This is a genomic window from Actinomadura physcomitrii, from assembly GCF_008923205.2.
GTDB lineage: Bacteria > Actinomycetota > Actinomycetes > Streptosporangiales > Streptosporangiaceae > Spirillospora > Spirillospora physcomitrii.
In genome coordinates this window covers 111,722-338,155 of record NZ_WBMS02000002.1, presented here as the reverse complement: position 1 = coordinate 338,155, position 226,434 = coordinate 111,722, and the positions used below count along the sequence as shown (strand labels likewise).

The following is a 226,434-nucleotide window of genomic DNA, read 5'->3' as shown; positions in this document are numbered from 1 at the left end:
GCCGCCTTGTCGCCGTGGACGACGTTGAACACCCCGTCCGGCAGGCCCGCCTCGGCCCACAGCTCCGCGATCCGCACCGACGCCGACGGGTCCTTCTCCGACGGCTTGAGCACGAACGTGTTCCCGCACGCGATCGCCACCGGGAACATCCACATCGGCACCATGGCCGGGAAGTTGAACGGGGTGATCCCGGCGACGACGCCGAGCGGCTGCAGGATCGAGTAGGCGTCCACCCGCGTCGACACGTTCTCCGAGAACCCGCCCTTGAGCAGGTGCGGGATGCCGCACGCGAACTCGACGACCTCCAGGCCGCGCGCGACCTCGCCCGCGGCGTCCGACAGCACCTTGCCGTGCTCGGCGGAGATCAGCGCGGCCAGCTCGTCGCGGTGCGCGGCCGCCAGCTCGCGGAAGCGGAACAGCACGGACGTCCGTTTGGACAGGGACGTGTCCCGCCAGCCGGGGAACGCGGCCTTCGCGGCGGCGACGGCGGCGTCCACCTCGGCGGCGGACGCGAAGTCGACGTGCCCGGCGACGCGTCCGTTCGCGGGCTCGTAGACGTCGCCGCGCCGGGCGGCGTCCCCGTCGAACGGCTTTCCGCCGATCCAGTGGGTGATGTGCCTGGTCTCAGTCATCGGACGGTCTCCCCGGTCGTGGCCTGCGCGCCGGCGTCCGCGGTCACGGACTCCAGCGAGGCGATCAGGATGCCGAGCCCTTCCAGGGCCTCGGCGTCGGTCAGGGTGAGGGGCGGGGCCATGCGCACCACATTGCCGTACAGGCCTCCCTTGCCGACGAGCAGCCCCCGCTCGCGGGCCGCCTCCATCAGCGCGGCGGCCAGCGGCGGGCTCGGCTCGCCGGTCCGCGGGTCCGCCAGCTCGATCGCGAACATCAGGCCCTTGCCGCGGACGTCCCCGACGACCGGGAACCGCGAGGCCGCCTCCCGCAGCCCGCCGATGATCGTCGCGCCCTGCCTCGCGGCGTTGGCCTGCAGGTCGTGGTCCAGGACGTAGTCGAGGGTCGCGTTCGCCGCAGCCATCGAGATCGGGTTCCCGCCGAACGTGGAGATCCCGACGGCGTGCAGCGCGTCCATCAACTCGCCGCGCGCGACGACGCCGCCGACGGCGAACCCGTTGCCGAGGCCCTTGGCGAACGTCATCATGTCGGGCGTCACGCCGTGGTTGTCGATGCCCCAGAAGCCCTGGCCGGTGCGTCCCCACGCGGTCTGCACCTCGTCGGAGATGAACAGGATGCCCGCCTCGTCCAAAACCTCCTGGTAGGCGGCGAACAGCCCGTCCGGCGGCATCGTGAACCCGCCGACGCCCTGGATCGGCTCCGCGATCAGCGCGGCGACGTCCCCGCCGGTCGCGGTCGCGAGGACGTGCCGCAGGTCCTGCACGCAGGCGTCGACGTACGCCTCGTCCGACATGCCGGCGAACTGCGGGAGGTGGCGGTCGGCGCCGTGCAGGAAGTGCACGTTCAGCGGCGAGTAGGACAGGTTCGTCCAGGCCCGGTTGCCGGTGATGCCGGTCGCGCCGAACGAGCGCCCGTGGTAGCTCTGCCGCATCGCGAGGACCTGGTCGCTGCGCCGCGCGTACGCCGCGAGCAGCAGCGCCGTCTCGTTGGCCTCGGTGCCGGAGTTGGCGAAGAACACCTTCGCGTCCGGGATGCCGGACAGCCGGGCGATCTTCTCGGCCAGCTCGATCTGGCCGCGCAGCAGGTAGGCGGTGGAGGTGTGCACGACGCCGGTGGCGAGCTGGCGCTCCACCGCCTCCCGCACCTCGGGCACGTCGTACCCGATCATGTTGGTGAGGATGCCCGTGAAGAAGTCGAGGTAGGTCACGCCCTCGGCGTCGGTCACGCGGTTTCCCTTGCCGCCGACGATCTCGATGGGGTCCCGGTAGTTGAGCGCCACCCACGACGGCATGACCGCCCTGTGGCGCCGGAGCAGGTTCGCGTGTTCCGACATGGCCCAAGTCTCGTTCGGGGCGCGACCGCGGGGCCAGCGGCAGAGTGTCACGACACCGGCCCGCCGGTTGACGGAGTGGAACGCGGCGCCGCCGGACCCCTCCCCCCGTGCCTACATGCTGTAAACCTCATGGTCATCGCCGTTGACAGCCTGTCGGATATCATCGCGGGCGATGCTGCCCACACTCGACGACGTCCTCCAGCTCGACGCGGTCCGCCGCGGGCAGCCGCGCGTCGTCGCCGGCGCCGACCGCACCGGCAACCTCGTCCGCTGGGTCCACGTCGCCGAGGTCACCGACATCGCGCACCTGCTGCACGGCGGCGAGCTGGTCCTCACCACCGGCATCGCGCTGCCCGACGAGCCGGACCGGCTGCGCGCCTACATCGCCGACCTCGCCGAGGTCGGCGTCAGCGGGCTGATGATCGAACTCGGCCGGCGCTACGCCAGCCGCCCGCCCGCCGCGCTCGTCGCCGCCGCCGAGGACCTCGGCCTCCCGGTGGTCGTGCTGGCGCACGAGCCGGCGTTCGTCGACATCACCGAGTCCGTGCACGCCCGGATCGTCCAGGAGCAGTTCGCCGAGCTGCGCGCCTCCGAGCAGCTGCACGAGATCTTCACCCAGCTGTCGGTGGAGGGCGCCTCCACCGACGAGGTCGTCCGGCAGGTCGCCGCGATCGGCGGGCACCCGGTCGTGCTGGAGAACCTGTCGCACCGCGTGCTGGCCGCCGACGCCGACGGCCGCGACCCCGCCGAGCTGCTGTCGGCGTGGGAGACCCGGTCGCGCGCCGTCCGGCCGCGGACCCGCACCGGCTACGACACCGCGTCCGGCTGGCTCGTCACCACGGTCGGCGCCCGCGGCGAGGACTGGGGCCGGCTGATCATCGTGCTCGGCTCGCCGCCCTCGCCGCGTGAGACCGTGCTGATCGAGCGGGCCGCGACCACCCTCGCGCTCGGCCGGCTGCTGGACCGGCACGCCGAGAGCGTCGAGCGGCAGGCGCACGGGACGATCATCGCGCGGATCCTCGCGCACGCCTACTCCGACCCGCAGGAGGCCGCCGCCCGCGCCCGCGCGCTCGGCGTGCCGCTGTCCGGCCGCCGGCTGCTCGGCGCCGTGCTGCGGCACCGCGGCGCGGCGCCGCCCGTCGGCGAGCTGTCGGCCCTCGCCGAGACGGCCGCCGCCGCCTGCAAGGACGCCCGCCTCCCCGCCCTCGTCGGCGTGCTGGACGAGGGCGGCCCGCAGGCCCGCGTCGGGGTGCTGGCCTCGCTGCCCGCCCGCGCCGACGCCGAGACCGCGCTCACCGACGTCGCCACCCGGATCCGCAAGCGGACCGGCGGCGACACCGTGCTGGCGGCCGGGTCCGTGGTGGAGACGATCCGGGACGTCCGCCGCTCGTTCCTGGAGGCCGAGCAGGTCGCGGGCGTCGCCGCCCGCGGCTCCGGCGGCCGGCTGTTCTACCGGCTGCCCGACCTGCGGCTGCGCGGCCTGCTGCATCTGCTGCGCGACGACGCCCGCGTGCAGACGTTCGTCGAGCGCGAGCTCGGCCCGCTGCTGGAGTACGACGCGCAGCGCGGCAGCGACCTGACCCGCATCCTGGAGCTGTACCTCGAGTCCGGGCGCAACAAGGCGGTCGCCGCGCAGCAGGCCCATCTGTCCCGCCCGGCCTTCTACGAGCGGCTGCGCCGCATCGAGCGGGTCCTGGACGCCGACCTCGACGACGTCGAGTCGTGCGTCTCCTTCCACGTCGCGCTGCTCGCGCTCAGCTCCGTCCGCTGGGAACGCTCCTGACCGGCGCGGGAGACCCGAGATCGGCGGGGACCGATCGGCGAACGGCGGGCCCGGGGCTTACTCCGCGTTTACGCTTTCCAGCATGACGGACGCGGCGTTGCATGTTCATCGGTACGGAGATCCATCGGGGGCGCCGCTGGTCGCCCTGCACGGCGTCACGGGGCACGGCGCCCGATGGCGGCGCACGGCCGAGCGGCACCTCGCGGACCGGTACACCCTCGCGCCGGACCTGCGCGGGCACGGCCGCTCCCCGTACGAGCCGCCGTGGGGCGTCGAGCAGCACGTCGAGGACGTCCTCGCGGTCATGGACGCCGAGAACCTCGACCGGGCCGACCTCGTCGGGCACTCCTACGGCGGCATGATCGCGGTCCATCTGGCGCGGACGGCACCGCACCGGGTGCGGCGGCTCGTCCTGCTGGACCCGGCGATCGGCCTCGACCCGGCGGACGCCGCGCGGAGCGCCCGCGGGTACATGGCCGAGGTGTCGTTCGCCGACGCCGTCGAGGCGCGCGCGTCGCTGGTGGCGCGCTGGTCCCTCGCCTCCGACGAGACCGTGAACGACGAGGTCGGCGAGCACCTGGAGCACGGCCCGGACGGGCGCACCCGCTGGCGGTACGAGCCGGCCGCGATCGTGACGGCGTACTCGGAGATGGCGCGCCCGCACGTCCCGCCGCCCGCCGACCTGCCGACCCACCTGGTGATCGCGACGCTCGCGGACCTGGTGCGGCCCGAGTTCGTCGTGGACTGCCGCGCCGCCCTCGGCCCCGGGCTGACGATCAGCGAGATCGAGTCCGGCCACATGCTCTACATCGACCGCCTGGAGGAGACGGGGATGCTGCTGCGCACCTGGCTGGCATCCTGAGCGCGCACTCCCCGGCGCCGGCGTTCCGGCCGCGACCACGGCCATGGCGATGGTCGAACGCATGTTCGATCTATGCCGCGCCGCCGGCCGCTTCGCGCCGGTTCCGGCCATCCGGGTGTCACCTGGAGGAGGTACTTCAGTGCCGTGAGGGCACAACCATCTAGTGACACTTCGCAGTTCGGCGGGTATGCGCACCTTCGGGGTGGAAGAGGAGCTCCTTCTCGTCGACCCCGTCAGCGGCGTGCCGCAGGCCGTCTCCGGCTCCGTCGTCCAGTACGCCCACCGGCACGCCGAGGTCCTGTTCAACGGCGGCCGGCGCTCCGAACCGCTGGAATGCGAACTGCAGCGCGAGCAACTGGAGATCTGCACCCCGGTCTGCAGCACCCTGGACGAGGTGTCCGCGCACATCAGGTCGGCGCGGCAGGCCGCGGCGCAGGCCGCGGCGGGCGTCGGGATCACGGTCGCCGCCCTCGCCACCTCCCCGGTCGCCGTGCGCCCGTCGCTGTCCCCGTCGCACCGCTACCGGCGCATGTCGGACGCCTACGGCCCCACCGCCGACGAGCAGCTCACCTGCGGCTGCCACGTCCACGTGGGCGTCGCGTCGCCGGACGAGGGCGTCGCCGTCCTCGACCGGATCCGGCCCTGGCTGCCGACCCTGCTGGCCCTCAGCGCCAACTCCCCGTTCTGGCAGGGCGAGGACACCGGCTACGACAGCTGGCGCTACCAGGTGTGGGGGCGGTGGCCGTCCAGCGGCCCGACCGAGCTGTTCGGCTCCGCCGAGGCCTACCGCTCGACCGTCAAGGCGCTGCTGGCCACCGGCGCGCTCGTCGACGAAGGGATGATCTACTACGACGCGCGGCTGTCCCGCCGCTACCCCACCGTGGAGATCCGCGTCCCCGACGTGTGCATGCGCGCCGACGACGCCGTGCTCATGGCCGCGCTGGTGCGCGCCATGGTCGACACCGCCGCCGCGTCGTGGCACGCCGGCGAGCCGCCCGATCCCGTCCGCGCCGACCTGATGCGGCTGGCGATGTGGCGGGCCGGACGGTCCGGGCTGCGCGAGGACCTCGTGCATCCGGCGACCCGCCGCGCCGCGCCCGTCCACGAGGTGGTCCGCGCGCTGCTGGAGCACCTCGGCCCGGCGCTCGACCGCGCGGGCGACCTGGAGACCGCCACCCGGCTCCTGCACGGCCTCCTGGAGCGCGGCAACGGCGCCCAGTTGCAGCGCGCCGTGTACGCCCGCACCCGCGACGTGACCGCCGTCGTCGCCGACGCCGCCTGCCACACCACGGCCTGAACGCGGGTCAGGCTCGGCCGCGGCCGAGAAGGCGCAGCAGGCCCGGCTCGGTGGCGAACAGCCGGTCGAGCTCGCCGGCCCCGACCCGTTCCGCGAGGATCTGCAGGGCGATGTCCTGCCGGACGTACTCGGCCGCCATCAGCGCGACCGCCGGGTCCGCCGTGTAGATGCCCCATGCGGCGCCCTCGCCGAACCCGCCGACGACGGCCTCCCGCCGGTCGCCGACGACCACCAGGAGCCGGTACCCGAGATCCTCCAGCACGGCCTCGGGCGCGGAGTACCGGTGCCGGTGGACGGTCCCCGTCCCGTCCCCGCCGAACGGGTCGGCGCCCTCGCCGAACGAGACCACCGACACCTCGGCGCCCCGTCCGGCGGCGTCGACGACGGCTTCCCGCAGCCGCCGCATCTCCTGCGGCCACACCGACATGACCAGGCCGCGCCGGGCGCCGGCGATCACGTCCTCCGCCCGGTCCAGCATGGCCTCGGCGTCCTTCAGCCCGTGGATCAGGTGGCCCTCGGGTGCCGCCGCGACGGCGGGCAGCGCCGAGCGCAGCACGGCCACCGACCCGTCGAACTCCCGCCGCATCCGGTCGAGGAGCGCGTCGGGCGGCAGCGGCAGGTACTCGGTCGCGTCCGAGGATCCGCGCAGTTCGTAGGCCGCGCCCCGGGCGACCAGCTTGCCGAGCGTCTCGTACACCGTGCTGCGCGGGACCCCGGACCGCTTCGCCACCTCGTACCCGTTGACCGGCCGGCCCGCGCCGACGAGGGCCACGTACGCCTTCGCCTCGTATCCGGACATGCCGAGCCGCTGCAGATGCTCAAGGACGTCCCGCGCGCTCACCGCCGCAATGCTAGTTCTTCGTCCGTGCCAGTTCTTCGGCTGTGCGCCTTCCCGGAATCCGGGCATGGAGCGGCGGCGGCCGGCCGCTCGGGCGGGGCGGGCGCCGCGTCCCCTCGCAGGCGCGGCGCCCGCCCGGCCCCGGTCAGGCCGCGTGCGCCGTGCGGCGCTGGAACGGCAGGTAGCGGTCGGCGCGGCGGGGGCGCGAGGGCAGGCCGGTGGACTCGACGGCGAGGATCCGGTCGAAGCGGAAGGCGCGGACGCCACGCCGCATGCGGCACCAGCCGACGAGATACCAGTGGTCGCGGTGGACGAGGCAGGTGACGGGCTCCACCTCGCGGATCGTCACGTTCGCGCCGGCGTCGCCGTAGCAGAGCCGGACGACGCGGTGCTCGGTGATGGCCGCGGCGATGACGCGGGCGCGGTCGGCGGTGGAGGCGTCCATGGGCGCGGTGAGGGTGGCCAGGGTCGCGGCGACGACGTCGTCGTGGCCGGCCGGGTCGAGGAGGGTGCGCAGGGCGCGGCGGGCGGTGGCGGCCTGCGGGCCGGCGCCGAGGTGCGCGAGCGAGAGCGCGAGGGCCGCGATCTCGGCGGCGGTGAGCACGGTGCCGGCCGCGCCGTGCGCGGGGGTGGTCCGAAGGTGCGTCGCAACGTTCGCCATGGTTCGATCATACGTTCGAACACTGACATTTCGCACTGGCCCGAACGCCCGTAAAGCGTCACCTGACGCAGGGCGGGCGGCACGGCGCCCTCCGAACGCGAGGCCGCTTGAGATGCCCACGGTGCATGGTGAACACTGTGCCCAAAACGTGCTCTATTCGGGGGAATCGGGGGCGAACACATGATCGTGGACGGGCGGTGAACGACGCGCGGGCGGCCCGTCCCCCCTTGGACCGGGACGGGGCGGACCGGGCGCTGGCCCGGCTGCGCGACGAGCAGGAGCGCATCGGCGCGGCCCTGCTCGAACTCGAGGCGCACCAGGGGTACCGGTTGCTGGACGGCGCGGCGCTCGACGGCGGGACCCGGCGCGTCCAGGCGGAGGTGCGGGCGCGGATGGCGGAGGTCTGGGCGCTGTTCGACCGCTACGGCCGCACGCTCGCCGAGGCCGAGCGGCTGCGCGCCCGGCACTCGCGGCCGGACCGCGCGCAGCTCGCCGAGCTCACCCGGCTGCTGGCCGGGCCGTCGGTCGAACTGCCGGCCGAGGAGGTGCCGCTGGAGCGCCGGACGCTGCTGGCCGCCCCGTCCGGCGAGAAGCTGACCCTGCAGGAGGTCGTCGCGCGGATGACGCCGCTGTACGAGGACGTCGCCAAGACCGTCGCCGCGCTCGACACCGTCTGGTCGGCGCTGCTGGCCCGGCTCGCCGAGGCCGAGGCGGAGCAGCGCGCCGCCGCCGGCCTGCTGGCCTCGCTGGGCGGGACGGACCCGGACCTCGAGCGGCTGACCGCCGAACTGGCGGCCATGGCCGCGGTCGTGCGCGGCGACCCGCTGGCGCTGGCGTCCGGCGGGCGCGCCGACACCGGCCGCCTGGACACGCTGCGCACCGCGCTGGCGGACGTGCGCCGCGACCTGGAGGAGGCACAGCGGCTGCGCGAGGGGTTCGCCGACCGGATCGCCGGGATCGCGTCCGTGCTCGACGCGCTGCGCGCCGCGGAGGCGGAGGCGCGCCGCGCCCGCGACGAGGTGCTCGCGAAGATCGCCTCCCCGGTGCTGCCCGACCTGCCGGACATGTCCGCCACGCTCGCCGACCGGCTCGCGGCCGTCGGGCACCCGCCGCCCGGCGCGGCCGCCCGCGCCGGCGGCTGGAACGACCTCGCCGGCCGGGTCGCGGACCTGGACCGGGCGATGCGCGCCGCGCTGGACCGGGCCCGCCGGGACGCCGAGGTGATCCGCGGCCTGCTGGACCGGCGCGAGGAACTGCGCGGACGGCTGGAGGCCTACCGGGCGAAGGCGGCCCGCCTCGGCGGGGCCGAGGACGCCGAACTCGCCGCGATCTACGAGCGGGCCCGCGAGCTGCTCTGGACCTCGCCCTGTGACCTGCGCGAGGCGACCGTGACGCTGTCGGGATACCAGCAGGCCATCACCTCGCGGGTGAAGGGAGCGCAACGTTGAGCCAGTGCACCGCGGCGGGCTGCGGCGGAACCATCGAGGACGGTTACTGCGTCATATGCGGCATGCCGCCCGCCTCGCCGAGCCCGTCCCCCGCGTCCGGTTCGCCCGCGTCCGGCGCGCCGGACGCCTGCACCCAGCCGGGCTGCTCCGGCACGATCGTCGACGGCTACTGCGACGAATGCGGCTCCGCCGCGGCCCCGCCGTCCCCACCGGCCGTGCAGGCGCCGGCCGCCCCCGGCACCGCGTCCGCTCCGCCCGACGACAAGTGCCACCAGCCCGACTGCTCGGGCACGATCGTCGACGGCTACTGCGACGAGTGCGGCTCGCCCCCGGACCAGCCGTCCGCCTCCACCGGGACGAACGGGACGACCCGCACTGGCAGCACCCGCACGGGCTCGTCACGGTCGTCGGGCCGGCGCGGCATGCTCGGCGAAGGGCTCGTCGAGGTGCCGCGCGTCCCGTACCGGGACCCGTCGTCGGCGGTGATGAGCGACCCGCAGGTCGCCGAGGGCAAGCGGTACTGCTCCAACTGCGGCGAGCCGGTCGGGCGCGGACGTCCCGGCCGGCCGGGGCGCACCGAGGGGTTCTGCCCGAAGTGCGGGACCGGGTTCTCCTTCACCCCGAAGCTCGCGTCCGGCGACCTCGTCGCCAACCAGTACCGGGTGCTCGGCTGCATCGCGCACGGCGGCCTCGGCTGGATCTACCTGGCGCAGGACGAGCGGGTCAGCAACCGGTGGGTGGTGCTCAAGGGCCTGCTGGACACCGGCGACGCCGACGCCAGGATCGCGGCGGAGGCCGAGCGCGCCTACCTCGCCGCCGTCGACCACCCCAACATCGTCAAGATCTACAACTTCGTCGAGCACGACGGCGACGACTACATCGTCATGCAGTACGTCGGCGGCCGGTCCCTCAAGGACATCCTGCTGGAGCAGCCGCAGCCCACCGGCGAGAAGCACCTGCCGCTCCCCCAGGCCATCGCCTACGCCCTCGAGGTGCTGCGCGCGTTCGACTACCTGCACGCCAACGGCCTGGTCTACTGCGACTTCAAACCGGACAACGTCATCCAGTCCGAGGAGGAGCTGAAGCTCATCGACCTCGGCGGCGTCCGGCGGCTGGACGACCAGGACGGCGCCATCTACGGCACGATCGGCTACCAGGCGCCGGAGATCGCCGACGAAGGGCCGTCGGTCAGCTCCGACCTGTACACGGTCGGGCGGACGCTGGCCGTGCTGAGCTTCCCGTTCAAGGGCTACACCCGCGCGTACGCCGAGAGCCTCCCGCCGCGCGAGGAGGTGCCGCTGCTCCAGCGGTTCGAGTCCTACGACCGGTTCCTGCGCCGCGCGACGCACAGGGAGCCCGCGGAGCGCTTCCAGGACGCGGCGGAGATGGCCGAGCAGCTCACCGGCGTGCTGCGGGAGGTGCTGGCCGCCGAGGAGGGCGCGCCGCGCCCCGCGCCGTCCGGGCTGTTCGGGCCGGAGCGCTTCGGCCCGTCGATGGCCGGCGGGCCGGCGGGCGGCCCGGCGGCCGAGTCCGCGCTGCCGCCCGTCCCGCCGCCGGTCGCGGCGGCCGCGCTGCCGGTGCCGCTCGTGGACGGGTCCGATTCGGCCGCCGCGTTCCTCGCCGGGCTGACCGCGCTGGACGACGAGCAGCTCGGCCCGGTGCTGGAGAACGCGCCGGAGCGCACGCCCGAGGTGATGCTGGCGCTCGCCCGCGTCAAGATCGAGACGGGCCGGGCGGGCGAGGCGCCCGCGCTGCTGGACGAGCTCGCGCGGAGCCGTCCCGGCGACTGGCGGGTGGACTGGTTCCGCGCCGTGGCGCTGCTCGCCGAGGGCAGGGTCGCCGAGGCGGAGCCGCGCTTCGACCGGCTGTACGGGCTGCTGCCGGGCGAGGCGGCGCCGAAGCTCGCCCTGGCCTACTGCCGCGAGCACTCCGCGCCGGACGAGGCCGTCCGGCTGTTCGAGCTGGTGTGGCGGACCGACCACGGCTACCTCACGGCGGCGTTCGGGCAGGCCCGGGTGCATCTGGCCGCGGGCCGCCGGGCGGCGGCGTTGGAGGCGCTGGACGCGGTGCCGGAGATCTCCATCTGGTACGTGCCCGCGCAGGTCGCGGCGGTCGCGACGGCGGTGCGCGGCCGCGAGCCCGCGGACCTGACGGCGGCCGAGCTGGTCGCGGCGGGCGAGCGGCTGGCGGGCCTCGACCTGGACGACGACCGGCGCGACCGGCTCGCCGCCGAGATCCTGGAGGCCGCGCTCGACTGGCTGCCGGCCGGGTCCGGCAACGGCGCGCAGGGCGGCGCGCTGATGGGCGCGCCGCTCGCCGAGACGCCGCTGCGGCGGCGGCTGGAGCGCACGTACCGGGAGCTGGCCCGCCGCTCCCGCGACCGCGGCGAGTCCCGCCTGCTCATCGACTCCGCCAACGCCGTACGCCCGAGGACGCTGCTGTGACCGACGACTCCACCGCCGACCGCACCGCCGACCCGGCCGAGGGCGCGGGCGCGGCCAAGCCCGCCGAGCCGACCTGCCCGGTGTGCGGGGAGATCGTCTACCCGGGCTACGTGTACTGCGAGAACTGCGGGCACAAGCTCGGCGATCCGCCGCCGGCGGGTCCCGGGCGGGGCGACGCGGCGCCCCGGGAGGGCGCGACGATCCGGCAGAGCTCCGCTTCCCTCGCCAAGCGCCGGGCCGCGGCGGCCGGCGCCCGCCCATGCCCGGAGTGCGGGGGCGCGGCGATCGACGCGGACGGCTACTGCGAGCGGTGCGGCCTGCGCCAGCCCGCCGAACGCGACCACGTCGAGATCGGTCTTCCGGCGGGCGGGCCCGCCGGGCCGGGCGCGAACGGGTCCGGCGCGCTCGCGGCCGCGGGCGCCAGCGACCGCGGCAGGCGCTACAGCCGCAACGAGGACGCGCTCGCCCTCGCCGCGCACGCCGCGGGCGTCGTGGCGGTCGTGTCGGACGGGGTCGGCTCGTCGCAGCGTCCGGACGAGGCGTCCCGCACGGCGGCCGACACCGCCGCCGCCGAGCTGGCGGCGCTGCTGGACGCGGGCCGCGACCCCGAGGACGCGACCCGCTCCGCCGCGCTGAAGGCGGCCGGCGCGGTCGCCGCGCTGGCCGCGTCCCCGGCGGAGGCGCCGTCGTGCACGTACGTGTCGGCGGTGACGCGCGGCGGGGCCCTGACCGTCGGCTGGGTCGGCGACAGCCGCGCCTACTGGCTGTCCGCCGACGGGGGCGGGACGGCCGACGGCGGCGAGGAGGAGACCCGGCCGGACGCGACGCGCCCCGACGGCCTCGGTCCCGACGACACCGAGCCCGCCACCGGGGACACCGAGCCCAGCACCGGCGACATGGCGGAGCTGAGCGCGTCCCGGCAGCTCACCGAGGACGACTCGTGGGCGGCGATCATGGTGGCGCAGGGCGCGCTGACCGAGGCGGAGGCGGAGGCGCACCCGAACGCGCACGTCATCACCGCCTGGCTGGGCGCGGACGCGGGCGAGGTCCGGCCGCACGTCGCGACGTTCCGCCCGACCGGCCCCGGCACGTTGCTGGTGTGCAGCGACGGCCTGTGGAACTACTTCCCCGCCGCCGCCGACCTGGCGTCCCTCCTCGGCGGCCCCGGAGGCGGCCCCGCGGAAAGGCCCGCGGAGGAGCCCGCGGCTCCGGCGGGCGCACCGGCGGGCGCACCGGCGGGCAGGGAGCGGCCCGACCCGGCCGCCGACCCGCTCGGCGCCGCCCGGACGCTCGTCCGGCACGCCCTCGACGCCGGCGGGCGCGACAACATCACCGTCGCGGTCATCCCCTTCCCCACTCCCCCAGTCCCCCCGCGCACGCACCCCGAGAGCACGGAGCAGCACCGATGAGCGAGCAGCCGCAATTCACGATCAAGGTCGACCAGAACAAGTACCTGCCCGCGGGCGGCCGCGAGGTGCACGCCATCGTGTCCGTCGAGGCGACCGGCCCGGCGCAGCCGTCGCCGGCCGCGGTGGACGCCGCCGTGGTGGTCATCATCGACACGTCCGGCTCCATGTCGTATCCCGACACCAAGCTGCGCGCCGCCGTCGCCGCCGCGCAGACCGCCGTGGACACGCTGCGCGACGGCGTCGAGTTCGCGATCGTCTCCGGCTCCAACTCCGCGTCGATGGTGTTCCCGCAGCGGCCCGGCCTCGTCAAGGCGGACGACGGCACCCGGCAGCGCGCCAAGCAGGAGCTGAGGAAGCTGAAGGCGTCCGGCGGCACCGCGATCGGGTCGTGGCTGCGGCTCGCCGACCAGATCTTCGACGCCCGGCCGGGCGCGATCCGGCAGGCGATCCTGCTGACCGACGGCAAGAACCAGCACGAGACGCCCGAGCAGCTCAACGCCGCGCTGGCGCGCTGCGCGGGCCGGTTCGTGTGCGACTGCCGCGGCATCGGCACCGACTGGGATGTCGCCGAGCTGCGCCGGATCGCGTCCGCGCTGCTCGGCAGCGTCGAGTTCATCCGCGACACCGAGGACCTCGCGGCCGACTTCCGGGCGATGACGGAGGCGGCGATGGGCAAGGCCGTCGCGGACGTGGCGCTGCGGGTGTGGACGCCGAAGACCGCGACGCTGAAGTTCGTCAAGCAGGTCATGCCGTCGGTGGACGACCTCACCGGCAAGCGGACGGAGTCGGCGACGCAGGCCGGCGACTACCCGCTCGGCGCGTGGGGCGCCGAGAGCCGCGACTACCACGTCTGCGTCGAGGTGCCGCCCGGCGAGGTCGGCAAGGAGGTCCGCGCCGCCTGGGTGAAGCTGGTCGTGCCGGGCGCCCCCGGTGAGGAGGCGCAGGTGCTGGCGACCGGGAACGTGCTCGCGCAGTGGACCGACGACGAGGCGCTCTCCACCAAGATCAACCCGCGGGTCGCGGGCTACACCGGGCAGGCGGAGCTGGCGCAGGCCATCCAGGAGGGGCTGGAGGCCCGCAACAAGGGCGACGTCGACACCGCCACCGCGCGGCTCGGCCGCGCGGTGGTGCTCGCCGACGAGGCCGGCAACGAGGAGATCACCGCGCTGCTGCGCCGCGTCGTGGACGTCGTCGACCCCGCCACCGGGACCGTCCGGCTGAAGCGCGACGTCGACAAGGCCGACGAGATGACGCTCGACACCCGCTCCACCAAGACCGTCCGGACCCGCGGGGCCGAGACCCCGACGACCCGCAAGGACGAGACGGTGCCGACGCGGCGGGGCGAGGGCTGAGCATGGCGATCTGCCCCAACGGACACACCTCGCGGTCCGCGGACTACTGCGACGACTGCGGCGAGCTCATCGGCGCGCCTCCGGCCTCCCCCGCGTCCCCGTCCGGCGGGGGTCCCGGAGCGTCGCCCGCCCCGGCCGGGGAGCGGATCTGCCCGGACTGCGGCGAACCCGGCGCCGACCGGTTCTGCGAGATCTGCGGCTACGACTTCGCGACCGGCGGCGGCCGGCCCACCCCCGCCCGGTCGGCGCCCCCGGAGCCGGCACCTCCAGCACCGGCACCGCCCGACCCGGCACCGCCCGCACCGGCACCGCCCGCAGCGAACGCGGCGGGCTGGACGGCCGTGGTCGCCGCCGACCGCGAGTACTACAACGCGGTCATCGCCGAGGAGGGCCCGGACTCGGCGGCGCTGTCGTTCCCGCCGTACGCGCCGGAGCGCCGGATCCCGCTCGCCGGGCGGCAGATCCGCATCGGGCGGCGCAGCTCGGCGCAGCCGTCCCCGCCGGAGATCGACCTGCGCGAGCCGCCGGAGGACCCGGGCGTCTCGCACGTGCACGCCGTGCTGCTGGCCAAGCCGGACGGCACCTGGACGCTCGTCGACCCCGGTTCCCGGAACCGGACCTGCCTGAACGGCTCCACCGAGCCGATCCCGCTGAACGAGGAGGTCCCCGTGTCCGCGGGCGACCGCATCCACGTCGGCGCCTGGACCACCATCACGCTGACCAGAGACGAGGCGCCATGACGGCCGTCCAGCAGGCGCCGGCGGGTCCGCCGGGCGCACCGTCCGGGCGGGCCGCCGGGGCCCCCGGCGGGGAGGCGCCGCCGCCCGAGCGCCCGTCGGCGCGGCGGCTGCGGCGCGCGGCCCCCGCCGAGCCGTCGGGCATCGCGCGGGCGCTGCCCCGCACCGTCGCGGGCCGGGTCCGGGCGCTGACCGCCGCGGTCGCCGTGGTTCTCGTGGCCCTGCTCGTGGTGGCGTGGGCGGCGATCGCCGACGCCCGCGACGGGGTCAAGGTGATCGGGAAGGACGCGGGCCCGCAGGTCGTCGCGACCGGCGACATGTACTTCCAGCTGTCGGACATGGACGCCCAGCTCGCCAACGCGCTGCTCGCCGGCGCCGCGCCCGGCGGCGGTCGCGACCAGGCCCTCGCCCGCTACGACCAGGACCGGCAGCGGGCCGGCGTCGCGCTGCTGAAGGCCGCCAAGCTCGCCGACGAGACCACCGAGGACGACACCGCCCGCGAGCTGCTCGACGGCATCGGCCGCTACGAGCGGCTCGCCTCGCAGGCGCTGCTGCTCGACCGGCAGTCCGGGCGCACGTCCGGGCAGCCGCCGAAGCAGGTCCTGGACCTGTACCGGCAGGCGACCGACATGATGAAGCTCGACCTGCTGCCCAAGGCGTACAACCTGACGCTCGACAACGGCACGCTCGTCCGGCACACCTACGAGGACAAGCGCTCCGACGTCCGGTCGGGCGCCCTGTGGGTCATCGTGACCGGGATCGTCCTGCTGGCCGTCCTGCTCGGGCTGCAGGGGTACCTGGCGCGCCGCTTCCGGCGGCTGCTGAACCCGGCGCTGGCGGTCGCGACGCTCGGCGCGCTCGTCCTCGTCGCCGCGTGCGCGGCGATGCTGTACGGGCAGGCCGGCGACCTGCGCCGCGCGAAGGAGCAGGGCTTCGACCCGATCCTGTCGCTGTCGCGGGCGCGCGCGATCAGCAACAGCGCGAACGCCGACGAGACGCGCTTCCTGCTCGACCCGGCCCGTGCCGACACCTACGAGCAGGTCTACCTGAACAAGTCGCAGACCGTCCTGTACCTGAAGGCCGGGAATCTCGACGAGTACAACGCCGCCGTGCAGAAGGGGCTGCCGGTCGAGCAGGGACGGGCGCCCTTCCTCGGTTTCCTCGGCGCCGAGGCCAACCGGACCGAGGACCTCGCCAGGCCCGTCGACACCGAGGACGCGCTGAAGCGCGTGCTCGCCGACTACCAGAAGGTCCAGGCGAACGACCACCGGATGCGCGCGCTCGCGGACGGCGGGCAGAAGGCGCAGGCCGCCGCGGCGCGCAGCGCGGCGACCGCCGACTTCACCCGGTACGACCAGGACATGCAGTCCCTCATCGGCATCCACTGGACCGCGTTCCAGGACGCGGTCAAGGACGGCGAGCACGGCACCGGCGGCTGGTACGGGGTGCTGCCCGCCGCGGGCGTCGTCATCGTCGCGCTCGCGCTGGCCGGGGTGCGGCCGCGCCTGGCGGAATACCGGTGGCAGCGATGAGAAGGCGCGGGGTGGGGACCATGGGAATCCGGCGGAACGGGCACGTCCTGCGCGCGGCGGCGGCGCTGCTGGCCGCGGGGACTGCGGCGCTGTCTGCGGCGGCGTGCGGGATCGCCGACGCGGGCGAGTCGTCGATCGTGCACAAGAGCGAGCTCACGATCGGCGTCAACACCGACCAGCCCGGCCTCGGGGCGAGCAGCGGCGGCACCTACTCGGGCTTCGACATCGACGTCGCCAGGGAGGTCGCCCGGCGGCTCGGCGTCGGCGGCTCGCACGTCCGCTTCGAGCCGGTGACGTCCAAGAGCCGCGAGAGCGTGATCGAGAAGGGCAAGGTCGACCTCGTCGTCGCCAGCTACTCCATCACGCCCGAGCGGAAGCTGAAGGTGGCGTTCGCCGGGCCGTACTACGTCGCGCACCAGGACGTCCTCGTCCGCGCGTCCGACGCGTCCTCGGTGAAGAACGTCCACGACCTCGCCGGGAAGCGGCTGTGCCGGGTCACCGGCTCGGTGTCGTACACACGCGTCCACGACGAACTGGGCGTGGCGGCGCTTCCCGCGGACGCCGGCGGCTACACGGCCTGCCTGGACGGCCTCACCTCGGGCCGCCTCGACGCCATCTCGACCGACGACCTGATCCTCGCGGGACTGGCCGCGAAGGCGGTACGCGAGGGCCACAAGGTCCAGGTGGTCAACGCGCCGTTCTCCGACGAGCCGTACGGCATCGGCCTTCGCAAGGACGACGTCGACGGCTGCGAGAAGGTGAACAAGGTCCTCACCAAGATGTACCAGGACGGGACCCTGCCGAAGCTGCTGCACAAATGGTTCGATCCCGCGAACCTGAAAGTCACCACCACCGTGCCCCAATTCGAGGGCTGCGACGAAGCGTGACCGCACGGGCGCGCAATGGCACGAATGGCGGGGCGCGAAGGGCGGATGAGACCGGACGGTCACTGAGATCAGTCGGTTACGTAAGTTCCGGTCGGCGCGCGTGATCGTAAGTTATGGTCGCGATCAAAACCCTTTCCGGTAGGAACCGCCCCGCCCGAGGAGTGCCATGACGACGGTCGTCCTGGTGGTGCTGTGCGTCGTGGTCGGGGCGCTGGAGCTCTACGCGGGCCGCCAGTCCCGCAACCAGGCCACCGCGTTCGCGCGCCGCGTCGATGAGCTGAACGAGCAGGTCACCAAGCAGAACAACGTGCTGGTCACGGTCGGCGAGCAGCTCACCGCCGAGCTGTCGCGGGTCAAGCAGGACGTGCTGCCCGCGCTGGACGGCCGGCTCCGGCACAACCACGAGCAGGTCGCGGAGCTGGCCGGGCGCGTCCACCAGGCCGACGAGCACCTGCGCGTGCAGGCGGGCCGGCTGCACGACCTGGAGCAGCAGCGCATCACGCTCGCCGCGCTGCGCCGCAAGCTCGCCGAGATCGAGACGTCGGTGCGGTCGGTGACCGGCCCCGGCGCCGCCGCCGTCGAGGGCAAGGTGGAGGGCGCGCTGGACCGGCTCGCCGAGCTGGAGCGCGGCGGCGAGGAGATCCTCGAGCTGCAGCGCACCCTGACGCGCACGCTGGAGGACGTCGAGGACGTCGTCACCGAGCTGCTCCAGTTCACCGAGGGCGAGCTCGACGACACCGTCACGGCCGCGCTGACCGGCCGCCCCCGCGAGCATCCCGGCGGGACGTCCGTGACCGCCACGGGACGGCTGTGGGCGCGCGACGAGCAGCTCGAGGACATCCTCACCGAGATGTACGAGCGGTGCGTGCGGGCCAGCCGGCTGAACGTCCGGTTCCGCACCGCCGAGGGCACCGACGGGACGGCGCCGGGCTCGCCCGAGCGGCGCCGCTACTTCCTCGGCGGGCAGGCCGCCGAGGACCTCGCGGGCGCGTTCAGCGCGCTGCTCATCTCGGCGGGCACCGAGGCGCCGAGGAACGGCCTCACCGCGAACGGCGGCGACCGGCGCGGCGGCCTGGCCCGCGTCGAGCCGGGCCTGCCGCCCGGTGTGGAGCCCGCGCGCGCCCCCGAGGACGAGGAAGCACTCAAGGCGCTCCTGCGCACTCTGTCGGAGTGTTCGGGGGCGGTGGCGCAGATCGGGCCGCTGATGGCGGTCCGCACCCGCGACGAGCTGCTGTGCGCCGTGCTGACGGCCGCGCAGTCACTGGAGCTGGAGAGCGACGAGGTGTTCTGGGACCCGTCGTCGGCCACCGAACGGCTGCGGCGGCTGCCGTCGCATCAGCTGTGGGACCTCACCGCCTGGGCCTCCGCACCATAGGCCGGGCCCGCACCGTGGTCGTTGTTCGGAGTGTGCCCGTTGTTCGGGATGTGGCCGTCGTTCGGGGCGTAGGCCCAGACCGTGCGCTCCGCCGGACCGCCGATCCGCACGTAGAGCGGGCAGTGCAGCGCACGCGTCGCCGGTTCTACCTCCGCGCACAACCCGACGCCTGCGGCACGGTCGAGGAACACCACGTTCTCCACCGCGCGCGCGCCGCGCACCGCGTACGGCACCGAGTCGGCGTCGCCGGTGTCGAACAGCTCCTCGAAGGTCAGCCGCCGCGCGAACCGCATCAGCACCTCCGCGTCCACGACCCGGCTGCCGATCGCCTCCGCCGGGCCCGCCACGACGATGCCGAAGCTCGGGTTCTCCCGGCCCCGCACGTAGATCTCCCGGTCGGGCTCCAGGCCGCGCCGGCGGTCCGGGAGCTGCAGCCCGAACCCGGCGGCGCCGTCCAGGAACGCGGGCGGGCCGAACCCGGTCGCGCCGCCCGGCACCCGCAGCACCGTCTCCGGCGTCCGCCAGCCCGGCAGGTACACGCCCAGCCCGCGCAGCATCAGCCGCCAGATCGGGCGGCCCATGACGTCGTGGGCGAAGTCCCCCTGCGCTCCCCCGGCGCCCGCACGGCCCTCGTGCGGCTGCCGTCCGGGCTCCCCAACGCCGTCCATGAGCAACATCATCAGCCGCCCGCCCGCCCCGCACAAGGCCGATCCGGCGTATCCGCGCGACCCGCGCGCCTCACCCCCGCGATCCCTGCCCCACGGCCGCCCGTTGGGCTACCGTTGAACCCACCGGACACGATGGGAACTTTGCAGTGAATCTGCAGGACATGGTGGTCCACCGCGACGACACGACGACGCGGATGGTCGACAGGTACTTGATGTCCTACGAGGGACGGGTCATCGCCGTGCGCCGGCACCCCGCCCTCCTGCTGCTGCCGATCGTGTCCACGGTCGCGGCGCTGATCCTGTGCGCGGCCGTGCAGATCGCCGTCGGGTTCGCGTGGATCTGGCTCCTGTGGCTGGTCAGCCTGGGCTACCTGCTGTGGAACCTCGCCGCGTGGTCCCTGCAGTTCTTCCTCGTCACCGAGCACCGGGTCATGGTGATCCGCGGCGTCCTCAACCGGGACATCGCGATGATGCCGATGGCGAAGGTCGACAACATCGAGCTGAAGCGCTCCTACACGGGCCGGGCGCTCGGCTACGGCGAGTTCATCATCGAGTCCGCGGGGCAGAAGCAGGGGCTCCGGCGGGTCCGCTTCGTGCCGTACCCCGAGCAGCTCTACCTCGAGGTCTCGTCGTTCGTCTTCGGCACGGTCGACGCGGCACCCGACTGATCCGCCGACTGATCCGCCGGCAGGTCAGGAGCCGAAGCCGAGGCCGAAGCGGTCCAGTGCGCGCGGCCACGGGCCGCGGCGGCCGTCGTTGCGGTCGGCGCGGGCCATCGCGCGGCGGGTCAGCTCGATGACGCCGTACCTGAGCGGCTCGGGCGGGAACGGGACGGGCTTGGAGCACACCATCGCCAGCCGCGTCCGCTCGGTCTCCTCGCCGGGCGCGAGGCCGACGCGGAGCAGGTCGAGCACGACGTCCGCGCCGAAGCGCGTGGCTCCCACACCGAGGCCGGTATAGCCCGCCGCATAGGCGAGCCTGCGGTCGTCGCGCTGCTCCCGCAGCTTCGCCGCCGCCTTCTCCCAGTCGGCCCGCGTCGACCTCTCCGGGTCGATGCCGAGCAGGAACATCCCGAAGTTCCCGAGCTCCTGCGAGTCGCCCATCATGCCGACCCGGCCCTTGTACTTCGGGTCGAACAGCTGCGCGATGCTGGTGATCTCCTCCAGCTGGATGCCGTTCGTCATCACCATCAGGTCGAACCCGATGGACTGGCCCGCCGCCAGCGGGGCCTGGATCTTGCCGAACCAGGGCCCCATCTCCTGGATGACCTCCTTGTAGTCCACCTTGATGCCGGTGGCCTTCTCGAAGGCCTTGATGGTCGCGTGGTCGTCCTCCATGTAGCCCGGCCAGTTCGCCCAGTTGAGCCTGCCGGTCTTCGCCTTGCCCGCCCAGTACTTCTGCACGTCGGTCTGACTGACCTTCTCCTTGCCGCCCTGCCCCTTCACGCCGCAGGCCGACAGGGCCAGGCCGGCCCCCGCCGCGCCCATCATCCGCAGCACGTCCCGGCGGGACGCGGTGGACCGTGCCAGGCGCGGGCGGGTCAGTCCGCGCAGGAACGCGGGGTCGATGTTCGTCACTGGCGGGCTCCTATGGCGTACGAGTGGCGCGGGTCCCACGACAGCCAGACGCCGTCCCCGCGAACGGCGATGTCGTCGGCGTTCATGGCGTTCTGCAGGAACACGACCACGTCGGCGCCGGCGGAGGTGGCGATGTTGTAGTTCGTCGCGGTCCCCAGGTAGACGACCTCGGTGACCGGCCCGCGGACGCGGCACAGGCCGTCGGCCGGCTTGTCGGTCCCGATGCCGATCTTCTCCGGCCGGACCGTCAGCTCCAGCCGCTCCCCCACCGCGGCCGAGAGCCCGTCCCGCACCGGCACCTCGATCCGCCCGTCCGGCCCGTGGGAGAGCACCGCGCCGCCCTCCGGCACCTCGGCGACCTCCCCGCCGAGCAGGTTCGACGTCCCGATGAACCCCGCCACGAACCGCGTCGCCGGATGCTCGTAGATCTCCCGCGGCGTGCCGAGCTGCTCGATCAGCCCGTCGTTCATCACCGCGATCCGGTCCGACATCGTCAGCGCCTCGCCCTGGTCGTGCGTCACGTACACGAACGTGATGCCGACCTCCCGCTGGATCCGCTTCAGCTCGACCTGCATCGCCTGCCGGAGCTTCAGGTCCAGCGCGCCGAGCGGCTCGTCCAGCAGCAGCGCGCGCGGGCGGTTCACCAGCGCGCGCCAGCGCGACCCGCTGCTGCTGCCCGCCCGACAGCTCGCCGGGCCGGCGCCGCTCCCGCCCCGTCAGGTCGACGATCTCCAGCATCTCCCCGACCCGCGCCCTGACGTCGGCCTTGCCGACGTCGCGCCGCCGCAGCCCGAACGCCACGTTGTCGAAGACGTTCATGTGCGGGAACAGCGCGTACGACTGGAACACCATGTTCACGTCACGGCGGTTGGCCGGGACGCCGGTGACGCTGCGTCCGTGCAGGTACACCTCACCGGCCGTCGGCTCCTCGAAGCCGGCGATCATGCGCATCGTGGTGGTCTTGCCGCAGCCGGACGGGCCGAGCAGGGAGAAGAACTCCCCCTGCGCGATCGCCAGGTCCACGCCGCGGACCGCCGCGACGGCCTCCCCGTGGGCGTGGTAGGTCTTCTCGACGCCCGTGAGCTCGATGGCGGGAACTGCGCGACCCGGGTCGTCGCGCGCCGGGGCGGGCTGGGTTTCGGTCATGGGCAGGGGTTTCCTTCACGAGCTCGTGGCGCCCGACCACCACGGCGACGCCCCCCGCGCCGGCCGGCGCCCGTCCGGAGGACCGGACGCCGGCCCGCGCACCGCCGCGGTACGTCCCTCAGGCGCCGATGTAGTGCATGACGTGCTTGACGCGGGTGTAGTCCTCGATTCCGTACATCGACATGTCCTTGCCGTAGCCGGAGTGCTTGAAGCCCCCGTGCGGCATCTCCGAGACGAACGGGATGTGGGTGTTCACCCACACCGCCCCGAAGTCCAGTGCCTTGCTCATGCGCATCGCGCGCCCGTGGTTCTGCGTCCACACACTGGCCGCCAGCCCGTACCGGACGCCGTTCGCCCACTCGATCGCCTGCGCCTCGCCGGAGAACCGCTGGACGGTGATGACCGGGCCGAACACCTCGTTCTGCACGATCTCGTCGTCCTGGCGGAGCCCGCCGACGACCGTCGGCTCGAAGAAGTAACCGGTGTCCCCGGCACGGGACCCGCCGGTGAGCACCCGCGCGTGGCCGGGCAGCCGGTCCACGAACCCCTGGACGCGCTCCAGCTGCGCGGCGCTGTTCACCGGGCCGTAGAAGGCGTCGGTGTCGCTCGGCGGGCCGACCACCGTGCCGCGCGCCGCCTCGGCGAGCGCCTCGGTGAACTCGTCGTGCAGCCCGTCGGCGACCAGCACCCGCGTCGCCGCGGTGCAGTCCTGCCCGGCGTTGAAGTAGCCGGCCTCGGCGATGCCCTGCGCCGCGGACTCCACGTCCGCGTCGTCGAACACCACGACCGGCGCCTTGCCGCCGAGCTCCAGGTGCACCTTCTTCAGGTCCTTCGCGGCGGACGCGGCGACCTCCATGCCCGCCCGCACGCTGCCGGTGATCGACACCATCTGCGGCGTCGGGTGCTCCACCAGCGCGCGGCCGGTGTCGCGGTCGCCGCAGATCACGTTGAACACGCCCGGCGGCAGGTGCTCGGCGGCGATCTCCGCCAGCATCAGCGTGCTGACCGGGGTCGTCTCCGACGGCTTGAGCACGACCGTGTTGCCCGTCGCCAGCGCCGGCCCGATCTTCCAGACCGCCATCATCATCGGGTAGTTCCACGGCGTCACCTGCGCGCACACCCCGATCGGCTCGCGCCTGACCGACGAGGTGTGGTCCGCGAGGTACTCGCCGGTGGCCTTGCCCTCAAGGACCCGGGACGCCCCCGCGAAGAAGCGGAGGTTGTCCACCATCGGCGGCAGCTCCTCGTCCATGGTGAGCTGGACGGGCTTGCCGGTGTCGCGGCTCTCCGCCTCGACCAGCTCGCGCCCCCGCGCCTCGACCGCGTCCGCGAACCGCAGCATCGCCAGGCTACGCTCGCCCGGGGTGGCGTCCCGCCAGGCGGGGAACGCCTCCGCGGCGGCGCGGAAGGCGGCGTCGACGTCCTCGGCGCCGGACACGGGCGCCTGCGCGTACGCTTCGCCGGTGCTGGGGTCGACCACCTCCAGCGTCCGCCCGTCCTTGGCGTCGGTGTACTCGCCACCGATAAAGTTGCGCAGCCGTTCGCCGCTCATCTCGATCCTTTCTGGGCGCCGCCGCCCGAACTGTCCCGTTGGCCTGACCCTGACAGAGGTTCCCGCCCAACACAAGTGATTTCGTTGTTACGATCCAGCTTCACGACTAATTCGCTTGGACCAGCCGCCTCGCACCCTCGATGCCGCAGCTAGGAGTACCAACGATGACGGAGGAGCGCCCTCCCGCCCGCCGCGGCTCCGCCCGGCCGCCCGTCCAGCTCGACGAGACCGCCAAGCGGATCATCGAGCAGCTCCAGCAGGACGGCCGCCGCTCCTACGCCGCCATCGGCAAGGCCGTCGGCCTGTCGGAGGCCGCGGTCCGGCAGCGCGTGCAGAAGCTCCTCGACACCGGCGTCATGCAGATCGTCGGCGTGACCGACCCGCTGATGCTCGGCTTCTCCCGGCAGATGATGATCGGCGTGAAGTGCGAGGGCGACCTGGAGACGATCGCCGACGAGCTCGCCGCCCTCGACGAGATCGACTACGTCGTCATCGCCGCCGGCTCGTTCGACATCCTGCTCGAGCTGGTCTGCGAGGACGACGAGCGCCTGCTGGAGCTGCTGGGCCGGATCCGCGCCGTCCGGGGCGTGGTCTCCACGGAGAGCTTCGTCTACCTCAAGCTGCGGAAACAGACCTACTCCTGGGGCACCCGCTGAGGCCGCTCGCCGCCGTCCGCCGTCGCCTGCCATCCGTCGATTCTCGTCCCGAATGAGGATGTCCCGGCAACCCCTCGCGGCGTACTTTGAGATGCCGTAAGGAAGGAGACCGGCCATGTCTGAGTCGGTCCGCCCGGACCTTCCCGCCCCCGGAACCGACGACCGCATCGCCCTGAACACGTCCGCCGAGCAGCTCCTCGCCATCCGCAAGGCCGCCGGCCTCATCGGCTGGAGCGTCGCCGACTACGTCCTGGCCGCCGCCCTCGACCGCGCGGAGCGCGACCTGTACGAGCACGCCGCCGCCCTCCGCGCCGCCGCCCCCGACCCGCCCCCGGACCCCAGGTCGACCGAACCCTACATAGCCCTCCTCCTAGCCCTGACCTGACCCGCCCTACGCCCCCGCCGCCCCCGGCGGGGGCGTCCCCGATCCAGCAGTCCAACCGCCACCAACGAACAGCCCCCGCCAACCGCCTCAAGGGCGCCCGCTGCCTCGTCCCTCACCCACTGGCTCTCCCCGGCGTCGCCGGATCCGGCAAGAGCCCGACGTCCGACCTCGAAACGACCCCGGCAGAGACGGCGCACGACCAGTCGACGGCCGGGGCCTCCCCAGCGGTAGACGCGTCATCGCCGAACACGACGGGCGCGCAACCGGAACACGACGCGCTCGCACCCCCTGGCGGCGGTGAGCGCACCGCCGACGAGGACGGCGGGTCGGCGGGTGGCGTGGAGGTTCGGGGTCAGGCCGGGTCGGCGAAGGCGGCGGATAGGCGGGCGGCGTAGTCGGCGGCTTCGGCGTCGGAGTCGTACTTCTGGCGGGGCCAGAAGAAGCCCCTCAGTCCGTCCTTGCGGTTGCGCGGAACGACGTGGACATGCAGGTGGGGGACGCTCTGGCTGATGCGGTTGTTGATGGCGACGAAGGAGCCGGCCGCACCGAGCACGGACTCCATGGCCGCTGCGAACCGCTGCGCGTACTGGAAATACGGGCCGACGAGGTCGGCGGGCAGGTCCGGCAGCGTCTCGACATGCGTCCGCGGCACCAGCAGCGTGTGCCCCTTGAACAGGGGCCGGACGTCGAGGAACGCCAGCGCGTCCGGGGTGTCGAGGACGATGTGGGCGGGGCGCTCTCCCTTCACGATCTCGCAGAAGATGCAGGGCTTGCCGGACGCCGAGTCAGCCATGCGCGGCATTCTGCCGCCCTCCACCTGCGTGCGCAGCCTCCTCCCTAACGGTTTCCTTAGCTTTCCGCGGCTACCCTTCGTGTCCTATGCGGCTCGACGATGTCGCCTTCCGCTATCACCGGAGGGGTCCCTGGGTACTGCGGGACGTCACGCTCTCCCTCCCGCCGGGCAGCGTCACCGAGGTGACGGGACGGAACGGCGCGGGCAAGTCCACCCTTCTCCGCGTCATCGCCGGTCTCCGCGCCCCCGGAAGGGGCTCGGTGCGGGACAGGCCGAGCCGCATCGGCTACGCGCCCGAGCGTTTCCCCGTGGACCAGCCGTTCACCGTCCGCTCGTACCTCGGGCACATGGCCGCCGTCAGGCGCGTGCCCGACAACGCGATCGGAGTGTGGGCGGAGCGTCTGGGTTTCGGCCACCTCCTCGATGTGCGGTTGCCTGAGCTGTCCAAGGGCAGCGCGCAGAAGGTCGGGCTCGCTCAGGCCCTCATGGACGACCCGGGACTCCTCATCCTCGACGAACCGTTCGCCGGCCTGGACGCGGCGACCCGCGACGCCCTGCCCCGCATGATCTCCGGACTCGCCGCCGATGGCGCCACCGTGGTCATCAGCGACCACCAGCGCTGCATCGAATCCCTTCCGGGCATCGACCGGCTCGAGGTCGCGGGCGGCACGGTCACCCGCCTGGCGCCCGGTCAGGAACCCGACGCGCCGAGGCTCACGGTGCTCGAGGTCGTGGTGCCCGAGGCCGACGCCGGCACCGTGGAGACCAAGCTGCGCGCCGACGGCTACACCGTACGGAGGCCCGAGCGATGATCACCACGGCCGAAGCCCGCCGGCGCGGCGACCGGCGGGACGCCTCGGCGGAGCCCGGGACGATCCGCCACCGAGCCGGGTACCGCGATCGGCACCAGCACCCGCGTCGGCCACGCGACGCTCGTCCGGAACGAGGCCGCGACCAGCCCGCGGGCCCGAACCGAGACGCCCGCGCCAAGCGGGCGGGAGGCGGCCGCGCTCGCCGGGCGCAGGGCGGTCGGGCGAGGTGGGGGTTGTGATCGCGCTGGCGCGGTTCCAGGTCGAGGGGTACGTGCGTTCGCTGCGCGTCATGCATCCGGTGATCGTCGTGGCGCTCGTCATGGTGCTCGTGCTCTTCCAGGGCCCGGGCGGGCCGGAGCGGGTCGAGCTCTCCGTCGGCTCCTTCGGCGACGTGGCGGCGTTCATGTTCCCGATCTGGGCGTGGACGGCGCGGGCGCTGCTGGACACGCAGCCCGACGAGCAGCGGGCGCTGTCGGCGACCGCGGCGCGGCATCGGTGGACGCCCACGTGGGCGGGATTGATCGCCGCATACGGCGTGAACTTGTGCTTGGGCGTCATCGTGCTCGCCATTCCTCTCGTGCAGGCGCTGCAGGTAGGTGCGCCAGGGCGGGCGATACTCGCCGGGTGTGCGCTGAGCGTCCCGGTGGCGCTCGCCGGTACGCTGCTCGGCGCCTGGACGAGCCGCGCGGTCATCCCGGATCCGGGGGTGTCGCTGCTGGCGCTGCTCGGCGGCGCGACGGCCGCCATCCTGCTGGGCCTCGGCCGGCTCTCCTGGCTCTCCGTTCCGATGACCGGATGGCTGCGGGCGGCGCACGACGGCCCGGACCGCTTCCTCGCGGACTTCCCCGGCCTGGTGCTGCACCTGGCGCTCTGGTCGGCCGTCGTGGGCGCCGCGTACGCGTTCGCCGCCCGGCTGCGTCACTGAGTCGCACGGTTCCTCCAGAGGTCATGCCGCTTGGACGGTCAGCCATGCCCGCTCCAGGGGGTCGCTGCGGCGGGAGCAGAAGTAGACGCGGCCCGGATCACCCCAGTACCACCCGAGACGGTGGTCGGAGTCGAGCTGGAGCAGCAGGCGCCAGTCGTCGGCGGCCGCCAGGTCGCCGGGCGACAGGTCCGGGGCATCGAGGGTCTCCAGCGGACGGCCGGTGGAGGCGTACAGGCAGTCGGGGCCGACCGGCCGCTGGACGAGGTCGGGCCAGCCCCCCAGCTGATGAGCGGGGGCCTCGGGCGTGACGTGCCTCGACCAGACGGCGTGCAGCTGCTCGTACTCGGCCAGGAAGCCGCGGTGGACGCGCTCCACCCGCCGTACGACCGGCTCCTGCGGTGAGGGCAGGGACAGGAACGGAGCGGCGTCCAGCTCGGCCGGCGGATAGGAGACGGCACCGGGCGGCGGTTCCGCGGGATGCAGGACGCCGGTGAACACGCGCCATCCGTCCCGCTGCCCGGACGCGTCGCCCCACGGCCGAGGGGTCTCGCTGGCGTAGTAGAAGGCGGCCGTGCCGGCACGGGGAAGACCGGGGATCGTCCCGAGGACGGCCAGGTCGGAGAAGTCGACGGCGCCCAGGAAGTCGAGCGGGCGGCCCCTCCAGACGGGCCACGCCGCCGCGGCGGGCAGCAGCGGCGCACCGCCCAGCCTGACCGGCACACCGCCGGCGGCGGCGCCGAGCCGCACCGCGGGCCGGGCCAGGGACAGCAGGATCGCGATGATCTCGGGAGCGAACAGCAGGCCGAGGAAGGAGGTCAGCCGGCGGCGCTGCGCGTCGAAGTCGTCCATGCCCCGAAGCCTGCTGGCCGGCGGCGGCGCTCACCACCCCGAGGCGAAAATGTGGATAACTCCGCGGGCGCGATCGTTCTCAGCGGCCTTCGATGGCTCCGGCGAGCTGGGTGAGGAAGCGGTCGACCTCCTGCTCGTCGTAGCCCGGGCCCAGCCGGACGACGCGGAACGCGCTCTCCCGGACGTCCCGCGCCGACACCGGCGGGACCGAGCCGCGCAGCCCGGCGATGACGCGGTCGAGGAACGCGTCGACGTCCCGGACGTCATAGCCGGGGTGCATGCCCGAGCCGGCGAACCTGGCGTTCTGGATCCAGTTGATCAACCAGGCCGGGTTCGCCCGGGAGCGGGCGGGACGCTGGGCGATCGGCGCCTTCATCTCCAGTTCCCTGATGCACTCGCGCACCAGGTCGTCCACCGCGCGGCGGTCGTAGCCGCGCAGGACGACGTCGAAACGCGCCGTCCGCACCTCGTCCGCGGACATCGGCGGCCCGCCGTTCAGCGCACCCGAGATCCGTTCGAGGAGGCCGTCCACCTGGGTCCGGTCGTAGCCCCGCAACGCCACCGGCAGCCGCGTGCTCATGAGCGCCACCGTGCTCCTCAGCCCTCGTTCCCGCGCCCGCGGGGCCCGGGGGCGCCGCCGGCGCGCTCAGTCCTTCGTCGCCGCGGCCAGCTGCCCGCAGGCCCCGTCGATCTCCCTGCCCCGAGTGTCGCGCACCGTGACCGGGACCCCGTGGGCCTCCAGGCGGCGGACGAACTCGCGCTCGTCCTCCGGCCGCGAGGCGGTCCACTTGGACCCCGGCGTCGGATTCAACGGGATCAGATTGACGTGTACGAGGTGGCCGCGCAAGAGCCTGCCGAGAAGATCGGCCCGCCAGGCCTGGTCGTTGACGTCCTTGATGAGCGCGTACTCGATCGAGACGCGGCGCCCGCTGCGCTCGGCGTAGGCCCACGCGGCGTCCAGGACCTCGGCGACCTTCCACCGGTTGTTGATCGGCACGAGGTCGTCGCGGAGCTCGTCGTCGGGCGCGTGCAGCGATACCGCGAGCCGTACCGACATGTCCTCCGCGGCCAGCTTCTCTATGGCCGGGACGAGGCCGACCGTGGACACGGTGACGGAGCGCTGGGAGATCCCCAGGCCCGCCGGTGCCGGATCGGTGATGCGGTGGACCGCGCCGATCACGGCCTTGTAGTTCGCGAGCGGCTCCCCCATGCCCATGAAGACGATGTTGGAGACGCGCCCAGGGCCGCCGGGGATACGCCCGCGCGCCATCGCGCGCGCGCCCGCCGCGACCTGCTCCACGATCTCGGCCGTGGAGAGGTTGCGGGTGAGACCGGCCTGGCCCGTGGCGCAGAACGGGCAGTTCATGCCGCAGCCCGCCTGCGACGAGACGCACATCGTGGCCCGGTCCGGGTACCGCATCAGCACCGACTCGAACAGGACCCCGTCGAACGCCTTCCAGACCGTCTTCAGCGTCCTGCCGCCGTCGCAGTCCAGCTCGCGTACCGGGGTGAGCAGCGAGGGCAGCAGCTCGGACACCAGGCGCTCGCGCACGGCGGCCGGCAGGTCGGTCATCTTCGCCGGGTCGTCCACGAGCCGGGCGAAGTAGTGCCGCGACAGCTGGTCGGCCCGGAACGGCTTCTCCCCCAGCTCCGCGACCGCCTCGCGGCGCTCGGCCCGCGTGAGGTCGGCCAGGTGCCGGGGCGGCTTGCCGCGCCGCGGCGCGGCGAAGACGAGCTTCGCCGGGGTCTTCTTGGGCGCGGCGCCCGCGGTGGCGGGCTCGGTGGTGGCAGACATGGTCCCTCCAGTGTCGCAAACACCTGCCGATGCCTCGTCCGCCCGAACGGACGCCTCTTCCGGATGCGAAACGGCCTTTGAGCGGGCGTCACGACATCGCTGCACATGACCTCGTCTGCGACTAAGGTCTCGATCATGTCGGTTTTGCGCAGGGGTGCCGCTTCGCCCAGGAGCCCCGCCGCCACGATCGTCCACGCCGAGGCCAGCCCGTACGGCAGCCGGAGGCTCGTCGTCGAGTCCGACGGCGAGGTGACCTCGGCCTACCTGCGGGACGCGCGGGATTCGGTGATCGGAGCCGTCTGGGTCGCCAACCACAGTAAGGCCCCGGCGTCGCTGGACCGGGCGCGGCTGGAGGCGGGCGGCGCGCCGCTGCTGCCGGAGTCCCATGTCGCCCACCCGCGGGGACGCGAGGCCGTCGACGTCTCCGCCCTCGAGGCGGTGTGGTTCGAGGAGGGCGACGGTGTCGCCGTGCTGGAGGCGGGCGACCCGCTGTTCGTGATCCCGGGCTGGTCGGACATGGGCCGCGGCATCCCCGGCTACGCGCGCGACGCGACCCGGCAGAGCCCGTTCGCCTTCCCGATGGAGGAGGAGATCGCGGAGTTCGGCCCCCGCATAGAGCGCGCGCGCGAGCATTGGAAGATGTGCCGTGCCGACGGCTCGTGGGCGGAGTTCCAGCAGTCGGTCTTGGGTCACCTGCTGCAGCGGCTGGGCCCCGGTGGCCACTACTGGCACGACGTGGGACGCCAGCTCGCCGGAGGCAAGGCCGGCACCTCACCCACTGTGGGCGTGACTGAGCGTCCCGCTAGCGGGAAGCGCGATTTCACCGTGCTCAGCTCGGTCGGGATGAGCCGCCAGCGGATGCCCACCGTCGAGCTGTACGAGGACGACGTCGCCCCGTACGCCCGCATAGAGCTCGCTGTGGCGAGCACGCTTCCCAGCCAGCGCGCGGGAAGCATCTTCCCGTGGCTCGCCCAGTACCCGTGGCGGTCGGTGACCTGGTTCGCCCCGGGCGACGTGGTCAAGTGGTACCACGAGGCCCGCACGTTCCCTCTGGGAAGCGGCGACAGCGCGTGGGAGGGCGTGCTCCTTCTGGACGATCCCACCCGGCTGGCCGGACCGGAGGCGCCCGCCCTCACCGGGCTGACCGTGCAGGGCGATCCCGTCCGGTGGCTGTGGCTCGTCCCCATCACCGGTGAGGAGCACCGGTACGCCAAGAGCGAGGGCTCGGACGCGCTCATCCGGCGTCTGGGGCAGCAGGGCCGCTCCTGGGTCGTCTCCTAGCCGGCGAGACGGCCCCGGCCCCCTTCGCTTCCCAGGGCCGCTCAGGGGTGGGGTCTAGCTGGGGACGAACAGCTCCAGCAGCAGCCACACCACGGGGGCGGTCGCGACCAGCGAGTCGAGGCGGTCCATGACCCCGCCGTGGCCCGGCAGGAGCGTTCCCATGTCCTTGATGCCGAGATCCCGCTTGATCATCGACTCGATGAGGTCGCCGCCGGTCGCGGTCACCACGGCGGCCAGGCCGACCAGCGCGCCCTGCCAGGGGTGCCCGCCGTCCAGCAGCCACCACACCAGCCAGCCGCCGACGATCATGCAGGTGATCGCGGAGCCGGTGACGCCCTCCCACGTCTTCTTCGGGCTGATCGTGGGGGCGAGCTTGTGCCTGCCGAGGAACGTGCCGGCGAAGTAGCCGCCGATGTCGCTGGCCACCGTGGTCGCGATGAAGATGACGGTGCGGTCGTCACCGTCGCCCGGGCGCATGAGCAGCGCGACGATCCCGCCCATCAGCACCAGGTACCCGGTGACGAACGCGCCCGCGCTGACGTCCCGGACGTAGCCGTCCGCGCCCTCGCTCATCCGGATCAGCATCATGCTGAGCACGGTGAGCGACACCGCCGCGACCACCGCGGTGGGCCCCCACACATAGGACACGACGGGGGTGGCCACCATGCCGGTGGCCAGCGGGATGAACGGAACCCCGATGCCGCGCGACTTGAAGGCGTCCGTCAGCTCACGCATGCCGAGGAAGAGGAAGACCACCATCACGGCCAGGAAGATCGGCTTGACCGTGTAGAGCGACAGCAATACAAGCGCCCCGAGGGCGACGCCCACTCCGATGGCCATCGGCAGGTTCCTGCCGGTCCTGCTCTGGCGTCCGCCGTCGGGCGGACCCTGGGGCGGTTCCCCTTCGGGTTCAGCGCGCGCGCCCGTCACGGGTGTCGCGCCGGAGGGCGCCGCGTCTTCGGCGGCGGTGCCTGCGGGGGTGTCCGGCGCCTCGCCGGAGGGCGAGTCCAGAGCTTCTCCCGGGGGTGGGCCGGGCATGTCGACCTCCGGCTCATCCGGGGAGCCCGAGGGCTCCCCGGCGTCGTCGAATCCCATCACACTTCGAGCAGTTCGGCCTTCTTGTGCTCGAGCAGCTCGTCGATCTGCGCCACGTACCTGTGCGTGGTGTCGTCGAGCTCCTTCTCCGCACGCCGCACGTCGTCCTCGCCGACCTCGCCGTCCTTGGCGAGCTTGTCGAGGGTGTCCTTGGCGCGCCGCCGGATGTTGCGGATGGAGATCTTGCTGTCCTCGGCCTTGGTGCCGGCGACCTTGATGAAGTCCTTGCGGCGCTCCTCCGACAGCTCGGGGAAGACCACCCGGATGACGTTGCCGTCGTTGGTGGGGTTCACGCCCAGGTCGCTGTCGCGGATCGCCTTCTCCACGGCCTGCATGGACGACTTGTCGAACACCTGCACGATGACCATCCGCGGCTCCGGCAGCGTGAACGACGCCAGCTGGTTGACCGGCGTCGGCGTGCCGTAGTACTCAGCGGTGATCTTGTTGAACATGGCGGGGGTGACCCGGCCGGTGCGGATGGCCTGGAAGTCCTCCTTGGCGACCGCGACCGCCTTCTCCATCTTCTCCTCGGCTTCGAGGAGGGTCTCGTCGATCACTGTGACTCCCATGTCATCTGGTCGGCCCTGGCACCGCGTTCCGGGCAGCGGTCAGCCCTGTGCCGGGCTGACCAGCGTGCCGATCTTCTCACCCCGGACGGCCCGGACGATGTTGCCCTGCCCCATGAGGTCGAAGACCACGATGGGGAGCGCGTTGTCCATGCAGAGACTGATGGCCGTGGCGTCCATGACCTTCAGGCCCCGCTGTAGAACCTCACCGTAATCCAAACGGTCGAACTTGACCGCCTCTGGACTCTTGCGAGGATCGGCGTCGTAGACCCCGTCGACCTGAGTGGCCTTCAGGACGGCCTCGGCGCCGATCTCCAGCGCGCGCTGCGCGGCGGTCGTGTCGGTGGAGAAGAACGGCTGCCCCAGCCCCGCACCGAAGATGACGACCCGGCCCTTCTCCAGGTGCCGGATGGCGCGCCGCGGGATGTACGGCTCGGCCACCTGGCTCATGGTGATGGCGGTCTGCACCCGGGTGTCGAGCCCGAGCTTCTCGAGGAAGTCCTGCAGCGCCAGGCAGTTGATGACGGTGCCGATCATCCCCATGTAGTCGGCGCGGCCGCGGTCCATGCCGCGCTCGGCCATGACCGCGCCGCGGAACATGTTCCCGCCGCCGCACACGACCGCGACCTGCACGCCGTCGCGTACGGCCTCGGAGACGGCCTCCGCCACATGCTGCACGACCTCGGGGTCGATGCCCAGCGGATCGCGCCCGGCGAACGCCTCGCCCGAGAGCTTCAGCAGCACCCGCTTCCAGCCCGCGCGCGGCGCGTGCTGCCCGGACGACGGGGCCGCCGTCGCACTGGTGGTCGTCTTGTCCGGCACGTCGGCGGCCTCCTCGTTGCGTCGCTGAATCTCGGGTCCCTATCTCCAGGGTGCCCTTACGCCTGCCCCACCTTGAACCGGGCGAAGCGCACGACCTTCACGCCGGCCTCGTCCAGGACCTTGGCGATGGTCTTCTTGCCGTCCTTCACGAACGCCTGCTCCACCAGCACGAAGTCGCGGAAGTAGGCGTTCACCCGGCCCTCGACGATCTTCGGGATGGCCTGCTCGGGCTTGCCCTCGTCACGGGTGAGCTGCTCGGCGAGCGCCCGCTCCTTCTCGACCACCTCGGCGGGGATCTCCTCGCGGGTGAGGTACTTGGGCGCCATCGCCGCGATCTGCTGCGCGACGTCCTTGGCGACCTCGGCGTTCTCCTTGTCCAGCTCGACCAGCACGCCGGTGGTCGGCGGCAGGGACGGGTCGGACTTGTGCAGGTAGCTGGCCACGTAGGCGCCCTGGTAGTGGGCGAAGCGGCGCAGCTCCAGCTTCTCGCCGATCTTGGCGCTGTTCTCCTCGATCAAGGCCTGGACGGTCTTGCCGGCCTCGATCTCGGCGCCGAGCAGGGCCGCCGCGTCCGCCGCGCCGCTGCCCGCCGCGAACTCGACCAGCCGGTTCGCCAGCTCGATGAACTGCTCGTTCTTGGCGACGAAGTCGGTCTCGCAGTTGAGCTCCAGCAGCGCGCCGTCGCCCGAGCCGTTGAAGTGCTCGGCGACCAGGCCGTTGGCGGCGGTGCGCTCGGCGCGCTTGCCGACGTCCTTGGCGCCCTTGAGGCGCAGCAGCTCCGTGGCCTTCTCGAAGTCGCCGTCCGCCTCGGTCAGGGCGTTCTTTACGGCCATCATGCCGGAGCCGGTCAGGTCGCGAAGCCGCTTGACGTCAGCGGCGGTGAAGTTGGCCATCGTTCTCTTCGCTTCTCTCGTCGTTGGTCGTGGACCCGCGACGGTCCCGGCGGCGTCGTCGCGACGCCGCCGGGACCGCGGGATCAAGCCTGCTGGCCCTCGGCGGGGGTGTCGGCCGGCGCCTCGGTCTCGGCCGGGGCCTCAGCGGACGGCGCGGCCTCGGCGGGCGCGTCGGCCGGAGCGGCGGCCTCGCCCTCGGCCTGCTTGTTCACCAGCAGGTCGCGCTCCCACTCGGCCAGCGGCTCGGCGGCACCGGAGGCGGCGCCCTCGGCCGGCTTCTCGTCGCCGCCGGACGCGGCGCCCGCGCGCGCGAGGAGACCGTCGGCGACCGAGTCGGCGACGACGCGGGTCAGCAGGCTGACACTGCGGATGGCGTCGTCGTTGCCGGGGACCGGGTAGTCGACCTCGTCGGGGTCGCAGTTGGTGTCGAGGATGGCCACGACCGGGATGCCGAGCTTCTTGGCCTCGTTGACCGCGATGTGCTCCTTCTTGGTGTCCACGATCCAGATGGCGCTCGGGACCTTCGCCATGTCGCGGATACCGCCGAGGGTGCGCTCCAGCTTGTCCTTCTCACGGCGCAGGCCGAGGAGCTCCTTCTTGGTCATGCCGGAGCCGGCCACGTCGTCGTAGTTGATCTCCTCCAGCTCCTTGAGCCGGGTGAGCCGCTTGTGGACGGTGGAGAAGTTGGTCAGCATGCCGCCCAGCCAGCGCTGGTTGACGTAGGGCATGCCGACGCGGGTCGCCTGCTCGGCGATGGACTCCTGGGCCTGCTTCTTGGTGCCGACGAACAGGATCGTGCCGCCGTGCGCGACCGTGGCCTTGACGAACTCGAAGGCGCGGTCGATGTAGGACAGCGACTGCTGCAGGTCGATGATGTAGATGCCGTTGCGCTCGGTGAGGATGAAGCGCTTCATCTTCGGGTTCCACCGGCGGGTCTGGTGGCCGAAGTGGACGCCGCTCTCAAGGAGCTGCCGCATGGTGACGACGGGTGCCATTGCCCGTGTTCTCCTTCTCTGGCCCTGCCGGGCCGCATTTGGTTGTCGCCCTGCGCCCGGGCATCGCCCCACCGTCGCCGCGGCGACGGACCGAGGGGCGGCGCCCCACCATGTCTTCGGTGGCATGCGGACGCGTGAAATCAGCCGCCGGGACGCCCCTGGCGGCTGTGATCCGGAACCCTCCCCGGATCCGTGACCTCTCCGCTCGCCGTGAGCGGCTTCCCGCCTCCCCGCCTGACGGCGGATCGGCGACGGCCTGGCCCTGGCCGGTGTCCTTACGGGCACGTCTACAGATTATCAGGGCGCGGACGCCCCCGTGAATCAACGGACCGAGCGGTTATCCACAGTTGGCGCACCTGCTCGACGGCCGGGCCCGCGGGGCGGCAGGCTCCTGGCATGACCTTGCTCACACTGCTCCTCACCTGCGCGATCACCGCCGGCGCCCCCGGAGCGACCGCCTGGCGATGGCCCTTGGGGCCGCCCGCCCCGCGGGTCCTGCGCGCCTTCTCCCCGCCCGCCGTGCCGTGGGGCCCCGGCCACCGCGGAGCCGACCTCGCGGCACGGCCCGGCGAGCCGGTCTACGCGGCCGGGGCCGGACGGGTCTCCTATGCCGGAAGCCTGGCCGGACGAGGCGTCGTCGCCGTCGACCACGGGCCGCTGCGCACGACGTACCTGCCCGTCCGTCCCAGTGTCCAGGCCGGTGGCCAGGTGGCCTTAGGCGCCCGCATCGGCGTCCTGGAGGACGGCCATCTCCACTGCCCGACGCCGTGCCTGCACTGGGGCCTGCGCAAGGGCCGCGTCTACCTGGATCCGTTAAGCCTGGTCAGGCGGGAAGTACGACTGCTGCCGCAGTGGCCGCGCGGCGCACCGCCGCACGAGGCGTCGGGGAAGGCGCATGAACGGCATCCTCCGTCCGAGGAGCCGCCGAATCCGAGCATGACGCTCCGCGACGCGACGACGGCCACGGGCGGTGCCGTCACGGGGCTCGTCCTCGCCTACTCGCTGTCCTTCGCCTGGCGCCGCGCCCGCGCGCGCGGCCGCTTCCGCCCTCCGCCGCCCGGCGTGATCGACCTCGCCCACGAACGCCGGTTGCGCCGCGTCCCCCAAAGCCGCCGGGAACGCTCCTAGCAACCCGTTCGCGATCAATCCGCCGAATCCTCGCGGGCGGCGCGGGGGTGGGCCTGGCGGTGGACCTGCTTGAGCCGTTCGGCCGACACGTGCGTGTAGATCTGGGTGGTCTGCAGGGACGCGTGGCCGAGGATCTCCTGGACGCTGCGGAGGTCCGCGCCGCCCTCCAGCAGGTGCGTGGCGGCGGTATGGCGCAGCCCGTGGGGGCTGAGGTCGGGCACCGTGCCGGCCTCGGCGATCCGGGAGTGGACGATGCGGCGGGCGCTGGTCGGGTGGAGGCGTCCTCCGCGGGCGCCGAGGAACAGGGCGGCGCCGCTCCCCTCGGTCGCCACGGCCGGCCGTCCTGCCCTGAGCCAGTCCTCGACGGCCCGGACGGCCGGCTCACCGATCGGGACGGTGCGTTCCCGGTTCCCCTTGCCCAGCACGCGTATCGTCCGGCGGCCGGTGTCCAGGTCGTCGATGTCGAGCCCGCAGAGTTCGCTGACACGCACCCCTGTCCCGTAGAGGACCTCGAGCACGGCCAAGTCGCGCAGTCCCATCGGCCCTTCGGCGTCCATCGTGTCGAGAAGGCGCGCCGCGTCGTCCTGGGTGATCACACCGGGGAGGTCGCGGCGCTTCTTCGGCGTGCCCAGCAGAAGGCCGGGATCGTTCTCCAGCAGCCCGCGCCGGTGCAGGTGGTGGGTGAAGGCCCGGGCCGCCGCCGTCCGCCGGGCGAGCGTGGCGCGCGCCCGCCCGAGGGCGTGCTGGCGGGCCAGCCAGGCGCGCAGGAGTGACACGTCCAGGCCGGCCGGGTCCGTCACGCCCACGGCGGACGCGTACGCGCACAGGTCCGCCAGGTCACCGAGGTAGGCGCGCAGCGTGTGCGGCGAGACGCCGCGCTCCGCGCGCAGGTGCCGGCCGAACTCGTCCACGGCCTCGTTCAGATCCACAAAGGCCACGCTGCGGCACCCCACGTGCCGCGAGCAAGCACCTGGCCGCGGTTTCGGGTGGATCGTCGCGAATGTCGCCGGGGTTTTCCACAGAACGCCGTTCCAGTTCACCGCGGATCCGCCGTCCGGCAGCGTCGGAACCCGGAGGTGAGGCACATGAACGCCCACATCGAACTGGGCCGCCGCGGAGAGGACGCGGCGGCCGCCTATCTGGCCGGGCTCGGCTGGACGGTGCTCGACCGCAACTGGCGCTGCCCCGAAGGCGAGCTCGACATCGTGGCGCACGACGGCCGCGCCCACGTCGTCTGCGAGGTCAAGACCCGCCGCTCCGCCCTGTACGGCGACCCGCTCGAGGCCATCACGGACGCCAAGTCGTCCCGGTTGCGGCGGCTGGCCTGGCGGTGGGCCGCCGCGCACGGCGTCGGCGGCGCGCAGGTCCGGGTGGACGTGCTCGGCCTGGTCGTCCAGGGCGACGGCTTCTCGATCGATCATCTGAAGGAGGTGTGCTGAATGACGCTCGCCAAGACCCGCTCGGTGTCCCTGGTGGGGGTGGACGGCTTCGTCGTCGACGTCGAGGCGGCCCTCACCAGCGGGGTCCCCGGCCTGCACCTGGTGGGACTGCCCGACACCGCGCTCAGCGAGGCCCGCGACCGCGTCCGCGCGGCGATCTTCAACTCCGGGGAGGACTGGCCCAACCGGCATGTCACCGTCTCGCTGTTCCCAGCGAGCATGCCCAAGAAGGGCTCGATCTTCGACGTCGCCATCGCGGTCGCCCTGCTCGCCGCGGCCGAGGTCGTGCCCGCGCGGTCCTGCGCGGGGCTGGTGCTGATCGGCGAGCTCGGCCTGGACGGCCGGCTCCGGCCCATCCAGGGCGTGCTGCCCGCGGTCCTGGCCGCCGCCAACTACGGCTGCCGCACCGTGGTCGTCCCCCGGGCGAACGCCGCCGAGGCCGAACTCGTGCCGGGCGTGGAAGTGGTCTCCGCGGCGACGCTCCGCGGGCTGCTCTGCATCCTGCGGGACGAGCCGCCGCCCATCGAGGAGGCGGAGCCCGAGGACGCGTCGGCGGTGCCCGACGGGTCGGCGGTCCGGCGGCCGGACGTCCCGGCCGACCTCGACCTGGCCGACGTCCGGGGCCAGGCGGAGGCGCGGCGGGCCCTGGAGATCAGCGCCGCGGGAGGGCACCACCTGTACTTCACCGGGCCGCCGGGCTGCGGGAAGACGATGCTGGCGGAACGGCTGCCGACGCTGATGCCGCCGCTGGAGCCCGACTCCGCGCTCGAGGTCACCGCCATCCACTCGGTCGCCGGGACGCTCCCGCCCGGCCAGCCGCTCATCACCCAGCCGCCGTTCCACGCGCCGCACCACACCGCCAGCAAGGCGTCCATGGTCGGCGGCGGCTCGGGTCGGGTACTGCAACCGGGCGCCGTCTCCCTCGCCCACCGGGGGATCCTGTTCCTGGACGAGGCGCCCGAGTTCATGGCGGGGACCCTCGACGCCCTCCGCCAGCCGCTCGAGGAGGGCGAGGTGCGCATCAGCCGGGCCGAGGGCACCTCCAAGTTCCCCGCCCGCTTCACCCTCGTCCTCGCGGCCAACCCGTGCCCGTGCGCGGCCGCCAAGCAGGTCGACTGCTCCTGCGCCCCCGGAGTGCGCCGCAAGTACAGCACCCGCGTCACCGGCCCGCTGCTCGACCGCATCGACCTCAAGCTGGAGCTGGCGCCCGCCACCAGGGCGGAACTGCGCTACGACCTGGAGTTCGCCGAACCCAGCAAGGTGGTGGCCGACCGGGTGATGCTCGCCCGGGAACGAACGCTGAAACGCCTGACCGGAACGCCCTGGCGGACGAACTCCGAGATCCCCGGGCCGGAGCTGCGCCGCAAGTTCACACCCGGTCCGGAGGCGATGCGGACGGTGGACGAGTCGCTGCAACGCGGCACGCTCAGCGCACGGGGACTCGACCGGGTCCTGCGCGTCGCGTGGACGATCGCCGACCTCGGCGGTCACGACGAGCCGGACGCGGACGACATCGGCGGCGCCCTGGCGCTCTGGCACGCGGGGCGGTCATGACCATGATCCCCATGACACCGGAGCGGGAGGCCCGCGCCGCGCTCACCGCCGTCGCCGAGCCCGGCGACGCGTTCCTCAACCGCATCGTCGGACACTGCGGCCCCGAGGAGGCGCTCGAAGTGATCCGCTCCGGCGCCCTCCCCGCCGGCCTGCCCGCCGCGCCGAAGGAGATCCAGCGCCTGGAGCACTGGCGCATTCGCCTGGCCGCCGCCGAACCCGACCGCGACCTGGCCGTCTGCGCGCAGTTCGGCGGCCGCCTGGTCTGCCCCGGGGAGCCCGAGTGGCCCACCACCCTCGACGACCTCGGCGGCGAACGCCCCTACGCGCTCTGGCTCCGCGGCCCCGAGGACCTGCGCCACGCCTGCCTGAGATCGGTCGCCATGGTCGGCTCGCGCGCCGCGTCCCCGTACGGGCAGCGGATGGCCTCCGACTTCGCCTCCGAACTCGCCGACGGCGGCTGGACGGTGGTCTCCGGCGGAGCGCTCGGCATCGACGCCGCCGCCCATCGCGGCTCCCTCGCCGCCGACGGCCGCACGGTCGCCGTCCTCGCCAACGGCGTGGACGTACCGTACCCCGCCTCGAACGAGGGCCTGTTCGCGGAGATGGCACGCCGATCCCTGCTGGTGAGCGAGTCGCCGCCGGGCACCCATCCGCACCGGCTGCGCTTCCTCGTCCGCAACCGGGTGATCGCCGCCCTCTCCCGCGGATCGGTGATCGTCGAGGCGGAGGCCCGCAGCGGCGCGCTCAACACCGCCGCATGGGCCCGCAAGCTCGGCCGTGTGCTGATGGCCATGCCGGGGCCGGTCACGTCCCGGTCGTCGGTCGGCTGCCATCAGCTCCTGCGGCAGGAGGACACCGTCCTCGTGAGCCGGACCGAGGAGATCATCGAGGCCGTCGGACGGCTGGGCGCGGACCTGGCCCCGCCCCCGCGGACGCCCGTCCTGCCCCGCGACCGCCTGGAACCGGTCACCCGCGCCGTCCTGGAGGCCTTCCCCGCCCGCGGCTCGGCCGGTCCGGCCGCCCTGGCCGCCAAGGCGGGCATGGACCTGGCCGCCGTCAACGCGAAACTCGGCCTGCTCGCCGCGTCCGGCTTCATAGAACGGGCGCCCAACGGCTGGCGCCTCACCAGTTCCGCGAAATCCCCCCGCTGATGCCGCACACGCTTCACCAAGGAGTGACATGCCGACCTTCACCCCGATAGGCCCTGGCCCGCGCCGTGCCTTTCGCCCGTCAATACACACCCCGTGGTCCCCAAGGTCCGCCAGGCCACAGGGCCGCCGGCAAGTGTCGCCGCCCCTTTGCCGTGCCGTCAGCACACGCCTTGTGGTGCTCGAAATCTGCCACGCCACAAGGCCCCCGCAGGCGTCGCCGTGCCGTCAGCACGCGTATGCGGGCAGCCATCCGCTTCAGAGCAACGGGGCCGGGTGCCGTGATGCCTCACGGGCCGTCAGCGGGCTCCGGGCCTGCTAGAGCCACGTTCAGCCGGAGGTGAGGAGGAGCGGAGGGAGGCTACGCGTATCGGAGCACTTCACAAGCCGATCAGGCTGGAGGCGGGGTCACTGATCGGAGGGAAGCTCGAAGTCGCTCTTCGCGAGTTCCTCGACGTTGACGTCCTTGAAGGTGACGACACGCACGTTCTTGACGAAGCGTGCGGGGCGGTACATGTCCCAGACCCAGGCGTCCTGCATCGTGACCTCGAAGTACGTCTCGCCGTTGTCGGCGCCGCGCACCTGCAGATCGACCGAGTTGGTGAGGTAGAACCTCCGCTCGGTCTCGACGACGTAGGTGAAAAGCCCGACGACGTCGCGGTACTCGCGATAGAGCTGCAGCTCCATCTCGGTCTCGTACTTCTCGAGATCCTCGGCGCTCACGCCCGTGCCCCTTCCGTACGGCCCTCGCCGGGGACCTCCCCTTCGGTCTCCTCCCCCAAGGCCACCTCCCCATTGTTACGCAAGGCACGCCCGACATTGACGTAGGAGAACCGATGCTCCGGACAAGGCCCGTGCTCGGCCAGCGCCGCGCCGTGCGCGCGCGTCACGTACCCCTTGTGGACGTCGAAGCCGTACTGGGGGTAGCGCTCGTGGAGATCCACCATGATGCGGTCTCGGGTGACCTTCGCGACGATGGAGGCGGCCGCCACGCATGCGGCGACCTGGTCGCCCTTGATCACCGCCAGTCCCGGGGCCTCCAACCCCGGCACCGGGAACCCGTCGCTGAGGACATAGGCGGGACGGGTGTCCAGGGCTGCCAGGGCCCGCCGCATGCCGGTGACGTTGCACCGGTGCAGGCCGATGCGGTCGATGTCATGGCAGGGGATGATGACCGCGCTCCACGCGCGCGCCCTCCGGGTGATCTCGGCGTAGAGCTCCTCGCGGCGCGCCGGCGTCAGCATCTTCGAATCGGTGAGGCCGTCGATCCGCCCGCCGCGTCCACCATGAAGGATCACGGCGGCGACGACCAGCGGGCCCGCGCAGGCCCCGCGGCCCGCCTCGTCCACGCCCGCCACGGGACTGAGCCCGGCGTGCTCCAGGGCGCGCTCGTAGGCGTGCAGCCCCGCGTCACGGCGTGGCGTGAAACGAAGTGGACGACCCTTCATGCTCCGCAGGGTACGTCGCCCGAACCCCCCGCCGCTCACCGAATGCCACTGTTCCAGGCATGTCCGCGATCACCCTTCCACCCCGACCGGCGAGAAGTTCCTCACGGGCGAGGCGGACTCAGCCAGTTTCTCTGGCCCAGACCGCCGTCCTGGCGGCCGGGTCGCCCGAGAGCGTGCCGGCCATGACCGTCGACCGGCAGTGCGGGTCGTCGCAGCGGGCACCGCGCATCGCCGCGCAGGGCGTGCGGAGCGGCGCGTACGACATCGCGATCGTGTGCGGCGTGAAGTCGATGTCGCGGGTGCCCGGGAACCGCGGATGTCGGGGAGCGGTGTGGCGGGAGACGCGGCGGGGTTTGGCGCGCGGCCTGCCAGGCGGCGGCCACCTTCCGTTACCTTGCGGTCATGCTGTGCTGCCTCGGCGGAGTCGTCGCGGGTGGGGCCCGCTGTGCGAAGGGTCCTCGATCGAGTGGTCGGCGCTGCGGCGCGTGTTGCGTGCGCCGATCGCCGCGGGGCCACCCGAGTTCGGTCGGCTTGGCCGGCGGAGGCTATGGGCGGCGGCGTTTGCGGCGCAGGTAGGCGAGGGGGAGAGTGCCGAGGACGCCGAGGGCCATGGGGGTGGCGGGCGCCGCCATGGCGGCGGTCTTGAAGCCGGCCTGCTTGAAGGTGCCGGGAATCGGCAGGGTGTCGATGCGGTTCAGCGGCCAGACGATCACGAAGGCGCGGCCGATGACGCGGTCGGTGGGGATGGTGCCGCCGCCGGGGTCGCCGCGGTGGGAGCGCGAGTCGTAGGAGAGCTCGCGGTGGTCGCCCATGACCCAGAGCTGGCCCGGCTTCACGTAGGCGTCGAAGGGCTCGTTCGACGGCTTGTTCTGCTCGTGGGTGACCGGGTCGGTGTAGAGGTACGACTTCTCGTTCAGGGGGACGCCGTTGACGGTGACGCGGCCCTGGGCGTCGCAGCAGTGGACGTGGTCGCCCGGGACGCCGATGACGCGTTTGATGTAGTCCTTCTCGTTGGGCGCGACGCCGAAGGCCGTGCCGACGGCGCGCAGTGCCTTGGAGAAGGGGTTGGTCGGCTTCGAGATGTGGGTCTCGGGGTCCCAGGAGTCGAGGCCGTTGAAGACGACGACGTCGCCGCGGTGGATGTCGCGGGTATGGTAGACGATCTTGTTGACGAGGACCCGGTCGCCGATCTGGAGGGTGTTCTCCATGGAGCCGGACGGGATGTAGAACGCCTGGACCGCGAACGCCTTGATGACGAGGGCGAGGACGACCGCGACGACGATCAGGACGGGCAGTTCCTTCCAGAACGAGCCCGGCTTCTTCTTTTTCTTCTCGCCGTCGTCGTCACCGTCGCCGTCATCGTCGGAGGTGGAAGGGGACGAGGAGGAGGCGGAGGAGTCCTTGCGGTCCTCGGCGGAGTCGTCGCCGGCCGTCTCCTCGGCGGAGGTCACGGTCTCCTCTTCGTCGGGCACCGCGCCCTCGGCTCCGGATCGCACGTCTCTCCGATCGTCCTCGTCAGTCATCAGGGACAAAGCCTAGCGGCGAGCCGCCCCGAGCACCGGTCGGCTGGGCGTGTCGCCGTGCACCGCGACCGCCGTATCCGTCCGAAACGGGCAACGCCCCGGGCACCGCAGCGGGTTCCCGGGGCGTCGGCGGTCGGCGGGCTCAGAAGTCGCGCTTCTCCTTGATCCGCGCCGCCTTGCCGCGCAGGTTGCGCAGGTAGTACAGCTTGGCGCGGCGGACGTCGCCGCGGGTGACGATCTCGATCTTGTCGATCGAGGGGCTGTTGAGCGGGAACGTCCGCTCGACGCCGACGCTGTAGCTGACCTTCCGGACGGTGAAGGTCTCGCGGGCGCCGCCGCCCTGCCGCCGGATCACCACGCCCTGGAAGACCTGGATACGGCTCCGGTTGCCTTCGGTGACGCGCACGTGCACCTTCAGCGTGTCGCCCGGACGGAAGTCCGGGACGTCGGCGCGCATGGCGGCCTTCTCGATCTCCTGGATCAGGGTGTGCATCGCAGCGGTTCCTCTGGGTCGAACGCGGGCGTCGAGAGGCCCCATGGGACATGAGTGGGGGCGTCGCGCCGCGGAGAGTGGTCTTCGTGCCGCGCGTACGAGCGCACGGACGCTTCAGTCTGCCATATCTTCGGCGTCAACCGGAAAACCGGCCTCCCGCAGCACCCTGCGATCATGCTCGTCGAGGGCGCCGGAGGCGAGGCGGGGCAGCAGCTCGGGGCGGTGCCGGGCGGTGCGGCGCAGCGCCTCGTCGCGGCGCCAGCGGGCGATCGCGCCGTGGTGGCCGGACAGCAGCACGTCCGGGACGGCACGGTCCCGCCAGACCGGCGGCTTGGTGTAGACGGGGCCCTCGAGCAGCGACTCCATCGCGCCGGGGGCGAAGGAGTCGTCGGCGACCGAGTCGGCGTTGCCGAGGACGCCCGGCAGGAGGCGCCCGACGGCCTCGACCATGACCAGGACGGCGACCTCGCCGCCGGCGAGGACGAAGTCGCCGAGGCTGACCTCGTCCACGGGCATGCGGGTGCGGGCCTCCTCGGCGACGCGGGAGTCGATGCCCTCGTAGCGGCCGCAGGCGAACAGCAGCCACGGCGCGGCGGCGTACTCGGCGGCGAGCGCCTGGGTGAACGGGCGGCCGCTGGGCGTCGGGATGATCATGCGGGGGGCGTCGCCGGACGGTACGAGGGCGTCGAGCGCCTCGCCCCACGGTTCGGGCTTCATGACCATGCCGGGGCCGCCGCCGTAGGGGGTGTCGTCCACGGTGCGGTGCCGGTCGTGCGTCCAGTCGCGCAGGTCGTGCACGTGCACGTCGAGCAGCCCGGTGCGGCGGGCCTTGCCGAGCAGCGAGATCTCCAGGGGCGCGAAGTACTCCGGGAAGATCGTGACGATGTCGAGTTTCATGATCCGTCGAGCAGTCCGGGGGGCGGGTCGATCACGAGCCGGCCGCCGGGGACGTCGACCTCGGGAACGAGCGCGGCGACGAACGGGACGAGGGTCTCGCCGCCGGGGCCGCGCACGACCAGCAGGTCCTGGCCGTGGTGCAGGATGTCGGCGACCTCGCCGACGTCGTCGCCGCCGGCGGTGACGACGGCGAGCCCGATGAGCTCCTGGTCGTGGTACTCGTCGGGGTCGTCGGACGGGGGGATGTCACCGGAGTCGACGACCAGCCAGGTGCCGCGGAGGGTCTCCGCGGCGTCGCGGTCGTCGATTCCGGCGAAGCGCAGGAGCAGGCGTCCCGAGTGCCAGCGGGCCCGTTCGACGGTGAGCGGGCCGGCGGACGCGGGATCGGTCGCGATCCGGGTGCCGGCGGCGAACCGGCCTTCCGGGTCGTCGGTGCGGACGTCGACGGTGACCTCGCCGCGGACGCCGTGCGGGCGGCCGATGCGCCCGACGGCCAGCGGGTCGCTCATCGGCCCGGCCCACGGGGGGCGAGGCGACGAGGGGCCGGGCGACGAGGACCGGCGGGCCGCGGGCCCGCCGGTGAACCGCCCCCGGCGGTGGCCGTCGCGGCCGCCGCCGGGGCGAGCGTGCCCCGGCATGCGCGATGCCAGGGGCTCACTCAGCGGACCTCGTTGACGTCGAGCAGGTCCACGCGCACGTACCGGCCCCCGGAAAGGGCGCTGATGACGGTGCGCAGGGCCTTGGCGGTGCGACCGCTGCGGCCGATGACCTTGCCGAGGTCCTCGGGGTGCACGCGCACCTCCAGGACCCGGCCGCCCCTGATCCGGCGGGCGCGGACCCGGACGTCGTCCGGGTTCTCCACGATCCCGCGGACCAGGTGCTCGAGCGCTTCTTCGAGCACGTCAGCCCTCGCTCTTGGCTTCGTCGGTCTCGGTGGCCTTCGCCTCGGACTTCTTCGGCTCGGCCTTCTTCTTGGCGCGGGCGGCGGGGGCCTCGCCGGCGTCGTCGCCCATGGACTCCTTGACGGCGGCCTCGAAGGCGGCCTTCTTGTCGGCCTTGGGCTCGGCGACCTTGAGGGTGCCCTCGGCGCCGGGCTCGCCCTTGAACTTCTGCCAGTCGCCGGTGATCTTCAGCAGGTTGAGCACGGGCTCGGTCGGCTGCGCGCCGACGCCCAGCCAGTACTGCGCGCGCTCGGAGTCGATCTTGATGAGCGACGGCTCCTGCTTGGGCTGGTAGAGGCCGATCTCCTCGATGGCCCGCCCGTCGCGCTTGGTGCGGGCGTCGGCGACGACGATCCGGTACTGCGGGTTCCGGATCTTCCCCAGACGCTTGAGCTTGATCTTGACTGCCACGGGTGTGGTGTACTCCAGACTTCATTACAGGGTGGGCGGCCCGTGCCAGGTGGGGAACACCGGCTCACCGCCGCCCGATGGACTCCGGCCGCGCAGGACGAGAGAGGGCGCCTCGCGGGTCCGGGTTTCCAGCCTGTCATTCTGCCAGATCGACACCGTGAACGCGCAATCGACGGACCCCGTGTCGCCGCACCGCGCGGACCCTTGTCGCCCCACCGCCCGGACCCGTGCCACCGCACCGTGCGGACCCGTATCGCCCCGCCGTCGCCACCCTGTGTCGCCGCATCGCACGACGCCTGTGAGGCCGTCGCCGCGCGCCGCCAGGCTCGTCCAGCCACGACAGGGGGCAGCGGCCGGCGCACCGCCGTCAAGCGGTGCGCCGGGAGGTCACTTGTTCTTGCGGTTCTGGAGTTTGCCGAGGTCGGGCATCTGGAAGCCGGGGGGCATCTGCCCGCCGAGCCCCGGGGGCAGTCCGCCGGGGGCACCGGGACCGCCGAGGCCGGGCGACAGCCCCTTCGGCATGCCGTCCGCCGCGGGCGCCTGCTCCTGGGGCCGCTTGCCGCCGCCGGCGCGCTTGCGCGGGTCGCCGCTGCGCTGCTTGCCCTTCTTGTTCTTGGCGGCCTTCGCCGCCTTGGCGGCCTTGCGGCGGCCTCCGGGCATGCCGGGCAGGCCCATGCCGCCGGCCATCTGCCGCATCATCTTCTGCGCGTCGAAGAACCGGGTGACGAGGCTGTTGACCTCGCCGACGCCGACGCCGGAGCCCTTGGCGATGCGGGCCCGCCGCGAGCCGTTGATGATCTTCGGCTGGGCGCGCTCCTGCGGGGTCATGGAGCGGATGATCGCGGCGATCCGGTCCAGGTCCTTGTCGTCGATCTGGCTGATCTGGTCGCGGACCTGCCCCATGCCGGGCATCATCCCGAGCAGGTTGCCGATCGGCCCGAGCTTGCGGATCATCATCATCTGCTCGAGGAAGTCCTCGAGGGTGAAGTCCTCGCCCGAGGCGAACTTGCTGCTCATCCGCTCGGCCTGCTCGGCGTCGAACGCCTGCTCGGCCTGTTCGATCAGGGTGAGGATGTCGCCCATGTCGAGGATGCGGCCGGCCATCCGGTCCGGGTGGAAGACGCTGAAGTCCTCCAGCTTCTCGCCGGTCGAGGCGAACATGATCGGACGGCCGGTGATGTGCCGGACCGACAGCGCGGCGCCGCCGCGGGCGTCGCCGTCGAGCTTGGTGAGCACGACCCCGTCGAAGCCGACGCCGTCCATGAACGCCTGGGCGGTGTTGACGGCGTCCTGGCCGACCATGGCGTCGACGACGAACAGCACCTCGTCGGGCTTGACGGCGTCGCGGATGTCGATGGCCTGCTGCATCATCTCGGCGTCGATGCCGAGGCGGCCGGCGGTGTCGATGACGACGATGTCGTGCTGGGCGTGCCGGGCCTGGTCGATGGAGCGGCGGGCGACGTCGACGGGGTCGCCGACGCCGCTGCCCGGCTCGGGCGCGAAGACCGGGACGCCGGCGCGCTCGCCGACGACCTCGAGCTGCTGGACGGCGTTCGGGCGCTGCAGGTCGGCGGCGACCAGCATCGGGGTGTGGCCCTCGGCCTTCAGCCACCGGGCCAGCTTGCCGGCGAGGGTGGTCTTGCCCGCGCCCTGCAGGCCGGCGAGCATGATCACGGTCGGCGGCGTCTTGGCGAACCGGATCCGGCGGGTCTCGCCGCCGAGGATGTTGATGAGCTCCTCGTTGACGATCTTGACGACCTGCTGCGCCGGGTTCAGCGCCTGCGAGACCTCGGCGCCGCGGGCCCGCTCCTTGACCTGCGCGATGAAGTCCTTGACCACGGGCAGCGCGACGTCTGCCTCGAGCAGCGCGATGCGGATCTCGCGGGCCGTCGCGTTGATGTCGGCCTCGGAGAGCCGGCCCTTGCTGCGCAGCGACGAGAAGACCGTCGTCAACCGGTCGGAGAGCGTCTCGAACACGTGTCTGGACCGTCCTTGGAAAGCTTCTGGGATCGCCTATCAGCGTATAGGGTCACCGGCCGGTGCCCGCCCGGTCGCGCCGATCCCCACCAAGCCGCGCCCGATCCGGGAATCCGCCGCGTCCGATCCGCCGCTCTCGCGGGCCCGGTGCCCGCCGGGCCGGTCAGCCGAGCGCGTCCAGGACGCGGGCGCGGACGGCCGCGAGCGCCGCGGGGTCGGTGATCGGGGCCCCGTCCCCGTCGACCACGTAGAAGACGTCCACGGCCTCGGCGCCCAGCGTGTCCACCTGCGCGGCGCGGATGTGCAGCCCGCAGTCGCCGAGGGCCTGGCCGATCCGCCACAGCAGGCCGGGCCGGTCGTGCGCGCGGACCTCGACGACGGTGGCGGTGTCGGACGCGTCGTCCACGATCATGACGCGCGGGGGCGGGACGGCGGCGCCAGGCCGGATCCGGACGGAGCGGGCGCGGCGGTCCAGCCGGTCGGCGACGTCGAGCCGGTCGGCGAGCATGCGGCGCAGGTCGGCCTCGAGCGCGGCGGGGTCGGGCGGGGCGCCGTACTCGGGGACGGCGGTGAAATCGAGGACGGCGGTGCCGGTGTCGGTGGCCGGGGACGAGACGGTGTGCGCGGTGCGGACGGCGAGGCGGTGCAGGGCGAGGACGCCGGCGGCGCGCCAGAGCAGGCCGGGGCGGTCGGGGGCGGCGACGGTGATCCGGGAGCCGGTGACGCGGACGGCGGCGCCGTCGTGGCGGGCGAGGGCGAGCCGGTCGGGTCCGAGGACGGGCGGGGGCGGCGGGGTGCCGCCGGACAGGACGGCGGCGGCGCGCCGGGCGAGCTCGGCGACGAGCCGGGCCTTCCAGGCCCCCCAGGCGGCGGGGCCGGTGGCGTTGCCGTCGGCGACGGCGAGGGCGGCGAGCAGTTCGAGGATCTCGCGTTCGCGGCCGGGGACGGCGGACACGGCGGCGGTGACGGTGTCGATGGTGACGGGGTCGTCGAGGTCGCGGCGGGTGGCGGTCTCGGGCAGCAGCAGGTGGTGCCGGACGACCGTCTCCAGGACCTGGACGTCGCCGTCGGGGAAGCCGAGCGCCGCGCCGAGGTCGTGCGCGACGACGGCGCCGCTCGTGGAGTGGTCGCCGGGCCAGCCCTTGCCGATGTCGTGCAGCAGCGCGCCGATCAGCAGCAGGTCGGGCCGGGCGACCTCGCGGGTGAGGGCGGCGGCGCCGGCGGCGGTCTCGACGAGGTGCCGGTCGACGGTGAAGCGGTGCACGGGGTTGCGCTGCGGGCGGTTGCGGACGCGTTCCCAGTCGGGCAGGAGCCGGACGATCAGGCCGGCCTGGTCGAGAGCCTCCCAGACGCCGATGGCGGCGGGTCCGGCGCCGAGGAGCGAGACGAGCGCGTCGCGGGCCTGCGGCGGCCAGGGCGCGGTGGGGAGGGTGGCGTCGCCGGCGAGGCGCGCGACGGTCGCGGGGGCGAGGGGGAGCCCGGCCTGGGCGGCGGCGGCCGCGACGCGCGGGACCAGTGCGGGGTCGCTGAGGTCGGCGTTGCGGGCCAGGACGACTTCGCCGTCGTGCTCGACGGCGCCGTCCCCTACCGGCCGGCGCTCGACGGGCGCGCGGCTCGTCGCGGTGCTGCGGGCGACGCGGCGCCACAGGTGGTCGGCCGCGTAGGTGATCGTGCGGGCGGCCTCGGCGATCGCGCTGAGCAGCATGTTGGCGTCCGGCAGGCCGATGGCGCGGGCGACGGCCTCCTGCTCCTGCAGGACGAGGCGGTCGGTGGAGCGTCCGGTGGACTCGTGGAGGGCGTGCCGGATGTCGAGGAGCAGGTCGTGCGCGGCCATGACGCGCCCGTCGGGCGCGGAGGCGATCCAGGACGCGGCGACCGCCCGCATGACGTGGACGTCGCGCAGCCCGCCGCGGGCCTCTTTGAGGTCGGGTTCGAGGAGGAACGCCAGCTCGCCCTGCCGCTCCCAGCGCTCGCGGCACAGCGCGGCCAGTTCCGGGAGCCGGACGCGGGCGTCGGCGCGCCAGTCGGCGAGGACGGCGGCGCGCAGCTCGTCCACGAGGGTGTGGTCGCCGGCGATCCGGCGGGCCGACAGCAGCCCGAGGGCGGCCTTCAGGTCGGTGCGCGCGACGGTCCTGGCCTCGGCGACGGTGCGGACGGAGTGGTCGAGGCGCTGGCCGGAGTCCCAGATCGGGTACCAGATGCGGTCGGCGATCTCGGCGATGTCGGGGCGCCCGCGGTGCAGCAGCACGAGGTCGAGGTCCCCGCCCGGGGTCAGCTCGCGCCGCCCGTGGCTGCCCACGGCCGCGAGCGCGAGACCGGAGGGCCCGGCGTCACCGGCTGTGGAGGGCCCGGTGATGGAGGGCCCGGCTGCGGAGGGCGGGGTGGCGGGGGGCGCCGACCGACCGGGGACATCGTCGCCGGCGGCGGCGAGCAGGGCCGCGAGGCGGCGGTCCAGATCGCCGGCGCGGGCGGCCCGCGCCGCCGCGAGGGCGGCGCGGGCGGCCTCGGGAGCCGTGTCTCCGGTCGGAGGATGGACGAGGGTCACACCGCTCCTACAGGGCTTCCGGGCCGGTCTCGCCGGTCCGCACGCGGACCACGGTGTCCACGGGGACCGCCCAGACCTTGCCGTCGCCGATCTTGTCGGTGCGGGCCGCCTTGACGATGACGTCGATGATGTCGTCGGCGTCCTCGGCGTCCACGAGCACCTCGACCCGCAGCTTCGGCACGAGGTCGACCTTGTACTCGGCGCCGCGGTAGACCTCGGTGTGGCCCTTCTGGCGGCCGTAGCCGCTGGCCTCGCTGACGGTCATCCCCTTGACCCCGAAGGTCTCCAGCGCCGCCTTGACCTCGTCCAGCTTGAACGGCTTGATGACGGCGGTGATCAGCTTCACGCCTCGGCCTCCACCTTCTTGTCGGGCGACACCGGGCGCGGTGCCGCGGTGCCGGTAACGGCGGCGCGGGAGGCGCCTCCTCCCGCGGGCGTGAGATCGTACGCGGTCTCGGCGTGCGCGGTGACGTCGATCCCGGCGGCCTCGTCGTCGGCGGAGATCCGGAACCCGATCGTCTTGTCGATGATCTGGCCGATGATCCAGGCCATGACGAACGAGTACAGGCCGATCACGACGGGGCCGAGCGCCTGCAGGCCCAGCTGGTGCGCGCCGCCGCCGTAGAACAGGCCCTTGTGCTGGTCTGGCAGGAACGGGTAGGCGGCCAGGAAGCCGAGCGACAGCGCGCCGATCGCGCCGCCGACCAGGTGGACGCCGACGACGTCGAGGGAGTCGTCGTAGCCGAGCTTGTACTTCAGGCCGATCGCGTAGGCGCAGACGGTGCCGGCGATGGCGCCGAGGACGATCGCCGCCCACGGGTCGACGAACCCGCACGCCGGGGTGATCGCGACGAGGCCGGCGACGGCGCCGGACGCGACGCCGAGGGTGGTGGCGTGGCCGTCGCGCAGCTTCTCGACCAGCGCCCAGGCGCCCGCGGCGACGGCGGTGGCGATCTGGGTGTTCATGAACGCCAGGCCGGTGGTGCCGTCGACGGCGAGCTCGGAGCCGGCGTTGAAGCCGAACCAGCCGAACCACAGCAGGCCGACGCCGAGCAGCACGAACGGCAGGTTGTGCGGCCGCATCGGCTCCTTCGGCCAGCCGCGCCGCCGGCCGAGCACGAACGCGAGCGCCAGGCCCGCGGCTCCGGCGTTGACGTGCACGACGGTGCCGCCCGCGAAGTCCTCGATGCCGAGCTTGTTCAGCCAGCCGGTGCCCCACACCCAGTGGGCGACGGGGAAGTACACCAGCGTCGCCCAGGCGACGGTGAACGTCATCCAGGCGCCGAACTTGGCACGGTCCGCGATGGCGCCGCTGATGAGCGCGACCGTGATGATCGCGAACGTCAGCTGGAACATCGAGAAGACCATGGTCGGGATGTTGTCGCTCTGGTCCTTCAGCAGGCCTTCGGAGACCTGTGTCGCGACGCCTTTCAGCCCGACGGCGTCGAATCCGCCGATGAACTTGTTGGCGAAGGAGCTGCCGTTGTCGGTGAAGGCGATGGAGTGTCCGAAGAGGACCCAGAGGATGGTGACGCTGATGATGGCGCCGAACGACATCATCATCATGTTGAGGACGCTCTTGGCGCGCGTCATACCGCCGTAGAAGAAGGCGAGGCCGGGTGTCATGAGCAGCACCAGCGCCGCCGCCGCCAGCATCCAGGCGGTCGCGCCTGTATCGATCTTCATCTCGGAGAGTGCCCCTCCTCGACCGGAAACGTGGATGCCCCGAGATTCCTGGGTGGCCGTTTCACCGGGGCGCCGCCCGTGTTTCCGAAGTGTGAAACCCCGCTTCGGGATGTTTCGTACCTGTTTCAGAACCCTCACGGCCTTACCCACCCGTTGGCAACCGTTTCCTTTTCCTCCGGTCATGCTCCGGTGCAGGTGACGGGGGGTCCGCACCGGGCGGCGCCCCGCGACCGCAACGGGTCGCGGGGCGCCGCGGGACGGCTCCGCCCGGTCGCCGCCCGGGGCCGGGCGCCGCGGGGCGGTTCCGCTCAGTCGCCGAGGATCGCGTCCACGAACGCCCCGGGTTCGAACGGGGCGAGGTCGTCCGGGCCCTCGCCGAGCCCGACCAGCTTCACCGGGACGCCCAGCTCGCGCTGCACCTGCACGACGATGCCGCCCTTGGCGGTGCCGTCCAGCTTGGTCAGCACCACGCCGGTGATGTTGACGACCTCGGCGAACACGCGGGCCTGCTGCATGCCGTTCTGCCCGGTCGTGGCGTCCAGGACGAGCAGCACCTCGTCCACCTCGGCCTGCTTCTCCACGACCCGCTTGACCTTGCCGAGCTCGTCCATCAGCCCGGTCTTGGTGTGCAGTCGGCCCGCGGTGTCGATGATCACCACGTTGACCTTGCTGTCGATGCCCTGCTTCACCGCGTCGAAGGCGACGCTGGCGGGGTCGGCGCCCTCGTCCTTGCGGACGACCTGCGCGCCGACCCGCGAGCCCCAGGTCTCCAGCTGGTCGGCGGCGGCGGCGCGGAAGGTGTCGGCGGCGCCGAGCAGCACGGTGTTGCCGTCGCCGACCAGGACGCGGCCGAGCTTGCCGCAGGTGGTGGTCTTGCCGGTGCCGTTGACGCCGACGACCATCAGCACCGCCGGCCGGTCGCCGTGCGGCTCGGTGCGCAGGGAGCGGTCCAGATCGGCGCCGATCTGCTTGACCAGCTCCTCCTTCAGCAGCGCGCGGGCCTCCTCCGGGCTGCGGGTGCCGAGCACCTGCACCCGGGTGCGCAGGTCGTCGGTGACCTGGCGGGCGACGGCGGCGCCCATGTCGGCGGTGATGAGGGTGTCCTCGATCTCCTCCCAGGCGTCGTCGTCGAGGGTGTCGCGCGACAGCAGCCCGAGGAGGGTCTTGCCGAACGCGCTCTGGGAGCGCGCGAGCCGCGCCCGGAGCCGGACGAGCCGTCCCGCGCCGGGCGGCGGCTGCTCGATCTCGATGGTGGGCGGCGGCGGGGCCGCCTCGGTGGGCGGCGCCCGCTCGATGGTGGGGGCCGCGGCCTCCGCCTCGTCGACGGCGGTCGCGCCGTGCCGCTCGGCGGGCGGCCGCTCGGCGGGCGGGACCGGCGGACGGCGGCGGACCGGGCGGCGCAGCAGCGCGACCCCGCCGATGATCAGCGCGACCGCGAGCAGCGCGACGATGACGATCACATATTCCATAGCGCCCCCAGTTTTCCAGACCGGCGGCGCCGGACCGAACACCCCGCGGTATCCCGCCGACCGCCCGCACGTCCCCGCGCACGCGAAGAGCACGCCCGCCGCGGGCGTGCCCGGTCAGCCCCGGAGCGGCGGCCCCGGGGTCTCCCCCGTTACCGATGCCCGTTCGGAGCTCTCCCACTCGTCGACGTTGCGCAGCAGGGCCTCCAGGTAGGAGCGCAGGTGGGTGCGGTACACCTCGCTGTAGGTGCGCAGGTAGGCGATCTCGCGCTCCAGCTCGTGCCGCCGCTCGTCGGCGGACGCCCCGCCCGGCCCGAACGGCGCGCCCGGCCCGGACGGCGCCGTCGCGGCGGGCGGCGGCACCGAGCGGACCGCGGCGTCGGCGACCTCCGCGGCCTTGCGGTGCGCGTCCTCCAGCATCTGCTCGGCCCGGCCCTTCGCGTCGGACAGGATCGCCTCGCGGTGCAGCCTGGCCTCGTGCGCCAGCTCGCGGGTGTAGCGCTCGGCGTCCGCGACGTACAGGTCGGCGGTCTGCTGGGCCTGCGACAGGATCCGGACGGCCTGGAAGTGCGCGTCCTCGGGGGCCAGGACGCCGCCCGCGCCGCGGCCCGCCTGGGCGCGCAGCCGGTTCACCTCCTCACCCAGTGCGGCCTTGTGGTTGAGGATCTGCACGAGTTCCCGCTCGACGTACTGCAGGAAGTCGCGGACCTGGTCCTCGTCGTAGCCGCGGCGGCCGAGCGCGGCCCGCGAGAACACCACCGACTGCAGCTCGCCGGGGGTCAGCCGGGAGCCGTCGGTCACGACGGGGAGGTTCGGGGAGTCCACTGCGGTCACCTCTGTGCGTCGGCGAAGGATTCGAGGCGGATGCGGTCGCGCGCGACGCCGGACGCGGCGAGCCGCTCGACGGCGGCCTCCACCATCGCCGCCGGCCCGCACACGTAGGCGTCGTGGCCGGGCCAGGGGCCGCGCCGGGCCACGACGTCGGGCAGGTCGCCGTGCTCGATCCCCTCGGGGTCGGGTCCGTGCCCGCCGCCGGACCCCAGCAGCGCGGAGAAGCCGTGCCCGCCGGACTCGTCCGGGGCGGGCTCGTCCGACACGGCGGGGACGACGGTCAGCCACGGCAGCCCGGCGGCGAGCTTGCTCAGGTGCTCCAGGTCGTACAGGCCGTCGCGGTCGCGGGCGCCGAAGAACAGGTGCACGCGCGGCGGGGCGGGCCGGCCGGCGAGCTGCTCCAGGATCGCCTTGAGCGGGGCGAGCCCTGTGCTGCCCGCGACGAGCAGCACGTCCCGGCTGGACGACTCGTCCAGCGTGAGGGTGCCGATGGGCGCGCCCATCCGGACCCGGTCACCCGGCTTGGTGGCGCGGACCAGGACGGGGCTGACGGGCCCGCCGTCCACCAGCCGGACGTGGAAGTCGACGGTGTGGTCGGGGCGGGGCGCGTTAGCCATCGAGTAATAGCGCCAGTGCCGCAGCCGCGACGGTACCTCCAGCGCGACGGACTGCCCGGGCGTGTACGGCAGCGGGCGGTCCGGCCGGACGCGCAGGACGGCGATGTCGAAGCGGCGCCGCTCGGCCGCGACGACCTCGCCGTTCCACCAGGCGGGGCTGGAGAGCGCGTTCTCGTCGGCGGCTTCCAGCATGACCTTGGCGACCAGGCTGTAGGCGGCGTTCCAGTCGCTCTCGACGTCCTCGGTCCAGGCGGTGCCGGAGAAGTGCCGGAGCGTGGCGAGCAGGCTCGCGCCGACGTGCGGGTAGTGCTCGGCGACGATGCCGAACCGGCGGTGGTCGCGGCCGAGCTGCTGCAGGAACGGGACAAGTGACGGCAGGTCGTCGACCTTGGCGACGATCTGGCCGAGCGCGCGCAGCAGCTTGTCGCGCTGCCCCGTCATCCCGATCGGGAACATGTCGCGCAGGTGCGGGTTGCGTACGAACAGGTCGGAGTAGAAGAACAGCGCGACGGCGTCGCCCTGCCCGGCGACGGCGGCGAAGTTGTCCTTCAGGCGCTGGGCGTCCACGCGGCGGTCAGGCGACGGGCTCGGCGGCGGCCTCCGTCATGACCTTGGCGACCAGGCCGTAGGCGGCGGCCCAGTCGCGCTCCAGGTCCTCGTTCCAGTCGGGGCCGCTGAAGTAGGCGAGGGTCGCCAGCAGGCTGGCGCCGACGGGGGCGTAGTGCTCGGCGGCGACCCCGAAACCGTGGTGCCGGCGGCCGAGATCCTGCAGGAACGGGACAAGGGTATCGGTGTCGTCGACCGACGACACGATCTGCGACAGGGCGCCGAGCAGCACCTCGTGCTGCTTGCTCATCGCGGCCGGGAACATGCTTCTGAGCTGCGGTTCCCGGGCGAACAGATCGGCATAGAAATACTCGGCGACGATAATGCCGTGCGCTCCCACCTGCGCGAAATTGTCCTTGAGTTTCTGCGGGTCCACGGTGTCCTCTCCAGCGGTCCTCCGAGCCCGGGCGGGGTGTCCGGGAGGGGAGCCGGAGAACCACGGGCCATATGACTAGTGGAACCACCGGGCGGGCACAAGCCCGCCAGCGTCGCCGCCGGATCACGGTCGGTGCACGCCGTCGACCCCGTTCAGCCGTTACCGGGGAAAATGCGGCGCCGGCAATGCGCTATTCGGACGCGAAATATTCAGGATGATCATCCGGGGCGTCCACGGAATGAGACGGTGATGCATCTCACAGCACATTTGGAATGGTCCAAGATTGTGGGCAAATGAAAGATCAGGCGGGTTCCTGCTCGCGGAGCCGCTGGCTCACGACCTGGGTGACGCCGTCGCCGCGCATGCTGACGCCGTAGAGCGCGTCGGCGCCCTCCATCGTGCGCTTCTGGTGGGTGATGACGATGAGCTGGGACGACTCGCGCAGCTCCTCGAACACCGTGATCAGCCGCTGGGTGTTGGTGTCGTCCAGCGCGGCCTCGACCTCGTCCAGCACGTAGAACGGGGACGGGCGGGCCTTGAACACCGCGACCAGGAACGCGATCGCGACCAGCGACCGCTCGCCGCCCGACAGCAGCGACAGCCGCTTCACCTTCTTGCCGGGCGGCCGCGCCGCGACCTCGACGCCGGTGGCGAGCATGTCCTCCGGCTCGGTCAGCGACAGGCTGCCCTCGCCGCCGGGGAACAGCCGCGCGAAGATCCGCTCGAACTCGCGGGCGGTGTCGTCGTAGGCGGCGGCGAACACCTGCTGCACCCGGTCGTCGACCTCCTTGACCAGGGCGAGCAGCTCCCGCTGCGTCTTCTTCAGGTCGTCGAGCTGGGAGGTGAGGAACGCGTGCCGCTCCTCCAGCGCCGCGAACTCCTCCAGCGCGAGCGGGTTGACCTTGCCGAGCTGGTTGAGCTGGCGTTCGGCGGCCTTGGCGCGCTTCTCCTGCACGGCCCGCACGTACGGGGCGGGCTCGGCGTCCTCCCCCTTGTCGGGGTCGGGCGGGACGGGCTGGTCGGGCCCGTACTCGCCGACGAGCGACTCGACCTCCAGGCCGAACTCCTCCAGCGCGCGCTGCTCGAGCTGCTCGAGGCGCAGCCGCTGCTCGGCGCGCGCGACCTCGTTGCCGTGCACGACGTTGACGAGGCGTTCCAGCGTGCCCGACAGCTCCCGGACCTGGGTGCGGACGACCTTCAGCTCGGCCTCGCGGGCCGCCTTGGCCTGCTCGGCGGCCTCGCGCTGCCGGACGGCGGCGGCCAGCGACAGCTCGATCCGGTCGAGTGCGGTGCGCGCGCCCTTGAGGACGGCCTTGGCGGTCCTCGCCTGGAGCTCGCGGCGGGCGCGGCGCTCGGCGGCGCGGGCGCGCTCCTCGCGCTCGCGGCGGGCGCCGCGCTCCAGCGCGTCGGCGCGGCCGGTGATGGCCTGGACGCGCTCCTCGGCGGTCCGGACGGCGAGCCGCGCCTCCATCTCCGCCGAGCGCAGCACCCGGCAGCGTTCGGCGAGCTCGTCGCGGGCCTCGGTGTCGTGCCCGGCGTCGTCGGCGACCTCGGCGGCCTCCTCCGCCTCGGCGAGCCGCATCGCCAGCTCCTCGGCGGCCTCGGTGTCGCGCTCCAGCGACTCGTTCGCCGCGTCGAGCGCCTTGGTGAGCCGCTCGGCCTCGCCGCGCGCGGCGCGCACGTCGGCCTCCAGCCGGGCGGCGCGCTTGGCCTCCTGCGCCGCCTGCGCGTCGAACTCGCGGAGCCGCGCGCGGACCCGGTCGAGATCGGACTGCGCCTGGTTCACCCCGTTCTGCGCCTGGTTCGCGGCGGCCTGCGCCGCGTCCAGCGCCGCCTGCGCGGACTGCTCGGCCTCCGCCGCCGCGGTGAGCTCCTCCGCGGCGGTCTCCGCCGCGGTCTCGGCGGCGGCGAGGTCCTCGGTGGCCTGGTCGAGGGTGGCGCGCATCTGCAGCAGGCTCTGCCCGCCGCCGGCGGCGCCGCCCTGCGCCCAGTGCGCGCCGACGAGGTCGCCGTCGCGGGTGACGGCGCGCAGCGCGGGCTCGCGGCGGACGAGCGCCGCCGCGGCGGGGACGTCGTCGACCACGGCGACGCCGCTCAGCAGGTGCTCCAGCGCGGGACGCACCGCGTCCGGCACGGTCACCGCGTCGGCGGCGTAGTCGACGCCCGGCACCCGCTCGGACCCGCCGGGGGCTCCCCCGCCGACGAGCAGGCCGGCGCGGCCCGCGTCCCGGGACCGCAGCAGCGTCAGCGCCGCCTCCGCGGTGTCGAGCGACCCGACCGCGATGGCCTGGGCCGCGTCGCCCAGCGCGGCGGCCACCGCCGTCTCGTAGCCGGGCCGGACGGCCAGCAGCGAGGCGACCGTGCCGAGCACGCCCTCGACCGAGCCGTCGGCACCGGCCGCGAGCAGCGCCTCGCCGCCGTCGGCGGCGCTGGCCAGGGTCAGGTTCAGCGCCTCGATCCGCGCCTGCAGCGCGGTGGCCTGCTTCTGCGCGGCCTGGTCGGCGGTCCGCGCGGCGGCGACGGCGGAGCGGGCCTCCCGCAGCGCGCGGCGCGGCCCGTCGACGGCGGCGCGGGCGGCCTCGGCGGCGTCCTTGGCGGTGGCGAGCGCCTCCTGCGCCGCCTCGTGCTCGGCGGCGAGGGCCGGGTCCTCGACGACCTCGGCCTCGAACGCCTCGAACTCGGCCTGCGCGGTCTCGGCGCGCTGCGCGGCCTCGTCCCGGGCGTCCGCGAGCCGGCCGATCTCCGAGCGGCCCGCCTGCGCCTTGCTGCGCAGCGCCTCGACCCGGCCGCGCAGCCGGGCCAGCTCCTCGCGGCGGTCGGCGGCGGCGCGGGCGGCGGCCTGCAGCCGGCGCTCCTCGGCGGCGAGCGCCTCCTCGGCGCCGGTGCGCTGCTCGACCGCGTCGGCCAGCCCGTCCTGCGCCTCGTCGAGCGCGGCGCGGAGCATCTCCTCCTGCTCGCGGATCTCGGCGGCCTCGCGCTCCATGTCCTCGGGGTCGCGCCCGCGGCGCTCCTCCTCGCGCGCCTCGGCGGCGTTGCGGTGCCGCTCGCCGGCGAGGTCGCCGACGCCGCGCAGCCGCTCCTTCAGCGCCGACAGCCGGAACCAGGTGTCCTGCACCTGGGCGAGCTTCGGCGCCTGCTCGGCCTCCTCGGCCTCCAGCACCGCCTCGCGCTCCTGCGCCTCGCCGAGGGCCCGCTCGGTCTCCGCGCGGCGCTCCCGGATCGCCGCCTCGTCGGCGGCCTCCTGCTCCAGCTTCGTGCGCAGGGTGACCAGGTCGTCGGCCAGCAGCCGCAGCCGCGCGTCGCGCAGGTCGGCCTGGATGACGGCGGCACGGCGGGCGATCTCGGCCTGCTTGCCGAGCGGCTTGAGCTGGCGGCGCAGCTCGGTGGTGAGGTCCTGGACGCGGGTCAGGTTCGCCTGCATCGCGTCCAGCTTGCGCAGCGCCTTCTCCTTGCGCTTGCGGTGCTTGAGGACGCCGGCGGCCTCCTCGATCACCGCGCGGCGGCCCTCCGGGCCGGAGTGCAGGACGCGGTCGAGCTGCCCCTGCCCGATGATCACGTGCATCTCGCGGCCGATGCCGGAGTCCGACAGCAGCTCCTGGATGTCGAGCAGCCGGCACGAGTCGCCGTTGATGGCGTACTCGCTGGACCCGGACCGGAACATCAGCCGGCTGATCGTGACCTCGGTGTAGTCGATCGGCAGCGCCCCGTCGGCGTTGTCGATCGTCAGCACCACCTCGGCGCGGCCGAGCGGCGCCCGGTTCGCGGTGCCGGCGAAGATGACGTCCTCCATCTTGCCGCCGCGCAGCGACTTGGCGCCCTGCTCGCCCATCACCCAGGCCAGCGCGTCCACCACGTTGGACTTGCCCGACCCGTTGGGGCCGACGACGGCGGTGATGCCCGGCTCGAACTTCAGCGTCGTGGAGGACGCGAAGGACTTGAAGCCGCGCAGCGTCAGGGTCTTCAGGTACACGCGCCCGCCGTCCTCCTCCTGCGCTGCCGGCTCCGGGAATCCGAACGAACGATACCGGCCGCGGGCGGTGCGAGCACGGCACCCGCACGGATGGGAGGCGGATTCGGGGCACGGTCCGGTACGCCGGACGGATGCCCGTTAATACGGCGAATGCCGCAAAGGCCCTGAACTCGGTCAGACCAAAACTCTACGGAGGTTTGACCGGAGATCGACCGCCCGGCGGCATGCGGTGACGCCCATCACCGGGTGGGGTGGGCAAAACAGAAGGGACGCCTGGTGACGGCGTCCCCTGTCCACTTCAAGAAAAAGGCGCCGATCAGGTCAGCGCCGGTTCACGGTCCTTCACCGCGAGCGACATCACGTCGTCGTCCGTCGCCGTCGCAAGCGCGTCGTTCTCCGCCTGAAGCCGTACGAGCTCGGCTTCCAGGTCCCGTACGCGCTGCTGCAGGCGCCGCATCTCCGCGACCATCCGGGGGTCGGGACCGCCGACGTGGCCGAGTAGAGCCTTCGCCATGACTAAGGGTCCTCCACGCTGAGTAACCAGCAGGGATCGCGCACGAGAAGCTACTCAAGTCGGTGCGCGTATCGTCTAGAGTCGCACCGGCCGGTGTCCTGGTCAAGACGCACATCACAGGCCGGTAACAACCTTCCTCTACTAGTTTAGCAGGTAAAAGCCGGAACCCCCTACCCGGTCACCGTTCCAGGAAGCCGGCGGCCTCGCCGCGCGACTCGCTCCATCGCGACGCCACGCCGGCCACCTTCCCCGGCCGGCCGGGGACGCCGCCGGGCGCATCGCCCTCCAGCATCTCCAGCAGCCGCTCGCACCGCCCGCGCGGCCCCTCGGCGACGACCTCCACGCGCCCGTCGCTCAGGTTCGTCGCGCTGCCGGCGAGTCCGAGCTCCAGCGCCCGCGCCCGCACCCACCAGCGGAAACCCACGCCCTGCACCCGGCCCCGGACCCACGCGGTCAGCCGCACCGTCTCCTGCCCGGTCTCCTGCCCGGTCTCCTGCCCGGTGTTCTGCTCCGCCTCGCCCATCGGCCCCCCTCGTTCGTGAACCCGGGCAGCCTAATAGCGCGCGCGCCGGGGCTTCGGCTGGCACACCGGGCAGCTGTAGGACGAACGGTTCATGAACTCGTCCCGCCGGATCGGCGTGCCGCACCGGCCGCACGGCTCGCCGCGCCGCCCGTACGCCTCCAGCGACCGCTCGAAGTAGCCGCTCTCCCCGTTCACGTTGACGTACAGGCTGTCGAACGAGGTACCGCCGACCGCCAGGGCCGCGCCCATGACCTCTCTCGCGGCCTCCAGCACGCGCGCGGCCTCGGCGCGGGTCATCGTCTCGGTCGGCCGCGCCCAGTGCAGCCGCGCCCGCCACAGCGCCTCGTCGGCGTAGATGTTGCCGACCCCGCTGATGAGGGACTGGTCGAGCAGCGCCCGCTTGATGCCGGTCTTGCGGCGGCGCAGCGCGCGGTAGAACGCCTCCGCGTCGAACGCGTCCTCCAGCGGGTCGGCCGCGATGTGCACGATCGGCTCGGGGACGAGCTCGGCGGCGTCGAACGCGTCCGGCACGAGGTCGGTCACCATCAGGTGCCCGAACGTCCGCTGGTCGACGAACCGCAGGTCGTGGCCGCCGTCGTCGAAGACCAGCCGGACCCGCAGGTGCTTCTCGCGCTCCCGGTCCGGCTCGCCGACCAGCAGCTGACCGCTCATTCCGAGGTGGGCGAGCAGCGCCTCCCCCGGCTCCCCCGGCTCGCCCGCCGCCTCGGCGCGCAGCGGCAGCCACAGGTACTTGCCGCGGCGGCGCGGGGCCAGGACGGTCCGGGCGGCGAGCCGCCCGGCGAAGTCCGCCGGGCCGGCCTCGTGCCGGCGGACCGACCGCGGGTGCAGCACCTCGGCCGCCGCGATCGTCCGGCCCGCCGTCCACCGCTCCAGGCCGCGCCGGACGACCTCGACCTCGGGAAGCTCAGGCACCGGCGAGCCCGGCCGGACGCGATCCGTCCTGCCCCGCCTGGGCCTGTGCGGGCTCGGCGGCGCCCGCCTGCTCCCCCGCCTGCTCGGCCGCCTCCCGCCGCACGACGATCTCGCGGATCGCGTTCCAGGCGGCCTCGGCGGCGTGCTGCTCGGCCTCCTTCTTGCTGCGGCCCTCACCGGAGCCGTAGGTCGTCCCGCCGACCCGCACCGACGCCCGGAACGTCTTCTGGTGGTCGGGGCCGCTCTCGGCGACGTGGTACTCGGGGACGCCCAGCTCCTCGACCGCCGTCAGCTCCTGCAGCGAGGTCTTCCAGTCGAGGCCGGCGCCGAGCCCCGCCGACCGGGTGATCAGCGCGTCGAACAGCCGGTGCACCAGCGCGGACGCCTCGTCCAGGCCGCGGTCGAGGTAGACGGCGCCGATCAGCGCCTCCAGGGTGTCGGCGAGGATCGAGGACTTGTCGCGGCCGCCGGTGCCCTCCTCGCCGCGGCCGAGCCGGATGTGCGCGCCGACGCCGAGCGCGCGCGCGACGCCCGCCAGCGCCCGCATGTTCACCACGGCGGCGCGCAGCTTGGCGAGCTGTCCCTCCGGCCGGTCCGGGTGGCCGCGGAACAGGGTGTCGGTGACGACCAGGCCGAGCACCGAGTCCCCGAGGAACTCCAGGCGCTCGTTGGTGGGCAGGCCGCCGTTCTCGTAGGCGTACGAACGGTGCGTCAGCGCGCGCTCCAGCAGATCGGCGGTGACCTCCACGCCGAGGGCGGCGGTCAGCTCCGCGCGGTCGGGAGCGGGATCGGACGACTTCTTGCTCACAGGCCCTCCTCGCAGGCCGGGCACCGCGCGCAGGGCGCGGTCGCCGCAGTGGCGCGGCGGCCGGGGAGGCCGCGACGGCGAGCAAGCACGACGCGTTTCCGGGTGGCCCCGGAAGGACGCCGTCCGCGAAGACGAGGTGCGCGCCGGTCGGTTGGATCCCGGCGTGCACCACGGCTCCGGGCGCAGGGTCCGCGCCGCTCACCACGCCGACGTCACGCGCCGGGGTGGTCGGGGTTGCCGCGCATCCGCGAGGGGCGGGCGCCGGCGCCGCGCCGCGGGGCGCGCCGCCGGCGGATCCGCCCCCCGGGATGCGAAAAGGCTCAGGCCGACGGGGCGATGACCTGCCGCCGGTCGTAGGTGCCGCACGTCGCGCACGCGGTGTGGGGCAGCTTCTTGTCACGGCACGTCGGGCACTCGACGAGGGTCGGCGCGGTGGCCTTCCACTGCGAGCGCCGGTGCCGCGTGTTGCTGCGCGACTTCTTCCGCTTCGGGACGGCCACGTCAGCCCTCCTGCTTTCCTTGTTGGTCGACTGATCCACGGGGACCGGAGTCCCCGCGTCCCCCCTCGGGAGGCTCCGGCGACAGTTCGCCGGCGAGGTCCTGCAGCGCCGCCCAGCGCGGGTCGGCGACGTCGTGGTGGTGATCCGGGTCGTCCGCCAGCCGTGCGCCGCACTCCGCGCACAGCCCGGGACAGTCGTCCCGGCACAGCGGCGAGAGCGGCAGCGCGAGCAGCACCGCGTCCCTGAGCACCGGTTCGAGGTCGATCAGATCGTCCTCGAGGCGGAGCTCGTCGTCCTCGGCGTTCCCGCCAGAGCGGGTGTCAGGATAGACGAAGAGCTCCTGGAAGTCCGCCTCGAAGGTCGAGGCGATCGGGTCGAGGCAGCGGGCGCACTCCCCCTCGAGGGGGACCGTCGCCGTGCCCGTGACGAGCACCCCCTCCAGCACCGCCTCGAGCCGGAGGTCCAGCTCGATCGCGGCACCCTCGGGGACGCCCACCATCTCGACGCCGAAGTCCTCCGGAGCCGGCACGGACAGGCGCATCTCCCGCGACGACCCGGGTTGCCTGCTGAGAGCTCGGGTGTCGAGCACGAGCGGGGCGTTGGGATCGAGGCGAGTCAGCGGAGTCCTGCTTTCGTGAGGCATGGCGAACTACGGCCGCCGTGATGGCCGATGTCCCAGGGTACCGAACACCGGCCGATGCCCCAACTCGCGGCCCCGCTCCGCCGATGCCCCCGTCAGTGTCGTGGTGGGGGAACGACCCCCCCACACCCCCCGGCAAGAGCCGCCTGACCGACGCCCTCCGCTCCGCTCCGGGCGCCGGTCAGGCCTGCTGCTGCAGCCGCTCCACCAGGCGGTCGTGCACGATGTCGGGGACGAGGCCGGAGATGTCGCCGCCGAACTTCACGACCTCCTTCATCAGGCTGGAGGACAGGAAGGCGTACTCGGGGTTCGTGGCCATGAACAGCGTCTCCACGCCCGCGATGCGGTGGTTCATCTGGGCCATCTGCAGCTCGTACTCGTAGTCGCTGACCGCCCGCAGCCCGCGGACGATCACCGGGATGTCCTGCTCCTTGCAGTAGTCCACGGTCAGCCCGTAGAACTTGTCCACCTTGACGTTGCCGTACTCCTTGGTCACGGCCGTGATCATGTCGGCGCGCTCGTCGACCGTGAACAGGCTCTGCTTGTTCTTGTTGATCAGGACGGCCACGACCACCTCGTCGTAGAGACGGGAGGCGCGGCTGATGATGTCGAGGTGCCCGTTGGTAACGGGGTCGAACGATCCCGGACAGACGACACGGCGCACGGCGCGAACCCCTTCGGTCCCGGTTTCTGACCTGCGGCGCGAACGTACCAAATCCGGTTCTGCCCGCTTTCACCCGGGCTGCTCGCTGCCCGGTCCGCGCACTCCGTTCCGATACTTGTCAGAGTCATCGTGGGGGGGGGACGACCCCCCACACCCCCGGCAAAAGCAGACTGACCGACACCTTCCACTCCGCTGGCGCTCCGTTCCAGGCGCCGGTCAGTCCCCCAGCGCGTCGAGGATCTTCGCGGCGATCGGGCCGGACTCGATGCCGTAGCCCTCCTTCTCGGTCATCACGGCGACCGCGTACCGCGGGTCGGTGCGGGGGCCGAAGCCGATGAACCAGCGGTCGTTGTAGGGCGCGTTCTCCACGTCCGCGGTGCCGGTCTTGCCGCCGGCCACCGAGGTGCCCTGCAGCGTCTTGCCGGTGCCCTTCGCGACGACGGCCTTCATGAGGTCCCGCATCCGGCTCGCCTGGTCGGAGGTCAGGGGCCGCGCCATGACCTTCTGATCGGCCCGCTGGACGACGGACCCGTCGGCGGCCCGCAGCCTGTCGACCAGGTACGGCTGCATGATCTTCCCGTCGTTCAGCACGGCCGCGGCGACCAGCGCCATCTGCAGCGGCGTGGCGACGGTGCTGCCCTGGCCGATCGAGCCGAGCGCGCTGAGCACCGGCTGGCCGGTCCGCGGGAACGAGCTGGGCGCGGCGGACATCCCGTCCGCGATCTCGATCCGGTCGCCGAAGCCGAACCTGCCGGCCTGCTCGTGGACGGCGGCGTTGCCGGGGCTCTGCGCGCCCATGTAGGCGAACGTGGTGTTGCAGGACTGCGCGTAGGCGTCGATCAGCGGGATCGGGTTCTGGTCGCACTCGCCGCCGATGTCGCCGGCGTCGTTGTTGATCGGCTGCCCGCCGCCCGGCGCCTGGTAGCTGCGCCCGGCGCGGACCTGCGAGTCCTCGCTCTCACCGGCGTTCAGTGCGGTGGCGGCGACGATCGTCTTGAACGTCGAGCCGGGCGGGTACACCTCGCCGGTCGCCTTGTTGAGCAGCGGCTTGAGCGGCTGGGAGTTCAGCTTGTCGAACGCGGCCTGGGCCTTGTCTCCGCTGAGGACCGAGACGTCACCGGCGTCGTAGGACGGCGTGGACGCCATCACCAGGATCGCGCCCGTCTTCGCGTCGACGGCGACGGCCGCGGCGCGGCGCGCGCCGGTGGCCTGCAGCGCCTCGTAGGCGGCGCGCTGCGCCTTCACGTTGATCGTGGCCTCGACGGTCCCGCCGGGGACGCGCTTGCCGATCAGCTTGTCGATCAGGCTGGTGGTGGCGAGCCGCGCGTCGCTGCCGTCCAGGAAGTGGTTCTCCGCGCCTTCGAGCCCGGTCTCGGCGAACGGCGAGAAGTATCCCGTGATCGGGGAGAAGACCTTGCTGTCGGTGTAGTGCCGCTGGTAGGTCCTGCCGTCCGAGGTGAGCTCCGACCAGGCCAGCCGCTGCCCGTCGGCGACGATGGGGCCGCGCTCGACCAGGTCGCGATCCTGCAGGCGGCGCGCGTTGAGGCTGCTGTCCCGCAGGTCCTGCGCCTCGAAGCCCTGCACGTAGGTGACGTTGGCGAGCAGGGCCACCGTCATCGCCAGCGCGATCACCCAGGTGAACGCCAAGGCCCGGTCGATCCCCCGTTTCATGCCTTCGCACCTACCCGGCGCTCGCCGGGCGACGCGTCACCGCGATCGGCTCGCAGGTATCTCTCGGCCGGCGTCCAGCGGGCGTTCAGGCGCCGAGCGCCCGGCCGTACCAGAACACGGCCTCGCCGTAGCGCCGGTCCCGCTCCCCCTGGTACCCGTCCGGCCAGACCAGGTCATCGCCGCGGACGGACCGCTCGACGACGACCAGCGCGTCCGGGGCCGTCCAGCCGTTGTCGCGCAGGTCCTCCAGCAGGCCGGTGACGGCCGCGTCGGAGTGCGCGTAAGGCGGGTCGGCGAAGACCAGGTCGTACGGTTCGTCCGGCGCGGTGCGGACGAGCCGCTCCACCTTGTCCCCCGTCGGGACGGCGCCGGGCAGCCCGAGCGCCCGGGCGTTCTGCCGGATCACCTTCAGCGCCCGCGGGTGCGACTCGACGAGCAGGGCGTGCGCCGCGCCGCGCGACAGGGCCTCCAGCCCGACCGCGCCGGACCCGGCGTACAGGTCGGCGACGCGCAGCCCGTCCAGCGGGCCGAGCAGCGCCTGCACGGTGGAGAACAGGCCCTCCCGCGCCCGGTCGCTCGTCGGCCTGGTGTCCCGTCCGGGCGGGACGGCCAGCCGCCGTCCCCCCGCGCTCCCCGCGATGACCCTGGTCATCGATCCAGTTTCGCAGGGGCGCGGACCTCGACCGGACGTCCTGACCCGCTCGACCGCCGCCGGTCGTTGCGGAAGGTGCACAAACGACCACTGACACTGTTGTGAACCATTTCCCAAATACCCGGATCCCGGTTCACCTCGACTACCTGACGTGTAAACGTGCTCGCAGGTTGTGCAACCAGTTACCCTTCCCCTCAGGAGCACTCGTGCACCACGGTAGGAGAATCGCGGTGACGGCCGGAGCGACGGTTCTCGGCATCACCGCAATGAGCGGCGTGTCGAACGCCGACACGTCCGGACCCCCCGCCGATCACTCCCCCTTCCGGCTCGCGTCGGCCGGGGCCCATCCGCTCAAGACCAGCAAGCAAGCGGCCCATCCCGCCAAGCACCGTCCTCGTGTGAAGAGCGGTGCGCACAAGGTGAAGATCAAGCGCGCCAAGCCGGCCGCGAAACCGGTCGCGAAGGCGAAGCCCTCCGCGAAGGCGCCCGCGCTGGACCTGCATCTGAACGCCACGCTCGCCTACGACCAGCGCACGAAGACCGCCAGCGCCGGCCTCGACCTGGGCGCGGGCGTCCGGACGCCGGACGGCGAGGCCGGCCTCCGGGTGCGGGCCGGCGCGAGCGTGGGCCTCGGCGACGCCACCCTCCAGGCGGGCGCACGCGTGGACGGCCACGTCAGCACGCCCGCCGGCAGCGCGAACCTGAAGGTCGCGACCGGCGGCACCCTGTCGGCGGGCCGGCAGCTCATCAGCGGCCGTACCGAACTGGGCGTCGGGCTCGCACCGGCGGGCGGCACGCCCCTGTCGGCGCACCTGAACCTCGGCGCCTGCGTCGGCGGCGGCTGCGAGCAGGCGCCCACGCCGCCCAGCCCTCCGACCCCGCCGCCGACGTCGCCGCTGCCTCCGTCACCGCCCACCCCGCCGTCGCCGCCGACGCCGCCCACGGGCCCCGGCGCCCCGCCGGTCGGCACGTCCCCGGCGCCGCCCGCGTTGCCGTCGGTTCCGCTGCTGCCGGACCTGCCGTCCGGGCACGGCGGCGGGCTCGGTTCGGGCGCCAGCGCGTCGGCGTACGTCCCGTCGAAGGGGCTGCCGTTCACCGGCACCGACGCGCTGCCCATCGCCGCGCTCGGCCTGGCGGCCATCGCGGCCGGCGGCGCGGCGATCGCCGCGACCCGCAGGCGCGCGGCGGCCCGCGAGTCCTGACCCGCGCGCACACGGTCCAGGGGCGTCCGCCGGACGCCCCTGGACCGTTCCCGTTTCAGAGCCGCTGCGCGGACGCCACCGTCCACCCGCCGCCCGAGCGGCGCAGCGTCAGCCGCTGGACCGAGATCGGGTCCTTGTCGGTGCACGCGCCCTTGCAGTCGCCGACGGCGACGAGCGCGGTCAGCGCCTGCGGCCCGTCGCCGGCGCGCACGCCCACCTCCACGGGCGTCCCCGACGCGACGGCCGGGGCCCGGTAGACGGCGCCGAGGGCCCCGCGCGCCCGCGCGCCCGGCCACGGCAGGCCGGAGGTGTCGGCGCGCTGCGACCCCGCCTTGAGCGTGTAGAGGGCGTCGAGAAGCCACCGGTTCCCCTGCCTGACCATCGTCGCGCGCATCGGGTCCGACAGCAGCCGCGGCGAGGCGTCCTCGGCGCGCACCGTCCGCTTGACGAGCGTCAGCACGGTGGCCCGGTCGGACGCCGCGCCGACGATCGCGGAGTCGACGACGTCGGTGGTCACCGACCCCTTCTTGTCCTCGAGTTCCTTGCGGTAGCCGCTCGCGGCGAGCTGCCGGTCGTAGTCGGCGCCATAGCGCGGCGTCGACGCCGCGTGCGCGGCCGCGACGTTCCGGTCGAGCGAGGAGTGGTCGAACGACAGCACCGACTCGACCGCCTGGGCGGCCGGCGCGATCGCCGCCGACGCCGCCGCGGGCGGGGCCGCCTGATCGGTGGACGCCGTGGCGGGCGCGTCCGGCGAGCCGTTCGCGAGCACGGCCCACGCCGCCCCGCCGCCCGCGAGAAGGACGAGGGGCACCGCGACGAGCGCGACGCGGCGGCCGGCGCGGCGCGGCGGGCGCGGGACCGTGTCCGGCGTCGGCGGCTCCGGGCCCGTCCCCGCCGTCGCGAACCGGTCCGGCGGAGGCGGGGTGCGCCGGTCGCCGGCGAGCTGCGCGCCGGTGGTCAGCGCGCCGCCGTCCTGCGGCAGGGCCGGGACGTCGCGGCCGATCAGGTCGAGCAGCACCTGCTGCGCCTCCGGACGCCGCGCCGGGTCCTTGGCCAGGCAGGCGCCGACGACGCCGCGCAGCGTCGCGGGCAGCGGCGACAGGTCCGGCTCGTAGTGCAGGATCCGGTTGAACACCGCGGAGATCGAGTCATTGCCGAACGGGTGCCGGCCGGTCGCCGCGAAAAGCATCGTCGCGGCCCAGGTGAACATGTCGACGCCGGTGCCGAGCTCGGCGTCGGTCACCTGCTCGGGTGCCATGTACGACGGCGTCCCGACGACGCCGCTGCCCCGCGCCGCCGCCGCGCCGATCACCCGCGCGATGCCGAAGTCGATGACGCGCGGGCCGTCCGGCCCCATCAGCACGTTCGACGGCTTGAAGTCGCGGTGCAGGATCCCCGCGCGGTGGATCGCGGCGAGCGCGGTGACCGTGCCGATCGCGAGCCGGTCCAGGTCGGTGCCGGTGCGCGGGCCGCGCTCGGTGACCAGCCCGGTCAGCGACGGGCCCGGCACGTACTCGCTGACGACGTACGGCGTCTCGGCGGACACGTCGGCGTCCACGACCTGCGCCGTGCAGAACCCGGCGACCCGCTCGATCAGCTTCAGCTCGCGCTCGAACCGCGCCCGCCACTCCGGGCTGCGGCTCAGCTGGGCGCGCAGCAGCTTGATCGCGCCGTGCAGGCCGTCGTCGCGGCGGCCCAGGTAGACGACGCTCTGCCCACCCTCGCCGAGCCGGCCGAGCAGCTCGTAGCGCCCCAGCCGCCCCGGGTCGTCCGGCCGCAGTGGGACAACGGGGCTCATCGGCTCTCCTCCGTCGCGTGGACCCGCCACGGGACACCTACCCGCGCGGGCACCGTCCGGCCCTTACCTTCCGGTACCACGTTAGACGTCGGTGATCGTCCGTGAGTTCTCAATTCCGTTGCGCTACTCCCCAGGGGGGCGACCCCCTGGAACCCCCGCCGCGGCCGGCGGACCGTTTCCCCGCTCCGCTGGCGCCCCGCGGCGAAACAGCCCACCGGCCGTCCGCGCAGGCCTTGAAGCGAGCAGGGCGCCCCACCCCAGAACGTCCCGCCCGCGGGCCCGCGTACGCCTACGCGAGCGCCCAGCGGACCTGGGTGCGCACACCCGGGTCCGGGTCGGTGAGGGATTCGGTGAGCGCCGTGACCACCTCGGGACGGTCCGCCGCCCACTGCTCGAGGGCCTGCACGGCGGCGCGCCGCACGTCGACGATCCGGTCGCCGAGGGCGATGACGAGCGGCCGGACGGCGACGTCGGCGCGGGCGCGGCCGAGCGCCCGCACGGCGCGGCGCCGCACCTGCCAGCTCGCGTGCGCGGTGGCGGTGACGACGCGCCCCTCCAGCCGTTCGGGGACGCCGAGTTCCGCCGCCGCGTCGAGCGCGGCCATCCGGACGACGGGGTCGTGGTCGGCGAGCAGGTGCTCCAGCGCGGCGAGGGCGGCGGGGCCGGGCAGCCGGGCGAGGCCCTCGGCGACGGCGACCCGCACCTCGCGGGACGGGTCGTCGGCCGCGTCGGCGACCTCGGGCACGGCGCCGAGCGCGACGAGCCCGAGCACGGCCTGCACCCGGACCTGCGGCTCGTCGTCCTGCAGGCCCTGCGCGTACAGCTCCCCGGCGCCGCGGGCGAGGATCGCGAGCAGTTCGGCGGCGGTATCGCGGACGAGCCGGTCGCGGCCGCGGGCGGCGGCGAGCCGCAGCGCGCCGATGCCGTCCTCGCCGATGTACAGCTCCGGCAGCCGGCGCAGCGCGTGGGCGGCGCGGCCGCGGACGTCGCGGTCCTCGTCGGCGAGCGCCCAGGCGAGGGTGTCGCCGGCGCCGCGCGGCGCGTCGCCGGTGCGGGCGGCGGCGGTGAGCGCGGTGACGGCGGCGGCGCGGGTGGCGGGGTCGGCGGCGCGGAGGGACTCCTCCACGTCGCCGAGCCGGGTGGTCGTCATGGTGTGGCCTCCTGGAAGCCGTCGGTCCTGGACGGGCCGGGCGGGCGCCGGGCCCCGGGCGGGATCAGCGACGGGAACACAGGGCGCTGGCGACCCGCCGCAGGTCGACGTGCAGGCGGGCGATGAGGGCCGTGTTCGGGGTCACGCGTCCATCCTGACGGCGGAGGCGCGCAAAGTCAACTTAATAGGTAGGAATTACGTCTTTTCCAGGAAGCCGGCCCGGTCCTCGTCCAGCAGCGACGCCAGCACGGTCGCCAGCCCCGGATGGTCCGACAGGTCCGGATCGGCCTCGACCAGCGACGTCGCCTCCTCGCGGGCGTCGCGGATGACGTCCTCGTCGCGCTGCAGCGTGAGCAGCCGCAGGCTCGACGCGCGGCCCGCCTGCGCCGCGCCCAGCACGTCGCCCTCGCGCCGCTGCTCCAGGTCGAGCCGCGACAGCCGGAAACCGTCGGTCGTCGAGGCCACCGCGTCCAGCCGCTCGCGCGCCTTGCTCCCCGGCTCCGCGTCGGTCACCAGCAGGCACAGCCCGTGCAGCGACCCGCGGCCGACCCGGCCGCGCAGCTGGTGCAGCTGCGACACCCCGAACCGGTCCGCGTCCATGATCACCATCACGGTCGCGTTCGGCACGTCCACGCCGACCTCGATGACCGTGGTCGCGAGCAGCACGTCCAGCTCCCGCGCGGTGAAGCGGCGCATCACCGCCTCCTTCTCGTCGGGGTGGAGCTTGCCGTGCAGCACCCCGATCCGCAGCCCGGACAGCAGCTCCTCCAGCTGCGGCAGCAGCTCCATGATGCCGAGCGGCGACCGCCGGCCCTCCTCGTCGGCGGCGACCGCGTCGCCCTCGTCGCCCTCCTTCTCCCCGATCCGCGGGCAGACGATGTAGACCTGCCGGCCCTGCCCGACCTCCTCCCGGATGCGCTCCCACGTCCGCGCGAGGAAGTTCGGCCGCTCCGGCGGCACCACGTGCGTCTGGATCTGCGAGCGCCCCGCGGGCAGCTGCCCCAGCACCGACGTCTCCAGGTCGCCGAACACCGTCATCGCCACCGTCCGCGGGATCGGCGTCGCCGTCATCACCAGCACGTGCGGCCGGCCCCCGTCGACCTTCTCGCGCAGCGCGTCCCGCTGCTCGACCCCGAACCGGTGCTGCTCGTCCACCACCACGAGCCCGAGGTCGGCGAACTGCACGGTCTCCTGCAGCAGCGCGTGCGTGCCGACGACGATCCCGGCCGTGCCGGACGCCGCGTCCAGCAGCGCCGCCTTGCGCGCCTTCGCGCCCTGCGACCCGGTCAGCAGCGCCACCCGCGTCGCGTGCTCGGCGCCGCCGATCTGCCCGGCCTGCGCCAGGTCGCCGAGCATCCCCGTGATCGACCGGTAGTGCTGCTGCGCGAGCACCTCGGTCGGCGCCAGCAGCGCCGCCTGCCCGCCCCCGTCCACCACCTGCAGCATCGCCCGCAACGCGACCACGGTCTTTCCGCTTCCGACGTCGCCCTGCAGGAGGCGGTGCATGGGGTGTTCGAGGGCCAGGTCGGCGGCGATCTCGTCGCCGACCTCGCGCTGGCCCTTGGTCAGCTCGAACGGCAGCCGCGCGTCGAACTCGGCGAGGGCGCCGCCGAACGACGGCGGGCGCGGCTTCGCCGGGAGCGCGGCGGCCGCGAGCCGGCGCTGCGCCAGCGCCACCTGGACGACGAACGCCTCGTCCCACTTCAGGCGCTTGCGGGCGCGGCCCAGCTCGTCCCAGGACTTCGGCCGGTGGATGCCCTCGTACGCCTCGCGCAGGCCGATCAGCCCGCGGCGCCGCAGCAGCGCCTCCGGCATCGGGTCGGCGGGCAGGTCGAGCTGGTCCAGGACCATCCCGACCGACTTGCCGATCGTCTCGATGTCGAGGCCCTTGGTGGACGGGTAGATCGGGATGATCTCGTCCGCCCACTCCTGCGCGGCCTGCTCGGCGGTCCGCTCCGCGACCACCTTGTACTGCGGGTGCGTGAGCTGCCGCTGAACGTTCCCGCTGCGCGGCCGGTAGGTGCTGATCTTGCCGGCGAACAGGCCGCGGGTGCCGGGCGACAGGTCCTTCTCGGGACGGTAGGAGCCCTTGCGGCCGAAGAAGCTCAGCTTCAGCTGCCCGGTGCCGTCGGTGACGGTGATCTCCAGGACGTAGCCGGGGCTGCGCGACAGCGTCCGGCCCTGCACCTTCACGACCTCCGCCATGACGGTGACGTGCTCGCCGTCCAGCAGCTCGTTCAGCGGCGTCAGCTCGCCCCGGGTGGCGTAGCGGCGCGGATAGTGGTGCAGCAGGTCGCCGGCCGTGTGCAGCTCGAGGCCCTTCTCCAGCACCTTGGCCGTCTTGTCGCCGAGAACCTTGCGCAACGGCTCGTCGAGATTCGCCACGGACTCCTTTCTAGCCCATGGCGGGGACACGAATCACTCGACTCCGATGAGCAGCGGGCACCGGCGCTGCGCCCCGTCGTAAAGGCAGACCTCCACATCGGGCCGGCCGCCGTGCAGGTGCTCCCGCAGCCCCTCGGCCAGCCCGGGCGGTGCGTCCCGCCCGGCGATCAGGGTGACGAGCTCGCCGCCGCCCGACAGCATCCGGTCCAGGACGCGCCGGGCGACCTCCGCGACGTCCGCGCCGATCGTCGCGACGTCGCCCTCGATCAGGCCGAGGACGTCGCCGGGCCGGCACAGGCCGACGCTCGTCACCGCCTCCTCCGCGGCCACCTCCAGATGCCCGAACCGGGTGGCGCCGGCGGCACGGGTCATCGCGATGACGTCGTCGCCGAAGCGGCGCAGCGGGTCGTGCACCGCCAGCGCCGCGAGTCCCTGCACGGACGCCTTCGCCGGGACCACCGCGATGCGCGCGCCGCCGTCCCGCGCGCGCTCGGCGGCGGCCTCGGCGAGCGCCAGGACCTCCGGCTCGTCCGGCAGCACCACCACCTCGTCGCCCGCCGCGAGGATCGCCTCGGCCAGCACCGCCAGCGGCGGCACCGCGCCGGGCTCGCGCCGCACGACCCGGGCGCCGGCCTCCTCGAACAGCACGGCCAGCCCGTCGGCGGCGGTCACCGCGACCACCGCGCGTCCCGCATGCGGCTCGTGCGGCTCGCCCGCAGACGCGGCGTGCAGGTAGGCGACGCGGACGCGGTGCGGCCGCCCCGCGGCCAGGCCCGCCTCGATCGCGGCGCCCGCGTCGTCGACGTGCACGTGGACGTTCCACAGGCCGTCGCCGCCCACCACGACGAGCGAGTCGCCGAGGCCGTCGAGCGTCTCCCGCAGGCGGTGGACGGCCTCGTCCGGCGCGTCCAGCAGATACATGACCTCGTAGCCGGGGCCTTGGGGCTCGGGCCGCTCGGCGGGCGGCGGCGCCGTCCCGGCGGTGCGCGCCGGCACCTCGTAGTGCTCGGGATACTCCTCGGTGACCACGGCGGCGAGCGCGTCGAGCACCACGCACAACCCGGCCGCGCCCGCGTCCACCACGCCGCTGCGGGCCAGCACGTCGAGCTGCCCGGTCGTGCGGCGCAGCGCCCGGCGCGCCCCGCCCGCCGCCGCACGGGCCGTCTCCTCCACGCCGGCCGCGGACGCCTCCGACGCCGCCGACGCCGCCTCGGCCAGCACGCTCAGGATCGTGCCCTCGACGGGATGCTCGACCGCCGCCCTGGCCAGCACGGACGCATGCTCCAGCGCCTCCGCGAGCGCCGCGCCGCCCCGCTCCGCCGGGGCGCCGAGCACGTCGGCCATGCCGCGCAGGACCTGGCTGAGGATCACTCCGGAGTTGCCCCGCGCGCCCAGCAGCGCGGCCTGCGAGACGGCCCGCCACGCGTCCGCCTCGCGCGCGCCGGAGGGCAGGGCGTCCGCCGCGTCCGCCGCCGCGAGGACGGTGAGGTGCAGGTTCGTGCCGGTGTCGCCGTCGGGGACGGGGAAGACGTTCAGCGCGTCGATCTCCCCGCGGGTGCGGCCGAGGGCGTCCGCCGCGAGCCTGCACCACCGACGCACCGACGCCGCATCAAGGACCATCGGGCAATCTTGCAGTGCCCTCGCCGCCGGACGCCAGCGTCCTGACCGCGGCTTCGATTCGCTTAGTCAGGGGCCGTTCGGCTAGTCTGATCCGTGCGCCTCGTCCGAGGCGCGATCAGTGAGCGCCCACGAAGCCCGGCCCCGCCCGCGGCGGCGACGGGCGGCGCTCCGGTAGAGCATCGACACCACTTGGAGTTTCCCGTGGCTTCCGTCTGCGACGTCTGCGGCAAGGGACCCGGTTTCGGCATGCGCGTCTCCCACTCGCACCGCCGCACCCCGCGCCGCTGGAACCCCAACATCCAGCGCGTGCGCGCCGTCGTGAACGGCAGCACCAAGCGGATCAACGCCTGCACCTCCTGCATCAAGGCCGGCAAGGTCGTCAAGCCGACCGTCTGACCCGCAGGACGCGAGCCTGAGCCGGTTCATCGGGACTGCCCGGTGAACCGGTTTTCGCGTGCCCGGACCCTTTGACGCGCGGCGCCCGGCCGTCACGCGAGCGCGTTAGCCGGCCGGTGGAGGCGACGCCGGAGGCGAGCCTCCACCGGGAAGATCGCGAAGCGATGCCGCGCTCGCCCGATCTCGGTCGAGGGGCGAGCCGCCAGGCGAGCTCCTCGGGCCGGGATTGAGTCAGCACGCTTGCATCAACGCCACCGCCAGCCGTGGTCGACAGGGCCGATGCCGGCGCCGAGCGGGAAGCCCGCGGCGATCGCGCCGGTGACGTACTCCTTGGCCGCGCCGACGGCGGCGGGGACGTCGTCGCCGAGCGCGAGGCGGGAGGCGATCGCGGACGCGAGGGTGCAGCCGGTGCCGTGGGTGTGCCGGTTGTCGTGCCGCGGCGCGCTGAAGCGGTGCTCGCGCTCGCCGTCGAAGAGCAGGTCGGCGGGCTCGCCGGGGAGGTGGCCGCCCTTGATGAGCACCCAGCGGGGGCCGAGCGCCTTGACCGCCTCGGCGGCCTCGCGCAGGCCCCGCTCGTCCACCACCTTGACGCCGGTGAGCTGCTCGACCTCGTACAGGTTCGGGGTGACGACGGTCGCGGCGGGCAGCAGCGCGGAGCGCACCGCGGCGACGGCGTCCGGCGCGAGCAGCGAGTCGCCGTGCTTGGAGACGCCGACCGGGTCCACGACGGACGGGGCGTCCGACGCGGCGAGCGCCTCGGCGACGGTCTCGACCAGCACGGTCGACGCGAGCATCCCGGTCTTGATCGCGTGCACGCCGATGTCGGAGAGCACGGAGTCGAGCTGGGCGCGGACGGCCTCGGCGGGCAGCTCCCAGTAGCCCTGGACGCCGAGGGAGTTCTGCGCGGTGACGGCGGCGATGACGCTCATCCCGTGCACGCCGAGCGCGAGCATGGTCTTCAGGTCCGCCTGGATCCCGGCGCCGCCTCCGGAGTCCGAGCCCGCGATCGTGAGCACGAGGGGCGGGGCCTGGCGGGGCGCGGACGCGTTCTGCTGCATGGCGTCCACTTTATGGCGATCTGTCGCGCGGTGCGGTTCCCGGCCCGCGGGGTCACAGGATGGCGCAGGCGAGCTTGTTCATGATGCAGTAGGTCGGCTTGCGCGGCGTGCCGTTCGCGGTGAAGACGAACTGGGCGGAGGCCCCCGGCGCGAGGCCCGTGCGGCCGCGGACGTAGGCGAGCTGCCCGGTCCTGACGACGATCGCGCCGCTGATCGCGCGCACCGTCACGTTCGGGATCTTGAAGGCGAGCGCCCACCGGGACACCGTCGTCCGGCCCCGGTTGGCGACGGTGCCGGTGGCACGGAACGCGGTGCTCGTGCGGGAGACGACGTGGAAGGCGATGACGAGCCCGTCGGGGCGGCTCGCGCGGCCGGCGCGGTTGCCCGGCCCGCGCTGGGAGACCTGGCTGTCGCGGGGGTTGACCGGGTCCTTGGGGGCGCCGCCGGCGAAGTTCAAAGAGATCTGCTGGGTGCTGAGCGCGTACGCGACGACGCCGACGGCGATGACGAGCGCCACGATCGGCAGCATCGGGACGGGGAGCGCGGACACGAGCCGGGCGACGCGGGCCCGCGTGGAGGCCGGAGAGCCCGAGGAGCCCGGGGACCGGTCGGACGAGGCGGCAGGGTCCCGGGGCGGCGCTTGCACGAGGGCGTCGGCGCGGGTGCCCGCCATGGGCGCGGGGGGCGGCTGGGAGGCGCCGGGAACGCGGTCGTCGCGGCCGGCCATGGCGGCGGGGAGGTCGCCCGGGTAGTCGCCGGGATAAGGCTCGAAGCGGTGCGCTTGCGGAGGGCCGTGCTGGCGCTGCGCGACGGGCGGCGGGCCGGCGGGGGCGGCGGGCGAGGAGGCGGGAGGGTAGGGCTCGTAGGAGAAGAACACCTGGTCGTCGGTCGGGCCGGAGAAGGCCTCGAAGGACGGGCCGGGAGGGGCTCCGAGGAACGGACCCGCGGGCGCCGGATCGTCCGGCGCGGGCTCGTCATCGGGTCGCTCGCGCTTGGTGTGTCGTCCCATCCCATTCCTCTTCGATCACAGGATGTATACCAAACCAGTACCAAACATGCCTACCGGATGAGGAAAGCGCACCCGGCGGGCACCCGGTGGCAACCGGCCGTTCACCCCCGGAAGTGATCCCATCCGGCGGCGTCCGGGACGCGCCCGTCGACGCGCACCCCGGCACCCTCTCCTACGGTTCCGATCACCCTCCAGGACGGGGGCGGCGGGGAATCCGGCGGGAAGGTCCCGGCGAAGCCGTGGTCCTCGCCGCCGGTGAGCACGTGCCGCAGCCCGTCCGGGCCGAGGGACTCCGGGACCACCAGTGTCGCGGAGTCGACGTCGATCCGCACCCCGCTCGCGTCGGCGAGGTGCCCGAGGTCCTGGACGAGGCCGTCGCTGACGTCGAGCAGCGCGGTCGCGCGCGCGGCCCGCGCCTCGGCGCCCGCCTCGTAGGGCGGCTCGGGGCGGCGGTGCGCGGCGATCAGTTCGGCGGGCCCGTCGCGGCCTTCGGTGAGCAGCGCCAGCCCGGCGGAGGCGTGTCCGAGGCGGCCGCGCACGGCGACGAGGTCGCCCGGACGGGCGCCGGACCGGGTGAGCGGCGCGGCGCCGCCGAGGTCGCCGAGCGCGGTGACCGCGAGGGTGACCGCGGGGGCGCCGACCACGTCGCCGCCCGCGACGGACGCGCCGGCGCGGCGGCACTCGTCGGCGAGGCCGTCGTAGAGCCGTTCGGCCCAGGCGGCGTCGGTGGACGGCGGCGCGGCGAACCCGACGAGCAGCGCGGTCGGGCGGGCGCCCATGGCGACCACGTCGGCGAGGTTCTGCGCGGCGGCCTTGCGGCCGATGTCGTAGGGGCCGGACCAGTCGCGGCGGAAGTGCCGCCCCTCGACGAGCAGGTCGGTGGTGGCGACGACCCGGCCGTCGGGGGCGGCGACGACCGCGGCGTCGTCGCCGGGGCCGAGCCGGACGTCCGGTCCCTGCGGGAGCCGCCGCGTCAGCCTGCCGATCAGCCCGAACTCGCCCAGCTCCCCGATGGTGCCCATCCGCTCCGTTCCCGCCCTCTCACCGCCCGGCCTCACCCGCCCGGCCACTCGTGTCCCGCCGGGCTCGCGGCGGCCCGTGCGCGCGCTGTGCGCCCCCCGGACGCCCGCCGCGCCGCGTAACACGATACGGTGACCGTCCGACGGCTATTTCTCCGCCCGGGGAGGACGTGATGGTGCAGGCCTACATCCTCATCCAGACCGAAGTGGGCAAGGCGGCCGAGGTCGCGGGGCACATCTCCGGCGTTCCCGGCGTGACCCTGGCGGAGGACGTCACGGGGCCCTACGACGTGATCGTCCGAGCGGAGGCGCGCAATGTGGACGAGCTGGGCAAGCTCGTCGTCGCGCAGATCCAGACGGTCGAGGGCATCACGCGCACCCTCACCTGCCCCATTGTCCACATCTAGGTTCCGGTTCCGCTGGGCGCCGGTGCTGCTGGCTCCGCTGATGCTGCTGCCCGCGGCGTGCGGGGACGGGGCGGTGGAGGTTCCGGTCCCGCATCCGGACGCGGCGACGCAACGGCTCTGCGAGGGGCTGCGGCTGCCCGCGAAGGTGCACGGCCGGTCGTTGCGGGACACCGAGCCCGATTCGCAGCTGACGGCGGCGTGGGGGTCGCCGGCGATCGCGCTGCGCTGCGGCGTCCCGATCCCGGCCGCGCTGCGGCAGACGTCGGAGCTGGTGGACATCAACGGGATCAGCTGGTTCGGGCAGCCGGTGGACCGTCCGGTGACGTGGACGGCGGTGGGGCGGCAGGCGTACGTGGAGGTGACGGTCCCGGCGAAGTACCGGCCGGCCGGGGACGTGCTGATCGAGCTGACCCCGGCGATCAAGGCGACGATCCCGGCGAAGCCGGAGGGCCAGATCTAGACCGCCCGGTCCGGTGGCCGCCGGGCCTTCCCGTCACCACCGGGCACGATGAGCCGGGCCATCTCGGCGAGCCGGTCGGCCATGCGGGTGTAGGAGGTGTAGCCCATGCCGGCGTGCAGGAGCGCACCCGAGTAGGCCAGTTCCAGCGCGCCGAGGACGGCGGGGTCGTCGTGGTCCGCCAGCGCGTCCTTGAGCCGGGTGCGGATCGCGGTGCCGATGCGGGCGCGCAGTTCCCGGACGTCGGGGTCGGTGCCGAGCATGGCGGAGGTGCACGCGGCGGCGAGCTCCGGCTCGTCGGACACCAGCAGCGCGATCTCGCGCAGCACCCGCTCGACGCGGCCGGCGACGTCCCGGCCGCCGCCCGACTCGACGGGGCCGACGGGCGGCAGCGCGCTGAGCCGCCGCCAGAACACCTCGGTGATGAGGTGGTTCTTGGAGGCGAAGTAGGTGTAGGCGGTGGCCGGCGCGACGCCCGCGCGGCGGGCGACGTTGCGGACGGTCAGCCCGTCGTAGCCGGTGTCGCGGACCTCCTCGACGGCGGCGTCGGTGAGGCGCCGCACCGTGTCGGCCTGCCGCGGCGTCAGGCGGCGGCGGGTGGATTCGGTCGACAGTTCCCCGGACACATGTCCAGACATTAGTTAAGCGCCCGCCGCCGCGCCAACTCGTTAACTCTCCGTTATCACGGGTAACAGTCCGCTGTCCGGGCGACGCGGCCCCGTGACCGCCGGCGAACGGCCGACGCGCCTGGGAAGGGAACCCGATGCGCACTCTCCTGGTCCATCCCAGCGGACTGATGTACTCGGAGATCTTCCTGCGGCTGGAACCGCTCGGCGTCGAGCGGGTCGCCGCGGCGCTGCGCACCGCCGGCCACCAGGTCCGGCTGCTGGACCTGCAGATCTTCACCCATGACGACCTGCGCCGCGAGCTGCGCGAGTTCCGGCCCGAGGCCGTCGGGTTCGGGGTCAACTACCTGGCCAACGTGCCGGAGATGATCGACCTTGCCAAGGAGGTCAAGCGCCGGCTGCCGGAGTGCTTCGTCTTCGCCGGCGGGCACAGCGTCTCGTTCATCGCGGCGCACGTCCTCGACCAGGCGAACGGGGCGCTGGACGCGGTGCTGCGCGGGGAGGGCGAGGTGGCGGCGCCGCTGCTGCTGGAGGCCGCCCGCGACGGCGGCCTCGGCGAGGTGCCGGGCGCCGTGACCGCCGACGGCACCTGCAAGAAGGTGCCGCTGCTGCTCGACGGCCTGGACGCGCCGCGTCCGGCCCGCGACCTGACCCGGCGCCGCCACAAGTACTTCATCGGCGTCCTGGACCCGGCCGCGTCCATCGAGTTCACCCGCGGCTGCCCGTGGGACTGCTCGTTCTGCAGCGCCTGGACGTTCTACGGCCGCACGTACCGGAAGGTGTCGCCGGAGGCCGCGGCGGAGGAGATCGCCTCGATCCGCGAGCCGGGCCTGTTCATCGTCGACGACGTCGCGTTCATCAAGCCGGAGCACGGCGACGCGATCGCCGCCGAGGTGGAGCGGCGCGGCATCCGCAAGGAGTACTACCTGGAGACCCGTGCGGACGTGCTGCTGCGCCATCCCGAGGTCTTCGAGCGGTGGCGGCGGCTCGGCCTGAACTACATGTTCCTCGGCATGGAGGCGCTCGACGAGGAGGGCCTCGACCGGTACCGCAAGCGGACGAGCCCCGACACCAACATCAAGGCCCTGGAACTCGCCCGCAGGATGGGCCTCACCGTGGCCATCAACCTGATCGTGGACCCGGCCTGGGACGCGAGGCGGTTCAAGCTCGTCCGCGAGTGGGCGCTGTCGGTGCCCGAGATCGTCAACCTCACCGTGATGACGCCCTATCCGGGCACGGAGATCTGGCACACCGAGTCGCGCAAGCTGACGACGCGCGACTACCGCCTCTTCGACATCCAGCACGCGGTGGTGCCGACGAAGCTGCCGCTGCATGAGTTCTACCGCGAGCTGGTGAAGACGCAGTCGGTGATGAACCGCAAGCACCTCGGCGTCGCGGCGGCGGCGCAGACGCTCGGCATCATGGGCCGCCACCTGTGGCACGGGCAGACCAACTTCGCCAGATCGATCTGGAAGTTCCGGTCCGTCTACAACGCCGACCGGCAGTACGGCGACCATCTGCGGAAGGTCCGCTACGAGCTTCCGGTGCCCGACCACCGCTCCGTCGGGCCCGCCGGCCGCAAGGAGCTCTACATCCACGAGCGCCAGCGCTGACGCCTTCGGCGGGAATGGTGGGGCGGGTGGGATTCGAACCCACTCAGACAAAGCACCTGTTTTACAGACAGGCCCGACTCTCCCGCGTCGGCGCCGCCCCATGCGCGAGCCCGCTCGTACCTCCGGAGGGATTCGAACCCCCAGCACACGGCACCTCATGCCGCTGTCTCTACCGTTGGACTACGGAGGCGTGCGTGCGGCTCCCGGGATTCGAACCCGGAACGTCCACCATCTGAGGATGGCCCCTCTGCCTGTTGGGGTAGAGCCGCAGGTCTGTGCGAGGCGTCGCTCGCGGCGGCTCGGCCAGGGGGCCTCTAGGAGAGGGGATACCGGCCGGGGCGGGCGTGCGACGCCGAGGGCAGTCGGAGTCGTAGTCGCTGCATCGCCATGGCCGGTCCTCCTCTCGAGTCTCGTGTCACCGTCTCGGACGGGCTGACGTGCTCCACGGTGCCATCGGCCGCCAGCGGCCCGCAACGCATTTATCGCGCCGGGCGTTCAGCCGGTGGACGTGTCGTCCGGCATCAGCCAGCCGATCAGGAGCAGTACCCACACTCCGACCATGAGCCAGCCGAGCGTGATCCCGGTGATCGCGAAGCCGAGGCCGCGCTGCCGGGAGCGGCGCACCCGCGCCCAGGCGATGTGCCCGGCGACGATCGCCGGGATGGACGTCAGTCCGCAGGAGATCAGTCCGACGAGCCCGCAGACCAGCGCGTAGATCGACGCGTGGTTGTAGGACGGCTTGCCGTACGGGTTCGGTGCGGCGGCGGCGCCCGGCGGCCGGGTCGGCGCGCCGTAGGCGCCCGGCGCGACGGTGCCCTGCGGATACGGCGCCGGGCGGGCGGCGACCGCGTCGGCGTACTTCTGCCACGACTCGGCCTCGGCCGTGCGGCCCTGCATGCTCAGCAGCGCCGCGAGGTTGCGCATCGCGGCCGGGTCGCCCGCCTGCGCGGCCTGCCGGTACTGCCGTTCGACGAGCGCGTCGGCCTCCCCCGCCGCGAGCGCCGGCGAAGGAGCATGCGCCGGAGGCGGCGTGGAGGCATGTGCCGGAGGCGGCGTAGACGCATGTGCCGGAGGCGGGGTGGATGTGTGCGCCGGGGGCGGCGCAGCGGAAAGGCCCCCGTGCCGCGCGGGCCGCTGGCCGCTCCCGGTGGCGGCGTGCCTCGGCGCCCCGACCTGTGACAGGCCGGTCTGCGACAGGCCCGTCCGGAACGAGCCGCCGGGTGGCGGGCCGGCCGGCGCCTGCCGCGGGGCACCGCCGGAGATCAGCCGGTCCAGGAGCGCCTGCGCGGACGGGCGGCGCGCCGGGTCCTTCGCGAGCGCGGACCCGACCGCGCCGAGCAGCGTCCCATGCAGCCCGCTCAGATCGGGCTCGCCGCTGACGATCTGGTGGATGATCGCCGGGAGCGAGTCGCCGGCGAAGCAGGGACCGCCGCGCGCCGCGAACGCCACGGTCGCGCCCCAGGCGAACACGTCGGACGCGGGGGTCGCGCCGCGCCCGTCCAGCTGCTCGGGGGCCATGAACGCGGGCGTGCCGACGATGCCGCCGGTCGCGGTGAGTCGCGTCCCGTCCACCGACCGGGCGATGCCGAAGTCGATGACGCGCGGCCCGAACGTGGACAGCAGCACGTTCGCCGGCTTGAGGTCGCGGTGCACGACGCCCGCGTCGTGGATCGCGGTCAGCGCGGTCGCGATCCCGACGGCGACGGCCTCCAGGTCGGCGCCGCGCAGCGGGCCGTCCTTGGCGACGGAGTCGTCGAGGCTCGGGCCGTTGACGAACTCGGTGACCAGGTACGGCGGGTCGGCCGCCGGGTCGGCGTCGAGCACCGGCGCGGTGCAGAACGGGCGGACCCGCTGCGCCGCCGCGACCTCCGCCTGGAACCGCGCCCGGTACTGCCGGTCGGCGGCGTACTCGCGGCGGATCACCTTGATGGCGACCTTGCGGCCGGTCTGGTCCAGGCCGACGTAGACCGTCCCCATCCCGCCCTCGCCGAGCCGGTCCGCCACCCGGTAGGGGCCGATGCGATCCGGCAGGTCGGCTGGCGGCACGGCACGTTCTCCTCAGGACGGGACCAGATCCCCCAAGCCTGGCACATCCTGGCTCCGGCCGTGGTCTCCGCGGGGTCACAGGTCGAGGCTGATCCGCCCCGAGGCGGCGCGGGAGACGCAGACCAGCATGGAGTCGTCGCCCTGGTCGGACGGGGCGCGGTCGTCCACGTCGCCGGACAGGACGGCGGTCCGGCAGGTGCCGCAGAAGCCCTGCCGGCAGGAGTAGGCGACGTCCGGCAGCACGTCCCTGATGACGTCGAGGGCGGACCGGTCGGCGGGCACCGGGAGGGTGCGACCGCTGCGCCGCAACTCCACCTCGAACGGCTTCCCGCCGGTGACGGGCGGCGGCGCGAAGCGCTCGTAGTGCAGGGTCGCGTCCATCCTCACGGCCGCGCGGACGGCGTCGATCATCGGGGCGGGGCCGCAGCAGTACACGGCGGTCCCGGCGGGGACGTCGCCGAGCAGGTCCGCGGCGGACGGCACGCCGTGCTCGTCGTCGGTGCGGACGGTCACGCGGCGGGCGGGCAGCTCGTCCAGGAACGGCAGGGACGCGCGGCTCCGGCCGGTGTAGACCAGGCTCCAGTCCGCGCCGTACCGGTCGGCGGCGGTCACCATCGGCAGGATGGGCGTGATGCCGATGCCGCCGGCGAGGAACACGTACCGGTCGTGCGCCAGGAACGGGAACGCGTTGCGCGGCCCCCGCACGGCGAGCCGGTCGCCTTCCCGCAGCCCGTGCATCTCGACGGACCCGCCGCCCCCGCCCGGCAGGCGGCGGACGGCGATCCGGTAGGAGCGCCGGTCGGCGGGGTCGCCGCACAGCGAGTACTGGCGGCGGCGCCCGGACGCGAGCAGCACGTCCAGGTGGCCGCCGGGCTGCCACGCGGGCAGGACGCGCCCGTCTGGGGCGCCGAGCCGCAGGCTCACCACGTCCTCGGCCTCGCGGCGCACCTCCTGGACGGTCAGGCGCATCGTCCGGTCGACGGGCCGGACGGCGGGCGGGGCGGGGGCGCGCAGCGAGCGGAACCGCTGGATGCCGTTGAACGCGGCGTTCACCGCGACCCAGAACGGGTCGCGCTCGCGGCGCCCCCGCAGGTCGGGCGGGATCATCGCAGGGCCGCCCGGGCCGCCGGCGACGCGGCCAGGTAGGCGAGCGCCTGACTGGTGGAGCCCTCGTTCAGCGGGCTGTAGGAGCGCCTGAGGTAGCGCGCCACCGAGGCGCCGACCATCCGCCCGGAGGGGGTGAGGCCCGCCGGGCCGGTGCGGCGCAGGTGCCGCATCCCGCCCTTGATCCGGCCGCGGACGATCGGGTCGCGGGCCATCAGGAAGCGGTGCCCGCGGTGCCACAGCGCGCCGAGCATGGTGATCGTCTCGCCCATCGCGCGGAGCCGCGCCGCGTACGAGCCGTCGAGGTGCATGAACAGGTCGTGCGCGACGTGCCGGTGCTCGACCTCCTCGGCGCCGTGCCAGCGCAGCAGGTCCAGCATGGTCGGGTCGGCGCCCGCCTCGTCCAGCGCCTTCGCGTTGAGGATCCAGTCGCCGAGGACGCCGGTGAAGTGCTCGATCGCGGCGATCAGCGCGATGCGCTCGAACAGCCAGGCCCGCTTGCGGTCGCCGGTGAGGCCGCGGTCGCCGAGCAGGTCCGCGAAGACGAACTCGACCTGCCGGACGAACGGCCGCACGTCCAGGCCCTGCTCGACGAAGTGGTCGAGGACGGCGTCGTGGGAAGCGGCGTGCACGGCCTCCTGCCCGATGAAGCCCAGGACGTCCTCGCGGAGCCGGTCGTCGCGGATGTACGGGACGGCCTCCTTGAAGACCTTGACGAACCACTCCTCGCCGGCCGGCAGCAGCATGTGCAGGACGTTGATGAGGTGGGTGGCCACCGGGTCGCGGGGGATCCAGTGCAGGGGGACGTCCGACCAGTCGAAGCGGACGTCGCGCGCCCGCAGGACGATGTTCTCCGGCTCCGGGGGCCGCCGTACGGGCGGCTGCTGGACCGACATGGGCTTCCCTCCGGCGCGCCGACGGGTTATTGACGATACGTCCAGTAAGTTACCGGCGGTCCCCGGCGCCCAACAATGGCACGGTCCGGTGAGCATCGTCACCCCGCGGCTTCGCCGGCCAGCGCGAGGGCCGGGACGACCAGCAGCAGCGAGCTCGCCGCCGCGGCGAAGGCGCCCGCCGCGCCGGCGTGGTAGACCGGCAGCCACACCAGCGGCGCGACCGCTCCGCCGCCGAACCGGAACGCCGACACCGCCGACAGCGCTCCGCCCCGGTTCCGCGGCACCGCCCGCATCGTCAGGCTCTGCAGCGCGACGGTCATCATCGACGCCCCCGCGCCCGCCAGCGTCCACCACAGGGCGAGCGCGCCCACGGATCCGGACGACCCGACCACGGCGACGAACACCCCGGTCACCACGGCCGCGACGCCGCCGCACAGCCGCGCCCCGGCCCGCTCGGCGACGCGTCCCCACACGGCGCCGAGCACCAGCCCCGCCACCCCGAACCCGAGCAGCGCGACGCCGGTGAGGTCCGCGCTGACGTGCAGTTCCTCCCGCGCGTACAGCGCGACGAGGAACGGCAGCGCGGACGCGCCGAGGTAGGACAGGAACGAGGCCGCCGACAGCAGGCCCATCCGCCGGCTGAGCAGCGGCCGCCAGGGCGGCGCCGCCGCGGCCGGGCGCGGCTCGCCCGGCGGCGGCGCGAACGCCAGCAGCACCGCGGCCGCCGCGACCACGACGAACCCGAGCCGCCACGACGACTCCGCGGCGAGCCCGCCGACCAGCGGCGCGAACGACTGCCCGGCCGCCTGGCAGCTGGAGTACACGCCGACCGCCCGCCCGTGGCGGTCGCGCGGCACGATGTCGCCGAGCCCGGCGAGCAGCAGCGGCGAGGTGAAGGCGTTGGCGGCCCCGAGCGCGGCCCGCGCCCCGAGGAACAGGCCCAGCGTCGGCGCGAGCGCGCACACCAGCGAGCCCGCCGCGTACACCAGGTAGGCGATCCGGACCGTCCGGCGGCGCCCCCAGCGCTCCCCCAGCGTCCCGGACACCAGCTGGACCAGCGCGAACGGCACGAAGTAGGCGGTCAGCGACGCGGCCGCGGCGCCCGCCGGGGCGTGCACGGACCGGCCGATCTCCGGGAGCATCGGCGAGACGACCCCGCCGCCGAGCGGGCCGAGCAGGGCGCCGCCGTAGACGGCCCCGACCTTGATCCGCTGCAGTGCCACCGCTCCCCCGGCGCTCACCCTAGATCATTTCGTCCCGGGATCGGGGCCTGCGCCCTACATCTTCGCGATGCGGCGGATGCGCGGAGATCGTGGGGATCCGCCCCTTGCGCCGCGGACCGTCCTGAACTGTAGTCTGGACACCTGTCCAGAATCAGAGGCCGGACGGCCGCCCGCGGAGGGACTGTGAGCATGAGGTTCGAGGGAAAGGTCGCGATCGTCACCGGTGCGGCCCAGGGCATCGGCGAGGCGTACGCGCGGGGACTCGCGGCCGAGGGCGCGTCCGTCGTCGTCGCGGACGTCGACGAGCGCGGCCGGGCCGTCGCCGACGACATCAAGGGCCTGTTCGTGCGGACCGACGTGTCGGACCCGGCGTCCACCGAGGCCATGGCCGCCGCCGCGGTGGAGCGGTTCGGCGGCATCGACCACCTGGTGAACAACGCGGCCATCTTCGGGACGATGAAGCTCGACTTCCTGTTCACCGTCGACTGGGACTACTACAAGAAGTTCATGGCGGTGAACATGGACGGCGCACTGCTGTGCGCGCGCGCCTGCCACCCGCACATGCAGGCGCGCGGCGGCGGCTCGATCGTGAACCAGTCGTCCACGGCCGCCTGGCAGTACTCCGGCTTCTACGGGCTCGCGAAGGTCGCGATCAACGGGCTGACGCAGCAGCTCGCGCACGAGCTCGGCGGCATGGGCATCCGGGTGAACGCCATCGCGCCGGGCCCGACCGACACCGAGGCGAACCGCAGGGTCGTCCCGGGCAACATGTCGCAGAAGATCGTCGACCAGAAGATGGCGCTCAAGCGGATGGGCACGCCCGAGGACATGGTCGGCGCCTGCCTGTTCCTGCTGTCGGACGACGCCGCCTGGATCACCGGCCAGATCCTCAATGTCGACGGCGGCGAGGTCTTCCGCGCCTGACCCGCACCGCTGCCTCGCGACGTGTCGCCCTCATGACGACACGCCGCAGCTCAACGAGGGGCGGACATCAGCATCGGGCCGGTCACGCGGAACCGCTCGACGCCCCGCCGGGTCAGGTTGATCCGCAGATCGATCCACCCGGGCAGGCCCGCGGCGCGGCAGTCGAGGGCGCCGCGCGGCGGGAAGTGCAGGTCGCCGACCGACAGCTTGGCGCCGTGCACGTGCACCGGCAGCAGGATCCGCGACCCGGCGGTGAGCGGCGCGATCGCGCAGCCGCCGATGTCCCGGCCGCGGGCCTCGCTGCGCACCGCCTCCGCCGCCACCCGTGCGCGCGCCGCCGGATGCACCCCGCCGAGCAGCATCCTGCCCTGGTCGTCGTCCGGCGCCGCCCGCACCGCCCGCGGGGCGCACCCGATGAGCCCGGGATGCCCCGACGCGCAGTGCACCCCGTCGGCGCGGCCCACCCCGAGGACGTCCACCACGATCACGTCGCCGGGCTCCGCGCCGACGACCACGAGCGGGCCGCACAGCACCGCGTCCTCGCCCGGCTCCCGGGCCGCGCACTCCATCCGGACGGTCCCGCCGGTGATCACCTCGGCGACGCCGGGGATCGCGGGATGCCAGCGGTCGTGCCCGGGCACCGGCCGCGCCCTCCCCTCCGCGGGGAAGGGAGCGGTCGGGGCCTGCGGAACAGGTGAGAGCGTCAAGACGGGCGTCCTTCCGGAACGGTGGCGGGAACGGTCCCGATCCTGTCCGGGGCGCGTTTCGGCCGGATTTCAGCACCGCGAAGGACACGTCAAACCGCCATCACCGAGGCGTCGAACGGCCGCGCCGCGGGCCGCTCCCGTCCCCGGCGCCCCGGGTCAGCGGAGCCCGGTGGAGCGGCGCAGCGCGGTCTGGATCAGCCGGTCGACGAGCGACGGGTAGTCCAGCCCGGTCGCGGCCCACATCTGCGGGAACGCCGACGCCGGCGTGAACCCCGGCATAGTGTTGATCTCATTGAGGATCCAGCGGCCGTCCGGGGTGTGGAAGAAGTCGACGCGGGCGAGGCCCTCGCAGTCCAGCGCCTCGAACGCCTGCCCCGCGATCGCCCGGACCTCCTCGACCGCCTCCGCGGGCAGGTCCGGCGGGATCGCCATCCGGGTGCCGCCGTCGAGGTACTTGGTCTCGAAGTCGTAGAAGTCGTGGTCGCCCGCCATCAGCACCTCGGCGGGCAGGCTCGCCTCCGGCGGCCCGTCGTCCAGGCCCTGCAGCACGCCGCACTCGATCTCGCGGCCCTCGATCGCCGCCTCCACGATCACCTTCGGGTCGTGCTCGCGGGCCGTCTCGACCGCGGCCTCCAGGTCGGCCTCGTCGGTGACCCGGGTGATGCCCATGCTGGACCCGGCGCGGGCCGGCTTGACGAACACCGCCCGCCCGGCGGCGAGCCCGAGCTGCTCCTTGACCTCGTCGAGCTTGCGCTTGCGCTCGCGGCGCCACTCCCGGTCGCCGATCAGCACGTACGGGCCGACCGGCAGGCCGCGCGCCTGCCAGACGAGCTTCATGAACCCCTTGTCCATGCCGACCGCGCTGGCCAGCACCCCGGCGCCGACGTACCGGACGCCCGCGAGGTCGAGCAGCCCCTGGATGGTGCCATCCTCGCCGTACGGGCCGTGCAGCAGCGGCAGCACGACGTCGACCTCGCCGAGCGTGGCGGGCACCTTGCCGGGCTCGACGACCATCAGGCCGCGGCTGTCGGGGTCGAACGGCAGCGCCAGGGCGCTGCCGACGCCCGACACCTCAGGGAGCCGGCCGTCGTGGATCGCGAGCCGCTGGTCCTCGGGCGCGAGCACCCAGCGGCCGTCGCGGGCGATGCCGATCGGCAGCACGTCGTAGCGGTCCCGGTCGATCGCGGCCATGACGGCGCCCGCGGTGACGCAGGAGATCGCGTGCTCGGAGCTGCGCCCGCCGAACACCACGGCCACGCGAATCTTGGAAACCTGGGACATGATTCCCGACCCTATCGGTGATCAGTACGGTGCGGCCACGAACGATCCGGGCGCGCCCCGGGCGCCGGACGCGACGTCGCGTCGTCCACGGGTCACACTCCGTACCGTTCCGGCTTCGGCGAGCGGGAGATCAGCGAGATCGCCGCCTCCGTGATCGGAGTGCCGTGGTACAGCACCGAGACGACCGCCTCGGTGATCGGCATCTCCACGTTGTGCTTGCGGGCCAGCTCCAGCACCGCCTCCGAGGACTTCACGCCCTCGGCGGTCTGCTTGGTGGCGGCGACGACCTCCTCCAGCGTCATCCCGCGGCCGAGGTTCTCGCCGAACGTCCGGTTCCGCGCGAGCGGCGACATGCAGGACGCGGCGAGGTCGCCCATCCCGGCGAGTCCGGCGAAGGTGTGCTCGTCGGCGCCGAGCGCGATGCCGAGCCGGGTGATCTCGGCGAGCCCGCGGGTCATCAGCACCGCCTGGGTGTTGGACCCGAACCCGAGCCCGACCGACATCCCGACGCACAGCGCGACGACGTTCTTGATCGCCCCGCCCAGCTCCACGCCGATCACGTCCGTGGAGGTGTAGACGCGGAAGTAGGGGGTCATCGTGGCGGCCTGCAGCCCCACCGCGGCCTGCTCGTCCACGCACGCGGCGACCGCGGCGCTCGGCTCGCCGGTCGCGATCTCGCGCGCCACGTTCGGCCCGCTGAACACCGCGACCCGCTCCTCCGGGACGTCGGCGACCTCCCGGATCACCTCCGACATCCGCCGGGTCGTGCCGAGCTCCACGCCCTTCATCAGGCTGACCAGGACGGCCCCGGGCGGCAGCAGCGGCACCCAGCCCGCGAGGTTGCCGCGCAGGCTCTGCGCGGGGACGGCGAGCGCCACGAAGTCGGCGCCGTCCAGCGCCTCGGCGGGGTCGAGGGTCGCCCGGATCGGCGCGGGCAGCCCGACGCCCGGCAGGTAGTCGGCGTTCTCGTGCCGCTCGTTGATCGACTCGACGAGCTCGGGCCGGCGGCCCCAGAGGGTGACCTCGCCGCCCGCGTCGTGCAGCAGCTTGGCGAACGTGGTCCCCCAGGACCCGGCGCCCATCACCGCGGTGCGGTAGGTCACGAGTCACCCGCCCTGCTCTTCTCGGCGGCGCCGTCCGCCGGCTCCGCCGGGCCGGGCACCCCGCCGGCCTCCGCGTCCTTGGCGGCGCGGCGCCGCTCCTCCAGCACCCGGTGGTGGTCGTAGCGCTCCGCCGGCGGGCGCTCGCCGCGCAGCTCGCCGAGCAGCTCGGAGATCACGTCCATGATGTCGTCGGTGGCCGCGCGCAGCGTCTCCTTGGTGAGCGGCAGCCCCTCGTACTTCGACAGGTCGATCGGCGGCCCCGCGATCACCTGCATCGTCTTGCGCGGGAACGGGTGGAACCCCTTCTTCAGGCTGCCGGCGAGCCCGCGCTGCTCGGCCTTCTTGTACGGCAGCAGCTCGTGCGCGCCCCACGTCGCGACCGGGACGACCTTCGCGCCCGTCGTCAGCGCCATCCGCGCCACGCCCGTCTGGCCGGTCATCGGCCACAGCTCGGGGTCGCGGGTGCAGCTGCCCTCCGGGTAGAACATCAGGCACTCGCCGTCGACCAGCGCCTGCTCGGCGTCCTTGAGGGCGAGCGCGGCGTCGGCGCGGTCGCGGTGCACCGGGATCTGGCCGGTGCCGCGCATCGCGGCGCCCACGATCGGCGTGCTGAACAGCGCGGCCTTGGCGAGGTAGACGGGGTAGCGCCCGGCCTCGTAGACGAAGTGCGCGAGGGCGAGCGGGTCGGACTCGGAGATGTGGTTGGCGGCGATGATCACACCGCCCGTCCTGGGCACGTTGCCCCGGCCGCGCCAGTCCCGTCTCAGCAGCCCGAACAGCAGGGGCCGCAGGACGACGATCGTGAGCTTGCGCCAGCCAGGCGAGTACCCGTGGCCCATGATCCGTCCCTCCTCCATCCGAACCCGGCGTGAACGCGGGGTGTCCTCAAGTGTCGCGGTTGTCTGCGCATAGTGTCGAGTTGCCATGTCTACCCCAGCGCCAAGCGCGCCTCATCCCGAGTGGTCGCTCGTCGTGCCGGTCAAGGTGCTGGCGAGGGCCAAGACCCGCATGTCCGCGGCGGCGGGGCCGCACCGCGCGGCGCTCGCCCTGGCGGTCGCCGCCGACACCGTCGCGGCGGCGCTGCGCTGCGCGCGCGTCCGCGATGTGATAGTGGTCACCGACGATCCCGTCCCGGCCGCGGAGCTGGCCGCGCTCGGCGCCCGGATCGTCCCGGACGAGCCCGACGCCGGGCTGAACCCGGCGCTGGCCTACGGGGCGGGACGCGGCCGCGACCTCGCCCCCGACGCGGGCGTCGGCGCCCTTTCCGCCGACCTGCCCGCCCTGCGGCCCGACGAACTCGCCGCGGTCCTCGACGCGGCCGCCCGCGCGCCCGAAGCGTTCGTCCCGGACGCGGCGGGCATCGGCACGACCCTCTACACGGCGCGTCCCGGCGTGCCGTTCTCCCCCGCGTTCGGCGGCGACTCCCGCACCGCGCACCGCGCGCGCGGCGCCCGTGAGCTGCTGCTGCCCGGGACCGACAGCGTCCGCCGCGACGTCGACACCCCCGACGACCTGCGCGCCGCCCTGGCCCTCGGCACCGGCCCGCGCACCGCCGCCGTCGCCGCGCTGCTCCCCGATTTCGCGCCGTCCGCCGGGCAGAGCCGGGGATAGGGTTCGCGCATGCAGGGGACGGTGAAGGACTTCGACGCGGCCGCGCGGACGGGGAGCGTGCTGCTGGACGACGGGACGGAGCTGCCGTTCGACGCGGACGCGTTCGCGGCGGGGGGCCTGCGGCTACTGCGCTTCGGGCAGCGGGTGAACCTGGCGCTGGAGGACGGCCGGGTCGCGGCGGTGACGCTGTCGACGTTCCCCCTTCCGGGGACCTGAACGGGCCGTGGAAACGGCAGCGCCCGGGACCGTTCGAAACGGTCCCGGGCGCTGCCGTGCGAGGCTACTTCTTGCCGGCCACCAGGTTCTTGAAGTCCGCGCCGGCCTTGAACTTCGGCACGGACGTCGCGGGAACCTCGATGGTCTTGCCCGTTGCGGGGTTGCGGGCCGTACGGGCAGGCCGGTCGGCCTTCTCGAACGAACCGAACCCGGTGATCGCCACCTTGTCGCCCTTGGCGACGGCGGATTGGATCGCCTCCAGGATCGCGTCGACGGCCTCGGCTGCGGCCTTCTTGCTGCCCAGCCGGTCAGAGATGGCGTCGACCAGCTCACGCTTGTTCATGGGTTACTCCTCTAGTTCCCCCCTTGCCCGAACGAAACTAAGGGACCCTCAGCATGGACACAATCACCTGCACGCAAGAGTTGCCGTGTCGCTGGCGTTTTTGTCGGCCTCGCCCCCGTCTCGCCGGGTGACCGGACCAGATCCGGCCACTGCGCACGCTAACGGACGTCGGGCGCCCCGTGGAAATCGGCCAGGAACGCCTCCAGCCTGCGGGCGGCCAGCTCGGCGTCCCTTTTCGCCAGATCGGTGATCGCCAGGAGGTGGCGGATGAGCCGCTGCCGGGTCTGCGGCGGCAGCGGCGCCACGGCCCGGTGCGCGTCGCGCAACTGCCGGGCGAGCCGGGTCAGCGCCGGGTCCTCCCACTGAGGTCCGGTCCACGGCACGGCGTCCACAAAAGCCCCCAAGTGCTCGGGCGTCCTCGTCCCCTGCGAGCAATTCTCCCGCGCGAGGCTACGCGACCCCCACCCTGGCCCACGCCAACGCCCCATCCAGCACCCGCAGATCGAAGCCCAACCCCCGGAGGGCTGAAGCCCAACTCCCCAGCAAGTTGGCGCCCACCCCGGCAGGTTGAAGCTCAGCCCGGCAGGTTCGAGCCCAATCTAGGGAAAGGTTGAAACCCACCCCGGAGCGTTCGAAGCTCAGCCCCGGCAGGCTGAAGCTCAGCCACCTCACGGGCAGGCACGCGGAGGGAGCGCTAGCGAGTGGAGCGGGCATGCCCGACGGTCGACAGGCTGTTTCGCGCGGAGCGCCAGCGGAGCGGGGAAACAGCCCGTCCGTCGTGACGGGGGTTCCAGGGGGTCGCCCCTCCTGGGCAAGCACGGGCAGGCACGCGGAGCGAGTGCAGCGAGCGCAGCGGGCATGCCCGACGACGGACGGGCTGTTTCGCGCGGAGCGCCAGCGGAGCGGGGAAACAGCCCGTCCGTCGTGACGGGGGTTCCAGGGGGTCGCCCCCCTGGGATTACACAGTCACCGGGAGCCAGGCGGGGCGGGTGGCCTCGTAGTCGTTGATGGCGTCGCCGTGGCGGAGGGTGAGGCCGATGTCGTCCAGGCCCTCCATGAGCCGCCAGCGTGTGTAGTCGTCGATCTCGAAGGGGGCGGTGTCGGCGCCCCAGCGGACCTCGCGCTTGTCGAGGTCGACGGTGATCTCCAGGGCGGGATCCTTCTCGGCGGCGCTCTGCAGGGCCTCGACCTGCTCGGCGGTCAGCACGACCGGCAGCAGCCCCATCTTGGTGGAGTTGTTGCGGAAGATGTCGCCGAAGCGCGGGGCGATCACGACGCGGAACCCGTACTGCTGGAGGGCCCAGACGGCGTGCTCGCGGGACGAGCCGGTGCCGAAGTCGGGGCCGGCGACGAGGATGCCGGCGCCCTCGTACTGCGGCTGGTTCAGGACGAAGGCGGGGTCCTCGCGCCAGGCGGAGAACAGGCCCTTGTCGAAGCCGGTGCGGCTGACCTGCTTGAGCCAGACGGCCGGGATGATCTGGTCGGTGTCGACGTTGCTGCGCCGCAGCGGGACGGCGCGCCCGGTGTAGGTGGTGAAGGCTTCCATCGGTCGCTCCTTACAGGTCGGCGGGGGCGGCCAGGCGGCCGGTGACGGCGGTGGCGGCAGCGACGGCGGGCGACACCAGATGGGTGCGGCCGCCGGGGCCCTGCCGGCCCTCGAAGTTGCGGTTGGACGTGGAGGCGCTGCGCTCGCCGGGGGTGAGCTTGTCGGGGTTCATCGCGAGGCACATCGAGCAGCCGGCCTCGCGCCATTCGGCGCCGGAGGCGGCGATGACCCGGTCGAGGCCCTCTTCCTCGGCCTGCTTCTTGACCTCCATGGAGCCGGGGACGACCAGCATGCGGACGCCGTCGGCGACCTTGCGGCCCTTCAGGACGCCGGCGACGGCGCGCAGGTCCTCGATGCGGCCGTTGGTGCAGGAGCCGACGAAGACGGTGTCGACCTCGATGTCGCGCAGCGGGGTGCCGGCGGTGAGGCCCATGTACTCCAGGGCGCGCTCGGCGTTCTGCCGCTTGACGGGGTCGTCGATGGTCGCGGGGTCGGGCACGGACTCGGCGAGGGGGAGGCCCTGGCCGGGGTTGGTGCCCCAGGTGACGAACGGGGTCAGCTCGGCGGCGTCGATCACGACCTCCTTGTCGAAGACCGCGTCGTCGTCGGTGCGCAGGGACGTCCAGTACTCGACGGCCTTGTCCCAGTCCTCGCCCTGGGGGGCGTTCGGGCGGCCCTTGAGGTAGGCGAACGTGGTCTCGTCGGGGGCGATCATCCCGGCGCGGGCGCCGGCCTCGATGGACATGTTGCAGACCGTCATGCGGCCTTCCATCGACAGCGAGCGGACGGCCTCGCCGCGGTACTCGATGATGTGGCCCTGGCCGCCGCCGGTGCCGATCTTCGCGATGATCGCGAGGATCAGGTCCTTGGCGGTGACGCCGTCGGGCAGGGTGCCGTTGACGGTGACGGCCATCGTCTTCGGCTGGATCTGCGGCAGCGTCTGCGTGGCGAGGACGTGCTCGACCTCGCTGGTGCCGATGCCGAACGCCAGCGCGCCGAACGCGCCGTGGGTGGAGGTGTGCGAGTCGCCGCAGACGACGGTCATGCCGGGCTGGGTCAGGCCGAGCTGCGGGCCGATGACGTGCACGATGCCCTGGCCGTCGTCGCCCATGGGGTGCAGCCGGATCCCGAAGTCGGAGCAGTTCTTGCGGAGCGTCTCGACCTGGGTGCGCGACACCGGGTCGGCGATCGGCTTGAGCAGGTCGGTGGTGGGGACGTTGTGGTCCTCGGTGGCGATCGTCAGGTCGGGGCGGCGCACCTGGCGGCCGGCCATCCGCAGCCCGTCGAACGCCTGGGGGCTGGTGACCTCGTGGACCAGGTGCAGGTCGATGTAGAGGAGGTCGGGCTCACCTTCGGCACGCCGTACGACGTGCGCGTCGTACACCTTCTCGGCCAATGTACGGCCCATCACACCCACCTCACCTGTCATGATCGTCCGGCGCGCGGTCGCGCCGGAGTCCGGTCCGGTTGATTTGCATCTCAAATTACGAGACGGCAATATCAAGACATGGACAACTCTAGCGGAGTCGGCGTACTTGACAAAGCGGTTCTCGTGCTGAACGCGCTCGAAGCCGGTCCCGCCTCGCTCGCGCAGCTCGTGCAGACCACCGGCCTCGCCCGCCCCACGGCCCACCGGCTCGCCGTCGCGCTGGAGCACCACCGCCTCGTCCACCGCGACACCCAGGGGCGGTTCATCCTCGGCCCGCGGCTCGCCGAGCTCGCCGTCGCCGCCGGCGAGGACCGCCTGCTCGCCATCGCGCAGCCCGTCCTCGCCCAGCTGCGCGACCACACCGGCGAGAGCGCCTCCCTGTTCCGCCGGCAGGGCGACGTCCGCGTCTGCGTCGCCGCCGCCGAGCGCACCAGCGGCCTGCGCGACACCATCCCCGTCGGCGCCGCCCTCCCGATGACCGCCGGGTCCGCCGCCCAGATCCTGCTGGCCTGGGAGGAGCCCGACCGGATGCACCGCGGCCTGCGCGGCGCCAAGTTCGAGGCGACGACCCTCGCCTCCGTCCGGCGGCGCGGCTGGGCGCAGTCCGTCGGCGAGCGCGAGCAGGGCGTGGGCTCGGTCTCCGCCCCCATCCGCGGCGCCGGCGGCCGCGTCATCGCCGCGGTCTCCGTCTCCGGCCCCCTCGAGCGCCTCACCCGCTCACCCGGCCGCCTGCACGCCGCCCCCGTCGTCGCCGCCGCCGAGAAGATAAGCGAGGGCATGCGCCGGAGTTGATCCGGGCCCCGTCGCGGCGCGGTCGATGCTCGTGCCTGCCCGTGACCCGCGGCCGGGGTCCGTAGGGTGGCCGCGTGCGGTGACGTCCCGGAGGAGGTTCCATGTCCGTCGACGAGTCCGGCCTGCGCGAGCGGCTCGCGGAGCTGACGCTCGAGGAGAAGGTCCACCTGCTGACCGGGGCCGGTTTCTGGTCGCTGCGCCCGATCCCGCGGATCGGGCTGCGGGAGGTGGTGCTGTCGGACGGCCCGAGCGGCGTCCGCGGCACCGCGTGGGACGAGCGGAGCACGAGCCTGCTGTTCCCGTGCCCGACCGCGCTGGCCGCCACGTGGGACCCCGGCCTCGCCGAGCGGGCCGGGCGGCTGAACGGCGCCCAGGCCAGGGACAAGGGCGTGCACGTCCAGCTCGCGCCGACGATCAACCTGCACCGGACCCCGCTGGGCGGCCGGCATTTCGAGAACTACTCCGAGGACCCGCTGCTCACCGCCCGGATCGCCGCCGGGTTCGTGCGGGGCGTGCAGTCGGCCGGGGTCGCGGCGACGGTGAAGCACTTCGTCGGCAACGACTCCGAGACGGCCCGGATGTCGTACGACGCCCGGATCGACGGCGAGACGCTGGACGCGGTGTACCTGCGCCCGTTCGAGGACGCGGTGAAGGCGGGCGCGTGGGCGGTGATGGCCGCCTACAACAAGGTCAACGGCACGACGATGACGGAGCACCGCCCGCTGCTGACCGGTGTGCTGAAGGAGCGGTGGGGGTTCGACGGCGTGCTGGTGTCGGACTGGACGGCGATCCGGTCGACCGCGGCGAGCGCCAACGCGGGCATGGACCTGGAGATGCCGGGGATGCCCGGCAACGCGTGGCGGGACGGGCTCGTCGAGGCCGTCCGCGCCGGCGAGGTGGCCGAGGACCTGATCGACGACAAGGCGCTGCGGATCCTGCGGCTGGCGGCGCGGGTCGGCGCGCTGGACGGGTTCCCCGAGCCGGCGCCGGTGACGACGCCCGCCGACGCGCCCGCGCAGTTGCGGTCGCTCGCGGCGCGCGCGTGCGTGCTGCTGCGCAACGAGGGCGGCGCGCTCCCGCTGGACGCGCCCCGCAGGCTGGCGCTGATCGGCCCGAACGCGGTGCGGTTCAGCGCGCAGGGCGGCGGCAGCGCGCACGTGAACCCCGAGCACGTCGTCTCGCCGGTGGACGGCCTGCGCCGCGCGCTCGGCGCGGGCACCGAGCTGACCGTGCACGCGGGCGTGTACCCGCACGAGCGGCTGGCGGAGCTGCCGCTCGACCTGGCGGCGGACCCGGAGACGGGTGAGCCGGGGGTGCGGCTGGAGTTCCTCGGCGCGGACGGCGCCGTCCTCGGCTCCGAGCACCGCGAGGCCGCGCGCTTCCTGTTCTTCGGGGGCGTTCCGGAGGGGACGGCGCGGATCGTCGTCCGGGCGCGGGTGACGCCGGCGGCGGACGGGGTGCACACGTTCGCGGTCGCGGGCGTCGGCGAGTACGACATGCGGGTGGCGGAAGCCACGGCGACGGTGAGCCTGGACCTGGACGGCGGCGACCCGGTCGAGGCGATGATGCGCCCGCCGGAGCACCGCGTCGAGGTGGAGCTCGCCGCCGGGCGGGCGGTCCCGGTCGAGCTGCGGCGCGCCCACCGGCCGGGATCGTTCCTGACCGCGTTCGGCATCGGGTACCACGAGCCGCACCTGCCCGAGGACGAGGAGCTGGCGGCGGCGGTCGAGGCCGCCCGCGCCGCCGACGCGGCGGTCGTGGTCGTCGGCACGAACGACGACGTGGAGAGCGAGGGCTTCGACCGGACGACGCTCGCGCTGCCCGGCCGCCAGGACGAGCTGGTGTCCGCCGTCGCCGCCGCGAACCCGCGCACGGTGGTGGTGGTGAACGCGGGCGCGCCCGTGCTGATGCCGTGGCGGGACGAGGTCGCGGCGGTGCTGTGGGCGTGGCTGCCGGGTCAGGAGGGCGGCGACGCCGTCGCCGACGTCCTCACCGGGGCGGCCGAGCCGGGCGGGCGGCTGCCCACGACGTTCCCGGTGTCGGAGGACGGCATCCTGTCGCCGGTTCCCGCCGAGGACGGGACGCTGCCCTACGCGGAGGGCGCCGCGATCGGCTACCTGCACTACGCGCCCGAGCAGGTCGCGTACCCGTTCGGGCACGGCCTGGGGTACACGACGTGGGAGTACGAGTCGCTGGTGGTGGCGGACGGGGTGGCGGAGGTGACCGTCCGCAACACCGGGGACCGGCCGGGGCGCGAGGCCGTCCAGTGCTACGCGTCGCCGGACGGGCGGCCGCTCCGGCTCGCCGGGTTCGCGGTGGCCGAGGCGGCGGCGGGCGGGCGGGCGACCGTCCGGGTCCCGCTGGACGAGCGGCTGCCCGGCGGGTGCACGGTGCGCGCCGGGCGCTCGATCGCCGATCTGCGGCTGACCGCCTGACGTCCGGGCTGGTCCGAGCTGGTGCGACAAAGCACCGCATCTCGGACCACCTTTGACGAGTGCCCGTATCCGCCCGCACGCCCTGGATAGCGTTGACCTCCGGACAAGGAGGTGCGCAGTGCAGATCTCCGAGCTCAGCGATCGCAGCGGCCTGACGGTCCAGACGATCAAGTTCTACATCCGGGAGGGCCTCCTCCCGAAGGGCTCGGCGGTGAGCGCGACCCGCGCGGAGTACGACCACCGGCATCTGGAGCGGCTGCGGCTGATCAGCGCGCTGCGCGAGGTCGGCGACCTGCCGGTCGCGGCGATCCAGCGGATCGTCGAGGCGATCGAGGACGAGCGGGTCAGCCTGCACGAGCTGTTCGGGACCGCGCAGTACGCGATCGGCCCGCACGTCGCCGCGCCGTACGACCCGCACTGGCGCGCCGCGCGGCAGGACGTCGACGCGCTCGTCCGCGAGCTCGGCTGGACGGTCGGCGACCGCTCCCCCGCCCGCGACCTGCTGGCGCACACCTTCGTCGCGCTGCGCCGGCTCGGTTTCCCGATCACCCTCACCGACCTGCGGCCCTACGTGAAGGCCGCCAAGGAGGTGGCCGACCACGAGATCGGCCGGGTGGCCGACGGCGCGCCGCGCGCCCGGACCGTGCACACCCTGCTCGTCTCGACCGTGCTGTACGAGCAGGTCCTCACGGCGCTGCACCGGCTGGCCCAGGAGAACGCCTCCGCCCGCCGCTTCGGCTGAACCTCCGCGAGCCATGCGGGCCGCGCATGGCTGGTCTGCGAAAGCTGCGCTGGTGGCATGGCTCGGCGGCGCCTAGCGTCGACCGCACTCGCAGACCACGCACGAGAGGACTCCCGTATGCGCGTCACGCTCGGCAACCCCGGCACCGTCCCGCCGCCGCCGAACCCCTTCTACTCGCACGCGGCGCGGGTGACGGCCGGGCCGATGCTGTACGTGTCGGGGCAGATCGCCCTGACCGAGGACGGGAAGGTCGACGCGCCCGGCGACATGGCCCGGCAGTCCGAAGTGATCTTCTCGCTGCTGGAGCGGATCCTCGCGGCGCACGGGGCCGGGTTCGCGGACGTCGTCAACGTCCGCACGTTCGTCACCGACCTCGGCCGCGTCGCCGAGTACGGGGCCGTCCGGCGGCGGTACTTCCCCGGCGCCGCGCCCACCAGCACGACCGTCGAGGTCGCCCGGCTGTTCCACCCGGACGCGCTGCTGGAGGTCGAGGTGGTCGCCGCGCTCCCCTGACCCGGGCCCGTCCGCGCTAACCCAGCTCGGCGGCGACGGCGCGCAGGTCGTCCAGGAACGCGGTGACCGCCGGGGACCTGCGGGCGTGCCGCCCGACGGCGGCGTGGACGGCGCGGCTGGGCTGCTCGGGGGCGAGCGGCCGCAGCACGACGCCGTCGCGCGCCGCCGCTGCCGCCGCGAGCGCGGGCACGAGGGTGACGCCGAACCCGCCCGCGACCAGGCCCAGCTTGGAGATCCATTCGGCGACGCGCAGCGGGGTGCGCGGCTCGAAGCCGGCGGTCTCGCAGCGGGCGCGCAGTGCCGCGACGGCCTCGGGGGCGTCGGCGACGATCCACGCCTCGCCGGCCAGGGCGTCCAGCGGAACGCGGCGGCGGGCGGCGAGCGGGTGCCCGGACGGCAGCGCGACGAGCAGCGCGTCGTCCAGCAGCGGGACGAGGTCGCCGGCGGGCAGCGCGGGGACGGTGTGGGTGCTGACGACGGCGAGGTCGAGGTCGCCGCCGTCGAGCATCGCCAGCAGCCGGTCGGTGATCCCCTCGCGCAGCGTGGCGCGCACGCCGGGGTGCCGGTCGCGGAACCGGGCGAGCGCCCGCGGGACCAGCGCCGCGTTCGCGGTGGGGAACGCGCCGATCCGCAGCGTCCCGGTGTCGAGGCGGCGCAGGCCCTCCATGGCCCGGACCGTGTCGGCGAGCCGGTCGAGCAGCGCGCGGGCGTGCGGGAGGAGGTGCTCGCCGGCGGGCGTCGGCCGCACGCCGCGCGCGCCCCGCGCGAACAGCTCGACGCCGCAGGCGTCCTCCAGCGCGGCGACCTGGCGGGACACCGCCGACTGGGTGTAGCCGCCCGCCGCCGCGGCGGCGGTGAACGAGCCGAGGTCGGCGACGGCGACGAAGGTCCGCAGCAGCAACGGATCGAGCGATTCGGCGCGCATCCCCGGAGGTTAGCGCCGGTTCGGCCAGGAGATCGGCTTGGTAGGCTGCTGCTCTCCTCTCCGCATCCCCGCAGGTCCCACCGAGGTCGCCCATGTCCGGAAGCCGTCCGTTCGTCAGCATCGCCACGGACTTCGGCGCCGCCTACACCTCGATCTGCGCCGGCGTCGTGCACACGATCGCGCCCGCCGCGAACGTGCTGGTGCTCAGCGACGAGATCACCCCGTTCGACGTGGTGGAGGGCGCGATGCTGCTCCGGCAGGCGCTGCCGTACCTGCCGGTGGGGGTGCACCTCGGCATCGTCGACCCGGGGGTCGGGACGCCGCGCCGCCCGGTGGCGGTCGGGACGGAGCGCGGCGACGTGCTGGTCGGCCCGGACAACGGGCTGCTGGTCCCGGCGGCGGAGGCGCTCGGCGGGATCGTCCGCGCGCACGTGCTGGAGAACCCGGCGTACCGGCTGCCGGAGGTGTCGACGTCGTTCCACGGCCGGGACGTCTTCTCACCCGCCGCCGCGCACGTCGCGGCGGGTGTGGACGTCGCCGACCTCGGCTCCCCGGCCGAACCGCTGCCGCTGGACCTTCCGGCGCCGGTCATCGGCGACGGCGAGCTGACCGTTCCGGTGCTGTACACCGACCGGTTCGGCAGCGTGGTGCTGGGCGCGGAGCGCGACGACCTCGCCGCCGCGTTCGGCGCGCTGGAGCCCGGCACGCCCCTCGACCTCGAATGGAGCGTTCCAGACGGGACGTCCCGCACCGCCCGCGTCCCGTTCGAGTGGACCTTCGGCAGCGTCGCCCCCGGCGAGCCGCTGCTGTGGATCGACTCCTCGGGCTGGCTCGGCCTCGGCGTCAACCAGGGCCGCGCCGCGGACGTCCTCGGTCTGGCCGGCGCGCGCACCGTCGCCCTGCGCACCACCACCCTGCGCGCCACCACCGGACGCACCACCACCCCGCATTCTTGATCACGCAACACCGCACCGCTGGAGGCACCCCCGTGACCCGCCGCCCCCTCGTGGCCGCCCTGACCGGCGCCGCCGCGCTCACCCTCGCCGTCACCGCCTGCGCCCCGCAGGACGACGGCGGCTCCGACGCCTCGGCGAGCAAGAGCCCCGCCTCCTGCACCAAGGACACGCTGCCGCTCAAAACGCCCGGCAAGCTGACCGTCGCGACCGACAAGCCGGCGTTCGAGCCCTGGTTCAAGAACGACGCCCCGTCCAACGGGCAGGGCTTCGAGAGCGCCGTCGCGTACGCCGTCTCCGGCAAGCTCGGCTTCACCAAGGACCAGGTCACCTGGACGACGCAGTCGTTCGAGTCGTCCTACGCGCCGGGGCCGAAGAACTTCGACTTCGACATCAACCAGATCTCCGTCACCCCGGCCCGCGAGAAGGCGGTGACGTTCAGCGACGGCTACTACGACGTGCAGCAGGGCGTCGTCGCGCTCAAGGACGGCGAGTTCGCGAACGCGACGAGCATCGCGGAGCTGAAGAAGGCGCGCATCGCCGTCCAGGTCGGGACCACCGCGCTGCAGGCGGTACAGAACCAGATCAAGCCGGACAACCAGCCGAAGATCTTCAACACCCAGATCGACGCGGTGAACGCGCTGAAGAACAAGCAGGTCGACCTGCTGCTGGTGGACCTGCCGACCGCGTTCTACGTCACCGCCGCGCAGATCGACGACTCGAAGATCGTCGGCCAGCTGCCGCAGACCGAGGGCGGCGGCACCGAGCACTTCGGGCTGCTGATGGAGAAGGGCAGCAAGCTGGTGGGCTGCCTGAACCAGGCGATCGGGCAGCTGAAGTCGTCCGGCGAGCTGGCGAAGATCCAGCAGCAATGGCTGACCTCGTCGGCCGGCGCGCCCGTCCTGAAGTGACCGCGCAGGCGGGCGGCGGGGCCGCCTGGGTCAAGAGCGAGCGCCAGCTGGACCGGGAGCGGCGCCGCCGGCGCGCCGGCGTCCGGTCCGGCTCGGTCGCCGCCGCGTCGACCGTGCTGTGCGTCGCGGTCGTCGTCGCCGTCGTGGTGACGTCGCCCGGCTGGCCGCGCGTCCACGAGACGTTCTTCAACTGGGGCGAGTTCACGGGCGCGTTCCCCGACGTGCTGCGCGGCTTCTGGCTGAACGTGCGGATCTTCCTGATCGCCGAGCCGGTGATCCTGGTGCTCGGGCTGCTCGTGGCGCTCGCGCGCGGGCTGCGCAACCCGCTGTTCTTCCCGCTGCGGGCCCTGGCCGTCGCCTACACCGACGTGTTCCGCGGCATCCCGACGATCCTGCTGGTGTACCTGGTCGGGTTCGGGCTGCCCGCGCTGCGGCTGCAGGGCATCCCGGACAGTCCGGCGGTGCTCGGCGGGTTCGCGCTCGTCCTGTCGTACGGCGCGTACGTCGCGGAGGTGTTCCGCGCCGGCATCGACTCGATCCATCCGAGCCAGCGCGCGGCGGCCCGGTCGCTCGGGCTCAGCAAGACCCAGAGCCTGCGGTTCGTGGTGCTGCCGCAGGCGGTGCGGCGCGTCGTCCCGCCGCTGCTGAACGACTTCGCCTCGCTGCAGAAGGACACCGCGCTCGTCGCGGTGCTCGGCCCGCTGGAGGCGCTGCGGCAGGCGCAGATCCACTCCGCGGCGAACTTCAACTACACCCCGTATCTGGCCACTGCGGTGCTGTTCGTCGCGCTGACGGTGCCGATGGCCCGGTTCACCGACCACCTCGCGGTGCGCGCCGAGCGCCGCCGCGCCCCGGGAGGCGGCACATGAGCGGTCCGCTGCTGCGCGTCGAAGGCGTCTGGAAGACCTACCACGCGCATCCGGTGCTGCGCGGCGTCGACCTGGACGTCGCGCCGCACGAGGTCGTCTGCCTCATCGGCGCGTCCGGCTCCGGCAAGTCGACGCTGCTGCGCTGCGTGAACGTGCTGGAGACGGTGGACGACGGCGCGATCCTCCTGGAGGGCGACGACATCACCGACCCGGACGCCGACCCCGACGCGGTCCGCAAGCGGATCGGGATGGTGTTCCAGTCCTACAACCTGTTCCCGCACATGTCGGTGCTGGACAACATCACGCTGGCGCCGGTCCGTGTCCACAAGCGGCCGAAGGCGGAGGCCGCCGAGGAGGCGCGCGAGCTCCTGAAGCGGTTCGGGCTGGCGGACAAGGCCGGCGAGTACCCCGACCGGCTGTCGGGCGGCCAGCAGCAGCGCGTTGCGATCATCCGCGCGATGGCGACGCGGCCGAGCCTGCTGCTGCTGGACGAGGTGACGTCCGCGCTCGACCCGGAGCTGGTCACCGAGGTGATGGGGATCATCCGGGAGCTGAAGGAGTCCGGCATGACGATGGTCCTGGCTACCCACGAGATGGGGTTCGCCCGCGACATCGCCGACACGGTGTGCTTCCTGTCCGACGGCGTGCTGCTGGAGCGGGGCCCCGCCGAGCAGATCTTCGAGGACCCCGCCGAGCCGCGCACTCGCGAGTTCCTGCGCCGCGTCCTGGAATCCCGGCGTCTCTAGGATGGCGGGCGTGGCGGATCTGGACGTGGTGGCGTGGGTGCGGGTGGTGGACGGGCGGCTGCTGGCCGTCCGGTCGCGAGGCCGTGACCTGCTGTATCTTCCCGGCGGGAAGCGGGAGCCGGGCGAGGACGACTGGGCGGCGCTGTCCCGGGAGGTCCGGGAGGAGCTGGGCGTCGAGCTGGACCGGGCGTCGTTCCGCGCGCTGGGCGTGGTCCGCGCGCCGGCGCACGACCAGCCGGACTACTCGCACGCGCGGATGGCGTGCTTCACCGCGTCCTGCCACGGCGCGGTCGCGGCGTCGGGCGAGGTGGACGAGTACTTCTACCTCGACCCGGCCGACCGGCACCTGCTAGCGCCGGCGGCCCGGTCGGCGCTGGACCTGGCTCTGGCCCAGGGCCTGCTTCACTGAGCGTTGTCCCAGATCACACCGGTTCCTCCGGCAAGATCCAGTTAGGATGCCCGCAGGATCCGAGATCTCTTCACTTTCCGGGGAACCGCATGGCGCACGTGCATCACTTCTCCTACGGGCCGCTCACGCCCGTCTCCGCGTACCTGATGTCGTTCGTCGGTTCCTTTCTCGGGCTGCTGTGCATGTCGCGCGCCCGCGCGTCCACCGGGCGCTCGCGCGCCTCGTGGCTGTCGCTCGCGGCGCTGGCCATCGGCGGCACCGGGATCTGGGTGATGCACTTCATCGCGATGCTCGGCTTCAGCGTCTCGGGCATGCCGATCCGCTACAACGTGCCGGTCACGCTGCTGAGCTGCCTGACCGCCGTGGTGGTCGTCGCGGCCGGGCTGTTCATCCTCGGCTTCGGCGGGTCCGGCCGCGGCGTGATCGTCACGGGCGGCGTCATCATGGGGATCGGCGTGGTGAGCATGCACTACTCCGGGATGGCCGCGATGAACATGGCCGGGGACATCGGCTACCGGCCCGGCCTGGTCGCGCTGTCGGTGGTCATCGCGGTGGTGGCGTCCATCGCGGCCCTGTGGTTCTGCCTGCGCGTCCGCGGGCTGCGGGCGACGGCCGGGGCCGCGCTCATCATGGGCGTCGCGGTGACCGGCATGCACTACACCGGTATGGCGGCCATGCGGATCACCATGGATCCCGGCATGCCCGTGCCGAGCGGCGCCACCGCCTCCGACTTCCTGATCCCGCTGGTCGGCGGCATCGCGGTGGTGTCGATCACGCTGCTGATCATCATCGCGATGGCGCCGAGCGAGGACGAGATGCGGGCCGACGCCGAGTTCCGGGCGCGCATGGCCGCGGGGCGCGCGGACGTCCCGCAGCCCGGCCGGTCGGCGCCCGCGCCGCAGGCCCCCCGCACGCGGTCCTCGGGCGAGTGGTCCAGCGGCGGCTGACACCGGGCGGCCGCCAGCACCGCCCGGCCGCCGAGCCCGCGCCGGTCAGGACAGCGCGGCGATGATCTTCTCGAGCGCGCTGCGCAGGTGCCGGCGCTCGTCGTCGGTGAGCGCGGCGGTGACGCGTTCCTCCAGCCGCCGCCGCGCCCCCCGGATCGGCTTCTCCGCCCGGCGGGCGCGCTCGGTCAGGTAGAGCCGGACGAGCCGGGCGTCGGACGGGTCGCGGCGCCGGGTGACCAGGCCCGCGGCCTCCATCCGGGTCGCGGTGTTGACCGCGTCCGCCGTCGCCGGGCACGCGGACTTCGAGGCCGTGTGCCTGCGGATCGGCGCGGTCTGGGGCCCGCACGGGCGCGCCGACTCGCCGTTCTTCGCCATCCCCGGCCTGGTCAACGCGGCGGTGCGGGGCGAGCCGTACGCGAGGAAGGTGCATGCGGGCGACGGCATCGACGCGCTGTACGCGCCGGACTGCGGGCGCGCCATCGCCCTCCTCCAGACGGCCGGGACGCTCCGCCACGCCGTCTACAACGTGGGGTCCGGACGCGTCACCGCGAACGCGGAGGTCGCGGCGGCGATCGCGAAGGCCGTCCCGGGAGCCCCGATCGACATGGCCGAAGGCCGTTCGCCGGAGAGCCCGGACGAGGACCACCGCCTCGACGTCACCCGCCTGCAGGACGACACCGGCTTCACGCCCGCGCACGGGATCGACGGCGCGGTCGCCGACTACGTCGCCTGGCTGGGCGGGCGCACCGAGGCTTCGCCGAATCGTTGACGGTGAACGAAAACCTGCCTAACGTCGGCGCCGCCCCGACCCGACGTCCCCTGCGAGGCCCGCCGTGACGAAGCTCGACCGACCCGCGCTCCCGGCCGTCACCGTCCTGGCCCAGCCGATCGTGATGCGCGACGGAACGGTCCTGCGCGCGGACGTCCACCGGCCCGCCGGCGACGGGCGCCACCGGACCCTGCTGATGCGCGGCCCCTACGGCGAAGGGGTGTTCCGGTCGGTCCCGGTCGGCGCCCACCTGCGGGCCGGAATGGCCGTCGTGCTGCAGCACTGCCGGGGCCGGGGCGACAGCGACGGCGAGTTCACCCCCTGGGCGGACGAGGGCCGCGACGGCGCCGACACCGTCGACTGGATCACCGCGCAGCCGTGGTCGAACGGCGAGGTCGTCGCCGCCGGCAGCTCCTACCTCGCCGGATGCGCGCTCCAGCTCGCGTCCGAGCGCCCGGACGCGCTGAAGGCCGTCGTCGCGTCGATGACCCCGCACGACTTCTACGACGGGCTGAACTACCACGGCGGCGCGTTCGCGCTCGGGTCGGCGTTCTTCTGGGCCGCGCTCCAGGGAATGCTCGGCGCGACGCACGCCATGGCGGGCGGCGCCGACGCCCGGCCTCGGCTCGGCGCGCTGATGCGCGTGCTGTCCGACCCCGGCGCGGCCCTGCGGACCCTCCCGCTGCGCGACGCGCCCGCCGTGGCGGACGCGTTCCCCTTCTGGCGCGACTGGGTCGCCCACCCGGAACGCGACGCGTACTGGACGGACCTCGCGCGCACCCTGCGGCACGACCGGATCGCGGTGCCCGTCCTGCACGTCGCCGGATGGTTCGACGTCTTCCTGCGCGGCACCCTGGAGAACCACCGGCGCATCCCCGGCGGGCGGCTGATCATCGGGCCGTGGACGCACCTGTCCCAGGCGGCCGGCGCCGGCGAACTGCACTTCGGCCACGCCGCGTCCGCACAGGCGGCCCAGGTGGAGGCCGCGCAGAACGCGTTCCTGCGCGGCGACACCGAAGGGCCCGCCGTCAGGTACTTCACCATGGGCGCGAACGTGTGGCGGGAGGCTCCGTCCTGGCCGCCGCCCGGCACCCTGAACACGCGCTACTACCTGCACTCCGGCGGCTCGCTGTCCACCGATGCCCCGGCGGCCGGCGCGTCGCCGTCCCGTTTCGTGCACGACCCGGACGACCCCGTCCCCACGCACGGCGGGAACCTGCTGCTGACCGACCCGGTCAACGCCGGGCCGCGCGACCAGCGGGCCGTCGAGGCGCGCCCGGACGTCCTCGTCTTCACCACCCCGGTGCTGGACCGGGACGTGGAGGTCACCGGACCGGTCAGGGCGGTCCTGCACGCGGCGACGTCCGCGCCCGGCGCCGACTGGACGGCCAAGCTGGTCGACGTGTGGCCGGACGGCCGGGCGATGAACGTCCTGGACGGCATCGTCCGCTCGGCCGGCGGCGCGGGCCGGCACGAGATCGACCTGGCCGCGACCAGCCAGACGTTCCGGGCCGGTCACCGCATCCGGGTGCAGGTCGCCTCGTCGAACTTCCCCCGGTTCGACCGGCACCCGTCGATGGTGCGCGCGGAGCAGACCGTGTTCCACGACGCGGGCCGCCCGTCCTGGATCGAACTGCCGCTCATGCCGTGACCGTCCCGTCCGGCGCCGCCGGCGCGCGGTACCGGGCTCGAACCGCCCCGCCGACCTTTCTCCGATCCCCCGCGATTCCGTACACTTTCGCATCTGTGCTGTCGCGAGGGGGGCGAATATGAGCACGGCCGACCGGCCTGACGACCAGGACCCGTCCGGCACTCCCCCGCCCCCGCCGCCGAACTGGGGGCGAGGCGACCGTCCCGGGCCGCCGCCCGCCGAGGGCGACAAGCTGGTGGCGAGCTGGCGCACCGCGCCGTCCGCCCCGTCCCGGCCGCCCGCCGCGCGCGAGAAGAAGCCCGCGGCCGAGACGCCTGCGGACGAGACGCCCGCGGTCCCGACCTCCGAGCAGACCAGGACCACCAGGCGCCCCCTCCGCGCCCAGGCCGCCCCGTCCGCACCCCCTGCGGGTCCGCTGGCCGCCGCGGCATCGCCCCCGCCACCCCGCACGAATTCCCCGAAGCCCCCAGCGCCCCCCACCGTGGATCGCCGGACGCCGCCGCCGGCTCCGGCGGCCCCGGCCGCCCCGCCGCAACCGGCGGCGCGGAAACCAGGGACCCCGCCCCCGCCCGCCGCGGCGCCACCCGCCCCAGCGGCGCCGGCCGCGGATCGGCCGGCGCCACCAGCGGGACCGGCCGCGCCGTCGCGGCCCGGCGTGCGAAAGCCTCAGACCTCGCCCCGGCCCGCCGATGCGGCGTCCGGTGGGAACCGGGCGGGGACGGCGAAAGAGGTGCCGGTTCCGGCTCCGTGGCCGGCCGCCGCGAGCGAGCCGCGCACCGGCGGACGGGGCGGGCGAGCGGCTGCGTCCGGGATGCGGCCGGACGGGCTGGAGCAGGTGCGCGTCAGGGCGCCGGACGCCGGGGACGCGCCGGCGTTCGACCGGCCGCAGAGCGCGCCGACACCGCCGGAAGGCGGTGGGACGCGGGTGTTCCGGCCCGGGCTGCGGTCGGGGATCGCGGTCGCGGCGGTCGCGGTGCTGGTCGCCGGAGGCGTGACCTACCTGGTCCGCGACGGCGGAGACGGCGGCGGGCGCGGGGACGGGTCCGGGGCCGAGGCCGCCGACAAGGTGTTCGCGGTGCCGGCCGCGCTGTACGACGGTCACGAACAGACGATCACGGCGGTCGCGGTGCACGGCGACACGGCGGTGACGGTCGGCAGCGAGACGGTGGACGCGCCGCGCGGGCAGATCCTCGTGTCGTCCGACGGCGGCAAGGCGTGGAGCACCGCGAAGGTGAAGGACGAGGGCGGTACCGGCCAGGACGTGCCGGAGGTCGTCGCGGCGGGTGACCGCGCCTGGGCGGCGCTGGGCCGGGGCCCCGGCGGGGTGGCCGTGTGGACGAGCGCGGACGGCCGCACGTGGACGCATCGGTCGGGCGGCCAGGGCGCGTTCAGCGCGGGCGACCAGGTGACCGGGGTCGCGGCCACCTCGGCGGGGTTCGCCGCGATCGGGACGAGCCAGGGCGCGGCCGTCCTGTGGACGTCCTCGGACGGCGTCGCGTGGCAGCGGCGGCAGGCGGGCCTGGAAGGCAGGCCCGTGGGCATCGCCGCGAGCGGCGCCACGCTGGTGGCGCGCAACGACAAGGGCGATCTGTGGCGGTCCGCCGACGGCGGGGCGACGTGGGCGCGCGCGGAGGTGCCGCAGAGCGACGGGTCGTACGGGCCGGTCGTCGCGCTGACGTCGGGTCCCGGCGGGTTCTTCGCGGCGCGGGAGGGGCGCCGGACGGGCGGGTCGTCGAAGAACCCGAAGAAGCGGGCGCTCGCGGTGTTCTTCCGGTCGTCGGACGGGGTGGGCTGGGCGCGGTCGAGCACGATCGACCGGAGCGCCTACTCCAGCCTGGCGGCGCTGGGCGGTTCCGACGCGGGCCTGGCCGCGCTGACCCCGCTCAGCGACGGCCGCGTGGCGGCGCAGCGCAGCAAGGACGGCGTGAACTGGGAGCCCGTGGAGCGGCTCGGGACGGACCAGGGCCGCCAGGCGGGCGCGGCGGCGGCGCTTCCCAAGGGCGTCCTTTTGGCCGGCCACCAGAATTCCGGCGCGTACCTGGCGGCGCCGGGCGCCCGCCACGGGGACGTCGACCTGCTGTCCATACCCGGCGCGGTGACGCCGGACCGGACCATCAGGCGGCTGGTGCCGGGCAACGGGATGACGCTGGCGGTCGGCAGCGGCGCGGGCGAGGCGGCCGTCTGGACGACGCGGGACGGCAAGGCGTGGACGCGCGCCGGCGGCACCGGGCTGACCGGGCCGGGCGTGCAGCGGCTCGCCGCCGCCGCGTACGGGCCGAAGGGCTGGGTCGCCGCGGGGCGGAGCGCGGCGAAGCCGCTGCTGCTCACGTCGGCGGACGCGGACGCGTGGAACCCCGCCGCGGGCCCGGCGGGCGATGACGGCGAGCTGGCCGGCGCCGCCTACGGCCGGGCCGGGTACGTCGTGGTCGGCTCGGCCGGCAAGGCGCCGATCGCGTGGCGCTCGGACGACCTCGCCCGATGGACGGCCGCCACGGGCGATCTGCGGGACGGCGCGATGCACGACGTCGCGGCCGTGACGAACGGCTACGTCGCGGTCGGTGAGCGCGGCGGCGCCCCCGCCGTCTGGACGTCCGCGGACGGCGCGGCGTGGACGTCGGCGCAGCCGCCGCAGGCGCGGGGGCCGCTCACCCGTGTGGTGGCCCGCGGCGACACGCTGGTCGCGACGGGTGCGGGGAACGCCGTCGCGGTGTCGTCCGACGCGGGCCGGACGTGGCGGGCGCAGACCGTCCAGGCGTCCGCGCTGTCGGCGAGCCTGGCGACGCCGAAGGGGTTCGTGCTCGCGGGGACGCCCGCCGGGACCGACGACGTCGCGCTGTGGAGCTCGGCGGACGGCGCGTCATGGCGGATGACGCGTCCGCGCGGGGCGCGCCTCGCGGGTGAGGGGAGCCAGCGGCTCACCGGGCTGGCCGCGCTCGGGCAGGGCCTGGTGGCGACCGGGCTGGACGGCGAGACGCCGACGCTCTGGCGCACGGCTCTCCCTTGAGCCCGTTGAGCCCGCGCCTGTCGGGGGCCGGGAGGGCGCGTCAGGACGCGGCCTGGCGGCGCCGGTCGGCCTCGGCGGCGCTGAGGATCATCTCGTCGACGACCCAGCGGGCCTCCGGGGACAGGTCGACGAGGGCGCGCAGCACCTCGGGGCGGATGATGCCGTGCTCGACGTCGCGGCGCAGGGCCTTGAGCGTGATGTCCTCGTCGATGGTGGCGGTCTCGCTGGGCCGGCCGAAGTAGCCGATCGGCACGCCGAAGAAGGTGGCGAGCGCGCGCAGGGTCTTGAGCTGCGGGTTCTCCTGGCGTCCGGTGCGCAGCTTCCACACCGTGGTGGAGGAGATGTCCTCGCCGGTGGCGCGCGCGATGGCGGCGGCGGTCTCGACGTTGTTGCGGGGCGGGTGCGCGTCCGCCGGCCACAGGTTGCGGATCAGCCACTCGACCTTGTCCGCCAGCGTCGCGCCCGGCGCGATCTCTTCCGTCTTGCTGCCCATCCCGGCCCCTCCCGAACTCACCGACGCCGACGACTTTAGTTGACCGCACGCAAGGGCGTCAGCCAAGGACACGGGAAATGTTTCGCTACGTGTCGGCGCGATCACGCATCCGAACCGGCCGCTCCGGCAGGGCGCGCCGCGCGTTCCGGCGAGTGCGGGCGCCGGGCATCGCGACGGGCTCCTGGAAAGCGGAAGACCGCGGGCCCGAAACGGATCCGCGGTCGTGTTTCGCTGATGTACCCCCGAGCGGATTCGAACCGCCGTTACCGCCTTGAGAGGGCGGCGTCCTAGGCCACTAGACGACGGGGGCCGGACTGTGAGCCTCCGCGGTCTCCCGCTCGGGCCTCGCCCAGCCTACCGGACCCGGACCCCCACCTCGAACCGAATTTCACCACCACGTACCCGGAGGCACCCGGCGAATCCGGCCCCTGTGGGTGAACACGAAAAAGCCGCGTGCGGAAGCGAACGGAGTTCGCCGAGCACGCGGCCTCGGAAACGTACCCCCGAGCGGATTCGAACCGCCGTTACCGCCTTGAGAGGGCGGCGTCCTAGGCCACTAGACGACGGGGGCCTGTCCACGATCGCGGACGGAGCTGGGGTACCAGGACTCGAACCTAGACTAAGTGAACCAGAATCACTCGTGCTGCCGATTACACCATACCCCAGTGTGGTACGGGCTTCCCGGCCGTTTCCGGCTGGTCGCTCGCGCCTCGAAGAGAATACAGGACGGCGGGTCAGCGACCAAAACGATTGCCGGAGCGGCCGTGATCAGCGGGAGAAGTCGGGCGGGCCGACGTGCTCGTCGCCCCATTCGACGAGCGGGCGCAGCCGCCGCCAGGCGTCCCGGACGCGGGTGACGGCCTCCCGCGTCGCCATCCAGGGGACCGCGGGCCAGCCCTCGCGGGCGTGGAGGGAGCGGTGCCGGAGCAGGTCCAGGCGGGGATGGTCCTCGGGGGTGCCGCGCGGGCGGGTCTTGAGCCGGTCCCCGGCGATCTCGAGGCCGGCGGCGCGCAGGCCGTCCACGATGGCCTGGAGCTCCTTGCCGGACGAGTCGGCGCCGACCGCGGCGCGGGCTTTTCGGCGTCGTCGGGAGTTCTCACCGCTGAGGTTCCCGGCCCGCAGGTTGGCCCGCAGTGTGGTGTAGGCGTCGGCGACACGTTTGATGACGTGCTGCGCCGCCTGCGCGCCGAGCCCTTGGGCCTTGAGGTCTGCGCAAGTCAAGGACCGCAGGTCCTTGACCGTCCCGTTGAGCCCGTGGACGGTGAACGAGGCGGCCGGGGCGCCGCAGGCGACGGAAGCGATTCCTCCCGGCTCTGAAGGGCTGGGGTTCCTCCGTTAGAAGGAAGCTGAACCGGACGTCGCGGTAGGGGCGGAACAGCTTGACCGCGCCGAACTCCTCTTCCAGCTCGGCGCACAGGTCGGCCATGGGGCCGCGGACGTGCTCGTCGTAGACCTGCCGGTGCGCGGTCCAGTAGGACTTGCTGTTGTCGGCGAGGAGGCCCTCGTAGAACTCGAACGCCTCGCTGGTGAAGCCGGTGAACGTCACGACCGCCCCCTTTCGTACGGCGTCCTCCAGCTTAGGGACGCCGTACGACAGGACAGGGGGTTCAGTCGCGGGCGACGACGCGGTTGGTGAGCTCGCCGACGTTCTCGACGGTGACCGTGACCTCGTCGCCGACCTTCAGGGGGCCGACGCCGGCGGGGGTGCCGGTGAGGATGACGTCGCCGGGCAGCAGCGTCATCACCTGGCTGACGTACTCGACCAGGCTGGGGACGTCGTGCAGCAGCAGCGACGTGCGCGCCTCCTGGCGGACCTCGCCGTTGACCGTGGTGGAGATCGCGAGGTCGGACGGGTCGGCCTCGGTCTCGATCCAGGGGCCGAGCGGGCAGAAGGTGTCGAAGCCCTTGGCCCGCGTCCACTGCCCGTCCTTCTTCTGCAGGTCGCGGGCGGTCACGTCGTTGGCGCAGGTGTAGCCGAGGATGACGTCGGCGGCGCGGGCGGCGGGGACCTCGCGGCACATGCGGCCGATCACCACGGCGAGCTCGCCCTCGTGGTCGACGCGCTCGGAGAGCTTCTCCGGGTAGGCGATCGCCTCGCCGGGCCCGATCACCGCGGTGGACGGCTTGGCGAAGATCACCGGTTCGGCGGGCGGCTCGCCGCCCATCTCGCGGGCGTGGTCGGCGTAGTTCTTGCCGATCGCGATGACCTTGCTGGGCAGGATCGGGGCCAGCAGCCGCACGTCGGCGAGCGGGAAGCGCTGCCCGGTGAAGGTCAGGTCGCCGAACGGGTGGGCCGCGATGGCGGCGATGGTGTTCTCCTCCACCACGCCGAAGGACATGCCCTCGTCGGTGGAGAACCTGGCGATACGCATGGCCGAGAGCCTAGTACGCGGCTCACAGGCCGCACGCGGCGCCGTTCAGCAGGCACGCTCCCGGCATCGCCGGGGCGCCGGACGCGCCGAACTGGACGTCCAGGGCGCCGCCGGGCGGGATCGGGTCGGCGCCGTCGGCGTTCTCGATCACCGGGTGGGCGCCGGCCCGGACGAGCCGCGCGTCCCAGACGTTGCGGACGTCGGCGCCGGGCGCGTCGAAGCTCAGCCGCCAGGCGGTCATGGGACGTCCGGTGCGGTTGGTGATGGTGAACCGGCCCTCGTAGTAGCCGTCGTCCTTCTCGACGATCTGGTAGGTGACGCCGTTGCCGGTCACCACGGTCCCGACGGGCGGGGCCGGTCGCGTTCCGGCCCGCTTCGTCGCCGGCGCGCCGGAGGCCGGGCGCTTCGATGCCTTGGCGCTTGCGGGCGTCCGGGTGCCCGGCGCGGTGTCGTCGTCCCCGTCCGAGCCGCCTCCGCTGAACAGCGACACGGCGGCCAGCGCCACGGCCATGACCAGCGCGGCCGCGGCGACCGCGAGGAGGACGGCGAAGCGCTGCGGCCACGCCCCGGGTGTGGCGCGGGGCGGCTTCGGCGCGGGTCCCACGTGCACCGGCTGCGCCGGCGCGGGCGGGGCCCCGGCGGGCGGTCCCGCGATCCTCTTGTCGTCCGGGCCGGGCGCCGGCGCCTCTCGGGGCGGATCGGGCGCCGTCGCGTCCGGGTCGACGACAGCGGGGGCGCTCTGCCCGCTCCCTTCTTCCGCGGGCGGGGCGGGGCGGGCGAACTCGACCGTGGAGGTGCGGTCCGGGGGCACGTGGCCGGGCTGGTCGCCGCTCAACTCTCGCCCTCCCTGTGGACGGTCTCATGGAGTCCGACGACGGGCGCGGCGATCAGGTTCGGCGGGAATGCCGGAAATGTACGGTCAGCACTCCTGGCCGGCGGGCTCCAGGCCGCGGCGGGCGGCCCGCCGCTGGTGCCGGTTGAGCATGTCGGTGATCAGCTCGATCGCGCTCGGGGTGGCGATGTCCTGCGCGCCGCTGAGCCAGCGGGTGGCCTCGGCGAGCAGGTCCTCGGCGGACCCGTCGGCGCCGTCGTCGGCCATCCGGCCGAGCACCGCGCCGAGCCGCAGCGCCGCCGCGTCGTGCCCCGACTCGGCGGCCCGCCGGTACCAGTCGGCGGCCTGCCCGAGGTCGCCCTCGCACTCGTAGATCTCGCCCAGCCCGAACGCGACGTCGGCCCAGGATCCGTCCGTGGGACGCCCGAGGTCCTCGGGACTCCAGGGTCGGACAGGCATGCGATCACTCCGGTGGTTCGGCTGCTGGGCCACGGCGCGCGGGCACCTCACGCGTGCCGTGCGCGACCATGGTGACGCCACCGCCCGAAATCCGCCACCGCTTTGGCCGGTTTTGTTGAAATATCCGCCCGACCGGGCGACAGGGGCGAAAAGACGGTCGTTCGTTCGGACGACCCGCTCGGGGCCGTCGCCGCAGGCCTGGTTGACGCTGGAGGGCGGCGAGGCCCGGACGCAGGCGATGTGAGACGGTGGGCACGACCAGACGTGAAGGGGGTCGGGCGTGTCCGTCGTGAAGATCAATGTCCTCACCGTGAAGCCGGAGATGCGCGAGGAGATCGAGAAGCGCTTCGCCGGGCGGGCCGGGCTGGTGGAGTCCGCGGAGGGCTTCGAGGCCTTCGAGCTGCTGCGCCCGGTGGAGGGCCAGGACCGTTATCTGGTGTACACCCGTTGGCGCAGCGAGGAAGATTTCCAGCGCTGGACGCAGAGCCAGGCGTTCCAGCACGGGCACGCGCAGGCCGCCGCGGACCGCCCGGCCGGCCACGGGCACGGCCATGGGCACGGCGGGCCCGCCGCGTCCGGCTCGGAGCTGTGGGGCTTCGAGGTCGTCGAGAGCGCGGGCCCGAAGCAGGGCTGACCCGCGGCCGCGCGGCGGGCGCGGATCTGCGCGCTCGCCGCCACGCTCACCCCTTCACCAGGTCCTGGTAGTCGGGGTGCTTCTCGATCCACTTCTTGATGAACGGGCAGAGCGGCACGACCGGGTCGCCCTTGGCGCGGACGTCGTCGAGCGCGCCGCGGGCGAGCGCGCCGCCGATGCCCTTGCCCTCGTGGGCGGGGTCGACCTCGGTGTGGGTGAACACGACCGCGCCGTCGCGCCGCTCGTACTCGGCGAACCCGGCGAGGCCGCCGTCCACCCGGATCTCGTAGCGGCCTTCCCCGGCGTTGTCGGTGATCTCGGTGCTCATCCTCCGATCATGCCCGACGCGCCGCGGCTTAGCCCGCCTCGTACCCCGCGTGCAGCAGGCAGTAGGTGACGGCCTCCTCCAGCGCCCGCCAGGACGCGGCGATGACGTTGTCCTCGACGCCGACCGTGCCCCACTCGCGCTCGCCGTCGGCGGACTCGATCAGCACCCGGGTGCGGGCGTCGGTGCCGTGCGCGCCCTCCAGGATGCGGACCTTGTAGTCGACCAGCTCCAGCCGCGCCAGCTCGGGGTACAGCCGGCCGAGCGCGATGCGCAGCGCGTTGTCCAGGGCGTTGACGGGGCCGTTGCCCTCGCCGGTCGCGATGATCCGCTCGCCCTTGGCGTGCAGCTTGACGGTCGCCTCGCTGACCATGGAGCCGTCCGGGCGGCGCTCCACGATGGACCGCCACGACTCGACCTCGAAGTGCCGCTGCCGGACGCCGGTCAGCTCCTCGCGCAGCAGCAGCTCGAACGAGGCGTCCGCGGCCTCGAAGGTGTAGCCGGTGGACTCCAGCTCCTTGACCTTGTCCACCACGGCCTTGGCCTTCTCGCCGGACAGGTCGTAGCCCAGCTCGCGGCCCTTCAGCTCGACGGACGCGCGGCCGGCCATGCTGGAGACCAGCATCCGCATGTCGTTGCCGACGGCGGCCGGGTCGATGTGCTGGTAGAGGTCCGGGTCGACCTTGACGGCGGAGGCGTGCAGCCCCGCCTTGTGCGCGAACGCCGACAGGCCCACATAGGGCTGCTGGGAGCTCGGCGCGACGTTGGTGACCTCGGAGACCGCGTGCGCGATCCGGGTCATCTCGGCCAGCTGCGCGTCCGACACCAGGTCCATGCCCCGCTTGAGCTGCAGGTTCCCGATGACGGTGAACAGGTTGGCGTTGCCGCTGCGCTCGCCGTAGCCGTTCGCGCAGCCCTGCACGTGGGTGGCGCCGGCCTTCACCGCGGCGAGCGAGTTCGCGACCGCGCAGCCGGAGTCGTCGTGGCAGTGGATCCCGACGCGGACGCCGAGCCCGACGACCTCGTTCACGACGTCGGCCAGCTCGTCGGGCAGCATGCCGCCGTTGGTGTCGCAGAGCGCGACGACGTCGGCGCCCGCCTCGGCGGCGGTCCGCACGGCCTCCAGCGCATAGGCGCGGTTGGCCTTGTAGCCGTCGAAGAAGTGCTCGGCGTCCAGGAAGACTCGTTGGCCCTCCGCACGCAGGTGGGAGACCGTGTCGCGGATCATCGCGAGGTTCTCCTCCAGGGTCGTGCGGAGGGCCAGCTCGACGTGCCGGTCGTGACTCTTGGCGACCAGGGTCACGACGGACGCGCCGGATTCGCGCAGGGCGGCGACCTGGGGGTCGTCGGCCGCCTTCACCCCGGCCCGGCGGGTCGCGCCGAACGCGGTGAGCCGCGCGTGCCTCAGGTCCAGCTCGGTTCGAGCCCGCCTGAAGAACTCGGTGTCCTTGGGGTTGGCGCCGGGCCAGCCGCCCTCGATGAAGCCGACGCCGAGGTCGTCGAGGTGCCGTGCGACGACGAGCTTGTCGGCCACGGAGAGGTTCAGCCCCTCCTGCTGCGAGCCGTCGCGGAGCGTGGTGTCGTAGACGTGGAAGTCGTCGCCTTGCATGGTGTGGGTTCCCCCCAGGAATGGGCGATCAGCGCCAGGACACAAAAAAGACCCCTCACGGACGTGAGAGGTCTGCGCGCCGGCGTTGTCCCGTTAGATGCCGGCGCGCCAGCCGATAATGACGAGGCTGTGGCGCATGATGCGGTCCAGTCTGCCACACCCTCCCCCGTGCATGGACACCCGTCTCGGATGCTGAGACGACCGGCTCGGGACGCGCCCGCCGCCCCCGCCATGCGGCGCACATCGCGAAGTCCGCCGCCATTTCACCCGAAAACGCTTTATAGAAATAGCGAAAATGATCTCCCAAGGCCGAGTAAGGTCTTCATCGCGTAAATGCGCTTGCGCACTGCTCGGCAAATGCCCGAGGATCGCGCTGTCCGCCGGAGAAGGGGGTTGCGATGAGCGGGGATCCGGTTCGCGGAACGGTCGCGTCCTGGGACGACGAGAGCGGCTGGGGAGTCCTCGTCTCGCCGGACGCCCCGGGCGAGGTCTGGGCGCACTTCTCCGCCGTCCGCACCGTGCCCGGCGGCTTCGCCTCACTGGATCCCGGTGAGCACGTCCTGTTCACCTGGGAGGAAGCCGAGCAGGACGGCTACGCCTACCGCGCGCTGGACGTGCGGCGGGCCGACCGGAGCTGAGGGCCCCGGCCGGTGGACCCGGTACGGGCCGCCCGCCGGTCCCGGCGGGCGGCGACCAATTCCGAAGGGAATGCCTGTCATGCGCATGCACACATTCGGCCGGACGGCCGTTATTTCCGGAACGGCTCTGGCAATGGCGCTCGGAACCGCCTCGGCCGCGTCCGCCGCGGGCCGTCCGGGGCACCGCGCCCCCGCGGCCCATTACTTCGTGTTCACCAAACGGCATCAGGGCTTCGCGCACCGGGACCGGGTCGGCGCGTTCCACGCGCAGGTGAAGCTCACCGGACGGTACTCGCGGCTGTATCCGATGCCATGGTCGTTCCAGATCACCAGCGCCAAGCTCCGGGCGATCGCGCGGGGCCGGGCCGTCTGCACGGCGACCGGGCTGAACGGCCACTACCACGACCGGCACGTCATCCCGGTCGGCTACGTCTGGCACTCCACGGTCAGGCCGCACCGCGTCCGCAAGGTGTACACCCTCTCGGGCACGTGCACGTTCCCGGTGCAGGTCGGCGGCAGGCCCGGCCGGGCCTTCGTCGGGTTCGCCTTCCACTACGCGATCAACCCCGACGCGCGGGGCGTGAGTCCGAAGGCCGCCGGGTCCGCGATCACCACCACGGTGCGCTACGGGCACTGACCCCGCCGGGCATGACGGCGCCCGATGGCGCGCACCCGGGGACGGGCGCGCCATCGGGCGCCGGTACGGATCAGACGATCTTGTGGACCCAGCCGTAGGGGTCGGGACGGGTGCCGTACTGGATGCCGACGAGCTCCTGCCGCAGCCTCATGGAGATCTCGCCGGGCTCGCCGTCGCCGATCGTCCACTCCCGGTCGCGGCCCCTGACCCGGCCGACCGGGCTGATGATCGCGGCGGTGCCGCAGCCGAACACCTCGGTGATCTCGCCGGACGCGCAGCCAGCCTGCCACTCGTCGATGCTGATCTTGCCCTCCTCGGCGGGGATGCCGAGGTCGGGGGCCAGCTTGAGCATCGAGTCGCGGGTGACGCCGGCGAGCAGCGTGCCGGTGAGCGCGGGGGTGAGCAGCCGGGCCCGCGAGCCGGAGCCGTAGACGAACATCAGGTTCATCGAGCCGACCTCCTCGACCCAGCGGTGCTCCACCGCGTCGAGCCAGACGACCTGGTCGCAGCCCTGCTCGACCGCCTCGGCCTGGCCGGCGAACGACGCGGCGTAGTTGCCGCCGAACTTGGCCTCGCCGGTGCCGCCGGGCGCCGCGCGGGTGTAGTCCTGCGACAGCCACACCGAGACCGGCTTGATCCCGCGCGGGTAGTACAGCCCGGACGGGGAGGCGATGACCATGAACAGGAACTCGTTCGCCGGGCTGTTCACGCCGAGGGCGCGGGTGGTGGCGAACATGAACGGCCGCAGGTAGAGGCTGTGGCCCTCGGCGCCCGGGACCCACTCCTTGTCGGTGCGGACGAGGAGTTCGACGGCGTCGACGAACAGCTGCTCGGGGATCTCCGGCATGGCCATCCGCCGGGCGGAGCGGTTCATCCGGGCCGCGTTCATGAACGGCCGGAAGGTGACGATCGAGCCGTCCGGCTGCTTGTAGGCCTTGAGGCCCTCGAACAGCTCCTGGGCGTAGTGGAACACCTGGCTGGCCGGGTCCATCGGGATGGGCCCGTAGGGTTCGAGCTTGGCGTCGTGCCAGCCCCGCTCGGCCGAGTACCGGACCGTGATCATGTGGTCGGTGAAGTACCGGCCGAAGCCCGGATCTGCCAGGACGCGCTCGCGCTCGGCGGCCGTCGCGGGCCGCTCGGTCAGCGTGATCTCGAAGTCCAGGGTGTCGCTCATCGCCGTTCGTCCTCTCCCGATCGCCGGTGCGGCTCCATTGCCGCTGCGGCGTCCTTAGTCCCTATTGTCGTACTTTGTTCCTCGACCCCACTCCTCGCACGCGGCGCATACGGAAAACCGGGCGCGCCGCGAGGCGCGCCCGGAGTGTCCCTGCTCGTGGCCGGAGAGGCGCGCCCTCAGCCCGATACTCGCTTGGCGATCGCGTCGCCGATCTGCGCGGTGGACCGCGTCCCGAGCGCGCCGCGCTCGGCCAGGTCGTCGGAGACGGCCTGCTCGACGCGGCGGGCCGCGTCGCCGGCGCCGATGTGGTCGAGCAGCATCGCGACCGACAGGATCGTGGCGGTCGGGTCGGCCTTGCCCTGGCCCGCGATGTCCGGAGCGCTGCCGTGCACCGGCTCGAACATCGACGGCGCCGTCCGGTCGGGGTTGACGTTGCCGGACGCGGCGAGCCCGATGCCGCCGGCGATCGCGGCGCCGATGTCGGTGATGATGTCGCCGAACAGGTTGTCGGTGACGATCACGTCGAAGCGCCGCGGCTGGCTGACGAAGAACATCGTGGCCGCGTCGACATGGCAGTAGTCGGTGCTGACCTGCGGGTACTCCTCGCCGACCCGCTTCAGCGTCCGCTGGTAGAGATCGCCGGCGAAGGTGAGGACGTTGTCCTTGTGGACCAGCGTCAGCCGCTTGCGCGGGCGCGACGCCGCGACCTCGAACGCGTACCGGACGACCCGCTCGACGCCGAAGGCGGTGTTGACGCTCTCCTGCGTGGCGACCTCGTGCCCGGTGCCCTTGCGCAGGACGCCACCGACGCCCGTGTAGGGGCCCTCGGTGCCCTCGCGGACGACGACCATGTCGATGTCGTCCGGAGTGACGTCCGCCAAGGGGGTCTTCACGCCCGGGAACAGCTTCACCGGGCGGAGGTTGACGTAGTGGTCGAGCTCGAACCGGGTCCGCAGCAGCAGCCCGCGCTCCAGCGTCCCGCTCGGCACGCTCGGGTCGCCGACGGCGCCGAGCAGGATGACGTCCTGGCCGCGCAGCTCCTCCAGCACCGAGTCGGGCAGCGTCTCCCCGGTCCGGTGCCAGCGCGCGGCGCCCAGGTCGTAGGAGGTCTGCTCGAACGCGAGACCGCTGGACGGGGCGACGGCCTCGAGGATCTTCAGTCCCTCGGCGACCACCTCGGGGCCGATCCCGTCACCGGGGATGACGGCCAGACGAATGCTGCGGGAAGCCATGGGCGTACTGTACTGCAAACGTCTCACTGCTTGGGCTTTCGTCTCATATCACGGTACGCGGGTCTCGCCGCCGCCGGGTCGCCGCCGAGCCCGCCGTCGGACGGGCGTCATCTTTGTCACTCTTCGCGGGGTTGACGGGCCGGGTGGCAGAGGGGACGCTCTCCTCGACAAGTTCACATCGAGGCGACGGTGCGCAGGAACCCGGTGCGAATCCGGGACGGTCCCGCCACTGTGACCAGGGAGTCTCCCCCACCGCACGACCACGGCCGGACGACCGGCGGGAAGGTCGGCGGGAGACGGCGATCTGGGAGTCAGGACACTGACCCGTCGTCCTCCGCAACCGGGGCGAGTGCACCCCGTGAGGAGAACCCCGACATGGCCGAGTCCGCCGTACCGTCCGCCGCGTCCCCGCAGGCCGAGCCTTCCGCGGCGCCGCTGCGCCTGCCGATCCGCGACATCGTGCCGTGGGCGGTGCTCGCCGTCGTGCTGGCCGCGATCCTGATCTACTTCGTCGGCGCCGAACAGGGCGCGACGTCGGTCTTCGGCGGCACCTGGGTGCACGAGTTCACCCACGACGGCCGGCACCTGCTCGGCTTCCCCTGCCACTAGGCCGGCGCCCCGATGATGAGAGGACTGCTGGTCCGCGGGATGCTCGCGGGCCTGGCCGCAGCCGCCCTGGCCCTGCTCGTCGCCTGGCTGTACGGCGAGCCGCAGGTCGGGCACGCGATCGCGTTCGAGGAGGCCCGTGCGCACGCCGAGCACGCCGGGCACGAACCGGAGATCGTCAGCCGCACCGTGCAGAAGACCGCCGGGCTGATCACCGCGATGGCGGTGTACGGCGTCGCGCTCGGCGGGCTGTTCTCGATCGCGTTCGCCTTCGCGTCCGGACGGCTCGGACGGCTCGGCGCGCGCGCCACCGCCGCCCTGGTCGCCCTCGCCGGATTCGTCGCGATCGAGCTGGTGCCGTTCCTGAAGTACCCGGCGACACCCCCGGCGGTCGGCAACCCGGCGACCATCGGCAGCCGGACGGCGCTGTACTTCTGCATGATGGCGCTGGGGATCCTGGCGACGACCGCGGCGGTGATCGTGGGCCGCCGCCTCGTCCCCCGGCTCGGCGCCTGGAACGCGATCACGGTCACCGCGGTCGGCTACGTCGTCCTGCTGGCGGTCGTGTACCGGGTCACGCCGAAGCCCGACGCGATCCCGGAGCACTTCCCGGCGACGGTCCTGTGGAACTTCCGGCTCGCGTCCCTGGGCGTCCAGCTCGTCCTGTGGGCCACGATCGGGCTGCTGTTCGGCCACCTGACCGAACGCTCGGTGGCCCGCCGCCGCGCCGCCGCCCTGGCCTGACCTCGGCGGGCCGCCGTCACGAGCGCCCCCGTGGCGGCGGCTCGCCGCGGCGCGGCGGGCGGCGCAGGCCGCAGTCGCCGCACATCTCGCCGCCGGGCGGGACGCGGTAGTACAGGCAGCAGTTGCGCCGGACGAAGCCGTGCGGGCCGAACTCTCCCGCTCCTTTGAGCGGGGGCATGTCCAGCAGTTCGCCGACGAGCGCGGCGCGGGCGGCGTCCCGCGGGCCGACGTTCAGGCCGCCGGCGAGGGCGGACGCCGCGTTCCCCCACAGCAGGCCGTCCGCGAGGCTCGTGAAGGTCAGCATCGTCGCGCGCAGCGGCTCCAGCTGGCCGGTGACGACCTCCCGGTGGACGAGGCCGGCGGCTTCGGCGGTGCCGCCGGCGCGGTGCCCGCGCGGCCCGGCCAGCCACAGCGCGATGGGCGCGCCGGGCGCCCACCGCCAGTGCAGTCCGGACAGGTCGGGCACGACGCCCTGGGCGGCCGCCGCGACGACCGGCGACCAGAGGCGCGACGCCAGGCCCTGGAACAGGATCGACGCGGCGACGCGCCGCTCCCGCGTGCCGAGCCGCTCGGCGTATCGGCCGGTGAGGTCGGCGAGCCGGGCCGGGTCCCGCTCGGGCAGCGGCCGCCACGTCGGGTCGGCCTCCTCGGCCGGATCGGTGGCGATCTCGAAGTACGGCCCGAGGCGCCCGGCGGCGCGCAGCGCCTCCGCGACCTCCCCGGCCCCGGCGGGCATCGGCGACGGCATGGCGTTCACCCTGCCATGCCCGTCCCGGCGCACCGCGCGCGGTCCCGGTAACGCGGCCGGGTTACCGGGAGGGGCGGCCGCCGTTGTCGCGGCGGTCCAGGGCCGTCTGCAGGGCGCGGGCGGCCTCCTCCGCGGCGTCGTCGGCGGGCACGGTGGTACGGGTGGTGTCGTTCATGATCGCTCCGAATCGCTGAGGCTGGATGCCGGGGCCGCCGGGACGCGTGGTTCGCACGGGTCCGGGCGCGGAATCGGGCTCATGGCCGGGCGGAACCTCCGCAGCGGCGCCGGCCCGCCGATATCAGGCCCCGCTGCGGCAGCGAAGGATTACCGCGAAACGCCGCATGACTCATCCGACGGTACCCGCCGTCCGGGCGGCTGTCCCGACCCGTGGCGTAAAATCTCAGCATATGAGACATGGGGGCGCTCACCGACACGGCGGGCGGGCGCCCGGCCCACGGCCGAACCCCCGCCCGCCGCATACTCCGCCGATCAGTCCAGGTCGACGCGGCGGCCCATGTCGGCGCCCACCTCGGCGGTGATCGCGTCCACGAGCTGCGGCGGGATGCCGGAGTCGACGGTCAGCGCGATCAGCGCCTTGCCGCCCTTGGCGTCCCGGCCGACCTGCATGCCGGCGATGTTGACCTCGGCGTCGCCGAGCAGCTTGCCGACCGCGCCGACGATGCCCGGCCGGTCGACGTAGGAGAAGAACGCCATGTGCGCGGTCGGCACCAGCTCCATGTTGTAGCCGTTGATCTCGATGATCCGCTCGGCGTGCTTCGGGCCGGTCAGCGTGCCGGACACCGACACCACGGCGCCGTCGGCCATCGTGCCGCGCACCTGCACCACGTTCCGCCAGTCGGGGCTGTCCTCGCTGGTGGTGAGGGTGACCTCGACGCCCCGGTCGCGGGCCAGCAGCGGCGCGTTGACGAACGTCACCGACTCCTCGACGACGTCGGAGAACACGCCCTTGAGCGCGGCCAGCTCCAGCACCTTGACGTCGTGCTCGGCGATCTCGCCGCGCACCACCACGTCCAGCCGGACGGGCACGCCGCCGGCGAGCGCGGTGAAGATCCGGCCGAGCTTCTCGGCGAGCGGCAGGCCCGGCTTGACGTCCTCGGCGACCGCGCCGCCCTGGACGTTCACCGCGTCCGGCACGAACTCGCCGGACAGCGCCAGCTTCACCGAGCGGGCGACCTGCGTGCCCGCCTTCTCCTGCGCCTCGTGGGTGCTGGCGCCGAGGTGCGGGGTGACGACGACGTTGTCGTGGTGGAACAGCGGGCTGTCGGTGCAGGGCTCGCTGCTGAACACGTCGATGCCGGCGCCGGCGACCCGGCCGTCCTTCAGCGCGAGGTCGAGCGCCTCCTCGTCGACGATCCCGCCGCGCGCGGCGTTGACGATCCGCACGCTCGGCTTGACCTGGTGCAGCTCGCGGTCGCCGACGAGGCCGAGGGTCTCGGGGGTCTTCGGCAGGTGGACGGTGATGAAGTCGCTCTGCTGGAGCAGCTCGTCGAGGGTGACGAGCTTCACGCCGAGCTGCGCCGCGCGGGCCGCCTGCACGTACGGGTCGAACGCGATCACGTTCATGTCGAAGGCGGCGAGGCGCTGGGAGACCAGGACGCCGATGCGGCCGAGGCCGAGCACGCCGACGGTCTTGCCCTGCAGCTCGACGCCGGTGTACTTGGACCGCTTCCACTCGCCCTGCTTGAGCGCGGAGTGGCCCTGCGGAACGTTCCGGGCGGTGGCCAGCAGCAGCGCGATCGCGTGCTCGGCGGCGGTGACGATGTTGGAGGTCGGCGCGTTGACGACCATGACGCCGGCCTTGGTGGCGGCCTCCACGTCGACGTTGTCGAGGCCGACGCCGGCGCGCGCGACCACGCGCAGCTTGCGGGCGTGCTGGTAGACCTCGGCGGTGACCTTGGTGGCGCTGCGGACGATCAGGGCGTCGACGTCGGCGACGGCGGGCAGCAGCTTGGCCTTGTCGCTGCCGTCGACGTGACGGACCTCGAAATCGGATTCCAGCACGGCGATGCCGGCCGGGGAGAGCTCTTCTGCGACGAGGACGACGGGCTTGCTCAAGGAAACAGTCCTTCGGAAGTCGGATGTTCGGCTGGTGTGCAGGTGAAGTCGCGAGTCACCTCGTCGTGCCCTCGCCCCCAGCGGCGAGTCTATCCCCCGCCGGGCGGCCGGGTCCGCGCCAGGGAAGGACCGGCCGGTAACTCCGTTGTGTCCGCCGTGCCCGCATCGTCCTCACCTCCGGGCGGGACGGCGCGGTCGGCCGGGTCCGGCCGGCCCGCAGGGAATGGAACGGTCCCGGCGCGGGACGTCCCTCAGGCGGCGTTCGGCTCGGGCATGGCGGCCAGCACGGCAGCGACCCGCTCGGCGTCGCCGACCCGGACGTGCGGGACGTCCACGAAGATCCGCAGCGGGCCGGCGGGCAGCCCGAGCTCCTCGGCCACGTGCAGCTGGACCTCGCGCAGCGGGACGTAGGCCAGGTAGGCGCGGAGCACGTCCTGGGACCGGAACATCCCGGTCATGATCAGCCGGTAGCCGCGGATGCGGAACGACAGGGCGGTCAGGCACGGCACGGCGGCGGCGTCCTCGCCCGGCAGCGTCAGCGAGATCCAGGCGCTGGTCGTCCAGGGCCGCGCGCGCAGCAGGCCGACGACCCAGCGCAGCTGGTCGACGCCGTCGAGGTCGTGCAGCCGCGGCCGGTACCGCCCGGCCGCCGCGTCCCGGGCGCGCTCGCGGGCGCGCCGGGCGAGCCGCGCCCGGTCGCCGTGCTCGCGCAGGATCGGGTCCTCCCAGCTGAGCGAGTCGATCTCGAACAGCAGCGGGGGCCCTTCGATGATGGGCCCCGCGTCCTCCATGCCGGCGACGCCGGCCGACCACACGTGCCGCAGGACGCCGATCCACGCCCTCCCGCACGTCTCCCAGCGCCGGACGCCGTTGTCCTCTCGCGCCTGCACGTCATCTCTCCGCGCCATTGCCGGCCCGATCACCGCCAATGCGGGACGGGCGTTTCGCTGACCGCGGCATCGCCGCGCCGGTGAGGAATTGCGCCGCGCGCCCGGCCGGCCCGGCCGGGCCGCTCCCGATCAGCATCTCACCACTCATGGACTCGCCCCAACGCCGCTCCGGCGGCGGTCACGTGAGTGTTCGCGCAGGTGCTCCCGCGCCGGCCACGGCCGTCGCGACTTTCTTTAAGTATCCGGCATGGTGGGCCGAAAGGATAGGTTCTTTTACCCCTTGAAGCCATCTCCACCGGCATTCTGACCGCGCCGGAACGCAAAGGTCATTGGACAATCCGTCCAAACGATCGCGGCCTTTCCGGACCGGGGCGAGCGGCGCCCTCACCAGGGGTCCGGACCGGCCCGGTGCAGGACGACGTAGCCGTCGCGGGCGAACACCTGCCGGTATCCGGACGCCGCCAGCAGGGCGACCCGCCGCTGCTGCTCGGCCACGGACGGGAACGGGAACGTCCGCCGTTCCACGTCCGCGACGACCCATGGCGCGTCGCGCGGCTGCCAGTCCCACAGCAGCACGCGGGTCCGGCCGGTGAGCGCGGGCCCGACGCCGTTGGCGGCCTCCACCAGCGCCCCGTCCGGGACCTTCGTGACCGCCGCCGCGGCGGCCGACGCGCGCTCGTTGCGGCGGTAGAGGGCGGGATCGCTGAGATCGCCGAACGCGAAGAACGGCACGGTGACGATCGCCGCGGCCAGCAGCCCGGCCGCGGGGACCCACGCCGGGCGCAGCCCCTCTGCGACCCGCCCGCGCAGGCGGACGCGGGAGCGCAGCCAGGGGTTGCGGCGCAGGCGCGCGGCTCCGTCCACCGAGGCCAGGACGAGCGCCGCGACGATGAACGCGTTGTAGTGGTAGTGCGGCGACCACCAGTTGGCGAAGCGGTCGGCGAGCATCCGCTCGGCCAGCGGCGGCAGGACGACCAGCGTCAGCGGGGACGCCAGCGGGAGCAGCAGCAGCGGCAGGACGAGCAGCCCCATCATGGCGAGCTTGGCCGGCGGCGTCCCGATCGCCGCGACCGCGTCCCACGGGTGCAGCAGGACGTGCGCGGCGGCGTGGGGCAGGTCGCGGCCGAGCGAGGTGTACGCCCAGTAGTAGTCGTTGTCGCCGCCGAACGCCGCGATCGCGATCTTGGAGCAGACCGCGGTCGCGGCGACGCCGCAGGCCGCGTACGCCAGGCCCGCGCGCCGCTCGCCGCGGCGGGTCAGCAGGAACAGCCCGAACCCCGCGAGCAGCAGCCCCATGTCCTCCTTGACCAGCAGCAGGAGGAACGCGGCGAGCGCCGCCCGGCCGCGCCGCCCGGCGTCGTAGCGCTCGATCATCACCGCCGACAGCAGCGGGACGAACGCGACCTCGTGGAAGTCGAACGCCAGCGCCTCGGCGACCGGCCACGACAGCGCGTACGCCGCCGCCGCGCAGTACGCGCCGCGCGCACCGAGCCGGCGCTCGGCGAACCGCCAGATCGGCACGATCGCCAGCGCGAACAGCACGCCCTGCGCGACCAGCAGCGTGCCCGGGCCGTCGTGGATCCAGTACAGCGGCGCCAGCACGGCGAGGATCGGCGAGAAGTGGTCGCCGAGGACGGAGAAGCCCGGCCCGAACCCGTTGTGGACGCCCTTGACGATCGCGACCGGCGCGCCGAACCGGCTGTAGGACCGGACCGCCTGATCGAAGATCACGAGGTCGTAGGTGCTGGCCCGGAACGCGTGCAGGCGCAGCAGCGCGTAGCCGGAGTCGAGCACGGCGCTCGCGGCGACCAGCGCGGCGAGCGCCCAGACGCGCCGCCGCTCTCCCGCGCCGGGGCGTCCGGCGCCGCCGGCCGGCTCCTCCACCGCGACAGCCTCCGCCTCCGCCACGGGCCGGACGCTACCAGCCCGCTCGCGAGACCGCCGACAAGCCTCGGCCGGCCCGCACCTTCCGCATCGCGAGCACGCTCAGCGGGTCGTCTCCTCGGTGCGCGCCTCCGGCGAGCCGGCGCGCGGCGCGGCGGGGGCGGTCCGGACGACGAACGCCTCGCAGTGGTCGAGCCAGCGGACCTCGGCCTCCGTCTGGAAGATCATCGACTCCAGGACGAGCCGCCACGCGCGGTCGCCCCGGTCGGCGGGGTCGGCGGGCGCGGCGGCCTTCGCCCGGGTGAGGTCCTGCAGGGTGCGCAGGGTGGCGGTGCGCTGCGCCTGGACGACCTGACGGGCGTCCACGCCGGGCGCGGTGACGGCCATCGCGAGCTTGATCGCCAGCTCGTCGCGGGGGCGGTCGGCGCGGGCCACCGGGGTGGCGAACCACTCCCGCACGTCCGCCTCGCCGGCCGGGGTGATCCGGTAGACGAACCGGCCCTCGTCGTCGGCCCCGACGCGGGTGACCAGCTCGTCGCGCTCCAGCCGGGACAGCGTGGAGTACACCTGCCCGATGTTGAGCGGCCAGGACGATCCGGTGGACGCCTCGAACTCGGCGCGCAGCTGGTAGCCGTAGCGGGGGCCCTGGGACAGCAGGGCCAGCAGGCCGTGACGTATGGACATGGACACCGAGTATGCATACGCGGTATCCCTAGCGCAATACCGCGTATGCATCCCGAAGGACACGCTACCGGAATTTCACTGTGCGCGACCATCTCACGCCTTAACGTGACCATGTCCCCGGACGATCAGGAGAGAAGCGTGACCTCCGACAGCACGATCAGCGTCCTGCGCGACGTCCTGCGCGTGTACGACCACCGTTATCTCGACCTCGACCGCCGGCAGCGCGAACGGCTCGTCGACGGCACCCGCCGGGTCATCGGCGACGAGGGCCTCAGCGACGCCGCCCGCGCCGCGCTGCCCGCCGCCGACCGGCTGCGCGCGTTCTGCATCCAGTACGGCCTGCGCGACGAGCTGGAGCGGCTGATCCGCGACGAGGTGGAGGGCAGCCCGGCGGGCGCCGTCGTGGTCGGCGGCAGGATCTACGCGATGTACCCCTACCTGCGCGGCGTCCCCCGCCAGGACGCCGACATCACCACCGAGGTCGGCGTCGAGCACCGCCTCGACGCCGTGTCCTGGCAGGGCCGGCGGGTGCGGATCCGCGGCACCGCGATGCTGGAGCGCGTCGAGACGAACCGGACGGCCGTCGAGGTCGTCCTGCGCGAGCGGACGACCGGCAGGGAGCACGCCTTCCCCGCCGACCCGCGTCCCGCGCCCGGCACGGGCACCGGCGGCTTCGAGGCGCTCGCCGACCCGTCCGGCGTCGAGCCCGGCCGCTGGGACGTGCACGTCGCCGCGACCGCGCACGGCGTGACCCGGGAGGCCCGCTTCGGCTCCCGCCGCGCGGACGGCCTGAAGACCGCGCCGCAGCGGCGCCCCGTCGGCGGCCACCACGTCTCGGTGTACTTCACCAAGGGCGGCCACCTGGCGCTGGTCGTCCGCGAGGACGCCGGCGCCACGTCCCTGCGCGCCCGCCTCCGCCGCCGCCTCTCCCGCTCGGCAACCCCGCGCTGAGGAACGCGGAAGGGGGGCGGGCCCGCGCGCCCGCCCCCCACACCCCGCGGCAAAAGCCAGACTGACCGCCGCCTTCCACTCCGCTGAAGCTCCGCTCCAGGCAGCGGTCAGTCGTTGATCCAGCTCATCATCGGGCGCAGCTCCGCGCCGGTCTTCTCGATCGGGTGTTCGGCGAGCTGCTCGCGGTACTTGCCGAACTGGGCCTGGCCGCCCTCGAACTCCTCCACCAGCTCCTTGGCGTACTCGCCGGACTGGATCTCGCCGAGGAGCTTCTTCATCGCGGCCTTGGTCTCCGGCGTGATCACGCGCGGGCCGCGGCTGTAGCCGCCGTACTCGGCGTTGTCGGAGACCGACCAGTACATCTTGGAGATGCCGCCCTCGTACATGAGGTCGACGATCAGCTTCAGCTCGTGCAGCACCTCGAAGTAGGCGACCTCCGGCTGGTAGCCGGCCTCGGTCAGCACCTCGAAACCGGCCTTGACCAGCTCGGACGCGCCGCCGCACAGCACGGCCTGCTCGCCGAACAGGTCGGTCTCGGTCTCCTCGGTGAAGGTCGTCTTGATGCCGCCCGCGCGCAGGCCGCCGATGCCCTTGGCGTACGACAGCGCCAGCGGCCATGCGTTGCCGGAGGCGTCCCTCTCCACCGCCACGATCACCGGGACGCCGCGGCCCGCGACGAACTGGCGGCGGACGAGGTGGCCCGGGCCCTTCGGCGCGACCATCGCCACGTCCACGCCCTCCGGCGGCTGGACGAGGCCGTACCGGATGCTGAAGCCGTGCCCGAAGAACAGCGCGTCGCCCTCGACGAGGGCCGGCTTGATGTCCTTCTCGAAGATCTCGCGGTGGTGGTGGTCGGGGGCCAGCAGCATGACGAGGTCGGCCTCCTCGGCCGCCTCCGCCGGGGTGACCACGCGCAGGCCCTCGGCCTCCGCCTTCTCCCGGCTGGCCGACCCCTCGCGGAGCCCGACCCGCACGTCGACGCCGGAGTCGCGCAGCGACAGCGCGTGCGCGTGCCCCTGGCTGCCGTACCCGATGATCGCGACGTGCCGGCCCTGGATCACGCTCAGGTCGGCGGCGTCGTCGTAGAACATCTCAGCCACAGTGCTGTTGCCTTTCTTCGATGGGTTTTCACGTCTCGGGCCGGGCCGCGCGCCCGGTCGGGGCGTCGGTTCAGGCGCTGCGCTCGATCGCGCGCAGCGAGCGGTCGGTGATGGACCGGGCGCCGCGTCCGATGGCCACCATGCCGGACTGGACCAGTTCCTTGATCCCGAACGGCTCGAGGACCTTGATGAACGCGTCCAGCTTGTCGCGGTTGCCGGTGGCCTCGATCGTGACCGCGTCGGGCGCCACGTCCACCACCTTGGCACGGAACAGCGTGACCGTCTCCAGGACCTGCGAACGGGTCTCGGCGTCCGCGCGGACCTTGACCAGCACGAGCTCGCGCTGGACCGACGCCTGCGGCTCCAGCTCGACGATCTTCAGCACGTTGATCAGCTTGTTCAGCTGCTTGGTGACCTGCTCGAGCGGCAGCTCGGCGACGTTCACCACGATCGTCATCCGGGAGATGTCCGGGTGCTCGGTGGTGCCGACCGCAAGGGACTCGATGTTGAAGCCGCGGCGCGAGAACAGGGCCGCGACCCGCGCGAGGATGCCCGGCTTGTTCTCCACCAGGACCGAGAGGGTGTGCGAGCTCATCGCGGTCAGTCTCCGTTCTCCCACTCGGGCGCCATGTCCCGCGCGATCTTGATGTCGTCGTTGCTGGTGCCGGCGGCGACCATCGGCCAGACCATCGCGTCCTTGTGCACCACGAAGTCGATGACGACGGGCGCGTCGTCGATCTCCATCGCCTTGGCGATGACGGCGTCCACGTCCTCGGCCTTCTCGCAGCGCAGCCCGACGCAGCCGTAGGCCTCGGCGAGCTTGACGAAGTCGGGGATCCGCTTGGCGGTGTGCTCTTCCCGGGGCTGCAGGCCGGTGTTGGAGTAGCGGCCGTCGTAGAACAGCGTCTGCCACTGCCGGACCATGCCGAGGTTACCGTTGTTGATCACGGCGACCTTGACCGGGATGCCCTCGATCGCGCAGGTGGCGAGCTCCTGGTTGGTCATCTGGAAGCAGCCGTCGCCGTCGATCGCCCAGACCGTGGCGTCCGGCGCGCCGACCTTGGCGCCCATCGCCGCCGGGACCGAGTACCCCATCGTCCCGGCGCCGCCGGAGTTCAGGAACGCGCCCGGCCGCTCGTACTTGATGAACTGCGCCGCCCACATCTGGTGCTGGCCGACGCCCGCGACGTAGTAGGCGTCCGGCCCGGCGATCTGCCCGATCCGCTCGATGACGTACTGCGGGGACAGCGAGCCGTCCTCGGGGGCGTCGTAGCCGAGCGGGTAGGTGTCGCGCCAGGCGTTCAGCTGCCGCCACCACTCCTCGTAGTCGCCCTTGCGGCCCGCCTCGTGCTCGTTCTGCACCGCGACGATCAGGTCGGCGATGACCTCGCGGGCGTCGCCGACGATCGGGACGTCCGCGTGCCGGTTCTTGGAGATCTCCGCCGGGTCGATGTCGGCGTGCACGACCTTGGCGTGCGGGGCGAACCCGTCGAGCTTTCCGGTGACCCGGTCGTCGAACCGGGCGCCGAGCGCGACCATCAGGTCCGAGCGCTGCAGCGCGCCGACCGCCCCGACGCCGCCGTGCATACCCGGCATGCCCATGTGCAGCGGGTGGCTGTCGGGCAGCGCGCCCTTGGCCATCAGCGTGGTGACGACCGGGGCGCCGGTCAGCTCGGCGAGCACCTTCAGCTCGGCGGCCGCGCCGGCCTTCAGCACGCCGCCGCCGACGTACAGCACCGGGCGCTCCGCCTCGACGATCAGCCGTGCCGCCTCGCGGACCTGCTTGGAGTGCGGCCGGGTGACGGGCCGGTACCCGGGGAGCTGGAGCTGGACGGGCCACTGGAACTCGACCACGGCCTGCATCGCGTCCTTGGCGATGTCGACCAGGACGGGTCCGGGCCGGCCGGTGCCGGCGATGTGGAACGCCTCGGCGATGGTGCGGGCGATGTCCTCGGCCCGGGTGACCAGGAAGTTGTGCTTGGTGATCGGCATCGTGATCCCGGCGATGTCGGCCTCCTGGAAGCCGTCGGTCCCGATGAGGGACGTCGCGACCTGGCCGGTGATCGCCACCATCGGCACCGAGTCCATGTAGGCGTCGGAGATCGCGGTGACGAGGTTGGTCGCGCCCGGCCCGGAGGTGGCCATGCACACCCCGACCTTGCCGGTGACCATCGCGTAGCCCTGCGCGGCGTGGCCGGCGCCCTGCTCGTGCCGGACGAGGATGTGGCGCAGCCTGTCCGAGTCGAACAGCGGGTCGTAGGCCGGGAGGATCGCGCCTCCCGGGATGCCGAACACGGTGTCGACGCCGACGTTCTCCAGGGCGCGGACCAGCGCCTGGGCTCCCGTCATCTGTTCGGTCGTCATGTCTGGAGTTTCCTTGGGAGAGAAGTCTGGGGCTCGCCGGGCAACAAAAAACCCCCGCCGCCGGAAGCGGTCGAGGGGAGGCGCGCAGGTCGGTGAGCTTGGTCAGCCTGCGCGCCGACCAAGTACTACGAGGATGGTGGTGGTGTTCTGCACGGAGCCACTTTCGCCGAGATCCGGCCGCCGGTCAAATCCGTGGACAAGAAATCTCGCCATCTGAGATGGATTCCCGGCGGAACCGGCCCGGTCAGCCCGGCAGCGGAAGCGGCAGATCGCCTGGTAGATCCTGTGCCGTGAGGTTCGTCCGGACCAGCGACTCCACCCGTCCGGCCGCCATCGGGCGCGCCACCAGGAAGCCCTGGCCGCGCGGGCAGTCCATCGCGCGCAGCAGCTCCAGCTGCTCCGGCCGCTCGATGCCCTCCGCCACCACGGTCAGCCCCAGGTCGCGGCCCAGCCGGACGATCGTCCGGGTCAGCAGCGACAGCGTCTCGTCCGAGCCGAGCCCCGCCACGAACGACGGGTCGATCTTGATGATGTCCACCGGCAGCTGGCCGAGGTAGGCCAGCGACGCGTACCCGGTGCCGAAGTCGTCGATCGCCAGCCGGACGCCGAGGTCGCGCAGCTCCGACAGCCGCGCCACGTTCTGCCCGCCGTCCTCGACGAGCACCTCCTCGCGGACCTCCAGCGTCAGCGCCTGCGGCGGCAGCCCCGTCTCCTCCAGCGCCGCCGCCACCGACTCCACGAACCGCGGCGCGGCGATCTGCCGGGCGGTGAAGTTCACCGACAGGCCGACGTCCCAGGAGTCGCGGCGCCACCGCGCCACCTCCCGGCACGCCTCCCGCAGCACCCAGTCGCCGAGCGGGATCATCAGCCCGGACTCCTCCGCCGGCCCGATGAACTCCTCCGGCGGCACCGACTCGCTCCCCCGCCACCAGCGCAGCAGCGCCTCCACCCCGGTCACCCGGGACGTCGCGAGGTCCACCACCGGCTGGAACTCCACCGCGAACTGCTCCTCGGCGAGCGCCCGCTGCAGGTCGCTGCCGAGCTCCAGCCGCCGCACCACGTCGGCGTGCATGTGCGGCGCGAACACCTCGACGCGGCCGCCGCCCAGCTCCTTCGCCCGCGCCATCGCCAGGTCGCCGTTGCGGATCAGGTCCGCGGCGGTCCGGCGCAGCCGCCGGCCCGCGTCGCCGCCCCGGCCCTTCGCCGGGCCCGCGGGCGCCTCCTCGTCCCCGGCGAACGCGATCCCGACGCTCGCCGTCAGCACGATCTGCTTGCTGCCCACCTGGTACGGGTCGACCGACAGCACCCGCAGCAGCCGCCCTGCCAGCTCCACCGCCGCGCGGGTCTCCCGGTCGTCGGACGGAAGCTGCACCAGCACCGCGAACTCGTCGCCGCCCCACCGCGCCACCGTGTCGTCGGCCTGCACGTTGGCGCGCAGCCGCCGCGCCGCCTGCGCCAGCACCTGGTCCCCCGCGGCGTGCCCCGCCGAGTCGTTGACGTCGGTGAACCCGTCCATGTCGACGAACACCACCGCGACCCGGCCGCCCGGTCGCTGCTGCGCCAGCACCTCCCGGGTCCGCTCCTCGAAGTACGACCGGTTCGGCAGGCCCGTCAGCCCGTCGTGGAACGTCAGGTGCGCGACCTGCCGCTGCAGCGCCGCCTGCTCGCTCAGGTCCCGGGTGGTGACGAGCAGCCGCCCCGGCGCCTCGCCCGTCCCCGCGTACCGGGAGATCGTCGACTCGGTCGGCAGCCACGTGCCGTCCGCCGCGCGCACACGGCACGACACCCGCAGCGAGCCGGTGGCCCCCGGACGGTCCCCGCCGGCGGCGTCCTCCTCGTCCAGGAACTCGGTGAACGCCTCCTGGACGCACGGCAGGTCCTCCGGATGGATGATCTCGTGCAGCGGCCGCCCGAGCAGCTCCTCGGGCTCGTAGTGGTAGGTGCGCAGCGCGCCCGCGCTCGCGTACTGGACGGTCGCGTCGAGGTCGCAGATCAGCACCGCGTCGTTGCTGCTCTCCGACAGCGCGCGGAAGTGCTCCTCGCTCGCCTCCACGGCGCGGCGCAGCCGGTCGTTCTCCCGCAGCAGGCCCGCCAGCCGCGCCAGCAGCACCAGCGCCGCCGACCCCGCCACGATCGACACCACCGGCTCCAGCCCGTTGTCGCCGGTCAGCGACTGCCCCGCGACGAACAGGGAGGCGGCCGCGGCGACCGCCGCCGGCGCCAGCCCCGGGCCGATCATCCGGCCGCGCTCGTCGGGCTCCGGCGCGCCGCCCGCCGGCAGGGCGTCCGCCGGGACGTCGTCGGACGGGCCGTCCGGCTCCGCCGCAGGCGCGGGGCCGGTCCACGGCACCAGCAGGAGCAGCAGCAGCCCGGCGAGCCGCAGGATGTCGGACGGGTCGTCGGACGGCCCGCCGCCGTCCAGCCGGACGAACGTCGTCACCACGTCGGCGGTCGCGAACGCCGCCAGCGCCCCGAACCCCATCCACGCGAGCCGCCGCCGGCCGCGCGCCGCGCCCAGCGCGAACGGCAGCGCCCCGCACACCAGCACCACGTCGATCAGCGGGTACAGCACCTCGAGCAGGAACTCCGACGCCGACTCGCCGGACCGGTGGTACAGCGAGCCGAAGATCGCGACCCAGCCGAGCACGAACATCGCGCACGCGCAGACGTAGGTATCGGCCAGGTAGCGCAGCCACATCCCCACGTCGCGCGACAGCCGCACCGGCACGATCAGGCCGATGACCAGCGCCAGCGCGGCCAGCAGGTAGAACAGGTCCGGGACCGACAGGGACAGGGCGCTGCGCGGGACGTGGCCGTCCAGCGCGCTGCCGACCGCGCCCCCGAACCAGCCCGCGGCGGCGACGCCGTACCAGCGCCACGACGCCCGCCAGATCCCGCCGGACGACACCCGCCGGAAGATCCCGACGTCGCCGGCGTCCGCGGCGGCGCCCTTCGGCCGTCCCGCCGACATCAGCAGCGAGACCGCGGCGGCGCCCGCGGCGACCGCCTCCGTCCAGGCGATGAAGGCCGTGCCGCCCCAGCCGAGCAGCGACCCGGTGGCGTACAGGACGCCGACGATCGCGGCCATGGCGACCGGCACCGCCCGCGGCGGCATCCGCCTGGCGTTCTCGCCGCTCATCGCGCCGTGTCCCTTCCTGCCCCGCGGGGAGCTGTGTCCGTCCCTCGCGGTCGCGGCGGTGCGCCAGAGGGGACTTGGGTCCGGAGACCTCTTCCGGTCGCAGGGATAACGGCCGGAGGGTCGTGGATCGTGCCCCGCGCAGGGTCGGCGCGGGTCGGCGGCGCATCGGATGCGCCGGCCGGAGATCAGCGACGTTGCTGCACTGCGGGATCACCGTGATGCTCAGAGTACGTTCCGTAGGTCACGGACCGATTGAGGCTGGGCGTCCTCATGGCGACGAACCGCCTTGTCGGCGATCTGTTTGGGACGTCCGAAACGCGATCGTCACCCAATCGGCGCCTTGCCCGGCATCACGCTGGGTGACCGCGTTCGGGGCCTTGAGCGGCCCCGTGCGCCCCTTGTCCCGCGCCGTCCGCTGTGGACGCGGCAACGGGACGGTGCGGTGCCCGCGACGTCGAAGTGTCATGCTGGGGACGGGAGGCGTTCTCATGCGCAAGCACCTGATCGTCCTTGCCGCGCTGGTCCTGGCGGGCTGCTCGTCGTCGCCCGCGAAGGACACGGGCGGTGCGCGGACCCCGCCGCCGCTGCCGTCCGGCGGCACCACCGCGCCCGGCGCGCCCCGGGTTCTGGTCACCGGCCTGAAGATCCCTTGGGCCATCTCGTTCCTACCCGACGGTGACGCGATCGTGACCGAACGTGACTCGGCGCGGCTGCTGCGGGTCACCCCGTCCGGCGCGGTCACCGTGATCGGGACCGTTCCCGGCGTCGACGCGGCGGGCGAGGGCGGGCTGCTCGGCGTCGCCGTCTCCCCCGGGTACGTGCAGGACCACCAGATCTTCCTGTACTACACGTCCGCGACCGACAACCGCGTCGTCCGCGCCTCCTACGACGGCCGGCTCGGCACGCCGCGCCCGATCGTGACCGGCATCCCCAAGGGCGAGATCCACAACGGCGGGCGCCTGGCGTTCGGCCCCGGCCGGATGCTGTACATCACCACCGGCGAGACCGGCGAGGGCGAGAAGGCGCAGGACAAGAACTCCCTCGCCGGGAAGATCCTCTGCGTCACGCCCGACGGGAAGCCCGCGCCCGGCAACCCGTTCGGCACCCGCGTCTGGACGTACGGCCACCGCAACGTCCAGGGCCTCGCCTGGGACCCGACGGGCCGCCTCTACGCCACCGAGTTCGGTCAGGACAGCTTCGACGAGATCAACCTCATCGAGAAGGGCCGCGACTACGGCTGGCCGGTCGTCGAGGGCTTCGGCAACCGCAAGGGCTTCACGAACCCGCTGCTGACCTGGAGGACGTCCGAGGCGTCCCCGTCCGGCCTCGCCTACGCGAACGGCTCCCTGTGGGCCGCCGCCCTGCGTGGCGAACGGCTCTGGCAGATCCCGCTGTCCGCCGACGGGAAGGTCGGCCGCCCCATCGCCCGCTTCGAGGGCACCTACGGCCGGCTGCGCGCCGCCGTCCGCGCCCCGGACGGCTCGCTGTGGCTCACCACCAGCAACCGCGACGGCCGCGGCACCCCCACCAAGACCGACGACCGCATCATCACCGTCCCACCGAAGTGATGCCGCCTTCAGTACTCCAGCTCAGCCCAGTCGATGGTGATCGGGATCGGGTTGCCCACGTCCGGCACCCCACGCTCGTCCTTCATCAGGGTGTTCACGTGTTTGTAGAGCATGGCGCCCCGATCGAGCTGATACCTCTCGATGGCCGAGACCCCCGTCGCATCGAGCCGCACGATCCAATAGTGCGGGATCCCCGCCCTGGCGTACTCGCCCAGTTTGTCGGTCGTGTCCGCCGTCTCAGAGCCCGGCGAGACGACCTCGACGACGAGTAGGGCATGTTCGGCGCGGAGACGCTCGTTGTTCTTCCGATCGAGGCACTTGTAGAGGACGACGTCGGGGCGCCTGTTGCACAGAGGGACATCGCGAATCCTCAAGTCGACGTCGAAATCCACTTCCATACAGTCGTGTCCGCGTCCCATGGCCGACCGGGCGTTGTTCTCGACGAGCTGAGCCAGCCGCCGGACCGCCCTCTGGTGGTCACGCGTCGGCGATTCGCAGAAGGCGACGTAGCCGTCAACGACCTCGATCATCTTCGAGATGTCCTCGGGGAGTGCCTCGTACTCCTCCGCCGTCATCTGCTCGGGCTGACGAGTGATGCTCAGCAGCCAGTAGTCGTCGGGCAGCGCCGTCACTTCGGTGTCCCTTTCCGATCACGCCTGCGCATGTGTACCCAGACTAAGGCCTGCAGATGGCGCAGGGAGTGACAATACGCAGTTACATGATGACTTTTCGTGCCGATGGTCGGCGCCGCCGTCCCGGGGGGGGGGCCCGCGGCACGGCGGGGGCGTCAGGAGGCGGCGAGCTTTTCGAGGATCAGCTCGCGGGCGCGGCCGGCGTCGGCCTGGCCGCGGGTCGCCTTCATCACGGCGCCGACGAGGGCGCCGGCGGCGGCGACCTTACCGGAGCGGATCTTGTCGGCCACGGCGGCGTTGTCCGCGATCACCTGGTCGATGATCGAGGCCAGCTCGCCCTCGTCGCTGACGACCTTCAGGCCGCGGGCCGCGACGACCTCGTCCGGACCGCCCTCACCGGCGAGGACGCCCTCGAACACCTGCCGGGCCAGCTTGTCGTTCAGCTCGCCGGCCGACACCATCGCCTGGATCCGCGCGACCTGCTCCGGCGTGATCGGCAGCTCGGCCAGTTCCACGTTCTGCTCGGTCGCGCGCCGCGACAGCTCGTTCATCCACCACTTGCGGGCCGCGCCGGCGTCCGCGCCCGCCGCGATCGTCGCCTCGATCAGGTCGACGGCGCCGGCGTTCACGACGTCGCGCAGCTCCAGGTCCGACAGGCCCCACTCCGCCTGGACGCGGCGGCGCCGCGCGGCGGGCAGCTCGGGCAGCGACGCCCGCAGCTCCTCCACCCACTCCCGCGACGGCGCCATCGGCACCAGGTCGGGCTCGGGGAAGTAGCGGTAGTCCTGCGCCTCCTCCTTGCTGCGCCCGCTCGTGCTGCGGCCGGTGTCCTCGTGGAAGTGCCGGGTCTCCTGGACGACCCGCTCCCCCGCGTCCAGCACGCCCGCCTGCCGCTCGATCTCCGACCGGACGGCGCGCTCCACCGAGCGCAGCGAGTTGACGTTCTTGGTCTCGGTGCGGGTGCCCCACTGCGACGCGCCGCGCGGCATCAGCGACACGTTCACGTCGCACCGCATGGAGCCCTCCTCCATGCGGACGTCCGAAACCCCGAGCGAGCGGACCAGCTCGCGCAGCTCCGTCGCGTACGCGCGGGCCACCAGCGGCGCCTTGTCGCCCGTCGCGGCGATCGGCTTGGTGACGATCTCCACCAGCGGGATGCCGGCCCGGTTGTAGTCCACGAGGGAGTGGTCGGCGCCGTGGATGCGGCCCGTGCTGCCGCCGACGTGCAGCGACTTGCCGGTGTCCTCCTCCATGTGGACGCGCTCGATCTCGATCCGGTACGTCTCGCCGTCGACCTCGACATCCAGGTGGCCGTCGACGCACAGCGGCTCGTCGTACTGGGAGATCTGGAAGTCCTTCGGCATGTCCGGATAGAAGTAGTTCTTCCGGGCGAACCGGCACCACTCCACGATCGTGCAGTTCAGCGCCAGGCCGATCTTGATGATGCCCTCGATCGCGGCGTGGTTGGTCACCGGCAGCGATCCGGGCAGCCCCAGGCAGACCGGGCAGACCTGGGTGTTCGGGTCCGCGCCGAACGTCGTCGGGCAGCCGCAGAACATCTTCGACGCGGTGCCGAGCTCGATGTGCGTCTCCAGGCCGAGGACGGGCTCGTACTTGGCGAGCGCCTCGTCGTACGGCATGAGTGTCGGGGTGCTCACTTCGCCTCCGCCAGTTCGGGGGCCTTGGCCAGCAGCGGGCCGCCCCAGCGCTCTTCCAGGGCCCGCTCGACGGCGGCGCCCACCCGGTAGACGCGGTCGTCGCCGAGGACGGGCGCCATGACCTGCAGGCCGACCGGCAGGCCGTCCGCGAGGCCGCACGGCACCGAGATCGCGGCGTTGCCGGTCAGGTTCGCCGGGATCGTGCACAGGTCGGCCAGGTACATCGCCATCGGGTCGTCCGCGCGCTCCCCGATCGGGAACGCGGTGGTCGGCGTGGTCGGCGAGACCAGCACGTCCACCTGCTCGAACGCCGCGTCGAAGTCCCGCTTGACCAGCGTGCGGACCTGCTGCGCCTTGCCGTAGTAGGCGTCGTAGTAGCCCGACGACAGCGCGTAGGTGCCGAGCATGATCCGCCGCTTCACCTCGGGCCCGAAGCCCTCCGCGCGGGTCAGCGCCATGACCTCCTCGGCGCTGCGGGTGCCGTCGTCGCCGACGCGCAGCCCGTAGCGCATCGCGTCGAACCGCGCCAGGTTCGACGACGCCTCCGACGGCGCGATCAGGTAGTAGGCGGGCAGCGCGTACGCGAAGTGCGGGCACGACACCTCGACGACCTTCGCGCCGAGCGACTCCAGCAGCTCCACGGCCTCGGTGAACCGCGCCGACACGCCCGGCTCGTAGCCGTCGCCGGCGAACTCCTTGACGACGCCGACCCGCAGGCCGTCCACGTCGCCGCTGCGCGCCGCCTCCACCACGTTCGGGACGGGCCGGTCGATCGACGTCGAGTCCATGGCGTCGTGGCCGCTGAACGCCTCGTGCAGCAGCGCCGCGTCGAGCACGTTCCGGGCGAACGGGCCCGGCGTGTCCAGCGACGACGCGAACGCGATGACCCCGTACCGGGACGATCCGCCGTAGGTCGGCTTCGTCCCGACGATGCCGGTGACCGCCGCGGGCTGCCGGATCGACCCGCCGGTGTCGGTGCCCGTCGACAGGGGCGCCTCGTACGCCGCGACCGCCGCCGACGACCCGCCCGACGACCCGCCGGGGATGCGCGACAGGTCCCACGGGTTGCGCGTCGTCTGGTACGCGCTGTTCTCCGTGGACGACCCCATCGCGAACTCGTCCATGTTCGTCTTGCCGAGGATCACCAGCCCTGCCTCGCGCAGACGACTGGTCACCGTCGCGTCGTACGGCGGCCGCCAGCCCTCGAGGATCTTCGACCCGGCCGTGGTCGGCATGTCGGTGGTGGTGAACACGTCCTTGTGCGCGATGGGGACGCCGGCCAGCGGGCCGAGCTCCTCCCCCGCCGCGCGCCGCTCGTCGACCGCGCGCGCCTGCGCCAGCGTCGTCTCGGCGTCCACGTGCAGGAACGCCTCGACCCGCCCGTCCACGGCGGCGATCCGGTCGAGGTGCGCCCGCGCGACCTCGACCGCCGACACCTCGCCCGCCGCCATCAGCTCGCCGAGCTCCGCGGCGCCCTTGCGGAACAGCTCCGCCATCAGGCCTCCTCGTCCAGGATGCGCGGTACGCGGAAACGCTGCTGCTCGCTGGCGGGAGCGGCGGCGAGCGCCTGCTCCGGCGTGAGGCACGGCCGGACCTCGTCGGGCCGGTACACGTTGGTCAGCGGCAGCGCGTGCGAGGTGGGCGGGATGTCCTCCGCGGCGACCTCCTGCACCCGCGCGACCGCGGAAATGATCTGGTCGAGCTGGGCGGCGAGATGGTCGAGCTCATCGTCGCCGAGCGCCAGCCGGGACAGCCGGGCGAGGTGCGAGACCTCGTCACGGGTGATGGCGGACATGATGAGATACCGTTCCTGCGATCGATTGGATACGGCCATCCTATTGGCCGAGCCCCCACCACCCGAACGCTTTGCTCCGCAGCGTCCATCGCGGCGCCCGTTCGCTACCACGAGGACCCGGCTACGAGGCTCGGCGCCGCTACTGAGGGCTACGCGGCGGGTTCGGGGGCCCGCTGGACGTTGCGGCGGAGCCAGTCGGTGGCGGTGTCGGCGTCCATGGGGCGGCCGAAGTGCCAGCCCTGGGCGGCGTCGCAGCCCATCTCGCGGAGCATGCGCGCGGTCTGCGGATCCTCGACGCCCTCGGCGACCGAGCGCAGGCCGAGGGTGCGGACGAGGTCGACGATCGAGCGGACGATCACCGCGTCGTCGGTGGACTCGGCGAGCCGGCCGACGAACGAGGAGTCGATCTTGATCTCCTCGACCGGGAGGCGCTTCAGCCGGACGAGCGAGGAGTAGCCGGTGCCGAAGTCGTCCAGGCTGAGCGGGATGCCGAGCTCGGCGAGCTTCGCGACGGTGTCGGAGGCGTAGGCCGGCTCGTTCATCAGGATCCGCTCGGTGATCTCCAGCTGGAGCGCGGCGGCGGGCAGGCCGCGGGCGAGCAGGCCCTCCTCGATGGTCTCGGTGAGGCCGGTGTCGAGGAGGTCGCGCCCGGAGGCGTTCACCGCGACCTGGACGGCGAGGTCCTCGCGCCACCACGCGGCGGTCTGGGCGAGGGCGGCCTCGACGACGTGGTGGGTGATCGAGCGCATCAGGTACGTCTGCTCGGCGATCGACAGGAACGCCTCGGGCTCGAGGAGGCCCTTGTCGGGGTGGCGCCAGCGCAGCAGCGCCTCCATGCCGACGAGCTGGCCGTCCCGTAGCGACACCTTCGGCTGGTAGAACAGCTCCAGCTCGGCCCTGTCGATGGCACGGCGCAGGTCGCCGAGCATGGTGAGCCGCTCCGGGGAGTTGCGGTCGTTGGCGGGCGAGTAGACCTCGACGCCGGTGCGGCTCTCCTTGGCGTTGTACATCGCGACGTCGGCGCGCTGCAGGAGCAGCTCGAAGTCGGGGGCGTGGTCGGGGAACAGCGCGATGCCGACGCTGGCCTCCAGGTCGAACGACATGCCGTCGAGCCGGACGGGTTCGCCGAGCGCGGCGCGCAGCCGCGCGGCGACCTCGCGGGCGGCGGCCTCGTCCCGCACGGACGGCAGCAGCACCGCGAACTCGTCGCCGCCGAGCCGGGCGACGAGGTCGCCGGGGCGGACGCTGTGGGTGAGCCGGTGCGCGACGAGCTGCAGCAGCCGGTCGCCGGTGGGGTGCCCGAGGGTGTCGTTGACCTCCTTGAACCGGTCGAGGTCGAGGAGGAACAGCCCGGTGCGCTGGTCGCGCTCCTCGACCGGGGCGCGGCGCCGCGCCGGCTTGAGCGCGGCCGGGCCGCGGCGGAGGGCGGCGCTGCGCTTCTCGGCGCCGCGGGCCTCGGCGAGGGCCTCCTCGGTCCGGACGATCAGCAGCTTGCGGTTGGGCAGGCCGGTGAGGCCGTCGTGCAGGGCCTGGTGCTCGCGCCGGACGGCGACGGAGGCGTTCAGGTAGACGGCGATGAACGGCAGCAGGATCAGCGGGACGAACAGCGCGGACCGGTCCATCGCGATGACCATCAGCGGGGCGAGGCCGAGCAGCGCCAGGTGCACCAGGACCTGGTAGCCGAGGTCGAAGCGCAGCGCCTTGACCAGGGAGACCCGCTCGTGCAGCGCGACGGCTGAGCCGACGAGGGTGTCGTTGCAGAGGAAGTAGACGGCGCCGGCGAGCGCGATGGCGGGCAGGTCGGCGCCGTCGGGGACCCAGGTGGCGGACGGGGTGGCGAGGTCGCCGGCGAGGGCGAGGACGAGCTGGGCGGCGCCGAGGCTGAGGGTGTACTGGGCGGCGTTGAACGCGATGCGGTGCGGGGTGCGGCCGCGGAAGACGCCGCAGGTGACGACGGCGATCGCCTGGAGCGCGGCGGCGACGGGCAGCCCGGCGTACAGCAGCGCGGCGAACGCGAACGTGGTGGAGGTGGTGGCGCCGTTGGTCTCGGTGGAACCCGGGGTGATGATCGGGCGCAGCTCGCCGAAGATGATGAAGCAGCCGAGGATCCAGAACACCGGGTCGCCGGCGAGCGCGTCGAGGTCGGCGCCGGTCAGCCCGGCGAACGCGGCGGCGCACGCGGCGACGCCGAGCAGGATGACGACGACGAAGTAGATCCACAACGGGGAGCCGCGGCGGGGGGCCGTGTTCCGCGTGTTGTTCGGGTCCTTCATCACATCCTCGGGGGGTTCGGGGGGCCGTCCCCGGCACCGGGCGCACCGGACTCCGGGGCGACTCCCCCCGGATGGTGCGTCCGAAGATTCAGGTGGGTCGTGATGTGAGGGAGAGTACGGCCTTTGCTCAACTTCGCGAAACCGATTGCGTACGTTCCGTTATGCCCCTTCCGCACCGTCCCCTCACCTGAGGGTAGCTGAAGTGTACCCCTGAGTAACGCGACACTGGTAAGGGGCCGCATAACCACGGCGGGTCATGCGTCCGCGCGCATAGTTACATTTTTGGCCGCATCTGGCCCCTCGGCGAGGAGGACCCGGAAGCCTTCCTCCCCAAGGACCGGTACGCCGAGTTTGACGGCTTTGTCATACTTCGACCCGGGGCTGTCGCCCACGACCACGAAGCCCGTCTTCTTCGACACCGACCCGGACACCTTCCCGCCGAGCCGCTGCACCGCCTCCGTCGCCGAGTCGCGGCTGAACCCCTCCAGCGACCCGGTGATCACCACCGTGACGCCCTCCAGCGGCCGGGGCCCCGCCGCGCCCTCGTCCTCCATCCGGACGCCCGCCGCGCGCCACTTGTCCACGATCTCCCGGTGCCAGCCGACCTCGAACCACCGCTTGATCGACGCCGCGATCGTCGGGCCGACGCCGTCCACCGCCGCCAGCTCCTCCTCCGTCGCGTTCGCGATCGCGTCCATCGACCCCATCTCGCGGGCCAGGTCGCGCGCGGCGGACGGCCCGACGTGCCGGATCGACAGCGCCACCAGCACCCGCCACAGCGGCTGCCGCTTGGCCTTCTCCAGCTCCTGGAAGAGGATCTCGACGGTCTTCTTCGGCTCGCCCTCCTTGTTCGCGAAGAACGACACCACCTTGGGCTCGCCGGTCTTCGGATCGGTCTTCGCCGTCCCGGTCCGCTGGTCGAGGACGGGGCTGCGGATCGGCAGCAATCGGTCGACCGTCAGGTGGAACAGGTCGCCCTCGTTCTTCACCGGCGGGTCGCTCGGCTCCAGCGGCTGCGTCAGCGCCGTCGCCGCCACGTACCCGAGCGCCTCGATGTCCAGGGCGTTCCGGCTGGCCACGAAGTACAGCCGCTCCCGCAGCTGCCCCGGGCAGTACTGCGCGTTCGGGCAGCGGATGTCGGCGTCGCCCTCCTTCTCGTACGCCAGCTCCGTCCCGCACTCGGGGCACTCGGCGGGCATCTCGAACTCGCGCTCCGAGCCGTCCCGCAGCGCGGTCACCGGCGCGACGATCTCCGGGATCACGTCGCCGGCCTTGCGCAGCACCACGGTGTCGCCGATCAGCACGCCCTTGCGCTTGACCTCGCCGGCGTTGTGCAGCGTCGCCCGCTCGACCGTCGACCCGGCGACCTTGATCGGCTCCATCACGCCGTACGGGGTGACGCGCCCCGTCCGGCCGACCCCGACCTTGATGTCGAGGAGCTTGGTGTTGACCTCCTCCGGCGGGTACTTCCACGCGATCGCCCAGCGCGGCGCGCGGCTCGTCGACCCGAGGCGCCGCTGCAGCGAGAACTGGTCGACCTTCACCACCACGCCGTCGATCTCGTACGCGGGGTCGTGCCGGTTCTCGCCGTAGAAGGCGATGTACTCGCGGACCGCGTCCAGCCCGCCGACGACCTTGTACCGGTCGCTGACCGGCAGCCCCCACCCGCGCATCAGCTCGTACGCCCCGGACTGGCTCTCCGGCCGCTCGCCGCCCTCCCACGCGCCGAACCCGTGGACGAGCATGCTCAGCGGGCGGTGCGCCGTGACGCGCGGGTCCTTCTGCCGCAGCGACCCCGCAGCCGCGTTGCGCGGGTTGGCGAACGGGTCCTTGCCGGCCTCCACCTGCACCGCGTTGACCTGCTCGAACCCCTCGACCGGGAGGAAGACCTCGCCGCGCACCTCCAGCAGGTCGGGCCAGCCCTCGCCGGCCAGCCGGTCGGGCAGCGCGTCGATGGTGCGGACGTTGTTGGTGACGTCCTCGCCGGTGCGGCCGTCGCCGCGGGTCACCCCGCGGACGAGGCGGCCCTTCTCGTAGGTGACCGCGATGGCGAGGCCGTCGATCTTCAGCTCGCACAGGTAACCGGCGACCTCGCCGACCTCCTTGACCACGCGCTCGTCCCACGCGAGCAGATCGTCGGCGGTCATCGCGTTGTCGAGGCTCTGCATCCGCTCCAGGTGCTCGACGGTCGCGAAGTCGGTGGTGATCGGCGCGCCGACCCGCTGCGTCGGCGAGCTCGGCGTGACCAGCTCGGGATGCTCGGCCTCCAGCGCCTGCAACTCGCGCATCAGCCGGTCGTACTCGGCGTCGGTGACCGTCGGCTGGTCGAGCACGTAGTAGCGGTAGTTGGCCTCGTCGATCCGCTCGCTCAGCTCCAGATGCCGCTGAGCCGCTTCCGTCGGCACGCCCTCGCTGGTGGTCATGCGCCTATTCTCGCCGCCACCACCGACAATATGACCAGCGGCACGCCCCTTGCTCTGCGGCTTCGCCGCGGCTCAGTCGGCCGCCTCGTACAGCATCCGCGCCGTGTCGCGGCAGCGCTTGAGGGCATCGCGGACGTAGCGGGGCGATGCGCCCGCCATCCCGCACGCCGGCGTGATCACGACCTGCCGCGCCAGCTGCGCGGCCGGGAAGCCCAGCCGGCGCCACAGCTCCCGCACCGGCGCCGCCGTCGCCTGCAGGGACGGCAGCGCCGCGTCCGCTCCGGGCACCGCGCCGAGGAACAGGCCGACGCCGGCGTCGATCGTCTCCCCCACCGCGTCGTCGTCGCGCTTCGGGACGAGGCCCAGATCGACCGAGATCGCCTTCGCGCCCGCCCCGCGCAGCAGGCCGTACGGGACGTTCCGGGCGCAGCAGTGCACGACCGGGTACGCGTCCGCCGCCTCGATCACCTGCCGCAGCGCGTCCTCGGCGACGGGCGCCTCGACGGCCCGCAGCCGGGAGAACCCGCTGGCCGTCGGGACCGTCCCGGCGAGCGCGGCGGGCAGGCCCGGCTCGTCCAGCTGCACGACGACCCGCGCGGACGGCAGCCGCCGCCGGACGTCCGCGACGTGCGCCGCGACGCCCTCCGCCAGCGAGGCGACCAGGTCGCGGACGGCGCCGGGGTCCTTCAGCGCCCGGTCGCCGCCGCGCAGCTCGATCGTCGCGGCGAGCGTCCACGGCCCGCACACCTGGATCTTGAACGGGCCGTCGTGGCCGCCCGCGACCTCCTCCAGGACGTCCAGGTCCCGGGCGAGATGGTCATGGGAGCGCAGCGTGTCGCGGCCCGGCCGGTCGGAGAACCGCCAGCCGGACGGCTCGACCCGCACCGGCATGTCCACCAGCAGCCCGGCCGTCCGCCCGGTCAGGTCGGCGCCCGGCCCGCGCGCGGGCAGCTCCGGCAGGTGCGGCAGCTCGGGCAGCTCCCCGAGCACGATCCGCAGCGCCTCGGCCGGGTCGTCCCCCGGATACGACCCGACCCCGGTCGCCGTGCCCGCCTGCCACGGGAAGTCGCTCGTCACGGACGGAACCCTACCGGCGGGACGATCAGAGCAGTTCCGCGAGCCGGTCGAGGCGGCGCAGCGTGTCGTCCGCCGGCTCGGTCGGCAGGTTGAACAGGATCCCGTCGACCTCGGCGCTCTCCAGCGCCTCGATCGCCTCCCGCTTCGGCGGGACGCCGAACAGCGTCACCGGGACCCGCCGCCCGGCCCGTTCCCGCAGCTCGGCGATCTGCGCGGCGAGCGCGTCGGTACCCCGCCCGTAGATCGGCATCCAGCCGTCGCCGAACTCGATCACCCGGTCGAACGTCGTCGGCCCGGACCCGCCGATCAGCACCGGCGGATGCGGGTCCTGCACCGGCTTCGGGTAGGAGAACACCGGGTCGAAGTCGACGAACTCGCCGTGGAACTCCGCCTCGTCCTTCGTCCACAGCTCCTTCACCGCGAGGACGCGCTCGCGCAGCAGCCGCATCCGGGTCCTCGGCTCGGTGCCGTGGTTGCGCATCTCCTCCCGGTTCCAGCCCGCGCCGACGCCCAGCACGGCCCGCCCGCCGGAGACCAGGTCGAGCGAGGCGACCTCGTTGGCCAGCACGATCGGGTCCCGCTGGACGATCAGCGCGATGCCCGTCCCGACCCGCAGCCGCTCGGTCGCCGTCGCGGCGGCGGTCAGCGTCACGAACGGGTCGAGCGTCCGGTAGTAGTGCCGGGGCAGCTCGTCCCCGCCGGGCCACGGCGACTCCCGCTTCACCGGGATGTGCGTGTGCTCGGCCACGAACAGCGACCCGAACCCGCGCTCCTCCAGCGCCCGCCCCAGCGCCGCCGGCCCGATCCCGTCGTCCGTCACGAACGTCGACACACCGAATTCCACAGCATCCTCCAAGCGCGGAAAGCTCATTGACTCGCGGCAAGTCAACGCATGATCAGGGGGTGCGCGTCAAGCGGGGACGCGGGCCGTCTCGGCGATCGTCGCCGACGCGAGGACCCGGTCGCCCGCGTAGAGGACGGCCGCCTGGCCCGTCGCGACGCCGCGCGCGGGTGCGGCCAAGCGGATGCGCAGCCCGTCGCCGTCCCGCTCGGCGGTGCACGCGTGCACCTCGCCGTGCGCCCGCAGCTGGACGTGGCAGGCGAACGGCCCGGCGGGCGCCTCGCCGAGCCACACCGGACGCTCGCCGACGATCTCGTGGACGTCCAGCTCCTCGCGCGGGCCGACGGTGACGGTGTTGGTGACCGGCGAGATGTCCAGGACGTAGCGGGGCTTGCCGTCCGGCGCCGGGACGCCGAGCCGCAGGCCCTTGCGCTGCCCGATCGTGTACGCGTACGCGCCGTCGTGCTCGCCGACCCGCGTCCCCTCGGTGTCGACGATCGGGCCGGGCGCGCTGCCGAGCCGCTCGGCGAGGAACCCGCGGGTGTCGCCGTCCGCGATGAAGCAGATGTCGTGGCTGTCGGGCTTGTCGGCCACCTGGAGGCCGCGCCGCTCCGCCTCCCGCCGGATGTCGGCCTTGGTGGTGTCGCCGAGCGGGAACATCGCGTGCGCGAGCTGCTCGGGCGTGCAGACCGCCAGCACGTACGACTGGTCCTTGCCCTCGTCGACGCCGCGGCGCAGGACGCCGTCGTCCAGCCGCGCGTAGTGGCCCGTGCACACCGCGTCGAAACCCAGCGCCATGGCCCGGTCCAGCAGCGCCGCGAACTTGATCTTCTCGTTGCAGCGCAGGCACGGGTTCGGGGTGCGGCCCGCCGCGTACTCGCTGACGAAGTCCTCCACGACGTCCTGGTGGAAGCGCTCGGCGAGGTCCCACACGTAGAACGGGATGCCGATCACGTCGGCGGCGCGCCGCGCGTCCCGGGAGTCCTCCAGGGTGCAGCAGCCGCGCGCCCCCGTCCGGTACGACTGGGGGTTGCTGGACAGGGCCATGTGGACGCCGGTCACGTCGTGCCCCGCCTCGGCGGCGCGGGCCGCGGCCACCGCGGAGTCGACGCCGCCCGACATGGCGGCGAGTACGCGCAGAGTCATAGTGCCTCCGAGCGTACGCGGCGTCCGAGGGTCGGTTGTTATCAATTCCGCGTACGATGAGGCGGGTTGTGACTCCTCCGCTTCCTGGCGGAAGCGGCTTCTCGCTGGGCCGCTTGCGCAGCCTCACGAAGGGCAAGCCCTGCCCTGAGGATGTTGACCGCCGCATTCACGTCAGCGTGCGCGACGTGCCCGCATGCACGGCAGCGGAACACGGCCTGGCTGAGGCGATTGTCCGCGGCGCTATGCCCGCAGGCGGCGCAGCTGCGCGACGTTCCAGCGGGGTTTACCGCGCTCAACTCTCGACCGGCGCTTTCAGCCTTGTGCGCGAGGACCGTCAGGAACACCCCCCACCCGGCGTCGAGAATCGATCTGTCCAGACCCGTCTTCTGCGCGACCTTGCTCCCCGGAACCTCGGCCGTCCCTCGGGCCGAGCGGGTCATGTTCGCGATCCGCAAGTCCTCATGCACGATGACATCGTGCTCGCGGACGAGGGCGATCGCCGCCTTGTGCGCGTGATCGAGCCGTTGCCGCCTCACTTTCGCGTGCAGGGCGGCCACCCGGCGGGCCGCCTTGCGCCGCCGGTTGGAGCCGGGAGACGTGCGGTCCAACGCCCGCTGCGCGTTGGAGAGCCGCCGCGCGGACGCGGCGAGAGGGCGCGGGTTGGGCACATGATCGCCGTCACTGGTGGTGGCCAGCGAGGCGACGCCCATGTCGATCCCGATCGCGGTCCCCGTCGAGGCGGCCGGTTCGGTGGGGACGTCGTCGCACGACAGCACGACGTACCACCGGGTGCCCTCCCTCTTCACACTGATGGTCTTGATGGTTCCGGCCACAGGCCGATGCCGGTGGACGCGGACATGGCCGACTCCGAGAAGGCGCACGAACGTCGCCGTGGGATGCCTCGGCTGGGAGTCCCAGCGGCAACCGTCGCCGTCCTTCGGCCATGTGACGGTGTCGAATCGCCCGCGTCCTCTGAACCTCGGGTGTCCGGGGTTCTGCCCGCTCCGAAGTCTGCGGAAGAAGGCGGCGAACGCCAGGTCAAGGCGTCTGAGGGTAGCCTGCTGAGAGGAGAACGACCACCGGCCTTGTCCGTCCGGGTCGGCAGCGCGAATGTCCTTCAGCTCGGCGGACTGGTCACCGTACCGGACCACTGCGCCCGCACTGCGGTAGGCGGTCCGTCGATGCTCGAGAGCGGCGTTGTACAGAGTTCGGTGGTCCTCAAGGCATGCCGACAGGCTTCCCACCTGCCGTGCCGTGGGCCGCAACAGGAACTTGAACGTCCTGCGCATCTCCACCTCCGCCTCGAACACTCTTCGTCACGCGACGCTACCGAACGCCACCGACAGATCTGAGAGGAGAAGCGAGGAGTGCCGACGCTCCATCGTCGGCCATTGACGTCCTCCTCGTGCATCGACTGATGGGAATCTTCCGCCGCCCGCGCGAGGCCTCCGCCGCGACGCCGCCCGCGATCAGCGAGTTCTGGGAATGGTGGGCGCAGGCCCGCCCGACGATCGAGGCGTCGCTGGCGGCGTCAGGCGGCGGCGAGGACGCCGCCGGGCCGGCGCCCGGCGAGGGGCTGTCGGCGGAGGCGATCGAGGAGCTGTCCCGGCGCGTCCACCGGATCCACGCGGACCTGCAGTGGGAGATCGGCGGCGCGGACGACCGGGCGCCGTCGCTGACGATCACCGGCGCCGGCGACCCGGAGCTGCGCGGGCTGGCCGAGCGCTGGTTCCGCGCCGCCCCGTCCGGCGCGGCGGCCGGCGGCTGGACGTTCCACCCCGCCCGCCGTCCCGACCCGGAGATGCTCTCGCAGGACCTGGTCCTCGGCGACCACGAGTTCGACCTGGAGTACGTGCGGCTCGGCATGCGCGCCGACGCCGACCGGGCGCGGGTGCACATCACCGCCTACCACCCCGACTTCTTGTTCGTGTCGGAGGAGCAGCAGGTCGCGGTCGCCCTGCACGTCCTGGACTGGGCGCTCGGCGAGGACGACGTGGCCCGCTGGATCGGCGAGGTCTCGATCGCGACGGAGGCGCCGATCGACTCGCTGCCGCCGTCGATGCTGGCCGCGGTCGTCGAGCAGATCGCCGAGCCGTTCAGCGAGCCCGCCTGGCTCACCGGCGAGGGCCGCACGCCGCGCGGGCACCCGGCCCGGCTCGGCGCCCGGTTCCCGCTGCACCGGCAGGACTACCCGCTCTGCGACCTGCACGTGGCGATCACCGTCCCGTACGCCAACGCCAACCCCGACCGGCTCCCCGTCGAGCCGTCGGCGGGGGCGCTGCGCGCGTTCGAGAAGAAGCTGACCAAGCTCGGCGACCGGGCGGTCCTCGCCGTCCGCGAGACGGGGGACGGGCTGCGGGTGTTCCATCTGTACGCCGACCCCGACTCCGGGGTGATCGCCGAGCTGGACCAGCTGGCCGCCGGGTGGGGCGAGGGCAAGGCGAAGGTCGCCTCGACCGCCGACCCCGGCTGGAAGGCCCTCGCGCCCTACCAGCCGTAACGCCTCAGCGGACCTGGGGCAGCAGCCAGCGGGCGCCTCCGCGGCCCGTCCGGCCCCGGCCCACGGAGCCGTTCCGGACGGCCTCCACCTTGCGCCAGCGCGCCTCGCAGAAGGAGTAGGCCCCGAAGACCAGCAGCCCGACGGCGACGACGACCAGCAGCCACGGTCCCGCCGGGGTGCCGGCGAACTGGCGCAGCGTGCCGTCGAGCCCCTTGGCCTTGCCGGGGTCGAAGGCGATGGCCGCGTAGGCGAGGAAGACCCCGACACCGCCGAAGACGACGCCGCGGGACGCGCGGCCGACGACCCCGAGCGTCTTGACGACGGTCCGGGTATGGGGGCCCATCTGGCCGGTGTTGAGGCGCTCGAGGAACCTGCGACGGACGGCGCCGACGACGCTCCCGACGCCCCAGGCGAAGAAGCCGATGCCGACGGCCAGGACGAGCCAGCGTCCGCCGGTGTGCTCCATCGCGCGCGCCGTGTACGTCTTGGACTGCTCGTTGCTGGAGTTCCCGCCCTGCCCGAGCACGAAGTTCAGCATGGTGCCGAAGCCGGCCGTGTAGAAGACGCCGCGGCCGAAGGACACCAGCCGCTTGGTCGCCTTCCGGCCGTCGGCGGTGGGCTGCCCGAAGGCCGCCTCGGAGAAGCGCCAGAGGGCGAGCCCGGCGAACCCGGCGGTCAGCAGCCACAGCATCACGGTGCCGCCCGGCTTGCCCGCGACGGTCTGCAGCGCTCCCTGCTTGTCGGCCTCGGGGCACGACGCCGAGGGCGATCACGGCGAGCTCCCAGCCGCCGGCCGGGGTCGCGGCGAACTCGCGCAGCGCGCCGTCCAGCCCCTGCGCCCGGTCCGGCTCGTAGGAGATCGCGGCGTAGGCCAGGAAGGCGCCGACGGCGCCGCCGATCAGGCCGCGCGCGATGTTGCCGGCCATGCCGAGAGGCTGGACGATCCAGTGCGCCACGGTGCCCATCTCGTCGGCCGCGAGCTCGGCGCGGAAGGCGCGGCGCCCCGCGTTGACCAGCGTGACGATGCCCCAGACGACGAAGCCCGCGCCGACGGCGAGCACCGCCCAGCGGCCGCCGGGCTCGGCCATGGCCCGCGCCGACAGGGCGCGGGACTGCTGGTCGCTCGACGTTCGGCCCTGCCCGAAGAGGAAGCCGATCGTGCCGGCGCATCCCACGGTGTAGGTGAGCCCGCGGAAGGCGGCCGGCAGCCGCATCCGCTTGCGCCGCCCCTGCGGGAGGGGACGCCCGTACAGCGCCTCGGCGAACTGCCACAGGGCCAGCCCGGCGAACCCCGCGGCGAGCAGGCAGAGGACGGCCCAGCCGCCCGGCCGGTCCGCGATGGTGCGCAGCGCGCCCTGCTTGTCGGCCTCCTCGCCGCCGTGCCCGGTCGCGATCTGCAGGGCCAGCCAGCCGATCAGCAGGTAGAGGAGGCCGCGCGCGGCCAGGCCGGCGCGCGAGAGGCGGTGGAACCAGGGGTGTCCGGCCGCGCGCCGCCCGACCTCGCGGGCCGTGTCCTTCGCCGCCATCTCACCTTCCTCGAACGGCAACGCCGTCCCCGTTCAAAGAACGGTCAAACCCGCGTCTCGCGGCGGGGGCCGGCCGTCAGGACAGGCCGGCACGGCGCGCGCGCTCGACGGCGGGTCCGATGGCGTCGGCGAGGGCCTTCACGTCGGCTTCGGTGGAGGTGTGGCCGAGGGTGAAGCGAAGGGAACCGCGGGCGCGCTCGGGGCCGGTGTTCATCGCGGTGAGGACGTGGCTGGGCTGGGACACGCCGGCGGAGCAGGCCGATCCGGTGGAGCAGGCGATGCCGCGGGCGTCGAGGAGCATGAGCAGCGCGTCGCCCTCGCAGCCGGGGAAGGAGAAGTGCGCGTTGCCGGGGAGCCGGTCGTCCGGGTCGCCGTTGAGGATCGCGTCGGGGACGGCGGCGCGGACGGCCCCGATGAGCCGGTCGCGCAGGTCGGTGAGGCGCCGCGCCTCGGCCTCGCGGCGGGCCACGGACGCCTGGACGGCGGCGGCGAACCCGGCGATCGCGGGGGTGTCGAGCGTGCCGGACCGGACGTCGCGCTCCTGGCCGCCGCCGTGCAGCAGCGGCACCGGGTCGAGGAACAGCGGCTCCTTCGGCTTGGCGAGCAGGAGGGCACCGACGCCGACGGGCCCGCCCAGCTTGTGGCCGGTGATGGTCAGGGCCTGCGCGCCGCTTTCGGCGAACCGGACGGGCAGGTGCCCGGCGGCCTGGACGGCGTCGGTGTGCAGCGGGACGCCGTGCTCGCGGGCGACAGCGGCGAGTTCGGGCACCGGCTGCACGGTGCCGACCTCGTTGTTGGCCCACATCACGGTGGCGAGGGCGACGTCGTCGCCGGAGCCGAGGGCGTCGCGGAGCGCCTCGGGGCGGACGCGGCCGAGGCCGTCGACGGGGATCCACTCGACGGTGGCGCCCTCGTGGTCGCCGAGCCAGGCGACGGCGTCGAGGACGGCGTGGTGCTCGACGGCGCCGGCGAGCACCCGGACGCGGCCCGGGTCGGCGGCGCGGCGGGCCCAGTAGAGGCCCTTGACGGCGAGGTTGTCGGCCTCGGTGCCGCCGGAGGTGAACACGACCTCGCTCGGCCGGGCGTCGAACGCCTCGGCGATGATCTCGCGGGACTCCTCGACGACCCGGCGGGCGCGGCGGCCGGCCGCGTGCAGCGAGGAGGGGTTGCCGAGCTCGCGCAGCTCCGCGGTCATCGCCTCGATGGCCTCCGGCAGCATCGGGGTCGTCGCCGCATGGTCGAGGTAGGTCACCACGCGGACAACAGTATCCGCGCGGCCGCTGTTCCCCGCGGGCGCCCGGGCGGCTGCGCGGCGGGCCGCGGGAGGGACGCGGTGAGCTGGGAATAGGGCGGGTGCGCGCGCGGTTGGCGTGTATACCGTCCGGCCGGTACAGTGGAATGGTCATGAAACGCGAAGCCCTCCTGGACGCCGCGGAGTCCGTGCTGTTCGAGCACGGCACGCAGGCGCTGACGCTCGCCGCGGTCGCGGACCGCGCGGGGGTCAGCAAGGGCGGGCTGCTCTACCACTTCCCCACCAAGGAAGCGCTGGTCAAAGCCATGGTGGCGCGGGTCATCGAGGAGTTCGACGGCCTCATCGCCTCCGCCGACGACGGCACGCCGGGGTCCTACACCCGCGCCTACGTCGAGGCGACCTTCGAGATCCTCGGCGGGGAGGCCCGCGCGTACCGGCGGTGGTCGGCCATCACGGCCGCCGCGGCGGATCCGGAGCAGGCCGAGCCGCTGAACGAGGCGATGCGGCGCTGGCACGGCCGCGATCCCGGCGACGATCCGGACCCGGGCGCCGCGCAGGTGGTCCGGCTGGCGGCCGAGGGCCTGTGGGAAGTGGTGAGCCACGCGCCCGAGCTGTACGACGGGGAGCAGCTCGCGGCGCTGAAACGGCGGCTGCTGGCGCTCCTGCCGTAGCCCGCCGGCGACCTGACACGGTGCGCCGCTTCCGGCGCCCGGCCCGGCACCGTCCGAGACGCTCCCGGCCCCTTTCGGGTCTGGAGCGTTCCATGACGCCCGGATCCCCGTCCCGCACGACCTTCGCACACGACACGACACGCGACGGACGCGCGACTCGCAGCCGCGAGCCGCACCCGTGACGAGCCGAGAAAGAGGTGAACCATGCTGTTCCGTGCCCGTTCGGGGACGTTCCTGACCTTCGCGCTGGCGGGCCTGCTCACCGGAGTGTGGGTGGCCAGGATGCCGGCGCTGGCCGGAAAGTTCGGGACGAACGAGGGCGAGATCGGCATCGTCGTCCTCATCTGGGGCCTCGGCGCGATCGCCGCGATGCAGGCCCTGCGCGGCGTCATGGCCCGGGCCGGCAGCCGCGGCGCGCTGCGGGTCGCGCTGCCGCTGACCGCGCTGTCCTACGCGGGCGTCGCGCTCGCCCCGACGTACGGGGTGCTGCTCGGGGCCGTCGCGCTGTTCGGCATGACCTTCGGGATCACCGACATCGCGATGAACGCCCAGGGCAGCGTGGTCGAGCAGGCGTACCGCCGGTCGATCATGAGCGGGATGCACGCCGGCTGGTGCGTCGGCGCGATGTCCGGCGGCCTGTACGGCGTCGCGACCGCGGCGGCCGGGCTCGGCTTCACCGCCACCGTGCTGATCGCCGCGCTGGCCGCGGTGCCGCTCGGCCTGCTCCTCGGCCGCACTTACCTGCCCGACACCTACCCGGTCGACAGCGGCGCGGTGCCCGCCGCCGAGCTGCCGGCGGCGTCCGGCGCGGGCCGCGCCGCCCGGCGGCTGCCCGCCGCCGTCTACCTCATCGGCGTGCTCGCCTTCATCGCGTTCATGACCGAGGGGTCGATCGCGGACTGGAGCGGCCTGCTGCTGCACGACGAGCTGCACGCCTCGCAGGCCCTCGCCGCGCTCGGCTACCCGATGTTCGAGCTGGCGATGCTGTTCGGGCGGCTGGTCGGCGACCGGGTCCGGATGCGGCTCGGCACCCGCCGGCTGCTGACCGGCGCCGGGCTCGGGACCGCGCTCGGCATGACGGCCGTCGTGCTCGCGCCGTCCGCGCCCGTCGCGATCGCCGGGTTCTTCGTGACCGGGCTGGTGGTCTGCACGGTCGTCCCGACGACGATCTCGCTGGCCGGGACCGCCGCGCCGGGCCGTCCGGCCGCCGCGGTCGCGCAGGTCGGCGCGATGGGCTACGGCGGCCTGCTGCTCGGCCCGGTCGTGGTCGGGTTCCTGTCGGACGCGACGTCGCTGCGCGCGGGGGTCGGCGTGGTGGTCGTGCTGGCGCTGCTGATCGCGGCCGGTGCGCGGTTCCTGCCGCTGCGGTCGCTCTCCGACGTCTCGGCGCACTCCCCGGAGGCGGCCGTCGCCGCCGCCGAGGTCCCCGCGCCCGCGCCCGGCGACGACCCGAACGGCACCCGCCCGGAGCCCGTCGCGGCCTGACCGGCGCTTGGAGCGGAGCGCCAGCGGAGCGGAAGGCGACGGTCAGGCCGCGACTCTTGCCCGGGGGGTGTGGGGGGGCGCCCCCCCACATGGGCACTGAGGCCGTTGCGAAGGCGCTGATCCGGTATAACCGCCTCTAAAACCAGAGACGGGGCGGCACATGGGCGACTGGCGGGTTCCGGGGTACAGCGAGCTGCGGGTCCTCGGCGAGGGGGCGCAGGGCAGGGTCGTCCTGGCCCGGCACGACGGGACGGGGCGGCCCGCCGCGATCAAGTACCTCGCCGGGGCGCTCGCGGACGACGCGGAGTTCCGCGAGCGGTTCCGCGGCGAGGCGGACCTGCTGCGCCGCCTGCACCACCCGTTCGTCGCGCGCCTGTACGGGCTGGTCGAGACGGCGGACGGCGCGGCGATCGTGATGGAGGCGGTGGACGGCGCGTCGCTGAAGGCGGTGCTGGCCGGGAGCGGGCCGCTGGCGCCGGAGGCCGCGCTGGCGGTGCTGAAGGGCTCGCTGCTGGGCCTGGCCGCCGCGCACGACCTCGGCATCGTCCACCGCGACTACAAGCCCGCCAACGTGATCGTCCGCGGCGACGGGTGCAGCAAGCTGATCGACTTCGGCATCGCGGTGGAGGCCGGGGAGGCCGGGCGGTCCGGGACGCCGGTCTACATGGCGCCCGAGCAGTGGCGCGGCGAGCCGGCCTCCCCCGCCACCGACGTGTACGCCGCGGCGTGCGTGTTCTTCGAGTGCGTGACGGGGCGGCGCCCGTTCACCGCCGAGGACCAGGCCGGGCTGATGGGCCGGCACCTCACCGCGCCCATCCCGGTCGAAGGCGTCCCCGAGCCGCTGCGGCCGCTGATCGAGCGGGGCCTGGCCAAGAGCGCCTGGGACCGCCCGCCCGGCGCCGCCGCGTTCGTGGCCGAGCTGGAGTCCGCGGCGTCCGGCGCCTACGGCGCGGACTGGGAGACGCGCGGTGTCCGCACGCTCGCCGGCACGGCCGCCGCGCTGTCGATGCTGTTCCCCCTCACCGCGCTCGGCCTCGGCTCGGGCGGTGCCGGCGCGGGAGCCGCGGCCGGTGCCGGTGCCGGTGCCGGTGCGGCGGGCGCCGCGGGCGGGTCCGGCGCCGGGGCCGGCACCGCCGGGACGGCCACGGCGGGCAAGGGCGTCCTCGGCGCGCTCGGCGCCAAGGGCGCCGCGGCGGCCGTGGGCGGCGCGGCCGTCGTCGCGGCGGCGGGCGGCGCGGCCGTCTACGTCGCCGAGGCCAAGGAGAAGCCGCGGCCGAAGCCGGTCGTGGCCGCGCTCACCGCGCTGAACGTGCCGCAGCAGGCGTTCGGCAACGGGCTGACCTTCCGGGCGCGGGGGCAGGTCGTCACGGTCACGGGCGGGCGGCCCGCGCTCGTCCGGAAGATCGACGCGGCGCTGCGGGCGCCGCTGGAGGAACGCTGGGCCAAGGTTCGCAAGGGCCTCGCCGATGGCGGCAGGGGCGGCTACACCGATGTCGTGAAACCGGCGATCCTCATGCGCAACGACCGGCTGCTTTCGGTCTGGTACAGCGTCACCCTGCAGGGCGAGCGCGGAACCGGCTGGGACCACTCCGAGGCCGTGACCGTCGACCTGCGGACCGGCGCGGCCTACCGGGCGCCCGGCCTGTTCCGCGTCCCGACCGCGCAGGGGCTCGCGCCGCTCGACCAGAAGATCAAGGCGCACCTGCCGCACGGGACCTACTGCTACAGCGACGTCGACCCCGGCACCGGGCCGATCCAGCCGCAGGGCACCGACAACCCGTCCGCGTTCGTCAGGACCGGGGACGTCAGCATGGCGCTCACGCCGTCGGGGGTGCGCGTCGCCTTCTACGGCTCGCTGCTCGGCTACGCGGCGGCGTGCGGCGAGGAGGACACGACCGTCCCCTATGCCGAGGTCCAGGACATGATCAAGCCGGCGCTGCTGAAGGCCGTCCCGTACCCGCGGCCGGCGCGGTCCTGACACGCCGGACGCCCCGCCCCCGGAGCGTTCCGGGGACGGGGCGTCGGGACGGGATCACTTGCGCTTGTTGATCTCTTCGGTGAGCTGCGGCGCGACCTGGAACAGGTCGCCGACGATGCCGTAGTCGACGAGCTCGAAGATCGGCGCCTCGGGGTCCTTGTTGATGGCGACGATGGTCTTCGAGGTCTGCATGCCGGCCCGGTGCTGGATGGCGCCGGAGATGCCGACCGCGACGTACAGCTGCGGCGACACGGTCTTGCCGGTCTGGCCGACCTGGAACGCGTGCGGGTACCAGCCGGCGTCGGTCGCGGCGCGGGAGGCGCCGACGGCCGCGCCGAGCGAGTCGGCCAGGCCCTCGATGATCTTGAAGTTCTCGGCGCCGCCGACGCCGCGGCCGCCGGAGACCACGATCGCGGCCTCGGTCAGGTCCGGGCGCTCGCCCTTCTCCTGGACGACCTTCTCCACGATCTTCGTGCCCTTGTCGGCGTCCGACAGCGACACCGAGACCGCCTCCTCGGCCGGGGTGGCCGGGGACGCCTCGGGGGCGACGGAGTTCGGCCGCACGGCGATGATCGGCGTGCCGGTCCGCACCTTGGCGTGCGAGATGATCCCGCCGCCGAAGATGGAGTGCTCGGCGACGAAGCCGTCGGCGACGTCCACCACGTCGGTGAGCACGCCGGAGCCGGTCTTGACCGCCAGGCGGCCCGCGATCTCCTTGCCCTCCGCCGTCGCGGAGACCAGCACCGCGGCCGGCGACTTGTCGGCGACGAGCTGCGCGAGCAGCGCGGCCTTCGGCGCGACGACGTAGGAGGTGAGCTCCTCGTCGGCGGCGACGTAGAGCTTCGCGGCGCCGTACTCGCCGAGCTTGTCCTTGGCACCGTCGGCGCCGGGGCCGATCCATACCGCGGAGGCCTCGCCCAGCCTGTTGGCCAGCGTCAGCAGCTCGAGGGCGACCTTCTTGACCTCACCGTCGACGTGGTCGACGAGGACGAGAATCTCAGCCATTGTTCCAATCCCCTTCCTCGGTCAGACGAACTTCTTCGACGCGAGGAACTCGGCGATCTTCACGCCGCCGTCGCCCTCGTCGGTGACGATCTGACCCTGCGCGCGCGGCGGGGCCTCGGCGAAGTCGACCACCTCGGTGGCCGCGTTCGCCAGGCCGACCTGCGCGGCGTCGATGCCGGCGTCGGCGATGCCGAGCGTCTCGACCGGCTTCTTCTTGGCCGCCATGATCCCCTTGAACGAGGGGTAGCGCGGCTCGTTGATCTTCTCGACCACGGAGACCACCGCGGGCAGGGTCGCCTCGACGCGGTCGAAGCCGTAGTCGGTGACCCGCTGCGCCTTGATGGACGAGCCGTCGATCTCGACCTTGTTGGCCAGCGACACCTGCGGCACGCCGAGCCGCTCGGCGAGCATCGCGGCGAGCACGCCGGTGCGCGCGTCCGTGGACTCCGAGCCGAGGATGACCAGGTCGAAGCCGGTGCGGCCGAGCGCCTGCTGGATCGCGTAGGAGGTCTGCAGCGCGTCGGAGCCGGCGAGGGCGTCGTCCACGAGGTGGACGGCCTTGTCGGCGCCCATCGCCAGCGACTTGCGGATGGAGTCGGTGGCCTTGTCGGGGCCCATGGTCAGAACGGTCACCTCGCCGCCCTGGGCCTCCTTGATGCGCAGCGCCTCTTCGATGGCGTACTCATCGAGTTCGTTGATGACACCGTCCGCGGCAGCGCGGTCGAGCGTGCTGTCATCGGACTTCAGCTTGCGCGGGCTCTCCGTATCGGGAACCTGCTTCACCAGGACGACGATGTTCATGGCCGGTGGCCGACCTCCCTGCACTCAGTTGGCCGCTGGGGTAAGCGGACAGAGGGGCGCGCCGCCCATGCCGGGTCGACGCTGACATGCGATTCGCAGTCACAGCCTGCCAAACACCCGAACGTGCTTCAGAGCCGGGTCCCCGGTTCGGCCGTGCACCACAAATGTTACTCATCGGTAGCCTGCTGGCAAATCCCAGTTCGTGAGACCTTACCCACGTGACCGCCGCGTTTACGGGGCGACCCCCGTCCGGATGGCGGCGTGACGCAGTTCATAGTCACCAGCGGTCCATGGCGTTCTGCAGCCGGTCCATCGAGCGCTCCAGCGTGCTCTGCAGCCCGTACATCGGCGCGAAGCTCGGCGTCAGCGACATCGCCCCGACCACCGCGAGCAGCGCCAGCGCCCCGAGCGCCGCCCCCGCGACCGCGATCCGCCGCGGGCTCCCCGCGACCGCCGTGAACATCCGCTCCAGCTGCCGGCGCGGCGCGCTGACGCCCGGCGCCGTCCACAGCACCGCCGCCCCGGCCCCCGCGCCGAACGCGCACGCGCCCAGCGAGTCGATCTCCCCGCCGAGCACCGACGCCGCCGCCAGCCCGAGCGGCACCGCCACCGTCAGCGCCGCCGCGTACGGGACGGTCAGCGCCGTCCGGCCGAGCGCCCACGCCCACCCCGCGACCGTGTCGGACATGGCCGCGCGCAGCACCGTCACCGCGGCGAGGGTCAGCAGCAGCCCCGCGATCGGCATCATCACCGCGACGCCGACCCCGATCACCACCACCGTCGCCGCGAGCAGCCGCGCCCACGCCTGCGCCACCGCCGGCCCGCCCGGGGACGCCGCCGGCTCGGCGGGGGCCGGCGCCACCGGCCGCGGCGCGGCCGCCTCCACCGCGGGCGCGGGCGCCGGAACGGGCCGCGCCGGCCGCACCACCAGCCGGGACGCCTCCTCCGCGAGGCGCTCCGCGTCCGGCCGGGCCGCCGGATCCGGATCCGCGGCCGCCGCCACCAGCGGGCGCAGGTCGGCGGGCAGCGCGTCCGGCGGCGCCGCGTACCGCCCGGTCGCCGCGAACGCCACCGTCGCCGCCCACGCGTGCACGTCACCCGGCCTGTGCGCCCCCGCGACGAGCCCGAAGTCCACGACGACGGGCGCGCCGTCCACCACGAGCACCGTCCCGGGCCCCAGCTCGCCGTGCGCCAGGCCCGCCCGGTGCACCGCGGCCAGCGCCTTCGCCAGCCCGGCCGCCATCCGCCGCAGCGCGTCGCCCGGCAGCGGCCCCTGCTCCGCGACGACCTCCGCCAGCGGACGTCCCGGGACGAACCGCGACACCACGTACGGCCGCCGCACCCCGGTCTCACCGTCCAGCACGTCCGCCGCGTACGGGCTGAGCACCGCGCGCATCCGCTCGATGTCGGGCGCGGCGCCGGGCGGGAGCAGCCGGATCGCCACATCGCGCCCGTCGGGCCCGGTGGCCCGGTGCACGCCGGTCCCGCCGGCCGGCGGCGACAGCAGCCGGTACGGCCCGATGTGCTCCTGGTGGCTCGTCTCGCCGCTCATATGGCCCGCCACCCTACCGACCGACGACCCACCGGCTACACATATCCGGTGCGGCGGAGCTCGGTCTCCAAGGCCGCGAGGAAGGCGTCGACCTCGTCCTTGTCGTAGGTCTCGCGGAGGCGCCGCAGGGTGAAGGAGCGGGCGCGGACGTCGTCGGCGCCGATCACCTCGGCGAGGCCGCGGCGGTCGCCGGCCAGCCAGTCGCGGACGCGGCCGACGAACCCGTCGACCTCGGCGGGGTCGTACCCCTCCTTGAAGCGGGCGCGGGTGAAGCGGGCGGTGCCGAGCAGCGCCATGACGCGGCGGACGTCGGCGAGCTGCCCCGGCATCACCGGACGGCCCTGCAGCACGCCCTGCGCGTGCCGCGCGTACAGGCTCGCGGCCTGGTAGATCTCGGCGAGCCGGGGGCCGTTGGCGGGGACGCCGGTGCCGGTCCGCGCGTCGCGGGCCGCGCGCGTCGCCGCGTCGAGTGACTTGCGGGCGTGGCCCGCGGCGTGCTCCGACCAGGTCCCGCCGATGGCGTGGCTGCGCTCGGCGGCGACGAGCTCCCGCTTGGCCTCGCCGAGCGACACCTCGATCACCGACACCGTCAGCGCGAAGCCGGCCTGCGCGAACGCGGCGCGGCCGGCGACGACCCGGTCCGCCGGCGGCTTCGGCTTGGGCGGCGGGGGCGGCTCCGGTTTCGGCGCGGGCTTCAGCCGCAGCCGCGGCGCGATCGAGCCCGGGTTGGCGAAGCGCGCGGCGAGCTCCGCCGCGTCGGGCCGCTGGCCGGGGTCGCGGGCCAGCGCGTCCTCCAGCACCTCGCGCAGGTCGGGGTCGATGCCGGCGAGGTCCGGCCAGCCGGTCAGGACGCGGCGGACGAACGCCGCCGGGCTCGTCGCCTCGTAGGTGCGGCGCCCGGTGGCGGCGTAGGCGATCGTCGCGGCCCAGCCGAAGACGTCGGTGGGCGGGCCGGCGGGCTTGCCCTCCAGCACCTCGGGCGAGACGTAGCCGGGCGTACCGACCGGCCCCTGGGTGAGCCGCGACGCGCCGGTGAGGTAGGCGATGCCGAAGTCGATGAGGACCGGGTCGCCGGACACCAGCATCACGTTGCCCGGATTGACGTCGCGGTGGACGCTCTCGGCCTCGTGGACGGCGGCGAGCGCGTCGGCGAGGCCGCCGGCCAGCCGCAGCAGCCCGTCGCGGGGCAACGGGCCGCGGCCCTTGACCGTCTCCAGCAGCGAGGTGCCCTCGACGTAGCGGGTGACGATGTAGGGCGGGTCGGCGTCCACGTCGTGGTCGACGAGCTCGACGACGTTGCGGCTGCGGATCCGGCGCATCGCCTCGACCTCGCGGCTCAGCCGGTCCTTCGCCTGGAACTCGGCGGGCAGGAACGGGTGCAGCGTCTTGATCGCGACCATCCGGCCGTCGTCGGCGCGGGCGAGGAAGACGTCGCCCATGCCGCCGCGGCCGAGCCGCTGCAGCGGGCGGTACGGGCCGATCGGTGCGAGCGGGCGCGGCCTGCCGTCCGGCACCCGGCCGCCGGTGGACACGGCCGGGCCGCTGCCGCTGGACACCCGCAGCCCGGCGGAGTCGGGGCGCAGCGCCCGCAGCCGCTTCACCAGCGCCTCCGCGGACGGGCGGGCGGACGGGTCGGCGGCGAGCGCGTCGGCGAGCAGCGGGCGCAGCTCGTCCGGGACGCCGCTCAGGTCGTGGTCGCCGCGGATGATCCGGACGCAGACCGCCGCGTCGTTCGGCGCGTCGTACAGGTCGACGCCGGTCGCCGCGAACGCGACGGTCGCGGCCCAGGCGAACACGTCGGCGGCGGGCCCCGCGTCGGCGCCCTCCAGCAGCTCGGGCGCGAGGTAGCGCCAGGTTCCCGACCGGCCGCCGCCGGTGTGGGTGAGCCGGGTGTCGTCGACGCCCTGCGAGATGCCGAAGTCGATCACGACCGGCTCGCCCGCCTCCAGCAGCACGTTGCCGGGCTTGATGTCGCGGTGCACGACGCCGGCCCGGTGGACGGCCTCGAGCGCCTCGGCGGTGCCGACCGCGATCCGCCACAGCGCCGCGCCGGTGATCGCGCCGCCGCCGCGGATCTCGTCCAGCAGCGGCCGTCCCTCGACGTAGCGGGTGACGATGTAGGGGACGCGGGCGTCGACGTCGAACTCGACGATCTCGGCGACGCGGGGGCTGGTGACGCGGCCCATCGTCTCGACCTCGCGGCGCAGCCGGGCGCGCGAGTCGGCGGCGTCGACCAGGTGCGGGTGCAGGGTCTTGACGGCGAACGTGCCGCCGCGCGGGTCGCGGGCGCGGAACACCTGCCCCATGCCGCCGGAGCCGATCAGCTCCACCGGGCGGTACGGGCCGATCATCCCGCTCTGCTCCCCCGTCTCCTCCGGCTCGGGCGCGGCCTGCGACTCGGGCGCGGGCGCGGCAGGCGGTTCCGGCACGGCGGGCGGCTCCGGGGCGGCGGGTTCGGCGGGGAGCGCGTCCTGCGGGAGCGGTGGTGCGGGGACGGGGGCGGCGAACGGCGGGGGGCCGCCGGTCGCCCCGTCCGGCGGCGGGGGGACCCAGGCTCCGTCAGACGAACGGGAACCCGGTGACGAGGTCGTGGACATCGCTGCGCAGGCTCTCCAGGTTCTGGCTCATGCCGTCCAGCGGGGTGGTGTCGGGGGGCTGCTTCTGGGAGAGGCCGACCAGCACGGCGGCGAAGATCCCCAGGATGAGGGCGGCGGCGAGCGCGGCCTCCGCGCGCGGGAGCAGCGCGCCCCAGATGCGGGCGAGCTGGCGCCGCGGCGCGCCGCTGCCCGGCGCCAGGCAGAGCAGCCCGATCACCGCCATCGCCGAGTACGCGATCGCCCGGGACGCCGTCATGTCGGACTTGGTGAAGATCAGCACGCCGAGCAGGACGAGCCCGGCGAACAGGCTGAGCGCCGACAGCAGCGCGGTCACCATCACGGCGCCGGGCAGGTGCAGCGGGGTCCGGAACGCGGCCGCGACCGCGTCACCCGAGCGGGGGCCGCGCCGGGTCCGCTTGCCCTCCATGCCCTGCGCGGCCTTGTCGGCGCTGCGCAGCACCAGCACGCCCGCGATCGTCACGCCGACGGCGAGCAGCGGCGCGATGTTGGCGAAGCCGAGCAGCGCCACCAGCACGATGAAGCCGAGCACCCGGTACCAGCCGTAGGGCTTGGGGGCGTCCTTGCGGTCGTCGCGGGCGGGCTCGGGTCGGCGGTGCGGCGCGTCCCGCTGCGGGTCGTACGGGCCGCCCTGCTGGGGGCCGCGCTGCAGCGCGTTCGGCGGGGGCTGGTTCGGCGGCTGGTTCGGCTGGTTGTAAGGGCCGTAGTTCGCCGGCGGGTACGTCCCCTGCGGGCCGTAGCCCTGCTGCCCGTAGCGGGACGGGGCGTCGTAGGGGCCGGGCGCGGGCGGCGGGACGGGCGGCGGCGCGGCGGGCGGCAGCTGCCCGACGAAGTCCTTCGGCTGCGCGGGGACGGGCGCGGGCGCCGGGAGCGGCGCGGGCGGGGGCGTGGCGGTGTGCCCGCCGGCGCGGCCGGCGGTCTCGCTCGGCGGCATCGCGAACTGCCGGGCGTGGTCGGGCGCGGGCTGCTCGACCGGCGGGGCCGTCCCGTCCGGGCGGGTGTAGTGCTGGTCGACCCGGGTCTGGTCGGTGATCGTCGCTTCGAGGTGGATGCGCCGCGCGAGCTGGACGAGGTTGACCGCGGTGGGCCGCTCGGCCGGGTTGCGGGCCATCGCCGAGCGCAGCAGCGGCAGCAGCGCGTCCGGGACGCCGTCCAGGTCCGGCGTGCCCTGCATGATCTTGTAGAAGATCGACTCGAAGGTGCCGGCGCCGAACGGCGGGCGGCCGGTCGCGGCGTAGGCGACCGTGCCGGCGAGCGCGTGCACGTCGGACGGCGGCCCCGCGTCCTCGCCCTCGATGATCTCCGGGGCGAGGTAGCCGGGGGTGCCGATGACCATCCCGGTGGCGGTCAGCCGGGTCGCGTCCGCGCCCTGCGCGATGCCGAAGTCGATCACGACCGGCTCGCCGTCAACGATCATGACGTTGCCGGGCTTGAGGTCGCGGTGCACGATCCCGGCGCCGTGGATCGCCGACAGCGCCGAGGCGAGCCCGACGGTCAGCCGCTGCAGGCCCGGCCCGTAGATCGGGCCGCCCTCCTCGACGATCTCCTCCAGCGTGCGGCCGGGCACGTACTGGGTGACGATGTAGGGCTGGTCGGCGGTGACGTCGGCGTCGAGGATCTCCGCGACGTGGGGGCTGTGCACGCGCCGCATCGAGTCGACCTCGCGGGCCAGCCGGCGGCGCGCCGTGGCGTCGCCGGCCACCGCCGGTCGCAGCACCTTGATGGCCACGTTGCGCCCCTCGGGGTCGGCGCCGAGGTAGACGACGCCCATGCCCCCTTCCCCGAGGGTCTGGAGCACGCTGTAGTGGCCGATACGGTCCCCGGACGTGACTGCTCCCTCCATCGTTTCCGAAACCCTACCTTCGTCGCCCCGGCGGGAAGGATTCAACGGTCATCTCAGGCCGCCGCATTTCGGCGGCGAACCGTGATGGTGTCATCACTTTGCGCGAGCGCCCCTGCGATCCAGCGGGCGGACGGGCGGGCGGCCGGGTCCCGCGACAGCGCGCGGCGCACCACGCCGAGCAGCGGCTCCGGCACACCGTCCAGATCGGCCTGGCCGCGCAGGATCCGGAAGCACACCCCGTGCAGCGAGCCGCGGCCGAACGGCGGGCGGCCCGTCGCGGCGAACGCGGCGGTCGCCGCCCAGGAGAACGCGTCCGACGCCGTCGTGGCGCGCTCCCCCTCGATCAGCTCGGGCGCCAGGTAGGCGGGCGTCCCCACGACCATCCCGCGCCGGGTGATCTGCTCCATGCCCGCCTGGTGCGAGATGCCGAAGTCGATCAGCGTCGGCCGGTCGCCGAGCACGATCACGTTGCCGGGCGAGACGTCCCGGTGCAGCACGCCCGCGTCGTGCACGTCGGCGACGGCGAGGGCCAGCTGCCGCGCGAACCGGACGAGCCGGTCCCCCGCGAGCGGCCCGTACGCCTTGACCAGGTCGTTCAGCGGGCACCCCGGGACGTACTGCATGACGACGTAGGGCCGCTCCGCCGAGACCCGCCCGTCCAGCAGCCGGGCCACGTACCGGCTGTTCACCCGGGCCTGCACGGCCAGCTCGCGGGCCAGCCGCGCCAGCGCCTCCGGTTCGCCCGCGACCTGCGGGCACAGCTCCTTGACCGCGACCTCGCGGCCCTGGGAGTCCAGGGCCAGGTGCACGATCGCGGTGCTCCCCCGGCCGATCTCGTCCAGCAACCGATACTCGCCCAGCCGCCGATGAGTCCCCATGAACACTGAGACGCCGGAAACGGCGGTCGCGTTCCGGGGAGCCCGATCGGACGCCGGCGGCGGCCCGGCCGTTCCCGCCAGAAGATCACGGAACGGCCGCGGCACGGGGCGAGCGCGGTCGCGGGCCCGACCAGGCGTCAGCCCTTGCGGGCCTCCAGGCGGGCGCGGCGCTCCTCGCGGCGGGTCTCGAACTTGGTGGCGGCGGCGTCGAGCTGCTCCAGGAACTCGGCGAGCTCCTCGCGGGCCTTGTCGCCGTCGCCGGTCAGGTCCGTGCGGTCGAAGACGCCCCACTTGCGCAGCACCGGGGTGAGGACGTCGTCGTGGTGCAGCCGCAGGTCGTAGATGCCGGCGTTGGCGATGACGACCGACTTGCGCAGGAACCCGTCGATGCTGTGGCCGGGCATCTGGAACGCCTTCACGACGTCGGTGATGGCGCGCATCGTCTCGTTCGGGGCGGCGTCCAGCGCGGCGGCCATCAGGTTCCGGTAGAAGATCATGTGCAGGTTCTCGTCCGCCGCGACGCGCGCCATCATCTGCTCGCAGAGCGGGTCGCCGGACGCCTTGCCGGTGTTGCGGTGCGACACGCGGGTGGCCAGCTCCTGGAACGACACGTACGCGGTGCCGTGCAGGAACGACTCGCCGTGGTCGGCCTCGTAGCCCGCCTCCATGTGGCGCATCCGGGCGCGCTCCAGCGCGACCGGGTCCACCGCGCGGGTGACGGTGAGGTAGTCGCGGATGACGATGCCGTGCCGGTTCTCCTCGGCCGTCCACCGGTTGACCCAGGTGCCCCAGGCGCCCTCGCGGCCGAAGACGGTGGCGATCGCGTTGTGGTAGCCGGGCAGGTTGTCCTCGGTGAGCAGGTTGACGATGAGTGACTCGCGGGCCTCCGGGGTCACCTTCGACTGCTCGATCGACCAGGGCTCGCCGTCGAGCGGCCCGTCGAAGTCGCGGCCCTCGCTCCACGGCACGTACTGGTGCGGGAACCACTCCTTGGCCATGGACAGGTGCCGGTCGAGCTCCTTCTCGACCACCGGCTCGAGGTCGAGCAGGAGGCCGGTCTGGAACTTCTCTTCGGGGGTCACGGACATGCGCTTCCTTCGCTGGAGGTGTCGGAGTGCCGGACGGTGCCGCCGCGCCCGCGGCACGGAATGGGGCGCCCAGCAGGCCGTTCTAACCTACTGAAGCGTAGGTTCGATGGTCGCCATTCGGCCCGACCCGCGTCAAGTCACCCCCGTGACAATCCGCCCCAGGGGTGTTTTGTAGATCTGAGCAGAAGGCCCCGCCGGCCCGGCGCCCGTTTTTGTCACCGGTCGACTGTCACTGGGTGTCGGCCGCCTGGTGCCACATCCGGTTGACGGCGGCCCTCAGCAGCGGGCGCGGGACGAGCTTCAGCGCGGGCAGCGCCGCCTTGTACTGCGCGCCGGGAACGCAGAGCGCACGCCCCGCCGCCACCGCGTCCAGCCCGGCCCTGGCCACGTCGTTGCGGCGCAGCCACAGCAGGTTGGCCGGCGCGTCGTCCTCGGTGCGGGTGAACCCGGGGCACAGCGCGGTCACGTGGACGCCCTTGGACGCCACCTCCGCGTGCAGGCTCTCGGAGAAGGACGCGACGTACGCCTTCGTCGCGCCGTAGGTGGCGCTGCCGGGCGACGGCGTGAACCCGGCCATGGACGCGACGTTCAGCACCCCGCCGCGCCCGCGCAGGACCATCCCGGGAAGGGCCGCATGGGTGAGCCGCACCAGCGCGGTGACGTTCAGCTCCAGCTGCCGCAGGTGGTCCTCCACCGGCAGGTCCGCGAACGCTCCGAAGGCGCCGTGGCCCGCGTTGTTGACCAGCAGCTCGACCGGTTCGGCGCGCAGCCGCCGCTCGATCTCGGCGCGCTGCGCGGGATCGGTGAGGTCGGCGGCCAGCACCTCGACCGCGACCCGGTACCGCTCGACCAGCTCGCGGGCGAGCCCGTCCAGCAGGTCGCCGCGGCGGGCCACGATGACCAGGTCGGTGCCGCGCGCGGCGAGGAGGCGGGCGAAGCTCTCGCCGATCCCGCTGGACGCGCCGGTCACGAGCGCGGTTCGGTACGCGTGTCGCATGGCGGCAGATGCTATCGGCGATCTTCATCCGGACCGGGCGCACCCGCGGAAAACGCATGACGGACATCCGCCGGGCTGCTCCGCGCCGTCAGCTGACGGGTTCGGACGTCCGCCGCGGCGGCCGGGCCATCGCCGCGTCCGGCGGGGGCAGCATCGTCAGCGGGTCCTCGCCGGCCACCCACAGCCCGACCAGGAACGCCGTCGCGGCCTCGAGGAGCGCGGCCCGCGCCAGGCCGCCGCCGTCCATCGGGACGCAGCCGATGTCGGCCACCAGCCGGCGCGCCACGGCCAGCGCGTCCGGGTCGTCCCCGCACAGCGGGACGCCGAGGGGCCGCCCGCCGAACTCCGGCGGCGCCATCCGCCACACCGTGTCGGGGCAGGTGTTGAACGCCTTCACCACCCGCGCCCCGGTCAGGTCGGCGACGCGGCGCGCCGCCGAGGGGCCGCCGCCCGTCTTCAGCCGCTCGAACGGCGGCTCCATCGGGTTCGTGCAGTCGAGCAGGACGCGGCCCGCGAGGTGACCCGCCTGGCTCAGGGCGTCCTCGACGCCCTCATGGGTGACGGCCAGCAGGACCGCCTCCCCGAACCGCGCCGCGTCCCGCAGCGTCCCGCCCTCCGCGCCGTCGCCGACGCGTCCCGCCAGCGCGACCGCCTTCTCCGGACTCCGCGCCCCGATCCGCACCTCGTGCCCCTTGCGCGCCCACTGCGTCGCGAGCGCGTCCGCCATGTTGCCCGCGCCCAGCACACCGATCCGCATGACGACCTCCCGTGTCGATTACCGTCGGACGGGACGCTAAGCGGTTCGTTCCGCACCATCCGGTGCGTATCGGGAAGGGCAGGATGGACGATCCCGAGTTCGTCGCCGACTGCCGGACGCGGCTCGGCCTCGACCTGCTGTCCGGAACCTGGACGGGCGTCGTGCTGTGGACGCTGAAGGACGGCCCGCTCCGTCCGCGCGAGCTCCAGGACCGGATCGGCGGCATCAGCCACAAGGTGCTGACCGAGACGCTGCGACGCCTGGAGCACAACGGCATGGTCGTCCGCCGCCGCTATGCCGAGGCGCCGCCGCGCGTGGAGTACGAGCTGACCGGCCCGGGGCGCGGGATGCTCGAACCGCTGTCCGCCCTGGGCCGGTGGACCGAGCGCTACGCCGCCGACGTCCTGGACGCCCAGGAGCGCGCCGCCGGCGAGGGCGCGCTCAGCGGCCCGTGAACTTCGCCTTGCCCGGCCCCTCCTCCATGAACGACTTCATGCCGCTCTTCTGGTCCTCGGTGGCGAACAGCGCGGCGAACTGCACCCGCTCGATCTCCAGCCCCGTCGCGAGGTCGACCTCCAGCCCGGCGTCCACGGCCTGCTTCGCGGCGCGCAGCGCGATCGCGGGCCCGCCCGCGAACGACGCCGCCCACTCCTTCGCCGCCGTGTAGACGTCGGCGTCCGGGACGACCCGGTCCACCAGGCCCATGGCGAGCGCCTCGTCCGCGGCGACGTGCCGCCCGGAGAAGATCAGGTCCTTGGCCTTGGACGGGCCGACGAGCCGCGCGAGCCGCTGCGTGCCGCCCGCGCCGGGGATGATGCCGAGCTGGATCTCCGGCTGCCCGACCTTGGCGCCCTCGCCCGCGACGCGGAAGTCGGCGGTCAGCGCGACCTCCAGCCCGCCGCCCAGCGCGTACCCGGTGATGGCCGCGATGACCGGCTTCGGGATCGCGGCGAGCGCCTTGGTGAAGTCCTGCAGCAGCCGCGAGTGGCCCGCCGCCATCTCCGCGTACGGCATCGGCGCCATCTCCTTGATGTCGGCGCCGGCCGCGAACACCCGCTCCCCGCCGTACAGCACGACCGCCGCGACCTCGTCGTCCGCGGTGACCTCGCGGGCCGCCTCGATCAGCTCCCGCTGCATCTGGGCGTTCAGGGCATTCATCTTCGGACGGTCCAGCCGGATCGTCGCGACGCCGCCCTCCGTCTCCACCCGCACGAACTCGCCCACGAACGCCTCCAAGATCTTCCGGTCGACCGACGCCCCGAACCTAACAAGCCCGCCGGGACGCCCCGCCACGGCGGTCCGCTGTCGCACCCCACTGGTAGCTTCGGGCCCGGCAGTCACATCGCACGTCACCCCGGGGGTTCGGATGCTGGTCGCCCATGCCGCCTGGCATGGCGGTGCGCTCTGCCTGTGGGCCGAGCGCACCGGCCCGCACGACCCGCCCGGCGGCGACGCGCACCCGTTCGCGACCCGCGACTTCACCGGGACGTCCTACGAGCCGCTGCTGCGCGGCGCGTTCCGCGTCGAGCTGGTGATGACGCTGCCGACCCACGGCGACCATCCGCTGCCGTCCGCCGAGCTCGGCCCCGAGCCGGTGCCCGGGGAGCCGCAGCTGCGGCCGTGGCGGGTGCCGGCGCTGGTCCTGGAGCCGTTCGCGGCGATGGCGCTGCTCCAGGCCGCCGAGCACAGCGGCGACGTCGTCCCCGGCTCCGACCTGCGGTACCTGTGCGTCCTCGCGGACGAGGCGGTGCACCTCGCCGCGCGCGGCCAGGTGCTGCCCGCGCTGCTGCGCGAGGACGGCGACCTCGTCGCCCGCTGGCGCCCCGTCCTCGACGACCCGGCCCGGTTCCGGGCGCTGGCCCGCGCGATGCCCGCCGCGTGCCGGGCCGCCGACGGGGGCCGTCCCGCCGCGCGGGTGCTGCGGGAGGCGCTGTCGGGGCTGGTCGACACCGCCGTCCGGGGCACCGTCCCGCATCCGCTGCTGCCGGCCCGGCGCGGCAGGGTCCCCGACCGGCTGCCGCTCGCCGAACGCTGGGCGGAGGCGCTGACCGGCCCGTCCGCCGAGGTCGCGCGGGAGCCCGGCGACGACCCCGGCGAGCTGATCGCCGAGCTGGACGCGTGGGCCGCCGCCGCGCGCCGCCCGTCCGGGCCGCTGCGGGTTTGCTTCCGCCTCGCCGAGCCGGGCGCCGAGGAGTTCACCGCCGACCCGTTCCCCGAAAAGGAGGTAGACGAGGACTCCGGCGACGCCTGGCGCGTCGAGTTCGCCCTCCAGGGCACCGACGACCCCAGCCTCTACGTGCCCGCCGCGCTGGTGTGGGCGGGCGAGGCGACCTCGGTCCCCGATGCGGAGGAGACGCTCCTCGCCGGCCTCGGCCGGGCGCTGCGCCTGTTCCCCGACATGGCGCCCGCGCTCGACGGCCCGGCGCCCGCCGAGCTGACCCTCGACACCGCGGGCGCGTTCCGCTTCCTCCGGCAGGCCGCGCCGATGCTGGCCGCCGCGGGGTTCGGCGTCCTGCTCCCCCAGTGGGCGGGCAAGGCGAAGCTCGGCATGAAGCTGACGACCCGGACCGAGGATCCCGAGGCGTCCGCCGGCGCCGCCGCGCCGTCCGGCTTCGACCTCAAGGGCATGGTGAGCTTCCGGTGGGACCTCGCCATCGGCGACGACAGCATCGACGAGGCCGAACTGGAGGAGCTGGCCCGGCTGAAGACGCCGCTCGTCCGGCTGCGCGGCCGGTGGGTCGAGCTGGACGACGAGCAGCTCGAGGCCGCGCTCGACTTCCTGCGCCACCCGCGCCGGGGCCGGATGCCCGCCGCCGAGGCGATCCGCGCGATCGTCCACGCGGGCGACGAGGCGCTCCCGCTGACCGCCGTCGACGCCGACGGCACCTTCGGCGACCTGCTGTCCGGCGAGGCCGACCGCCGCCTCACCCCCATGCGCACGCCCCGGGGATTCAACGGGACGCTGCGCCCCTTCCAGGAGCGCGGCCTCGCCTGGCTGAATTTCCTCGACGGCCTGGGCCTGGGCGCGATCCTCGCGGATTCGATGGGCCTCGGTAAGTGCATTGGCAAGGACGAGTTCGTCCACGTCAACGGAGCTCTCATCAAGGCGAAGGACGTGTGGGCGCGATATGCGACCGGAATCGACCCGGACGGAGAAGGGCAGTGGTCCGTTCCGTCGAAGACCTTGACGGTCAACTCCATTGCCAAGGACGGACGAATCGTCACCGCGCCGATCACCCGCCTGTACCGCCAGCACATCCGGGAGAAAGTGCGCGAGGTCACCCTGGACGACGGAAGCAGGATCGTCGTGACCCGGCGTCATCGCCTCATGGGAGTCGACGGATGGACGAGGGACATCCGCCCCGGGATGCGGCTCTGCGTGCCGGCCCGTCTCCGCCACGACGGCAGCCCGGTCGATCCCGACCTCACGGTGCTCCTGGCATGGCAGATCGCCGAGGGGTCCGAGGACTGCTGTTCAAGCGTGGTCATCACGCAAAAGGATGTACGGGTACTCCACGACCTGCACGGCCGGCTGCTCAAGATCGCCGAACGTTTCGCACTCCAGATGGACGAACCGGCGATCATGCCTTCGGTGAACGCGAAGGCCGCCTACCTGAGGTTCAGCGGGATGCCGTACCGCCGGCTGCTGGAGGAACATGCCTACCAGTGGGGCAGGAACTCAGCGCACAAGCGCATCCCAGATGGCATCGTGTCCGCAGATGACGCGACCGTCCGCCTCTTCCTGCGCCACTACTTCGCAGCCGAGGCTTCGGTGAACCCCCAGGCCCGCTTCGTCGAGATAAGTTCGGCCTCCGTCTGGATCATCCGCCAGCTCAGCGCGATGCTTCGCCGTTTCGGGATCTGGTTGCGCGTCACGACCAAGTGGAAACACGCGACGAACGGGAGGAGCATCAAGAGGCCCTACCAGGTAGCGCTGATCGGCGGCCACAGCTTGCGCCTGTTCCACGAGCACATCGGCATCGCCGACCCGGCGAAGCAGGCGAGGCTGGACGCGATCTGCCGCCTGCCGCACAACACCAACGTCGAGGGCGTTCCGGGCGGCGACCTCCTCCGGCGCGCGCGGGAGCTCACCGCTCTCCCGATGCGGCATTTCGGCGTGAAAACCGTCTACTTCCACGGCAGCCAGGAATTGTCCAGGGCATCGGCGAGAGCTGCGCTCCAAGGAATGGATCGCATGCTCTCCGGCGAGATGCAGGACGAGCACGCGAGCCGCACGGGCAACAAGTGGACGGCACGGACCGCCGCCGCCTACGAGAATCTCGACCGGGCCGGGCTGCGAAAGATCCGCGGTTCGCTGCACGACCGGGCGTCTCGTGAAGTGTTCTACGCCAAGGTCGCCTCGGTCGACGAGGTCGACTATGACGGCTACGTCTACGACTTCGAGGTCGCAGAGCACCACAACTACGTGGCCGAAGGCATGCTGTGCCACAACACCGCGCAGACCTTGGCGCTTCTCGCCGCCGAGCGGGAGGATGCCCGTCCGGGGCCGACACTGCTGATCGGACCGATGTCGCTGGTGGGGAACTGGCAGCGGGAGGCGGCGCGGTTCGCGCCGAAGCTGCGCGTGTACGTCCACCACGGGACCGGCCGCCACCGCGGCGACGACCTGCTCGAGGCCGCCGCGGCGGCCGACCTGGTGCTGACGACCTACGGGACGGCGGCGCGGGACGCTGAGATGCTCGCTCCCGTCGGCTGGGAGCGGGTCGTCTGCGACGAGGCGCAGGCGCTGAAGAACAGCGGCACCCGGCAGGCCCGGGCGGTGCGGAGCATCCCGGCGCGCACCCGGATCGCGCTCACCGGCACGCCCGTGGAGAACCACCTCACCGAGCTCTGGTCGATCATGGAGTTCGCGAACCCGGGGCTGCTCGGGCCGCGCGCGGTGTTCCGGCAGCGGTTCGCCGTGCCGATCGAGAAGGAGGGCGACGAGCAGGCCGCGGCGGCGCTCAAGCGGGCGACGCAGCCGTTCATCCTGCGCCGCCTCAAGACCGACAAGTCGATCATCTCCGACCTGCCGGAGAAGCAGGAGATCAAGGTCTACTGCAACCTGACCACCGAGCAGGCGTCGCTCTACCAGGCCACCGTCGACGACATGCTGGAGCAGATCGCCGAGGCCGACGACAAGCAGCGGCGCGGGCTCGTCCTGGCGACGATGGCCAAGCTCAAGCAGGTCTGCAACCATCCCGCGCACCTGCTCAAGGACGGCTCGCGGCTGCCGGGACGCTCGGGCAAGCTGGAGCGGCTGGAGGAGATCTGCGCCGAGGTCCTCGGCCAGGGCGAGAAGGCGCTCGTGTTCACCCAATACGCCGAGTTCGGCTCGATGCTCCAGCCCTACCTGGCGTCCCGGCTGGAACGTCCCGTGCTCTGGCTGCACGGCGGGACGTCGAAGCAGGCGCGCGACGACCTCGTCCAGCACTTCCAGCACGACGAGGAGCCGGCGATCTTCCTGCTGTCCCTCAAGGCCGCCGGCACCGGCCTCACGCTGACCGCCGCCAACCACGTCGTGCACGTCGACCGGTGGTGGAACCCCGCCGTCGAGGACCAGGCCACCGACCGGGCGTTCCGCATCGGCCAGACCCGCAACGTGCAGGTCCGCAAGTTCATCTGCGTCGGGACGATGGAGGAGCGCGTCGACGAGATGATCGAGCGCAAGAAGGCCCTCGCCGAGTCCATCGTCGGCACCGGCGAGGACTGGCTGACCGAGCTGTCCGTGGCCGAGCTGCGCGACGTCCTGCGGCTGTCCCCCGAGGCGGTGAGCGACTGATGGACGACGAGGGCATCAGGGCGCGCACCAAGCGCGGCTCGATCGGCGCGCAATGGTGGTCGCGCCGCTTCATCGACCTCGTCGAGTCGTTGGCCGACACCGGACGCCTCTCCCTCGGCCGCGCCCGCAAGGACCAGGTGTTCGACCTGCGCGTCACGCCGTACGAGGTCACCGCGAAGGTGAGGGGCTCCCGGCCCGAGCCGTACGAGGTGGCCCTCGGCATCGAGGGGATCGGCGCCGCGGACTGGCGCGCCGCCGAGAAGGAGCTGGCGTCCCGCGCCGTGTTCCGCGCCCGCCTGCTCGCCGGCGAGATGCCGCCGGAGATCGAGTGGGTCTTCGCCGAACTCGGCCTGGCCCTGTTCCCCAGTACAGCCTCCGACCTGCACCTGATGTGCGACTGCCCCGACTGGGGCGACCCGTGCGAGCACGCCGCGGCCGTGCTGTACCTGCTCGCCGAGGCGTTCGACGACGACCCGTTCCTCATCCTCGAATGGAACGGCCGGGGCCGCGACCAGCTCCTCGCCGCCCTGCGCCGCGGGCCCGCCGCCGCACCCGACCCGCTGGAGATGGAGGACGAGCCGATCTCGGCCGCCGGCTTCTGGACGACCCCGTCGGGCCTGGCGCGCCTGCGCGACCGTCCGCCCGCGCCGCCCGTCCCGCCCGGCTTCATCCTCCAGGTCGCGACGCCGCCCCCGGTGAAGATCCGCCGCCGCCCCCTCACCGACGCCCTCCTCCCCGCCTACGAGGCCCTCGCCGCCGACACCGACTGACCCGTTGAAACTCGACCCGAACACGGCGGCCCGGATCCGCGGGCTGCTCGCTCCGCTCATCTCCGACGCCGGCCATTTCCTGCGCGTCCACGTCGGCGACGACCCGGCCCTCACCCCGGCCGAACTCCTCCACCTCGTGCTCTTCGATCCCTCGTTCGACCGGGGGCCTTTCGTGGAGGTCGGACCACCACCGCCGTCCGCGCTGGACGAAATTACCCGAGCGTTGCGCCCCGTACCGGCCACCGCCGAACAGATGCCCCCTTCCTGGTGCACATCTCCACCCAGGAAAATGGCCTACGGCAGTCCCGCAGGTCCTTGGACTCCGCAGACAGCACTGCCGCCGCTAGAGCGCCTCATTTTCCTGCTGCAGCCGGACGCCCGGTGGTGGACCAACGTGGAGTACGCGGCCTGGAACTGGGAGCACGGCGAGTTCCACGACACCTTCGGTTCCTCGCCCGTCACCGGCCACATGCTCGACTGCGCATTGGTCGGCATCGGCCACGACGCCACTGTCACCTTCCTCGCCTACAGCGACAGCTGACCCCGGTGCCCGGCCACAGGGCCAACGCTTCCCCAGCGGGAGCCCTCATGTACCCACAGGGCTTGAGGTCGTGCAGACCAGTCTTGACCTGCTGCGTGAACGTTGTCCACTCGTCCGGCTGGAACGAGGGCACGGGACCTTCAAGATCCTTGGAATCCCGCACGGCCGCGGAGACCCGATAGGGCCTGGTGTACGTGGCGACTTCCGCACAGTGGCGGAAGTCATCCCGGAGCGGTTCGGGTGCGCAGTCGGATTGTGTGCAGGTTGCGGGCCTCGCAGGAAACATCGGCGTCCGTGACTCCAAGGACCCGGCGGACCCCAAGATCGCGCTGCCGTCCGCGAAGTTCCCGGCGCTGCTGGACGCTGTTAAGCGCGGAGAGCGCGACCTGCCGTAGCTCGGGTGCCTCAAGCGCAACGTCTCAAAGCCTGTTCGGGTGTTGGGGTGGTGCTTGCGTACGGGGCCGGTGTTGGGGGCAGGCTCCGCCTGCCTCGCCCCCGGGTCGCGCCACCCCACCACCCCCCTCCACACGCGTGTTCCGACGACGGGCGAGGCGGACGGCGGCGCGGCGCGAATGGCCGCCATTTGAATACCAGAAGGTATTCGCGTTCGGCGGTGAATTCGCGGTGCAATCGCCGGCCACGGAGAGTAGAATACTTGTATGCATTCAGTGACGGTCGAGTTGGGGGCCGCGTCTACCGCAGAATTGGTGGACGCGCTCTCGGCGATCGCCACTGAACTCGCTCGGCGAGACGTGCCCGAATCGGCGGCCGCGTGCCTGGAACTCACCGAAACTCTCGCCGTCGCGACCGACCTCCAGGAAAGCGCGATGGCCGGTTTCATCGGCCGCGTCGATGCGGCAGGTGAACAGGCCCGGTGGGGATACCCCTCGCCCAAGGCGTGGCTGCGGTCCCGTCTCGGGATGCGCGACAACCGTGCCAGAGAGCGCCTGGTACTGGCTCGGCAGCGCGACCGTCTTCCGCAGGTCGCCCGGCGGCTGGCGGCCGGGGAGCTGTCGTTCGGCTACGCCACCACCATCGCGGACTCGGTCGCGCGGCTGGATGACAGCGACTGCGCGCAGGCTGAGACGCTGCTGCTGGAGATGGTCGATGAAGGGTTCTCGGCCGGGAAGGTCGCGGCGTTCGGCAGCCGCATCCGTGACGTCATCGCCGAACGTGACGGCACCGAGAAACCCGACGAGGACACCCGCCGCGGCTACGCCAAGTCATGGCTGACCACAACGCGTTCCCTCGATGGCGGCCGGTACGTCAAGGGCTGGTTGAACCCCGAGGACGCCGCGATCTGGGACGGCACCCTGGCGCCGTTGGCCAAGCCTGCCGGGCCTGATGACCGCCGGGATCTGGGCGAGCGCACCGCAGCCGCCTTGTCCGGCGTGTTGTCGGGCGGACACAAGGCCACGAAGGTCACCGTCATCTGCGACCTGGACACCCTCACCGGCGGCAACGCCCCCGCCCGGCTCATCGATGGGACGCCGATCCCCGCTGAGCAGGCCCGCCGCATCGCCCTCTCGGCCGGAGTCGCACCGCTCCTGCTGGGCAAGGGCAACACCCCGCTGTACCTGGGATGGCGCGAGCGGTTCGCGAGCCCGGCGCAACGACAGGTCCTGGAAGCCCTGTACTCCTCGTGCGCGGTGCGGGGGTGCGAGATGCCCGGCACCCTGTGCGAAGTGGATCACGTGCACGGATGGGCGCTCGGCCGATCGCCGACCGATATCGATCAGCTCACCCTGACCTGCGGGTGGCATAACCGGTTCAAGCACAGCCGCCCGGATCAGATCCAGATCAGCAAGGATCGGGATGGCCGGTATGTGTATCGGTTACTGCCGCCGGCCGATGCCCGGCCCGCGGCACCGAGCAACGGGCCACCGGATGACCCCGCCTTCGACCGGGCCGCATGACCATCACCCATTCCCGCCACTGCCGGGCCTGCCTCGGATCCACACCCAGGGTCCTGGGCGGCTGCGGCATGCCCACGTCGAATCCACGGCCGGAGTGCTAGTAGCGGCCAGCGTGGACGGTAGGTCGCGGCCGACAGTGCGCAGGAACGTGGCGCCGGGGCCCACACGGACTATCCGGAAGGCATGCAGGACGGCGGCGGTGTGGGACGCGACCACCAGGTTGAGGATTCCTTCCTTGCGGTGGCGATGACGCTGAGGGCGCGGCGGACACGTTTGAAATCGCAGGTGCGCGGCGCCCGCGCGGGTGCGGGTCGAAGCGCTGTTGCGGCGCCTGGATGCCGGTCAGTTGGGTGTGGACGCCGTGCTCGCGGTCGCGGAGCGGGCGGGGCTCACGGCGGGCTTGGCGCGTCTTGAATTGCCTGCGGGCGGGGCTGTCGCGGGCGCTGGTGGATGCGGTCAAGGGAGCACGCTCGCCTAGTCGCCCGGCCGTTCGGGCCTGGGCGTCTTGGGCAGCGGGACGGTCATGGAGATCGCGGCGGCGGAGTCGTTACCGGATCTCGGGTGGGGGTTCGCGCGTACGTTGATGCGTTTGCCGTTCGCCTTGGCCCACGCTTCGAGTGCGGCGCGGCGCTCGCGGGCGGCGGCGAAGGGGTCGCGTTCCTCGGGCGGACGCTTGTCCACAGGAGTGATGGAGACGGTGGAGGCGGCGCGGTCGTCCACGTGCAGCAGGTCGTAGCGCAACGCGTACTCCAGCGCGGCGTCGATCGCCTGTGTGGACACGAGCAGGCGCTCGGCAAGGTCTGCCTTGGACGCTTGGCCTGGTGACCACAGCGCTATTGCGACGAGGTCCATGGCCAGGTCGGATTCGAGGTCGTCGTCCTGCGCGGAGCGTGGCTCGCGGAACAGGCCGCGCGGTGGCTCGAGGACGCCGCCGGCGGGCCAGAACTGCAGCAGCCAGTGCCAACGGTCGTCGAGGCGTCTCCGGGACATGCGGACGCGGTACAGGCCGGCCGGGCCGAGCCTCACGCCGCGCATCGGCTCGCTTTCGATGACCTGAGTCAAATTGACGCCGAGGCCTCCGCTGCGCAGTGGCGACTCCATCACGTCGCCCCACCGCTCGTCGGACGGAGGCGGCGCCGCGTCGTGGGCTTCGAGTACGACGTGGTTGAGGTTCGTTGTCGTGGCGAGGACCCAGCCGTTGCCCGCGCCGCCGAGGTCGCCCTGCGGCCATCCGGCGAAGGCGTCTTCGTCGAGCAGGTCGAGGTCCAGGTGGGCCAGTTCCGGTGGGAGGTCGGTGGTCCATGGGGTGCCTCGGACAACGAGGGTGCTGTATTCGGGACGGTGCTCGGGGTGCTCGTAGCGGGCTAAGAGAGGCATGGACGGACGGTAGCGGTCGGGGCTGACAGCTCAAGCGAACTTTGGGGGCCAACCCGTGAGGGCGCGGCCTACGCGTTTGAGAACCGCACCCGCGCGGGTGCGGGTCGAGCCGCTGTTTCATTGCTGGTCCGTTCGGTGCGGGCGCCGTGCTCGCGGTCGCGGAGCGGGCTGGGCCGCTCGGCCTGTCTTGAACTGCCTGCGGCCGGGCTGCCGCGGGCGTTGGGACCTTGCGTGTAGCCGTCCTGAACCGGGGCTTTGGGGCTGTTAGCCGAGGGGGCCTTGGTGGCGGCGGAACTGTTCCTCGACCGCGGGTGGGATGTTTCCGCGCTGGTTTATCTTCACGCCGTTGGCCTTCGCCCACGCTTGGATTGCGGCGCGGCGCTCGCGGGCGGCGGAGGGGTCGCGTTCCTCGGGTGGGCGCCTGTCCACCGGGCTCATGGAGATGGTCTCGGTGGTGAGGTCGTCCACGTGCAGCAGGCCGCGGCGCAGCGCGTACTCCAGGGCGGCGTCGATCTCGTGGACAGGCATGAGCAGGCGCTCGGCGAGGGCGGCCTTGGTGGCCTGGCCGGGTGACCACAAGGCGTGTGCCACCAGGTCCATCGCCGCCCGGGCGTAGGGCTCGGAGTCTTCGTCCAAGGGGCGCGAATCGCGGGACAGGCGGCGCGGTGGGTCGAGGACGCCGTTGGCGGGCCAGAACTGCAATAGCCATTCCCAGCGGTCGCCGAGGCATTTGCGGTGGATTCGCGCGCGGTACAGGCCCGGTGGTCCGAGTCTCACGCCTTGCATCGGAGCTTCGGCTATGACTTGGGTCAGATCGGCGCAGTGGCCGGCGGTGGGGAAGGGCGACTCCATGACGTCGCCGTCCCACTGGGTGTGGGGTGGGCGTGCATCGTGGGCTTCGAGGACGACGTGGTTCAGGTCCGCGGTGGTGGCGCGGATCCAGCCGTTGCCCGCCCCGGCGAGATCGCCCTTGGGGAGAGCGAAGGCGTGCTCGTCCAGTAGGTCGAGGTTCAGGTGGGCCAGTTTCGGTGGGAGGTCGGTGGCCCAGGGGGTGCCTCGTATGACGAGGTTGCTGTACTCCGGGTGTGGTCGGGCTTCTCGTAGCGGTCCACGAGCGGCATGGTCGGACGGTATTGGTGGGGGCTGACGGTGCGGCTGAACCTGGGGGTTGAGGGCGGCGTCGTATGGCGGACGGGCGTTGTGCGACGGGAGTGGGGCGTGGCTGTGGAGTTGGAGCTGGCGGATCCTGAGGAGATGTGGGCGGAGGCGTGTGCCACGGCCATGCTCAGCGCGGGCACCCCGGGGTGGGGTGCGGCGGTGCGGGACGACGGGGTGCGGACCGAGGACGTCGGGAACGGCCGGCACGGGATGAGCTGGGTCGAGGGCGGCCGGGCGATCGTGTACGGCTACGACGTCGACTACAGCGAGACCCGTCACCAGGTGCCGCCCATCGATCTGCTCGCCGGGGGCCGGAGTGGCTGCCGTGGGAGTGGCTGGCGGGGATGATGCGCGAGGAGCACATCGTCCAGTACGTCTACTGGTGGGACGGGGCGGTCTGGGCGCGTACGGACTATCCGGAAGGCATGGAGGACGGCGGCGGCGGTGTGGGGCGCGACCACCAGGTCGAGGAGTCCTTCCTCGCGTGGGGCGACGATCCTGAGGGTGCGGCGGACGCGTTCGAGAACCTCATCCGCGCGGCGCGCGCGTGCGGTGGACCGGGGCGTGGTCGAGGCGCTGTTGGGGCGTCTGGATCCCGAGCAGTTCGACATCGCGCTGACCGGGGCGTTCGACGCCGACACGATGCTCGGGGTTGCGGGGCGGGCGGGGCTTACGGCGGGGTCCGTTCGGCCGGAGTTGGCCGCGGGGCGGGGCGAGCCGGTGGGGCGGCGCGTCCATGTCATCGATCAGCCGTTCGACAGCGAGGGGATCCCCGCGCATCTGTGCTGGTCTCTACGGGAGCAGGAGGTTGAGGTCGCCGAACTCGTGCCACAGGTAGCCCTCGTCGAGGGCGGCCCGGTAGGTGGCGGCGAGGAGGTCGCGGCCCGCTATGGCGGTGAGCATCATCAGGTGCGACGAGTTGGGCTCGTGGAGGCCGGTGAGGAGGCCGTCGACGGCGCGGACGCCGCGTTCGGGCGTGACGACGTGCTCGGTCCATCCTGAGGAGGCCTGGACGTGTCCGGAGGCGTCCACGGCGGTCTCCAGGGCGCGGACGGCGGTGGTGCCGACGGCGATGACCCGTCCGCCGTGGGAGCGGACGTGGGTGACGAGCGCGGCGGTGGCGGCGGGCACCTCGTAGCGTTCGGCGTACGGGGGTTCGTGGGCTTCGGGGGACGCGACGCCGGTGTGCAGGGTGATCGGGGCGAGCAGGACGCCGCGGGAGACCAGGCGGGTGACGAGTTCGGGCGTGAAGGGACGGGCGGCGCTGGGCATCTCGGCGCCGCCCGCCGAGCGGTCGTGGGCGAACGCGGTCTGGTAGGCGGCGGTGGGCCAGTCGCGGCGGACGTATCCGTAGCGGATGGGGACGCCGTGGCGGCGCAGGTAGGGGACGACGTCGGTGCTGAGGCGGGCCTGCCAGAGCCGGTCGGTGCGGCGGCCGATGAGGGTGAGGGTGGCGCCGCCGGGCATCGGGATCCATTCGCCGGGGCTGCCGCCGCCGTAGGGGAGGCTCGCCTTGCCGGACGGGCGGCGGAGTTCGACGATCCAGTCGCGCTCGCCGGCGCCGGGCAGCGGGGTGGAGAAGTGGACGCTGATGCGGTCGAGGCGGACGGCGGCGGGCAGCGTGGCGGAGGTGTTGACGACGAGGAGGTCGCCGGGGTCGAGGAGCGCCGGCAGGTCGCGGAACTCGTGGTGGGAGACCTCGCCGGTGGCGCGCCGTCCGGTGAGGAGGCGGACGCCGTCGCGGGTGCGGCCGCGGGCCTCGGGGGGTTCGTGCGCCTCGAGGTCCGGCGGCAGGGTGAAGTCGATGATGTCGGTCATTTCCGGGCCTCCAGGCGGAGTGCGGCGACGACGCCGGCGGCGGCGATCGCGGCGAACATGGTCCCGGCGGCGGCGAGCCCCAGGTGGAGGCGGCCGGTGCCGAAGCCGGTGACGAGCGCGCCCGCGGCGCCGACGACGAGGGACGAGCCGAGGGTGTCGGCGATCTGCAGGGCGGAGGAGTTGACGCCCTGCTCGTCCTCGGGGGACAGGTCGAGCAGCAGGACGCTGAGGCTGCCGATGGCGAAGCCCATGCCGGCGCCGCCGACGATCCAGGCGGGCACGGCGGCCCAGCCGGACAGCTGGAGCGCGAAGGTGACGGCGACGATCCCGGCGGTGACGAGCACCGCGCCGAGCAGCGCGAAGAACTCGCGGGGCCGCGTGGAGCGGCCCTGGATCTGGGACGCGGCGGACCAGCCGAGCCCGCCGACGGTCAGCACGATCCCGGCCGTGGTGGCGCTGAACCCGTGCAGGGAGGTGAGGGTCAGCGGGATGAAGGAGTCGGCGCCGAAGAACGCGCCGGACAGCAGCGCGCGGACGGCGACGACGCTCGGCAGCCCGCGGCGCATCCGGAGGGTTCCGGCGGGCAGCAGCCGGGGGAGCCCGTAGCCGAGGCCGGCGAGGCCGGCCAGGGCGGCGGGGGCCATGGTCCAGCCGGTGCGTCCGAGGCCGTAGAGCAGGAGGCCGGCGCCTCCGGCGGCGGCGATGGCGGCCGTGTAGCGGGCGCGGCCGGGGCCGTCCGGCGCGGCGCCGGAGCGGCGGACGCCGCGCAGCGTCGGTGTGAGCAGCAGCGCGGGCGGGACGACCAGCGGGATCAGGCCGAGGAACACCCAGCGCCAGCCGAGGTGCTGGGCGACGGCGCCGCCGACGGCGGGGCCGATCAGCGACGGCAGCACCCATGCCGCCGACAGCGCGGCGAACACTCGGGATCGCAGGTGCTCGGGGTAGACGCGGGCGATCACGACGTAGAGCGCGACCATCGGGACGCCGGAGCCGAGGCCCTGGATCGCGCGCCCGGCGACGAACAGCCACATGGTCGGCGCGGTCCCGGCGACGGCGAGCCCGGCGACGAACACCGCGAGGCCGATCATGAACGGGCGGGCCGGGCCGTACCGGTCGACCCAGCCGCCCGCCAGCACGATGGACAGCAGGCTCGCGATCAGCGTCGCGCTGAACCCCCACGCGTACAGCGGCAGCCCGTCGAGGTCCTTCGCGACGGCGGGCATGACGGTCCCGACGGACATCGACTCGAACGCCAGGAAGGTGACGACGAGGACGATCCCGAGGGTCGCGACCCGGTGCCCGCGGCCCATCACCCCCTGGCGCGGCCGTTCCCCGGCGGCGGCCTCGTCCGGTTCGATCACGGTGGTCATCGTGTGGCCGTCAGGTCGGCGGCGCGGTACCGGCCGCTGGCGGGACGGCCGTCGATGAGCCGGTGGAACGCGGCGGCGGCCTCCTCGGGCGGCGGCGCGGCGTCGGCGTCCTCGCCGGCGGCGCGCAGCATGTCGGTGCGCATCTCCCCCGGGTCCGCCCACCAGACACGGATGTACGGCTCCTCCGCCGCGAGCACGTTCGACAGCTGCTCCAGCGCCGCCTTCGACGACCCGTAGCCGCCCCACGTCTCGTAGTTCTCGACCGCCGCGTCCGAGGTGACGTTGAGGATCGCGCCCTGCCGGTCCCGCAGCGCCGGCAGGACGGCCTGGATCAGCGCGAGCGGCGCGAGGACGTTCGTCGCGTACGTCGCGGCGAGGTCGGCGACGGGCTGGTCGGCGAGCCGCGGCAGCGGCGTCGTGCCGAGGGTGCTCGCGTTGTTGACGAGCAGGTCGAGCCCGCCGGACACGGCGCGGGCGAGGTCGGCGCGGTGCGCTGCGTCGGCGACGTCCCCGGGGACCGCGGTGACGTCGCCGCCGATCTCGCGGGCCGCCGTCCCCAGCGCGGCCGCGTCCCGGCCGTCGATGACGAGCGTCCAGCCGTCCGCGGCGAGCGCGCGGGCCAGCGCCCGCCCGAGCCCCCGGGACCCTCCGGTGATCAATGCTGTCTTTCCAGCGGCCGTCTTCATGCCTTCGACGCTAGGAATCGGGCCGCGGTCCGGCATCGGCCATCGGCCCCCGGGCCCGCTCCGCAAATGGTCGTAGGACCGACGGCCCCCTTCGCCGGTGCCCGCGTCCGGAGGGCCGGGGGCAAAACCGAGTACGGTCTTCACATGTGCGCCATGAACGGCGCGTGAGGGGGGAGGCGAGGGGCCGGAATGGGCGAGGCGGAAGGGCTCGGAGCCGGACAGGGCGCGACCCTGCACGCGGTGAGCTCCGCCGTGCTCGCCGTCACCCGCCACCTGTCGGTCCACGAGGTGCTGCAGGTGATCGTCCGGGCCGCGGCGCGGCTGCTGGACGCCCGCTACGCGGCGCTCGGCGTGCCCGACGACGAGGGGTCGTTCGCCGAGTTCGTGGTCGAGGGCGTGTCCGACGAGGACTGGGAGCGGATCGGCCCGCTGCCCCGCCAGCACGGCATGCTCGCGGCGATGCTGCGCGGCGACACGCCGAAGCGGCTGGCCGACATCCGCCGCGAGCCGGAGTTCGAGGGCTGGCCCGTCGCGCATCCGGTGCTGAAGGACTTCCTCGGCGTGCCGATCAAGGACGGGGAGGACGTCCTCGGCATCATCTTCCTGGCGAACAAGAAGCGGCCCGGCGGGTTCACGCAGGACGACCAGGACCTGCTCGCGCTGTTCGCCGCGCACGCCGCGATCGCGATCACCAACGCCCGGCTGTACGAGCACAACCGCGAGCTGACGGTCGTCGCCGAGCGCAGCCGGCTGGCCCGCGAGCTGCACGACGCCGTCGCGCAGAAGCTGTTCTCGCTGCGGCTGACGGCGCGCACCGCGGCCGCGCTCGCCGAGCGCGACCCCAAGCGGACCGTGGAGGAGCTGGAGCAGGTGGAGCGGCTCGCCGCCGACGCGCTCGCCGAGCTGCGCGCGGTCATCTTCGAGCTGCGCCCCGCCGACCTCGCCGACGGGCTCGTCGCGTCGCTGCGCAAGCACGCCGAGGTGCTGGACCGGGCGCACGAGACCGCCGTCCGGTTCACCGCCGCCGAACCGGTCGTCCTGCCGGACGAACAGGAGGCGGCCGTGCTGCGGATCGCGCAGGAGGCCGTCTACAACGCGCTGCGACACGCCGGGGCGCGGACGGTCGAGGTGAGCCTGCGCGTGCTGGACGGCAGCGCCGTGCTGGAGGTCGCCGACGACGGGACGGGGTTCGCGGCGTCCGACGGCGACCAGCAGGGCGGGCTCGGCCTGGCGTCCATGCGCGACCGGGCGTGCTCGATCGGCGGGACGTTCGCCATCGACGCGGGCCCGGGGCGCGGCACGACGGTCCGGCTGGAGGTGCCGCTGTGACGCCGCCGCCCGCGCCGCCGATCCGGGTGCTGATCGCCGACGACCATCCGGTCGTCCGGCAGGGGCTGCGCACGTTCCTCGGCATCCAGGACGACATCGAGGTGGTCGGCGAGGCCGCGGACGGCACGTCGGCGGTGACGCTGGCCGAATCGCTGAAGCCCGATATCGTGCTGATGGACCTCAAGATGCCGGGCGCCGACGGCGTGACCGCGCTGACGGAGTTGCGGGCTCGAGGGGTGGGGGCGCGGGTGCTGATCCTGACCAGCGTCACCGAGCGCGGGCACGTGCTGCCGGCGGTGCAGGCGGGCGCGGCCGGCTACCTGTACAAGGACGTGGACCCGCGCGCCCTCGTCCAGGCGATCAGGGCGGTGCACGACGGGCATGTGCTGTTCGCGCCGGACGCGGCGGAGGCGATGGTGCGCGCGGACTCGGGGCGCGAGCCGGCCGGCCGCGGCCTCGGCGCGCTCACCGAACGGGAACGGGAGGTGCTCGTGCACATCGCGCGCGGCAGGTCCAACCGGGAGATCGCCCGCGCGCTCGTGGTCTCGGAGAAGACGGTCAAGACGCACGTCAGTAATCTGCTCATGAAACTGGGAGTGCAGGATCGGACGCAGGCGGCGCTCTACGCCGTCCGGCACGGCATCGGGCGGGACGGCAGCGCCCGGGACGGTGCCGGCCGGGATGGCGCGGACCGGGCCGGGGAGGCCGCTCGTGAGTGATACAACTCCTCTGACAGGATCGTCATCGAAATCGGTATGAACGTAGCAATCAGGTACGCAGCAGGCAGTGACATCGGGTGCAACCGAGAGAACAACGAGGACTCGGGCTACGCCGGTGCACGGTTGATCGCGGTCGCGGACGGCATGGGCGGCTATGCGGGCGGCGAGGTCGCGAGCTCGACCGTCATCGACTCGCTGCGCTCGCTGGACACCGGCGCCCATGGTGACGATCTGGTCGAGAGCCTCGGCCGCGCGGTCGCCGAGGCCAACGAGAAGTTGCGCATCGTCCGCGAGGAGCGGCCCGACCTGAGCCGGATGGGCACCACGCTCACCGCGATGCTGTGGTCGGGCGAGTCGGTGGCCCTGGCGCACATCGGCGACTCCCGCGGCTACCTGCTGCGCGACGGCGAGCTGTTCCAGATGACCCAGGACCACACGATGGACGAGCTGCTGAAGGCGGAGGCGGAGCAGGCGGGCCAGACCGCCGACCCCGCCGAGACGTCGCGGCTGTCGCACGTGCTGTACCGGGTGCTGGACGGGCGGGACGACCGCGAGCCCGACCTGCGGCTGCGCGAGGCGCGGCTCGGCGACCGCTACCTGCTCTGCTCGGACGGCCTGTGCGGCCCGGTCGAGGCGCAGCGGATCTACGAGCTGCTGTCCGCGGAGGCGGACCCGCAGCGCGCCGTCGCCGCGCTGATCGAGGAGGCGCGGGCCAACGGCGGCCCCGACAACATCACCGCGGTGGTGGCGGACGTCGTCGAGGCGGAGTACCACTCCGACGCGAGCGGCCCCCTTACCGTCGGCGCGGCGGCGCAGTCCTGACCCCCGCGCGGCCGCGTCAGCGGCCGCCGGTAGCCGCCCGTCCGTCGCGTTTCCCTGCTGCTCGCGACGTGATTCGTGGCGGCCGTAACCCTGAAGTCTGCCCGCATAGCTGGCTGTTTGTCCTAGTCTTGCTCCCGAGGTGGTCTCAGCGTGCCCTCGGTAACGGTCGCGTCGCGGATCGTGGCCCGCACTTGACCCGCCTCCGGGTGAACCCGGTATACGGGTCACTCAGCCGTTTGTCTTCGAGGCGGAGGATTCGTTGGGGGGAGCGCCCGGGGCGGCGGCCGCCGGTGCACCGGACGGTGCGCTCGGCCGGCTCGCCAGCCGGACTCTCACCGCAGCGCGGCACGGCCCACAAGGTGTGCTGCTGCGCGTTGCGGCGATGGCCGTTGCGGCCGTCGCCGCTTCATGCGTCCACCGTTTCCACGACCCCGGCGTGCTCTGCCCCCTGCGGGCGCTCACCGGTCTCCCGTGTCCCCTGTGCGGGGGGACCACCGTGTTCATCGAGTCGGGCGGGGGCCATCCGGTCCGCGGCGCGCTCGCGAACCCGCTGGCCCTGACCGGTGCGGCCGCCGTCGCCCTCGCCCCCCTGGGGCTGGGAGCACGGTGGTGGGCACTCCAGCCGAAGACCCGTGCCCGAATGCTCGGCGCCGCCCTCATCGGGTCGGAGCTGTGGCAGCTCGTCCGGTTCGGTGTTCTGCGGGTTTGAGCCGCGGTCGATCGTCGGTCAGACTTGCGGAGCCCTCCGGGTCCGGCGGGCGTCACACATCCACAGGGTCAATCAATAAGGAGCAAGTGTGGGTAACCCCTACGACCCGTACGGTCAGCAGCCGGGCTACGGGCAACAGCAGCCCGGGTACGGGCAACAGCAGCCCGGTTACGGCCAGCCCCCGGCCCAGCCCGGTTACGGTCAGCCTCCGGCGCAGCCGGGCTACGGTCAGCCTCCGGCGCAGCCGGGCTACGGCCAGCCCCCCGCGCAGCCGGGCTACGGCCAGCCTGCGGCGCAGCCGGGCTACGGCCAGCCGCCCGCCGCGCCGCCCGCCTACGGCGCCCAGCCGGCGCCCGCCCCGGCGCAGCCGGCGTACCAGGAGGTGCACCACCACCACTACGGCTCGACCGGCCAGCTGGCGCAGTGGGGCTCGCGTGCCGGTAGCTTCATCATCGACTACCTGATCGCCATCGTCCCGTTCTTCGTGCTCTGGCTGCTGGGCAACCTGCTGGCAAGCGCGGGCAGCGGCGCGGCCGTCCTCGGCGCGCTGTTCATGATCATCGGCATCGCCATCTGGATCGGCGTCTTCCTGTGGATCTGCTACCAGGAGGGCACCACCGGCCAGTCCATCGGCAAGCGCCAGATGGGCACCCGGCTGATCGGCGCGCAGACCGGTCAGCCGATCGGCTTCGGCATGGCCGTCGCCCGCAAGCTCGCGCACATCCTCGACGGTGCGGTGTGCTACCTCGGCTACCTCTGGCCGCTGTGGGACGAGCGCAGGCAGACCTTCGCCGACAAGATCTGCAACACCCTCGTCGTCCGCAGCTGAACACGCGCGGCGCGGTGAAGCGGGGCGTCCCTGCGGGGACGTCCCGCTTTCCCTTTTGGCACGTTCTCATCACCGCGCCGGAACGGGCGCCTACGGGACGGGATCGAACGCGCTGTTGCACGCCGCGACCCGCGCCCGCCGCACCGCCCGGTCGAGCAGCCGCAGCGCCTCGCTCCGGCGGCGCATCTGGTCGGCGGTGAGGCCGCGCTCGTCCATCCGCCGCGCCAGGTCCACGACGAGGGCCAGCCGGCCCGCCAGCGCCGCCACCCGGTGCGCGCGCGGCGGGTACCCGGGCGCCAGCGGATGGTCGCCGCGGTGCGGATCGCGCAGGTCGACCAGCGCGTCCGCGATCTCCGGCGGCACCCCGGACACGTCGTCCACCGCCAGCAGCGCTTCCGTCGCGTCCCGCATCGCCAGCGTCAGCTGCCGGTCGGCGTCCGCCAGGCCCGGCACGTCCGGCGGGTTCGCGGACGCGTCGTGCGTCGTCCACCGCACCCCGACATAGGACGAGCCGCGCCGGTCCTCCTCCGGGACCAGCCCGATCGCCCGGTCGCCGAGCAGCGCGACGACCGCCGCGCCCGCGTCGATCGCGGACCGGTTGAACTCGGCGGGACCCGTCAGCCCCAGCGGGTCGCCCGGCTCGGGCAGCGCCAGCCGCAGCGCGGTCAGCCCGCCGACGCGCAGGTCGCCGAGCCCGCGGCGCAGCGTCACCTCGGCGGGCTCCCCGCCGAGGATCTGCGGGCCCGCCGCCTTCTCGACCGCGTCCACCGCCTCGTCCAGGCCGACGCTGCCGGTCAGCCACGCATTGCCCCACGCGACCAGCGCGGTCGCCACGTCCCTGCTCATCCCGTCCGAGCTCATCGCGCCCGACACTCCCCAATGGACATGCGATCCACCATAAGCGCTCGGATCGCCGGTGCCATCGGGCCCGCACGACGTTCCTGCCTTCCGGCGCCGGCCGGACGGCCCGCCTCCGCGGGGAGCCGGGGGGCGGCGGAGGCCCGGCATCGCATAGGTTCTTTCCTGGACAACGGACCGGTCCGGACCGGGACCGGTGGGATCACCGGGAATGGGGACGAAGGCGCGCGATGGCCGGCGAGGTACTTCAGCTCCGCGGAGTCGGGGTCAGGCGCGGGGGCTCGGCCCTGCTGCGCGATGTCACGTGGACGGTGAACGAGGGCGAGCGGTGGGTCGTCGTCGGCCCCAACGGGGCGGGCAAGACGACGCTGCTGCAGATCGCCGCCGCGATGATGCACCCCACCGAGGGCTCGGTGGAGATCCTGGAGGAGGAGCTCGGCCGCACCGACGTCTTCGAGCTGCGGCCCCGCATCGGCCTCGCCAGCACCGCGCTCGCCGAGAAGGTCCCCGCCGGCGAGAAGGTCATCGACCTGGTGCTGACCGCCTCCTACGCGATCCTCGGCCGCTGGCAGGAGGAGTACGACTCCACCGACGTCAGCCGCGCCGTCGCCCTGCTCGACCAGCTCGGCTGCGCCGAGCTGATGAGCCGGACGTTCACCACCCTGTCCGAGGGCGAGCGCAAGCGCGTGCAGATCGCCCGCGCGCTGATGCCCGACCCGGAGCTGCTGCTGCTGGACGAGCCCGCCGCCGGCCTCGACCTCGGCGGCCGCGAGGACCTCGTCTCCCGGCTCGCCGCCCTCGCCGACGACCCCACCTCACCGACGATGGCGATGGTCACCCACCACGTCGAGGAGGTCCCCGACGGCTTCACCCACGCGCTGCTGCTGCGCAAGGGCGAGATCGTCGCGCAGGGCAAGGTCGACGAGGTGTTCACCGCCGAGCACCTGACGGCCTGCTTCGGCCTGCCGCTCACCATCGAACGGCAGGGCGGGCGCTGGTACGCGCGCGCCGTCCGCTGATCGCCGCCGGCCCGCCGTTACCGGCCGACCACCACGCAACGGGCACCCCCATTGCCGTCCTGAGCTGCACTGTCCCTACCATCATGAGCGCCGTTGCCAACCGCTAGCGCCGAGATGGGACCCTTTTGAACCTGCTGGACGCGGCCGCCGTGTTCGCGGCCGGGGTCGCCGCCGGAGGCATCAACACCGTCGTCGGGTCCGGCTCCCTGATCACGTTCCCGACCCTGGTCGCGCTCGGCTACGTGCCCGTCGTGGCGAACGTGTCCAACAACATCGGCCTCGTCCCCGGCGGCGTGACCGGCGCCTACGGGTACCGCGCCGAGTTGAAGGGGCAGCGCGCCCGGCTGCTGCGGCTCGGCAGCGCGTCGCTGACCGGCGCGGTGATCGGCGCGCTGCTGCTGCTCGGCCTGCCCGCCGCCGCGTTCAAGTTCATCGTCCCGATCCTGATCGTCATCGCGCTGGTGCTCGTGGTCGTGCAGCCGCGGCTCCAGGGCTGGATCCGGCGCCGTCGCGAGGACGGCGGCGGCCACCCGCACGGCGGGCCGCTGCTGTGGCTCGGCGTGCTCCTCGCCGGCATGTACGGCGGCTACTTCGGCGCCGCCCAGGGCATCGTGCTGATCGCGCTGCTCGGCATCATGCTGGACGACGACCTCCAGCGGCTCAACGCGAGCAAGAACGTGCTGTCCGCCATCGTCAACGGCACCGCGGCGCTCATCTTCATCGCCACCTGGCTGTGGGGCGACACCGGCATCAACTGGTGGGCGGTCCTGCTCATCGCGGCGGGCTCCACCGTCGGCGGCTTCATCGGCGCCAAGGTGGGCCGCCGCATCCCGCCCCTGGTCCTACGCGGCGTCATCGTCGTCGTCGGTGTGGTGGCGATAGTAAATCTATTGCGGTAGTTGAGGGTTCAGGCGGGTGGGGTGGGGTCGTCGGGGTGGGTGTCGCTGTTCGGGTACTCGACGAGGGCCAGCACGCGGCTGGCCATGAACCGGGCCGTGCGGACCGGGGTGCCGGTGCGGGTGACCTCGCTGACCTCCACCACGCCGCGCCGGGTCGCGACCTCCACGCGGCGGCCCGCCCGCGCGGCGACCACCTCGTACGTCCGCGTTCCCTCGCCGCCGGCGTCGATCACGATCTCGACCCTGTCGCCCTTCATCGGCGCGAACCTCCGATCGTCGAACGTATATTCGAGATATACCCCGAACGAGGGCTCGCGAACCGTCGCAGATGGGCAGAAAGCGCTGGTCAGCCCACGGGGCGGACCTGGACGACACCGTCCGTCACGCGCGTCTCGAAGTGGGGCTGGCGGGCGGTCGCCGGGCCGTGCACGACGGAGCCGTCGCGGACCCGGAAGGTGCTGCCGTGCCACGGGCACACGATGCAGGTCTCGGCGTTGTCGTCGGTCGTGACGCGGCCCTGGTGGAGCGGGCCGGCGAGGTGGCTGCACCGGTCGGTCAGGACGTTGATCTCGTCGCCCTCGCGCAGGACGAACAGGCTGATGTAGCCGAGCCGGCGTTGCACCGGCCAGCCATCGGGCAGGTCCTCGGCGGCGCACAGGTCGTGCCAGCCGGTGGCGACGAGATGGGAGGTCTGGTCGGCGTGGCTCGCGCCCGCCGCCTGCCGGAACGCCAGGTGCCCGCCGAGGTAGGTGCCGCCGAGCAGCACGGTCAGCCCGGCGAACCCGAACGCCTTCCCGGCGCCGTCCCGTCCCTGGTAGCGGGCGGTGAGCGACGCCGCGTACAGCATGCTCGCGGTGGCGGTCGCGGACGCGTGCACCAGCCCCACGCGCTGCTGCTCGCGGTGCAGCGCCGACCAGTCGGCGATACCGGTGAGGACCGTCGGGACGGCCCCGGCGAGCCCGGCGGCGACGAGGGTCTGGGAGGCGCGCGCGGTGCCCGGCATGAGGTCGAGGAGCGCCGACGACATCCAGCAGCCGATCGGCACGTCGGTGAGCGGTGTGTGCGCGGGGTGCCCGAACGGGACGCCGTGCAGGGTGTCCTTCAAGGGGCCGGGACGGAGCGTCCTCCGCACGGCGGTGGACAGCACCCGGATGGTGCGGTCGAGGCCGCGCGCGCGCTCAAGGGTCTCCGTCGCGTCCGCCAGCCGCTGCGACGCCTGCGCCCGCGACCCGCGCCGGAAGATGTTGCTCGACCGCCGGTTCATGTCCCCTCCCTCGGGTGCGTGCGGGCGGCCCGCCCGAGGCAGCCGCCCGGACCCATCGGTTCCGTCCGGCCCACTGGTTAGAGACGGCCGTAATGGGACGCTGATTGCGAGGTTAGTCGATCCCCCATGTGACGTTCGAGGCGGCCTGAGCCGCCCGCGGCGAGGGATACCTACCTGGACGCACCGACCCTAAACACGCTCCGCCAGCGCGCGCGCACGCCGAGCGATGAACGCCTTGTCCGTCGCGAGTGGTGGCTCCAGGGGCCCGCTGCCCTGGGGTAACGCGGGCGCGCACGCGGAGCGAGCGCTAGCGAGTGCAGCGGGCGCGCCCGTCGACCGACAGGCTGTTTCGCCGCGGAGCGCCAGCGGAGCGGGGAAACAGCCTGCCGGTCGTGACGGGGGGTTCCAGGGGGTCGCCCCCCTGGGCTAACACGGTGACGGGGGGTTTCAGGGGGTTGCCCCCTGGGCTAACACGGTGACGGGGGGTTTCAGGGGGTTGCCCCCTGGGCTAACACGGTGACGGGGGTTTCAGGGGGTTGCCCCCTGGGCTAGCAGGGTTACGGGGACGCCGTTGAAGACGGCGTTGCCGGACAGGGGGTCGATCTCCTGCTCGTCGGTGACGGCGTTCACGTTCACGCCGGCGTGCTCGCGGGCGACGGCGGTGCGGGTGCCGGGGCGGTCGTGCCCCCAGCCGTGCGGGAGGCTGACGACGCCCGCCATGATCGTGTCGGTCGGCTCGGCGACGGCGTCGACGGAGCCGGTGCGGGACGCGACCCGGACGGTGTCACCCGCGGATACGCCGAGGCGGGCCGCGTCGGCGGTGTTGAGCTGGAGCGTGCAGGTGTTGGAGCCGCGCACCAGTGCGGGGACGTTGTGCAGCCAGCTGTTGTTGGAGCGCAGGTGCCGCCGCCCGATCAGCACGAAGTCCGCCGGGCGGTGCGCGCGCAGCGCGGTGTGCAGGCGGTCGACGTCGGCGGCGCAGGTGGACGGGCACAGCTCGACGCGTCCGGACGTCGTGCACAGCACCTCGTCGATGCGGGGCTTGAGGGCGCCGAGGTCGAGGCCGTGGGGGTGCTCGGTGCGCAGCCGGGTCAGGGTCAGCCCGGACGGGTCCGCGCCGAAGCCGTCGCCGTAGGGGCCGAGCCGCAGCATCATGTCGAGCCGCTGCTCGGTGAGGGTGCCGCTTTCGGCCAGCATCTTGCGCAGTTCGCCGGCCTCGCGGCCGTGCACCGGCGAGCCGGGCAGCTCGGCGGCCTTCCGCAGCGTCGACGAGATGATCGTCTCGTCGAGGGCGCCGGGGTCGCCGTCCGTGCCGGACGCGGCGAGCGCGAGTCGGGCGAGGAGGTCGGACTCGCTCGGCCGCCCGTCCGGCAGCGGGACGGCCGGCGGCGAGTAGCGCGCATAGTCGCGGACGGCGAGGCCGGTCAGCGAGATGTCGTAGTGCGGGGTCTGCGCCGGGCGCGGCGGAGGCAGGATCACGTGCGCGTGCCGGGTCGTCTCGTTCAGGTACGGGTCGACGCTCACCATGAAGTCGAGGCCGGCGAGCGCGCGGTCGAGCCGGGCGGCGTTCGGCGCGGACAGCGCCGGGTTCCCGCCGATGGTGACCAGCGCCCGGATCCGGCCGTCGCCGGGGGTCTCGATCTCGTCGGCCAGCGTCGCGACCGGGAACTCGCCGTTGACCTCGGGCAGGTCCCGGACGCGGCTGCGCCACCGGCCCGTGGTGAACGGCTTCCTGCGCCGGTACACGGGGGCGTGCGCGGGACGCGGGAACATCGCGCCGCCGGGCCGGTCCAGGTTGCCGGTCAGCACGTTCAGGACGTCCACGAGCCAGCTGTTGAGCGTCCCGAACGCCTGCGTGCACGTGCCGATGCGCCCGTAGACGGCGGCGCGGTCGGCGGCGGCCAGCTCGCGCGCGGTCCGGCGGATCGTCTCGGCGGGAATGCCGGTGGCGGGCGCGACGCGCTCGGGCGCGAAGTCGACGGCGAGGGCGCGCAGGTCGTCCAGGCCGTTCACCAGGCCGTCGAGGCGCAGCCTGACGAGGTCCTCGGCGAACAGCGTGTGGACGAGCCCCATCAGCAGGAACGCGTCCGTCCCCGGGCGGATGAACAGGTGCTCGTCGGCGAGCGCCGCCGTCCGCGTGCGGCGCGGGTCGATCACGACGACCTTGCCGCCGCGCTCCCGGATCGCCTTCAGCCGGCCGGGGAAGTCCGGCGCCGACGCGAGGCTCCCGTTCGACTCCAGCGGGTTGGCGCCCAGCATCAGCAGGTGCCCGGTCCGGTCGAGGTCCGGCACCGGGATGGCGAGCGGGTCGCCGAACATGTGCCCGCAGCTCACGTGCTTCGGCATCTGGTCGGCGGTGCTCGCCGTGTACAGGTTGCGGGTGCCGAGCGCCTTCACGACCGCCGACGCGTACAGCGGGCCCGCCACCGAGTGCGCCGTCGGGTTGCCGATGTAGACGGCCACCGCGTCGCGCCCGTACCGGTCGATGACGCTCGCCAGCTCCCGCCGGACGGTCTCGAACGCCTCGTCCCAGCCGGCGGTCCTGTGGGTCTCGCCGGCGCGGACGAGCGCCTCCTGCAGCCGGTCGGGGTCGCCGTCGAGCACGCCGAGCGTCGCGCCCTTCGGGCACAGGAACCCCTTGCTGAACGGGTCGTCCTTGTCGCCGCGTACGCGCGTCACCGCGCCGGCGTCGTCGAGGGTCAGCTCGAGCCCGCAGAGGGCCTCGCAGAGGGGACAGGTGCGGAAGGCCGTGCGGTCGCCCATGTGCAGACACTCCTCCTGTGGGGCCGAACTCCATTCTGTCCTGTTCTCGCGGGGGGCGCCATTTTCTCGTAATGGAGTTGCTTTGTTGTTGAGGACTCCGCGTCGAGGACGACTATGAGGTAGACGGAGATCCGCTGCCCCGCGTACTCCGCCTTCTTGTCCTGGAAGTCGCGCTGCCCGCTGCCGAGGCCGGTGATCTCCACGGCGGTGAGGACGTCGGCGCTCGTCGGCTTGGTGCCTCTCTCGACGCAGAACAGGACGCTGATATCGGGGCGGCGCATGGTGAACCGCCGGCCCTTGCCACCGGCATGGGGGTTCTGTTCGACGAAGTACATGTCGACGCCGGGTACGACGGTGATGCGGGGACCATTGCCTGGACGCGCGTCCATCAATGCGCAGGTGAGATTTCGCAGGACGCGCTGGCGTTCGACCGACGGCGATTCGCGGAAGATGACGCAGCCGTCCACGACCTCGATGGACTTGCACACCTCGGACGGCAGGGCCCGGTACTCCTCCTCGGTGATCAGCAGGCTCGATGGGTCCGCTGCCCACGAGGGAAGGGGCATCTCGGGTCTCCTGGAAAAGGGGCCTGCACCTGCTCAGAGCCTAGCCGCACCGCACGCCCGGGACCGGGGTGAAAGGGCGGTGGTCTGCGCCCTCTGGGAACGTCCGCCGGGCCGGATGTGGTCGGGGGTGGTTGGTGGGTGATTGTCCTGGTCGTGCCATGCTTGGCCGATCAAGACGGGGAGGTCTCCCATGCGCGTTTCAGCCGTGGCGGCCGTGGGCGTGCTGATCGCCGCGGGCGTGTCCGCGTGCGGCGGCGGCGACGGGTCGAAGGCGCAGGGGGCGACGCCGCCCGCGTCCACGGCGCCGGCGAAGCCGAAGGGGCCGGCGCCGGCGAAGGCGGCGCCGCAGCCGATCGTCATCGCGTTCGGCGGGGACACGCACTTCGAGGGGCAGTTGCGGTCGCGGCTGGCGCACGCGTCCACCGCGCTCGGGCCGGTAGCGTCGACGCTGCGCGCCGCCGACCTCGCGATGGTGAACCTGGAGACGGCGATCACGACGGGCGGCACCCCGGCGCCCGGCAAGGAGTTCACGTTCCGGGCGCCGCCGTCGGCGCTGACCGCGCTGCGCCGCGCCGGCGTCGATGTGGCGTCGATGGCGAACAACCACGGCATGGACTACATGGAGGAGGGCCTGCGCGACTCGCTCGCCGCGATGAAGCGCAGCGGCTTCCCGATCGTCGGCATCGGCCGTAACGCGGACGAGGCGTACAAGGCGTACCGGACGACGGTGAAGGGCAACCGGATCGCGATCATCGGCGCGACGCAGGTGCTCGACGACAACCTCGTCTCGGCGTGGACGGCGACGGGCGCCAAGGGCGGGCTCGCGTCGGCGAAGGACGTGCCGCGGATGGTGCAGGCGGTGAAGGACGCGCGGAAGGGCTCCGACCTGGTCATCGTGTATCTGCACTGGGGGCAGGAGCTGAAGGCGTGCCCGCTGCCGCGCCAGCAGGAGCTGGCGAAGGCGCTCATCGGCGCGGGCGCCGACATCGTGGTGGGCGGGCATGCGCACGTCCCGCTCGGCGGCGGGTATCTGCAGGGCCGGTACGTCCATTACGGCATGGGCAATTTCGTGTTCTCGTCGGCGCACGGCGCGACGGCGAAGTCCGGGGTGCTGCTGCTGCGGGTGGAGGGCCGGAAGGTCACGAAGGCGAAGTGGAAGCCGGCGCTGATCAGCGGCGGGCTGCCGATCCCTATGACGGGCGCTGCGGCGGCCGCCGAGGTGAAGCGGTGGAACGGCCTGCGCGCCTGCACGGGGCTGTCGGCGCGGCCCTAGTGGACTCTCCCACTGTGGGAGACGCCAGGGTGGGGGTGTGAGCAACGATCTCCTGCCCATCGGGCGGTTCGCGCGGCTGTGCCGGTTGAGCGTCAAGCAGCTGCGGCACTACGACGACCTGGGCCTTCTCGCCCCGGCGTGGGTCGACCCGTCGTCGGGCTACCGGTACTACCGGCCCGAACAGGCGCGGGACGCGCTGATGATCGGGATGCTGCGGGAGCTGGACGTCCCGCTGCCCGCGGTCGCGCGCGTCCTCGCGGGTCAGGGGGCGGCGGCGCTGCGGGACGCGCGGGATCGGCTGGAGGCGGACGTGGCGCGGCGCCGCCGCGCCCTGCGGCTCCTCGACCGGGTGCTGGCCGACGGTCTGCCGGAGACGGTCGTGTCGGTCGTCGAGGAGCCGGCCCGGCGGGTCCGGGTCGCGAGCGAGGCGGCGACCCCGGCGAGCATCGCCGCGGCGACCGGGGCCTGCGTGGCGCGCCTCCTCGCGGCGGCCGAGGGGCCGCCGAGCCTGGTCGGGCTGTTCCCGCTGGACATGGCCGACGAGTTCGAGGTGCGGGTGGCGCTGGAGTCGCCGTCCGGCGAGGACGTCCTGCCCGGCGGCCCGTTCGCGCAGGCGCTGCACACCGGCCCGTACGAGGAGATCGCGCTCACCGTCCACGGCGTGCTGGCCTGGTTCGGCGACCGCGCGCACGCGCCCGCGGGGCCGGTCCGGGAGGTCTACCTGAACGATCCGGGCAGCACGCCGCCCGAGCGCCTGGAGACCCGGGTGCTGATCCGACTGGAGGATGTCCGATGAGCTGGTACGAGGCGGCGGAGAAGCCGGAGATCGCGGAGTTCGGCCCGGTGACGGGGCTGTCGGTCACCGGACGCGGCGAGCCGGGCGGCGCCGCGTACGGGGCGAGCGTCGGCGCGCTGTACGCGGTGATGGGGGCGCTCGGCGCGCCGATGGTGCCGCTGGAGGGCCGCTGGTGGGTGGAGGACGAGCGGTCCCCGTTCGAGGTGCCGCGCGAGGAGTGGTGGTGGCACCTGTTCCTGCGGCTCCCGGACGAGGCCGGCGCGATCGAGAGCGCCGTCACGGACGTCAGGCGGGGCGTGCCGGCGGCGGCGCGCGTCCAGCGCGTCACCTTCACCGCGGGCCGGTGCGTGCAGATGCTGCACCGCGGCCCGTACGCGGACGAGCCCGCGAGCCTCGCCGAGATGGACGCGCTGATGAAGGCGGAGGGACTCGCGGTGAACGGCCTGCACCACGAGATCTACCTGTCCGATCCGAACGAGCCGGACCAGACGAGGGCGCGCACGATCCTCCGCCAGCCAGTCCGCTGAGGGCGCGTCGTCCCGAACCTGTACGTGCGGCGCGCCCCGGCCGGGCACTGGGTGGCGCGCAGCCGGGCCATCGTTGAGTTGTGGGGGGGGGGGGGGGGGTGGGGGGGGGCGGCACCCCCCCACCCCCACCAACACAGCCGCGGGGCGGGGCGGGGCCCCCCGCGTGCGTTTGTGTGTGGGTTGGGGGGGGTGGCGCCCCCCCCCCACCCCCCCCCCCCCCCCCCACAACTCAACTGCCGGGGAAGCGGCGCTTCTTCGCCGAGTCGATCCAGCAGAGCAGCGCGAACGCGACAACGACCGCTAGGAGCGACACTAGCCACCAGGCGGGGGACGGCAGCCGTCCGGCGACGATGAGGAGCCGTTTCGGGCCGTCCGGTTCCCAGCCGAACAGCTTGCTGACGAACGGTACGACGCCCGCGTACACGCCGAGCATGAACACGAAGGAGGACAGGCCGTCGTAGGACTTCGGGTCGTTCATACCGCCGAGCGTGCCGGGCCGGGGGCGCGCGGGATACCGACCAAGGTCGATGCCGCGCGTCCGGACGGCTGCGGTCACGCAGGCCGGTACGGGCGGTGCAGGGTTTCGGTCGGGGTCTCGCCGAAGCGCTGCCGGTAGTGCTCCGCGAACCGGCTCATGTGCAGGTAGCCGGCGGCCGTGGCGACGTCCGAGACCGTCCGGCGGCCGGGCGCGGCCGACCGGAGCGCGGCGCGGGCGTGGTCGAGGCGCACGCCGCGCAGCAGCCGCGTCGGGGTGAGCCCCCACTGGGCGCGGCAGATCGCCTGGAGCTGCCGGACGCCGATCCCGGCCGCCGCGGCGATGTCGGACGCGCCGATCGGCCGGTCATGGTGCGCCTCCACCCATTCCCGAATGAACCCGGCGAGATGGTGCGGGACGCGCCGCGGCGGCTCCGCCAGCTCCGGCGTCGCGGTGTGCGGCAGGCCGAGCAGGATCGCGGTGAGCAGCGACTCCTCCAGGCTGCGCGCCGCGAGCGGATGCAGGCCCCGCGCCGCGGTGTCGTCAAGGACGGCGCAGACGTGCCGCCACGTCCGCTCGACCATGGACGCGGGGGCGAGCGCCGGGCCGTCCACGCTGTGGAAGCGCAGCGGCGGGTCGTACTCGCGGCCGAGGTAGCCGTCGAGGTGGTCGGCGAGCCGGCCGGTGCTCGTCGTGATCACCAGGCAGCCGTGCCGGGGGTCCGGGGTCAGCCGCATCGCCTCGTCGTGCGAGACGACGAGGCCGCCGCCCGCGGTGGTGCGGCCGCCCGACCGGCGGTACTCCACGCCCATCGGCGCGATCGGCGCGGCCAGCGCGAACGCGCCCCCGGTCGGCGGGGTGTCGACGATGACGCCGGCGCCGCCGTAGCGGACCCAGACGAGCTTGACCGCGCCGACGCCGAGCGCGTTGACCAGGCCGTCCAGCTTGCTCGCGGGGTCGCGGGTCTGGAGGTCGTGGCCGATGGCGTACGGCTCGACGGTCCGGTGCAGGACGTCGATGTCGCCGCTCGCGACCCGCTGGTACTGCGACAGCGGCTGCTCGGGCGGGGGCGGCGGAGGTCCGGCGGCGGTCACGGGGAGCCGCCCGGTGCGGCGGCGAGCGGCAGGACGCCGCGGGCGCGCAGCCGCGGCATCACCTCGGCGGCGAAGAAGCCCAGCTCCTCGGCGTAGTCGAGGAAGGACAGCGCGATCCCGTCGAAGCCCGCGCGGGCGAACCCGGCGATCCCGTCGGCGACGTCGTCGGGGTCGCCGACCAGCGGGCAGCTGCCGTGCCCGGCGGCGAACCGGTCCCGGTAGATCCGCAGCATCTCCGGGGTGAACGACTGGGCGTGCAGGCCCTGCAGCCGCATCACCTCGTCCACCGCGGGCCAGTCGGCATGCTCATCGGCGTAGTAGTGCAAATGGTCCTCCGCTTCGTCGCGGGTGGGGCGGCACACGACGTGCCCGAGGGTGAAGACGCCGACGTTCCGGCCGTGCGACGCGGCCTCCTTGCGGACGGCGGCGACGACCTCCGCGCCGTCCTCCGGGCCCGCGACGACCGTGAACGCGCGGTCGGCGTTGCGGGCGGCGAACGACCGACCCTGCCGGGACGACCCGGCGTTGATCACCGGCAGGCTCCGCCCGTTGTACGGCTTCGGCGAGCCGACGACCCGCCGCAGGTGGAAGTAGCGCCCGTCGTGGTCGAACGGCTCGGTGCTCGACCAGATGCGCCGGACGACGTCCCACCATTCCTGCGCGTAGGCGTACCGGGTGTCGTGCTCGTCGGGGAGGGTGAGGCCGAACATCTCGTACTCGGGGGCGTGCCAGCCGGCGACGATGTTCAGCCCCGCGCGCCCCCGGCCGAGGTGGTCGGCGGTCGCGAGCTGCTTGGCGGCGACGATCGGGTGGTGGAACGCGGTGTGGACGGTGGTGAAGACGCGCAGCCGCGTCGTGGCGGAGAGCATGCCGGACGCCCAGACCAGCGGGTCGAGGACGCTCTGATGGAAGTCGGTGGCGGGGCCCCAGTCGGTCCAGCGGGCGACGGGGAGCAGGAAGTCGATTCCGGTCTCGTCGGCGAGGCGGGCGAGGCGGAGATTGTTGTCCCACGTCGCTCGCCACCTTTCCGGAACCGTGGTTATCGCCAGTCCTGATTCGGTGTTGGGGGAGAACAAGCCAAGCTGGAATCCCATCGAGATTCACCTTCGTCCGGCCTCGTCCGCATATGTCCGACTCCGCCCAGTATCGGAAGGGCGTCGGGTGCGGGCAATGGCCGCCGGCGTTCATATCGGGATGACCCCGAGGGTGAGCCGGTCGAAAGGCCCGGGCGGCCGGTTCCCGTCGGCGTGCCGGCCTTCCGGTGTCGCGTACACGACGATCTGCGCCGTCTCGCCGGAGTCGCCGCGGCACCGCTGGGCGAGGGCCTGGACGACGTCGGCGAGGTGGGTGCCGCAGGAGTCGCCGGCGCGGGACGCGGCGTCGGGCCCGGGCGCCGCGCCGACGGTCTCCAGGCGGACCTGGAAGCAGGACGGGCGGCGGCATCCGGGCGCCGAGCAGACGTGCCGGTCGCCGAACGGGGAGCGTGCGGGGTCGCTGGGCATCGAAGGGCCTTCCGGCGCGGTCGCGAGCGGGCGATGGCGGGTCCCAGGTCACGTTTGTCGCGCTTCTCCGGAAATTCGAGGGTCATAAACGGGGGTGGGCGAACCTTCTGTCTTCTGTGGGGCGAGAAGCGCGAGAAGGTGCGGAACCCAACTATGCACCGGGCGGACTTCGCGCGCAACGCTAACCGGATAGTCGGCTTCGCTTTCCGGATAGCCACCCCGAGCTGTTCATGACATTTCCACTGATTATTGTGTTCCGCCCGGAAATGGCGGGAAACGAGCGTGGAGAGCAGCGCCGCCGCGACCATGAACAGCCAGCCCTGCCGGAAGGCCACCACCGGCGCTGGTTCACCGCCGACCCGAGCGACAGCCGGTCCGCGAACGCCCGGTGCCGGAATGGGCCGATCACCGGGTTCGGGTGCCGCCGCCTGGACGGCCCGCGCCGCGACCAGCGCCGGCAGTGACGGCGCCACCGCGCACGCCACCGACGCCGCCCCGAACAGCGCCATCCCGGCGAGGAAGCTCCCAGTACGCCGAGACCCCGCTGCCGCCGTCCGGCCGCGCCGACGGCCTCGGCCCTCTCCTGCAGTGGGCGCTGGCGCGGCTCGACCGCCCCCTCACCACCACCGACCTCGCGGCCCGCGCCGGCCTCACCCTCATCCGCCGCTTCCACGCCGAAACGGGGACGACCCCGCTGCAATGGCTCCTCGCCCAGCGCGTCATCCGCGCCCGCGAGCTCCTCGAGGAGACCGACCTGTCCATCGACCTCGTCGCCGAGAAGGGCGGCCTCGGCACCGCCCCGAACCTGCGCAGCCACTTCGCCCGCGAACTCGGCGTCACCCCGAGCGAATACCGCCGCGTTCCGGCCGGCTGACCGCCTATCGTGGCGTCCATGGCCACATGGGACGACGTGCGGCGCATCGCCCTCGCATTGCCCGAGACCGAGGAGACCCGGAAAGGTCTCGGCCCGAAATGGACCGTGAAAGGCAAGCTCTTCGCCCTGGACCGGCCCCTCCGCAAAGCCGATGTCGAGGCCCTCGGCGACGCCGCGCCAGACGGCCCGGTCCTCGGCGCCCGCGTCCCCGACCTCGGCGTCAAGGAGGCCCTTCTCGCCGACGACCCGGCCGTCTACTTCACCACCCCGCACTTCGACGGCTATCCGATGATCCTCGCCCGCCTGGACGCGATCCAGCCCGCCGACCTCGAAGAACTCCTCGTCGAAGCGTGGCTCGCGCAGGCCCCGAAGCGCCTCGCCGCCCAGTACCTCGCCGATCGCCGATGAACATCGGCCTGCTGACGTTCAACGTCCTCTTCCGGGGTGATTCCCGCGCCCGGATCGAAGCGCTCGCCGCGATACTCGAGGACTCGCCGTACGACGTGGTCTGCCTCCAGGAAGTGGTGTCCCCGCTCAATCTCGCGGCGCTCCGGCGCGCGACCCCGTCGTACCCGCACATCGCGCACGGCCCATCCGTACCGCTCGTTCGCGGCGGCCTGGTGACCCTTTCCCGGCGGCCGATCGTCCGCCGCCATTTCCGCACCTACCGGTTCACCGGCCGTCCCCGCCTCGAAGGGCTCCTGCGCAAAGGGGTGCTCCTGGCCCGCGTGCGGTTCGGGGACGAGCACGTCACCATCGCCAACACGCACCTGACCGCGAACATGGACAACAACTGGGACCTCGCGAACCCCTACACCCGAATAGAGGCGAACGAACTGGCGCAGCTGGCGGAATTCCTCGCCCATCCAGGCTTGACCGATCCCCTGATCGTCGCCGGCGACTTCAACGTGCCGCGCGCGTCGCCGCTCTTGCGCGACTTCCGCGCCGCCACGGGCCTTGCGGACGTCCTGGACGGCGACCCCGCGACGACCTTCCGTCCGACGCCGCGGCTCAGCCTGGAACCCATCGACCAGATCCTCGCCGCCCCGCCGCTGAAGGCGACCGCGGCCCTGGTCCTCAAGGACGAGGTCCGCCTCCCCGACGGCCGCTCCGCCTACCTGTCCGACCACTACGGCATAGCCGCCGCCTTCTCCGCATAGAAGAACCGAGCCCACACCCATTTCCCCGCAGGCGGCGTCGTCTCCACCCCGCACTCCGACGCGAGGCTCTGCACGATCGGCAGCCCCCACCCGCCGACCCCGGCGTCATGCCCGTCGTCCAGGGCCAGCGGGTCGGGCGTGACGTCGTCCGGCTCCAGTTCGACGACCGGCCGCGCCACCGGCATCCCCGCCGCCGGGTCCCACACGGCCAGCACGACCCCGCGCGCCTCCCGGTCGAATCGCACCCGGATCTCCCGGTAAGGCGCCGCCCGCACGGTATTGGCCACCAGCTCCCCGGCGACCAGCCCCACGTCCCCGACCAAACCGTCCAGCCCCCACCCCACCAAGGTACGGCTCCTGTAGGGCGCCGCTCGCGCCTGTGGACGGTTCGGCGAGCGCGCCGGACAGGTGCCGGAGCTGGACGGAGATCAGCGGGTCGATCGGCTCGGTGGCCAGGCAGTCGTCCAGGCCGGTCAGGAGTTCGGCGCGGGGCAGGGAGGCGGTGGGAGCGGTCGGTTCGCCGGCGATCGCGCCGAGGTCGGCCACCGGCACGGGGCCGCGGTCGTCGCTGATCGCGCCGCCGATCTCGTCAATGGAGCGCACCAGCTCGGCGCCGTCCGATGGATCGCCGAGGTAGGTCAGGTCGAGCGCCACCATCGGCGGGGGCCCGGGGAACGCGAACCGGCTGAACCAGACGGTCAGCTCGGGCGGCGCGCCGTCGGTGATTTGCCGGAACGCCTCGAACACCTCGCCCGCGCGTGCCTGCGGCCAGACAACGCGTCCGCCGTACAGCGAGGGCGCGGGATGCAGGTCGAATTCCAGTGCCGTGACCAGCGCGAAGTCGCCGCCGCCGCCCCTCAGGCCCCAGAACAGCTCCGGGTCGGACTCGGCGGTCACCCGCGCCCGGTCGCCCGCGGCGTCGACGACGTCGAAGGCGCGGACGCTGTCGGCGGCCCAGCCGTACCGGCGGCCGAACCAGGACAGCCCGCCGCCCAGCGTGTACCCGGTGACGTTGACGACCGGGGAGCTGCCGGCCAGGCCGGTCAGGCCCTCCGGGCCGGCCGCTGACAGGACGCGGCCCCAGTTCACTCCGGCTCCGACCCGGGCCACCCCGTCCCGTACCTGGAGGCCGTCGAGGTGGTTGGTGCGCAGGAGGATCACGCCGTCCACGTCGCCCGAGGCGTCGTGGCCGGATGCCTGGGCGGTCACCGTCCGTCCCGACCGGCGCGCGTAGCGGACGAGTGCGGCGACGTCCTCGGCGTCCGCGGCCTCGACCACGGCCGCGACGGGCTGGTCGACCGCCGGGTTCCAGGCTCTGCGCGCCGTGTCGAAACCGTCGTCGCCGGGCTCCAGCACCCGCCCCTTGACCGCTTTTCGCAGATCAGCGCTGCTCATCGTGCTCCTCTCCGCGCGGACGCTTGCTAACTGGCAAGGATGCTAGCATCCTGTCATCGTGGTCGAGCCCACAAAGGGTGCGGGGAGTTGCTCAGCCGGGGCCATAAACACGGCGCAAGCGGGCTCTTACAGTGGGTGGGCCTCAGTTGGAACGCCCCCGTTTTCGCCCGTTTCGTCCCCACCCCCGGAGGCCGCGATGAAACGCTCCCCATTCCGTGCCGCGGCGACGCTCGCCGCGGCCGGTGCGCTCGCCGTGGCGGCGCTGGCCGCACCCGCGGCGGCCGACACCGTGCCCGGCTCCGTCCCGCCCGACCAGGACCCGTTCTACAAGGCGCCGGCGAACATCGGAAGCTACGCGCCGGGCGCGATCGTCGCGTCCCGCGCCTTCACGCCCAAGGCCGGGAACGTGGCCGACACGGCGACCGCCTGGCAGGTCTCCTACCGCACCAACGACTCGCACGGGACGCCGGAGCTCGCCGTCACCTCGGTCCTTGTGCCGAAGGCGGCCTGGACCGGGTCCGGCGCGCGACCGGTGGTTTCGGTCCAGGCGGCCGAGGACTCCACCGGCACGCAGTGCGCACCGTCCTACGGCCTCGCCTCCGGTGACCTGTTCGCCTCGTCCGCCGCGCTGTACGCCGGGCCGATGCTGAGCAAGGGCTGGGCCGTCGTCATGCCCGACTTCGAGGGCCCGAAGTCGGTGTTCATGGGGGGCCCGCAGGCCGGGCACGCCGTCCTCGACGGCATCCGCGCCGTGCAGCACTTCGCCGAAGCGGGCCTCCCCGCGTCGGCGAAGTGGGCGCTCGCCGGCTACTCCGGCGGGGCGCAGGCCACCGGCTGGGCCGCCGAGCTCCAGCCGTCCTACGCGCCCGAAGTGAAGCTCGCCGGGGCGTCGATGGGCGGCATCCCCGCGGATCCGGAGGCCGTCGCCCGGTCGCTGGACGGCGGGTTCTTCTCCGGCTTCGAGGCCGCCGCCGCAGTCAGCCTCGGCACCGAGTACCCGGAGATGGACATCGGCTCGCTGATGAACGACCAGGGCAAGCAGGCGATGCAGGACGCCACCGGCAAATGCCTGACGGACCTGCTCACCTCGTTCGCGTTCAAGAAGCTCGCCGACTACAGCACCGTCCCCGACCCGCTGGCCGTGCCGCGCGTCCGGGCCGTCCTGAAGGCCAACACCCTCGGGTCCGCGGCGCCCGCCGTCCCGGTGTTCGACTTCCACGCGAACACCGACGAGATCGTCCCCGTCGGGCAGGACGACGCGATGGTGAAGGCGTGGTGCTCGCGGGGCGCCACCGTCCACGTCGTCCGCGACGCCGTCGGCGAGCACGCCCTGGAGATGGTCGTGCGGCAGAACGACTCGGTGAACTTCCTGGACGACCGGTTCGCCGGCAAGCCGCCCGTCAACGACTGCTGACCGGCCGCGCGGTGAGGGCGGGCCGGCCGCGCCCGCCCTCACTATCCTTGAGGGCCCGGCGCTCTGAGAGGACATCCGGTGAACAGTGTCCGTGATTCCATCGGCCGGGCGTTCGACGAGGTGTGGCGGCGGACCGGCGAGCGGCTCGGCGGCCTCACCGACGACGAGTACCTGTGGGAGCCCGCCCCGGACGGCTGGACGCTCCGCCCGGACGCGGCGGGCCGCTGGCTGATCGACGGCGAGGGCGGCGGCGGTCCCGCCCCGGACCCGGTGCCGGTCGCGACCCTCGCCTGGCGCATCGGCCATATCGGCCTCACCTTCACCGACTACGGCATCCGGCTCTTCGAGGGCCGCAACATCACGCTCGACGACGTCGAGTTCGCCGGGACGGCCGCGGGCGGGCTGCGGTTCCTCGAGACGGCCTTCCGCGTCCATTGGCGCGAGCCGTTCGCCGCGATGCCCGAGGAACGCCTGTGGGAGCCGTCCGGCCCCGCCTTCTTCGGCTACGCCGGCTATCCGGTGATCGACACGGCCCTGCACGTGCTGGACGAGTTCACCCACCACTCGGCCGAACTCGGCGTGCTCCGCGACCTCTACCCCCACCGCTCCTGACCGGCGGCCCCCCGTGGACGAGGTGAGGCTCGACGGCGGCGACATCGGCGGCGCCGTCCGCGCCGGTGACACGGTCCGCCGCGCGACGGGCCCGTGGACGCCCGCCGTGCACGCGCTGCTCGCCCACCTCGCGGCCCACGGCTTCACCGCCGCGCCGCGCCCGCTCCGGATCGACGGGCGGGCCGGGAGATCCTCACCTTCCTGCAAGGCGAGACGCTGGGACGTCGCCGGTCCCGTGACGCGCGAATGGGATCTCCCGCCGAGGCGTTCGACGTGATCGTCCCGTCGTTCCCGGGATTCGGGTTCTCCGGCCCGCTGCCGCACCACCCGGACATGAACTTCTGGAGGGTCGCCGACCTCTGGCACGTCCTGATGACCCGGACGCTCGGCTACGACCGGTACGCGGCGGGAGGCTGCGACGTCGGCGCGCTGGTCACGGGCCAGCTCGGGCACAAGTACGCCGCCGAGCTGCACGGCATCCACATCGGCTCCGGCCTGAAGCTCACCCTGTTCAACGGCGACCGGGGGTGGGACATCACCGGCGGCCATCCCCTTCCGGACGGCCCGCCCGAGATCCGGGCCCGCGCCATCGAGATGGAGCGGCGGTTCGCCGTGCACCTGTCGGCGCACCTGCTGGAGCCGTCCACGCTGGCGTACGGGCTGTCGGACTCGCCCGCCGGGATGCTCGCCTGGATCCTGCACCGGTGGACGCGGTGGAGCGACGACGGCGGCGACATCGAGACCGTGTTCAGCAGGGACGACCTGCTCACCCACGCGATGATCTACTGGGTGGGGAACTCGATCGGCACGTCGATCCGGACGTACGCCAACAACAACCGGTACCCGTGGACGCCGTCGCACGACCGGTGGCCCGTGGTGGAGGCGCCCACCGGCATCACGTTCGTCGGCTACGAGAACCCGCCGGGCGTCACCACCGGGCAGCGGGTCGAGCACTTCGCCGCGAGCGACCGCGGCGGCTGGTACAACCACGTCAACCTCACCGCGCACGACCGCGGCGGCCACTTCGTCCCGTGGGAGATCCCGCAGGAGTGGGTCGCCGACCTCCGCCGCACGTTCCGCGGCCGCCGCTGACCGGCCGGGCCCCGCTCACAGCGGTCTGCGGGCCTCGATGAGGGTGCGGGTGGAGTGCGCGACGAACGGCCCGTCGCGCCGGACCCGCCCGGCCACCTCGATGAGCCCGCCCGGACGCGGCGCCGTCATGATCTGCGAGCCCCGTCCCTGCGTGACGGTGAGGGGGCGGCCGAGGCGGGCCGTGAGCAGCAGCGCGGCGGCGCCGGGACGCTCGTGCTGACCGGCCTCGCGACCAGTGGCGTCGTCATCAGCACCCTGCGGGACGCGACGGAGCGGCAGTACGCGCAGATCGTCCTGTCGGACGGGTGCGACGACATCGACGAGGAGATGCACCGCTTCCTGGTGGAGCGGTTCTTCCCGCGCGAGGCCGACATCATGACCTGCGCGCAGTGGACGGCCGGCCTCGCGGCTCAGTGACCCATCACCAGGAAGACGATCCCCGCGACGGCGTGCGCGATGACGGTCACCACGAGCATGACCATGAACAGGTACTTCGCGGTCGGGTGGTCGAACTGTGAGCCCTTCCGGGGCGCGTGTGCGGAGCGGTCCTGGGCCTGCTGCTCCAGTTCGTCCAGGGACGGCAGGAAGGACGGCCGTCGGAGCGCCATGCGTTCCCCTCTCAGCCCATGACGGCGAACAGGACGCCGCCGACGACGTGCGCGGCCACGGCCACCGCTGGCAGCCAGACGAGCAGCGGTCGTTGCCTCACCAAACGTTGGTGTACGAAACGTTGCCGTATTAGCCTTTATAGCCGACACCCCTGACTGCGCGGCCAGGCCTACGAGGCCGAGGTCGTGAAGCGCTGGATGGTGATCTTCAGCTTCGGCGGGCCGTCGTCGGATCCCATGACGGCGCTGCCCTGCGTGCCGGCCTGCGCCACCTTGTCGACGACGTCCATCCCGGACGTCACGTGCCCGAACACCGTGTAGTCGCCGGGGATCTCCGCGGCGCCGTACACGATGAAGAACTGGCTGCCGTTCGTGTTCGCGCCCGCGTTCGCCATGGCGACGGTCCCGCGCCTGTACGTGGCGCCGGAGGCGTTCTCGTTCGCGAAGGCGTAGCCGGGCCCGCCCGTCCCGGTCCCGGACGGGTCGCCGCACTGCAGCACCTTGAGGGCCTTCGACGTCGTGAGCCGGTGGCAGGACGTCCCGTCGTAGAACTTCTTCCCCGCCAGGTACATCAGCGAGTTCACGGTGCAGGGCGCCTTGGCGCCGTCGAGGTCCATGTCGATGGCGCCGAGGTTCGTGCTCAGCCGGCTGTGGACGGTCGCGGGAAGCTTCGCGGTCGCCGGCGGCGTCCCCACGTTCTTCACCTCGCCGGTGGTCGACGGCAGGTAGCTGCAGTTCCCGCCGACGGCCCCGCCGGAGGCGGTCGTCCGGCTCGCCGAAGGCTCGCCGCCCTTGCCGTCGCGGTTCGCGAGCAGGACCGCGCCGGTGGTCGCGCCCGCGATCAGCAGCGCCACGGCCGCGACCGCACCCGCGATGACCAGCGCCTTCCCGCCCTTCCCCGGCACCGGCGGCCCGGACGGGACGGTCTGGCCCGGCGGCGGGAGGAACGGCGGCCCGGCAGGCGGCGCGGGCGGTGCGGGCGGCGGGCCGCCGGGCGGCGCGAAGGCGGGCGGCGGCGGGAGCGTCGCGGCCGTCAGCGTCGCCGCCGCCGACGAGCCCTCCTCCAGCAGCTCCGCTTCGGGCCCGTCCTCGCCGAGCAGCCGGACCAGCACCTGCAGCGCCGTCGGGCGCCGCGCCGGGTCCTTCTCCAGGCACGCCGCGACCACCGCGCCGACCTCGCCGCCGAGCGCGCCCAGGGCCGGCGGCGCGTACAGCACCCGATGCATGATCGCCGGGACGGTGTCGGTGCCGAACGGCGGCGCCCCGTTCGCCGCGTAGGCCATGGTGCAGCCCCACGCGAACATGTCCAGCGGCGGCCCGCCCGCCGTGCCGGACACCTGCTCGGGCGCCATGTACGCGGGCGTGCCGACCGCGCCCGTCATCGTCGCGGACGTGGCCTCCAGCGGCCGGGCGATGCCGAAGTCGATGACCTTCGGGCCGTCCGGGCCGAGCAGCACGTTCGCGGGCTTGAAGTCGCGGTGCACCACGCCCGCCTCGTGGATCGCCGCGAGCGCCGTCGCCGTGCCGATGGCGAGCCGCCGCAGCTCGGGCTCCGGCAGCGGCCCGCGCCCGCCGACCAGCTCGCGCAGCGACGGCCCGTCGATGTACTCGCTGACGATGTAGGGCGCGTCGCCGTCCCCGTTCGAGGGGACACCGGCGGCGAGCACCCGCGCGGTGCAGAACGGAGCGACCCGCCGCGCCGCCGACAGTTCCCGCTCGAACAGCGTCCGGGCCCGCTCGTCGCCGTCGACCGCCGCGCGCAGCACCTTCACCGCGACGCGCTCGCCGCCGTCGGACTCGCCGAGGTAGACGGTGCCCTGCGCGCCCTCGCCGAGCAGTCCGATCAGCCGGTACCCGCCCGTCTCGCGCGGGTCGTTCGTACGCAGCGGCCGTGGCTCCGCCATGCGCGGACCTCCAAGACAAGGGGGTGCAGGACTGTTGAGTGGAAGGTGAGTGAACCTACTCGTATGTAGGTGTTTATGTCCCCCCGGGTCTTGCCGTTGGTCGGGTTTTGTCGGTGACCCTGGTTACGGTGCGGGGTGTGATGGTGACGCAGGCGTACCGGTTCGCGCTGGACCCCGCCCCCGCGCAGGAGTGGGCGTTGCGCTCGCATGCGACCGGGCGCTGCGCGAGTTCGTCCGGTCCCGCAAGGGGCGGCGTCTGGGGTTTCCCCGGTTCAAGAAGCGCGGACGGTCCCGGGACTCGGTTCTGCACCGGTGCGATGCGCCGCGGAGGCCGGACGGTGACGCTGCCGCGCCTCGGGGTGATCGCCACGCACGAGTCCACCCGCAAGCTCGCCCGCCGGATCGAGAACGGGACGGCGCGGATCCTGTCGGCGACGGTGTCGCGGACCGCGCACCGCCGGCACGTGTCCTTCACCGTGCAAGTCGACCGTGCGGTTCCGGAGCGGCACGCCCGGCCGGGCAGCGTCGTCGGGGTCGACCTCGGCGTGAAGACGCTGCTGACCGCCGTCGACGAGCACGGCGGCGTGATCGAGATCGACGGGCCGAAAGCACTGCGGGCCGGGCTGCGCAAACTCGCGCGGCTCGGCAAGGCCCACTCCCGCAAGCAGCGTGGATCGAGCAACCGCGCCAAGGCCGCGGCGCGGCTAGCCCGCCACCACGCCCGCGTCGCCGCCTTGCGTGCCGATGCGCTGCACAAGGCCACCACACACCTGGCCGCCCGGTACGAGACCGTGGTGGTCGAGGACCTCAACGTCACCGGGATGGTCGCCAACCGGCGGCTGGCGCGCGCGGTCGCCGATCAGGGGTTCGGGGCCGTGCGGCGGATGTCGGAGTACAAGACCGGGTGGAACGGGGGCCGCCTGGTGGTGGCCAGATAACGGCTGGAAAGCCTACCGATCCTTTCCGGGACTCCTCCGCCGGAGCCGGTCACGTCGGCGCCGCGCGATCCGTCAGTGCTGTGGACGACCCGATCGGCTCGAGGAGACCGTGATGAGCAAGCTGGACATGACGTCGATGTACACCTTCCACGACGCGCTGCGCCGCGACCTGCGGCACATCGCCGAGGTCACCGCCCGCGCGGACGACGACCCCCGGCGGCTGCTGGCCACCGCCGTGGGGTGGGAGCTGTTCAAGAAGGCGCTGCATGCCCACCACACCGCCGAGGACGAGGCGCTCTGGCCGGTGATGCGCGAGGCCCTCGCCGGGCGCCCGGACGGCCTGGCGCTGCTGGACGCGATGGAGGCCGAGCACGCCGCGGTGGACCCGGTGATCGAGGCGATCGACGCGGCGCTCGCCGACCCCGAGTCGGGGCCCGCGCGGCTCGGCGAGCTCACCGACACCCTGGCCGCGGCGCTGGGCGGGCACCTCAAGCACGAGGAGGACGAGGCGCTCGCGCTGATCGACGCGACCCTGACCGAGGCGCAGTGGATCGAGTTCGGGCAGGCCAGCGGGAAGTACGTGGGGCCGGACGGCCCGCGCGTCATCCCGTGGATGCTGGACGGCGCGTCCGAGAGCGCGGCGGCGGCGATGCTGGCGCCGCTTCCCGAGCCCGTCCGCGCGGCCTACACGAACGACTGGGTGCCCGCCTACAAGGCCCTCGACCTGTGGCCCGCGCGCGCTTAGGACGGGTCGCTGAGGGCCGAGCCTCGGTGCGAAGGCTCGTTCCGCGTCACTTCGACGACGCGGCGATGAGGTCGCGGTACCAGCCGAAGGACTTCTTCGGCGTCCGCTTCTGCGTCTCGTAGTCGACGTGGACGAGCCCGAAGCGCGGGTGGTACCCCTCGGCCCATTCGAAGTTGTCGAGGAGGGACCAGGCGTAGTAGCCGCGGACGTCGACGCCCTCCTCGACGGCGGTCCGCATCGCCGCGATGTGCGCGTCGAGGAACTCGATGCGGGCGGTGTCGTCGACGGTGCCGTCCGGGCCGACCTCGTCGGGGAACGAGCAGCCGTTCTCGGTGATGTAGAGCGGCGGCAGCCGGGTCGAGTACCGCTCGCGCAGCGTCCGCAGCAGGGACAGGAACGCGTCGGGGACGATCGGCCACCCCATCCCCGTCACCGGGTGGCCCGTGACGTCGGCGATCTCGAAGGGGAGCGGGCCGTCCGGCGGCGGCGCCTTGAGACCGGTCGGCTGGTAGTAGTTCACGCCGAGGAAGTCGATCGGCGAGGCGATCACGGACATGTCCAGGTCGTGGACGTACGGTGCGAGGCCGGCGCCGCCGAGCGCGTCGAGGTCGGGGTAGGCGCCGGTCAGCACCGGGTCGGTGAACGTCCGGTTCATGAAGGCGTCGAAGGCGAGCGCGGCGTCCCGGTCCGCGGCGGACTCCGGGTCGGCGGGCCAGGCGGGCGAGTAGTGGTTGGCCAGCCCGACGCGGCGGGCGCCGCGGCTGCGCAGCGCGGTGACGGCGAGGCCGTGGCCGAGGAGCTGGTGGTGGGCGGTCGGCAGCGCGTCCAGCAGCAGCGTCCTGCCGGGCGCGTAGACGCCGAACGCGTACCCGTAGGCGGTCACGACGACCGGCTCGTTCAGCGTGATCCACATGCCGACGCGGTCGGCGAGGCGGTCGGCGGCGCGGTAGGCGAACTCGGCGAACCGGTAGGCGGTGTCGCGGTTCATCCAGCCGCCCGCGTCCTCCAGCGGCTGCGGCAGGTCCCAGTGGTAGAGGGTGACGGCGGGGTCGATGCCCGCGGCGAGCAGCGCGTCGACGAGCCGGTCGTAGAAGTCGAAGCCGCGCGGGTTGGCGGCGCCGCTGCCGGACGGCTGGACGCGCGGCCACGCGATCGAGAACCGGTAGGAGCCCACGCCGAGGTCGCGCATCAGCCCGACGTCCTCCGGCCACCGGTGATAGTGGTCACAGGCGACGTCGCCGGTGTGGCCGTCGCGCACCCGGCCCGGGGTGTGCGCGAAGACGTCCCAGGTCGACGGCCCGCGGCCGTCCTCGTCCACGGCGCCCTCGACCTGGTAGGCGGCGGTCGCGACGCCCCAGCGGAAGCCCTCCGGAAGTCCCATCCGTCCCTTTCCGTCGAACGCGAATCGTCTTCGGACTTTACGGGGCGGGATGGTCGCGGCGGAAGGGTCCCGTGACCGCGGGGTGGGGAACGCGGGCCGGGCCATGACCGAGCATGGCCCGTTCGGGTGACAATGGTGGCGTGACCGAGATCCGGACTCCGCTCCGCCGACGTCCCGCCCAGCGCCGCAGCGCCGAACGCGTCCAGCGGATGCTCGACGCGTGCGCGGACATCCTCGACGAGGACGGCTACGACGGCCTCACCACCACGCGGATCGCGCAGCGCGCGGAGGTCGCGATCGGGTCGGTGTACCAGTTCTTCCCGGACAAGCGGGCCGTCGCGCAGGCGCTCGCGCTGCGCAACCTGGAGGTGTTCGGGCAGCGGATCTCGGCGCGGCTCGCGGCCGGGGAGTTCGCCGACTGGTCCGACACCGTCGGCGTGATCATCGAGATCTTCGTCGAGATGCACCGCACGGTGCCGGGGTTCCGGGTGCTGCGCTTCGGCGACGTCGCCGACGTGAACCTGCTCGACTCCGACGCCGACAACAACGCGGTGGTCGCCGACCGGCTCCGCGAGATGATCGTGGAGACGTTCGGCGTGCGGGACACCCCCGGCCTCGCGACCGCGCTGGCCATCGCGGTGGAGGCGGGCGACGCGGTGCTGAAGATGGCCTTCCGCCGCGACCCGGACGGCGACCCGCTGATCGTCGCCGAGGCGGAGCGGCTGATCCACGGGTACCTCGCGGGGCACATCCGGGAGGCCTGACCCGCGCGCCCGGCCGCCACCCTTTGGTATTTCGCCCGGATATCGCCCTCAGCTCGCCGTTTATGGCAGACTCGCGCGAAAACGCGACGGGACGAGGGTGAGTTCGCTGGACGCAGAGCGGCTCCAGGCGCAGAACCGGCTGCTGATCCGGCAGCGGGTCCGCCTGATGGTGAACCAGTACGAGGTGCACGCCGAGACCCCGGACGGCGGGGAGGGCGAACTGCTGGCGTTCGCGCAGCAGAAGCGGCTGGCGTTCAAGGAGCAGGTGACGCTGTACGCCGACGACTCCAAGACCCGCCCGATTCTCGGCTTCAAGGCGCGCAAGCGCATCGACCTGGCGTCGGCCTACGACATCACGGACGCGAACGGGCTGCCGATCGGGGTGTTCCGCAAGGACTTCAAGAAGTCGCTGATCGCCTCGACGTGGCATCTGGAGCAGCCCGGCCTCGGCGTGACGACGGGCAGCGAGCGCAACAAGTTCGTCGCGGTGCTGCGCCGGGTGTGGGGTTTCATCCCGTACGCGGAGAACCTGCCGTTCGCGTGGCCGTACCACTTCGACTTCTACGCGGGCGACCAGGTCGTCTTCTCGGTGGAGAAGAAGTTCGGCCTGCGCGACCGCTACGTCGTCGACATCAGGGACCCGCGCCTGGACCGCCGCCTCGTGATCGCTCAGGCCGTCGGCCTCGACGCCCTCCAGTCCCGCTGACCGGCGGCCCCCGCCGGGGCTACAGCCAGCCCTGGGCGCGGGCCGTGTGGACGGCCTCGATGCGGTTGCGGGCGCCGACCTTGTTGATCGCGGACGACAGGTAGTTGCGGACGGTCCCCTCCGACAGGTGCAGCCGGCCTGCGATGTCGGCGACCGTGGAGCCGTCCGCGCCCGCGGCCAGCACGTCGCGCTCGCGCGGCGACAGCGGGTTCGGGCCCGCGCTGAGCGCGGCGGCGGCGAGCGCCGGGTCGATGACGCGCTCGCCGGCGACGACCCGGCGGATCGCGGCGGCCAGCTCCTGCGCCGGGCCGTCCTTCACCAGGAACGCCGACGCGCCGGCCTCCATCGCGCGGCGCAGGTAGCCGGGCCGGCCGAACGTCGTCAGGATCATGACCTTGCAGTCGGGCGCCGCGGCGCGGATCCGCGGCGCGGCGGCGAGGCCGTCCCGGCCCGGCATCTCGATGTCCAGCAGCACGACGTCCGGCCTGGTCCGGGCGGCGAGCGCGACGGCCTCGTCGCCGCCGGACGCCTCGCCGACGACCTCGAGGTCGGCCTCCAGGCCGAGCAGCGCGGCCAGGGCGCCGCGGACCATCCGCTGGTCCTCGGCGAGCATCACGCGGATCACGTGGCGGACTCTACCGCCGCCCTTCCCGCGCCGAGCGGGACGCGCACCGCCAGCCGGAAGCCGCCGCCGCGCGGGCCGGCCGCCACGGTCCCGCCGGCGTCCGCGACCCGCTCCGCGAGGCCCTCCAGCCCGTGCCCGGGCACGTGCCCCTCGCCCGCCGTGCCGCGGCCGTCGTCGACGATCTCCAGGGCGGCCTCGCGGGCCGTCCGGCCGACGGTGATCGTGACGCGGCGGGCGCGGGCGTGCCGGACGATGTTGGTGACGCCCTCCCGGACGGCCCAGCCGAACAGCCCGTCGACCTGGTCGGGCAGCGGCGTCCCGGACCGGCGCACGACCGCCTCGACCTCGGCCGCCGCCAGCACCGCGCGGGCGCCGTCCAGCTCCTCGGCGAGGTCGCGCCGCCGGTAGCCGGAGATCGCGGCGCGGACGTCGGCGAGCGACCGGCGCGCCACCGACTCGATGTCGCTCACCTCCGCCATGGCGCGTTCGGTGTCCCGCTCGCCGAGCCGCCGCGCGAGCTCGCTCTTCAGCACGATCAGCGACAGGCTGTGCCCGAGCAGGTCGTGCAGGTCGCGGGCGATGCGCAGGCGCTCGTCGGCGGCGGCGAGCCGGGCGACCTCGCCGCGCGCCTCGCGCAGCTGCTGGACGAGCGTGCGCGCGTGCCGGAACCCGACCATGAACAGCCCGAGCGACAGCGCGGTGAGCGCGATCGGCCACAGCGCGCCGGGGGCACCGATCAGCGGGCACTGCACGACGATGAGCACCGCGGTGCCGCCGATGCCCCAGACCACCCGGTTCATCGGCAGCGTCATGGCGAAGACCATCGACAGATAGATCGGGGTGCCCAGCCACTGCGGGCCGAACGCGAACGGCAGCGCGGCGGCGAGCACCGCGAACGCGGCGAGCAGGGCGTACGTGCGGGGCCTGACCGGCTCCACCCAGCTCCGCATGCTGAGCGGTGTCGCCAGGAACAGCCCGACGAAGGCGATCAGCCCCGCGATGGCCATTGCCATCCGGGCACCGGAGTAGTCGGCGATCTCGGCGGCGACGGGCACGAGGTAGACCAGCCCCAACGAGGAGAAGAACGCGCGCCGCCGCCGGGACCGGCCCGGGTCGGCGCCGTCCAGATCTCCGCTGTCGAACAACCTCGTGGTCATGGCGCCTGCATCGTATGCCGAAGCGCAGCTCAGGGCGTTAGTGAGCGTCGTCGTGGGTCCGGCATGACTTTTGTCATGGCCGCCTTGCCCGCGCATGGGGTCTGGCCTCCCCGCGCTTTACATGTTACGAAGGTATGTAAAGCGGTGGGCGGAGCACACCATGCGTCGCGACGGTGCGGCGCCACCCCGAGGAGGACCCCCCAGTGAGTTCCTACGACCTCTACTCCACGCCCGTGCCCACGGAGACGTGGAACGTACCGATGGCGGGCGACGCCCGGTTCACCTGGGAGTACGACGAAGGCCGCGACCGGCTGCTGAACCTGTACCAGAAGGGCAAGGACAAGCAGTGGGACGCGGCGAAGCGCATCGACTGGGACCTCGAGGTCGATCCGATCAACGTCGCCGGGCTGCCGGACAACTTCAACCCCCTCGTCGGCTCCGACATCTGGGACAAGATGTCGCAGAAGGAGCGTGACGAGTTCGGCCGCCACCAGGGGTCCTGGCTGTTCAGCCAGTTCCTGCACGGCGAGCAGGGCGCGCTGAACGTGTCGGCCCGCATCGTCCAGTCCGTCCCGGACCTGGACTCGAAGTTCTACGCCGCCACCCAGACGATGGACGAGGCGCGGCACGTCGAGCTGTACGCCAAGTTCGTGCACGAGAAGATCGGGATGTACTACCCGATCAACCAGGACCTGGCGAAGCTGCTCGCCGAGTCGCTCGAGGACAGCCGCTGGGACCTGCCCTACCTCGGCATGCAGGTGCTCATCGAGGGCCTCGCGCTCGCCGCGTTCGGGCTGTACCGGGACATGTCGACGAACCCGCTGGTCAAGCAGCTGCTCGCGTACGTCATGCAGGACGAGGCGCGGCACGTCGCGTTCGGCCGGCTCGCGCTCAAGGACTACTACGCCCAGCTCACCGACAAGGAGCGGGCCGAGCGCGAGGAGTTCGTGGTCGAGGGCTGCTACCTGATGCGCGACCGGTTCAAGGGCCGCGAGGTGTTCGAGCAGCTGAACATGCCGGTCGACAAGTGCATGGAATATGTCGACAACTCGGATATGTACACGCTCTATCAATCGCTGCTCTTCAGCCGGATCGTCCCGTGCGTCCGCGACGTCGGCCTCTGGGGCGACAAGGTGAAGGCCGCCTATGCCGACATGGGCGTCCTCGACAATGCCAAGGCCGACCTCGAAGCGCTGATGCGCCAGGACGAGGAGATCGCCGAGAAGGTCGACGAGGAGAAGTACGCGGCGGAGCTGGCCGCCCGCAAGACCGAGGTCGACGAGGCCATCGCGCTCGGCGCCGAATGACGCCGGGGGCCTGAACGGCCCGCGCGCCGGAGTGCCGGCGCGGTGAAACGCGGGGACGTCCACGGGCGTCCCCGCGTCGCATTTCCGTAGATCTTTACCGGCCGACCCTGATCGATTCCCCTATTCGGCATGCGCGCCATCCCCGCTGTACTAACGTGCCCGCTCGACGGTGCGCCGGAAAAACGCACGCCACGGGCGCACGCACACCGCGCAGAGTCGATCCGAGAATCTCGGGGGAAACAGCCATGAACCGATCCGCCAGAAAGCTGCCGGGCCTGTCCGCCGCGTCCGCGGTATTCGCCGTGTCGGCGGTGTTCGCCGCGCCGGCGAACGCCGTGCAGGGCCCGGTCGCCGACCTCGTCCACGGGACGGCCGGGCAGGTCGGCCCCGCGCTGCCGCCGCCGGCGGCCGCCGCCCCCGCCTCGGCGGCCCGTACCGCCTCCGCGCCCGGTGCCGCGTCCGGGCTGCCCGCTCCGGTCGGCCAGGCCGCCGCGGTGCCGGGACGGGTCGTCGGCCGCGTCACCTCCGTCCCGAAGCGGGTGGTGCACAGCAAGGTCGGGAAGATGGGCGGGGCGGCGCTGCCGACCGGCCGGTCCGCCGCGTCCGGTGCGTCACGTGCGTCCGGGAGCGGCCCGCTCGGCGACGCGGTGGCCCTCGGGCGGCCGGGCGACGCCGCGGCGCTGCGCTCCGCCGCGCCGATCTCGATGGTGTTCCCGGACGGGGCCGGGCTGCGGCGCGGCAAGCCGGCGCCGCGGGGCCTCGCCGGGGAGGCCGACGGCACCGTGAAGACGGCGCACTCGCAGGTCGGGAGCGTGGTCAACGTGCTGAAGACGCGCGAGCGCCCGTCCGACACGGGGCGGGCGCCCGGCGGCCTGACCGGCGGCGGGCTGCCGACCGACGGGCTGACGGACAAGCTGTCGGGCCCGCCGGTCTACCTGCCGAAGCTGCCCGTGGGGCGCTGACCGCCGCCCCACGAAATCACCTCGGAACGGGGCGTTCCGGAGATGTCAAGTGCATCCCGGAACGCCCCGTTTTCGTGCCGAACGAACGCTTGTTATATGTCCGAGATCACACCTTCCATGGCGGGTAAATAGGATCTTGATAAGCGCTCACCCAGCGAAGTGGATCAGCTTCGCAGGGCAAAAAAAGAGGTGACAAACCCCACAAAGGCCGGGCCTGGGCTTGATTCACTCCGGGCGCAACGTACGGTCAAGGACTTGTGCGGCGCTATCGAGATCAAAAGTGAAGATGTCACGCAGCCGCACCTGCCGGACGCCGAAGCCGCGCTGACGCGGCGGCGCGCTGAGAGAGCGCGCGGACGGGCACTGAAGCCCATGGGCGGTGCGGGACTCGGGGGACGAGGAGGTCGCCCCGGCGCGCCGCGAGAACGGCGCTGAGAAACGCCGGGCGTCCGGGTCCTGTCCCCTACCGAAGGATCCTTCGTGGGCAACCCTGACGAACGACATCGTCTTCACGCGCGCCTTCGGGCCCGCCTTCCGCGGCCGAGACCGCGCACCCTGCTGATCGTCGCCGGCGTCGCCGCCGCCGTCCTCGTGGTGGGCGCGTTCGCCGTCGTCAACGGCGCCAAGGCCCCGGCCGACTCGGCCCAGGCGGCGCAGACCGCTCCGGGCGCCGCCACCCCGGCGGCGGACCCGCCGAGGCCGGAGCCGTCCCGGGCGAGCCGCGGCGGGCCCCGCGACCCGGACCCGAAGCACACCAAGAAGAAGGCCAAGCCGAAGAAGGCGCGGCCCGAGGCGGTCGCCGAGCACAAGGCCGCACCGAAGAAGCCGAAGAAGAAGGCGAAGGTCCTGCAGTCCGGCAGCTGCGAGGCGTCCTTCTACGGCGAGGGGCAGATGACCGCGAGCGGCGAGCCCTTCGACCCGAACGCCCTCACCGCGGCGCACAAGACGCTGCCGATGGGCTCCAAGGTCCGCGTGACCAACAAGAACAACGGCCGTTCGGTCGTCGTCCGCATCAACGACCGGGGTCCGTACGCGGGCGGCCGCTGCCTGGACCTGTCCACGGCGGCGATGAAGAAGGTCGGCGGCACGGGCTCGGGCGTCATCCCGGTCCGCTACGAGGTCCTCTCCAGGGGCTGAGCTCCACCACGCGCAACCCGCCTCGCGGGCGCTTCACGCTGCCCGCGAGCCGGGTCGCTCGTGGTCTCGGTCAGCGGCCGAGCGGAGCCGGGGCCGGGTAGGGCGCGGTGTCGGCGTCGGGGCCGTGCGCGGCGGCCGGCGCGGCGCCGTGCCCCGCGCCATGCTCTTGCGCGGGCCGGACGTCCGCGAGCCGCTCCCGGAACCAGTCGGTGAGCAGGCCGTCGACGCGGACGGCGTCGGTGATCGGCGGCCGCGGCTCGGTGCCGGGCTCGGCGGCGAGCGCGTGCCCCATCCGGAACGCGGCGTGCTCCACCGAACCCGCGCCGCGCCGCTGCAGCACGTCGCGGAACGCGGTGACCTCGCCGGCCGGGACGACCCGGTCGCGGCCGCCGCCGACCAGCAGCAGCGGCACGTCCCGCGCCGCGATGTCGCCGGCGAGCGCGCCGAGGTCGAGGCGCTCCGCGAGCTCCTGCGCCGGCTCGCTCCACGTCCGGTCGCGTCCCGCGCGCCGCTCCACCGCCCGCGCCGCCCGCGCCGGGGCGACGACCGGCGCGATCGCGGCGGCCGCGCTCACCGCCACCTCGCCGCGCGCGACGGCCAGCAGCGCCGCCGCGCCGCCCGTGCTGAACCCGGCGAGCGCGACGGGCCCGTCCGGCAGCGCCAGGTCGCGGCGCAGCTCGGCGACCGCGGCGGGCAGCCCGGCCGCGGCCTGCTCGACCGCGCGGCCGTAGGCCTCGATGGCCTCGGTCTCCAGGATCGCGCCCGAGCCGAGCCCGCCCGGCGACCGGCCGGGCAGGTCGAGGTAGACGCGCCACACCGGCACGCCCGTCATCGGGATCGCCGCCGCGAGCGCGGCCGCGGTGCGCGGCGGGTCGAAACCGGGCCAGGCGATCAGCAGCCGGGTCGGCCCGGACGCGGTCGCGTCGACCGCGGTGGGCGGCAGCGCCACGTAGGCGGCGCCTTCCACGGTCCCGTGGACGGGTCTGTTCGTATGGTCGCCGCTCATGTGGTGGTTCAGCTCCTGCGGTGCTCGACGGGCGGTGCCGGTCGTGCCTCGGGGAGTCGGCGCTCCTCCCTCGGGACTCTCAAGCCTCGGGACCTCTCATGCTGGCAGCGGGCGCCGGAGAATGCGCCGGAATCACCGCACGTCGCCCGCGAGAGTGACGAAGAACTCACTTCCGGTGACCCGAACGGGCCCGCGCGGGTAGGTGCGGCACCGTGCCGGCGGCCCGTCTCCGATCATCCTGACGATCATTCCGGTGTCCGCGGCGGCGCGCCGGTTGTGATCCGGGCCTCATGGCCGTCCGGGCGGAACAAAACCGGCATCGATCACGTCATAGAGGGACGTGGGCGCCGCGGGGGCGCGCCCTCATGAACCCTGACCGAGGAGCACCTGTGGACAGGAAGCGCAGGACGGCCGCCGCCGGGCAGGCCTGGCAGATCTACAGCGAGACCCTCCAGCCCGACGTGCCCGGCTTCTGGGAGCGGTTCCGCGCGGTGCCGCGGATGCTGAAGTCGGTGCTGCGCGGCCAGTACAAGGGCATGTCCTTCGGGACGCTCGGCCTGCTCGCGCTCGGCCTCGTGTACATCATCTCGCCGATCGACGCGATCCCCGACGTCATCCCGATCGCCGGCATCGCCGACGACACCGGCCTCGCGCTGTGGCTCGCGGCGGTGCTCGTCAGGTCCGCCGGCGACTTCGTGATGTGGGAGCGCAGCGGACGCCCGACCGTCATCGTCGGCGAGCCGATCGACTAGCGACCCGGAACGAGGCGGACCTGTCAGGCGCCGCCGAGCTCCTTGGCGAAGCGGTCCGCCGCGTCCCGCACGATCGGCGCGACGTCGGCGACCGCCTCGAGGGTCATCCGGCCGGACGGCCCCGACACCGACAGCGCCGTCAGCGCGGGCGCCCCCCGCAACGGCACCGCGACGCACCGCACCCCGATCTCCTGCTCCTCGTCGTCCAGCGCGAAGCCCTGCTCGCGGATCCGGCGCAGCTCGGCCAGCAGCGCGTCCTGGTCGGTGAACGTGTTCGGCGTGTGCGCCGCCATCCCCGTCCGGCCGAGGATGTCGCGGACCCGCTCGTCCGGCAGCTGCGACAGCAGCGCCTTGCCGACGCCGGTGCAGTGCGGCTGCACGCGCCGCCCCACCTCGGTGAACATCCGCATCGAGTGCTTCGACGGCACCTGCGCCACGTACACGGCCTCGTCGCCCTCCAGCACGGCCATGTTCGCGGTCTCGCCCACGTCGTCCACCAGCCGCGCCAGGACGGGACGCGCCCACGTCCCGAGCAGCCGGTTCGCGCCCTCGCCGAGCCGGATCAGGCGCGGGCCCAGCGCGTACCGCTTCGACGGCTCCTGCCGCACGTACCCGTGGTTCACCAGCGTCCGCATGAGCCGGTAGATGGTCGGCATCGGCAGGCCGGACACCTCGGTCAGCTCCGACAGCGCCATCTCGCCGCCCGCGTCCGCCAGATGCTCCAGCAGCTCGAACGCGCGCTCCAGCGACCGCACGGCCTCCGCCACCCGCGCCTCCTCTCCTCGCGATCCCCCGATTCTACGGAGATCTGATTTCACTACGCGAAAGAGGGGCCCCGTCGGGTTACGTGTGGCGACGTTCTGGAAACGAATGACTACACACTGCAA

Annotated in this window: 214 protein-coding genes, 6 tRNA genes, 8 pseudogenes and 1 riboswitch (1 of these 229 running past the window's edge); of the genes and pseudogenes, 89 read left to right on the top strand and 139 right to left on the bottom strand. The window is 73.4% G+C overall.

The window, feature by feature from the left end:
• Together F8568_RS03645 and F8568_RS03640 are read right to left on the bottom strand one after the other, a co-directional pair.
• A protein-coding gene (locus F8568_RS03645; protein ID WP_151591289.1) for a CoA-acylating methylmalonate-semialdehyde dehydrogenase crosses the window boundary here: on the bottom strand, positions 1-632 show its beginning. The gene continues 874 nt to the left of window position 1, outside the view; the window shows 632 of its 1,506 coding nt (coding positions 1-632); its start codon is at positions 630-632; its stop codon lies off the left edge, out of view.
• Positions 629-1,963, bottom strand: coding sequence for an aspartate aminotransferase family protein (locus F8568_RS03640; RefSeq protein ID WP_151591287.1), 1,335 nt, complete (start codon positions 1,961-1,963; stop codon positions 629-631). Before F8568_RS03640 ends, F8568_RS03645 begins: the two co-directional genes overlap by 4 nt.
• A gap of 172 nt (positions 1,964-2,135) precedes the next feature.
• Here F8568_RS03640 and F8568_RS03635 point away from each other — a divergent pair, with 172 nt between their 5' ends.
• The 3 genes from F8568_RS03635 (at position 2,136) to F8568_RS03625 (ending at position 5,905) form a co-directional block, all read left to right on the top strand.
• Positions 2,136-3,746: a PucR family transcriptional regulator gene (locus tag F8568_RS03635; RefSeq protein WP_151591285.1), complete on the top strand. Its 1,611-nt coding sequence runs from the start codon at positions 2,136-2,138 to the stop codon at positions 3,744-3,746.
• Between the two features lie 82 nt (positions 3,747-3,828).
• Complete coding sequence (locus F8568_RS03630; protein ID WP_151591283.1) at positions 3,829-4,608, top strand: alpha/beta fold hydrolase; 780 nt, start codon at positions 3,829-3,831, stop codon at positions 4,606-4,608.
• 187 nt (positions 4,609-4,795) lie between these two features.
• Positions 4,796-5,905, top strand: a complete 1,110-nt coding sequence (locus tag F8568_RS03625) for a carboxylate-amine ligase (protein ID WP_151591281.1) — start codon at positions 4,796-4,798, stop codon at positions 5,903-5,905.
• Positions 5,906-5,912: 7 nt separating this feature from the next.
• On the opposite strand, the gene F8568_RS03620 is transcribed toward F8568_RS03625, so the two are convergent.
• Entirely contained in the window at positions 5,913-6,746 is an 834-nt protein-coding gene (locus F8568_RS03620) for a TrmB family transcriptional regulator (protein WP_328600710.1), read from the bottom strand.
• Between the two features lie 142 nt (positions 6,747-6,888).
• The gene (locus F8568_RS03615) at positions 6,889-7,404 is read right to left on the bottom strand and encodes a helix-turn-helix transcriptional regulator (protein ID WP_151591277.1); all 516 of its coding nucleotides are present in this window, start codon (positions 7,402-7,404) and stop codon (positions 6,889-6,891) included.
• Between the two features lie 197 nt (positions 7,405-7,601).
• Here F8568_RS03615 and F8568_RS03610 point away from each other — a divergent pair, with 197 nt between their 5' ends.
• The 8 genes from F8568_RS03610 (at position 7,602) to F8568_RS03575 (ending at position 18,588) form a co-directional block, all read left to right on the top strand.
• Positions 7,602-8,852: a hypothetical protein gene (locus F8568_RS03610; protein WP_151591275.1), complete on the top strand. Its 1,251-nt coding sequence runs from the start codon at positions 7,602-7,604 to the stop codon at positions 8,850-8,852.
• A gap of 62 nt (positions 8,853-8,914) precedes the next feature.
• Positions 8,915-11,296: a serine/threonine-protein kinase gene (locus F8568_RS03605; RefSeq protein WP_151591468.1), complete on the top strand. Its 2,382-nt coding sequence runs from the start codon at positions 8,915-8,917 to the stop codon at positions 11,294-11,296.
• Positions 11,293-12,705, top strand: coding sequence for a protein phosphatase 2C domain-containing protein (locus F8568_RS47740; RefSeq protein WP_151591273.1), 1,413 nt, complete (start codon positions 11,293-11,295; stop codon positions 12,703-12,705). The genes F8568_RS03605 and F8568_RS47740 overlap by 4 nt, the downstream gene beginning before the upstream one ends.
• Positions 12,702-14,057 carry a vWA domain-containing protein gene (locus F8568_RS03595; protein WP_151591271.1) on the top strand — a complete coding sequence of 452 codons (1,356 nt, stop codon included), beginning with the start codon at positions 12,702-12,704 and terminating at the stop codon, positions 14,055-14,057. Before F8568_RS47740 ends, F8568_RS03595 begins: the two co-directional genes overlap by 4 nt.
• 2 nt (positions 14,058-14,059) lie before the next feature.
• Positions 14,060-14,797, top strand: coding sequence for an FHA domain-containing protein (locus F8568_RS03590; RefSeq protein ID WP_151591270.1), 738 nt, complete (start codon positions 14,060-14,062; stop codon positions 14,795-14,797).
• The gene (locus F8568_RS03585) at positions 14,794-16,326 is read left to right on the top strand and encodes a hypothetical protein (protein ID WP_236008307.1); all 1,533 of its coding nucleotides are present in this window, start codon (positions 14,794-14,796) and stop codon (positions 16,324-16,326) included. The genes F8568_RS03590 and F8568_RS03585 overlap by 4 nt, the downstream gene beginning before the upstream one ends.
• A 20-nt stretch (positions 16,327-16,346) precedes the next feature.
• Positions 16,347-17,213 (top strand): glutamate ABC transporter substrate-binding protein, encoded by an 867-nt coding sequence (locus F8568_RS03580; RefSeq protein WP_151591268.1) that lies wholly within the window; start codon positions 16,347-16,349, stop codon positions 17,211-17,213.
• A gap of 166 nt (positions 17,214-17,379) precedes the next feature.
• Complete coding sequence (locus tag F8568_RS03575; protein ID WP_151591266.1) at positions 17,380-18,588, top strand: hypothetical protein; 1,209 nt, start codon at positions 17,380-17,382, stop codon at positions 18,586-18,588.
• Here the strand turns inward: F8568_RS03575 and F8568_RS03570 are convergent.
• The gene (locus F8568_RS03570; RefSeq protein WP_202124430.1) at positions 18,549-19,256 is read right to left on the bottom strand and encodes a hypothetical protein; all 708 of its coding nucleotides are present in this window, start codon (positions 19,254-19,256) and stop codon (positions 18,549-18,551) included. The two genes, F8568_RS03575 and F8568_RS03570, sit on opposite strands and share 40 nt — an antisense overlap.
• A 146-nt stretch (positions 19,257-19,402) precedes the next feature.
• On the opposite strand from F8568_RS03570, the gene F8568_RS03565 reads away from it, so the two are divergent.
• Entirely contained in the window at positions 19,403-19,924 is a 522-nt protein-coding gene (locus tag F8568_RS03565) for a PH domain-containing protein (protein WP_328600709.1), read from the top strand.
• Positions 19,925-19,948: 24 nt separating this feature from the next.
• Here the strand turns inward: F8568_RS03565 and F8568_RS47735 are convergent, their stop codons facing one another.
• From F8568_RS47735 to F8568_RS03550, 3 genes and pseudogenes are all read right to left on the bottom strand, one after another.
• Positions 19,949-20,833 carry a hypothetical protein gene (locus tag F8568_RS47735; RefSeq protein ID WP_328600708.1) on the bottom strand — a complete coding sequence of 295 codons (885 nt, stop codon included), beginning with the start codon at positions 20,831-20,833 and terminating at the stop codon, positions 19,949-19,951.
• A pseudogene (locus F8568_RS03555) lies at positions 20,830-21,979 on the bottom strand (ABC transporter ATP-binding protein). The gene F8568_RS47735 and the pseudogene F8568_RS03555 overlap by 4 nt, the downstream one beginning before the upstream one ends.
• A gap of 118 nt (positions 21,980-22,097) precedes the next feature.
• Entirely contained in the window at positions 22,098-23,531 is a 1,434-nt protein-coding gene (locus tag F8568_RS03550; protein WP_151591264.1) for a gamma-aminobutyraldehyde dehydrogenase, read from the bottom strand.
• 164 nt (positions 23,532-23,695) lie between these two features.
• Here F8568_RS03550 and F8568_RS03545 point away from each other — a divergent pair, with 164 nt between their 5' ends.
• Entirely contained in the window at positions 23,696-24,187 is a 492-nt protein-coding gene (locus F8568_RS03545; protein WP_151591262.1) for an Lrp/AsnC family transcriptional regulator, read from the top strand.
• Between the two features lie 115 nt (positions 24,188-24,302).
• Positions 24,303-24,572 (top strand): type II toxin -antitoxin system TacA 1-like antitoxin, encoded by a 270-nt coding sequence (locus F8568_RS03540; protein ID WP_151591260.1) that lies wholly within the window; start codon positions 24,303-24,305, stop codon positions 24,570-24,572.
• Between the two features lie 352 nt (positions 24,573-24,924).
• Here the strand turns inward: F8568_RS03540 and F8568_RS03535 are convergent, their stop codons facing one another.
• Entirely contained in the window at positions 24,925-25,365 is a 441-nt protein-coding gene (locus tag F8568_RS03535; protein WP_328600707.1) for an HIT family protein, read from the bottom strand.
• Positions 25,366-25,451: 86 nt separating this feature from the next.
• On the opposite strand from F8568_RS03535, the gene F8568_RS03530 reads away from it, so the two are divergent.
• Together F8568_RS03530 and F8568_RS03525 are read left to right on the top strand one after the other, a co-directional pair.
• Positions 25,452-26,177, top strand: coding sequence for an ABC transporter ATP-binding protein (locus tag F8568_RS03530; protein ID WP_151591256.1), 726 nt, complete (start codon positions 25,452-25,454; stop codon positions 26,175-26,177).
• 235 nt (positions 26,178-26,412) lie between these two features.
• Complete coding sequence (locus tag F8568_RS03525) at positions 26,413-27,102, top strand: hypothetical protein (protein ID WP_151591254.1); 690 nt, start codon at positions 26,413-26,415, stop codon at positions 27,100-27,102.
• A 21-nt stretch (positions 27,103-27,123) separates the two neighbouring features.
• On the opposite strand, the gene F8568_RS03520 is transcribed toward F8568_RS03525, so the two are convergent.
• The 3 genes from F8568_RS03520 to rlmN all read right to left on the bottom strand — a co-directional run bounded on the left by F8568_RS03520 (position 27,124) and on the right by rlmN (position 29,746).
• Entirely contained in the window at positions 27,124-27,951 is an 828-nt protein-coding gene (locus F8568_RS03520; RefSeq protein WP_151591252.1) for a DUF1963 domain-containing protein, read from the bottom strand.
• A gap of 79 nt (positions 27,952-28,030) precedes the next feature.
• On the bottom strand, positions 28,031-28,531 hold the full coding sequence (locus F8568_RS03515; protein ID WP_151591250.1) for a DivIVA domain-containing protein: 501 nt from the start codon (positions 28,529-28,531) through the stop codon (positions 28,031-28,033).
• Between the two features lie 66 nt (positions 28,532-28,597).
• Positions 28,598-29,746, bottom strand: a complete 1,149-nt coding sequence (gene rlmN, locus F8568_RS03510; protein WP_151591249.1) for a 23S rRNA (adenine(2503)-C(2))-methyltransferase RlmN — start codon at positions 29,744-29,746, stop codon at positions 28,598-28,600.
• A gap of 135 nt (positions 29,747-29,881) precedes the next feature.
• Here rlmN and F8568_RS03505 point away from each other — a divergent pair, with 135 nt between their 5' ends.
• Complete coding sequence (locus F8568_RS03505) at positions 29,882-31,027, top strand: suppressor of fused domain protein (RefSeq protein WP_151591247.1); 1,146 nt, start codon at positions 29,882-29,884, stop codon at positions 31,025-31,027.
• 54 nt (positions 31,028-31,081) lie between these two features.
• Here F8568_RS03505 and F8568_RS03500 read toward each other — a convergent pair whose 3' ends face one another.
• The 5 genes from F8568_RS03500 to rpsB all read right to left on the bottom strand — a co-directional run bounded on the left by F8568_RS03500 (position 31,082) and on the right by rpsB (position 35,398).
• Positions 31,082-31,867: a phosphatidate cytidylyltransferase gene (locus tag F8568_RS03500; protein WP_202124429.1), complete on the bottom strand. Its 786-nt coding sequence runs from the start codon at positions 31,865-31,867 to the stop codon at positions 31,082-31,084.
• 254 nt (positions 31,868-32,121) lie between these two features.
• The gene (frr, locus tag F8568_RS03495) at positions 32,122-32,679 is read right to left on the bottom strand and encodes a ribosome recycling factor (protein ID WP_151591243.1); all 558 of its coding nucleotides are present in this window, start codon (positions 32,677-32,679) and stop codon (positions 32,122-32,124) included.
• Between the two features lie 51 nt (positions 32,680-32,730).
• Complete coding sequence (pyrH, locus tag F8568_RS03490; protein ID WP_151591241.1) at positions 32,731-33,510, bottom strand: UMP kinase; 780 nt, start codon at positions 33,508-33,510, stop codon at positions 32,731-32,733.
• A 56-nt stretch (positions 33,511-33,566) separates the two neighbouring features.
• Complete coding sequence (tsf, locus tag F8568_RS03485; RefSeq protein WP_151591239.1) at positions 33,567-34,403, bottom strand: translation elongation factor Ts; 837 nt, start codon at positions 34,401-34,403, stop codon at positions 33,567-33,569.
• 83 nt (positions 34,404-34,486) lie between these two features.
• Positions 34,487-35,398, bottom strand: coding sequence for a 30S ribosomal protein S2 (gene rpsB / locus F8568_RS03480; RefSeq protein ID WP_151591237.1), 912 nt, complete (start codon positions 35,396-35,398; stop codon positions 34,487-34,489).
• 396 nt (positions 35,399-35,794) lie between these two features.
• Between rpsB and F8568_RS03475 the strand changes: the two genes are divergently transcribed.
• A complete protein-coding gene (locus F8568_RS03475) occupies positions 35,795-36,526 on the top strand; it encodes a murein hydrolase activator EnvC family protein (protein WP_151591235.1) in 732 nt (243 codons plus the stop codon).
• A gap of 14 nt (positions 36,527-36,540) precedes the next feature.
• Here the strand turns inward: F8568_RS03475 and F8568_RS03470 are convergent, their stop codons facing one another.
• Positions 36,541-37,464, bottom strand: a complete 924-nt coding sequence (locus F8568_RS03470; protein ID WP_407924449.1) for a tyrosine recombinase XerC — start codon at positions 37,462-37,464, stop codon at positions 36,541-36,543.
• Between the two features lie 147 nt (positions 37,465-37,611).
• On the opposite strand from F8568_RS03470, the gene F8568_RS03465 reads away from it, so the two are divergent.
• Genes F8568_RS03465 through dprA form a run of 3 tightly spaced genes read left to right on the top strand, consistent with a single transcriptional unit; the run spans position 37,612 to position 40,670 of the window.
• Positions 37,612-37,965, top strand: coding sequence for a YraN family protein (locus F8568_RS03465; protein WP_151591231.1), 354 nt, complete (start codon positions 37,612-37,614; stop codon positions 37,963-37,965).
• Positions 37,966-39,519 carry a YifB family Mg chelatase-like AAA ATPase gene (locus F8568_RS03460; RefSeq protein ID WP_151591229.1) on the top strand — a complete coding sequence of 518 codons (1,554 nt, stop codon included), beginning with the start codon at positions 37,966-37,968 and terminating at the stop codon, positions 39,517-39,519.
• A gap of 11 nt (positions 39,520-39,530) precedes the next feature.
• Complete coding sequence (gene dprA, locus F8568_RS03455; protein WP_328600705.1) at positions 39,531-40,670, top strand: DNA-processing protein DprA; 1,140 nt, start codon at positions 39,531-39,533, stop codon at positions 40,668-40,670.
• 405 nt (positions 40,671-41,075) lie between these two features.
• Here the strand turns inward: dprA and F8568_RS03450 are convergent, their stop codons facing one another.
• Positions 41,076-41,390 carry a DUF2469 domain-containing protein gene (locus F8568_RS03450; RefSeq protein ID WP_151539670.1) on the bottom strand — a complete coding sequence of 105 codons (315 nt, stop codon included), beginning with the start codon at positions 41,388-41,390 and terminating at the stop codon, positions 41,076-41,078.
• The gene (locus F8568_RS03445) at positions 41,387-42,115 is read right to left on the bottom strand and encodes a ribonuclease HII (RefSeq protein ID WP_151591228.1); all 729 of its coding nucleotides are present in this window, start codon (positions 42,113-42,115) and stop codon (positions 41,387-41,389) included. The genes F8568_RS03450 and F8568_RS03445 overlap by 4 nt, the downstream gene beginning before the upstream one ends.
• A gap of 59 nt (positions 42,116-42,174) precedes the next feature.
• On the opposite strand from F8568_RS03445, the pseudogene F8568_RS49345 reads away from it, so the two are divergent.
• Positions 42,175-42,414, top strand: a pseudogene (locus tag F8568_RS49345) (thiolase family protein); the annotation flags it as partial.
• A 246-nt stretch (positions 42,415-42,660) separates the two neighbouring features.
• On the opposite strand, the gene lepB reads toward F8568_RS49345, so the two are convergent.
• The 24 genes from lepB to rsmD form a co-directional block, all read right to left on the bottom strand.
• The gene (gene lepB / locus F8568_RS03435; protein WP_328600704.1) at positions 42,661-43,611 is read right to left on the bottom strand and encodes a signal peptidase I; all 951 of its coding nucleotides are present in this window, start codon (positions 43,609-43,611) and stop codon (positions 42,661-42,663) included.
• 169 nt (positions 43,612-43,780) lie between these two features.
• On the bottom strand, positions 43,781-44,131 hold the full coding sequence (rplS, locus tag F8568_RS03430; protein WP_151591224.1) for a 50S ribosomal protein L19: 351 nt from the start codon (positions 44,129-44,131) through the stop codon (positions 43,781-43,783).
• Positions 44,132-44,245: 114 nt separating this feature from the next.
• Positions 44,246-45,028, bottom strand: a complete 783-nt coding sequence (gene trmD / locus F8568_RS03425) for a tRNA (guanosine(37)-N1)-methyltransferase TrmD (protein ID WP_151591222.1) — start codon at positions 45,026-45,028, stop codon at positions 44,246-44,248.
• Positions 45,025-45,537, bottom strand: coding sequence for a ribosome maturation factor RimM (gene rimM, locus F8568_RS03420; RefSeq protein WP_151591220.1), 513 nt, complete (start codon positions 45,535-45,537; stop codon positions 45,025-45,027). The genes trmD and rimM overlap by 4 nt, the downstream gene beginning before the upstream one ends.
• A 149-nt stretch (positions 45,538-45,686) precedes the next feature.
• Positions 45,687-45,929, bottom strand: a complete 243-nt coding sequence (locus tag F8568_RS03415) for an RNA-binding protein (RefSeq protein WP_021598307.1) — start codon at positions 45,927-45,929, stop codon at positions 45,687-45,689.
• 1 nt (position 45,930) lies between these two features.
• Positions 45,931-46,380: a 30S ribosomal protein S16 gene (gene rpsP, locus F8568_RS03410; protein WP_151591218.1), complete on the bottom strand. Its 450-nt coding sequence runs from the start codon at positions 46,378-46,380 to the stop codon at positions 45,931-45,933.
• A gap of 387 nt (positions 46,381-46,767) precedes the next feature.
• Positions 46,768-48,357: a signal recognition particle protein gene (gene ffh / locus F8568_RS03405; protein WP_151591216.1), complete on the bottom strand. Its 1,590-nt coding sequence runs from the start codon at positions 48,355-48,357 to the stop codon at positions 46,768-46,770.
• Positions 48,358-48,520: 163 nt separating this feature from the next.
• Complete coding sequence (locus tag F8568_RS03400) at positions 48,521-50,902, bottom strand: [protein-PII] uridylyltransferase (protein WP_151591214.1); 2,382 nt, start codon at positions 50,900-50,902, stop codon at positions 48,521-48,523.
• A gap of 7 nt (positions 50,903-50,909) precedes the next feature.
• Positions 50,910-51,248, bottom strand: a complete 339-nt coding sequence (locus F8568_RS03395) for a P-II family nitrogen regulator (RefSeq protein ID WP_131764050.1) — start codon at positions 51,246-51,248, stop codon at positions 50,910-50,912.
• Positions 51,245-52,588: an ammonium transporter gene (locus F8568_RS03390; protein ID WP_151591212.1), complete on the bottom strand. Its 1,344-nt coding sequence runs from the start codon at positions 52,586-52,588 to the stop codon at positions 51,245-51,247. The genes F8568_RS03395 and F8568_RS03390 overlap by 4 nt, the downstream gene beginning before the upstream one ends.
• Before the next feature lie 308 nt (positions 52,589-52,896).
• The gene (gene ftsY, locus F8568_RS03385) at positions 52,897-54,057 is read right to left on the bottom strand and encodes a signal recognition particle-docking protein FtsY (RefSeq protein ID WP_151591210.1); all 1,161 of its coding nucleotides are present in this window, start codon (positions 54,055-54,057) and stop codon (positions 52,897-52,899) included.
• A gap of 114 nt (positions 54,058-54,171) precedes the next feature.
• Positions 54,172-54,879 (bottom strand): DivIVA domain-containing protein, encoded by a 708-nt coding sequence (locus F8568_RS03380; RefSeq protein WP_160573489.1) that lies wholly within the window; start codon positions 54,877-54,879, stop codon positions 54,172-54,174.
• 5 nt (positions 54,880-54,884) lie between these two features.
• Positions 54,885-56,069, bottom strand: a complete 1,185-nt coding sequence (locus F8568_RS03375; RefSeq protein ID WP_151591206.1) for a globin domain-containing protein — start codon at positions 56,067-56,069, stop codon at positions 54,885-54,887.
• Between the two features lie 7 nt (positions 56,070-56,076).
• Entirely contained in the window at positions 56,077-56,484 is a 408-nt protein-coding gene (locus F8568_RS03370; protein ID WP_151591204.1) for a globin domain-containing protein, read from the bottom strand.
• Between the two features lie 301 nt (positions 56,485-56,785).
• A complete protein-coding gene (gene smc, locus F8568_RS03365; RefSeq protein ID WP_151591202.1) occupies positions 56,786-60,454 on the bottom strand; it encodes a chromosome segregation protein SMC in 3,669 nt (1,222 codons plus the stop codon).
• A gap of 316 nt (positions 60,455-60,770) precedes the next feature.
• Positions 60,771-60,968, bottom strand: coding sequence for a hypothetical protein (locus F8568_RS03360; RefSeq protein WP_021598747.1), 198 nt, complete (start codon positions 60,966-60,968; stop codon positions 60,771-60,773).
• Positions 60,969-61,146: 178 nt separating this feature from the next.
• Positions 61,147-61,491, bottom strand: coding sequence for an acylphosphatase (locus tag F8568_RS03355; RefSeq protein ID WP_151591200.1), 345 nt, complete (start codon positions 61,489-61,491; stop codon positions 61,147-61,149).
• Between the two features lie 30 nt (positions 61,492-61,521).
• The gene (mutM, locus tag F8568_RS03350; RefSeq protein ID WP_151591198.1) at positions 61,522-62,424 is read right to left on the bottom strand and encodes a bifunctional DNA-formamidopyrimidine glycosylase/DNA-(apurinic or apyrimidinic site) lyase; all 903 of its coding nucleotides are present in this window, start codon (positions 62,422-62,424) and stop codon (positions 61,522-61,524) included.
• Positions 62,417-63,190, bottom strand: coding sequence for a ribonuclease III (gene rnc, locus F8568_RS03345; RefSeq protein WP_236008367.1), 774 nt, complete (start codon positions 63,188-63,190; stop codon positions 62,417-62,419). Before rnc ends, mutM begins: the two co-directional genes overlap by 8 nt.
• Before the next feature lie 362 nt (positions 63,191-63,552).
• Entirely contained in the window at positions 63,553-63,732 is a 180-nt protein-coding gene (rpmF, locus tag F8568_RS03340) for a 50S ribosomal protein L32 (protein WP_151545395.1), read from the bottom strand.
• Position 63,733: 1 nt separating this feature from the next.
• Positions 63,734-64,375, bottom strand: coding sequence for a YceD family protein (locus F8568_RS03335; protein WP_151591196.1), 642 nt, complete (start codon positions 64,373-64,375; stop codon positions 63,734-63,736).
• 178 nt (positions 64,376-64,553) lie between these two features.
• Positions 64,554-65,036, bottom strand: coding sequence for a pantetheine-phosphate adenylyltransferase (coaD, locus tag F8568_RS03330; protein WP_151591194.1), 483 nt, complete (start codon positions 65,034-65,036; stop codon positions 64,554-64,556).
• A 216-nt stretch (positions 65,037-65,252) separates the two neighbouring features.
• Positions 65,253-66,707 (bottom strand): penicillin-binding transpeptidase domain-containing protein, encoded by a 1,455-nt coding sequence (locus tag F8568_RS03325; RefSeq protein ID WP_151591192.1) that lies wholly within the window; start codon positions 66,705-66,707, stop codon positions 65,253-65,255.
• 85 nt (positions 66,708-66,792) lie between these two features.
• Entirely contained in the window at positions 66,793-67,359 is a 567-nt protein-coding gene (gene rsmD / locus F8568_RS03320) for a 16S rRNA (guanine(966)-N(2))-methyltransferase RsmD (RefSeq protein WP_151591190.1), read from the bottom strand.
• A 230-nt stretch (positions 67,360-67,589) separates the two neighbouring features.
• Between rsmD and F8568_RS03315 the strand changes: the two genes are divergently transcribed.
• On the top strand, positions 67,590-68,561 hold the full coding sequence (locus tag F8568_RS03315; RefSeq protein WP_151591188.1) for a hypothetical protein: 972 nt from the start codon (positions 67,590-67,592) through the stop codon (positions 68,559-68,561).
• Positions 68,562-68,616: 55 nt separating this feature from the next.
• Here the strand turns inward: F8568_RS03315 and F8568_RS46560 are convergent, their stop codons facing one another.
• From F8568_RS46560 to F8568_RS03295, 5 genes are all read right to left on the bottom strand, one after another.
• Complete coding sequence (locus F8568_RS46560) at positions 68,617-70,359, bottom strand: serine/threonine protein kinase (protein WP_202124426.1); 1,743 nt, start codon at positions 70,357-70,359, stop codon at positions 68,617-68,619.
• 289 nt (positions 70,360-70,648) lie between these two features.
• Entirely contained in the window at positions 70,649-71,509 is an 861-nt protein-coding gene (locus tag F8568_RS03305; RefSeq protein WP_151591187.1) for a HEAT repeat domain-containing protein, read from the bottom strand.
• A gap of 64 nt (positions 71,510-71,573) precedes the next feature.
• On the bottom strand, positions 71,574-71,654 hold the full coding sequence (locus F8568_RS50920; protein WP_407924452.1) for a putative leader peptide: 81 nt from the start codon (positions 71,652-71,654) through the stop codon (positions 71,574-71,576).
• A 50-nt stretch (positions 71,655-71,704) separates the two neighbouring features.
• Complete coding sequence (recG, locus tag F8568_RS03300; RefSeq protein ID WP_151591185.1) at positions 71,705-73,894, bottom strand: ATP-dependent DNA helicase RecG; 2,190 nt, start codon at positions 73,892-73,894, stop codon at positions 71,705-71,707.
• Between the two features lie 33 nt (positions 73,895-73,927).
• Positions 73,928-75,514, bottom strand: coding sequence for a DAK2 domain-containing protein (locus tag F8568_RS03295; protein WP_151591183.1), 1,587 nt, complete (start codon positions 75,512-75,514; stop codon positions 73,928-73,930).
• 201 nt (positions 75,515-75,715) lie between these two features.
• On the opposite strand from F8568_RS03295, the gene rpmB reads away from it, so the two are divergent.
• Positions 75,716-75,910, top strand: a complete 195-nt coding sequence (gene rpmB / locus F8568_RS03290; RefSeq protein ID WP_030164391.1) for a 50S ribosomal protein L28 — start codon at positions 75,716-75,718, stop codon at positions 75,908-75,910.
• Positions 75,911-76,155: 245 nt separating this feature from the next.
• Here the strand turns inward: rpmB and thiD are convergent, their stop codons facing one another.
• From thiD to F8568_RS03275, 3 genes are all read right to left on the bottom strand, one after another.
• Positions 76,156-76,968, bottom strand: coding sequence for a bifunctional hydroxymethylpyrimidine kinase/phosphomethylpyrimidine kinase (gene thiD / locus F8568_RS03285; RefSeq protein ID WP_151591181.1), 813 nt, complete (start codon positions 76,966-76,968; stop codon positions 76,156-76,158).
• A gap of 52 nt (positions 76,969-77,020) precedes the next feature.
• The gene (locus F8568_RS03280; protein ID WP_151591179.1) at positions 77,021-77,977 is read right to left on the bottom strand and encodes a cellulose binding domain-containing protein; all 957 of its coding nucleotides are present in this window, start codon (positions 77,975-77,977) and stop codon (positions 77,021-77,023) included.
• Positions 77,978-78,078: 101 nt separating this feature from the next.
• The gene (locus F8568_RS03275) at positions 78,079-78,999 is read right to left on the bottom strand and encodes a thiamine-phosphate kinase (RefSeq protein ID WP_151591177.1); all 921 of its coding nucleotides are present in this window, start codon (positions 78,997-78,999) and stop codon (positions 78,079-78,081) included.
• Positions 79,000-79,169: 170 nt separating this feature from the next.
• On the opposite strand from F8568_RS03275, the gene F8568_RS03270 reads away from it, so the two are divergent.
• Both F8568_RS03270 and F8568_RS03265 read left to right on the top strand, forming a co-directional pair.
• Positions 79,170-79,403: an Lrp/AsnC family transcriptional regulator gene (locus F8568_RS03270; protein ID WP_151542521.1), complete on the top strand. Its 234-nt coding sequence runs from the start codon at positions 79,170-79,172 to the stop codon at positions 79,401-79,403.
• Positions 79,390-79,863, top strand: coding sequence for a DUF3515 domain-containing protein (locus F8568_RS03265; protein WP_236008306.1), 474 nt, complete (start codon positions 79,390-79,392; stop codon positions 79,861-79,863). The genes F8568_RS03270 and F8568_RS03265 overlap by 14 nt, the downstream gene beginning before the upstream one ends.
• Here F8568_RS03265 and F8568_RS03260 read toward each other — a convergent pair.
• A complete protein-coding gene (locus F8568_RS03260; RefSeq protein WP_328600703.1) occupies positions 79,860-80,486 on the bottom strand; it encodes a TetR/AcrR family transcriptional regulator in 627 nt (208 codons plus the stop codon). The two genes, F8568_RS03265 and F8568_RS03260, sit on opposite strands and share 4 nt — an antisense overlap.
• Positions 80,487-80,623: 137 nt before the next feature.
• Here F8568_RS03260 and hpnR point away from each other — a divergent pair, with 137 nt between their 5' ends.
• On the top strand, positions 80,624-82,099 hold the full coding sequence (hpnR, locus tag F8568_RS03255) for a hopanoid C-3 methylase HpnR (protein WP_151591175.1): 1,476 nt from the start codon (positions 80,624-80,626) through the stop codon (positions 82,097-82,099).
• Between the two features lie 15 nt (positions 82,100-82,114).
• On the opposite strand, the gene F8568_RS03250 is transcribed toward hpnR, so the two are convergent.
• From F8568_RS03250 to F8568_RS03220, 7 genes are all read right to left on the bottom strand, one after another.
• A tRNA-Tyr gene (locus F8568_RS03250) sits at positions 82,115-82,199 on the bottom strand.
• A gap of 17 nt (positions 82,200-82,216) precedes the next feature.
• Positions 82,217-82,289 (bottom strand) — tRNA-Leu (locus F8568_RS03245).
• A 5-nt stretch (positions 82,290-82,294) separates the two neighbouring features.
• A tRNA-Leu gene (locus F8568_RS03240) sits at positions 82,295-82,368 on the bottom strand.
• A 226-nt stretch (positions 82,369-82,594) separates the two neighbouring features.
• Positions 82,595-84,145, bottom strand: a complete 1,551-nt coding sequence (locus F8568_RS03235) for a protein kinase domain-containing protein (protein ID WP_151591173.1) — start codon at positions 84,143-84,145, stop codon at positions 82,595-82,597.
• A 75-nt stretch (positions 84,146-84,220) separates the two neighbouring features.
• Entirely contained in the window at positions 84,221-85,252 is a 1,032-nt protein-coding gene (locus F8568_RS03230) for a PDR/VanB family oxidoreductase (RefSeq protein ID WP_151591170.1), read from the bottom strand.
• Positions 85,249-86,145 carry a metal-dependent hydrolase gene (locus tag F8568_RS03225; protein ID WP_151591168.1) on the bottom strand — a complete coding sequence of 299 codons (897 nt, stop codon included), beginning with the start codon at positions 86,143-86,145 and terminating at the stop codon, positions 85,249-85,251. The genes F8568_RS03230 and F8568_RS03225 overlap by 4 nt, the downstream gene beginning before the upstream one ends.
• A gap of 98 nt (positions 86,146-86,243) precedes the next feature.
• Entirely contained in the window at positions 86,244-87,386 is a 1,143-nt protein-coding gene (locus F8568_RS03220; protein ID WP_151591166.1) for an MFS transporter, read from the bottom strand.
• 171 nt (positions 87,387-87,557) lie between these two features.
• Here F8568_RS03220 and F8568_RS03215 point away from each other — a divergent pair, with 171 nt between their 5' ends.
• Positions 87,558-88,292 (top strand): SDR family oxidoreductase, encoded by a 735-nt coding sequence (locus tag F8568_RS03215; protein ID WP_151591164.1) that lies wholly within the window; start codon positions 87,558-87,560, stop codon positions 88,290-88,292.
• A 50-nt stretch (positions 88,293-88,342) separates the two neighbouring features.
• On the opposite strand, the gene F8568_RS03210 is transcribed toward F8568_RS03215, so the two are convergent.
• The 4 genes from F8568_RS03210 to F8568_RS03195 all read right to left on the bottom strand — a co-directional run bounded on the left by F8568_RS03210 (position 88,343) and on the right by F8568_RS03195 (position 92,222).
• Positions 88,343-88,933, bottom strand: coding sequence for an acetamidase/formamidase family protein (locus F8568_RS03210; protein WP_328600702.1), 591 nt, complete (start codon positions 88,931-88,933; stop codon positions 88,343-88,345).
• 222 nt (positions 88,934-89,155) lie between these two features.
• Positions 89,156-90,280: a D-alanine--D-alanine ligase family protein gene (locus F8568_RS03205; protein WP_151591160.1), complete on the bottom strand. Its 1,125-nt coding sequence runs from the start codon at positions 90,278-90,280 to the stop codon at positions 89,156-89,158.
• A gap of 92 nt (positions 90,281-90,372) precedes the next feature.
• Complete coding sequence (locus F8568_RS03200; RefSeq protein WP_151591456.1) at positions 90,373-91,362, bottom strand: NAD(P)H-dependent glycerol-3-phosphate dehydrogenase; 990 nt, start codon at positions 91,360-91,362, stop codon at positions 90,373-90,375.
• Positions 91,363-91,379: 17 nt separating this feature from the next.
• Positions 91,380-92,222 (bottom strand): lysophospholipid acyltransferase family protein, encoded by an 843-nt coding sequence (locus F8568_RS03195; RefSeq protein ID WP_151591158.1) that lies wholly within the window; start codon positions 92,220-92,222, stop codon positions 91,380-91,382.
• A gap of 85 nt (positions 92,223-92,307) precedes the next feature.
• On the opposite strand from F8568_RS03195, the gene cofC reads away from it, so the two are divergent.
• Both cofC and F8568_RS03185 read left to right on the top strand, forming a co-directional pair.
• Positions 92,308-92,994 carry a 2-phospho-L-lactate guanylyltransferase gene (gene cofC / locus F8568_RS03190; RefSeq protein ID WP_151591156.1) on the top strand — a complete coding sequence of 229 codons (687 nt, stop codon included), beginning with the start codon at positions 92,308-92,310 and terminating at the stop codon, positions 92,992-92,994.
• Between the two features lie 9 nt (positions 92,995-93,003).
• The gene (locus F8568_RS03185) at positions 93,004-93,210 is read left to right on the top strand and encodes a cold-shock protein (RefSeq protein WP_151591154.1); all 207 of its coding nucleotides are present in this window, start codon (positions 93,004-93,006) and stop codon (positions 93,208-93,210) included.
• 64 nt (positions 93,211-93,274) lie between these two features.
• Here the strand turns inward: F8568_RS03185 and F8568_RS03180 are convergent, their stop codons facing one another.
• The 4 genes from F8568_RS03180 to leuC all read right to left on the bottom strand — a co-directional run bounded on the left by F8568_RS03180 (position 93,275) and on the right by leuC (position 96,507).
• Positions 93,275-93,553, bottom strand: a complete 279-nt coding sequence (locus F8568_RS03180) for an HU family DNA-binding protein (protein WP_151542535.1) — start codon at positions 93,551-93,553, stop codon at positions 93,275-93,277.
• Positions 93,554-93,711: 158 nt separating this feature from the next.
• The gene (locus F8568_RS03175) at positions 93,712-93,945 is read right to left on the bottom strand and encodes an SCO5555 family protein (protein ID WP_151591454.1); all 234 of its coding nucleotides are present in this window, start codon (positions 93,943-93,945) and stop codon (positions 93,712-93,714) included.
• A gap of 566 nt (positions 93,946-94,511) precedes the next feature.
• Positions 94,512-95,099: a 3-isopropylmalate dehydratase small subunit gene (gene leuD, locus F8568_RS03170; RefSeq protein WP_151591152.1), complete on the bottom strand. Its 588-nt coding sequence runs from the start codon at positions 95,097-95,099 to the stop codon at positions 94,512-94,514.
• A 10-nt stretch (positions 95,100-95,109) separates the two neighbouring features.
• On the bottom strand, positions 95,110-96,507 hold the full coding sequence (leuC, locus tag F8568_RS03165) for a 3-isopropylmalate dehydratase large subunit (protein ID WP_151591150.1): 1,398 nt from the start codon (positions 96,505-96,507) through the stop codon (positions 95,110-95,112).
• Between the two features lie 99 nt (positions 96,508-96,606).
• Between leuC and F8568_RS03160 the strand changes: the two genes are divergently transcribed.
• The 4 genes from F8568_RS03160 to F8568_RS03145 all read left to right on the top strand — a co-directional run bounded on the left by F8568_RS03160 (position 96,607) and on the right by F8568_RS03145 (position 101,010).
• Positions 96,607-97,320, top strand: coding sequence for an IclR family transcriptional regulator (locus tag F8568_RS03160; RefSeq protein WP_151591148.1), 714 nt, complete (start codon positions 96,607-96,609; stop codon positions 97,318-97,320).
• A gap of 101 nt (positions 97,321-97,421) precedes the next feature.
• The gene (locus F8568_RS03155) at positions 97,422-99,755 is read left to right on the top strand and encodes a glycoside hydrolase family 3 protein (RefSeq protein ID WP_151591146.1); all 2,334 of its coding nucleotides are present in this window, start codon (positions 97,422-97,424) and stop codon (positions 99,753-99,755) included.
• Positions 99,756-99,873: 118 nt separating this feature from the next.
• Positions 99,874-100,497 (top strand): MerR family transcriptional regulator, encoded by a 624-nt coding sequence (locus tag F8568_RS03150; protein ID WP_151591144.1) that lies wholly within the window; start codon positions 99,874-99,876, stop codon positions 100,495-100,497.
• Positions 100,498-100,614: 117 nt separating this feature from the next.
• Positions 100,615-101,010 carry a RidA family protein gene (locus F8568_RS03145; RefSeq protein WP_151591142.1) on the top strand — a complete coding sequence of 132 codons (396 nt, stop codon included), beginning with the start codon at positions 100,615-100,617 and terminating at the stop codon, positions 101,008-101,010.
• 16 nt (positions 101,011-101,026) lie between these two features.
• Here the strand turns inward: F8568_RS03145 and F8568_RS03140 are convergent, their stop codons facing one another.
• A complete protein-coding gene (locus F8568_RS03140; protein WP_151591140.1) occupies positions 101,027-101,935 on the bottom strand; it encodes a LysR family transcriptional regulator in 909 nt (302 codons plus the stop codon).
• A 92-nt stretch (positions 101,936-102,027) separates the two neighbouring features.
• Between F8568_RS03140 and F8568_RS03135 the strand changes: the two genes are divergently transcribed.
• The 6 genes from F8568_RS03135 to F8568_RS03110 all read left to right on the top strand — a co-directional run bounded on the left by F8568_RS03135 (position 102,028) and on the right by F8568_RS03110 (position 106,770).
• On the top strand, positions 102,028-102,891 hold the full coding sequence (locus F8568_RS03135) for an SAM hydrolase/SAM-dependent halogenase family protein (RefSeq protein WP_202124423.1): 864 nt from the start codon (positions 102,028-102,030) through the stop codon (positions 102,889-102,891).
• Between the two features lie 32 nt (positions 102,892-102,923).
• On the top strand, positions 102,924-103,799 hold the full coding sequence (locus F8568_RS03130; protein ID WP_328600701.1) for an ABC transporter substrate-binding protein: 876 nt from the start codon (positions 102,924-102,926) through the stop codon (positions 103,797-103,799).
• Positions 103,760-104,668, top strand: coding sequence for an amino acid ABC transporter permease (locus F8568_RS03125; RefSeq protein ID WP_151591138.1), 909 nt, complete (start codon positions 103,760-103,762; stop codon positions 104,666-104,668). The genes F8568_RS03130 and F8568_RS03125 overlap by 40 nt, the downstream gene beginning before the upstream one ends.
• Complete coding sequence (locus F8568_RS03120) at positions 104,665-105,414, top strand: amino acid ABC transporter ATP-binding protein (RefSeq protein ID WP_151591136.1); 750 nt, start codon at positions 104,665-104,667, stop codon at positions 105,412-105,414. The genes F8568_RS03125 and F8568_RS03120 overlap by 4 nt, the downstream gene beginning before the upstream one ends.
• Before the next feature lie 10 nt (positions 105,415-105,424).
• Complete coding sequence (locus tag F8568_RS03115) at positions 105,425-105,823, top strand: NUDIX hydrolase (RefSeq protein ID WP_328600700.1); 399 nt, start codon at positions 105,425-105,427, stop codon at positions 105,821-105,823.
• An 89-nt stretch (positions 105,824-105,912) separates the two neighbouring features.
• Positions 105,913-106,770, top strand: a complete 858-nt coding sequence (locus F8568_RS03110; RefSeq protein WP_151591132.1) for an MHYT domain-containing protein — start codon at positions 105,913-105,915, stop codon at positions 106,768-106,770.
• Between the two features lie 45 nt (positions 106,771-106,815).
• On the opposite strand, the gene F8568_RS46555 is transcribed toward F8568_RS03110, so the two are convergent.
• Positions 106,816-107,025 (bottom strand): MarR family winged helix-turn-helix transcriptional regulator, encoded by a 210-nt coding sequence (locus tag F8568_RS46555; protein WP_202124422.1) that lies wholly within the window; start codon positions 107,023-107,025, stop codon positions 106,816-106,818.
• A 10-nt stretch (positions 107,026-107,035) separates the two neighbouring features.
• Between F8568_RS46555 and F8568_RS03100 the strand changes: the two genes are divergently transcribed.
• The 3 genes from F8568_RS03100 (at position 107,036) to F8568_RS03090 (ending at position 112,194) form a co-directional block, all read left to right on the top strand.
• A complete protein-coding gene (locus F8568_RS03100) occupies positions 107,036-107,539 on the top strand; it encodes an NAD-dependent epimerase/dehydratase family protein (protein ID WP_202124421.1) in 504 nt (167 codons plus the stop codon).
• A gap of 64 nt (positions 107,540-107,603) precedes the next feature.
• Positions 107,604-109,190: a CocE/NonD family hydrolase gene (locus F8568_RS03095; protein WP_151591128.1), complete on the top strand. Its 1,587-nt coding sequence runs from the start codon at positions 107,604-107,606 to the stop codon at positions 109,188-109,190.
• Between the two features lie 730 nt (positions 109,191-109,920).
• Entirely contained in the window at positions 109,921-112,194 is a 2,274-nt protein-coding gene (locus tag F8568_RS03090) for a glycoside hydrolase (RefSeq protein WP_151591126.1), read from the top strand.
• A 40-nt stretch (positions 112,195-112,234) separates the two neighbouring features.
• On the opposite strand, the gene F8568_RS03085 is transcribed toward F8568_RS03090, so the two are convergent.
• The 9 genes and pseudogenes from F8568_RS03085 to F8568_RS03045 form a co-directional block, all read right to left on the bottom strand.
• Positions 112,235-112,687: a helix-turn-helix domain-containing protein gene (locus F8568_RS03085; RefSeq protein WP_151591124.1), complete on the bottom strand. Its 453-nt coding sequence runs from the start codon at positions 112,685-112,687 to the stop codon at positions 112,235-112,237.
• Positions 112,688-112,924: 237 nt separating this feature from the next.
• Positions 112,925-112,997: transfer RNA gene (locus tag F8568_RS03080), tRNA-Glu, on the bottom strand.
• Positions 112,998-113,185: 188 nt separating this feature from the next.
• Positions 113,186-113,258, bottom strand: a tRNA-Glu gene (locus F8568_RS03075).
• A 22-nt stretch (positions 113,259-113,280) separates the two neighbouring features.
• Positions 113,281-113,352, bottom strand: a tRNA-Gln gene (locus F8568_RS03070).
• Between the two features lie 103 nt (positions 113,353-113,455).
• The gene (locus F8568_RS03065) at positions 113,456-113,908 is read right to left on the bottom strand and encodes a DUF2461 family protein (protein ID WP_236008305.1); all 453 of its coding nucleotides are present in this window, start codon (positions 113,906-113,908) and stop codon (positions 113,456-113,458) included.
• 136 nt (positions 113,909-114,044) lie between these two features.
• Positions 114,045-114,233, bottom strand: a pseudogene (locus F8568_RS47725) (DUF2461 family protein); the annotation flags it as partial.
• A gap of 61 nt (positions 114,234-114,294) precedes the next feature.
• Positions 114,295-115,059, bottom strand: coding sequence for a fumarylacetoacetate hydrolase family protein (locus F8568_RS03055; RefSeq protein WP_151591118.1), 765 nt, complete (start codon positions 115,057-115,059; stop codon positions 114,295-114,297).
• Between the two features lie 22 nt (positions 115,060-115,081).
• Entirely contained in the window at positions 115,082-115,894 is an 813-nt protein-coding gene (locus F8568_RS03050) for a cellulose binding domain-containing protein (RefSeq protein WP_151591116.1), read from the bottom strand.
• A gap of 84 nt (positions 115,895-115,978) precedes the next feature.
• The gene (locus tag F8568_RS03045) at positions 115,979-116,350 is read right to left on the bottom strand and encodes an SEL1-like repeat protein (protein ID WP_151591114.1); all 372 of its coding nucleotides are present in this window, start codon (positions 116,348-116,350) and stop codon (positions 115,979-115,981) included.
• Between the two features lie 280 nt (positions 116,351-116,630).
• Between F8568_RS03045 and F8568_RS03040 the strand changes: the two genes are divergently transcribed.
• Positions 116,631-116,984 carry an antibiotic biosynthesis monooxygenase family protein gene (locus tag F8568_RS03040; RefSeq protein ID WP_151591112.1) on the top strand — a complete coding sequence of 118 codons (354 nt, stop codon included), beginning with the start codon at positions 116,631-116,633 and terminating at the stop codon, positions 116,982-116,984.
• Positions 116,985-117,030: 46 nt separating this feature from the next.
• Here F8568_RS03040 and F8568_RS03035 read toward each other — a convergent pair.
• Positions 117,031-117,315: pseudogene (locus F8568_RS03035) on the bottom strand (GNAT family N-acetyltransferase); the annotation flags it as partial.
• A 25-nt stretch (positions 117,316-117,340) separates the two neighbouring features.
• Positions 117,341-118,918, bottom strand: a complete 1,578-nt coding sequence (gene cimA, locus F8568_RS03030) for a citramalate synthase (protein WP_151591107.1) — start codon at positions 118,916-118,918, stop codon at positions 117,341-117,343.
• 398 nt (positions 118,919-119,316) lie between these two features.
• Between cimA and F8568_RS03025 the strand changes: the two genes are divergently transcribed.
• Positions 119,317-119,556 carry a cold-shock protein gene (locus F8568_RS03025; RefSeq protein WP_151591105.1) on the top strand — a complete coding sequence of 80 codons (240 nt, stop codon included), beginning with the start codon at positions 119,317-119,319 and terminating at the stop codon, positions 119,554-119,556.
• Between the two features lie 133 nt (positions 119,557-119,689).
• Positions 119,690-120,193 carry a hypothetical protein gene (locus F8568_RS03020; protein WP_151591103.1) on the top strand — a complete coding sequence of 168 codons (504 nt, stop codon included), beginning with the start codon at positions 119,690-119,692 and terminating at the stop codon, positions 120,191-120,193.
• Between the two features lie 70 nt (positions 120,194-120,263).
• On the opposite strand, the gene F8568_RS03015 is transcribed toward F8568_RS03020, so the two are convergent.
• On the bottom strand, positions 120,264-121,367 hold the full coding sequence (locus F8568_RS03015; protein ID WP_151591101.1) for a branched-chain amino acid aminotransferase: 1,104 nt from the start codon (positions 121,365-121,367) through the stop codon (positions 120,264-120,266).
• A 176-nt stretch (positions 121,368-121,543) separates the two neighbouring features.
• Complete coding sequence (locus F8568_RS03010; protein ID WP_151591099.1) at positions 121,544-122,599, bottom strand: 3-isopropylmalate dehydrogenase; 1,056 nt, start codon at positions 122,597-122,599, stop codon at positions 121,544-121,546.
• Positions 122,600-122,751: 152 nt separating this feature from the next.
• Positions 122,752-122,941, top strand: a riboswitch (cobalamin riboswitch).
• A 33-nt stretch (positions 122,942-122,974) separates the two neighbouring features.
• Between F8568_RS03010 and F8568_RS03005 the strand changes: the two genes are divergently transcribed.
• Both F8568_RS03005 and F8568_RS03000 read left to right on the top strand, forming a co-directional pair.
• Positions 122,975-123,208: a CbtB domain-containing protein gene (locus tag F8568_RS03005; protein ID WP_151591097.1), complete on the top strand. Its 234-nt coding sequence runs from the start codon at positions 122,975-122,977 to the stop codon at positions 123,206-123,208.
• 12 nt (positions 123,209-123,220) lie between these two features.
• Complete coding sequence (locus F8568_RS03000) at positions 123,221-123,949, top strand: CbtA family protein (RefSeq protein WP_151591095.1); 729 nt, start codon at positions 123,221-123,223, stop codon at positions 123,947-123,949.
• Between the two features lie 16 nt (positions 123,950-123,965).
• Here the strand turns inward: F8568_RS03000 and F8568_RS02995 are convergent, their stop codons facing one another.
• From F8568_RS02995 to F8568_RS02975, 5 genes are all read right to left on the bottom strand, one after another.
• Positions 123,966-124,697 (bottom strand): (2Fe-2S)-binding protein, encoded by a 732-nt coding sequence (locus F8568_RS02995; protein WP_151591093.1) that lies wholly within the window; start codon positions 124,695-124,697, stop codon positions 123,966-123,968.
• A gap of 489 nt (positions 124,698-125,186) precedes the next feature.
• On the bottom strand, positions 125,187-126,773 hold the full coding sequence (gene serA, locus F8568_RS02990; protein ID WP_151591091.1) for a phosphoglycerate dehydrogenase: 1,587 nt from the start codon (positions 126,771-126,773) through the stop codon (positions 125,187-125,189).
• A 251-nt stretch (positions 126,774-127,024) separates the two neighbouring features.
• On the bottom strand, positions 127,025-127,663 hold the full coding sequence (locus F8568_RS02985; protein WP_328600699.1) for a thymidylate synthase family protein: 639 nt from the start codon (positions 127,661-127,663) through the stop codon (positions 127,025-127,027).
• A 384-nt stretch (positions 127,664-128,047) separates the two neighbouring features.
• Complete coding sequence (locus F8568_RS02980; RefSeq protein WP_328600698.1) at positions 128,048-129,571, bottom strand: DUF2079 domain-containing protein; 1,524 nt, start codon at positions 129,569-129,571, stop codon at positions 128,048-128,050.
• Positions 129,572-129,649: 78 nt separating this feature from the next.
• The gene (locus tag F8568_RS02975; RefSeq protein WP_151591089.1) at positions 129,650-130,231 is read right to left on the bottom strand and encodes a PadR family transcriptional regulator; all 582 of its coding nucleotides are present in this window, start codon (positions 130,229-130,231) and stop codon (positions 129,650-129,652) included.
• 138 nt (positions 130,232-130,369) lie between these two features.
• On the opposite strand from F8568_RS02975, the gene F8568_RS02970 reads away from it, so the two are divergent.
• On the top strand, positions 130,370-131,182 hold the full coding sequence (locus F8568_RS02970) for a hypothetical protein (RefSeq protein WP_151591087.1): 813 nt from the start codon (positions 130,370-130,372) through the stop codon (positions 131,180-131,182).
• 107 nt (positions 131,183-131,289) lie between these two features.
• Here F8568_RS02970 and ilvC read toward each other — a convergent pair whose 3' ends face one another.
• The 4 genes and pseudogenes from ilvC to F8568_RS02950 form a co-directional block, all read right to left on the bottom strand.
• Entirely contained in the window at positions 131,290-132,273 is a 984-nt protein-coding gene (ilvC, locus tag F8568_RS02965) for a ketol-acid reductoisomerase (RefSeq protein ID WP_151591085.1), read from the bottom strand.
• A 79-nt stretch (positions 132,274-132,352) separates the two neighbouring features.
• Entirely contained in the window at positions 132,353-132,877 is a 525-nt protein-coding gene (gene ilvN / locus F8568_RS02960; protein WP_151591083.1) for an acetolactate synthase small subunit, read from the bottom strand.
• 5 nt (positions 132,878-132,882) lie between these two features.
• Positions 132,883-134,652: pseudogene (locus F8568_RS02955) on the bottom strand (acetolactate synthase large subunit); the annotation flags it as partial.
• A 238-nt stretch (positions 134,653-134,890) separates the two neighbouring features.
• Complete coding sequence (locus F8568_RS02950; protein ID WP_151591079.1) at positions 134,891-137,785, bottom strand: putative bifunctional diguanylate cyclase/phosphodiesterase; 2,895 nt, start codon at positions 137,783-137,785, stop codon at positions 134,891-134,893.
• 488 nt (positions 137,786-138,273) lie between these two features.
• Between F8568_RS02950 and F8568_RS02945 the strand changes: the two genes are divergently transcribed.
• Complete coding sequence (locus F8568_RS02945) at positions 138,274-139,353, top strand: PQQ-dependent sugar dehydrogenase (protein WP_202124419.1); 1,080 nt, start codon at positions 138,274-138,276, stop codon at positions 139,351-139,353.
• Between the two features lie 8 nt (positions 139,354-139,361).
• Here the strand turns inward: F8568_RS02945 and F8568_RS02940 are convergent, their stop codons facing one another.
• From F8568_RS02940 to F8568_RS02895, 10 genes are all read right to left on the bottom strand, one after another.
• Positions 139,362-139,985 carry a Uma2 family endonuclease gene (locus F8568_RS02940; RefSeq protein WP_202124418.1) on the bottom strand — a complete coding sequence of 208 codons (624 nt, stop codon included), beginning with the start codon at positions 139,983-139,985 and terminating at the stop codon, positions 139,362-139,364.
• A gap of 155 nt (positions 139,986-140,140) precedes the next feature.
• Positions 140,141-141,625, bottom strand: coding sequence for an Asp-tRNA(Asn)/Glu-tRNA(Gln) amidotransferase subunit GatB (gatB, locus tag F8568_RS02935; RefSeq protein WP_151591444.1), 1,485 nt, complete (start codon positions 141,623-141,625; stop codon positions 140,141-140,143).
• 14 nt (positions 141,626-141,639) lie between these two features.
• The gene (gene gatA / locus F8568_RS02930) at positions 141,640-143,139 is read right to left on the bottom strand and encodes an Asp-tRNA(Asn)/Glu-tRNA(Gln) amidotransferase subunit GatA (RefSeq protein ID WP_151591075.1); all 1,500 of its coding nucleotides are present in this window, start codon (positions 143,137-143,139) and stop codon (positions 141,640-141,642) included.
• Positions 143,139-143,438 (bottom strand): Asp-tRNA(Asn)/Glu-tRNA(Gln) amidotransferase subunit GatC, encoded by a 300-nt coding sequence (gene gatC / locus F8568_RS02925; RefSeq protein WP_151591073.1) that lies wholly within the window; start codon positions 143,436-143,438, stop codon positions 143,139-143,141. Before gatC ends, gatA begins: the two co-directional genes overlap by 1 nt.
• Before the next feature lie 149 nt (positions 143,439-143,587).
• Positions 143,588-145,711, bottom strand: a complete 2,124-nt coding sequence (locus F8568_RS02920) for a putative bifunctional diguanylate cyclase/phosphodiesterase (RefSeq protein WP_151591071.1) — start codon at positions 145,709-145,711, stop codon at positions 143,588-143,590.
• 254 nt (positions 145,712-145,965) lie between these two features.
• Complete coding sequence (ligA, locus tag F8568_RS02915) at positions 145,966-148,134, bottom strand: NAD-dependent DNA ligase LigA (RefSeq protein WP_151591069.1); 2,169 nt, start codon at positions 148,132-148,134, stop codon at positions 145,966-145,968.
• A gap of 72 nt (positions 148,135-148,206) precedes the next feature.
• Positions 148,207-149,211 carry a methionine synthase gene (locus F8568_RS02910; RefSeq protein ID WP_151591067.1) on the bottom strand — a complete coding sequence of 335 codons (1,005 nt, stop codon included), beginning with the start codon at positions 149,209-149,211 and terminating at the stop codon, positions 148,207-148,209.
• Positions 149,212-149,236: 25 nt separating this feature from the next.
• The gene (locus F8568_RS02905; protein WP_151591065.1) at positions 149,237-150,055 is read right to left on the bottom strand and encodes an LLM class F420-dependent oxidoreductase; all 819 of its coding nucleotides are present in this window, start codon (positions 150,053-150,055) and stop codon (positions 149,237-149,239) included.
• Between the two features lie 66 nt (positions 150,056-150,121).
• Positions 150,122-151,198, bottom strand: a complete 1,077-nt coding sequence (gene mnmA / locus F8568_RS02900) for a tRNA 2-thiouridine(34) synthase MnmA (protein ID WP_151591063.1) — start codon at positions 151,196-151,198, stop codon at positions 150,122-150,124.
• 41 nt (positions 151,199-151,239) lie between these two features.
• Positions 151,240-152,508: an RNA-guided endonuclease InsQ/TnpB family protein gene (locus tag F8568_RS02895; protein ID WP_328600697.1), complete on the bottom strand. Its 1,269-nt coding sequence runs from the start codon at positions 152,506-152,508 to the stop codon at positions 151,240-151,242.
• A gap of 107 nt (positions 152,509-152,615) precedes the next feature.
• On the opposite strand from F8568_RS02895, the gene F8568_RS02890 reads away from it, so the two are divergent.
• Positions 152,616-153,698 carry a DUF695 domain-containing protein gene (locus F8568_RS02890; RefSeq protein WP_151591060.1) on the top strand — a complete coding sequence of 361 codons (1,083 nt, stop codon included), beginning with the start codon at positions 152,616-152,618 and terminating at the stop codon, positions 153,696-153,698.
• A gap of 4 nt (positions 153,699-153,702) precedes the next feature.
• Here the strand turns inward: F8568_RS02890 and F8568_RS50915 are convergent, their stop codons facing one another.
• The 3 genes and pseudogenes from F8568_RS50915 to F8568_RS02870 all read right to left on the bottom strand — a co-directional run bounded on the left by F8568_RS50915 (position 153,703) and on the right by F8568_RS02870 (position 156,476).
• Positions 153,703-154,389: a DUF1206 domain-containing protein gene (locus F8568_RS50915; protein WP_407924451.1), complete on the bottom strand. Its 687-nt coding sequence runs from the start codon at positions 154,387-154,389 to the stop codon at positions 153,703-153,705.
• Between the two features lie 163 nt (positions 154,390-154,552).
• A pseudogene (locus F8568_RS50910) lies at positions 154,553-155,224 on the bottom strand (DUF1206 domain-containing protein); the annotation flags it as partial.
• 76 nt (positions 155,225-155,300) lie between these two features.
• The gene (locus F8568_RS02870) at positions 155,301-156,476 is read right to left on the bottom strand and encodes a cysteine desulfurase family protein (protein ID WP_151591442.1); all 1,176 of its coding nucleotides are present in this window, start codon (positions 156,474-156,476) and stop codon (positions 155,301-155,303) included.
• 152 nt (positions 156,477-156,628) lie between these two features.
• On the opposite strand from F8568_RS02870, the gene F8568_RS02865 reads away from it, so the two are divergent.
• The 3 genes from F8568_RS02865 (at position 156,629) to F8568_RS46550 (ending at position 160,610) form a co-directional block, all read left to right on the top strand.
• Positions 156,629-157,147, top strand: a complete 519-nt coding sequence (locus F8568_RS02865; protein ID WP_151591056.1) for a TetR/AcrR family transcriptional regulator — start codon at positions 156,629-156,631, stop codon at positions 157,145-157,147.
• Between the two features lie 204 nt (positions 157,148-157,351).
• Complete coding sequence (locus F8568_RS02860; RefSeq protein ID WP_151591054.1) at positions 157,352-158,632, top strand: MFS transporter; 1,281 nt, start codon at positions 157,352-157,354, stop codon at positions 158,630-158,632.
• A gap of 160 nt (positions 158,633-158,792) precedes the next feature.
• Complete coding sequence (locus F8568_RS46550) at positions 158,793-160,610, top strand: serine/threonine-protein kinase (protein WP_202124416.1); 1,818 nt, start codon at positions 158,793-158,795, stop codon at positions 160,608-160,610.
• A gap of 54 nt (positions 160,611-160,664) precedes the next feature.
• On the opposite strand, the gene F8568_RS02850 is transcribed toward F8568_RS46550, so the two are convergent.
• From F8568_RS02850 to F8568_RS02810, 9 genes are all read right to left on the bottom strand, one after another.
• Positions 160,665-161,615 carry an electron transfer flavoprotein subunit alpha/FixB family protein gene (locus F8568_RS02850; RefSeq protein ID WP_151591052.1) on the bottom strand — a complete coding sequence of 317 codons (951 nt, stop codon included), beginning with the start codon at positions 161,613-161,615 and terminating at the stop codon, positions 160,665-160,667.
• A 21-nt stretch (positions 161,616-161,636) separates the two neighbouring features.
• Entirely contained in the window at positions 161,637-162,416 is a 780-nt protein-coding gene (locus F8568_RS02845) for an electron transfer flavoprotein subunit beta/FixA family protein (RefSeq protein WP_151591051.1), read from the bottom strand.
• A gap of 277 nt (positions 162,417-162,693) precedes the next feature.
• Entirely contained in the window at positions 162,694-163,968 is a 1,275-nt protein-coding gene (locus F8568_RS02840) for a hypothetical protein (RefSeq protein ID WP_160573488.1), read from the bottom strand.
• 35 nt (positions 163,969-164,003) lie between these two features.
• Positions 164,004-166,397: a protein kinase domain-containing protein gene (locus F8568_RS02835; RefSeq protein WP_151591049.1), complete on the bottom strand. Its 2,394-nt coding sequence runs from the start codon at positions 166,395-166,397 to the stop codon at positions 164,004-164,006.
• 130 nt (positions 166,398-166,527) lie between these two features.
• A complete protein-coding gene (locus F8568_RS02830; protein ID WP_160573487.1) occupies positions 166,528-168,426 on the bottom strand; it encodes a serine/threonine-protein kinase in 1,899 nt (632 codons plus the stop codon).
• A gap of 53 nt (positions 168,427-168,479) precedes the next feature.
• On the bottom strand, positions 168,480-169,271 hold the full coding sequence (locus tag F8568_RS02825) for a serine/threonine-protein kinase (protein ID WP_160573486.1): 792 nt from the start codon (positions 169,269-169,271) through the stop codon (positions 168,480-168,482).
• Positions 169,272-169,441: 170 nt separating this feature from the next.
• On the bottom strand, positions 169,442-170,392 hold the full coding sequence (locus F8568_RS02820) for an acyl-ACP desaturase (protein ID WP_151591045.1): 951 nt from the start codon (positions 170,390-170,392) through the stop codon (positions 169,442-169,444).
• Positions 170,393-170,621: 229 nt separating this feature from the next.
• Entirely contained in the window at positions 170,622-171,389 is a 768-nt protein-coding gene (locus tag F8568_RS02815) for an SDR family NAD(P)-dependent oxidoreductase (RefSeq protein WP_151591043.1), read from the bottom strand.
• Positions 171,390-171,477: 88 nt separating this feature from the next.
• Entirely contained in the window at positions 171,478-172,146 is a 669-nt protein-coding gene (locus F8568_RS02810) for an NADPH-dependent F420 reductase (protein ID WP_151591041.1), read from the bottom strand.
• 83 nt (positions 172,147-172,229) lie between these two features.
• Here F8568_RS02810 and F8568_RS02805 point away from each other — a divergent pair, with 83 nt between their 5' ends.
• Positions 172,230-172,601, top strand: coding sequence for a winged helix-turn-helix transcriptional regulator (locus F8568_RS02805; protein WP_151591039.1), 372 nt, complete (start codon positions 172,230-172,232; stop codon positions 172,599-172,601).
• Here F8568_RS02805 and F8568_RS02800 read toward each other — a convergent pair.
• On the bottom strand, positions 172,588-173,370 hold the full coding sequence (locus F8568_RS02800; RefSeq protein ID WP_151591037.1) for an enoyl-CoA hydratase/isomerase family protein: 783 nt from the start codon (positions 173,368-173,370) through the stop codon (positions 172,588-172,590). The two genes, F8568_RS02805 and F8568_RS02800, sit on opposite strands and share 14 nt — an antisense overlap.
• Positions 173,371-173,512: 142 nt before the next feature.
• On the opposite strand from F8568_RS02800, the pseudogene F8568_RS50160 reads away from it, so the two are divergent.
• From F8568_RS50160 to F8568_RS02785, 4 genes and pseudogenes are all read left to right on the top strand, one after another.
• Positions 173,513-174,964: pseudogene (locus F8568_RS50160) on the top strand (SNF2 helicase-associated domain-containing protein); the annotation flags it as partial.
• Complete coding sequence (locus F8568_RS02795; protein ID WP_328600715.1) at positions 174,950-177,928, top strand: SNF2-related protein; 2,979 nt, start codon at positions 174,950-174,952, stop codon at positions 177,926-177,928. The pseudogene F8568_RS50160 and the gene F8568_RS02795, both read left to right, overlap by 15 nt.
• The gene (locus tag F8568_RS02790; protein ID WP_151591033.1) at positions 177,928-178,698 is read left to right on the top strand and encodes an SWIM zinc finger family protein; all 771 of its coding nucleotides are present in this window, start codon (positions 177,928-177,930) and stop codon (positions 178,696-178,698) included. Before F8568_RS02795 ends, F8568_RS02790 begins: the two co-directional genes overlap by 1 nt.
• Positions 178,699-178,702: 4 nt before the next feature.
• Entirely contained in the window at positions 178,703-179,239 is a 537-nt protein-coding gene (locus F8568_RS02785; protein ID WP_151591031.1) for a hypothetical protein, read from the top strand.
• Here the strand turns inward: F8568_RS02785 and F8568_RS50905 are convergent.
• Positions 179,211-179,525 carry a DUF397 domain-containing protein gene (locus tag F8568_RS50905; protein ID WP_151591029.1) on the bottom strand — a complete coding sequence of 105 codons (315 nt, stop codon included), beginning with the start codon at positions 179,523-179,525 and terminating at the stop codon, positions 179,211-179,213. The two genes, F8568_RS02785 and F8568_RS50905, sit on opposite strands and share 29 nt — an antisense overlap.
• Here F8568_RS50905 and F8568_RS02775 point away from each other — a divergent pair.
• Positions 179,428-179,634 (top strand): DUF397 domain-containing protein, encoded by a 207-nt coding sequence (locus tag F8568_RS02775; protein ID WP_151591027.1) that lies wholly within the window; start codon positions 179,428-179,430, stop codon positions 179,632-179,634. The genes F8568_RS50905 and F8568_RS02775 overlap by 98 nt on opposite strands.
• 264 nt (positions 179,635-179,898) lie before the next feature.
• A complete protein-coding gene (locus F8568_RS02770) occupies positions 179,899-181,155 on the top strand; it encodes an HNH endonuclease signature motif containing protein (RefSeq protein WP_151591025.1) in 1,257 nt (418 codons plus the stop codon).
• A gap of 474 nt (positions 181,156-181,629) precedes the next feature.
• On the opposite strand, the gene F8568_RS02765 is transcribed toward F8568_RS02770, so the two are convergent.
• Together F8568_RS02765 and F8568_RS47705 are read right to left on the bottom strand one after the other, a co-directional pair.
• Entirely contained in the window at positions 181,630-182,532 is a 903-nt protein-coding gene (locus F8568_RS02765) for a hypothetical protein (RefSeq protein WP_151591023.1), read from the bottom strand.
• 264 nt (positions 182,533-182,796) lie between these two features.
• The gene (locus tag F8568_RS47705) at positions 182,797-183,309 is read right to left on the bottom strand and encodes an Lsr2 family DNA-binding protein (RefSeq protein WP_236008304.1); all 513 of its coding nucleotides are present in this window, start codon (positions 183,307-183,309) and stop codon (positions 182,797-182,799) included.
• 441 nt (positions 183,310-183,750) lie between these two features.
• Between F8568_RS47705 and F8568_RS02755 the strand changes: the two genes are divergently transcribed.
• Positions 183,751-184,038 (top strand): hypothetical protein, encoded by a 288-nt coding sequence (locus tag F8568_RS02755; RefSeq protein ID WP_151591021.1) that lies wholly within the window; start codon positions 183,751-183,753, stop codon positions 184,036-184,038.
• Positions 184,039-184,482: 444 nt separating this feature from the next.
• Here the strand turns inward: F8568_RS02755 and F8568_RS02750 are convergent, their stop codons facing one another.
• Genes F8568_RS02750 through F8568_RS02740 form a run of 3 tightly spaced genes read right to left on the bottom strand, consistent with a single transcriptional unit; the run spans position 184,483 to position 187,564 of the window.
• A complete protein-coding gene (locus F8568_RS02750; RefSeq protein ID WP_151591019.1) occupies positions 184,483-185,508 on the bottom strand; it encodes an S-adenosylmethionine:tRNA ribosyltransferase-isomerase in 1,026 nt (341 codons plus the stop codon).
• Positions 185,505-186,878 (bottom strand): MFS transporter, encoded by a 1,374-nt coding sequence (locus tag F8568_RS02745; RefSeq protein WP_151591017.1) that lies wholly within the window; start codon positions 186,876-186,878, stop codon positions 185,505-185,507. Before F8568_RS02745 ends, F8568_RS02750 begins: the two co-directional genes overlap by 4 nt.
• Positions 186,875-187,564 (bottom strand): SDR family oxidoreductase, encoded by a 690-nt coding sequence (locus F8568_RS02740; protein WP_151591015.1) that lies wholly within the window; start codon positions 187,562-187,564, stop codon positions 186,875-186,877. Before F8568_RS02740 ends, F8568_RS02745 begins: the two co-directional genes overlap by 4 nt.
• Before the next feature lie 189 nt (positions 187,565-187,753).
• Here F8568_RS02740 and F8568_RS02735 point away from each other — a divergent pair, with 189 nt between their 5' ends.
• The 5 genes from F8568_RS02735 (at position 187,754) to F8568_RS50155 (ending at position 191,972) form a co-directional block, all read left to right on the top strand.
• On the top strand, positions 187,754-188,893 hold the full coding sequence (locus F8568_RS02735; protein WP_151591013.1) for a GAF domain-containing sensor histidine kinase: 1,140 nt from the start codon (positions 187,754-187,756) through the stop codon (positions 188,891-188,893).
• Complete coding sequence (locus F8568_RS02730; protein ID WP_328600696.1) at positions 188,890-189,612, top strand: response regulator transcription factor; 723 nt, start codon at positions 188,890-188,892, stop codon at positions 189,610-189,612. The genes F8568_RS02735 and F8568_RS02730 overlap by 4 nt, the downstream gene beginning before the upstream one ends.
• Positions 189,613-189,648: 36 nt before the next feature.
• Positions 189,649-190,434, top strand: a complete 786-nt coding sequence (locus tag F8568_RS02725) for a PP2C family protein-serine/threonine phosphatase (RefSeq protein ID WP_151591011.1) — start codon at positions 189,649-189,651, stop codon at positions 190,432-190,434.
• Between the two features lie 382 nt (positions 190,435-190,816).
• Positions 190,817-191,143 carry a DUF2752 domain-containing protein gene (locus tag F8568_RS02720; protein ID WP_151591436.1) on the top strand — a complete coding sequence of 109 codons (327 nt, stop codon included), beginning with the start codon at positions 190,817-190,819 and terminating at the stop codon, positions 191,141-191,143.
• A gap of 88 nt (positions 191,144-191,231) precedes the next feature.
• Entirely contained in the window at positions 191,232-191,972 is a 741-nt protein-coding gene (locus tag F8568_RS50155; RefSeq protein ID WP_151591009.1) for an RDD family protein, read from the top strand.
• A 90-nt stretch (positions 191,973-192,062) separates the two neighbouring features.
• Here F8568_RS50155 and F8568_RS02710 read toward each other — a convergent pair whose 3' ends face one another.
• Positions 192,063-192,833, bottom strand: coding sequence for a hypothetical protein (locus F8568_RS02710; protein ID WP_236008303.1), 771 nt, complete (start codon positions 192,831-192,833; stop codon positions 192,063-192,065).
• A gap of 227 nt (positions 192,834-193,060) precedes the next feature.
• On the opposite strand from F8568_RS02710, the gene F8568_RS02705 reads away from it, so the two are divergent.
• A complete protein-coding gene (locus F8568_RS02705; protein WP_151591005.1) occupies positions 193,061-193,849 on the top strand; it encodes an ABC transporter ATP-binding protein in 789 nt (262 codons plus the stop codon).
• 125 nt (positions 193,850-193,974) lie between these two features.
• Positions 193,975-194,748, top strand: coding sequence for a sulfite exporter TauE/SafE family protein (locus tag F8568_RS02700; RefSeq protein WP_151591002.1), 774 nt, complete (start codon positions 193,975-193,977; stop codon positions 194,746-194,748).
• A gap of 8 nt (positions 194,749-194,756) precedes the next feature.
• Here F8568_RS02700 and F8568_RS02695 read toward each other — a convergent pair whose 3' ends face one another.
• From F8568_RS02695 to F8568_RS02680, 4 genes are all read right to left on the bottom strand, one after another.
• Positions 194,757-195,005, bottom strand: a complete 249-nt coding sequence (locus tag F8568_RS02695) for a hypothetical protein (protein ID WP_151591000.1) — start codon at positions 195,003-195,005, stop codon at positions 194,757-194,759.
• A gap of 89 nt (positions 195,006-195,094) precedes the next feature.
• Positions 195,095-196,012 (bottom strand): Rieske (2Fe-2S) protein, encoded by a 918-nt coding sequence (locus F8568_RS02690; RefSeq protein ID WP_151590998.1) that lies wholly within the window; start codon positions 196,010-196,012, stop codon positions 195,095-195,097.
• A 528-nt stretch (positions 196,013-196,540) separates the two neighbouring features.
• Positions 196,541-198,775, bottom strand: coding sequence for a molybdopterin-dependent oxidoreductase (locus F8568_RS02685; RefSeq protein WP_151590996.1), 2,235 nt, complete (start codon positions 198,773-198,775; stop codon positions 196,541-196,543).
• Positions 198,712-199,341 (bottom strand): Uma2 family endonuclease, encoded by a 630-nt coding sequence (locus F8568_RS02680; RefSeq protein WP_151590994.1) that lies wholly within the window; start codon positions 199,339-199,341, stop codon positions 198,712-198,714. Before F8568_RS02680 ends, F8568_RS02685 begins: the two co-directional genes overlap by 64 nt.
• A gap of 190 nt (positions 199,342-199,531) precedes the next feature.
• Between F8568_RS02680 and F8568_RS02675 the strand changes: the two genes are divergently transcribed.
• Genes F8568_RS02675 through F8568_RS02665 form a run of 3 tightly spaced genes read left to right on the top strand, consistent with a single transcriptional unit; the run spans position 199,532 to position 201,937 of the window.
• Entirely contained in the window at positions 199,532-200,614 is a 1,083-nt protein-coding gene (locus F8568_RS02675; protein ID WP_151590992.1) for a CapA family protein, read from the top strand.
• Positions 200,615-200,651: 37 nt separating this feature from the next.
• On the top strand, positions 200,652-201,410 hold the full coding sequence (locus F8568_RS02670; RefSeq protein ID WP_151590990.1) for a MerR family transcriptional regulator: 759 nt from the start codon (positions 200,652-200,654) through the stop codon (positions 201,408-201,410).
• A complete protein-coding gene (locus tag F8568_RS02665; protein WP_151590988.1) occupies positions 201,407-201,937 on the top strand; it encodes a GyrI-like domain-containing protein in 531 nt (176 codons plus the stop codon). The genes F8568_RS02670 and F8568_RS02665 overlap by 4 nt, the downstream gene beginning before the upstream one ends.
• 229 nt (positions 201,938-202,166) lie before the next feature.
• On the opposite strand, the gene F8568_RS02660 is transcribed toward F8568_RS02665, so the two are convergent.
• From F8568_RS02660 to F8568_RS02645, 4 genes are all read right to left on the bottom strand, one after another.
• Positions 202,167-202,415 (bottom strand): hypothetical protein, encoded by a 249-nt coding sequence (locus F8568_RS02660; RefSeq protein WP_151590986.1) that lies wholly within the window; start codon positions 202,413-202,415, stop codon positions 202,167-202,169.
• A 74-nt stretch (positions 202,416-202,489) separates the two neighbouring features.
• Positions 202,490-203,506 (bottom strand): AraC family transcriptional regulator, encoded by a 1,017-nt coding sequence (locus F8568_RS50150; protein WP_151590984.1) that lies wholly within the window; start codon positions 203,504-203,506, stop codon positions 202,490-202,492.
• Positions 203,503-204,600, bottom strand: a complete 1,098-nt coding sequence (locus tag F8568_RS02650; protein WP_151590982.1) for an LLM class flavin-dependent oxidoreductase — start codon at positions 204,598-204,600, stop codon at positions 203,503-203,505. The genes F8568_RS50150 and F8568_RS02650 overlap by 4 nt, the downstream gene beginning before the upstream one ends.
• A 90-nt stretch (positions 204,601-204,690) precedes the next feature.
• Positions 204,691-205,008 (bottom strand): hypothetical protein, encoded by a 318-nt coding sequence (locus tag F8568_RS02645; protein ID WP_151590980.1) that lies wholly within the window; start codon positions 205,006-205,008, stop codon positions 204,691-204,693.
• A 266-nt stretch (positions 205,009-205,274) separates the two neighbouring features.
• Between F8568_RS02645 and F8568_RS46540 the strand changes: the two genes are divergently transcribed.
• The 4 genes from F8568_RS46540 to F8568_RS02630 are packed head-to-tail and all read left to right on the top strand — an operon-like array spanning position 205,275 to position 207,042.
• Complete coding sequence (locus tag F8568_RS46540; RefSeq protein WP_202124414.1) at positions 205,275-205,472, top strand: hypothetical protein; 198 nt, start codon at positions 205,275-205,277, stop codon at positions 205,470-205,472.
• The gene (locus tag F8568_RS49335) at positions 205,469-205,882 is read left to right on the top strand and encodes a helix-turn-helix domain-containing protein (RefSeq protein ID WP_328600695.1); all 414 of its coding nucleotides are present in this window, start codon (positions 205,469-205,471) and stop codon (positions 205,880-205,882) included. Before F8568_RS46540 ends, F8568_RS49335 begins: the two co-directional genes overlap by 4 nt.
• 18 nt (positions 205,883-205,900) lie before the next feature.
• Complete coding sequence (locus F8568_RS02635) at positions 205,901-206,290, top strand: MmcQ/YjbR family DNA-binding protein (protein ID WP_151590976.1); 390 nt, start codon at positions 205,901-205,903, stop codon at positions 206,288-206,290.
• Positions 206,287-207,042 (top strand): endonuclease/exonuclease/phosphatase family protein, encoded by a 756-nt coding sequence (locus F8568_RS02630; protein WP_151590974.1) that lies wholly within the window; start codon positions 206,287-206,289, stop codon positions 207,040-207,042. The genes F8568_RS02635 and F8568_RS02630 overlap by 4 nt, the downstream gene beginning before the upstream one ends.
• Here the strand turns inward: F8568_RS02630 and F8568_RS50900 are convergent.
• Together F8568_RS50900 and F8568_RS50895 are read right to left on the bottom strand one after the other, a co-directional pair.
• Positions 207,012-207,317 carry an ATP-binding protein gene (locus F8568_RS50900; protein WP_407924448.1) on the bottom strand — a complete coding sequence of 102 codons (306 nt, stop codon included), beginning with the start codon at positions 207,315-207,317 and terminating at the stop codon, positions 207,012-207,014. The two genes, F8568_RS02630 and F8568_RS50900, sit on opposite strands and share 31 nt — an antisense overlap.
• Positions 207,318-207,999: 682 nt before the next feature.
• Positions 208,000-208,437, bottom strand: a pseudogene (locus tag F8568_RS50895) (FAD-binding protein); the annotation flags it as partial.
• A gap of 196 nt (positions 208,438-208,633) precedes the next feature.
• Between F8568_RS50895 and F8568_RS02620 the strand changes: the two are divergent.
• From F8568_RS02620 to F8568_RS50145, 5 genes are all read left to right on the top strand, one after another.
• Positions 208,634-209,851 carry a lipase family protein gene (locus F8568_RS02620; RefSeq protein WP_151590970.1) on the top strand — a complete coding sequence of 406 codons (1,218 nt, stop codon included), beginning with the start codon at positions 208,634-208,636 and terminating at the stop codon, positions 209,849-209,851.
• Between the two features lie 78 nt (positions 209,852-209,929).
• Positions 209,930-210,463: a DinB family protein gene (locus F8568_RS02615; RefSeq protein WP_160573485.1), complete on the top strand. Its 534-nt coding sequence runs from the start codon at positions 209,930-209,932 to the stop codon at positions 210,461-210,463.
• 13 nt (positions 210,464-210,476) lie between these two features.
• Entirely contained in the window at positions 210,477-210,740 is a 264-nt protein-coding gene (locus F8568_RS02610; protein WP_151590966.1) for a hypothetical protein, read from the top strand.
• A complete protein-coding gene (locus F8568_RS02605; RefSeq protein ID WP_202124412.1) occupies positions 210,710-211,555 on the top strand; it encodes an alpha/beta fold hydrolase in 846 nt (281 codons plus the stop codon). Before F8568_RS02610 ends, F8568_RS02605 begins: the two co-directional genes overlap by 31 nt.
• A 54-nt stretch (positions 211,556-211,609) precedes the next feature.
• Positions 211,610-211,972, top strand: coding sequence for an isochorismatase family protein (locus F8568_RS50145; protein ID WP_151590964.1), 363 nt, complete (start codon positions 211,610-211,612; stop codon positions 211,970-211,972).
• Here the strand turns inward: F8568_RS50145 and F8568_RS02595 are convergent.
• On the bottom strand, positions 211,966-212,163 hold the full coding sequence (locus F8568_RS02595; RefSeq protein WP_151590962.1) for a hypothetical protein: 198 nt from the start codon (positions 212,161-212,163) through the stop codon (positions 211,966-211,968). The genes F8568_RS50145 and F8568_RS02595 overlap by 7 nt on opposite strands.
• 170 nt (positions 212,164-212,333) lie before the next feature.
• A complete protein-coding gene (locus F8568_RS02590) occupies positions 212,334-214,067 on the bottom strand; it encodes a protein kinase domain-containing protein (protein ID WP_151590960.1) in 1,734 nt (577 codons plus the stop codon).
• A 338-nt stretch (positions 214,068-214,405) separates the two neighbouring features.
• Between F8568_RS02590 and F8568_RS02585 the strand changes: the two genes are divergently transcribed.
• Positions 214,406-215,005 (top strand): RNA-guided endonuclease InsQ/TnpB family protein, encoded by a 600-nt coding sequence (locus F8568_RS02585; protein WP_160573484.1) that lies wholly within the window; start codon positions 214,406-214,408, stop codon positions 215,003-215,005.
• 112 nt (positions 215,006-215,117) lie between these two features.
• Positions 215,118-215,750 (top strand): hemerythrin domain-containing protein, encoded by a 633-nt coding sequence (locus F8568_RS02580; protein ID WP_151590956.1) that lies wholly within the window; start codon positions 215,118-215,120, stop codon positions 215,748-215,750.
• A 46-nt stretch (positions 215,751-215,796) separates the two neighbouring features.
• On the opposite strand, the gene F8568_RS02575 is transcribed toward F8568_RS02580, so the two are convergent.
• Positions 215,797-217,131 (bottom strand): GH1 family beta-glucosidase, encoded by a 1,335-nt coding sequence (locus F8568_RS02575; RefSeq protein WP_151590953.1) that lies wholly within the window; start codon positions 217,129-217,131, stop codon positions 215,797-215,799.
• A 140-nt stretch (positions 217,132-217,271) separates the two neighbouring features.
• On the opposite strand from F8568_RS02575, the gene F8568_RS02570 reads away from it, so the two are divergent.
• Both F8568_RS02570 and F8568_RS02565 read left to right on the top strand, forming a co-directional pair.
• The gene (locus F8568_RS02570; protein ID WP_151590951.1) at positions 217,272-217,895 is read left to right on the top strand and encodes a TetR family transcriptional regulator; all 624 of its coding nucleotides are present in this window, start codon (positions 217,272-217,274) and stop codon (positions 217,893-217,895) included.
• A 97-nt stretch (positions 217,896-217,992) separates the two neighbouring features.
• Positions 217,993-218,601, top strand: coding sequence for an LURP-one-related/scramblase family protein (locus tag F8568_RS02565; protein WP_328600694.1), 609 nt, complete (start codon positions 217,993-217,995; stop codon positions 218,599-218,601).
• A gap of 19 nt (positions 218,602-218,620) precedes the next feature.
• On the opposite strand, the gene F8568_RS02560 is transcribed toward F8568_RS02565, so the two are convergent.
• Together F8568_RS02560 and F8568_RS02555 are read right to left on the bottom strand one after the other, a co-directional pair.
• On the bottom strand, positions 218,621-219,226 hold the full coding sequence (locus F8568_RS02560; protein WP_328600693.1) for a response regulator transcription factor: 606 nt from the start codon (positions 219,224-219,226) through the stop codon (positions 218,621-218,623).
• The gene (locus F8568_RS02555) at positions 219,223-220,383 is read right to left on the bottom strand and encodes a sensor histidine kinase (protein ID WP_160573483.1); all 1,161 of its coding nucleotides are present in this window, start codon (positions 220,381-220,383) and stop codon (positions 219,223-219,225) included. Before F8568_RS02555 ends, F8568_RS02560 begins: the two co-directional genes overlap by 4 nt.
• 203 nt (positions 220,384-220,586) lie before the next feature.
• Between F8568_RS02555 and F8568_RS02550 the strand changes: the two genes are divergently transcribed.
• From F8568_RS02550 to F8568_RS50140, 3 genes are all read left to right on the top strand, one after another.
• Complete coding sequence (locus F8568_RS02550) at positions 220,587-221,690, top strand: ferritin-like domain-containing protein (RefSeq protein ID WP_151590947.1); 1,104 nt, start codon at positions 220,587-220,589, stop codon at positions 221,688-221,690.
• 245 nt (positions 221,691-221,935) lie between these two features.
• A complete protein-coding gene (locus F8568_RS02545; protein WP_160573482.1) occupies positions 221,936-222,652 on the top strand; it encodes a hypothetical protein in 717 nt (238 codons plus the stop codon).
• Between the two features lie 480 nt (positions 222,653-223,132).
• On the top strand, positions 223,133-223,789 hold the full coding sequence (locus F8568_RS50140; protein WP_328600692.1) for a septal ring lytic transglycosylase RlpA family protein: 657 nt from the start codon (positions 223,133-223,135) through the stop codon (positions 223,787-223,789).
• 70 nt (positions 223,790-223,859) lie between these two features.
• Here the strand turns inward: F8568_RS50140 and F8568_RS02535 are convergent, their stop codons facing one another.
• The gene (locus tag F8568_RS02535; RefSeq protein WP_151590945.1) at positions 223,860-224,795 is read right to left on the bottom strand and encodes a prolyl oligopeptidase family serine peptidase; all 936 of its coding nucleotides are present in this window, start codon (positions 224,793-224,795) and stop codon (positions 223,860-223,862) included.
• A gap of 389 nt (positions 224,796-225,184) precedes the next feature.
• Here F8568_RS02535 and F8568_RS50135 point away from each other — a divergent pair, with 389 nt between their 5' ends.
• Entirely contained in the window at positions 225,185-225,547 is a 363-nt protein-coding gene (locus F8568_RS50135) for a YkvA family protein (protein ID WP_151590943.1), read from the top strand.
• Between the two features lie 23 nt (positions 225,548-225,570).
• On the opposite strand, the gene F8568_RS02525 is transcribed toward F8568_RS50135, so the two are convergent.
• A complete protein-coding gene (locus tag F8568_RS02525; protein ID WP_328600691.1) occupies positions 225,571-226,314 on the bottom strand; it encodes an IclR family transcriptional regulator in 744 nt (247 codons plus the stop codon).
• Between the last annotated feature and the right edge of the window lie 120 nt (positions 226,315-226,434).

Bases quoted from the DNA above. Each gene is read 5' to 3' on its own strand.
- F8568_RS03640 (WP_151591287.1), bottom strand. From the start codon at position 1,963: ATGTCGGAACACGCGAACCTGCTCCGGCGCCACAGGGCGGTCATGCCG.
- F8568_RS03635 (WP_151591285.1), top strand. From the start codon at position 2,136: ATGCTGCCCACACTCGACGACGTCCTCCAGCTCGACGCGGTCCGCCGC.
- F8568_RS03630 (WP_151591283.1), top strand. From the start codon at position 3,829: ATGACGGACGCGGCGTTGCATGTTCATCGGTACGGAGATCCATCGGGG.
- F8568_RS03625 (WP_151591281.1), top strand. From the start codon at position 4,796: ATGCGCACCTTCGGGGTGGAAGAGGAGCTCCTTCTCGTCGACCCCGTC.
- F8568_RS03615 (WP_151591277.1), bottom strand. From the start codon at position 7,404: ATGGCGAACGTTGCGACGCACCTTCGGACCACCCCCGCGCACGGCGCG.
- F8568_RS03605 (WP_151591468.1), top strand. From the start codon at position 8,915: ATGCCGCCCGCCTCGCCGAGCCCGTCCCCCGCGTCCGGTTCGCCCGCG.
- F8568_RS03595 (WP_151591271.1), top strand. From the start codon at position 12,702: ATGAGCGAGCAGCCGCAATTCACGATCAAGGTCGACCAGAACAAGTAC.
- F8568_RS03590 (WP_151591270.1), top strand. From the start codon at position 14,060: ATGGCGATCTGCCCCAACGGACACACCTCGCGGTCCGCGGACTACTGC.
- F8568_RS03585 (WP_236008307.1), top strand. From the start codon at position 14,794: ATGACGGCCGTCCAGCAGGCGCCGGCGGGTCCGCCGGGCGCACCGTCC.
- F8568_RS03580 (WP_151591268.1), top strand. From the start codon at position 16,347: ATGGGAATCCGGCGGAACGGGCACGTCCTGCGCGCGGCGGCGGCGCTG.
- F8568_RS03575 (WP_151591266.1), top strand. From the start codon at position 17,380: ATGACGACGGTCGTCCTGGTGGTGCTGTGCGTCGTGGTCGGGGCGCTG.
- F8568_RS03570 (WP_202124430.1), bottom strand. From the start codon at position 19,256: ATGGACGGCGTTGGGGAGCCCGGACGGCAGCCGCACGAGGGCCGTGCG.
- F8568_RS03550 (WP_151591264.1), bottom strand. From the start codon at position 23,531: ATGAGCGGCGAACGGCTGCGCAACTTTATCGGTGGCGAGTACACCGAC.
- F8568_RS03545 (WP_151591262.1), top strand. From the start codon at position 23,696: ATGACGGAGGAGCGCCCTCCCGCCCGCCGCGGCTCCGCCCGGCCGCCC.
- F8568_RS03540 (WP_151591260.1), top strand. From the start codon at position 24,303: ATGTCTGAGTCGGTCCGCCCGGACCTTCCCGCCCCCGGAACCGACGAC.
- F8568_RS03535 (WP_328600707.1), bottom strand. From the start codon at position 25,365: ATGGCTGACTCGGCGTCCGGCAAGCCCTGCATCTTCTGCGAGATCGTG.
- F8568_RS03530 (WP_151591256.1), top strand. From the start codon at position 25,452: ATGCGGCTCGACGATGTCGCCTTCCGCTATCACCGGAGGGGTCCCTGG.
- F8568_RS03520 (WP_151591252.1), bottom strand. From the start codon at position 27,951: ATGGACGACTTCGACGCGCAGCGCCGCCGGCTGACCTCCTTCCTCGGC.
- F8568_RS03515 (WP_151591250.1), bottom strand. From the start codon at position 28,531: ATGAGCACGCGGCTGCCGGTGGCGTTGCGGGGCTACGACCGGACCCAG.
- rlmN (WP_151591249.1), bottom strand. From the start codon at position 29,746: ATGTCTGCCACCACCGAGCCCGCCACCGCGGGCGCCGCGCCCAAGAAG.
- F8568_RS03505 (WP_151591247.1), top strand. From the start codon at position 29,882: ATGTCGGTTTTGCGCAGGGGTGCCGCTTCGCCCAGGAGCCCCGCCGCC.
- F8568_RS03500 (WP_202124429.1), bottom strand. From the start codon at position 31,867: ATGGCCATCGGAGTGGGCGTCGCCCTCGGGGCGCTTGTATTGCTGTCG.
- tsf (WP_151591239.1), bottom strand. From the start codon at position 34,403: ATGGCCAACTTCACCGCCGCTGACGTCAAGCGGCTTCGCGACCTGACC.
- rpsB (WP_151591237.1), bottom strand. From the start codon at position 35,398: ATGGCACCCGTCGTCACCATGCGGCAGCTCCTTGAGAGCGGCGTCCAC.
- F8568_RS03475 (WP_151591235.1), top strand. From the start codon at position 35,795: ATGACCTTGCTCACACTGCTCCTCACCTGCGCGATCACCGCCGGCGCC.
- F8568_RS03465 (WP_151591231.1), top strand. From the start codon at position 37,612: ATGAACGCCCACATCGAACTGGGCCGCCGCGGAGAGGACGCGGCGGCC.
- F8568_RS03460 (WP_151591229.1), top strand. From the start codon at position 37,966: ATGACGCTCGCCAAGACCCGCTCGGTGTCCCTGGTGGGGGTGGACGGC.
- dprA (WP_328600705.1), top strand. From the start codon at position 39,531: ATGACACCGGAGCGGGAGGCCCGCGCCGCGCTCACCGCCGTCGCCGAG.
- F8568_RS03445 (WP_151591228.1), bottom strand. From the start codon at position 42,115: ATGAAGGGTCGTCCACTTCGTTTCACGCCACGCCGTGACGCGGGGCTG.
- rplS (WP_151591224.1), bottom strand. From the start codon at position 44,131: ATGCACACCCTGATCCAGGAGATCGAGAAGGCCGCCATGCGCGCCGAC.
- trmD (WP_151591222.1), bottom strand. From the start codon at position 45,028: ATGAAACTCGACATCGTCACGATCTTCCCGGAGTACTTCGCGCCCCTG.
- rimM (WP_151591220.1), bottom strand. From the start codon at position 45,537: ATGAGCGACCCGCTGGCCGTCGGGCGCATCGGCCGCCCGCACGGCGTC.
- F8568_RS03390 (WP_151591212.1), bottom strand. From the start codon at position 52,588: ATGAAGATCGATACAGGCGCGACCGCCTGGATGCTGGCGGCGGCGGCG.
- ftsY (WP_151591210.1), bottom strand. From the start codon at position 54,057: ATGGAATATGTGATCGTCATCGTCGCGCTGCTCGCGGTCGCGCTGATC.
- F8568_RS03360 (WP_021598747.1), bottom strand. From the start codon at position 60,968: ATGGCGAAGGCTCTACTCGGCCACGTCGGCGGTCCCGACCCCCGGATG.
- F8568_RS03355 (WP_151591200.1), bottom strand. From the start codon at position 61,491: ATGGGCGAGGCGGAGCAGAACACCGGGCAGGAGACCGGGCAGGAGACC.
- F8568_RS03335 (WP_151591196.1), bottom strand. From the start codon at position 64,375: ATGCCTCACGAAAGCAGGACTCCGCTGACTCGCCTCGATCCCAACGCC.
- F8568_RS03325 (WP_151591192.1), bottom strand. From the start codon at position 66,707: ATGAAACGGGGGATCGACCGGGCCTTGGCGTTCACCTGGGTGATCGCG.
- rsmD (WP_151591190.1), bottom strand. From the start codon at position 67,359: ATGACCAGGGTCATCGCGGGGAGCGCGGGGGGACGGCGGCTGGCCGTC.
- F8568_RS46560 (WP_202124426.1), bottom strand. From the start codon at position 70,359: ATGAGCCCCGTTGTCCCACTGCGGCCGGACGACCCGGGGCGGCTGGGG.
- F8568_RS03305 (WP_151591187.1), bottom strand. From the start codon at position 71,509: ATGACGACCACCCGGCTCGGCGACGTGGAGGAGTCCCTCCGCGCCGCC.
- F8568_RS03295 (WP_151591183.1), bottom strand. From the start codon at position 75,514: ATGGTCCTTGATGCGGCGTCGGTGCGTCGGTGGTGCAGGCTCGCGGCG.
- thiD (WP_151591181.1), bottom strand. From the start codon at position 76,968: ATGCAGCAGAACGCGTCCGCGCCCCGCCAGGCCCCGCCCCTCGTGCTC.
- F8568_RS03280 (WP_151591179.1), bottom strand. From the start codon at position 77,977: ATGGGACGACACACCAAGCGCGAGCGACCCGATGACGAGCCCGCGCCG.
- F8568_RS03275 (WP_151591177.1), bottom strand. From the start codon at position 78,999: ATGGGCACCATCGGGGAGCTGGGCGAGTTCGGGCTGATCGGCAGGCTG.
- F8568_RS03270 (WP_151542521.1), top strand. From the start codon at position 79,170: ATGGTGCAGGCCTACATCCTCATCCAGACCGAAGTGGGCAAGGCGGCC.
- hpnR (WP_151591175.1), top strand. From the start codon at position 80,624: ATGCGCACTCTCCTGGTCCATCCCAGCGGACTGATGTACTCGGAGATC.
- F8568_RS03230 (WP_151591170.1), bottom strand. From the start codon at position 85,252: ATGATCCCGCCCGACCTGCGGGGGCGCCGCGAGCGCGACCCGTTCTGG.
- F8568_RS03225 (WP_151591168.1), bottom strand. From the start codon at position 86,145: ATGTCGGTCCAGCAGCCGCCCGTACGGCGGCCCCCGGAGCCGGAGAAC.
- F8568_RS03215 (WP_151591164.1), top strand. From the start codon at position 87,558: ATGAGGTTCGAGGGAAAGGTCGCGATCGTCACCGGTGCGGCCCAGGGC.
- F8568_RS03205 (WP_151591160.1), bottom strand. From the start codon at position 90,280: ATGTCCCAGGTTTCCAAGATTCGCGTGGCCGTGGTGTTCGGCGGGCGC.
- F8568_RS03200 (WP_151591456.1), bottom strand. From the start codon at position 91,362: ATGGGCGCCGGGTCCTGGGGGACCACGTTCGCCAAGCTGCTGCACGAC.
- F8568_RS03195 (WP_151591158.1), bottom strand. From the start codon at position 92,222: ATGGGCCACGGGTACTCGCCTGGCTGGCGCAAGCTCACGATCGTCGTC.
- cofC (WP_151591156.1), top strand. From the start codon at position 92,308: ATGTCTACCCCAGCGCCAAGCGCGCCTCATCCCGAGTGGTCGCTCGTC.
- F8568_RS03185 (WP_151591154.1), top strand. From the start codon at position 93,004: ATGCAGGGGACGGTGAAGGACTTCGACGCGGCCGCGCGGACGGGGAGC.
- F8568_RS03180 (WP_151542535.1), bottom strand. From the start codon at position 93,553: ATGAACAAGCGTGAGCTGGTCGACGCCATCTCTGACCGGCTGGGCAGC.
- leuD (WP_151591152.1), bottom strand. From the start codon at position 95,099: ATGGAAGCCTTCACCACCTACACCGGGCGCGCCGTCCCGCTGCGGCGC.
- leuC (WP_151591150.1), bottom strand. From the start codon at position 96,507: ATGGGCCGTACATTGGCCGAGAAGGTGTACGACGCGCACGTCGTACGG.
- F8568_RS03160 (WP_151591148.1), top strand. From the start codon at position 96,607: ATGGACAACTCTAGCGGAGTCGGCGTACTTGACAAAGCGGTTCTCGTG.
- F8568_RS03155 (WP_151591146.1), top strand. From the start codon at position 97,422: ATGTCCGTCGACGAGTCCGGCCTGCGCGAGCGGCTCGCGGAGCTGACG.
- F8568_RS03145 (WP_151591142.1), top strand. From the start codon at position 100,615: ATGCGCGTCACGCTCGGCAACCCCGGCACCGTCCCGCCGCCGCCGAAC.
- F8568_RS03140 (WP_151591140.1), bottom strand. From the start codon at position 101,935: ATGCGCGCCGAATCGCTCGATCCGTTGCTGCTGCGGACCTTCGTCGCC.
- F8568_RS03135 (WP_202124423.1), top strand. From the start codon at position 102,028: ATGTCCGGAAGCCGTCCGTTCGTCAGCATCGCCACGGACTTCGGCGCC.
- F8568_RS03125 (WP_151591138.1), top strand. From the start codon at position 103,760: ATGGCTGACCTCGTCGGCCGGCGCGCCCGTCCTGAAGTGACCGCGCAG.
- F8568_RS03120 (WP_151591136.1), top strand. From the start codon at position 104,665: ATGAGCGGTCCGCTGCTGCGCGTCGAAGGCGTCTGGAAGACCTACCAC.
- F8568_RS03110 (WP_151591132.1), top strand. From the start codon at position 105,913: ATGGCGCACGTGCATCACTTCTCCTACGGGCCGCTCACGCCCGTCTCC.
- F8568_RS46555 (WP_202124422.1), bottom strand. From the start codon at position 107,025: ATGGAGGCCGCGGGCCTGGTCACCCGGCGCCGCGACCCGTCCGACGCC.
- F8568_RS03085 (WP_151591124.1), bottom strand. From the start codon at position 112,687: ATGGGCAGCAAGACGGAAGAGATCGCGCCGGGCGCGACGCTGGCGGAC.
- F8568_RS03055 (WP_151591118.1), bottom strand. From the start codon at position 115,059: ATGCGTATCGCCAGGTTCTCCACCGACGAGGGCATGTCCTTCGGCGTG.
- F8568_RS03045 (WP_151591114.1), bottom strand. From the start codon at position 116,350: ATGCCTGTCCGACCCTGGAGTCCCGAGGACCTCGGGCGTCCCACGGAC.
- cimA (WP_151591107.1), bottom strand. From the start codon at position 118,918: ATGCAAGGCGACGACTTCCACGTCTACGACACCACGCTCCGCGACGGC.
- F8568_RS03025 (WP_151591105.1), top strand. From the start codon at position 119,317: ATGAGCGGGGATCCGGTTCGCGGAACGGTCGCGTCCTGGGACGACGAG.
- F8568_RS03020 (WP_151591103.1), top strand. From the start codon at position 119,690: ATGGCGCTCGGAACCGCCTCGGCCGCGTCCGCCGCGGGCCGTCCGGGG.
- F8568_RS03015 (WP_151591101.1), bottom strand. From the start codon at position 121,367: ATGAGCGACACCCTGGACTTCGAGATCACGCTGACCGAGCGGCCCGCG.
- F8568_RS03010 (WP_151591099.1), bottom strand. From the start codon at position 122,599: ATGGCTTCCCGCAGCATTCGTCTGGCCGTCATCCCCGGTGACGGGATC.
- F8568_RS03005 (WP_151591097.1), top strand. From the start codon at position 122,975: ATGGCCGAGTCCGCCGTACCGTCCGCCGCGTCCCCGCAGGCCGAGCCT.
- F8568_RS03000 (WP_151591095.1), top strand. From the start codon at position 123,221: ATGATGAGAGGACTGCTGGTCCGCGGGATGCTCGCGGGCCTGGCCGCA.
- F8568_RS02995 (WP_151591093.1), bottom strand. From the start codon at position 124,697: ATGCCGTCGCCGATGCCCGCCGGGGCCGGGGAGGTCGCGGAGGCGCTG.
- F8568_RS02975 (WP_151591089.1), bottom strand. From the start codon at position 130,231: ATGTCCATACGTCACGGCCTGCTGGCCCTGCTGTCCCAGGGCCCCCGC.
- ilvC (WP_151591085.1), bottom strand. From the start codon at position 132,273: ATGTTCTACGACGACGCCGCCGACCTGAGCGTGATCCAGGGCCGGCAC.
- ilvN (WP_151591083.1), bottom strand. From the start codon at position 132,877: ATGAGCTCGCACACCCTCTCGGTCCTGGTGGAGAACAAGCCGGGCATC.
- F8568_RS02950 (WP_151591079.1), bottom strand. From the start codon at position 137,785: ATGAGCGGCGAGAACGCCAGGCGGATGCCGCCGCGGGCGGTGCCGGTC.
- F8568_RS02945 (WP_202124419.1), top strand. From the start codon at position 138,274: ATGCGCAAGCACCTGATCGTCCTTGCCGCGCTGGTCCTGGCGGGCTGC.
- gatB (WP_151591444.1), bottom strand. From the start codon at position 141,625: ATGCCGTACGACGAGGCGCTCGCCAAGTACGAGCCCGTCCTCGGCCTG.
- gatA (WP_151591075.1), bottom strand. From the start codon at position 143,139: ATGGCGGAGCTGTTCCGCAAGGGCGCCGCGGAGCTCGGCGAGCTGATG.
- gatC (WP_151591073.1), bottom strand. From the start codon at position 143,438: ATGTCCGCCATCACCCGTGACGAGGTCTCGCACCTCGCCCGGCTGTCC.
- F8568_RS02920 (WP_151591071.1), bottom strand. From the start codon at position 145,711: ATGAAGGACCCGAACAACACGCGGAACACGGCCCCCCGCCGCGGCTCC.
- ligA (WP_151591069.1), bottom strand. From the start codon at position 148,134: ATGACCACCAGCGAGGGCGTGCCGACGGAAGCGGCTCAGCGGCATCTG.
- mnmA (WP_151591063.1), bottom strand. From the start codon at position 151,198: ATGACTCTGCGCGTACTCGCCGCCATGTCGGGCGGCGTCGACTCCGCG.
- F8568_RS02890 (WP_151591060.1), top strand. From the start codon at position 152,616: ATGGGAATCTTCCGCCGCCCGCGCGAGGCCTCCGCCGCGACGCCGCCC.
- F8568_RS50915 (WP_407924451.1), bottom strand. From the start codon at position 154,389: ATGCTGTGGCTGCTGACCGCCGGGTTCGCCGGGCTCGCCCTCTGGCGC.
- F8568_RS02865 (WP_151591056.1), top strand. From the start codon at position 156,629: ATGAAACGCGAAGCCCTCCTGGACGCCGCGGAGTCCGTGCTGTTCGAG.
- F8568_RS02860 (WP_151591054.1), top strand. From the start codon at position 157,352: ATGCTGTTCCGTGCCCGTTCGGGGACGTTCCTGACCTTCGCGCTGGCG.
- F8568_RS46550 (WP_202124416.1), top strand. From the start codon at position 158,793: ATGGGCGACTGGCGGGTTCCGGGGTACAGCGAGCTGCGGGTCCTCGGC.
- F8568_RS02850 (WP_151591052.1), bottom strand. From the start codon at position 161,615: ATGGCTGAGATTCTCGTCCTCGTCGACCACGTCGACGGTGAGGTCAAG.
- F8568_RS02845 (WP_151591051.1), bottom strand. From the start codon at position 162,416: ATGAACATCGTCGTCCTGGTGAAGCAGGTTCCCGATACGGAGAGCCCG.
- F8568_RS02840 (WP_160573488.1), bottom strand. From the start codon at position 163,968: ATGAGCGGCGAGACGAGCCACCAGGAGCACATCGGGCCGTACCGGCTG.
- F8568_RS02830 (WP_160573487.1), bottom strand. From the start codon at position 168,426: ATGGAGGGAGCAGTCACGTCCGGGGACCGTATCGGCCACTACAGCGTG.
- F8568_RS02820 (WP_151591045.1), bottom strand. From the start codon at position 170,392: ATGTCCGTGACCCCCGAAGAGAAGTTCCAGACCGGCCTCCTGCTCGAC.
- F8568_RS02815 (WP_151591043.1), bottom strand. From the start codon at position 171,389: ATGCGACACGCGTACCGAACCGCGCTCGTGACCGGCGCGTCCAGCGGG.
- F8568_RS02810 (WP_151591041.1), bottom strand. From the start codon at position 172,146: ATGCGGATCGGTGTGCTGGGCGCGGGCAACATGGCGGACGCGCTCGCG.
- F8568_RS02805 (WP_151591039.1), top strand. From the start codon at position 172,230: ATGGACGATCCCGAGTTCGTCGCCGACTGCCGGACGCGGCTCGGCCTC.
- F8568_RS02795 (WP_328600715.1), top strand. From the start codon at position 174,950: ATGCCCGCCGCCGAGGCGATCCGCGCGATCGTCCACGCGGGCGACGAG.
- F8568_RS02790 (WP_151591033.1), top strand. From the start codon at position 177,928: ATGGACGACGAGGGCATCAGGGCGCGCACCAAGCGCGGCTCGATCGGC.
- F8568_RS50905 (WP_151591029.1), bottom strand. From the start codon at position 179,525: ATGTTTCCTGCGAGGCCCGCAACCTGCACACAATCCGACTGCGCACCC.
- F8568_RS02770 (WP_151591025.1), top strand. From the start codon at position 179,899: ATGCATTCAGTGACGGTCGAGTTGGGGGCCGCGTCTACCGCAGAATTG.
- F8568_RS02765 (WP_151591023.1), bottom strand. From the start codon at position 182,532: ATGCCTCTCTTAGCCCGCTACGAGCACCCCGAGCACCGTCCCGAATAC.
- F8568_RS02750 (WP_151591019.1), bottom strand. From the start codon at position 185,508: ATGACCGACATCATCGACTTCACCCTGCCGCCGGACCTCGAGGCGCAC.
- F8568_RS02745 (WP_151591017.1), bottom strand. From the start codon at position 186,878: ATGACCACCGTGATCGAACCGGACGAGGCCGCCGCCGGGGAACGGCCG.
- F8568_RS02740 (WP_151591015.1), bottom strand. From the start codon at position 187,564: ATGAAGACGGCCGCTGGAAAGACAGCATTGATCACCGGAGGGTCCCGG.
- F8568_RS02735 (WP_151591013.1), top strand. From the start codon at position 187,754: ATGGGCGAGGCGGAAGGGCTCGGAGCCGGACAGGGCGCGACCCTGCAC.
- F8568_RS02725 (WP_151591011.1), top strand. From the start codon at position 189,649: ATGAACGTAGCAATCAGGTACGCAGCAGGCAGTGACATCGGGTGCAAC.
- F8568_RS02720 (WP_151591436.1), top strand. From the start codon at position 190,817: ATGGCCGTTGCGGCCGTCGCCGCTTCATGCGTCCACCGTTTCCACGAC.
- F8568_RS02710 (WP_236008303.1), bottom strand. From the start codon at position 192,833: ATGAGCTCGGACGGGATGAGCAGGGACGTGGCGACCGCGCTGGTCGCG.
- F8568_RS02705 (WP_151591005.1), top strand. From the start codon at position 193,061: ATGGCCGGCGAGGTACTTCAGCTCCGCGGAGTCGGGGTCAGGCGCGGG.
- F8568_RS02695 (WP_151591000.1), bottom strand. From the start codon at position 195,005: ATGAAGGGCGACAGGGTCGAGATCGTGATCGACGCCGGCGGCGAGGGA.
- F8568_RS02690 (WP_151590998.1), bottom strand. From the start codon at position 196,012: ATGAACCGGCGGTCGAGCAACATCTTCCGGCGCGGGTCGCGGGCGCAG.
- F8568_RS02685 (WP_151590996.1), bottom strand. From the start codon at position 198,775: ATGGGCGACCGCACGGCCTTCCGCACCTGTCCCCTCTGCGAGGCCCTC.
- F8568_RS02680 (WP_151590994.1), bottom strand. From the start codon at position 199,341: ATGCCCCTTCCCTCGTGGGCAGCGGACCCATCGAGCCTGCTGATCACC.
- F8568_RS02675 (WP_151590992.1), top strand. From the start codon at position 199,532: ATGCGCGTTTCAGCCGTGGCGGCCGTGGGCGTGCTGATCGCCGCGGGC.
- F8568_RS02665 (WP_151590988.1), top strand. From the start codon at position 201,407: ATGAGCTGGTACGAGGCGGCGGAGAAGCCGGAGATCGCGGAGTTCGGC.
- F8568_RS02660 (WP_151590986.1), bottom strand. From the start codon at position 202,415: ATGAACGACCCGAAGTCCTACGACGGCCTGTCCTCCTTCGTGTTCATG.
- F8568_RS02650 (WP_151590982.1), bottom strand. From the start codon at position 204,600: ATGGGATTCCAGCTTGGCTTGTTCTCCCCCAACACCGAATCAGGACTG.
- F8568_RS02645 (WP_151590980.1), bottom strand. From the start codon at position 205,008: ATGCCCAGCGACCCCGCACGCTCCCCGTTCGGCGACCGGCACGTCTGC.
- F8568_RS46540 (WP_202124414.1), top strand. From the start codon at position 205,275: ATGGCGGGAAACGAGCGTGGAGAGCAGCGCCGCCGCGACCATGAACAG.
- F8568_RS02635 (WP_151590976.1), top strand. From the start codon at position 205,901: ATGGCCACATGGGACGACGTGCGGCGCATCGCCCTCGCATTGCCCGAG.
- F8568_RS02630 (WP_151590974.1), top strand. From the start codon at position 206,287: ATGAACATCGGCCTGCTGACGTTCAACGTCCTCTTCCGGGGTGATTCC.
- F8568_RS02620 (WP_151590970.1), top strand. From the start codon at position 208,634: ATGAAACGCTCCCCATTCCGTGCCGCGGCGACGCTCGCCGCGGCCGGT.
- F8568_RS02605 (WP_202124412.1), top strand. From the start codon at position 210,710: ATGGGATCTCCCGCCGAGGCGTTCGACGTGATCGTCCCGTCGTTCCCG.
- F8568_RS02595 (WP_151590962.1), bottom strand. From the start codon at position 212,163: ATGGCGCTCCGACGGCCGTCCTTCCTGCCGTCCCTGGACGAACTGGAG.
- F8568_RS02590 (WP_151590960.1), bottom strand. From the start codon at position 214,067: ATGGCGGAGCCACGGCCGCTGCGTACGAACGACCCGCGCGAGACGGGC.
- F8568_RS02580 (WP_151590956.1), top strand. From the start codon at position 215,118: ATGAGCAAGCTGGACATGACGTCGATGTACACCTTCCACGACGCGCTG.
- F8568_RS02575 (WP_151590953.1), bottom strand. From the start codon at position 217,131: ATGGGACTTCCGGAGGGCTTCCGCTGGGGCGTCGCGACCGCCGCCTAC.
- F8568_RS02555 (WP_160573483.1), bottom strand. From the start codon at position 220,383: ATGACCACGAGGTTGTTCGACAGCGGAGATCTGGACGGCGCCGACCCG.
- F8568_RS02545 (WP_160573482.1), top strand. From the start codon at position 221,936: ATGAACCGATCCGCCAGAAAGCTGCCGGGCCTGTCCGCCGCGTCCGCG.
- F8568_RS02535 (WP_151590945.1), bottom strand. From the start codon at position 224,795: ATGAGCGGCGACCATACGAACAGACCCGTCCACGGGACCGTGGAAGGC.